Origin of the sequence: Geobacillus thermocatenulatus (assembly GCF_002217655.1) — a bacterium.
Classification (GTDB): domain Bacteria; phylum Bacillota; class Bacilli; order Bacillales; family Anoxybacillaceae; genus Geobacillus; species Geobacillus thermocatenulatus.
Window position 1 is genome coordinate 1,331,479 of record NZ_NEWK01000001.1, and the last position, 224,282, is coordinate 1,555,760.

The following is a 224,282-nucleotide window of genomic DNA, read 5'->3' on the forward strand; positions in this document are numbered from 1 at the left end:
TTTGGCTTCTTTTGTTCGTCGGTTCGGCGATGGCGATCATGAACTTTCACGAGGACGTCAGCATGCAACAAGTGCATCGCCATCTGTACGAAATGATGACCGGCCAAGCGGTCGATAAACCGCTGCTTTTGCAAATTCCGTATTCGCTTGGGCTCGGCATCGGGATGATTTTATTTTTCAACCATTGGTTCCGCAAACGAATCAACGAGGAGCCCAGCCCTCTTGAAGTCGAAATGTTCAACTACCAGCAATCGATCGATCAGTACGTCATTTTGCATGAAAACAAAGAAAGCTTGAGGCCTCTTGACGACGCTTGAGATTTTGCTGGTAGTGTTCGTCGGCTTCGCCGGAGGGTTGGCGGTCGGAACCGGATTTGTCGCTTTTTTGGTCGTGCTTGGAGTCATCCCGCGCCTGACGCAGCTGACGAAAACGCCAAAACGCATTCACGCCTATGAATGGGGGGCTGTAGCCGGGGCCATCGTTGGCGGTTGGATGAGTTTGCGCCATTCGGTTTGGCATTTATCCAAATATTGGCTAGTGCCGATCGGATTGTTTCATGGTGTGTTTATCGGAATGCTCGCTGCCGCTTTAACAGAGGTGTTGAACGTTTGGCCGATTTTAGCGAAGCGGATCGGCGTCGATGATAAAATCGTCATTTTACTTATGGCCATCGCCTTTGGCAAAGTGGCCGGTTCGTTGTTTCATTGGCTTTATTTTGTCGATCACTTTCGCTGACAAAGGGGGAAGGAAACGTGGGATTAAAGTCCGATTATGTCCGCGAGGTGAAGGCGTTTCAGCCTTCTCCCCCATACGCCGCCAATGCGGTAAAAGCGTTTTTTGTCGGTGGGATGTTTTGTGCGTTGGCGCAATGGCTCGCTGATTGGTATGGCGGCACGTTTGCCGCTTCGCCGCTCGAGGCCCATCTGTGGGCGTCTATGGTGATGGCTGGATTGGCGATTGTGCTGACGGCCGTCGGGAAATATGATGATTTCAGCCAATTTGCCGGTGCGGGGGCGACGATGCTCATTACAGGGCTGGCCAATGCGATCGCCAGCGCCGCTATCGAGCATCGCAGCGAAGGATGGACGGCCGGGGTGGCCGGGCAGATGTTGAAAGCCGGTGGGGCAGCGGTCATTTATGGTCTGATTGCCGCCTATGTGCTTGGCCTTGTTTGGCCGTGACGAAAAGAGGGATTGGCCATGAAACGTGTCGGAAAGCAGACATGGGTGTTTGACGATGGTGTTTACATCCAAGCGGCCGCTGCCGCGGTCGGGCCGCTTGAAGCCGACGGGCCGCTCGGAAGTTATTTTGATGTTTGCCATCGCGACTTATATTGCGGCGAAGCGACGTGGGAGCTGGCCGAGCGGAGGCTGATGCGGGAGGCGGTGGACTGCTGCTTGCAAAAGGCGGGCGTCTCTGCCGAAGAAGTCGATCTATTTTTGGCCGGTGATTTGTTAAACCAAAATGCGACATCGAATTATGTCGCCCGCGAGCTGCCGATTCCGTTTTTATGCTTGTTCGGCGCCTGTTCGACCTCGATGCAAACGTTGGCGGCAGCCGCTGCGTTTGTCGCTGGTGGATTGGCTGATCGGGCGCTTGCGGCGACAAGCAGTCATAACGCGACGGCCGAACGGCAGTTTCGCTACCCGACTGAACTGGGGGTGCAAAAGCCGAAAACGGCGACGTTCACCGTCACGGGCGCCGGCGCCGCGCTCGTTGGCCGCGCGCCGGGACGTTGGCGCGTCCGGGCGGCGACGATCGGCAAAGTCGTTGACGCCGGGCTGAAAAACCCACTCGACATGGGGGCGGCGATGGCCCCGGCGGCGGCCGATACGATCGAGCAGCATTTCCGTGACTTAGGCGTCTCGCCGGGCGATTACGATTTGATTGTCACCGGCGACTTGTCGCGCGTCGGCAGCGTCATCGTCCGCGAGTTGCTTGCTGAATCAGGCTACGATGTGACCGACGTTTACAACGATTGCGGGCTGATGATTTACCGGCCAGATCAAAAGGTGTTCGCCGGCGGCAGCGGCTGCGCCTGCTCGGCGGTCGTCACGTACGGGTATTTGCTTCAAGAGCTCGCCCGCGGAACGTTTCGACGCCTGTTTGTCGTCGCTACCGGGGCGCTCTTGAGTCAAACGATGGTGCAGCAAAAACAGTCGATCCCAGCGATCGCTCACGGCGTCGTCATCGAAGCGGCTGGACAGGAGCCGGATTTGCCGCCGTAGGACGTCTTTTATTTGGGAATGATCAGGAGGGAATGTGATATGGAATACGTCCGTGCCTTTCTCGCCGGCGGGCTGCTGTGCGCCATCGTTCAGCTCATCATCGACCGCGGCAAATGGACGCCGGCTGGCGTCGCCGGTTCGCTTGTCGTCTTTGGCGTACTCCTTGGCTTTGGCGGCGTCTATGATCCATTCGTCGCTTGGGCTGGCGCCGGGGCGACGATGCCGCTATGCGGATTTGGGTATTGGTTGGCGAAAGGGGCCATGGCAGAACCGCGGCCGGAGGGATTTGTCGAAACCGGAGCAGCGGTGTTCCGATTTGCCGGCGCCTTGTTCGCTTTTATCGTGGCTGGCTCTTTTGCCGCGGCGCTCACTTGCAAACCGAAAGGGTAGAGATGATGGAAAAACGACGAGTCATTTTAGTAACGGATGGGGACGAGTTCGCCTGCCGGGCGATTGAGCGGGTTGCCGCCGAGATCGGCGGCCGTTGCATTTCTCGCTCGCAAGGCAATCCGACGAAACTGAGCGGTGAACAGTTGGTCGAACTCATTTTGCAAACGCCGCACGATCCAGTGTTTGTCATGTTTGACGATTGCGGCGCCCTCGGGGAGGGGGCCGGAGAGCAGGCGCTTCGCTATGTGGCGGGGCATGAGCAAATTGAGGTGCTCGGGGCGCTGGCGGTTGCCTCCAATACGCACCAGCATGAATGGACAAAAGTGCATGTGAGCATCGACCGTGACGGCGTGATGACCGAATATGGGGTCGATAAAGAAGGCGTCCGGGACCTCGAGATCGGGCGGATCAATGGCGATACCGTCTACTGCCTTGACCGGCTGAACATCCCGCTCATCGTCGGCATCGGCGACATCGGCAAAATGGGATATCGAGACCATGCGAAATACGGAGCGCCGATTACGCGCAAGGCGGTCGAGTTGATTCTCGAAAGGAGTGGTGGCCATGCCGGAAAAAGAAAAGAAACCGAAAGCGCCGATCGCGAAGCGGCTCGTTGACAACGCGAAGTTTTTGCAACAGCGGATCGGCGTCGGGACAAGCTTTGATTTAGGCGTGCGGAAAATCTATGTCCTAAACCGGGAAGTACATATTTACTACTGCAACGGTTTATGCGACACGCAATACATTATCGAATTGTTAAAACAAATTGTGCGCGTCAACGATGATGAACGCCAGGCGTCCCAAGCGTGGCAGATCATCGAAAATCGACTCGTTCATCAGCAAGTCAGTCCGGTGACGAGCCTCGACGAAGCGGTTGACAAGCTGCTGTCGGGCTTGATCATCGTCTTGATTGAAGGCGAATCGACCGGATTTGCTGTCGACGTCCGCAGCTATCCGGGTCGGCAGCCGCAAGAGCCGGATACGGAAAAAGTTGTGCGCGGCGCCCGCGACGGCTACGTCGAGAACATCATTGTCAACACGGCGCTCACCCGCCGCCGCATCCGCGACGAGCGGCTGCGCTTTGAAATTTTGCAAGTCGGCGAGCGGTCAAAAACGGACGTATGCATCGCCTATATTAAAGACGTCGCTGACCCGGGGCTTGTTGAACTCGTCAAGAAAGAGTTGCAGCAAATCAACGTCGATGGACTGACGATGGGCGACAAAACAGTCGAAGAGTTTTTAGTCAAGCAAGGATACAACCCGTACCCGCTCGTCCGTTATACCGAGAGGCCGGATGTAGCAGCGACGCACCTGCTTGAAGGGCACGTGCTCATTATGGTTGATACATCGCCAAGCGTCATCATCACGCCGACAACATTTTTCCACCACGTCCAGCATGCCGAGGAATACCGGCAGTCGCCAGGGGTCGGGACGTTTGTGCGCTGGGTGCGGTTTTTAGGCATTTTGACGTCGTTGTTTTTGCTGCCGCTGTGGGTGCTGTTCGTCCTTGAACCGTCGTTGCTGCCCGAATCGTGGGCGTTTATTGGGCCGAACAAACAAACGAACATCCCGATCATTGTGCAAATTTTGCTCGCTGATTTTGGGATTGAGTTTTTGCGGATGGCAGCCATTCATACCCCGACGCCGCTATCAACCGCGATGGGTTTGATTGCCGCCGTCTTGATCGGACAAATCGCCATCGATGTCGGGCTGTTTGTGCCGGAAGTGATCTTGTACATTTCGGTGGCGGCGATCGGTTCATTTGCGACGCCAAGCTATGAGTTGAGCGTGGCGAATAAGATTTCTCGATTGGCATTGGTCATTCTTGTCGCCTTGTTTAAAGTGCCCGGGCTCGTCATTGGCACGACCGTTTATTTGCTTTGGCTCGCCAGCATCCGCTCGCTTAATACGCCGTACTTATGGCCGTTCATCCCGTTCGATCCAGCGGCATTTATGCAAATTGTCGTCCGCCGTTCGGTTGCCGGAGCGAGAGTGCGCCCGAGCATCGTTCACCCGCAAGACCGGCAAAAACAGCCGTCATGACGCGAACGATCCATTTGGAAGCGGCCGTCTCCACCTATTGGCGGCCGCTTTTTTCGTTTTAGCGCTATTGCAACTTTTTTATAATTATGATAAGTTATATTTAATTGCTTGCACTGATGGTGCTTGCCTCAGTGCTTCGCACGTTTGCACGGACGGAATGGGCATGGCCCAGCGCGGGGTGTGCGGCCTTCCGTTTCAAGGCAGAGCCGATGGCGCTCTGCGGTTTTCCATTTTGTAAAGGCAGTTGCCGATTTTGCAAACTGTCTTTTTTGCTTTTGCCATGCGATTTCGATAGAGGAATGAGGGGTTTGCGATGTTTCTTCACGGGACAAGCCGCGTGAATGAACAAGGGCATTTGGAAATCGGCGGCGTCGATGTGGTCGAGTTGGCCAAAACGTATGGCACGCCGCTTTATATTTATGACGTTGCGTTGATCCGCGCTCGGGCGCGCGCGTTTAAAGAAGCGTTCCAGCGTCACGGCGTGCGGGCGCAAGTCGCGTATGCGAGCAAGGCGTTTTCCGCCGTCGCCATCGTGCAGCTGGCCGCTGAGGAGGGATTGTCGCTTGACGTCGTCTCAGGCGGTGAGCTGTATACGGCGCTTGCGGCCGGTTTTCCGCCTGAGCGCATCCATTTTCATGGCAACAACAAAAGCCGGGACGAATTGGCGATGGCGCTTGAACACGGCATCGGCTGCATCGTTGCCGACAACTTTTACGAACTCGAGCTGATCGAAGAGCTAGCGGCGTCATCCGGTCGGACGGTGCCGGTTTTGCTCCGCGTGACGCCGGGGGTCGAGGCGCATACGCACGATTACATTTTAACCGGGCAAGAAGATTCAAAGTTCGGCTTTGACTTAAACAACGGTCAGGCGGACGAGGCGTTTCGCCGTGTTATGGCATCGGCCGCGTTTCAGCTGCTCGGCGTTCATTGCCATATCGGCTCGCAAATTTTTGAAACAGCTGGGTTTGTGCTCGCGGCGCAAAAAGTGTTTGCCAAGCTGGCGGAGTGGAACAAGGAGCACGGATTTGTCCCAGCGGTTGTCAATCTTGGCGGCGGCTTTGGCATCCGCTATACGGAGGAAGACGACCCGATTCCGGTGACAGCGTACGTCGACTGCATCGTGGAAGAGGTGAAAAGGCAGGCCGAAGCTTGCCGCTTGCCGTTGCCGGAAATTTGGATCGAGCCGGGGCGGTCGCTCGTGGGTGATGCGGGAACGACGATTTATACGATCGGTTCGCGCAAAGAGGTGCCCAACGTCCGCACCTATATTGCCGTTGACGGCGGCATGAGCGACAACATCCGCCCGGCGCTTTACGGAGCGAAATACGAAGCCGCGCTCGCCAACCGGGTGTTCGGCGAGCCGACGGAAGTCGTATCGATCGCCGGGAAGTGTTGCGAGTCAGGCGACATGCTCATTTGGGACATCGCCCTGCCGGAAGCGAAGCCGGGCGATTATTTGGCCGTTTTTTGCACCGGCGCTTACGGCTATTCCATGGCGAACAATTACAACCGTCTGCCGCGCCCAGCCGTTGTGTTCGTTGAAAACGGCGACGCCCAGCTCGTTGTGAAACGGGAGACATATGAAGATTTGATCCAATATGATTTGCCTTTGAAAACGAAAGTGAAAAAGTGAAGGCCGCCGGTTGGAAAGAGAACGGCCTTCACAAAGAAAAGGCGCCCGCTGCTTTTTTTTCTGTGAAAATAATGAATCCATGAGCGGTTATTTTCATGCTTGGGTGGCGAGTAAAAGCTTACTCATGGATGTTTTTTGTTTTTAATTCAAATAAATATTTGAATAATAAAAGAAATGGGGTATAATATATTCGAACGGAAATTTGAATATGAAAGGGGGATAATGAATGAGTAAGAAAGATACATGTGAAATTTATTGTTATGACGAAGAAAAAGTCAATCGAATACAAGGGGAATTGCAAAAAGAAGATATATCCAGTGTTGTCCTGTTGTTTAAAGCACTGGCAGATGAAAATAGGGCAAAAATTGTCTATTCACTTTGCCAAGATGAAGAGTTATGTGTATGTGATATTGCTAATATCATCGGGGCTTCTGTTGCAACAACTTCCCATCATTTACGCACCCTTTATAAACAAGGGATTGTAAAGTATCGAAAAGAAGGAAAGCTAGCATTTTATTCGCTGGATGATGACCATATTAAGCAGTTAATCATGATTGCGTTAGTACATGAGAAAGAGGTGAAAGTCCGTGTCTGAACAACAAGCAAAATTATCTAAATCAGAAGCGAAAACCTACCGTGTTCAAGGATTTACTTGTGCAAACTGTGCGGCAAAGTTTGAAAATAATGTAAAATCATTGCCAGGTGTTCAAGATGCTAAAGTAAACTTTGGAGCATCTAAAATTACCGTTTGGGGTACAACAACCATCGAAGAATTAGAAAAAGCAGGAGCTTTTGAAAACTTAAAGGTTCGGGAAGATAAAGAAAAATCAGTCAAGCGTGAACCTTTTTGGAAGCAAAAAGAGAACATTAAAGTGTATATTTCCGCCGTTTTGCTTGTGATCAGTTGGTTTTTAGGGAAGCAATACGGAGAAGAGCATATCTTTGCGACAATTGGATATGCTGCAGCAATTTTAATCGGTGGATATTCGTTATTTATAAAAGGTTTCAAAAACCTAGTTCGATTGAATTTTGATATGAATACGCTGATGACAGTGGCGATTTTAGGAGCTGCAGCGATTGGTGAATGGGGAGAAGGTGCAACGGTTGTTATTCTATTCGCCATTAGCGAAGCCTTAGAGCGTTATTCCATGGATAAAGCTCGTCAATCCATTGAATCGTTGATGGATATTGCTCCAAAAGAAGCATTAATTCGTCGCGGAAATGAAGAAATGATGGTCCCTGTTGACGATATTCAAGTCGGAGATATTATGATCGTAAAGCCTGGTCAGAAATTAGCGATGGATGGAATCGTCATCAAGGGTACATCTACGCTAAATCAGGCTGCCATTACGGGAGAAAGTGTTCCAGTAACCAAAACAGTCGGTGATGAAGTCTTTGCAGGAACATTGAATGAAGAAGGGTTATTGGAAGTAAAAGTGACAAAACGAGTGGAAGATACAACTCTTTCGAAAATCATCCATTTAGTGGAAGAAGCTCAAGCAGAACGAGCACCTTCTCAAGCGTTTGTAGATCGTTTTGCCAAATACTATACACCAGCCATTATCATTTTTGCTCTTTTACTAGCCGTTATTCCTCCATTATTTATGGGTGCTGATTGGAGCGAATGGATTTATCGAGGTCTAGCTGTATTAGTGGTTGGTTGTCCGTGTGCGTTGGTTATTTCCACGCCTGTTTCGATTGTAACTGCCATTGGAAATGCAGCGAAAAACGGTGTGTTAATTAAAGGTGGTATTTATTTAGAGGAAGCAGGATCTCTAAAAGTCATCGCTTTTGATAAAACAGGAACATTAACAAAAGGTGTTCCTTCCGTCACCGATGTGGTCACTTATAATGGCGATGAAAATGAACTAATGACCATTACAGCAGCCATTGAAAAAGGCTCACAACATCCACTTGCTTCCGCCATTATAAGAAAAGCAGAAGAAGATGGATTGAATTTTAATGATGTATCGGTTGAAGAATTCCAATCCATTACAGGTAAAGGGGTCAAAGCCAAAGTAAACAACGAAATGTATTATGTCGGAAGTCCAGGTCTTTTTGAGGAACTTCTTCCAAATGGCATCCAATCAGAAATAAAAGAACAAATTACAACCCTTCAAACACAAGGGAAAACGGTCATGGTATTAGGGACGGAAAAAGAAATTCTGGCGTTAATTGCCGTGGCAGACGAAATAAGAGAATCATCCAAAGAGGTTATTCGAAAACTTCATCAAGTCGGTATTGAAAAAACGGTAATGTTGACAGGGGATAACCAAAGAACAGCCGAAGCCATCGGAAAACAAGTCGGCGTTTCCGATATTAAAGCCGATTTACTTCCAGAAGATAAACTGAATTTCATCAAAGAGCTTCGTGACAAGCATCAAAGCGTGGCGATGGTTGGAGATGGTGTGAACGATGCACCAGCTCTTGCAGCTTCAACCGTTGGTGTGGCAATGGGTGGTGCTGGAACCGATACAGCCCTAGAAACAGCCGATATTGCCTTAATGTCTGATGATTTAAGCAAATTGCCATATACGATTAAATTGAGCCGCAAAGCTTTAGCGATTATTAAGCAAAACATTACTTTCTCTTTAGGGATTAAGGCATTGTCATTACTGTTAATTGTGCCTGGTTGGTTAACGCTATGGTTAGCGGTATTTGCCGATATGGGAGCAACATTAATCGTAACATTAAACAGCATGCGATTGCTAAAAGTCAAAGAATAGGCTCTTCACCACAAGTTGTACTTGATCATTTAAGGTAGGTGTGCATAGAGGGTACAAAAAATGCGAATTTTCCTGTATGGTAAAGGTGACCAAACCAAACCATGGAGGGAAATTCGCATGTACTCTCAGTTTATCAAAGAACTCATCGATTGACCAGATGTTTTGATTCAAAAGGTGCGAAAAGAAGGGGAACGTTGGATTTTCGAACTTTCTCTACCCGAACAATGCCCGTTATGTCCTGTCTGCTTGAAGCGCACGATCAAAATGACAGACAAAAAGAAGCAATGGATGCATGGCTATGCTCAGCGAATCGGAATTTTTTGGATCGAACTTCCTGTCGAGCGCAGACGTTGTAGCACGTGTGGCGTGACGTTCAGCACGTCGTATCCAGCCATCTCTCCTCGAAGTGTGGCGACGGATGCTTTTCAGCGATGGGTCGCGCAATCTTGCATCGGAACATCCATTCAGGCGGTGGCTCGTATGCTCAAGCTTCCTTACACGACCGTTGAACGATGGTTTTATACCCATGCCCCTTCCTTCCTATCGAATGACGTCCAACCAAAGGCGGTTTGTGTCGATGAGTTTGCTTTTCGAAAAGGGCACGACTATGGAGTGGCGATCATGGATGCCGAAACGGGAGAAGTGTATGCCATGGAAGCAGGAAAGAACGAGGAAGCCATTGGGCGTGCATTGGCTCATGTATCTCGTTCCGTTCAGTATGTCGTGAGTGACTTGGCTCCAGCGATGAAAAAAGCGATTCAACGGGTTTGCCCAGAGGCGACACATGTCGTCGACTATTTCCATGTCATTCAGCTGTTTACCGATGCTTTAGAACGTTGTCGCAAATATTTGGGCAAAGGAGGCAAGAAACACGGAAATGTTCGTTACGTTTGCCGTTTATTGAGCCAATGCCCAGAGAAATTGACGGAGGAAGAACGTCAAATCATACGAGAATGGTGTAATGAAAGCGATTACTTAAAGTCTGTTTACCAATCGCTCCAACATGTTCGCTATGTGTTCAAAAGCAAAGATGAGCAACAGGCGAAACGACGCTTGAAGGCTTGGATTCATCGGTATTTGTTTTGTCCTTGTTCCGTTGTTCGTGCCATCGCAAAATCACTCGTCAAACGAACAGACGAAATGATATCGTGCATTTTATCCCATTATTCGAATGGGAAGATGGAGGGAACGAATAACAAGATCAAGCTGATGAAACGTCGGGGATACGGATACCGAAATATCCAGCGTTTTGCACTGCGGGTTCGGCTGGAAACAGCTAACATACTTTCATGACAGGTGCAAGTACATCTTTTGGTGATGAACCTCTTTTCGGGAAAGCATGCAGTAAATGGTGACAAGCATTCGGTGCGCGATCGCAACGAGTGCTTTTTTCTTTCCCCGGCGAGCCGCCAATGACCAAAATTTCGCCGCCAACGGTTGATTCCTGCATCGGGATAACGCCCATGCCGCCTCGCATAACGCGGATTTAATATGAGGACTGTAGATGAGCATTTTTCATTACAATAATTTCCATGGTTAGAGAGACAAACAGGGTCCCCCTTACGCGATACGGAGCTGTTTTTTGATCACATCAATGGGAATATCTTGCTTCGCGGCGTTATAAATGAACTCGACGACACTGTGGTCTTTCCGCGACCGAAGAAGCTCCAGCCCGGCGGAAAGGGTTTGTCGGGATTCGGCGATGCTGTACACGCAGGCCAAGAGCACCACCGCCCAATACCGTTTCACCGCCCGAATGTGGCGGACCCGGTATCCATCCAGCTTCAATTGGTCTTTTGCCTGCCGGAAAAAGCACTCGATCGTCCAACGCTGAGCATAGTAACGCAAGATGTCTTCGTCCCCGAGCTCCCGATCGGTGCTCAAGACGACATGGAGATGTTCCGGCGTCAGCGGCTGATCCGCCTTCCAAGCCAGCAGCACCACCGCATCATCGAGGCCATGGATGGCCCCCTCATAGCGATACACGCAATAACGCTCCTGACCCACCGTGACGAGGTGGGTGTCTTGGGGCTCGATATAGCGAGCAAACTGCTTGGCTTGGACGGCGACGCCATTCGGATAAAGAATCCGGTTCGTCTTGAGCATGGCGATGACATGGAATCCCTTTTTCAGACAGGCTTCGATGAGCGTTTGGGACGGATACCACGAATCCATGAGCACATACACCGGCTGAGCCCGCTTCACCTTGAGCGAGGAAAGCATCTCGATCGCCAAGTCGATTTTGCTCCTTCCCGCCGCCTTGTCATACAGACGAAACGCGAACGGAAACGCTTGCGTGAAGGTGTGCACCATCAGCCAAACGAGCGAATGCCCCCAAACCGATTGATGATCTTTGTGCGAGTAGTGCCAATCACACCCTTGAATGGCGTGTGCAGCCCGTGACGAAGGCTTCGTTTTTTGGCAAATCGTATCATCAATCGAGACAAAAAGAGGCTGATTCTTTCGCTCGACCAGGGGCTCGATTCGGCGGAGGATCCACTCTTGAAGCTTCCCAAGCAGCCTTTCCTCATCCCAAGGGCTTTTCGTGAAAAAGTGACTGAGCGTCGTTCGATGATTCGGATGAAAGCTCCAGTGATGAATATCGGTCAATGTTCCCGAGAATCCCTTGGTGGTCAAGGCATCGACGATATGAATGAGATGCTTGATGACCGGTTTGGAAAGCTGCAGCGTTAACCCCAAAGTGAAGAAAAACTTGTGGATTCCTTGGTGATGTGCTAATCTATTCATGAGACATGAACCTCCTTGTGTGAATGGGTTTTGAGCACATCTATTTTACCCAAGGAGTCCGGTTCATGTCTCCTTTTTTGTTTGGTTGTCAATTTATGTTAGTGAATTTGCTCATCTACAGATGAGGATTACCCTTTACCGTTCGTGTACTTTTGCGTTTTCCAGCGCTTTCGTGATTTCCCGGGGCCACCCCAGCCCAAGAAGCGAGGCGCTGCGGTGTCGGGAACTGTCCCATATCCACTCCGATTTCGGCGATGATGACGGCGGCGGTTTCCTTTTTCACTCCAGGAATCGTCATCAGAAGATCCACTTCCTGTTGATACGGTTGTAAGAGATGGTCGATACGTTGGTCCATCTCCTGAATCAAGCTTTCCAAATACTCGATGTGCTTCCACGATTGGCGAATCATGAACAACTCATGTTCGGTTAATGTCCCAAAGAGCGATTCCTGAATTTGTTGCTTTTTCCCTTTCATTCTTCCGTGAAGGCAAGCGTCGATATCGGCTTCTTCGATGTACCCCTGTTCCATTAAACGGGTCAAGAGTTTTCGGCCCGATACTCCGAAGATGTCGGAAATCACCGTACCCAGCTTGATATTGGAACACTCCAATACTTTATGAATTCGGTTTTTTTCCGCAATCAATTGACCCACCCACTTTTTGCGTAAACGGGTCAAGTCCCGCAATTCTCGAATTGGCGCGGGTGGCACAAAACTCTTTTCAATCAGTCCATAACGCAATAATTTAGCGATCCATTCCGCATCGGATACATCCGTTTTTCTCCCTGGGACATTCTTGATTCGCTGAGCGTTGGCCAAGGTAATGTCAAAGTAGTCCTCTAAAATGTTAAAGACCGGTTTCCAGTAAACCCCCGTACTCTCCATCGCTAGATGAGTGATTTCTCGATCCTCGAGCCATTTCAGGAGGCGAAACAAGTCTTTGGTAAACGTCGAAAACGTTTCGATCTCCTTTTGAATGTGGTCTTCTTCTCCCCAAAGCGCACAAACGACAATCGTTTTGGCATGAACATCTAAACCTGCGCAACGATGATAAAGCACATCCATGATCCGGACTCCTTCCATTGATGAATTCGCAAACAGTGAGTCCACTTGTTCGTTAGGCATTTTTCTGTTCGTAGTCACCTTTTCCAAATGAAAAGGGCTTACAATGGGTGGAACACCAAATGGACTCAAACAGTTTTTTGTACAGGGTCGAACCACCATTAAAAAGCACGTCTTTCCAAACTGTTTGCGTTCATCCTCCATTATGGAAGGAGAGATGGATTTTCATGCCTGGGTGGGGAGTAAAATTTACTCATGGATGTTTTTTGTATCACTAAAAAATATGATATAATATATGATATAATATATTATATAATATATTTAGTGAAAGAGAGGTGAGACAAATGGACATGACGTTAACAGCCAAAATCAAAATTTACCCAACAGCGGAACAAGCAGAAGTATTGAAAGCCACCCTTTCCGCTTATCGACAAGCGTGCAACGCTGTATCTGTTGTGATTTTTGACACAAAAGTGCTTGTACAAGCCAAGTTACACGACATGACCTATCGTCTACTTCGATCAAACTACGCTTTGCGTTCGCAAATGGCGCAATCTGTGATTAAAACGGTGATCGCTAGATACCGTTCCCTAAAAAGCAATGGTCACGAATGGACATTGGTTCGCTTTAAAAAACTTGAATATGATCTCGTTTGGAATCGAGATTATTCGCTTGTTCAAGGCGTATTTTCTGTCAATACGCTAGAAGGACGAATCAAAGTACCATTCGAACCAAAAGGCATGGAACAATATTTTGATGGCTCATGGACGTTTGGCACAGCCAAACTCGTCTACAAGCATAACAAATTCTTTTTGCACATTCCCTTGACCAAAACGATTCCAACCGTGGATGAACACAACATCCGCCAGGTGGTCGGTGTCGATGTGGGTGTTAACTTTCTTGCAGCAGCTTATGATTCGCAAGGGAAAACCACCTTTTTTAACGGGCGAAAAATCAAGCATATGCGTGCCAAGTACAAACGAATGCGAAAAACCCTCCAGCAAAAAGGGACGGCTTCTGCGCGTCGGAAGTTGAAAACAATCGGACAACGAGAAAACCGTTGGATGACGGATGTGAACCATGCTGTCACGAAGGCACTCGTTCGTCAATATGGAGAACGTACCCTTTTTGTATTAGAAGATTTAACAGGCATTCGTGAAAAAACAGAACGTGTACGTATCCATGACCGATATGAAACCGTATCGTGGGCGTTCTATCAGTTCCGTCAAATGTTAGAGTATAAGGCACGTTTGCATGGGTCAAAAGTGATGGTGGTTGCTCCGCATTACACCTCTTTGACATGTCCAAAGTGTGGTCATACGGAAAAAGCCAATCGAAACAAGCGTACACACACCTTTTGTTGCCGAACATGCGGATACACCTCAAACGATGACCGCATTGGTGCTATGAACCTTCAACGAAAAGGAATAGAGTACATCGTTGAAGGAACGACACAGGCATGACCTGCGTCGTTGGGTAGTTGTCAACCTGCCCCTAATGCAACCCCAAGTCAAGGAAGGAGGACGAAGTCCGCTCGCACTTCTGGGGAGTTGCAAGCCCCCACTTCAAGCGTTAGCGAAGTGGGGGTAGTTGACTGTTGATTTGAGGAAAATGCTGATTTGATCGCGTTCCAAATTTCTTTGAAGATGTCGATAAGGTTTTGAATGAACGTTTTCCCTTCTTCTGACTGCAAAAACGCCGATAGCTGTTCTTTCGCCTTGCTCAGCTGATCGTTCACTTGATCCCAATTAATATGGGCGTTTTGCATTTTATGGAAAAGGGAAATCAGGTTGTTGATTTCATTCTCGCTCAGCGTAATGCCAAGGTCGTTGGCGATTTTTTCAATAAGGGCGCGCAAATCAGCGTCCGTCTGCGGTGGGTTGTTGGCGATTTCTTGTTTGATTTTCGCCAGCAGGGCGACCGCTTTGTCCGCGCCGATCGAATCGGCGAGCTTCGCCGTCTGCACCATTTCCTCGTTCGCCACTTTTTTGACATCATCAGGGATGGCTTGGTCCGAGGAAATTTCATACGCCTTCATCAGCCCCGTCAGCGCTGCGGTGCCGGAAACCGGAAACGGGGCGGTGATGTAAATATCGGCATCTTTCACCCCTGCGGTGATCAAGGCGTTTGTATACATCTCTTTCGTCACCCATGTGATGTTGTGCGTTTCGACATGAAGCCCCGAGCCGGGCTCTTTTATCGTGATCATCGACGACGAGATGGCGCGCGTGCCGATTTGCGCTTTCGGAATGAGTCCGTCCAAATATTTATGCTCCTCAACGTTTGAGACGGTGATCGTTTGCGCCCCGTCCGGCGCCTTCATTTCGTCGAGCACTTTTTGCTTTTGTTCATTCGTTAAGTTTTCCCCGAGCGTCACAATGACATCGCCCGGCGCGGCATCGGCCGCTGCGATGCCCGGAGATGCCAAGAGCACCGCCCAAAGCAGCGATGAAGCGATCGTTCGTTTCACATAGCTCGCCTCCTGTTTACGAAAATGCATTATCATTATACCGTACGCTCGCCTGCTTGGCTATCGGCAAAAAGCGACGCGGTCAGGCGGCGTGCGAATTTGAAAAGACATTTTTTCTTTTGTTTCACTTGGCAATCATGGTATGATAAAAGCAGTTTCGATGTCGAAAAGGAGCTGGATGCTTGTGGCGAAAAAAGGATATATTCTAATGGAAAACGGCGGGAAAATCAAGTTTGAACTGTTCCCAAACGAGGCGCCGGTGACGGTGGCCAATTTTGAGAAGCTCGCAAACGAAGGCTTTTATAACGGGTTGACGTTCCACCGCGTCATCCCTGGATTTGTCAGCCAAGGAGGATGTCCACGCGGCAACGGAACGGGCGATGCCGGCTATACGATCCCGTGCGAGACGGACAACAATCCACACCGACATGTCACCGGCGCGATGTCCATGGCGCACCGCGGCCGCGACACCGGCAGCTGCCAGTTCTTTATCGTCCACGAGCCGCAGCCGCACTTGGATGGGGTGCACACCGTCTTTGGCCAAGTGACATCGGGCATGGACGTCGTGAGGACGATGAAAAACGGCGACGTGATGAAGGAAGTGAAAGTATTTGACGAACCGTAAACAGCGCATGAGCGAGGATGATCGGACTGTTCGAAACAACTGGCGCTTGTTTTTCTTTTTGCTTGCGGCCAGCCTGTTGTGGGGAGCGGCGTATTGGATTTGGGTTGCGGAATGATGATGCAGGGCGTTTCGTGTGGTATAATGAACATAACGATATAGTGATGCATCCTTCGGGGCAGGGTGAAATTCCCGACCGGCGGTGATGGGGCTTTCCGCCCCTCAGCCCGCGAGCCGAAAGGCAGGATCCGGTGCGATTCCGGAGCCGACAGTATAGTCTGGATGGGAGAAGGATGCCAATATGCGCACGGCTGTTTTCGGCCGGTTCAGACCCATGGGCAGCGTCTGTCGGCCGACTAGGCATGGTAGTATCTTTTGTTTCCGACCGGCCGGTATAGCCTGCTTAGCGAACGTGTGTTTGTTTGCGCATCATTGGTCATTCTCTCATCAATGAGCCCCCGGGGACATCCCGGGGGTTTCGTTTTTATTGAAGGAGGGAGTGCGGTGCATAACGATGAACATTATATGCGGCTCGCTCTCGATGTGGCCAAAGCTGGGGTCGGGCAAACGTCTCCCAATCCTGCAGTTGGCGCGGTCGTTGTCAACGGTGGGACGGTCGTTGGGCTTGGCGCCCATTTGAAAGCGGGTGAGCCGCACGCTGAAGTCTATGCGATCCGCATGGCTGGCGAGAAGGCGCGCGGTGCGACGGTGTACGTGACGCTTGAGCCGTGCAGCCATTATGGAAAAACGCCGCCATGTGCCGATTTGCTCATCCAGGCGGGCGTCCGTCGCGTCGTCGTTGCCACGACCGACCCGAATCCGCTTGTCGCGGGAAAAGGGATTGCCAAGCTGCGCCAAGCGGGCATTGACGTTGATGTTGGCGTATTAAAAGACGAAGCGGACGAATTAAATCGGATGTTTTTCCACTATATCGCCGCAAAAACGCCGTTTGTCACGTTGAAGTTCGCATGCAGCCTCGATGGCAAAATCGCGACGGCGACGGGGGAAAGCAAATGGATTACATCAAGCGCGGCGCGTGAGGATGTCCATCGCCTTCGTGCGCAGCATGACGCCATTTTGGTCGGCGTCAACACCGTTTTGACCGACAACCCGAAGCTTACCGTCCGCTTTGGGGAAAAGCGGAAAAACCCGCTGCGCATCATTTTAGATACAAAATTGCGTACACCGCTTGACGCCCATGTCGTCGCTGACAAGGAAGCAGAAACGTGGATCATCACCGGCGGCGTCAGTCGGGAACAAGCAGCGGCGTATGAGCGCCTTGGGGTGCGTGTATTTTCAATGCCGACGGCCCAGATCGATGTCCGCGATGTGCTCCGTCTGCTTGGGGAGCAGGGAGTCATGTCGCTGTTTGTCGAAGGCGGCTCGCGCGTTCATGACAGCTTCCTCCGCGCGGGAGCAGTCAATGAGGTCATCGCCTATATCGCTCCGAAGCTGATCGGCGGCCGCGGGGCGCCGACGTCGGTCGGCGGCCTTGGCTTCGCCCGGCTTGCTGAAGCGGTGGAGCTTGACATCCGCCGCATCGAGACGATCGGCCCGGACATCAAAATCGTCGCCGCGCCGAAACGGAAGGAGGAATCGTTGTGTTCACTGGCATTATTGAAGAGATCGGCACGATCGAACAAATGAAGCAAACCGGCGATGCCATCGTGATGACGATTGGCGCCAAGCGGGTGCTCGAAGATGTGCGGCTTGGCGACAGCATCGCCGTCAACGGCGTCTGCTTGACCGTCACATCGTTCACCGAACGGCAGTTTACGGTCGATGTCATGCCGGAGACGGTGAAAGCGACGGCGCTAAAGACATTAAAGCCGGGGGCGAAGGTGAATTTGGAGCGGGCAATGGCGGCTGGAGGACGGTTTGGCGGCCATTTCGTCACCGGGCATGTGGACGGCGTCGGGCGCATCATCCGGCAGTGGCCGAAAGCGAACGCCGTCTACTATGAAATCGAAGTGCCGGCCTCGCTGCGCGCCTATATGATTGAGAAAGGATCGGTCGCAGTCGATGGGACGAGCTTGACGATTTTCGGTCTGAGCGAGCGCACGTTCATCGTTTCACTCATTCCGCATACGCGTGAGGCGACGATTTTAGGCGAAAAGCGGCCGGGCGATCTCGTCAATATCGAGTGCGACATGATCGGCAAGTACGTCGCCGCTTTCCTCACCGCGAAAGCGACGCCGACCTCCAAATTGACGGTCGAATTTTTGGAGCAGCACGGCTATAAATAGTGGAAAAGGGGGCAAGCTTGATGTTTGACACGATTGAAGCAGCGCTTTCGGCGCTGAAAAACGGAGAAGTGATCATCGTTTGCGATGACGAAGACCGCGAAAATGAAGGCGATTTTGTCGTGCTGGCCGAAAAAGCTACTCCGGATGTCATTAACTTTATGATCACTCATGGCCGCGGGCTCGTCTGCGTGCCGATTACGGAGGAATTGGCGGAGCGGCTCGAGCTTGAGCCGATGGTCACTCATAACACGGACGCGCATGGCACAGCGTTTACGGTGAGTGTCGACTACAAAACGACAACGACGGGAATCAGCGCCTACGAGCGGGCGGCGACGATTCAGGCGCTGCTTGATCCGAATGTGAAAGCGAGCGATTTTAAACGTCCTGGCCACGTTTTTCCGTTGATTGCGAAAAAGGGAGGCGTCTTGCGGCGCGCCGGCCATACAGAAGCGGCGGTTGATTTGGCCCGTTTGTGCGGCGCGAAGCCGGCCGGCGTCATTTGCGAAATCATTAAAGAGGACGGGACGATGGCTCGCGTTCCTGATTTGCGGCAAATCGCCGACCAGTTCGGATTGAAAATGATCACGATCAAAGATTTGATCGCCTATCGGAGCCAGCGGGAAAAGCTCGTGAAACGGGAGGTGGACGTTTGGCTGCCGACCGAATTCGGCGAATTTCGCGCCATCGGCTACACAAACGTGCTCGACGGAAAAGAGCATGTGGCGCTTGTCAAAGGAGAGATCATCCCGGATGAGCCGATCTTGGTGCGCGTCCATTCCGAATGCTTAACTGGCGATGTGTTTGGCTCGTACCGGTGCGACTGCGGTCCGCAGCTGCATGCGGCGCTCAGGCAAATCGAGGCGGAAGGGCGCGGGGTGTTGCTTTACATGCGCCAAGAAGGGCGCGGCATCGGCCTTATGAACAAGTTGCGCGCTTACAAGCTGCAGGAGCAAGGTTATGACACCGTCGAGGCGAACGAAAAGCTCGGCTTCCCCGCCGATTTGCGCGATTATGGCATCGGGGCGCAAATTTTGAAAGATCTTGGCGTGACGAAAATGCGCCTGCTCACGAACAACCCGCGCAAAATCGCCGGCTTAAAAGGGCATGGACTCGAAGTCGTTGAACGGGTGCCCATTCAGATGCCAGCGAAAAAGGAAAATGAAAAATATTTGCGCACGAAACATGAAAAATTAGGACATATGCTTCATTTTTAATGATGGGAGGAGCAACGAACATGCGCATCATTGAAGGAAACTTAGTCGGCACCGGATTGAAAATCGGCATCGTCGTCTCTCGTTTTAACGAATTCATCACGGGCAAGCTTTTATCTGGGGCGATCGACGGCTTGACGCGCCATGGCGTGAGCGACAGCGACATCACTGTCGCCTGGGTGCCGGGTGCGTTTGAAATCCCGCTTGTGGCGAAAAAAATGGCGGAATCGAAGCAGTTTGACGCTGTCATTACGCTTGGCGCCGTCATCCGTGGGGCAACGAGCCATTTTGACTACGTCTGCAGCGAGGCGGCCAAAGGCGTCTCCCACGCGGCGCTTGCAAGCGGTGTTCCGGTCATTTTCGGCGTGTTGACGACGGACACCATTGAACAGGCGATCGAGCGGGCCGGCACGAAAGCGGGCAATAAAGGATGGGAAGCGGCGGTGTCGGCGATCGAAATGGCGAACGTCTTGCGGACGCTTGCGTAATTTGCGTAAAAAGGCATGAAATGGTTCACAATATCGGTGAGAATGTTTATAATACGTATAGAGAAAATGACAAAAACTTTTCCATTTCGGAAAAGCGTTTGTCGATAATGAGGGATTTTTATGTTAATCCGTTACCGAAAAAACTATGAGAAAATCGCCATGGGACTGTTGTCGTTTATGCCGACGGAAAAAGACCTGAAACGGCTGCAGCAGACGATGAAACAGTATGAAACAAACAACGATTGGCAGCTGTTTTTATGGAAAGAAGGGGATGACATCGTCGGCATTATCGGCGTCCTGTTGCGCGCTCCTGATGTTGTGGAAATCCAGCACATCAGCGTCAATCCGTCACACCGCCACCAAGGGATCGGAAAACAGATGGTCAAGGCATTGAAAGAGGTGTACCCGGGCTGCCGATTGTGCGCCAACGAGTGGACCGCCTCGTTTTTCGATAAATGCCATGCGTGCAACGAATAACGAAACTAGCGCGGCTCCGCGCTCAGGCGGGCGGCGGAGGGGGAGGGAAGCCAACTCCTTCCGCTTTGGCCCGTTTTTTTTGTTCGCGTGCGGCGACGACGTCCGAGCGGTCGCGGCGCCGGTGTTTATCCACAAGATCAAGGTTGGCTAGGTCGCTGGCTTGCCCCCAAACGAGCTGCCGGTGGGCGCAGGCGGCCTGGCATTGCTCATAAAGGGAACGGTCGCGAATCGGCAGTTCGACGCTTTCGTACGGTTCGCCGCGAGTGATCCGCCCAGCCGTCTCGTCGAGCAAGCGGGCGAGCGCCTCGTCATCGAGGCCGAGCCGCCGGATCATCTCTTGCGCTTCGTCAAGCAGCGCCCGCGCCCGTCGAATGAGGCGCAGCGCTCCCGAGACGTTGCCGCGCCGGTAATGGTAAAAAGCGACCGCCGTTTGAATGAGCACAAGCCAACCTTTGTTTCGACCGTCTTGTTTCCAATGTTCCTCCAAAATTTCGTGGCATTCAAAATAATCGCGGTCGCTATGGAAATGGACCAAATACTCGATATACGCTTTTGGATACATCGGCCATCGTTCCTTTCAAAAGTGGGCCGCGCCATGTGAAGGCGGACGGCTCTTCTTCGATTATACGACTTCGGCGGCCTGCGGCGCAAAAAAGAGACTGTTTTCCGTTCGCTTCGCCGCTTCGTTATGATACAATAAATGTACTGCAGCTGGAGACGAGCCTACCGGGCGGTGGTTCTGGAAAAAATGGTGGGATGGATGTGCAATTGCCGTACAACGTCAAAATCGAAGCGTTTGAAGGGCCGCTTGATCTGCTTTTGCATTTGATCAACCGCTATGAAATCGATATTTACGATATTCCGGTCGCGCAAATTACGGAGCAGTATATGGCGTACATTCACACCATGCAGGAGCTTGAGTTGGATATCGCCAGCGAATATTTAGTGATGGCGGCCACCTTGCTTGCGATCAAAAGCAAAATGCTGTTGCCGCCCTCCAATGAGGAAGCTGTCGACGGCGACATCGAGTGGGGCGATGACGGGGACCCGCGCGAGGAGCTGGCGCAGCGGCTGCTTGAATATAAAAAGTTTAAAGAGGCGGCGCGCGAACTGAAGCGGCGCGAAGAGGAGCGGGCGCTTTTGTTTACAAAGCCGCCGAGCGACTTAAGCGCATACGCGGATGAGAAAAAGGCGGCGCCGCTGGATGTGAACGTATACGATATGCTTGGCGCCTTGTCGAAGCTGTTGCGCCGAAAAAAACTGCAAAAACCGATGCGGGCGAAAATCTCCCGCCAAGATATTTCCGTCGAACAGCGCATGGCGGAAATTTTGCATGAACTAAAGCAGGCGAACGGGCGGAAAAACTTTTACGAGCTGTTTCCGTCCTACGATCGTTCGTATATCGTCGTGACGTTTTTGGCCATTTTAGAGTTGATGAAGCAAGATGAAATCATCGTTGAGCAAGAACGGAATTTCAGCGATTTGTTTCTGGCGGTGAAACCAGCCGGTTGAGGCGGTGCGGTTTGGCCGCGGCGGTTCGCTGCGGCGGGCCGCTTTTCTTTTGTTGTTTGCCCATGCCATGATAAGGCGGAGAGCTGACTCACATTGGGGTGAGAAGACTTGGGAAACGACGAAAACAGGAGGAAAGGAGGAGGGGCGCCAACGAGTTTGGCGTGGCAGAAGGGCGATGGAACAAAACGAAAGAGAAAAAAAGGGCGCCGGTGCGCCAAATTCGGCAAAGGCGATCGTGGAAGCGCTGTTGTTTGCTGCCGGCGATGAAGGGCTGTCGCTTTCACAAATTGCTGCTGTGTTGGAAGTCAGCGAGCTAGAGGCGAAAGCGGTGATCGAGGAGCTTCAACAAGACTGTCGACGGGAAGAGCGCGGCATCCAGCTTGTCGAACTTGGCGGCGTGTTTTTGTTGGCGACAAAAAAAGAACACGCCCCCTATTTAAAGAAGTTGGTCGAAGCGCCGGGAGCATCGCCGCTGTCACAGGCGGCGCTTGAGACGCTCGCCATTATCGCATACCGCCAGCCGATTACGCGCGCGGAGATTGAGGAAATTCGCGGCGTAAAAAGCGACAAGCCATTGCAGACGCTGATGGCACGGGCGCTCATTAAAGAGGTTGGACGAGCCGAAGGAACCGGGCGGCCGATTTTGTACGGGACAACCCCGGAATTTCTCGATTATTTCGGGCTAAAAACGCTCGAGGAGCTGCCGCCGCTGCCGGAATGGGCGGACGATGGCGAATCCGAGCGGGAAGCGGATTTATTTTTCGAAAAATTAGCAGAAAATTTGAGCGATGGGCAGCCGGAATATGGTAAACTAAAGAAAAATGGCTGATCGGGAAGGAGAGCGCTCATGAACGTTTGCCGCCTGTACGGTGAAGAGCTGCAAAAGTCGCAATCGAACACGTTTGAAGACTATTTCAACCGCTCGGAAGTCACGTACCGCGACGGGGGCGAAGAGCGGACGCTGTCTGTGTTGTATTTGCGCCATTTTGAGGCGGCGCTGCTTGATTGGCTGCCGTATGAAAGCGATCCACTGTTTACGGCTAACGGGCGCGACATTCATTTGCGCGACATCATTGCTCTTGTCTGTTTATGGAAAAATCCGGCGTATCGGAAGCGAAAGCGCGTCTACATTCATGATGAAGAGGAATTGCGCCGTTATTTTGCTGAGGTAGACGCCAAAACGCTGCAGGCGCTTGTCAGCGAATGGGCGGAAACCGGCGAGTGCCGCTTGCCTGAACGGTCGGCGTAACGAGAAAATGCGGTTGGCGCCGCGTTTTCTGTGCGTCTGGACAAGGAAACCGTTTGGTGCAGCCGGCGGTTTGCCAAAGCAGCCTGCCTTTTTCAGAAAAAAGGGGGGGCTGACCCAAAACGCGAATATGTTTTGGGTCAGCCCGATTTTTTTGAGCGGTTTATCTATGGCTCATTTGCAGACCCGCTGCAGGGAAGCATCACCGCGATTCTGTTCTTCCTTGCTGTCTTTTCCTATGATGACTGCCCTCGCTCCTCTATGTATGAGCGGCCGGGAATTTGGGTGAATGCGGACAAGAACGATTTCCCCATGACAGCATACGATATGGCGAACAAAACAGGAGGAGGTTTTTACCAAATGGACGATCAGGTGTTGTTCGCCCAATATGCGGCTAGGGTGAACGAATGGGGAAATCAAGTCAAGGAGACGCTCGCTTTGCGTGGGGCAAGCACGGATGGCGCTTCGTCGCTGCTCGAGTTTATTGCCGAGCATGACGGCGAGTGGACGGAAGAGGCCGTCCGCGAGCTTCAGCGCCTTGCCGATGACGTGTATGTCGGTGCGCTTCGCCAGTATGTCATGGAAGCGGCTGCGTGGGGAAGACAAGTTGAACAGGCGCTGTCTGCACGCAGGATGGCTGAGGATGTTGGGCTTTCGTCTTTGTTGGCGTACATCGATGGACACGGCGATGAATGGACCGAAGAAGCGATTTACGAGCTCCAGCGTCTTGTCGATGACGTATACACTCGGGCCGTCCGCCTGGCTGATTCGTCAGCTGCCGATCGGGAAGAAGAGGCGACGCAAGAACAAGTCGAAGGGGAATCGGTGTCGCCTGAACTGGAGAGTGAAAACAAAGAGAACGAAGACGGATGGCTTGACACCAGCGGGACGGCAGAGCGGGTTGAGGACGCAAAAGAGCCGGCTTTTATGGCGGAGCTCTCCGACTCGCCGACTGATGCAGCTGACGGCGAGCCGGATCAAGTGGACAACGTGACCGATGGAAAGCGACGCTGGGTGGATGCGGACGACGGCGGTGAGCCGCGTCAACAAGTAGCGCCCGGCCGTCATGTCTTGCCGCCGCTGCCGTACCGTTATGATGCGCTCGAGCCGCATATTTCCGAAGAAATCATGCGCCTTCACCATACGAAGCATCATCAAAGCTATGTCGACGGTCTTAATCAGGCGGAGCGGATGATGGCCGAGGCGCGCCGGACGAACAATTTTGATCTGTTGAAACATTGGGAGCGGGAAGCGGCGTTCCACGGCTCCGGGCATTATTTGCATACAATCTTTTGGTACAACATGCATCCAGAGGGCGGCGGCGAGCCGCGCGGGGAGCTGCGGGCGCAAATCGAGCGCGATTTTGGCAGTTTTACCGCCTTTCGCCGTCATTTCACCGAAGCGGCGAAAAGCGCCGAAGGGGTCGGCTGGGCGCTGCTCGTTTGGGCGCCGCGAGCGCACCGTCTGGAAATTTTGCAGGCGGAAAAACACCAGCTCATGGCGCAATGGGATGTGATCCCGCTTCTCGTGCTTGATGTGTGGGAGCATGCCTACTATTTGCAATACAAAAATGATCGGGCGGCGTACATCGAACATTGGTGGAACGTCGTCAACTGGCGCAACGTTGAAGAACGCTTTCATGAGGCGCAGAAGCTTCGTTGGCAGCCGTTTTAAACGGGCGGGGGGGAACCCCCTGCCCGTTTTTTTGGGAGAGCAGGCGCTGCGATCCATCAGGACACCTGTCCGCCGTTTCAAGGAGCGGCTTTCTCTTTGCAGGGAAAATGTCATCAACGCGCCCAGCGCAAGCGCCGGAGCGGATCGTTCAGGCTGTCTCCCCTTGCAACAGCATTTTTTCATCATATTTGTCCCATCGAGGCATACACTTGTACAAAACGCGGCTTTGGGGTTCAGCCTGTTTCCGCCGCGACGTTTCTTCGGCTGCGGCCCGTTCAGCCTAATCGGAAAGGAGGAACAGGCGATTCCTCCCCGCTCCTTAAAGGAGGGGGATCCTCGCCGATATGAGATGAATAAGCAGAAGCGGCTCATTGCGCTCATTCTTGCACTCGCTGCGGGGATTATGGCATTTGTTCCAGAGCGGATGCGCGCTATGGATGGGGTGAGCGCAAAAAGCGCGATTTTGATAGAGCAGCATTCCGGGCGGGTTTTGTTTGCCAAGGATGCCTATACAAAACGGCGCATCGCCAGCATTACGAAAATTATGACCGCCATTTTGGCGATTGAATCGGGGAAGATGGACGACACGGTGACGGTCAGCGCCCGCGCTGTCCGGACCGAAGGGTCGTCAATTTACTTGCGCCAAGGGGAGAAAATCAAACTGCGCGATTTGGTATATGGGCTGATGCTTCGTTCCGGCAACGACGCGGCGGTGGCCATCGCTGAACATGTCGGCGGCAGCGTCGAAGGATTTGTTTTTTTAATGAACCAAAAAGCGGCTGAAATCGGGATGCGTGATACCGAGTTTGCCAATCCGCACGGGTTGGATGACGCGGAAAACCACTACTCAACCGCGTACGATATGGCGCTGCTCATGCAATATGCGATGAAAAACAAAGAGTTTCGGCGCATCTCGGGGACGAAGGTGTACCGCGCCCCCGCTCCGCCCGGCGAAGACGGCGCGCGTGTGTGGCGAAATAAAAACAAGTTGTTGACAAGTCTTTACGAATATTGCACCGGCGGCAAAACCGGCTATACGAAACGGGCCCATCGCACGCTCGTGACGACGGCATCCAAAGGCGGCATCGATTTGATCGCCGTGACGTTGGATGCACCGGACGATTGGAATGACCATATCGCTATGTACGAATATGGATTTTCTCATTATCACATCGCCAAAGTGAGCAGCGAGCGGGTGGTCGACAAAATTTCTGATCCGTTTTACCGCGGGCGGCTGCAGGCGGTCCGCGATTTGCGATATCCGGTGACCGATAAAGAGGAGAGCGGGCTGCGGGTGAAAGTGTATTTGCTGAAGCCGCGCAAGGAATGGGAAAAATACCCAGAACGGGCGCCGACAGAGGTCGGAAAGGCGGTGCTTTATTTGCATCAAAAGGCGGTTGATTCGGTGCCGCTGCTGTATGAACCGGGAAAGGAAGGAAGCGGCCGAGGGTTTTTATGGCAAGTATTTCGCTTTTTAGGTGTGAGAAGAGATGGTTAACCTCATTTGGGTGATGATGGCGGTCATTGGCATCGTCTTTGCGGCGGCCAACGGCACGATGGACGAAGTGAACAAAGCGGTGTTTGAAAGCGCCAAAGAAGCGGTGACGATCAGCATCGGCATGGTCAGCATTTTAGTGTTTTGGCTCGGGCTGATGGCGATCGCTGAACGCGCCGGCTTGCTTGACAAAGCGGCGCGCCTGTTTATGCCGCTCGTACGCCGCTTGTTTCCAGAGGTGCCGCCCGGCCATCCTGCTCTCGGCTATATCGTCTCGAATATGGTCGCCAACATGTTCGGCCTTGGCAATGCGGCGACGCCGATGGGCATAAAGGCGATGGAGCAGCTAAAAAAGCTCAACGGCGGCCGCGACGAGGCTAGCCGGTCGATGGTGACGTTTTTGGCCATGAACACATCAGGCATTACGCTCATTCCGGCGACCGTCATCTCGATCCGCATGACGTACGGTTCAGCGGCGCCGAGCGAGATCATTGGGACGACGATCGTCGCTTCGACGATTTCGACGATTGGGGCGGTATTGATTGACCGGTACTATTATTGGAAACGGATGCGGAAAGGCAGGAAGCCATAATGGCCATCGTCCAACTTCTTTCTGTTTGGCTGATCCCTGCGCTCATTGCTTTTATTTTGCTTTACGGTACAGCAAAGAAAGTGCCGACGTACGAAGCGTTTGTGGAAGGCGGCAAGGAAGGGATCGAGATCGCGTTTTCGCTCATCCCGTATTTGGTCGGCATGTTGGTGTCGGTCGCCATTTTCCGAGCCTCAGGGGCGCTTGATGCCATGATGGAAGTGATCAAACCGCTGGCTGATGCCATTGGACTGCCGGCCGAAGTCGTTCCGCTTGCGGCTCTCCGCACGCTTTCCGGCACGGCGGCGCTCGGCATGACGACCGATTTGATCGCTACTTACGGCCCGGATTCGTTCATCGGGCGCCTTGCTTCTACGATCCAAGGCAGTACGGAGACGACGCTTTACGTGCTCACCGTCTATTTTGGCGCCGTCGGCGTCAAAAAAATGGGCGATGCGTTAAAAGTCGGCATTTTGGCCGACATTCTCAGCTTTATTGTTTCTGTTTTCATCGTTTTGTTTGTATTCGGGCGCTAAACGGCGCCTTTTTTCGTTCCCGCCGTCCGGCGGGCTTTTTGTTTGCAAAGGGAACGGGAAAAATGAAAAATAAAAAGTGCTCTGCTTGTATCTGTTAGACGGAAAGGGTAAGATGATGAAAGAGGTGAGAGAGAATGGAACGGTTGCAAAAAGTGATCGCCCGCGCCGGCATCGCGTCAAGGCGCAAGGCGGAAGAACTCATTTTGCAAGGGCGGGTGAAAGTGAACGGCCGCGTCGTCAAGGAGCTTGGCGTCAAGGTCGGGCCGCGCGATGATGTCGAAGTCGACGGCATCCCGATCGAGCGCGAAGAGCCGGTGTATTATTTGCTGTACAAGCCGCGCGGGGTGATTTCCAGTGTCAAAGATGACAAAGGCCGCAAAGTGGTGACCGATTTTTTCAAAGATCTGGACAAACGCATTTATCCGATCGGGCGGCTTGACTACGATACGTCTGGACTGCTTTTGTTGACGAATGACGGCGACTTTGCCAACCTGCTTATGCACCCGCGGTATGAAATTGAAAAAGTGTACATTGCCAAAGTGAAAGGCATTCCAACGCACGAACAGCTGAAGCGGCTCGAACAAGGAGTGCAGTTGGAAGATGGCATGACGGCGCCAGCCAAAGTGAAGCTGCTCTCCGCCGACCGGAAGAAGGGGACAGCCATTGTGGAAATCCGTATCCACGAAGGACGAAACCGGCAAGTGCGCCGCATGTTTGAGGCGATCGGCTGCGAGGTGCTGAAGCTGAAGCGGGAGCGGTACGCGTTTCTCGATTTGAAAGGGCTGCGCCCCGGCGAATACCGCGAGCTGACGCCGCATGAGGTGAAGTTGCTGCGTGTCCTTGCCCAATCCGGGGGAAGAAAATGACGAAGATTGTCACATAACGTTCATATCCTTGCGCATAAACGAGCGAGGGACTTTGCTATAATGGAAAATGGGAGATTGTGGACCGCTTGCCTCCCCTCTAGCGTTGGCTGTGGGGGAGGAGAAACGTAAAGGGGTTTGAACGATGAAAAAACAACAGCGCTTAGTGATGAGGACAGCGATTTTGCTCGTGTTGCTCGCGGCGATCGGCTATACGATTTACACGAATTTTTTCACGGAGAAAACGGCTGTCGCTGTTGGTTCGACGGCGCCTGATTTTGTGCTGACCGATTTGAAAGGGCATGAACATCGTCTTTCAGACTATCGCGGCAAAGGTGTTTTTTTGAACTTTTGGGGAACGTGGTGCAAGCCGTGCGAGCGGGAGATGCCGTATATGAACGAGCTGTACCCGATTTACAAAAAACAAGGGGTTGAAATTTTGGCTGTCAATGTCGGTGAGCCGAAGTTGAGCGTTGAAAAATTCGCGGAACGGTTCGGCTTGACATTTCCGATTGTGATCGACCGTCAAGATCAAGTATTGAACGCTTATAACGTCGGGCCGCTGCCGACAACGTTCTTGATTGACAAAAACGGCGAAGTAAAACAAATCATTACCGGAACGATGACGAAAGAAGACATCGAACGGCATCTAGAAAGCATCAAACCGTAAGGAGTTTTGCGCCATGGAACACGTCAAATGCGAATGCGGCCATGTCAATCCTCATGGCACGGCGTTTTGTGAATCGTGCGGCAAGCCGCTTGCCGATTTGGGAGAAAAACTGATTTTGGACATGCGCTACGAAGGAAGCGCGCGCCGATCGCAAACATACAAAAAAACGATGATCGACCAAATTTGGGCGTTTTTCTCGTCGGTCAAAGTCGGGGTGGCGCTCATCGTCATCACGCTCATTGCTTCGGCGATCGGCACGATTTTCCCTCAGCAAATGTATATTCCGCCGAACGTCGATCCGGCGGAGTATTATAAGCAGCAGTACGGCTGGGCAGGGAAGCTGTATTATGAGCTCGGCTTTAACAACTTGTACGGCTCATGGTGGTACATTTTGCTCATCGCCTTAATCGGCGTCTCGCTCGTCATTTGCAGCTTGGACCGGGTCGTTCCGCTTTACCGCGCCTTGAAGCGGCAAGGGGTGAAGCGCCATCCGCGCTTTTTAGAGCGGCAGCGGTTGTTTGGCGTCTCGCATGTGAGCGATCTCGACAAGACGATGGCGGTGTTGAAAGAACGGCTGGCTGCGCGGCGCTACCATGTCCGCGAGGAAGACGGGCATTTGCTCGCTGAAAAAGGGCGGTTTTCCCGCTGGGGGCCGTACGTCAATCATATCGGCCTCATCATTTTCTTGATCGGGGCGATGCTTCGTTCCGTTCCCGGCATGTACATCGATCGGGTGATGTGGATTCCGGAAGGGGAGACGAAAGAAATTCCTGGGACGAACGGCCGCTACTTTTTAAAGAGTGAAAAATTTATTTTTGAAACATATGAGAAAGGCAAAGACAACGAAGTGTTCAACGCTGCCATCGACCGCGTCGGCAACGGGATGATCGCCAAAAACTATCAAACAAACGTCGTGTTGTATAAGCGCGTCGGTCCTGTGATCCCCGGCGCCAAGCCGAAGCTTGAAAAAGTGAAGGAGTATCCGATTCGCGTCAACGAGCCGCTGGAGTTCGACCATTATGCGCTCTACCAAGTCGATTTCCGCTTGAATGAGCCGAAAGCGATGTCATTTCAGTTGGCGGACAAGCAGTCGGGGAAAACGTTCGGCACGGTGACGGTCGATTTGTATGATCCGAAAGAGTCGTACAATCTCGGACATGGGTATCGCGTTGAGCTATTAAGCTATTTTCCTGATTTTGAGTTTGATGAAGACGGCAATCCGTCAACGAAGTCGCGCGTGCCGAACAATCCGGCGTTCGTGTTCAAAATGTACGCGCCGGACCGTCCGAAAGGGGAGACAAGCTTTGTCGCCATCCAGCAGACGATCGAACCGTTTGGCAACAACAAATACAAAATGGCGTTCGCGGGGCTTCAAACCCGCAATGTCTCCGGTTTGACCGTCCGCCGCGACTTTACGCTTTGGATTTTAGGGGTAGGCGGCGCGATTTTCATGATCGGGCTCATCCAAGGGATGTATTGGAACCACCGCCGCATTTGGGTGCAGCGGGTAAACGGCGAGCTATGGGTCGCCGCGCACACGAATAAAAACTGGTTCGGCTTGAAAAACGAACTGCGCCGTTTGCTTGACGGCACCGGCGTCATGATGCCGGCTGATCAGCTCGAAAACGACAAAAAAGCCGGACAAGGGGGACAAGTCCATGGACATGGCACAGCTTAGCAGCACGTTGCTCTATATCGCGTTCGTTCTATATTTAATCGGCACGTTCTTTTTTGGCGGCGCCATTCGCGACAAGCGAAAAGAACGGCAAGAGAAGGACCGTTGGTCGCAGCTCGGCATCTCCGTGACGATCATCGGCTTTCTCGCCCAAGTCGGCTATTTTGTGACGCGCTGGATCGCCGCCGGGCACGCGCCCGTGAGCAACTTGTTCGAGTTTACGACCTTTTTCGGCATGATGCTCGTCGCTGCCTTTATCATTATTTATTTTATTTACCGGGTGAGTGTGCTCGGCTTGTTTGCGCTGCCGGTCGCGTTGCTTGTGATTGCTTACGCAAGCATGTTTCCGCGGGAAATTTCGCCGCTCATTCCCGCCTTGCAAAGCGATTGGTTGCACATCCATGTGACGACGGCGGCGGCTGGTGAAGCGATTTTGGCCATCAGCTTTGTCGCTGGGCTCATCTATTTGATTCGCGTCGTCGATCAATCGAAGCCGTCGAAACGGACGTTTTGGCTCGAAGTGGTCATGTTTTGCTTAATTACCACGCTCGGCTTTGTCATCGTTTCGACAGCGTTCGGTCTTTCTGGGTATGAAGCGAAGTTCACGTGGGTCGACAAAAACAAGCAGACGGATGAGGTCAGCTACGATATGCCGGCGCTTGTCGGACCGCATAAAGGAGAGCTGATGAAAGAAAGCGCCGGCCGCATGGAGCCGCTTGTTGAGATGCCGGCGATCATCAATGCAAGAAAGCTCAATACGGTCATCTGGTCGCTCATAGCCGGAACGGCGCTGTACATCATGCTTCGGATTTTCTTGCGCAAGCGCGTTGCCGCCGCGCTCAAGCCGCTCGTGAAGAACGTGAACTTGGATTTGACCGATGAGATCAGCTATCGGGCGGTGGCGATCGGATTCCCCGTGTTTACGCTCGGGGCGCTCATTTTCGCGATGATTTGGGCGCAAATCGCTTGGACGCGTTTTTGGGGCTGGGACCCGAAAGAAGTATGGGCGCTGATCACTTGGCTGTTTTACGCTGCCTTTTTGCATCTTCGTTTGTCAAAAGGCTGGCATGGTGAAAAGTCGGCGTGGCTTGCTGTCATCGGCTTTGCCATTATTATGTTTAACTTAGTGGCGGTCAACCTCGTCATTGCGGGATTGCACTCGTACGCCGGAACATAATGGAAAACAACCGGATGCTCTGTTGGCGAGCATCCGGTTTTTCGGTAAACTAGAAAATAGGGAGTGTTTCCATTGATGATGGGAGGGTGCAAAGCATTGGAAAAACAAGAAAAAACCATCCGTGTTTTAGTGGTTGACGATGAAGAGCGCATCCGGCGGCTTTTGAAAATGTATTTGGAGCGGGAAAACTATGTGATCGATGAGGCCGGCGACGGCAATGAAGCGTTGGAGAAGGCGTTGACGAATGATTATGACGTCATTTTGCTCGATCTGATGCTGCCGGGCAAAGATGGAATGGAGGTGTGCAAAGAAATCCGCGAGCAAAAAACGACGCCGATTATGATGTTGACGGCAAAAGGCGAAGAATCCAATCGCGTGCAAGGGTTTGAAGTCGGCACGGATGATTACATCGTCAAGCCGTTCAGTCCGCGCGAAGTCGTGCTGCGCGTAAAAGCGCTGTTGCGCCGCGCGGCGAACGCCGCCTACGCGCCGGTGGAGACGACGGCGAAAGACGTGCTTGTGTTTCCGCATTTGACGATTGACAACGACGCCCACCGGGTGACGGTCGACGGCAAGGAAGTCAGCTTAACGCCGAAAGAATATGAGCTGCTTCTCTTTTTGGCCCGCTCGCCCGACAAAGTGTTCGACCGCGAACAGCTGTTGAAGGAAGTATGGCATTACGAGTTTTTCGGCGACTTGCGCACGGTCGACACCCACATTAAACGGTTGCGCGAAAAATTGAATAAAGCGTCGCCGCAGGCGGGAAAAATGATCGTCACCGTCTGGGGCGTCGGCTACAAGTTTGAGGCAGTGAACGACTGATGTGGCTGTTTCGCAGCGTCGTCGGCAAGCTATGGTTTACGATTTTGCTGCTCGTTTCGTGCGTGCTCTTTATTTTAAGCATTTTGCTTATTAAATTTTTGGAAGATTATTATGTGCAGGAAGCGGAAAACGACTTGACCCGCCTGGCGACAAAAGTGGCCGAGGTGATGCACGATTACCGCGACGAGCGGCTTGCCCGCTCGATCGCTTGGACGCTGGTGGACAATCGCACGAAGGCTGTCATCGTCGCTGATGAGTCGCACTATTGGTATTCGCCTGGCGATGCTGGTTTGGACAATATGCCGCTGTCGTCGATCCGCCAAGATCGGGACTTGCGGCGTGTGCTGACAGATGGGAAAACGGTGAAAAAGCGTTTGTATATGCCAGAGCGGCAGCCAAAAGAAAAGCTGCCCCGTGATATGATCATGGTCGGCGTGCCGATGTCGATGCCGGATGGCAGCCGAGGAGCTGTGTTTATCTATCAGTCGCTCGAGGCGATCGCCGACGCGACGGAGCGGACGAAAGAGCTTATTTTTCTCGCTGCGTTTATCGCCATTGTCATGACAACGTTTTTTGCCTTTTTCTTGTCGACGCGCATCACCGCCCCGCTTCGGAAAATGCGGCAAGCCGCGTTTGAAATGGCGCGCGGCCATTTTGACATGAAAGTGCCGATTTTAACCAATGACGAAATCGGGGGGCTGGCGATGGCGTTCAACCAAATGGGGCGGCGTCTGCAGTTTAACATCAACGCCTTAAACCAGGAAAAAGAACAGCTCGCCAGCATTTTAAGCAGCATGGCCGATGGCGTCATTACGTTTAACCGCGACGGGGAAATTTTGATTACGAACCCGCCGGCTGAGCGGTTTTTGCAGGCGTGGTATTTTGAGCAAGGGAACGACGCGGAAGCGATGGCGCCGTTGCCGCCGCAAGTGAAAGAGTTGTTCGCCCGCGTCGTTCACGAGGAGAAGGAGCAATCGACGGAAGTGACGCTGCAGGGGCGGACGTGGGTGATTTTAATGACGCCGCTGTACGGCAAAACGATGGTGCGCGGTGCGGTGGCTGTTTTGCGCGACATGACCGAAGAGCGACGGCTTGACAAGCTGCGCAAAGACTTTATCGCCAACGTTTCGCACGAATTGCGAACCCCAATTGCCATGCTCCAAGGCTACAGCGAGGCGATCATCGACGATATCGCGGCGAGCGAAGAAGAGAAGAAAGAGATGGCGAAAGTCATTTACGACGAGTCGCTGCGCATGGGCCGCCTTGTTAACGATTTGCTTGACTTAGCGCGCATGGAGGCCGGCCATATCGAACTCCATTATGAGCGCGTTCAGCTCGTGCCGTATATTGAGCGAATCATCCGCAAATTCCAAGGGCTGGCGAAAGAAAAGCAGATTGAGCTGACAGCCGAGTTTCGCGATCGGGACATCGAAATCGCTCTCGATCCGGATCGGATCGAACAGGTGTTGACGAACTTAATTGACAACGCCATCCGCCATACGGAATCGGGCGGCACAGTTCGCCTCATCATCGAACCAAGCGGCGACGGCGTGACGATCCATGTCCAAGACTCTGGTTCCGGCATTCCCGAAGAGGATTTGCCGTTTGTGTTTGAACGGTTTTACAAAGCCGATAAAGCGCGCACGCGCGGCCGTTCCGGCACCGGGTTAGGCCTTGCCATCGCCAAAAACATCGTCGAAGCGCATAAAGGGCTCATCACCGTCCACAGCAAACGGAACGAAGGAACGACGTTTTCGTTTTATTTGCCGGCCCGCGGACCGAAAGGAGCGTAGCGCCGTTTGGAAGAGCGGGGAAGCCGCGGCTTCCCTGCTTCTTTCATGCTGAAGCGGACAGGTTGACGGATTTGTTTTAGTGGTATAGACAACTAGAATATATAATGTTATAATGAGAGACAGAAAGTGGGGAATCGCGATGAAGCAGTGGATATTGAAAAATGCGGCAGTGTATGCAGAAACAGGAAACATTGAACAAGGGTATGTGCTGATCGAAGGGGAAAAAGTGGCCGCGATCGGGCCGATGTCGTCATGCCCAACAGATGCAGGGGCGGAAGTGATCGAACTTTCCTCACGGTTTTCCATCGTGCCGGGATTCATTGACGTCCATATTCATGGGGCGGCTGGGGCGGATGTCATGGATGCGATCCCGGAGGCGCTTGACAAGATGGCCAACGCCTTGCCGGCGGAAGGGACGACAAGTTTCCTGGCGACGACGATGACGGCGCCAAGCGAACAAATCGAAGCCGCGCTTCGCAACGTCGCTCGCTATATGGCGGAGGCGAACAGGCCGGGAGCCGCCGAAGTGCTCGGCGTTCATCTGGAAGGGCCGTTTTTGTCGCCGAAGCGCGCCGGAGCGCAGCACCCGCGCCATCTCGCCGATCCGGACATCTCACTGTTCCAGCACTGGCAAAAGGCGGCGGGCGGCCATATCCGCCTTGTGACGCTTGCCCCAGAGCGGGACGGGGGGCTGGAACTGGCCTCCTACTTGAAACGGACGGGTGTGATCGCTTCGATCGGCCATTCCGATGCCGTTTACGACGAAGTAAAAGCGGCGGTCCATGCAGGGGTGACGCATGCGACCCACCTGTTCAATGGGATGCGCGGCATCCATCACCGTGAACCGGGTGTCGCCGGTGCGGTGCTTATGTTTGAAGAAGTCATGTGCGAGCTGATCGCCGACGGGCTGCACGTCGCGCCGCCGATGGTTCGCTTCGCTTACCGGAATAAAGGAAGCGAGGGGCTTATCTTAATCACCGACGCCATGCGGGCGAAATGTCTCGGCGATGGGCAGTATGATCTTGGCGGCCAGGAGGTGTCCGTCCGCGGCGGGGAGGCGCGGCTTGCCGATGGCACGCTGGCGGGAAGCGTGCTCAAGCTTGGCGAGGCCATCCGCCGTGTGCTCGACTATACGGGCTGCACGTTGGAAGAGGTGATCCGCATGGCGAGCTGGAATCCGGCGAAACAGCTTGGCTTGCTTGATCGGAAAGGCAGCTTGCGGCCCGGCAAAGACGCGGATGTTGTCGTGTTGAATGAACGATATGAAGTCATGATGACGTTTTGCCGCGGCGTTCTTGCTTATCGCAAGCCGGATGAAAGGAGGAAGAGCGATGGCCATAATGCTTTTGGAAGTTGCTGACTACGCAGAGATGAGCCGTCAGGCGGCGGACATCATCATCAAACAAGTCAAGGAAAAGCCGACCGCCGTTCTCGGCTTGGCGACCGGCTCGACGATGCTCGGCGTGTACCGCGAATTGGCCGCCGATCATCGTCAGAATGGGACATCGTATCGGCTCGTGCGCACGGTCAATTTGGATGAGTATGTCGGGCTCGGTCCGGATCATCCGAACAGTTATCGCCATTATATGAATGAGCATTTGTTTTCAAAGCTTGACATCCCGCTTCACGAGACGCATGTGCCGAACGGCTTGGCCGCTGATCTTGACGAAGAATGCCGCCGCTACGAACGGCTCATCGATGAAGTGGGCGGCATCGATTTGCAGCTTTTGGGCATCGGATGCAACGGCCATATCGGGTTCAACGAGCCTGGGACGCCGTTTTCATCGGCCACCCATGTCGTCGAGCTTGCCGCTTCCACGCGCAAGGCGAACGCCCGTTTTTTCCCGTCGCTTGATGCAGTGCCGCGCCAGGCGATTACGATGGGGATTGCGACCATTTTGCGGAGCCGCCGCATTCTGCTGTTGGCGTCAGGTGAGGAAAAAGCGGAGGCCATGGCCCGACTTCTCGAAGGCGTTGTCACACCGGACTTGCCGGCTTCCGCGCTTCACCTTCATCCGGACGTGACGATCATCGCCGACCGAGAGGCGCTCTCGCTCATCCCAAAGGAAAAGCGGTGGGTGGATGCGCCGTGATCGATAAACAGTCACCGATTCCGATTTACTATCAGCTCGAGCAATATATGAAAGAAAAGATCGAAAAAGGGGAGTGGCAGCCGGGCGAAATGATCCCGTCTGAGCGCGAGTTGGCGGAAATGTATGACATCAGCCGGATGACCGTTCGGCAGGCGGTCAACAATTTAGTGAACGATGGCTATCTCATCCGCCGGCGCGGGAAAGGAACATTTGTCGCCGCGAACAAAATCGAGCAGCCGCTGAAAGGGCTGACGAGCTTTTCCGAAGATATGCGATCACGCGGCATGGAGCCGGGCACGATCGTCCTTAGCTTTGAGACGGTTCCGGCTTCCGGGAAGCTCGCTGAAGGACTTGGCGTCACAGAAGGCGATGACCTTTACGAAGTCCGCCGTCTTCGGTTGGCCGACGGCTTGCCGATGGCGTTGGAGACGCTGTACATTCCGGTCAATCTCGTCCCCGGACTGACGCGTGATGTTGTAAGCGGTTCCGTCTATGAATTTATTGAAAAAGAAAAAGGGATGATCATCGGCTCCGCAGTTCAAACATTGGAAGCATCTGTCGCCCGCAAGGTGGAGGCGGAGCATCTGAAGATGAAAGAAGGGGCTCCAGTGTTGCTGCTTGAGCGCCGCACGCACCTTGTCGACGGTCGGCCGCTTGAAGTCGTCAAATCGGTGTACCGCGGCGACCGGTACAAATTTATGATTGAGATGAAAAGGGGAGGATCATGATGTTAGGGTTTTTGCAACGGCTTGGAAAAGCGTTAATGTTGCCGATTGCCGTATTGCCGGCGGCAGGATTGTTGCTTCGGCTTGGCCAGCCTGATTTATTGAACTTGCCATTTATCGCCGCCGCAGGCGATGCGGTGTTTTCCAATTTAGCGCTCATTTTTGCCATCGGTGTGGCCATCGGTTTTTCAAAGGACGGCAACGGTGCGGCGGCGCTCGCTGGGGCGATCGGCTATTTTGTGTTGACGAAAGGCGCTGCCGCAATTGATAAAGACATTAATATGTCTGTATTAGGCGGCATCATCTCCGGGGTGATCGCCGGGCTTTTATACAACCGTTATCATGATATCAAGTTGCCGGATTGGCTCGGCTTTTTCGGCGGACGGCGGTTTGTGCCGATCGTGACATCGCTTGTCATGCTCGTGCTTGCCTTGATTTTTGGCTATGTATGGCCGCCGATTCAAGACGGCATCAACGAGGTCGGCCATTGGATCGTCGGCGCTGGGGCGGTTGGCGTCGGCATTTTCGGGTTCCTCAACCGGCTGCTCATTCCAGTCGGATTGCACCATGTGTTAAACAGTTTCGTCTGGTTTGTGTTTGGCGAGTATCATGGAAAAACGGGTGATTTAAGCCGCTTTTTCGCCGGCGACCCGGATGCGGGCATTTTTATGGCCGGCTTCTTCCCGATCATGATGTTTGGTCTGCCCGCGGCAGCGCTGGCGATGATCGCGGCGGCGAAAAAAGAGCGTCGCAAAGCGGTCGCCGGCGCGCTCCTTGGCGTGGCGTTGACGTCGTTTTTAACCGGGATTACGGAGCCCATTGAGTTTCTCTTCATGTTTTTATCGCCATTGCTCTACGTTGTCCATGCCGTGTTGACCGGCTTGTCGCTCGCAGTGGCGACAATGCTTGACATCCACCATGGGTTTACGTTCTCGGCCGGGGCGATTGATTTTTTCTTAAACTACGGCATTGCGAAAAAACCGTATTGGTTGATTGTTCAAGGTCTTGTATATGCTGTCGTCTATTTCGTCGTCTTCTATTTCCTCATTACGAAGCTCGATTTGAAAACGCCGGGGCGTGAAGAGGAGGTAGAGGGCGAGTTTGCCGACAGCGGTGCGGCGCAGTCGGGCGTCCAATACGAGGACCTTGCTGCAAAATATATCGAGGCGTTGGGAGGAAAAGATAATCTTGCCCAAATTGACAATTGTGTCACACGCTTGCGCCTAAAAGTGAAAGACATGTCAAAAGTCAACGAAGCAGAATTGAAACGTTTGGGAGCGAAAGGTGTGCTTCGCCTCAACCAAACGGATTTGCAAGTGGTCGTCGGCACGGATGTCGAATTTCTGGCCAACGCGATGAGAAAATAAGGAACAACGAAGCCGTTCTTTTAAGGGACGCCAGAAAGGGGGAGCTCCGGTGAAGCGGCTGCTGGATTGCAACGCCTCCGATTTTCGTCGGATGACAGGAAAACAGTTAAAACAATCGATTCAAGCGTCAGAAGGCAGGGTGATCGTCGCGGAAGTCATCGGGGAATTTGCGCCGCTGTATCCGGCGGTCACCAACGCCGAACTGGCCGCGGCGTTTGGGGCGGATTTGCTGTTGTTGAATTGGTTCGATGTGTTCCGGCCGGTTGTGAACGGGTTGGACACGAACGAACCGAATCAAATGGTGGAACGGTTAAAGCAGTTGACAGGGCGCCCGGTTGGCGTCAATTTGGAGCCGGTTGACCCAAATGCAAAGCAGCTTGAGGAGCTTGCGGCGCTGCCAAAAGGGAGAATGGCAACGGCCGAGTCGCTGCAACAAGCAAAACAGCTAGGATTTGATTTTGTTTGCCTAACCGGAAACCCGAAAACAGGCGTGACGAATGATGAGATTGTGAAAGCCATCGAAACGGCGCGGTCCATTTTAGGCGAGGACGCTCTCGTGATGGCTGGGAAAATGCACGCGGCAGGCGTTGCCGATGAAGCGGGAAGCGGGATCGTATCGGAAGAAGTGGTGGTGCGTTTCATTCACGCTGGTGCGGATGTCGTTTTGATGCCGGCTCCTGGAACGGTGCCGGGGGTGATATTAGACAAGACAGAGAAGCTTGTTCAGGTGGCGCATGAACATGGGGCGCTTGCGATGCTGACGATCGGCACAAGCCAAGAAGGAGCTGACGAGAGTACGATTCGTCAAATCGCGCTTGCAAGCAAAATGGCTGGGGCGGATCTACATCATATCGGCGACTCTGGCTATCATGGCATCGCTGTTCCAGAGAATATTATGGCGTATTCGATCGCCATTCGCGGCAGACGCCATACGTATATTCGCATGGCAAGATCGCCGTTGAGATAAAGTGGAATATGATCAGTCGGTCCCAAAAGCATTCGCTTTTGGGGCGTTTTTTTGCCGGGAGAGGATAGGATGGGAGCCAAGATGATGGAAAAATAAGTTTGCGGATGTGGGAAACATTTGCCTTGTACTGCCGCCTCTATTTATCATCCTGAACCGAGAAGACCCCCACTTTCACGCGTGAGCGGAAGTGGGGGATGAATGGGGATGGGTCATCGCTCTTCCTCTTGCTTTCACAGAATAGAAAGTGTAAAGAACCGTGGGACGCACGGGGATGGCTTGGTGGACAGCCTGCCGTGGGGCGGGTGTTCTCAAGAATCTCCCACTTCTAAGCGTACGCGTAGGTGGGAGAGCGTTCAATTTGTGATCAAATGAAAGAACAAATTTGTGATAAAATTAAAAAACAAATGGGAAAGCATTGCGAGTGGCGGGGAGAATATGATGATTGCCGAGCCATTATTTCATCTCATTCTCATTTTCAGCGTATTGTTGCCGCTTGTATCGTTGACAGTGTTGGCGCTGTTGGGAGTAGCGGAAAAAGAAGTGGATTATTGGCAGTTGGAACATGCGCGCCTTCGATTGGAAAAAGAACTTCAAGAAAGCAAGTATATGCAACTCCATCAACAAATCCGACCGCATTTCTTTTTCAATGCGTTGAACGCTTTCTTATCCTTGGCGCGCTTAGGAAAAAATGAAGAAATGATTCGGGGAATGGAGCATTTTGCGCTGTTTTTGCGTGATAGCTATGAGACGAAACAGCCGCTTATTCCGTTCAAACAAGAATGGGCGCATACAAGCAACTATCTAGCGGTGCAGCAGCTTCGCTTCGGTTCACGGCTGTCGGTGTCGGTGCAAATGGATCCGGATGGAGAGCGTGCGCTCATTCCTTCTTATACGTTGCAAACGCTGGTGGAAAACGCATTCAAACATGGCCTTGAGAAAAAAGCGGGTGAAAAATGTTTGGCGATCGATTTTCGACGCCAAGGCAACTGGGTATATTTGCGCGTCTGCGATAATGGCAATGAAGGGAAGGAGTTATCCATCGCGAATGGAGGTGTCGGCTTGGATAATTTGCGCAAGCGGTTTGCTCTTTTGTTTGATTTGCCAACTCAGCTTGTGTTGCAAAAAGATGATCGCGGGTGGACAGAGGCGCTTGTCGTTTGGCCGTATGTTCCAGGGGATGAGGGATAAACGATGAAGGTGCTGATTGTCGATGATGAATATTTGGAATTGGAACAACTCACGTATTTGGTGAAGCGGAAATATCCGCATTGGGAAGTATGGCCGGCGGAGGATGCCGCAGAGGCGAAACGGTTGGCCGCATCCCATCGCTTCCGGCTGGCGCTGATCGATATCCACCTTCCTGGACAGTCCGGGTTGGATTTGGCCTATGAGCTCAAACAAAAACAGCCCGATCTTGCCTTGATCATTATCACAGCCTACCAAGATTTTGCTTATGCCAAACGGGCGATTCAGCTTGAAGTGCTCGACTACTTGGTGAAGCCGCTCATCGAGAGCGAGTTTGATCAAGCGTTGTCGAAATTTGAACAAAAGCATCCGGAAGCGCTTGTCTCGTCCCCGCTCATCCGCGCGGCGCTCGAATATGTGCACTGTCATTATGCACAAAAAATCAGCTTAACCGAGGTAGCCGTTGCCGTGCATGTACATCCAGCCTATTTGAGCAGGCTGTTTGTTGAGGAGATCGGCATCCATTTTAAGGATTACGTCAATCGATATCGGATTGAAAAGGCGAAAGAGCTGTTGACCAAAAAGCCGGATTGGTCCATGGCACGCATTGCTGAGGAGACAGGATTTTCTAGTCAACATCATTTCAGTCATTTGTTTCGAAAATATGTCGGCATCCCGCCTACGAAGTATAAGGAGACCAATGGATAATGGACTGGTATATGCTTTTATTCATGGCATGCGTACTGCTGCTTGCTGCTGTGCCGCATATTGGTCGCTGCAGTTTTATCGGAGCGGAGGCGCTTGGATTAAGCAAGGGGGTCAATGCCCTGTTACTGCGTTTCGCATCCGGTGAGCTGCTGTTGTTTGGATGTTATGCTTTTATTCATGGTGGGGTGGCGGCGGGGGTGGTGACGGCTATGGCGGTGTGGGCCGCCGTTTTTGTGCTTTGGCGTTCAGCAGTGGCCGTACGCTATCGTTCCCTAACAGAGGAAGGGGATCGCTGGCCGGACTGCTGTTTTACGGCGCGGGCTTTGTTTTTCTTTCGGTTTTTTGTTCGCCTTCTTTCGATCGGCCGGCTGCTTACCGTTGTCGTGTTATGTGCCTATTTGTTGCAGCAACTCTTTCGTTTTTCTCCGACTTTTTTATTCATTTGGTTCGTCTATGTGTACGTGTTTACCGTGCTCGCCGGTTGGTTGGGGATGCGGAAAATCGGAACGGTTCTGCTATACATTGTTTATATAGTGATGGGAATGGTTCCGTTTGCCTATTATCTAACGGGTGGTGTGGCGCGGCAATATGAGATGATTGTACGCACTGTCCCAGCTTCCCTCGATGTGAACATGGTTTCGTTGTTCGTGTTGTTTTGGGCTGTGCTGGCGGCGGCTGCCGGGCAATGGTTGGCCGACGAGTATGTATGGGATATTGCATCAATATTGAAAAAAGAACGCGTTGCGCTGACGTTTTCTATGGCCGCGTTTTGCCTTGCTCCGCTTCCGTTGGCCGTCGCAGCCTTATGCGTCCCGTATGCGGCGGCCGCTTCGACTGCCGCCATACTGAAACGGTGGCTGCTTCATTCTTCTGTCTTGATTGCTTGGCCGCTTACTATTGCCTTGCTGGCGGCGTTGTCACTTAGCTTATCCCTTTCCTTGCATTCCGTTGTGCAAATTTTTTGGCACAGGTGGAGCAGGCATCTCTCATGGACATATGTCATCTCTTTTTTGCTTGTACTAGCCCTCTTTTTTATTGCTCCTCTTCTTCCGATGCGGATGGTCATGTTTTCGACCGCCTTGCTTGCCTCCTCGTGTTTTGGGTTGGCTGCTTTACGGACAGGAGAGAAACCGATGGGGGTTATAGGCATGATCGGATGGGTATGTTTGTTTGCTATCGCCTGGCGATGGGGAATGCGCTATAATGTGCTGGAGGCCATAGCATGGAATGGGATTGGCGGTTTCTTGTTTACTCAGATTTATCGATTAATTCAAAAAATAAAGAAGTAACAAAAATGAATCAAAAAAATGCAAAATAGTTTGTTTGCTCCCTGTTATAATGAGACAAAAACGAAAGGGAGGAAAGCGGACATGTCATTTGTTCCATGCACAACGGCCATTTATGCATTTAGCAAAAACCACCAACCGGTTCGAACAGTCCAGTCAGGGGAAACGTTTGTCATCGAAACGTACGACTGTTTCCAAAATCAAATTACTTCAAGCGAAACGCCGTTTGACTCGATCGATTGGAATCATATCAATCCGGCGACCGGACCGATCTATATTGAAGGGGCGGAACCCGGTGACATTTTAGCGGTAAAAATTGAACAGATTCGCCTCAAAGGACAGGGGGTCATGGCTGTCGGCCCAGGGCTCGGGGTGCTTGGAGACCGGATTCCGCAGTTTGAGGCAAAAATGATTCCAGTAGAAGAAAACCGGGCCGTATTTGACGAGCATCTTTCTATTCCATTAAATCCAATGATTGGCGTTATCGGGGTAGCGCCGAGCGGTGAGGATGTGTCGTGCGGGATGCCCGGGCCGCATGGCGGCAATATGGATACAAAGCTCATTACAACAGGGGCAACCGTTTACTTCCCGGTTTTTGTCAAAGGGGCGTTGTTCGCATTAGGCGATTTGCATGCGGCGATGGGGGACGGCGAAATCGGCGTGTCTGGTATCGAAATTTCGGGGGAAGTGACGGTCACCGTCCGGGTGATGAAAGGATATTCGCTCAACCATCCACTGTTGCAAAACGATGATGGCATTGCGACGATCGTCTCGGCCAAAACGTTGGATGAGGCGGTCAAACAGTCGGTTGAGGAAATGGTTAATTTGCTGTTGCCGCACACTCCGTTGACGCTGAACCATTTGACGATGGTGCTTAGCGCTGTCGGTCAGACACAAATCAGTCAAGTCGTTGACCCGCTCGTCACGGCGCGTTTCTTTGTACCGCGATTTGTGCTTGAAGCGTATGGCATCCGCCTGTTTGAGGATTGAGGAGGGAACGGCGATGGCGCAACTTGAAACGAACACATCGGTTGAGTCGCTCGGTTATAAACAGGAATTAAAACGGTCGCTCACATTTGTTGATTTGTTGATTTACGGAATGGTGTTCATGGTGCCGATCGCTCCTTTCGGCATTTACGGGTATGTAGCGCAAGGGTCAAAAGGGATGGTCGCCTTAGCATACTTAATCGGAATGGTGGGGATGATTTTCACCGCCTTGAGCTACGCCAGAATGGCCGAAGCGTTTCCAATCGCTGGTTCCGTGTATTCTTACGCCCAGCGGGGAATGAATGAATATGTCGGTTTTATGGCAGGCTGGGTCATTTTGCTTGATTACATTTTTGTTCCGGCTCTTCTCTATTTGGTCAGCGCTGCTGCCTTAGCCGATATTGTGCCCCAAGTGCCGATTTCCGTGTGGCTCATTCTGTTCATTGGCATGAATACGATCATTAATATTCTTGGAATCGAGATGACGGCCAAAGCGAACAAAGTGATTGTTGTTTTAGAGCTCATCGTCCTTGCAGTGTTTGTGATCACAGGAATTATTGCGATTATAAAAGGCGTCAATGGAGCGCAGTTTACGTTCAAACCGCTGTACGATCCTAATCATTTCAGCGCGGAGACGGTGATGGGGGCGGTGTCGGTGGCCGTCTTGAGCTTCCTTGGTTTTGATGCGGTGTCGACGCTGGCTGAGGAAACAAGGGACGGGAAATCATCGATCGGCAAAGCGATCATTTTCGCTTTGCTCGTTGTCGGTGCGCTTTTCATCGTGCAAACATGGGTCGCCGCTCTCATTTGGCCTGATTATACGACGTTTAAAAACGCAGATGTGGCGTTTTATCAGATTGCGGAGCTGGCAGGAGGACCATGGCTGAAATGGACAACGATCATCGCCACTGCGCTTTCATGGGGGATCGCGAACGCGCTCGTCGCCCAGGCAGCCATCTCCCGCATTTTGTACAGCATGGGTCGCGACCGTAAACTGCCCAGTGTGCTGGCTAAAGTGCATCCGAAATTTCAAACGCCATACGTCAGCACATTGCTTGTAGCTGTGATTTCGCTCATTGTCACGACGGTGTTCGCCTCACAAATTGATAAACTCGCTTCGCTTGTCAACTTTGGCGCCCTGACGGCTTTCCTCTTTTTGCATGTATCAGTGATGAACTATTTCTTGCGCAAACAAAAGAGTAACGATTATATCAATCATCTCTTGTTTCCGCTCATCGGTTTTGTTATCATCGGCTATGTATGGATGAACCTGGACCCGCTCAGCAAAAAGCTAGGATTGATTTGGATCGCGATTGGACTCGTTTATCTGGTCTTTTTGCGACTCACGAACAAAGACTCCCGTCTAAGCGGGGAACTGTAGTTGCTTGTAAGGCCTGACGCCGTCATAAAAGGCGTTGGGTCTTTCGTTTTTTGCCGACGATGAAACATTTTTTCGATCGCGGCGTATTACAGAATGAGGGTACGGCGCCTTGTTAAGGCAAAACGCCGTTCATCCGCCAATAGGTGGGCGCCGATAAAACGCGGAAGGAGCCGGAGGAACATGAGCATGTTTGGAAAAGTCGCCGCCGATGTGCTTGGGCTAAGCGACATCGGCTCGGTTATTCAGCCGAAAGACTACGACAAAGTGGATGCCGATGATTATGTGATGCACGAGGATGGGGAAAAAATCTATTTCCTTATTAAATCGAAATCCGATGAATATTGCTTCACAAACCGCGCGCTCATTCATCTGGACGGCACGAGCGCCGCGAGCAAAAAACGGACGCTGCGCCGCTACGATTACTACAAGCATCCGATTTCCGACGTATCGCTCGAAACGGCCGGGACGGTCGATTTGGATGCGGAAATTAAATTTAAAATTGGACCGCATTCCTACTCCATTGATGTGCATAAAAAGCATATTGAGGAATTGAAAGATTTGTATAAATCGCTGCTGGCGATCGCGGAGATTTGCCATGAAAACGAAACGAAGTTCAACTATGCGGAGCGGAGTTTGGAACTGGCGGCCAAGGTGTTTGCCAACATGCGAGGCGACGGCGCCAATGTGTCGGCGGATTTTCAGACCGTGAATGAATACGCTTTTCGCTGGCTGACGGAAGCGAAAAAGAACTATACGGTCAAAGATTTTGGTTTTGTGTTTGACAAATATATTCAACAGTGACGAATGGAGCCGGCAGTCAGAAAGGCGTCTTGCATAAAGGCGGGGCGCCTTTTCCTATGGCGGTTAGGCGGCCGCTTGGCTGGGAACGCTGGTTTGGAGAGCTGGCTGCCAGTTTTCTATAAACCTGAATCCGTGACAGAAGTGCATCAAAAATGCTGGGAAACCCAATCGTGTCGAGACTTCGACTCCATTTCGAATGTTCACCTATTAGGTGAAGAACCCCGAGTGCAATATTTTGTTGATTGATCCAGTTTTCTTGGCAGCTTTGAACGCGTCTTTATCACGGATTCAGGATAAAAATAGTTGTCAAACGGCAAACGCTGTTTTAATATAAAAATATCCATATCCCATAACTGAATCCATTCGCAGCAAGGTGCCGAAACGGCTTAATAGGGAATCCGGTGGGAATCCGGAGCTGTCCCCGCAACTGTCAATGCGGACGAAATGAAATCGCCACTGTACGGACAGATGGGTTGCGCTGTTTTCCGTACGGGAAGGCTTCAGAGTAGGATGAAGCATGAGCCAGTAGACCTGCCTTGCTTGCCGCAGTTTCCGAATCTTCGGGGGGTGAGACGCGGAAACAGTCGCATCGGGCATTGTTGTGCCCATTGGCGGTCTGTTTCGCGCTCATTCCCAGATTTAGGCGGAATGGGCGTTTTTTATTGTACATACATCACTGAAGGGGGAATGACGGATGAAACGTTGGACATGGCCGGCGGTGCTGGCGGTGTTCTTCCTTTTGGCCGCCGTGCTCGTCGGCTGCGGCGGGGCGAATGGCAGCACCGAGCCAGCGAAAAAAGAAGAACCGAAAACGGAACAAGCGGCGTTTCCAGTGACGGTGAAAGACGGGCTTGGCGAGGATGTCACAATCAAAGCGGAACCGAAAAAGATCGTCTCGCTCATCCCGAGCAATACGGAAATCGCCTATGCGTTGGGGTTGGGCGATCAGATCGTCGGCGTCAGCGATTTTGACAATTACCCGGAAGACGTCAAAACGAAAACGAAAATCGGCGGCATGGAATTCAATGTCGAGAAAATCATTTCGCTCAAACCGGATCTTGTCTTGGCCCACGCGTCAAGCGCCCATAACTCGCGCGATGGCCTCAAGCAATTGAAAGACGCCGGCATCACCGTGCTTGTCGTGAATGACGCGAAGTCGTTCGACGATGTGTATGCGTCCATCGAATTGATCGGCAAAGCGACCGGGACGACAGACAAAGCGAAGCAAGTGATTGATGAGATGAAAGAGAAGCTTGCGCAAATTCAAGAAAAAGCGAAACAAATCCCGGCGGACAAGCAAGCGAACGTCTGGATTGAAGTGTCGCCGCCGCCGCAGCTGTATACGGCCGGCAAAGGGACGTTTATGGATGAGATGCTTCAAGTGATTTCAGCGAAAAACGTCGCCGGCAGCTTGGAAGGCTGGCCGATGGTGACGGAAGAAAAAGCCGTAGCCTATAAGCCGGACGTGATCATCACGACATACGGCGGAGCGAAGCAAGTGTTGGCGCGCGTCGCTTGGAAAGACGTGCCGGCGGTGAAAAACAAGCGGGTGTATGACGTCAACACCGACTTAGTAAGCCGCCCGGGTCCGCGCCTTGTCGAAGGGGTCGAGGAACTTGCCAAAGCCATTTACCCGGATGTGTTCAAGTAAAACGTGGATGTATATATTGGCCGTCACGGCGGCCATGTTATCGTTGCTCGTAGGGATATCGACAGGATCGCTGTCGATTCCCTTTTCTTCTATTGTTCACATTCTTGCGTCCGAATGGTTTGGTATGCCGCTTTCGTCTGACATTCCGGCCGATTGGGTGCCGATCGTGATGGCGATCCGCTTGCCGCGCGTCGTGCTCGCTTTTTTGGTCGGGGCGTCATTGGCGCTGGCTGGCGCGGCGTTCCAAGGGTTGCTGAAAAATGCGCTCGCCGATCCGTACACGCTCGGCGTCTCGTCCGGTGCTGCGGTCGGAGCGGTGCTCGTCATCTTTCTCGGCTGGCAATGGCCGCTCTTTGGCACGTTCACGCTGCCGATCGTGAGCATTTTATGCGGCATGGCGACGCTTGCCGCCGTTTTGGCGTTCACTCGCATGGTTGAACGGCAAATGTCGGTCGAGACGATCATTTTAGCCGGCATTATCTTCGGCGCGTTTTTCAGCGCCTTCATTTCACTGATGATCGCGTTGACCGGGGAAGAATTGCGGCAAATCATCTCGTGGCTGATGGGGAGCGTCGCAATGCGCGGATGGAAATACAGCGGGCTGTTGCTGCCGTTTTTTCTCGCTGGTGCAGCGGTGCTTCTCGCCAACGGCCGCGAGTTGAACGCGTTTGCTTTTGGCGAGGCGGCGGCGCTTCATGTCGGCGTTGATGTTACGCGCCGAAAAGTCATCATTTTGACGGCGGCGGCGCTGCTCACCGGCGCGGCGGTGTCGGTGTCAGGGACGATCGGCTTTGTCGGGCTTGTCGTTCCGCATATGGTTCGGCTTGTGTGCGGGCCAAACTACCGGGTGCTCTTGCCGCTGTCGCTCTTGTACGGGGGGGCGTTTCTTGTACTTGCCGATGTGGCGGCGCGGATGATCATTGAACCGCGCGAACTGCCGATCGGCGTCATCACCGCACTGATCGGCGCCCCGCTATTTGCCGTCTTGTTTTTCCGAAAAATGAAGCGAAAGATGGGATGATGATGCTCGAGGTGCGGGCCGTATCGCATCGGTATGGACCAAAGCAAGTGCTTGATCGTGTGACGTTTTCCGTGGAAAAAGGGGAGCTATTTGGCATCGTCGGGCCGAACGGCAGCGGAAAAACGACGCTGCTGAAACTCATTTGCAAAGAGCTTCCGCTTGCCAGCGGTGAGATCAAGATTCATGGCCAGCCGCTTTTGACGCTGTCTGCGAAGCAATGGGCGCGGTTTGCCGCCGTCCTGCCGCAGACAGCGGAGGCGGCGGCCGGCTATACGGTGAGAGAAACGGTGGCGCTCGGCCGCTACGCCCATCAGCGCGGCTTGTTTCCGACGTGGACGAAAGAGGATGAAGCGGCGGTTCAAGAAGCGCTTCGTGCGGTCGGCTTGGCTGACAAAATCGATGAGCCGCTTGAGCGGCTAAGCGGCGGCGAGCGGCAGCGCGCCTATTTGGCGCGGGCGCTTGCCCAAAAGCCGCAGCTGCTCTTGCTGGATGAGCCGACGAACCATATGGATGTGAGCGGCCAAGTCCGGCTTTTGGACCGGCTCGCGGAAGCTGCCCGCTCCCGCGGCTTGACGGTCGTCGCCGTCTTTCACGATATGAACGTCGCTAGCTTATATTGCGACCGGGTGCTTGTGTTAAAAGAAGGAAAAACAGCGGCGCTTGGAACGCCGACAGATGTGATGACGCCGGCGCTGCTTGAGGAAGTGTTTGCCGCGCCGATTGTGCGTCTGGCCCATCCGGCGACGGCAAAGCCGATGTTTTCGTTCGTGCCGAAAGGGAAACAAGAAGAATCGTCGGCCGGCGAGCTGCGTTTGTTCTTTCTTGATGACGCCGCTGTTCTGGCTTCCCGCCAGCCGCTTCGCGTCCTGTCCTCGGCATTGATCGGCGCTGGGTTTCAATGGGCGACCCATTTTGTCAATCGCCAAGTCGGGTTGGATTACGATTGCGGCGATGCGGAAGGAGACATGCGCCGCTATTTGGAGCAGCACGGGTTTTCGCTGGAACGAACGATCGGCATGATGACGGCGGTTGATGTCCGTGATGCCGTTTGGCTTCAGAAAGAAGGGGAAGCGTTTTCGGTGGCGGTCATGGCGACCGCTGGCGTCGGCAATGCGGTTGATGCCGCTCGAGCGTGGCAGCATAAGCCGCTTGCGGCAAGGCCGGGAACGATCAATATGGTGATTGTCATTGACGGAGTGCTGACGGAAGCGGCGTTTGTCCAGGCGATGATGACGGCGACGGAAGCGAAGGTAAAAGCGCTCGCCGACTGTTCGGTTTGCGACCCGGAAACAGGGACGCTTGCCACCGGCACGTCGACCGATTCGCTCGCCGTGGCGGCGACGCAAACCGGGCCGACGTTTGCCTATGCCGGAACGGCGACGGAACTCGGGCGCACGATCGGTCGGCTCGTGTATGAAGCGACGATCGAGGCGCTTGACCGCTACAAGCGGCGGAGGGGGCGGCGATGACGCATTTGCTGGCAATGACGTTGGCTTTGCTGTTGGATGCGCTGCTTGGCGACCCGCGCTGGCTGCCGCACCCTGTGCGCGGGATGGGAACGCTGATTGCGTGGTTGGACCGCCGCTGGAATCAAGGAACAAAGCGGCGGGCGAAAGGGGCGGCGGCCGTGGCGGTCGTGTTGGCCGCCGTCTACGGGTTGTCGGCGTTGGTCGTTTATGTGGGCTACGCGCTGTCCGTGTACGTGGGGGTGGCGATCGAGGCGGCGCTCATTTTCACCACCATTGCGACCAAAAGCCTCGCTGAAGCGGCTGAGGATGTGCGCCGGCCGCTTGAAGCGGGCGATCTTCCCGAGGCGCGGCGGGCGCTGTCGATGATCGTGGGCCGCGACACCGAGCGGCTCGATGAGGCCGGCATCACCCGCTCCTGCGTCGAAACGGTGGCGGAAAATACGAGCGACGGCATCACGGCTCCGCTCTTTTACGCGGCTTTGGGCGGCGCGCCGCTTGCCATGCTGTACCGAGCAGTGAACACGTGCGATTCGATGCTCGGCTATAAAAATGAAACGTATCGCGAATTTGGCTGGGCGGCCGCCCGGCTGGACGATGCGCTCAACTACATTCCGGCGCGGCTGACGGCGCTCGTGATGGTGTTGGTCTGCGGCGGCCGCCGCCTTCGTTTGGCGCTGTCGATCTTGTTTCGCGATGCCCGCCGCCACCCAAGCCCGAACAGCGGCTGGCCCGAGGCGGCGATGGCCGGACTGCTCGGCGTGCAGCTCGGCGGAACAAATACATACGGCGGCATTGTCTCTGAGCGGCCGACGCTCGGCGATCCCGATGTTCCGCTGCGCTCGGTTCATATTCGCCAGGCGGTCGGCATCATGATCAGAACGGTGCTCGCCTTTACGTTATTGCTGCTATGGATCGGGGGGATGATTGTTGCGTTGGCCGGCGCATGGGGCGAATCCGCGCGCGTTGTATGAGCAATGCGGATTGGCCCCTCCGAACGAATACATTGATTTCAGCGTCAATACGAACCCATATCGCCTGCCGCCGTCGGCTTGGCCGAACAGCGAGGAATGGATTCGCTGGGCCGGTGAGTATCCGGATTCGGAAGCGAAGGAGCTTAAGGAGCTTCTTGCCAAGCAAGAGCGGCTTCGGCCGGAACGAGTGTTGGTGACGAACGGGGCGGCGGAAGCGATTTATTTGTTGGCCGCGCTATTTGCCGGCCGTCGTGTCGGTGTTTTCGAGCCGACGTTTTCCGAGTATCGGCGCGCTTGCCTTGCTTACGGATGCGAAGTCAAGTCTTTGCTGGCAGAGGAAAGCGTCGGTTTTTCGTACGACATCGACAAAGCGGCGGCATGGTTGTCGGAATGCGACGCCGTTTTTCTCTGTCACCCGAACAACCCAACCGGAACCGTAATGCCGGAGCGTGATCTCCGCTCGCTCGTCGAGGCGGCAGACCAAACGGGGACGTATATCGTGGTGGATGAGGCGTTCTATCCGTTTTGGCGCGGCGGATTTACAGCCATGCGCTGGCTTGATCGCTATCCGCGCCTCATTGTGCTTCGATCATTGACGAAAATCCATCATCTGGCCGGCGCGCGCCTTGGTTATGTCGCTGCCGACGAGGCGTTGATCTCCTCTTTGAAAACGCGCCAGCCGCCTTGGAGCACAAGCCGCATTGCTCAACAATTGGCGCTTCGCTTCGTCGCGATGGAATCGTTTGTCAAGTGGGTGAGAGAACGGATCGTCGCCGAACGGGAGCGCGTGTTTCGGTCGCTGCCGGCCGGCCGGTACGCCGTTTCGCCGTCGGTCGTCAATTTTTACTTGCTGCGTCCACTCTCCGGACGGACAGAGGATTTGTTTTTCTATTTATTGCAGCAAGGAATCGTCCCGCGGCATACAATGAATTTTCCTGGACTGGACGGACGTTACGTGCGGCTTGCGGTCAAAACGCAGGTAGAGAATGATCGGCTGCTTGAAGCGCTTGCGAGGTGGGGCGGATGATGGTGTTTGTCAGCGGCGCCGCGCGCAGCGGGAAAAGTGAAGTGGCGGAAGCATGCGCCATCCGGCTTTCTCGCGGCGGCCGACTTCACTATATCGCCGCCGCGCAGGCAACGGATGAAGAAATGGAAGCGCGCATCCGCCGCCACCAAGAGCGGCGCGCCGCGCAGGCTGCGCATTGGACAGTGTGGGAAGTTCCGTTCTCTTCGCAGAAGATTGCCGCTTCCCTGCGCCCGGATGATGTCGTCCTGCTGGATTGCTTGACGGCCTGGCTGGCTTACGAACTGTTTTCCGGGGAACATTGGAAAACAGAAGAGGACGCCCGGGCCGCCGCACGCCGCTTGCTTGACGGAGTGCGGGCATGGGCCGCCGCCTGCCGTGCGGTTGTCGTGGTGTCGAACGAGCTGTTTGCTGGGGGTGTTCCGGATGATCTTGGCACATTTCGCTACATGAAAACGCTTGGCTCGCTTCACCAGCAGCTGGTCGCGGAAGCGGCGGCTGCCGCGGTCGTTGAATGCGGCCTTCTCCGCGTGAAAAAAGGACGGTGGCCGAGATGAAGTCGGCATGGAACGGTTGGTTGCTCGCGCTGCAGCTGTTTACGATCATCCCAATCCGCCGCTCGATCGAATGGAACGCCGCCCATGTCCGTTGGCTCGTGCGCTGTATGCCGCTTGCGGGGGCGCTGATCGGGGCGCTTTCGGCTGGAGTGTATGCACTCTTTTCCTCGTTTTCATTCAGCTCGCCGCTTGTTTGGGCGCTTCTTTTTCTTTGGCTTGGCATTTGGATGGCCGGGGGGATGCACGCTGACGGCTTTATGGATGTGAGCGATGCGTTTTTTTCGTACCGCGACGTCAAGCGGCGGCAAGAGATCATGTCCGATTCGCGCGTCGGCGCGTTTGCGGTGTTGTCGCTTATTTGTTTGTTGTCATTTCGTTGGCTGTTTCTGTACGAATCGCTCCAGACAGGCGTTCCGCCGGCGCTGTTCGCCGCCGTTCCGCTGTTGTCGCGGGCCGGGGCTGCCTGGCTTCTTTCCGTCGGCAAGCTGGCAAAGCCGACAGGAATGGCGGCATCGCTTCGCGAATATAGTTCATGTCGTGATGCCATTTGGGCGCTTGGACTCGCTTTTGTATTGCTTTCGCTTCTTTGTGCATTCACCGCCATTTCGGTGCAAACAGGGGCGGCGCTGGCTGCCGCGGCTGTCGTGTTGGCGGCGGCGGCAAAGCCGTGGGCAGAAAAACAGTTTGGCGGCATCACCGGCGATGTGCTCGGTGCGTTTATCGAAGGGGGAGAGACCGTTCTATGGGGCGTCATTTGGCTCTTACACTCATCCGCCCTGGGATGACGGAACAAAACCGACGTCGGGCGTATATTGGCTGGACGGATGCACCGCTTGCAGCTGAGGAGCGTTGCAGGTTGCACCGCTTGCAGATGGAGCGGCCATGTGCGGTCGATTGCCTTGTGACAAGCGACCTTCACCGTTGTCGAGAAACGGCCGCCTTGCTGTTTGGCGGACGCGGGGCCGATTGGTGCACCAGCCGCTGGCGCGAGCTTCACTTTGGCGCTTGGGAAGGAAAAACGTTTGCTGAGCTGGAAGCGGAGCCCGCCTACCGGCAATGGCTTGCGTCGCCCTTTTCCGCGGCGCCGCCCGGCGGGGAGCGTTATGCCGATTTTCAAGCGCGCATCAAACAGGCGCTTGCGGAGACGATTGCGTTCGCTGAGCGGGCGGGCGCCCGTCATGTGGCTGTCATCACCCATGGCGGCCCGATTCGCCTCCTGCTCGAGCAGTATGCGCCCGATGCCCGTTCGTTTTGGGAATGGGAGGTGCCATTTGCCGGCGGATATATGTTGGAATCGACGATCGAGCGTTGGAAAGGGGGAGAGCGGTGCATTTCGTTATCGGCGGTGCGTTTCAAGGAAAACGAAAATGGGTGCGGGAACGGTATGGAATAAATGATGGAGTTCATATTGTATGGCATAACGGTTATGTGGAGCCGTATAGGCCGCCGGATGGCATCGAAACGGCAAAAACGGTCGTCTTTGACGGGTTGGAAGCCGCCATCCGCCCCCGTCCGGACCCAGACGAGTGGGAATCCTATTTCCGCGCTTGGCAGCGGTGGGAAGCGGCGGTGTCTGGCCGCACAGTCGTCTGGGTCGGCACCGATGTGACGCAAGGCGTTGTTCCGGTTGATCCACAAGAGCGGCGCTGGCGCGACGCCGTGGGAATGTGCTACCAGCGACTAGCTTCCTTGTGCTGCCGCGTCGACCGCATTTGGTGCGGCCTTTCGGAACGATTGAAATAAAGGGGGAGAGGAAAAGTGAATTTGTATACGCGAACAGGAGACCAAGGGAAAACGAGTTTAGTCGGCGGGCGCGTGGACAAAGATCATTTGCGCGTCGAGGCGTACGGAACGATTGACGAGGCGAATTCGTTCATCGGATGGGCGCTTGCGTTATTGGCCGGCGATGAACGGTTTCGCGACCTTTGCGCTGAGCTGCAAAAAATCCAGCACGAGCTGTTTGACTGCGGCGGCGACCTGGCCATCGTCAACGGCAAGCTTCCGTATAAGGTGACCGAGGCGATGGTCACATTTTTAGAAGAGCGCATTGATGCGCACGTGCAAGAAGCGCCGCCATTGCAAAAATTCATTTTGCCGGGCGGCTCCAAAGCGGCTGCGGCGCTCCATATGGCGCGTACGGTGGCAAGACGGGCGGAGCGGTGCATCGTTTCCTTGCAAAAAGCGGAGCCGATCAACGATGTTGTGCTCAAATATATGAACCGCCTGTCCGATTATTTGTTCGCTGCTGCCCGGGTCGTGAACGCGCGTTTAGGGGTGAAGGACATCGAGTATGAACGGAGCGCGATTGTGTTCCGCGACAAGGAGGAGAAACAATGAACCGCCGCTTGGCTTGGACGGCCGTTTGTTTGGCGCTTTCGGCGATCGGATCGTTCATCAAGCTGCCGACGTTTGTCGGCAGCATCGCTTTGGACAGCGCACCGGCGCTTGTCGCCGCCGGGGTTCTTGGCCCGTGCGCCGGAGCGGCGGTCGCTGGGCTTGGGCATTTGGTTTCGGCGTTGATCGCCGGTTTTCCGCTCGGCCCAGTTCATTGGTTTGTCGCTCTTGAAATGGCGGGGCTTGGCGCCCTGTTCGCCGTGCTGCATCGGCGGGGATGGAAAATCGGCAGCGCCGTCGTCTTTTTCATCGGCAATGCGTTTTTGGCGCCGCTGCCGCTTGCCGTTTCGTTCGGCTGGCCGTTTGTTTTTGCCGTCATTCCGCCGCTTTCGGCAGCCGCGGCGGTCAACGTGTTGATCGCAGCAGCCATCATGCCGGTTGTCGTCCGGTTGGCGGCAAAAATGGGGGGAGAGGCGCCGCATGCGTGATGTGCTTTTCCTTCCGTTTGCCGACGGCATGGAGCTCGCCGTTGCGGCCGACGGTTCGGCGGCGGTCGGGGACAAGCCGGGCGATGCGGTGTCCGTCTCGGTGGATATTGTTGCGTATTTTTCCGCCCGCGTTGCCTTGATGGAATTGTTAAGCGTCGGAGCGGAAGCGAAAGCCGTCGTGCTGCAAAACTTCATCGCCGATGACCGGTGGGAAGCCCTTTGCCGCGGCGTCAGGAGAACGTGCCGCGAGTTGGGGATCGATCTCCCGATCACCGGCAGCACGGAATCGAATTTTCCCACCGTGCAGTCGGCGCTTGGTGTGACGGCCATCGGGACGGTGGCCAACGAACGGAAACGAATCGGCATCACGCCCGAAGAGGCGAAGTTTGCTGTCATCGGCCGCCCGCTCGTCGGCCTGGCCGTGCTTTCGCATCCGGAATGGGTTGCGCCGCTTCCGCTGTTTGTTGAGCTTCTCGCCTCTCCGTCTGTTTATGAGCTCATTCCGATCGGTTCCAAAGGCATTTACTACGAATGGATGCAGCTGTTGGCCGCCAACGGCCGCCAAGGGCGGGCCTGCGCATGCCCGCTTCCGCTCTTTTCCTCCGGCGGCCCGGCGACATCGGTGCTTGTCAGTTATGATCCGGATGGCGAACGTGAAATCAAAAAGCAAGCCGGCTCTCTCTTTTTTCCACTGCACGTCGAGTGGTAAAAGCCGGTTGCTTTTGGCAAAAAATTATTTCCTTTTTCGCTCGGACCCGTTATCATGAAGATAATGGGATTTTTTGTCGTGGTCCATGGGGGAGATAGGGGGAGAGAAGCGATGGACCCCGTCTTTGAACAGTTGTATGAAAAGTACCATCATGATTTGTTTAATTTTTTATTCTACATGGTGCGGAATCGAGAGCAGGCCGAAGATTTGGTTCAGGAAGTGTACGTCAGAGTGCTGCGCTCATACAAACGGTTTAAAGGGCAGTGCAGCGAAAAAACGTGGCTGCTGTCCATTGCGCGCCATGTGGCCATTGATTTTTTTCGCAAGCAAAAACGCCGGCGCCAATGGGCTCGTTCGGCGGAATGGAGCGAGGAACAAATCGGCGCCGACGAGCCGGTTCCGGAGGAAATGGCGATTCAAAACGAGGAGATTCAGCTTATGTACCGCTGTTTGGCGCGCTGCACGGTTGATCAACGGCTTGTGCTCGTGCTTCGATTCATCCAGTCGTTGTCGATTGCGGAAACGGCGGAATCGCTCGGCTGGACGGAAAGCAAAGTGAAAACGACGCAGCACCGCGCACTGAAGGCGCTCAAGCAATATATGGAGGAAGAGGCAAAACAGGAGGGGTGGCGGTGTGAAAAAGCTCAATTGGAATGAGCGATGCATTGAACATGGCCTTGAACAGTTGCCTGTCATCAAAGACCGGCGCACGAAAGAAGAAGTGTATGTCCGGCTGGTGCGCGCTCAGCGGAGGGCGCGCTGGAAGCGGCGTTGGCTCAAAGTGGTGGCGTCGGCGGCCGTGCTTGCATCGGCGGTTTATGTCGGTCCGCATTTTATTGTTCCAACGCGTTCGGACAAAAACGAGGCTTCCTCATCCCCTGTTCAGACGCTAGAGGCGGATGGCGCTTCCTCTCACCCAAAAGCGATGATGGCCGCCAGCGAACCGGTGAATGCAGTGGTGATTGCCTTGCCCGATGAGCGGATCGGCCAAGTGGTGCCAGTCGTTGTTCCTCTTCCTGGCCGTTTTGCGCCGAACGAACGGCTGTCTGCGGCGCTCGGTGAGCTTGCTCGTTCCCCGTTGCGCGAGGCGTCTGCGTGGCTCGACGGTGTGAAGATGGCCCCGGCGGCAGGCGATGGGCGTGTATGGGTTGTTCGTGTTCTAGCGAGCCATCGCGTGTTTGCCGCCGGCCATGAGGAACAGCGCCTCTTTTTCGACGCGGTCATGGAAACAGTGCGGCAGATGGGCGGGCAAAGCATCCGCTTTTTCACTGGGGAGGAAGAAGGGCTCGATTTGCCGGTGTTGGGTCGTCTAAAAACGGCAAAAATCAACCAGCAGAAGCGAATGTATTATCAAAACCGCTCCTCCTCCTTCGGCTATCCGGTGCTCATCCCGGCGCCAGGAAGCGCCCGCTCGTTTTCTGAGGCGCTCAAGCAGATGAAAAAATCGACGATCCATGGGCTTGAGCCGGCCATTCCACCAGGGGTGGAAGTTGATTCGGTCGATGTCGATGCGCGCCATGCGACGGTCCGGCTTCATTTGTCCGCTCGGCCAAGCGCGGAAGAAGCGGCGAGCATGGCGGAGGCCGTGCTGCTGACGGCGAAAGAGTTTGGGCTGCTTGACGTCACATTCGAGTCGAGCGGGTTATCGACTCTTGGCCCGTATCCGCTTGGGAAGCCGATCCACGTGCCGGCCGGACCGAACGCCGCGTTGCTGGCAACCGGCCCGTAGCCGCCAGCGTGAGCTCTTAGCGGTTTTTTTTGTTAATGTCGACGCGAGGTCGTTCTATCGGCGTTCGTTTTGACATAAGACATATATGGTGCGACATAGGCAAGGAGGGATGGAAATGGGCGATGTGATGAGACGCCTCTTGGCGGTGGCTGGTGTGGCGGTATGCGTCGGACTGTTGTTTCTTGTCGGCGCCAACGGATGATTGGATGAATATTCGCAAAACGGTTGTCCTTTCTTGCGGTAATGCGTTATAATGAGAAAAACAGCAGGAGAGGAGAAACGCCGATGTTGACCGATTACCATAACCATTTGGAACGAGGGACGTTGACGCTGGATTATTTGCGCCAGTTCACCGATGAAGCGGCGAAAAAAGGCATCCAGCATTTCGGCATTTCCGAGCACGCGTACCATTTTTACCAAACGAAAAACATTTTATCCAATCCGTGGGTCGACGCGCGCCGCTGCTACGATATGGACGATTATGTCCGGCTGTTCCACGAAGCGTGGGATGTGGGCCTCGATGTGAAAATGTCGATCGAAATGGATTATACGCCGGGCAAACACGAGGAAATGGCCGCCTTTATCCGCTCATACGAGTTTGACTATGTCATCGGTTCGATCCATTGGGTCGACGATTTCGGCATCGACTTAGCCGAATATCGCCACGAGTGGGAACGGCGCGATTTGTACGATACATACCGCAAATATTTCGATCAAGTCGTGACGCTCGCCGAGTCGAATTTGTTTGACATTATCGGCCACCTCGATTTGGTGAAAATTTTTCAATACGTCCCGGAAGATGAGGAATTTTTGCTTGAACAATACGACCGGGCGACAACAGCGCTCGCCAATTCGAAAACGTGCGTCGAAATCAGCACCGCCGGGTTGCGCAAGCCGGTCGGCGAACTGTATCCGGCCCCGCGCCTGCTTCAAATGTGCTATGAAAAAGGCATTCCGATTGTGTTGTCGTCCGATGCGCACGTGCCTGAGCATGTCGGCGCCGACTTTGACAAGGCGGTGGAACTCGCCCGCAGTGTCGGCTACACCGAGCTGATGACGTTCTCGAAAGGCGAGCGGAAGGCGGTGCCGCTCGGCTGAACGGAACTGACAAAACACCAGGGTGTCCCAAAAGGATCGGGACACCCTTTCTTAGTATGTAGGCGTAAAACAATCATGAAGAAACGATGCATGGTGTTTGGTTTAAGGAAAAACAACCGTTTGGGTCATGATCATCGCCTTTTCGCAAGAGGGAACGATACGATGCGAATGGCTGCTGTGGGGCTTGCTCGAACGAAAAACGCAGGCTCCTTTCTGGGAAGGCCTGCGTTTTTTGTATGATCTGCCCGCAGAAGCGGGTGGTTACGCTTCGAGCCGCTTCACCGTTTCGATGTCATCAATTTGCGCCAACGCCTGCAATACCTCATCATCGACCGGTTTGTCAAGCGATAAGATCATCATCGCCTTGCCCCCCGCTTCTTGGCGGCCGACTTGCATGGTGGCGATGTTGACATCGTGCGCCCCAAGCACGTTCCCGACTTTGCCGATCATCCCCGGCCGGTCTTGGTGCTGGATATACAGGAGATGGCCTTCCGGGGCAAAGTCGATGGCGACGCCGTCAAAATGGACGATGCGGTCGCCGTAGTTCGGCACGTGCGTTCCTTTGATCGTGAACGTTTTGTTTTCGCCATGGACGGTGAGCGAAATGCAGTTCGCATAGCCGTGCGTTTCATCGGAAAATTTTTCACCGTATGTGATGCCGCGCTCTTTGGCGACCATAGCGGCGTTCACCTCGTTGACGGTTGAGGCGACGCGCGGCCGCAGGAAGCCGGCGAGCAGGCTGCGGGTGATGTACGTCGTCTCCAGATCAGCGACCGTGCCGGCGTAGGTGACCGACAGCTCTTGCACCGGGATGTTCATAAACTGCGATGCAATCAAGCCGAGCTTCCGGCCTAAATGATAGAATGCTTGAATTTTTTCATAGACGTCTTTCGACAACGCCGGCAAGTTGATCGATGAGGTGACGGGCCGCCCTTCAAAAAAGTGGAGCAGCTCTTCCGCGACTTGGGTGGCGACGTTCAGCTGCGCTTCGACGGTCGACGCCCCTAAATGCGGCGTGACGATCACATTGTCAAACGCGAAAAGCGGATGATCCCCTGGCGGTTCTTGTTCAAAGACGTCGAGGGCGACGCCGGCGACATGCCCGCTTTCCAAGAACGGGATGAGCGCCTGTTCGTCGATGATGCCGCCGCGGGCGCAGTTGATCAAATAGACGCCCTTTTTCGTTTTCGCCAAGTTTTCCGTGCCAAGCAACCCGCGCGTTTCTTTCGTGAGCGGCGTATGAACGGTGATGATGTCAGCCGCGGCTAGCACTTCGTCAAGCGAGTGAATCGAGACGCCGAGTTTTTCGGCGCGTTCTTTCGTTAAAAATGGGTCGTACACGTGCACGCTCATGCCAAAGGCGCGCGCCCGTTTGGCGACTTCCGAACCGATGCGGCCGAAGCCGATGATGCCCAATTTTTTGCCAAACAGCTCGTTGCCGACAAACGCCGAGCGGTTCCACTCCCTCGATTTGACGGAAATGTGCGCCTGCGGGATGCGTCGGACGAGGGCGGCCATCATGGCAAAGGTATGCTCAGCGGCCGAAATCGTATTGCCGTTTGGCGCGTTAATGACGACGATGCCGCGTTTCGTCGCTGCATCGACATCAATGTTGTCGACGCCCACCCCGGCGCGGCCGATAATTTTTAAGTTCGGCATTTTTTCCAATAGTTCTTCCGTCACTTTGGTGGCGCTGCGCACGAGCAAAGCGTCAAAGGTGTGCAATTCCTCTTCCGCTTCGGTTGTTTTCTTTTGCACGATGTCGATCTGCGCCGATGCGCAGAGCGGCGCCAAACCTTCTTCACTGATGGCGTCGGAAACGAGTACGCGAAACACAGTGGGTGCCCCTTTCTGTTTCAAGGATGTTAAATTTCTGATAATTTAACATGCGAAAGCGGTTTCTGTCAATGGGGGGAAAAGAAGTCATACCAATGAAAACGTTTTTTTGAGCAGGAATGTTCGGGGTTTGAAAAAGAAAAGCGCCCATATCGAACGACATGGGCAAAATTGTTCGGAAATAGAAAAACGGCGTCTGGTGAAATGAGATGTTGGACGGATTACTTGTTTTTCTGTTCGTTGTAGCGGGCGATGCATTCGTCGATCAATTTGGCGGCTGCTTCCGGCCCCTCCCATGTGCCGATTTCCGTCCGTTTCCCTTGCAAGTCTTTGTAGCGTTCAAAGAAGTGGGCGATTTCTTTCAGTTTGTGCTGCGGGAGGTCTTCAATCGATCTCACTTCGTCAAAACGCGGATCTTCGACCGGAACGCCGATCAATTTCGCATCTTCTTCACCGCTGTCGACCATGTTCAAATAGCCAATGACGCGTGTGTCGATGACGCAGCCCGGGAACGTCGGATTTGTCGTGATGACCAAGATGTCGAGCGGGTCACCATCGAGCGCCAACGTGTTTTGCAAGTAGCCGTATTCAGCCGGATAAAACATCGGTGAATATAAGACGCGGTCGAGCTTGAAAATGCCCCGTTCTTTGTCGAATTCGTATTTGTTTTGGCTTCCGGTTGGAATTTCGATAAACGCTTCGACAATTTTATTTTCGAATGCCATAACCCGTTCCTCCTTTGTTGGTTATGTATACATGAAAACTTGTCCACCCAGCAGGCGCAGCGGACAAGCCAATCTTATTGTAGCACGTTCGTTCAAGATGCGCCACTTGTGATTTCACGCTTGCATCAAAAAACCCTCTTGCCGACCAGGCAAGAGGGGGAATGTCAGTCGAATTTATTCGGATCGCCGTCAAACGGCTCGTCAGCAACTTTGATCGATTCAGTCGGACAGCCTTCGAAGGCGTCCATCATATCGTCAATCAAAATCTCCGGCACTTCGACGATGCCTTGGTTGTCATCAAGAGTGACGTAGGCAATGCCGTCCTCGTCGTAGTCGTAAATGTCGGGAGCGGCGGCGCCGCAAGCTCCGCAGGCGATGCAAGTCTCTTTATCAACAATCGTATACTTTGGCATAAAAATCGAACCTCCCCAAGTTTATTGGAAACGGACGGGCCATCTCCGTGTTGCCTGCTCGGAAATGAACTTTTCACTTTTAATAATAAGACCGTACGGCCGGCTTTTCAACAAAAAAATCGCTCTCTTGTATTTTTACACATATGCATCTTATTTAGTTTTGTTATCATATGGCGGAACTGTCAACCGATCGATTTTTTCTGCCGACCGGTTGGGCGATTTTTGCTACAATAGAGGCGAGGGAGGAACGCAGAATGCGGCATGGCTATGCCTCATTTTTGCTCGCCCATTGCTTGCGCCGCTTCAACGGCGAACGGATGCTGGCGGCGGTGTATCATGTATTTTCGGGAAAAAAATCGGCGCAGACGCTCCAAGACAGCAAATGGTTTCAGCTTGAGCCGCTGTTTGGCACATGGAAGAATGTGACGATGGCAGCGCTCGAGGAGGCGGCAATGGCGCTTGTCGAACAGCGGCTCGCTTTATCCGCGAAACAACGGACATACACGTTGACCGCGGCAGGGGAAGAATGGCTTGACAAACATGCGGCGCTGTTCCCCCGCCATCTGAACGGCTGGCGTTATCATGAGGCGGAGCCGCTGTTTTGGCAGCGTCTTTCCTTGATCGGGCAGACATTGTCAAACCTCGTCCATGGGCGGCGTTTTGCCCCGATTTGCCGCGACGAGCGGACGCTTCAATGGGTGAAGCAATATTTGCTTGCAAAAGGATCGCGCCAGATGTTGGCCAAGACGTTGCACCAAGAGCTCGTCCGGCTGCTTGAGGCGGTTTCCGAAGAGGCGGCGACGATCTTTACGCTGCGTTTGACGAGCGCGGTTCGCATCGGCTGGACGATGGAGCAAATCGCGGCTCATTTGCAAAAGGAGGCGCTCTATGTGCAGTTTCAATTCCGCAACGTGCTCCATTACATGATGGCGGAAGCTGAGGTCGGACGCGCTCCGATGATGGCTGAATTGATGAGTGGACTGGCGCCGGCGGTGCTGACACAATCGGCGCAAAAAACGTACGAATGGTTGCGGAAAGGAAAAACGATGGAAGCTATTGCTGAGATCCGCCGCTTGAAGCGAAGCACGATTGAGGATCATATTGTCGAAATCGCTGCCAATGTGCCCGGTTTTTCAATCGCTCCGTTTGTCGATGATGAAAAGGCGGCGGCCATTCGAGCGGCGGCGCAGGCGCTTAGGACGCGGAAATTGAAAGAGATTCGCGAGGCGCTTGATGGCAAGGTCAGCTATTTTGAAATTCGGCTTGTGTTGGCAAAGGAAGTGGGACGTTGGACGAGTTGACGAAAACGCTGTATAGGCGGTTCGGACATGCTTCATTCCGTCCGGGGCAGCGGGAAGTGGTGGAAGATGTGCTTGCTGGGCGCGACGTGCTGGCGATGCTGCCGACCGGAAGCGGCAAGTCGCTTTGCTATCAGCTGCCAGCGTATTTGCTTCAAGGCAGTGTGCTGATCGTTTCGCCGCTTGTGTCGCTCATGGAGGACCAAGTCGAGCAGTTGCGCCGGCGCGGGGAAAAGCGGGTGATTGCTTTTCACAGCCTGCTTGATGCTGAAGAAAAATGGCAGGCGCTCGCTTCGCTTGCGGAGTTTCGCTTTATTTACGCGTCGCCGGAGATGCTGCAGTCGGCAAAATTTTTAACGGCGCTTCGGCGCGTATGCATTTCGCTTTTTGTTGTCGATGAAGCGCACTGCATTTCTCAATGGGGATATGACTTTCGCCCGGACTTTTTAAAGCTTGGGGAGATCCGGCGCGCGCTCGGGGCCCCGCCGTGTTTGGCGTTGACGGCGACGGCGCCGCCCGAAGTGCAGGAGGATATTATTCGCACGCTCGGGATGGATGGCGCCCGCCGCCATATTCATTCCGTCGATCGTCCGAACATCGCCTTGTGCGTGGAGCATTGTTCATCAACGGAGGACAAAGCGGCGCGCTTGGTCGATTATGCCAAGCGTCTCGAAGGCCCGGGAATCATTTATTTTTCGAGCCGTCAATGGGCGGAAGAGACGGCGCGCCGGCTCGACCAGTGCGGCGCAGGAAGGGTCGCCTATTACCATGCCGGCATGGATGGGGAGCAGCGGCTGCTCGTGCAACAGCAGTTTTTATACGGTCAGCTGGACATCGTTTGTTGTACAAGCGCATTCGGCATGGGCGTGAACAAAGAAAACGTCCGGTTTGTGCTTCATTTTCATATGCCGACCCAGCTTGAGGCGTACGTGCAGGAAATCGGGCGCGCGGGACGTGACGGAGCGCCAAGCCTTGCTGTGTTATTTTATGCGGACGGCGACCGGGCCATGGTCCAGGCGGTGGCCGAGGCCGAGTTGTTAAGTCCGCGCGAGCTGCACAACTGGTGTCAGCGGCTGCCGCAAGGAGCCGGATGGGAAGCAGCGATGGCGGCGCTCGAGGCTCCTGGATTCACCGACATACAAAAGCGGCTGTTGGCGTATTTTTTAGAACGGGAACAACGGGAGATGCCCGGCTGGCTGACCGCGGAGGCGAAAGGGCGGCTGTACGGCAGGATGGCAGCCGCCATTGAGGCGCGGCGGCGCTGGAAGCGGAAAAAACTGCAGGAAATGGATGAATGGGTGAATTTGTCCTCGTGCCGGCGTCAGGCGCTTGTCCGCGCGTTTGGCGAGGAGCTGACGGGTCGGCGGGATGTCTGCTGCGATCGTTGCGGGCTATCGCTTGACGGCTATGGAAGAGCCGTCCACCGTCCGGAGGCGGCGCCGGTTCGCCATTGGCGCGAGGAGTTGTGGGACATGCTTTTTGGCGAGGGACGGACGAATGAAGCGGCAAAGTGAACAAATCCGGCAGATGACGGAGCGCGAGGTGCTTTTTCACCTTTATGTCACGCAAGGGCTGCTTCTTCTGGCCGCCGGCGGCTGTTCCCTCTTTTTGTTCGATGGGGACGAGTGGCGCCGGCTTTGGCGGTTTGATCTCGCCGATGTGCTGCTGTACGGAGCGGGAGGCGCGTCGCTCGTGCTGGCGGTTGATTTTTTCACCATGCGCTATTTGCCGGATGATTGGCATGACGACGGCGGGGTGAACGAAAAAATATTCCGCGGCCTCTCGATTCCTCATCTCTTTTTTTTATGTGCGCTCATCGCTGTGACGGAAGAATGGCTGTTTCGCGGCGTTGTGCAGACGCATTGGGGGCTTGGACCGGCAAGCATCATTTTTGCTGTGCTGCATGTACGCTATTTGGAAAAATGGTTTTTGTTTCTCATGGTGATGCTTGTCAGTTTGTTTCTCGGCATGTTGTATGAGCAAACCGGAAGCTTATGGGTGACCATCACCGCGCACTTTTTGATCGATTTCGTGCTCGCGTTGCATATTCGGTCCGGAAAGGAGTGAAGCCATGGGAAGGACAGAGGAGCGCCGGACGCGGCCGAGCCTGAGGTCGGACGAGAGCGCGCCGTTCTCACGCATCAAACGACGGAAGGAAAAAGAAGAACAAAAGCGAAAATACGTCCCGTCCCGCCTGCTCGTGTTCTTGTTTTTGGTGTTGCCGGCAGCCGTGCTGGCCATCCACCATGTCCAATCGAAGTCGGGCTCTGTGACGGTTGTCCGTCATGAAGAAAGAGGGGGTGAGACCGTCCACATTATTCGAGGCGACGAAGGGAAGGAGTCAAAACAAACGGCCAAGCAGAAGCAAAAGAGCACCGCCGGTCGAGAAAACGCCGGCGGTCAGGAAAAGGTCAGCGATGAACAAGGAAAAATCATCACCCATGTCGTTGCCGCGGATGAAACGCTCTACAGCATTGCCATGAAATATTACGGTACGCCGGACGCCATCAATCTCATAAAAAAGGAAAACGGCTTATCGACCGGCCGCCTTCAGCCGGGGCAAACGCTGCGCATTCCGCTCCCCGCTCAAGCGGAATAATCGGCTGCGCCTGCTGACCGAAAAAATGGCCTCGTGCGTTCCCTTTGTTCTAATCTGTCTGTCGCCCGCATATGATGGACAATAGAACACGGACAAGGGGGAGAGCACATGGCCCGGTTTCCGGATGAATTTTCCCTCGATGAAGTGACAAAAGAAATGTTGCTTGCCGTCATTGAAAAAAAGAAAAAATGGGCGCGGCTTGAAAAGCGGTCGGCGCTTTCGCAGGCCGCCGCGTTTGCCGGCTTGGCCGCATTTCTTCTTTATATCATCGCCAACGCTGCGGCGATGACGGCATGGAGCGAACGATTCGCCTGGTTTTTTGCCGCCCCGATCCATATTTTGATCCTGCTCTTGTTATGTACGGTGTATTGGCTGGCTGTTTATTATAAAGGAAAAAGCGAAAAGGCGGAAGACGACTTTCATGCCCTACGCTGCGAAATTATTCAAAAAAGCATCGACTTATGGAAAAATGAAGAACAATGGAATGGGCGTCACCGGCTGTTTGAATGGCTGAAGCGGGAGTACGACATCAACCTGTATTATGAAAACAGCTGAATGGGGGCCCATCCAGCTGTGCTTTGTTTAGAATATTTTTTTCTGGCCGCGCTCTTCTTTCAAAATTTCCACCGCTTCGCGGAATCGCTGTGCATGGATGATTTCCCGTTCGCGCAAAAAGCGGAGCCCGTCGTTTAAATCCGGATCGTCGCTCATGTTGATGATCCACTGATAGGTGGCGCGCGCTTTCTCTTCAGCGGCGATGTCTTCGTACAAGTCGGTGATGGGGTCGCCTTTTGCTTGAATATACGTCGCCGTAAACGGGTTGCCGGCGGCGTTATGGTAAAAGAGGGCGCGCTCATGATCGACGTAATGAGGCTCAAGGCCGGCTTCTTTCAGCTGCTCCGGCGTCGCGTCTTTCGTCAGTTTGTACACCATTGTCGCGATCATTTCCAAATGGGCGAGTTCTTCGGTGCCGATGTCGTTAAGGAGCCCGATCACTTTCGGCGGCAGCGTATAACGCTGGTTTAGGTAACGGAGCGCCGCCGCCAGCTCTCCGTCCGCTCCGCCGTACTGCTCGATTAAATACTTCGCCAATCGCGGGTTGCACGTGCTGACGCGAACCGGGTATTGCAGTTTTTTTTCATAAATCCACATGATCCGTTCCTCCTTGCGTTCGTGATGAATCCGCTACACTTGCCAAGGCCAAGGCGCGTCATCCCAATTCCACGGGTAGTTGGAATAGCTGTGGCCAAACTGCTCAAGCGGGCCATAGGCGGCTTCAAACTGTTTTTTCAGCTGCTTCCGCTTTTGCGCGAGTTGGTTAAACTGTTGAATGGCTTGATAATCGTTCGGGTGGGTGTCCAAATAAAGCGTCAGCTCAACGAGGGCAAAATCGACGGCTTGCAGCTCCTCAAGCTGCTCGTAATACTCCTTTGGCATTTGTTTCATGAACCATCACCTTTTCCCTTCGTTTCGTAAGGGCTGTAATACGGATCGTAAAATACTTGCCAAAGCGTTCCTTTCATTAACGCCTCGCGCAGTGGAAACTGCGGCAAGTTTGGCGGTTGGAAGCCGACGTATAAGTTGGGCGCGGTGACGTACGTTTTGACGCGGATCGGCGGGCACGGGTCAAACGGGCTGATGTACGGCTCATATTGTTTGCGCGTCGTAAACATAAAACCCCCTCCTCCTTTTTGGCGAAGTTCAGTCTATATGTATGATAGTGGGTTGTTGTTCATGCCTGCTGATGATGGCGAATTGTTAAAGGAAAACGGAGGAGGGGAACATGGGCCGCCTATGGGTGACCGCCATGGCTACTGTTTTATGCACGTATTTGTTTTTTCGCTGGCTGCCGCCCCTTGAGCCATTTTCCCCAACCGTGTTTTTGACGCAGCTGTTGTTTTCCCCGCTTCGAACATGGCTTGCTTTTGCCTGTTTTTTGCTCGGCGTCGCTGCCAACGGGGCGCTTCTTAGCATCGCTGTAACCGGGACGGTGCGTTTGTTGTCCGGCCGGCGGCTGCGCTTAGGCCAATGGTTGCTCAGTTTGGCGTCGCTCGGCCATTTTTATTAGGCGTTTCAGTTCCATTGGCGGCTGGCGGCGCTTTTTTTCGTTTTTTCCTTTTTTTATGGTATGATGACGTTGAGAGGACGCCAGACGATGCCGCATCGCTGGCCATGACAGGGGGAAGTATGCTGATCCGGGGGAGCAACCGAGAAAAAATGCTTGTCTAAAACGGGGAAAACGATGTAAACTCATTAATAACAACAAACGAACCAATTGCCACTTGCGTCATACAATAACGGTAAGAGATGGCTCTGTAGGTAAGGAGGGGTGCCGATGCGTCTTGAGCGCTTGACCCACAACAAAATCAAAATTTTCCTGACGTTTGACGATTTGCTGGACCGCGGGTTGACGAAAGACGATTTATGGAAAGATACGTTTAAAGTCCATCAGCTGTTCCGCGATATGATCGAGGAAGCAAGCGAAGAGCTCGGCTTTGAGGTGAACGGATCGATCGCGGTCGAAGTCTACTCTTTACCGGCGCAGGGCATGGTCGTTATCGTTACGAACGAAGGCGACTACGACGACATGGAAGAAGAATTCGCCGACGATTATATTGAAATGCAAGTAACGCTCGATGAGAGCGATGACATATTTTACGAATTCCAAACGTTTGAAGATGTCATCCAGCTCGCTCATCGCCTGCATGCGGTCGGCTGCCTCGACGGCACGCTTTATTCCTATCAAGGCCGCTTTTACTTGCACGTCGCCGAAGAACCGCCGATTCCGCTCGACAACTTTGTCGCCTTGCTGGCCGAGTTTGGCAACCCGGCTACGATAACGATACATCGTGTGCAAGAATATGGGAAGCGGCTGATTGAACGCCGCGCGATCGAACAGCTCGTTCGTTATTTCCGCGCCAACTAAGGCATAGAAAGACTCCTTGAAATGGACAAGGAGTCTATTTTTTTGCGTCAACTGTTCGACGCCGCTTCGCCATTTTTCCTTTGCATCCGGCCACAGAAGGTGTATACTATGACATGAAAGGCGACAAATTATTATAGCGAGCTTATAGGAGGTTTACGTATGGCAGCCGATAAGCATACGGAAGAGAAAGAACAACAATACGACGTGCTGGCGTCGACACAAATTGTTATACATAGAGCGTTGGAAAAGCTCGGCTACCCGGAAGAGGTGTATGAGCTCTTGAAAGAGCCGATCCGCGTGCTGACGGTTCGCATTCCGGTGCGCATGGACGACGGATCGGTGAAAATTTTTACCGGCTACCGGGCGCAGCATAACGATGCAGTCGGTCCGACGAAAGGCGGGGTGCGTTTCCATCCTGATGTGACGGAACGAGAAGTGAAAGCGCTATCGATTTGGATGAGCTTAAAGTGCGGCATCGTCGACTTGCCATACGGCGGCGGCAAAGGCGGCATCGTCTGCGACCCGCGCACGATGTCGTTCCGCGAGCTTGAGCGGCTAAGCCGCGGTTATGTGCGCGCCATCAGCCAAATCGTGGGGCCGACAAAAGACATTCCGGCGCCGGATGTGTTTACGAACTCGCAAATTATGGCGTGGATGATGGATGAGTACAGCCGAATCCGCGAGTTCGATTCGCCAGGGTTTATCACCGGGAAGCCGCTTGTCCTCGGCGGTTCGCACGGCCGGGAAACGGCGACGGCCAAAGGGGTGACGATTTGCATCCGGGAAGCGGCGAAAAAACGCGGCTTGTCGCTCAAGGGGGCGCGCGTCGTCGTTCAAGGGTTCGGCAACGCCGGCAGCTATTTGGCCAAATTTATGCACGACGCCGGGGCGAAAGTCGTCGGCATTTCCGATGTGTACGGCGCGCTGTACGACCCGAACGGGCTCGATATCGACTATTTGCTTGAACGGCGCGACAGTTTTGGCACGGTGACGAAGCTGTTTAAAAATACGATTTCGAACAAAGAGCTGCTTGAGCTTGATTGCGATATTTTGGTGCCGGCGGCCATCGAAAACCAAATTACGGCCGAAAACGCTCCGCGCATTAAGGCGAGCATCGTCGTTGAGGCGGCGAACGGGCCGACGACGCTTGAGGCGACGGAAATTTTGACGCAGCGCGGCATTTTGCTCGTTCCGGACGTGTTGGCGAGCGCCGGGGGTGTGACGGTGTCGTACTTCGAATGGGTGCAAAACAACCAAGGGTACTATTGGACGGAAGAAGAAGTGGAACAGCGGCTTGAAAAAGTGATGGTCAAAGCGTTCAACAACGTGTATGAAATGGCGCAGACGCGCCGCGTCGACATGCGCCTTGCCGCCTACATGGTCGGCGTCCGCAAAATGGCGGAAGCGTGCCGGTTCCGCGGCTGGGTGTGAGGCGAGCAAGCGCCGATGTTTGCAAGCTTTGGTGAAATCCCCTATCATAAGATAGGGGATTTTTTGCTTCATGCGAGGTGGCAAAAACGATGAAAGAGGAGAAAATCATTATTGTCGGCGGCGGTCCGTGCGGGCTGGCGGCGGCGATTGCTTTGCAAGACGCCGGGTTTTCGCCGCTGGTGATCGAGAAAGGAAACATCGTCCATTCGATTTACCGTTTTCCGACGCATCAGACGTTTTTCAGCACGAGCGATCGGTTGGAGATCGGCGGCGTGCCGTTTATTACGGAAAACCGGAAGCCGAAGCGAAATCAAGCGCTTGCGTATTACCGGGAAGTCGTGGTTCGCAAGCAAGTGCGCGTCAATGCGTTTGAAGAAGTGAAAACCGTCAAGCCGCAGGAAGATGGCGCATTTCTGATTGAAACGACAAAAGGGGTGTACCGCGCGCAGTACGTCGTCATCGCCACCGGCTATTACGACCATCCGAACTATATGAACGTGCCGGGGGAAGAGCTGCCGAAAGTGATGCATTACTTTAAAGAAGCGCATCCGTACTTCAACACCGACTGCGTTGTCATCGGCGGCAAAAACTCGAGCATCGACGCGGCGATGGAGCTTGTGAAAGCGGGGGCGCGCGTGACCGTGCTGTATCGCGGCAACGAGTACTCGAAAAGCATTAAGCCGTGGATTTTGCCGGAGTTTGACTCTCTTGTGAAGAAAGGCGTCATCCGCATGGAGTTTCGCGCACATGTGAAAGCCATTACCGAAGATGCGGTTGTGTATGAAGTCGACGGGGAAACGAAAACCATCAAAAACGACTTTGTGTTTGCCATGACCGGCTATCATCCGGATCATCGCTTCTTGATGAACATCGGGGTGCAGATCGACCCGGAAAGCGGCCGGCCGCATTATGATCCGGAGACGATGGAGACAAACGTGCCGGGGGTGTTTATCGCCGGGGTGATCGCCGCTGGCAACGATGCGAATGAAATTTTTATCGAAAACGGCCGCTTCCATGGAGACGCTATTGCCGCCTGCATCGTCAAGCGCGAACGGGAGCGGGCAGCCAAGCAGCTGCAGTAGCGCTTCGTGGCCAATATATCGACTGGCATATGACGGCATGACCTCCTCGAACAATGAACGCTTTGCGGGCAAATGACATTTGCCCGCCGGCGTTCTTGTTCGAGGGAAGAGGCAGAAAAGCTTGTGTTCAGCCATATCATTCTTTGTTTTTTAGTAAAATAATGGATCATCAACAATCGTGTCATGATGCGAAAGCGAGAAAGCGAGGGTGGCTTGCGTGACGAAACGGAAAGTGGTGCTCCTGACAACCGGCGGCACGATTGCGAGCAAGCGAAACGAACGATCCGGCCGCCTGCGGGCCGGGGCGCTAAGCGGTGAAGAACTCGCGGCGATGTGCCATTTGCCGAAAGAAATTGAAATCATCGTGGAAAGCGTATTTCAATTGCCAAGCATGCATTTGACGTTTTCGCATTGGCTTGAGCTAAAAAAACGGATTGAGGCGCATTTCACCGATCCATCCGTTGATGGCATCGTCGTCACTCACGGAACCGATGCGCTCGAAGAAACGGCCTATTTCCTGGATTTGACGATCGATGACCCGCGGACGATCGTCGTCACTGGTTCGCAGCGGGCGCCGTCTGATTTGGGCAGCGATGTATACATCAACATCCGCCATGCCATTTACGCCGCGTGCGCCGAGCCGTTGCGTGGGGCGGGGACGGTCGTTGTGTTCAATGAACGCATTTTTGCCGCGAAATACGTGAAAAAAGAACACGCCTCGAACATTCAAGGATTCAACGCTTTCGGCTTCGGCTATTTGGGCATCATTGACAACGATGAGGTGTACGTGTACCAAAAGCCGATCCGACGCGAATATTACAAGCTTGTGCGCCCGCTTCCGCCGGTGGACATTGTGAAATGCTACTTGGAGGCGGACGGCAAGTTCATTAAAGCCGCCCGGGAAAGCGGCGTCGCTGGCATTGTGCTCGAAGGGGTCGGCCGCGGGCAAGTGGCGCCCAAAATGGTCGATGAAATCGTCAAAGCCATCGAAGCGGGGATCAAAGTCGTGGTGACGACGAGCGCCGAGGAAGGGGCGGTGTATACAACGTACGATTACCCCGGCAGCGCCTATGATTTGCATAAGAAAGGGGTTATTCTTGGCAGCGACTACGATGCGAAAAAAGCGCGCATTAAGCTTGCTGTTGCCCTTGCTGCCGACGCCGCCGTTGATGGCTTGTTCGCTTATTAGGCAACAAGCGGCCCAGCAATTCCTCTTTTTTTCTCCCCTGGTTCGTGGTACGATGAAGGTAAAAATGCCAAAGAAACGGGGATCGAGGATGTTTTCGTTGATTTCCGCCGGCGTCGCCCCCGGGGTGGCGCTGCTTAGTTATTTGTATTTAAAGGACGAGTATGAGGCTGAGCCGTTTTCGTTTGTGTTGCGCATGTTTTTGTTCGGCGTCTTGCTTGTGTTTCCGATCATGTTCATCCAATATGTGTTGGCGGCAGAAGGGATCGTCGCGTCGCCGGCCGCCGAGGCGTTTCTTTCCGCTGCGCTCCTTGAGGAGTTTGTCAAATGGTTTGTCGTTTATTTTTTTGTGTATGACCACGACGAATTTGACGAGCCGTATGACGGCATTGTGTACAGCGCCAGCGTCTCTCTTGGATTCGCGACGCTGGAAAACATTTTGTACTTGTTGGCCAACGGAGTGGAGACGGCCATTGCCCGGGCGCTTTTGCCGGTGTCCAGTCATGCGCTCTTTTCCGTCATCATGGGGTTTTATTTCGGCAAGGCGAAGTTTGCCGTAAAAAAGCGCCGCTATTATTTATGGGCGTCGTTTTTGTTGCCGTTTTTCCTTCATGGCGTCTATGACTGGCTGCTGCTCGCCAAAGAGCGTTGGGGCTATTATATGGGACCATTTATGCTCGCCTTATGGTGGGCGGCGTTGCGCAAAGTAAAACAAGCGAAAGGATACGCCCGCCCTCAAGCGGTGCCGCCTGTGAAAAGCCAAGCGTAAAAGCTTTGGCTTTTTTCTTTTTTTCGCATAAAAAAGGGAAACGGAAGGAAAATAGGGGTAAAAACGGTGAGTGTTGACGGGAGGTTCACATATGGCAAGAAAATGGGTTCTATTCATCGCATTGGCTGTTTGGACATGCATTTACCCATCAGGCCATGCTTTCGCGTTTTCCCCGCAAGTGATTCAGCGTGGAGCAGTTGGCGATGATGTCATTGAACTGCAGGCGCGGCTGCAATACCTTGGGTTTTACAACGGCAAAATTGACGGCGTGTTTGGCTGGCGAACGTATTGGGCGCTGCGCAATTTCCAATACGAATACGGCTTGCCGGTCGATGGATTAGCCGGATCGGAGACGAAACGGAAGCTTGTGAACGCTTCAAAATATTACGAGCAGTTTGTGAAAGAGCAAATCCGCCAAGGAAACGATTTCACCCATTATGGCGGCATTCCGCTCAGCCAGCAGGTGAAAAAACGCGGCAGTTCAGCGGGTTCAGTGCGAGCGGCGAAAACGACAGCATCCAATGTGCCAAAAGGGTTTTCGCAAAACGATATTCGGCTGATGGCAAACGCCGTTTACGGGGAAGCGCGCGGGGAGCCGTACATCGGACAAGTGGCGGTTGCCGCCGTTATTTTAAATCGGCTGGAGCATCCGTCGTTTCCGGATACGGTCGCCGGGGTGATCTTTCAGCCCGGCGCGTTTACCGCGGTCGCCGATGGGCAAATTTGGCTGACGCCGAATGAAACGGCGAAAAAAGCGGTGTTGGATGCGATCAACGGCTGGGACCCGACCGGCGGAGCGATTTACTACTTTAACCCAGCCACGGCGACGAGCGCTTGGATTTGGAGCCGCCCGCAAATCAAGCGGATTGGAAACCATATTTTTTGCAAATAAAAGGAGGGAGACGAGATGGTGCGAAACTTACTGATTGCAGCGCTTGTCGTCGCTGTCGTCGGCACTGGCTACTGGGGCTACCGCGAGCATCAGGAAAAAAACGCGATCTTAATTCATGCGGAAAACAATTACCAGCGCGCGTTCCACGATCTGGCCTATCAGATCGATTTGTTGCATGACAAACTTGGAGCGACGCTGGCGATGAATTCGCACGCCTCATTGTCGCCGGCGCTCGCCGAAGTGTGGAAAATCGCGTCTGAAGCCCATTCCGATGTCGGTCAACTGCCGCTGTCGCTTTTGCCGTTTAACAAGACGCAAGAGTTTTTATCGAAAATTGGCGAGTTCAGCTACCGGACGGCCGTGCGCGATTTGGAAAAAGAACCATTGACGAAAGAAGAGTATAAGACGCTCGAGGCGCTGTACAAAAGCGCCGGCGCGATCCGCCAAGAATTGCGCAACGTGCAGCATTTAGTGCTGGAAAACAATTTGCGCTGGATGGACGTCGAACTGGCGCTGGCGACGAACGACGAAAAAGGCGACAACATCATTATTGACGGCTTGAAAGCGGTGGAGAAAAATGTTGATACATTCTCAAGTTCGTCCGAGTTCGGCCCGTCGTTCATCGGCCTCGCCAATGAGGAAAAAGGCTTTGTCCGCGCGAAAGGGCGCCCGATTTCCAAAGCGGAAGCCAAACGGATCGCCCGCGAGTTTCTTGGATTAAAGGGAACGGAGAACATCAAGGTGACGGACAGCGGCAATGGGGCGGATGAGCGTTTTTACAGTTTAACGATTCACGATCCGAAAACAAAGGGCGACATTTATATGGATGTGACGAAAAACGGCGGATATCCGATTTGGGCGTTAAACAGCCGGCCAATCGGCAAGCCGAAGATCAGCCTGCATGAGGCGGCCAACCGTGGGATGGCGTTTTTGCGACGGCATCAATTCACCGGCTTTGAATTGTACGACAGCACGCAATACGATAATGTCGCCGTGCTGACGTTTGTCAAAAGCGAAGACGGCATCCGCATTTATCCGGAAGCGATCCAAATGAAAGTGGCGCTTGACAACGGCCATGTCGTCGGCTTTACGGCGCGCGACTATTTGTCATCGTCCATTCCGCGTCCGTTGCCCAAACCGACGCTCACCGTCGAGGCGGCGAAGAAAAAGTTAAACCCACATTTGAAAGTGATGGAAGAGCGCCAGGCGGTCATTATGAACGATTTGCAAAAACCGGTGCTTTGCTATGAGTTTTTAGGAACGCTTGGCGATGAAACGTATCAACTGTTCATTAACGCCGCAACCGGCCTTGAAGAAAAAGTCGAGAAGCTTGAAAGCGTGGAGCCGAATTACAGATGAAAACAAAGGGAGGAAAAGCTGGGGCTGTCGGCTTTTCCTCTTTTTTTTGGTCAAAGGCAGCCGGACGGTATGGTATAATCGTCATGGGACATCATGCGGATCGGCGAAACGATCGCCGGTTCGGCAGCTGACTGAAAAGGGGAAAAGGGACCATGATGATCAAAATCGGAGATTCGATCCGGCTTGAGCCGTCGGACGGCTCAGCGCGGCAATACCGAAGCAAGGCGCTCGCCGTTGCTGACGGGGCGGTTCATATCAGCTATCCGATCGATGAACAGAGTGGAAAAACCGTTTATTTGTTGAACGGGATGCAGTTTAAAGCGACTTTTGTCGGGCAAGACGGCGGTTTATACATGTTTGATACCGAAGTGAAGGGAAAAATCCGCGATCCGTTGCCGATGGTCGTCTTGGCTTACCCGGGCGAGGAATACGTCGTGCGCATCCAGCGCCGCCGTTATGTGCGGGTGAAAGCGAATGTTGATGCGGCCGTCCATCCGTCTGACAGCGAGTTCGCTCCGTTTACGACGATGACGGTGGATATCAGCGCCGGCGGCGCCGCCCTCCTTGTGCCGCCGGCGCACGCTTCGCTTCTTCGCCCCGGCATGGCGGTCGAGCTTTGGCTCGTGTTGGCGATGCGCTCCGGCGAATTCCATTACGTACAAACGAAGGCGTCGATTGTGCGCATGGCTGATGACGAGCGTGGCATGGCGAACATGTCGGTGGAGTTCACAGACGTCGCCCCCCAAGACCGCGTCCGGCTCATTCGCTACAGCTTTGAACGGCAGCTTGAAGAGAGAAAATGGGAGAATGAACAGAATAAATGAGCTGGGCGCGTGGAATACTGCTAGAAAAAGTGGGAAGCAGGAGGCTTGCGCCATGAAACGGATCGAACAGCTGTTGTGGAAGCTTGTCGTCATCCAGGCGATTTGTTTGCTAGTCGCCCAATGGCTTGTGTTGTACACGAAAGCGCCCTTGTATATCGGCAAGGTGTACGAATACGAAGGTGTAGCCAAGCCGGAAAAAACGAAAACAGTTGAAACGGCCGTCGACCGTTGACGGCGGATATGGTACAATGAACATGGAGACATGCAGGGTTTTCCTGCATTTTTCTTTGTGCACTCATCAAGCGATTTTCGGTAAAGCAGGAGGAAATGATGAAACGACGAATCAGCATCGCGATCGACGGACCCGCCGCGGCGGGGAAAAGCACGGTCGCCAAACGGATCGCTAGGCGGCTTTCCTACGTATACATCGATACCGGAGCCATGTATCGAGCGCTGACGTACCGGGCGCTTGCATGCGGCGTCGACATCCATGATGAGCAGGCGCTCCTGTCGCTGCTTCGCGATACATCGATTGAGTTGAAACCGTCGCCGCATGGACAGATCGTCCTAGTCAATGGCGACGATGTGACCGACATCATCCGCGGTGAGGCGGTGACGAATGCGGTGTCGTTTGTCGCGAAGCATCCGCTTGTGCGCGAGGAGATGGTCGCCCGTCAACGCGCCTTGGCGGAAGGGGGCGGCGTCGTCATGGACGGGCGCGATATCGGAACGCATGTGCTGCCGAATGCCGAAGTGAAAATTTTCCTGAAAGCTTCGGTCGAGGAGCGGGCGCGGCGCCGGCATGAGGAAAATCTTGCGCGCGGCTTTCCATCCGATCTTGAAAAGCTGAAAGAAGAGATCGCCCGCCGCGATCGGCTCGATTCAGAACGAGAGACAGCGCCGCTTCGCAAGGCGCCGGATGCGGTGGAAATCGACACGACATCGCTGTCCGTTGAGGAAGTGGTGGAGCGGATTATGGAGATTGTCAACGAAAGGATTGGATGACGGTGGATTTTTATTCATTCGCCAAAGGAATCGTCAAAGGAGTGCTCACTCCTTTGTACCGCATTCAAACGATCGGGGTTGAACAATTTCCGAAGGAAGGCGGCGTGCTTCTTTGCGCCAACCATATCAGCAACCTAGATCCGCCGGTCGTCGGCATTACGGCGCCGCGGCCGATTCGGTTTATGGCGAAGGAAGAGCTGTTTCGCGCACCGGTCGTGAAAACGCTTGTCAAAAGCTTGCATGCCTTTCCGGTCAAGCGCGGCATGAACGATCGCCAGGCGCTGCGCACCGGGCTTGAGGTGCTGAAGCAAGGCGAAGTGCTCGGCATTTTTCCGGAAGGGACGCGCAGCAAAGACGGCCGGCTGAAAAAGGCGCTCCCCGGCGTTGGCTTTTTCGCTTTGCGCACCGATGCCGCCGTCGTTCCGTGCGCCATTGTCGGTCCGTATCGTCCGTTTGCGCCGCTTAAGGTTGTGTACGGAGCGCCGATCGATATGGCGCCGCTGCGCGCGCGGAAAGCGAGCCCAGAAGAAGCGGCCGATTACATTATGGATCATATCCGCCGGCTGCTGGAAGAGCATCAGCGGGCATGAAAGGAACAGGCTGTTCGAGGCATCTCTTCCGCCTCCTCCATGAGCATTATAGTACATGTTGATTGAGAAAATATGGTATACTAACTAGAAAAGCGTCCTTATTTTGCCGACAGCCGGCCGCGGCCTCGGCGCGAGGCGCGCTTTTGACAGTTGTCAGTCGATGAAGGAGGGTTTTTGCGATGACAGAAGAGATGAATGTGCAAGTGAATGTGTATGAAGTGGGCGATATCGTCCGCGGCAAAGTGGTGAAGCTTGAGGACAAACAAGTGCTTGTCGAGGTGGAAAACAGCAAGCAAAGCGGCATCATTCCGATCAGCGAGCTGTCGAACTTGCATATTGAAAAACCGAGTGATGCCGTCGCTGTCGGCGATGAAGTGACGGCCAAAGTCAAAAAAGTGGAAGAAGGAAAAGACGGGGAAGAAGGGTTGCTCATTTTATCGAAAAGAGCGGTGGACGCCGAGCGGGCGTGGGAAGATCTAGAGCGCAAATTTGCAAGCGGCGAAACGTTTGAAACCGTCATTAAAGATATCGTCAAAGGCGGTCTTGTCGCCGACGTCGGCGTGCGCGGCTTCATCCCGGCGTCGCTTGTCGAGCCGCATTACGTCGAAGATTTTTCCGATTACAAAGGAAAAACGCTCTCCGTGAAAGTCGTCGAGCTTGACCGCGAGAAAAACCGCGTCATTTTGTCGCATCGGGCGGTCGTTGAGGAAGAACAAGCGCGGCAGCAAAAAGAACTGCTCTCCGGCCTTGAGCCGGGGCAAGTGCTCGATGGCGTCGTCCGCCGCATTGCCGATTTCGGCGTCTTTGTCGATGTCGGCGGGTTTGATGGGCTCGTACATATTTCCCAGCTTTCCCATACGCGCGTCGCTCATCCGTCGGAAGTGGTCAAAGAAGGCGATGCGGTGAAAGTGAAAGTGTTGGCCGTCGACCCGGAGAACGGGCGCCTGTCGCTGTCGATCAAAGAAGCGCTGCCGGGCCCATGGGAAGGCCTCAGTGAAAAAGTGAAACCGGGTGATGTCGTCACCGGGACGGTGAAACGGCTCGCTTCGTTCGGCGCGTTTGTGGAAGTCTTCCCAGGCGTCGAAGGATTGGTGCATGTGTCGCAAATCGCCAACCGCCGCATCGGCTCGCCGCATGAAGTGCTGAAAGAAGGCGACGTGGTGAAGGCGAAAGTGCTCGATGTCAACGAAGCGGATCACCGCCTCTCCCTCAGCATCCGCGCGCTGCTTGAGGAAGAGGCGGCCGCGCCGGCTGAGGACTACAGCCAATACACAAGAACGTCGGAAACGCGCGGCTTCCAGCTCGGCGAAGTGATTGGCGAGCAGCTGAAAAAATTAAAGTAATGTAGAGCCGCAAGATCAACTAGCTGGCAAAACAAAGCGAAAGCTCCCTTCTGTCCGATGGCTTGAGCCATCTGGACGGAGGGAGCTTTTTTGCTTGATTCATTGCAGTAGGGTGCGGCTGTTGCTCGCATCGGGACAAGAGCGGCCGCAAGGGAAGATAAGGACCGCTTTTTCTTAATGGCGGTTCCGTTCCCGCGCTTCCTCCGGCGTGTCGAGCCGAGCCGCTCCTTTATAGGAGAGGGACTGATCCCGGTCTGACTCGACGCGCCGCGATTGCTTCAGCTTTTTTTCCTGTCGATCTTTTCCCATTTCGCCATGGCTCCTTTCTGCTTCGGTACAGCGATCATTTTTACTATGAACGAATGCTGTTTTTTCTATACAGGAATGAACGTTCATAAAAGATGACATAATGAACATAATAAGGAGTGGAAAAGATGGAAGGGGCCTATTTTTATTTCTTTTTTTGGGCGTTATGGATTGCAGCGACATTTTTGATGAAAAAGACTGTCGAGCGGACGAAGCTGGCTGCATTTTCGCTATTCATGATCAGTTCGGCTTCCATGACAGTGAAGATCAGCCCCCTTCATATGGCGTTGTCCTTTTTTGTGCTTTTTTTCTCCTCTTGTTACGTGGCGGTCACACAGCGGCCATGCGGATGGCTGCGGATGGCGCTGTCAGCGTCCGGCTTGGCGTTTGCCTATGCCGCTTTTCGTCTGCTTGCCTTGTTTGATCCGGTCTGGATTTGGCTTGATGGCCAATGGATGCTTGGCTGGTGGATGGCCTTGATCAGCAGTCTGTTCCACCGCCGCATATCCGCCCGCCTTCTTTGTCTGGCGCTCGGCGGCTGTCAAGGGGAAGTGATGTACGCCATGTCCATCTTTCGCATGGCGCCGGGTTATGTGCTTGGGTCGTTTTCCTTTTTGGATGTGCTCGCCATTAGCGCATCATCTTTGCTCGTTTGGGAATCGATCCGCTTCTTCTCGCTGCAGCTTGAGGAAAAACGGCCTGTAAGGAGGACGAGGCAGCCGTGAACGAATACACGTTTCCGATTTTATACGGTGTTGCCGCTGGGGTGTTGACGCGGCTTTATTTGTTGCGCACCGATTACCGGCAATACCCGACGTATTTGCACGGTCGGACCATCCATATCGCCTTAGGGGCCATTGCCGCCGGCTTGGGAACGATCGCCGTGCCGGCGATTATGGAAAAAGAGTTCGCAGCGATCACGTTTTTGGCCTTGGCCGCCTCACAATTTCGCGACGTGCGCAATATGGAGCGCAATACGTTGAACGAGTTGGATCAGTATGAGCTGGTGCCGAGAGGAAAAACATACATCGAAGGCATCGCGATTGTGTTTGAAGGGAGGAACTATTTAGTCATTTTCGTCTCCTTTCTATCGACGCTCTTTTATTTAGTATGGGACATTTGGGCCGCGCTTGCCGCCAGTATCATCGGCCTTATGACGGCGCGGCGGTTTATGAGCGGAAGCCGGCTGAAAGACATTGCCGACGTCCAATATGTCAAGCCGCATTTTGAAGGGGCGGGGCTGTATGTTGATAACATCTATATCATGAACATCGGCTTGCCGGCGCGGCGCGAAGAAATTTTGCGCTACGGGATGGGGTTTATTTTAACGCCGAAAAACTTTAACGCGCGCACGACGATCGCCAACCTTGGGCAGCGGCAGGCGATTTTGCATGATGTATCGACCGCCCTCGGCATTTACCGCGACTCCGGAACGCCGGCGCTCGTGCCGCTCGCCAAGCGCGATTTGAACGACGGGCGCGTCGGCATTTTCATTTTGCCGCAAGTGGAGGATGTCGAGAAAGCGAAGGCTGTCATCGAAAACGTGCCGGTGCTTGAGAGCGCCATCCGCATGCCGAAGAAACGGCGATGGAAGCGGAAAAGGGGGGAGCGGCGATGACGCATGAAAAAATCATTTTGGCCATCATTACGATGAACGGCGGGCGCGTCGCCGGCGGTGCGCCGATCTTTATTTGCCAAACGACAGAGGAAATGGAACAGATCGCCGCGAATTTAGAGGCGATTTTGGATGGCATCGCCCATGAAGTGGGCGAGGGGCTTCTTATTATTGTCAAACATTAGTTGTTGAGCGTTTCGCTTTTTGATAAAATAAAGCAGTTGTAGCCTACCTTGGTTCATCGCTAAAAGATGCACTTGATTGGCAAAAAGTCATTTCCTTCCCAGCCTCGCAGTCAAGTGCCCTTGGCGTTGATGGACCGATGCCCTTCCGAAAAGGGCGTTTTTTTTCAGCGACAAAGGGTAAGGAGAAAACGAAGATAAAGGGTGGTAGCATGGCAAATCCAGTCGTGGCCATTGTCGGCCGTCCAAATGTAGGAAAATCGACGATTTTCAACCGCATTGTCGGGGAACGCATTTCCATCGTCGAAGACGTGCCTGGAGTGACGCGCGACCGCATTTACAGCCGAGCCGAATGGCTGAACCATTCGTTTTATTTGATCGATACCGGCGGCATTGACATTGGCGATGAGCCGCTGCTTGTGCAAATTCGCCAGCAGGCCGAAATCGCCATCGATGAGGCGGATGTCATCATCTTTATGACGAACGGCCGGGACGGTGTGACTGCGGCTGATGAAGAGGTGGCCAAGCTGCTCCGCCGGTCGAATAAGCCAGTTGTGCTCGCGGTGAACAAAATCGACAATCCGGAAATGCGTGATTTGATTTACGACTTTTACGCTCTGGGCTTTGGGGAGCCGTATCCGATTTCCGGAGCTCATGGGACAGGGCTTGGCGATTTGCTTGATGCTGTTGTCCGTCATTTTCCAAAGGGCGGTGGACAAGAGTATGAAGAAGACGTCATTAAGTTTTGCCTCATTGGCCGGCCGAATGTCGGCAAATCGTCGCTTGTCAACGCCATTTTAGGTGAGGAGCGGGTCATCGTCAGCGACATCGCCGGTACGACGAGGGACGCCGTCGACACCTCGTTTGTGCGCGAAGGGCAGGAATATGTTATCATTGATACGGCGGGGATGCGCAAACGAGGAAAAATTTACGAAAGCACGGAAAAATATAGCGTCTTGCGCGCGTTAAGGGCCATTGAGCGCTCGGACGTCGTGCTTGTTGTGTTAAACGCTGAGGAAGGCATCATCGAGCAGGACAAAAAAATTGCCGGATACGCGCATGAAGCGGGTCGCGGTGTCATTTTGGTCGTCAATAAATGGGATGCGATTGAAAAGGACGACAAAACGATGGTCGAATTTGAGCGGAAGATTCGCGACCATTTTCCGTTTTTGGACTATGCGCCGATTTTGTTCGTATCGGCGAAAACGAAGCAGCGGCTGCATAAGCTCTTGCCGCTCGTCCGGCTTGTGAGTGACAATCATGCGATGCGCGTCCAGACCAATGTGCTCAATGAAGTCATCATGGATGCGGTGGCGATGAATCCGACGCCGACGCATAACGGGCGGCGTCTGAAAGTTTATTACATGACGCAAGTCGCCGTCAAACCGCCGACGTTTGTCGCGTTTGTCAACGACCCGGAACTGATGCATTTTTCATATGAACGGTTTTTGGAAAACCGCATCCGCGATGCATTCGGTTTTGAAGGCACACCGATTAAAATCATCGCCCGCCCGCGGAAATAAGAAAAGCGGAGGCCGCGCGCCAAGCTCCCGAGGCAAAATGTTCTCCGCGCCGAGAAGTGCTTGCACTTCGAGGGCGGAGGTTATTTTGCGGAAGGGAGCTAGCGGCCGGAGCTAGACAGGAAGAAAAGCGGAGGCGAGCGGTTCGCCGCGACGGGCAAATGTTCTTCGCCTGGAGGGATTTACAATCCCGAAGGAGAAGGTTATTTGACCCCGAGCGGCGGCGAGCCGCAGCTAGACAGGAAGAAAAGCGGAGGCGCCGAGATTAGCTCTCGAAGCCAAATGTTCTTCACCCGCAGGGGGGCCTGCCCCCCGAGGGGGAAGGTTATTTGGCAGAAGAGAGCTAGGCGCCGCAGCTAGACAGGAAGAAAAGCGGAGGCCGCTTGCCCATCGGCGACACGCGCTGCGGGGCCGGCGAGGAGGCTCGAACCAAGGAAAGTTTGGTTCTGTGTGGGTGGTGTCACAGGAGCGTAAGCCATGTGTCGCCGCCGCGAAAGTCGGACGAACAGGAGCGAAGAGGCGGCGCGATTGCTATTTTTCAAGGTTGCGACAATCGGATAAAGGAAGTGGAAAACGATGGAGAACATCGCCGTATTGGGGGCTGGAAGCTGGGGAACGGCGTTGGCGCTCGTGCTGGCTGACAATGGGCACCACGTCCGGCTCTGGGGTCATCGGACCGAGCAGATCAACGAAATCAACGAAAAGCGGACAAATGAAAAATATTTGCCAGGCGTTCGCCTGCCGGACGCCATTATCGGCTATGACGACCTTTGTGCTGCGCTTGACGACGTTGCGATCGTTGTGCTCGCCGTGCCGACGAAAGCGATCCGTACGGTGCTTGCGGACGTGCGCGCCTGCTTGGCCAAGCCGATCACCGTCGTTGCTGTCAGCAAAGGAATCGAACCAGGGACGCATAAGCGGGTGTCGGAAATGGTCGCCGAGGAAATGGGGGAATGGCTTGCAGATGTTGTCGTTCTCTCCGGGCCGAGCCATGCCGAGGAAGTCGTGCTCCGCCACCCGACGACCGTGGCGGTATCGTCGCCAAATATGGAAGCGGCGCGCCGCATTCAAGACATCTTTATGAACCATCACTATTTTCGCGTGTATACGAACCCGGATTTAATCGGCGTCGAAGTCGGCGGGGCGCTGAAAAATATCATCGCCTTGGCCGCCGGAATCAGCGACGGGCTTGGCTATGGGGATAATGCCAAAGCGGCCCTCATCACGCGCGGGCTCGCTGAGATTGCCCGCCTCGGCTGCGCCCTCGGCGCTAATCCGTTGACATTCGCTGGTTTGACGGGAGTCGGCGATTTGATTGTCACGTGCACGAGCGTCCATTCCCGCAACTGGAGAGCCGGCTACATGCTCGGCCAAGGAAAAAAGCTGGACAAGGTGCTTGAGAGCATGGGGATGGTCGTCGAAGGGGTGCGAACGACAAAAGCCGCCTATGAGTTGGCGAACGAACTCGGGGTGAAAATGCCGATCACCGAAGCCCTCTATGAAGTGCTGTTTGCGGGGAAAGATCCGAAAGAGGCGGTCGATTCGCTCATGGCGCGCGGAAAAAAAGAAGAAATGGATGACTTAAACAACATTTTTGCCAAACAAGAATGATGAAAATAGGCCAATGGCGGTACAAGTCGTCTTCGTTCTGCATACAATATGGCGAACCATCATCGGCTTGAGCTTCCGGAAGGGTATGAGGGGATGCTGAAGTAAAGAAAGCCCCGCTTTACTTCAGCTTTTTTTTTGCCAATGCTATAATGATAGTTGTCGAAAAAAAGGAGGAACGTCCATGTCACCGGCGTTAGCGAAAATGTGGATCGCCATCGCCTCGATGGTGTTTATGTTTATTTCCGTCGGATTCATTTACTTAAGCCGCTACAAAGTCAAGATGAAATGGCTCCGCTTTCTGTTGGCGCTCGTCGCCTACATTCTTTTGATTTTCGCCGGCATCATCATCATTTTCGTCGTATTCAGCGGACCGACACCGCAATAGGCAAAAAGGTGGGAAAGATGAAACGAATCGCTCGCTTGTTGTTGTCATGTATATGTTTGGCGCTGCTTTCCGGCTGCTTGTATCCACAAGAGCGGCTGAAACAAAACCAAATTCCTTACAAAGACCAAGTGGCAGCCGTTCAATCGGCGGTGGATGAGTACCGGAAGGCGACCGGCGGGCTTCTGCCGATCAAGACGCGCGATATGAACACGCCGATGTATTTGAAGTATCCAGTCGATTTTCAAAAGCTCGTTCCCCGCTATATGCAGGAGCCGCCGGGAAATGCCTATGAAAGCGGGGGCGTCTTTCAGTATATGATCATCGATGCGGAAACGAACCCGACGGTCAAGCTGCTTGATCTGCGCTTAGCCGAACGCATCCGCGATCTGAAGCTGCGGCTTAGCATGTACACGGACAAGCATAAATATCCGCCGTTTCAAGACGTCGTTGCGCCGGGCGTATTTACGCTCGATTACAAAAAGCTCGGCTATAAAGAGCCGCCTTATGTCGTCAGCCCGTTTTCCGGCAACAACTTGCCGTTTGTCATCGATGGGAATGGAGAAATTTACATTGACTACCGTTCTGATTTGTATGCGGCGTTGAAAAAATATCCGCACCACTACAAGCCGGGTGACGATATTCGCCCGATTTTGACCGACCATTCGCTGTTTGTGCCGGCGTATTCGTTGCCCTATACGATCGACGCCAAGACGAATGAACCGATTTTTTTCACAAAATGAGTCATCTTCCCTTCTCTAGGAAAATACATTCTAGAGAAGGGATTTTTTCTATTTTAGTCATAACCGAATCGGACAACATCATATGCATATAGTGTCCGACTATGCTAGCTCATTCCACTGTTTCTTATAACGACCGAAGGACTGGAGGGGAGTCATTTGGAAAAGGTCGATATTTTTAAAGATATCGCCGAGCGGACCGGCGGCGACATTTATTTAGGGGTCGTCGGCGCCGTCCGCACCGGAAAATCGACGTTTATTAAACGGTTTATGGAGTTGGTCGTGATTCCGAACATTAAAAACGAAGCCGATAAAGCGCGCGCCCAAGATGAACTGCCGCAAAGCGCCGCCGGCAAGACGATCATGACGACAGAACCGAAGTTCGTGCCCAACCAGGCGGTGACGGTGAAAGTCGACGAGGGTCTTGAAGTCAACATCCGGCTTGTCGACTGCGTCGGCTACGCCGTGCCCGGCGCAAAAGGATATGAAGACGAAAACGGGCCGCGGATGATCCACACGCCTTGGTATGAAGAGCCGATCCCGTTCCAAGAGGCGGCGGAAATCGGGACAAGAAAAGTCATCCAAGAACATTCGACGATTGGAGTCGTCATTACGACGGACGGCACGATCGGGGAAATTCCGCGCCAAGCCTATGTCGAAGCGGAAGAACGGGTGATCAGCGAGCTCAAAGAAGTCGGCAAGCCGTTCATTATGATCGTCAACACCGTTCGGCCGCACCATCCGGAAACCGAGGCGCTCCGCCGCGAGCTCGCCGAAAAGTACGACATCCCGGTGCTCGCCATGAGCGTGGAAAGCATGCGCGAAGCCGACGTGTATAACGTGCTTCGCGAAGCATTATATGAATTCCCGGTGCTTGAAGTGAACGTCAACTTGCCGAGCTGGGTGATGGTGCTGCGCGAAGATCATTGGCTGCGCGAAAGCTACCAAGAAGCGGTGCGCGACACCGTCAAAGACATCAAACGGCTGCGCGACGTCGACCGGGTTGTGCAGCAGTTTGCCGAGTACGACTTTATCGAAAAAGCGGCGCTTGCCGGCATCGAAATGGGGCAAGGGATCGCCGAAATTGACTTGTATGCACCGGATGAGCTGTACGATCAAATTTTAAAAGAAATCGTCGGCGTCGAAATCCGCGGCAAAGACCATCTGCTTCAGCTCATGCAAGACTTCGCCCATGCGAAAGCGGAATATGACCAAATCGCCGACGCGCTGAAAATGGTCAAACAAACCGGCTACGGCATCGCTGCGCCCGCCTTGTCGGACATGAGCTTGGATGAGCCGGAAATCATCCGCCAAGGGTCGCGCTTTGGCGTCCGTTTGAAAGCCGTCGCGCCGTCGATTCATATGATCAAAGTTGACGTCGAATCGGAGTTTGCCCCGATCATTGGCACAGAAAAGCAAAGCGAAGAGCTTGTCCGCTATTTAATGCAAGACTTCGAAGACGATCCGCTGTCGATTTGGAACTCTGACATTTTCGGCCGCTCGCTCAGCTCCATCGTCCGTGAAGGCATCCAAGCGAAACTGGCGCTCATGCCGGAAAACGCCCGCTACAAGCTGAAAGAAACGCTTGAGCGCATCATCAACGAAGGCTCTGGCGGCCTCATTGCGATTATTTTATAGAAAAGCGGAGGCGAGCAGTTCGCCGCGACGGGCAAATGTTCTTCGCCTGGAGGGATTTACAATCCCGAAGGCGAAGGTTATTTGACCCCGAGCGGCGGCGAGCCGGAGCTAGACAATAAGAAAAGCGGAGGCGAGCGGTTCGCCGCGACGGGCAAATGTTCTTCTCCTGGAGGGATTTACAATCCCGAAGGCGAAGGTTATTTGACCCCGAGCGGCGGCGAGCCGCAGCTAGACAGAAAGAAAAGCGGAGGCGCCGAGATTAGCTCTCGAAGCCAAATGTTCTTCACCCGCAGGGGGGGGCCTGCCCTCCGAGGGGGAAGGTTATTTGGCAGAAGAGAGCTAGGCGCCGCAGCTAGACAGAAAGAAAAGCGGAGGCCGCTTGCCCATCGGCGACACGCGCTGCGGGGCCCGCGAGGAGGCTGTTGCCGCCGCAGAGGGACACGCAGCGTCGCAAGCCGATAGCGGCCGGAGCTAGACAGAAAGAAAAGCGGAGGCCGCGCGCCAAGCTCCCGGCAAGGGGGCTTTTTTTGATGCCATTTTTTCCGTTTGCAAAGCGGCGAAGGGAAAAATGGACAAAACCCTTGAGAAATCAGGATTGGCACTTGATTACGGGCATGGCGTTATGGTAATCTTTTATCTGAAATCGTTGTTTTGGTGAAATATGCCTAAAATTGGCCGTTTTTGCGAAAAAAGATGTTGAATTTCCGTGGTCAATTGGTTAAGATTAGGCATGTCACCGCCTGTTGGCGGGAAGAAGGCGGTTTTCCTCGCCCTTGGCTTCGTTTGCGCCCGGCGAAAACAGGAGAAGCCCAAATTGTTGGGAAGGGGCTTCAGCCGGCGGCATAGGTGCATCTTAGGCGGACTGTCGCGGGGCAAACATAGAATGATTGGCTGCGCCGGCGCGCGGACCTTCTTGCCGCTGGAATTGGATGTCTATGTATAGAAAAGCAGAAAAGTGTGCACAAATGGTAGTAAACAAGACCAACCCCTTGGGAGGAGGTGAATGGCATGAACAAAACGGAATTGATCAACGCAGTCGCTGAAACAAGCGGTCTTTCCAAAAAAGATGCGACAAAAGCCGTTGATGCGGTGTTTGATTCGATTACAGAAGCGCTGCGAAAAGGCGATAAAGTGCAATTAATCGGTTTTGGAAACTTTGAAGTGCGCGAGCGCGCCGCCCGGAAAGGACGCAACCCGCAAACGGGCGAAGAAATGGAAATTCCGGCAAGCAAAGTTCCTGCATTCAAACCGGGCAAAGCATTGAAAGATGCCGTCAAGTAAGCCTACATAGCAGGAGCGCAGGAGGGAAGGGCAGGTGATCCACCGGCCCTTCTTTTTTGTTTTTTTTGGCTCCCTATGCTAGAATCGGATTACATGCAGCTTTTCTAATGCAGGAGGATGTTGTTTGTATGCCAGAAATCAATTTTGCGCAAATTGAATATGCGGTCCGCCTCATTCTTGAGGCGATCGGGGAAGATCCAAACCGCGAAGGGCTCATCGATACGCCGAAGAGGGTGGCGAAAATGTACGCCGAGGTGTTCGCTGGGCTGCAGGAAGACCCAAAGAAGCACTTTCAAACCGTATTCAGCGAGGAACATGAGGAGCTTGTGCTCGTCAAAGATATTCCGTTTTATTCGATGTGCGAACACCATTTAGTGCCGTTTTTTGGCGCTGCCCACGTCGCCTATATTCCGCGGGAAGGGAAAGTGACCGGGCTGAGCAAGCTCGCTCGAGCCGTTGAGGCGGTGGCGCGCCGCCCGCAGCTGCAAGAACGCATCACGGCAACGATCGCTGATTCGATCGTCGAGGCGCTTGAGCCGCATGGGGTGATGGTCGTCGTTGAGGCGGAGCATATGTGCATGACGATGCGCGGGGTGAAAAAACCGGGGGCCAAAACAGTGACAACAGCGGTGCGCGGCGTGTTTGAAACAGATGCCAACGCCCGCGCTGAAGTGCTTTCGTTAATCAAAGCGTAAGGAGGGAAGAGGATGTACACAAACAGCGATTTTGTCGTCATTAAAGCGCTCGAAGACGGGGTGAACGTCATCGGGCTGACGCGCGGCGCGGACACAAGATTTCACCATTCGGAAAAGCTTGACAAAGGCGAAGTGTTGATTGCTCAGTTCACGGAACATACGTCGGCGATCAAAGTGAGAGGAAAAGCGTATATTCAAACGCGCCACGGTGTGGTTGAATCGGAAGGGAAAAAGTAAACCGGCAAATTTCTAGCAAACTAGAGCGTTTTCGACAAAATTATGTTATAATGGAGTCCGTCATGGCGGTGCGGATATTTTTTGGGGGACAAGGGTGAGAAGAGTGAATGACATCATGGTGAAATTGGCGTCATTGAAGGAACAAATCGAACGGCTGCTTGACCATCCGTATTTGCGCGCGCATGTGCCGGCGCCGGCTGTTGATGAAGACCGGCTGCTGCTTTCGCTGTCGATGATGATGGATGCTCCGGCGGCGCCAAATGAGCCGGACCGGTGCATCATCGCCATGATGCTCATGCAAATCGCCCTTGACACCCATGATCAGGTGACAGACCGCGGCGGCGATTTGCGGACGCGGCAGCTTGTCGTTTTGGCCGGCGACTTGTACAGCGGGCTTTATTACGACTTGCTGGCGCGCTCGGGCGATGTTGCGCTCATCCGTTTGTTCGCCGAAGCGGTCCGCGAGATGAATGAGCAAAAAGTGCGGCTGTATGAAAAAAAGGTGGAGCGGATCGAGACGCTGTTCGCCGCGGTCGGCACGATCGAGTCGGCGTTGCTTGCGAAGCTTGCCGAGCGCATCGGGGCGCCGCAATGGGGGGGATTTTCCGGCCATTACTTGCTGTTGCGGCGCTTGCTGCTCGAGCAGGAAGCGTTCGTCCGCACTGGGTCATCGATGCTGTTTGAGCAAATGGCGCATATCGCCTTTCCATGGGCCAAAGGGCTGACGAAAGAACAAAAGCGGCATTTGCTTCGCCTTTGCGAGCGTTATATTGACCATTGCAAGGAAGCGCTGCTGGCGGCGAATTTGCCGATGAACGACCTGCTGCGGTTTCGCATGGCGGAACTTGCCGGCGGATTTCAAGCCATCGTCAAAAAGTCGGTGGAAGAAGGGTAGAACGATGCATCAATCGAAAGAAGAGCGAGTCCATCGCGTATTTGAAAACATTTCTGCACATTATGACCGGATGAATTCTGTCATCAGCTTCCGCCGCCATTTGAAATGGCGCGAAGACGTCATGCGGAGGATGAATGTGCAAAAAGGGAAAAGGGCGCTCGACGTTTGCTGCGGAACGGCCGACTGGGCGATCGCGCTGGCTGAGGCGGTCGGGCCGGAGGGGGAAGTGTACGGCCTTGACTTCAGCGAAAACATGCTGAAAGTCGGCGAACAAAAGGTGAAGGCGCGCGGCCTCGGCAATGTCAAGCTCATTCACGGCAACGCCATGCAGCTGCCGTTTCCCGACAATTCGTTCGATTATGTGACGATCGGCTTTGGCTTGCGCAACGTTCCTGATTATATGACGGTGCTTAAGGAAATGCACCGCGTCACCAAGCCGGGCGGCATGACCGTCTGTCTGGAAACGTCGCAGCCGACGTTGTTTGGTTTCCGCCAGCTTTACTATTTTTATTTTCGGTTTATTATGCCGCTGTTTGGCAAGCTGTTGGCGAAAAGCTATGAGGAATACTCGTGGCTGCAGGAATCGGCGCGCGAATTTCCAGGGCGGGACGAGCTGGCCGAGATGTTCCGCGAAGCCGGTTTCGTCGATGTCGAGGTCAAACCGTACACGTTCGGCGTAGCGGCCATGCATTTAGGCTATAAACGATGAGTCAAGGTGAACACCATGAAGTTAAAGGCGATGTATTCGTTTTTAAGCGATGATTTGGCGGCGGTCGAAGAGGAGCTGGAGCGGACGGTCCGATCCGAATGCGGGCCGCTCGGGGAAGCGGCGCTCCATTTATTGCAAGCGGGCGGAAAGCGCATCCGTCCCGTTTTTGTCTTGCTGTCCGCCCGCTTTGGCCGTTATGATTTTGAACGGATTAAACATGTAGCCGTAGCGCTCGAACTCATCCATATGGCATCGCTTGTCCACGACGATGTCATCGATGACGCCGACGTGCGGCGCGGCCGGCCGACGATCAAGGCGAGATGGAGCAACCGCTTTGCCATGTATACAGGCGATTACCTCTTCGCCCGTTCGCTTGAGCGGATGGCGGAGCTTGACAGCCCCCGTGCTCATCAAGTGCTGGCGAAAACGATCGTTGAAGTGTGCCACGGGGAAATCGAGCAAATCAAGGATAAATATCGATTTGATCAGCCGCTTCGCACGTACTTGCGGCGCATCCGCCGAAAAACGGCGCTATTGATCGCCGCCAGCTGCCAGCTTGGCGCCCTTGCCGCCGGCGCGCCGGAGGCGGTGGCCAACCAGCTGTATTGGTTTGGCCATTGCGTCGGCATGTCGTTTCAAATTACCGATGACATTCTCGATTTCACCGGCACGGAAGAGCAGCTCGGCAAGCCGGCTGGAAGCGACTTGCGGCAAGGAAACGTCACCCTCCCCGTGCTGTATGCCCTTTGTGATGAACAGGTGCGGGCAAAAATTACGGCGGTCAACGCGGACACGGATGCCGAGGAGATGGCGGCGGTGCTAGCGGCCATTAAACAGACGGACGCCATCGAACGATCGTATGCGCTAAGCGACCGCTATTTGGAAAAGGCGCTCCGCCTGCTTGGCGAGCTGCCGGCCAACGAAGCGCGCACGTTGCTTCATGATCTCGCTCTCTACATTGGGAAAAGGGATTATTAGCGCTTTCAAGGACGCTGTTGCCAACGGCGGAAAACAATGATACTATGATGGGTGGGAATCCGTTTCCCAGTACATACGACAGTAGAGGTGGAGAGCGAATGGCAGAACGGACATTCATCATGGTGAAACCGGACGGGGTTCAGCGCAATTTGATCGGCGAGATTGTCGCCCGTTTTGAAAAAAAAGGCTTCCAGCTTGTCGGCGCGAAGCTAATGCAAGTGTCGCGCGAACTCGCCGAGCAACATTACGCTGAACATAAGGAGCGCCCGTTTTTTGGCGAGCTTGTCGACTTTATCACCTCGGGGCCAGTGTTTGCCATGGTGTGGGAGGGCGAGAACGTGATCGCCGCCGCCCGGCAAATGATGGGGAAAACGAATCCGCAGGAGGCTGCTCCTGGCACGATCCGCGGCGATTTCGGCTTGACGGTCGGCAAAAACGTCATCCACGGCTCCGACTCGCCGCAAAGCGCCGAACGCGAAATCAGCTTGTTCTTTAAAGAAGAAGAGCTCGTCAGCTATTCGAAACAGATCAATGCATGGCTGTACTGATGCGAAGACCGGCCGCCATTCGGCCGGTTTTTGCCGTTTTTGTACATTGACAGGGGAGAGGGACAGGCGATGATGGACGATTATGCGCAGTTCATTGCCAAAGTGAAGCGAAAAACAGGCATTGACTTATCGCTATATAAGGAAGCCCAAATGAGGCGGCGTTTAGCGTCGTTGTACATGAAAAAAGGGCTAAAGAGCTTTGCCGAGCTGTTTGCAGCGATGGAGAAAGAGCCGGCGCTATGGCATGAATGCTTGGATCGGATGACGATCAACGTCTCGGAGTTTTACCGGAACGCCAAGCGTTGGGAGGTGCTTGAGCACACCATTTTGCCGCGGCTATTGGCGGAAAACCCGCGCCCGAACGTGTGGAGCGCTGCCTGCTCAACCGGCGAGGAGCCGTATACGCTCGCGATGGTGCTCGCAAAACGATTGCCGCTTCACCGCGTGTCGGTGTTGGCGACCGACATTGACGATAATGCGCTCGCCCGCGCGCGCCTCGGTTTGTACAGCGAACGGTCGCTTGTAGAGCTGCCCGAGGAAATGAGAAAAAAGTTTTTTACGAAAGAAGGCGAGTATTATAAAATAGACGAAAAGATTAAACAAACGGTCAAGTTTCAAAAGCACAACTTGCTCGCGGATCCGTTTCCGCGCAACATGGATTTGATCGTCTGCCGCAACGTGCTCATTTATTTTACGGAAGAGGCGAAGCGGATGCTGTATCGCAAATTTCACGACGCGCTCCGGACGGGAGGCGTGCTGTTTGTCGGCAGCACCGAGCAGATTTTCAATCCCGGCCTGTACGGTTTTGAAGTCGAAGAGACGTTTTTTTACCGAAAAAAATAGCTCGCGCCGGCTTCTTTTTTTCCTGAAACTATTTTCATTTTTCGAATTTATGATATATTTTTACTTAAACGCGTTAAAGAACTGAAGGGAGAGACAAACATGCGGTATTTGACGGCAGGGGAATCGCATGGGCCGCAATTGACGGCCATTTTGGAAGGAGTGCCGGCCGGGCTTGAGCTGCGAGCCGAGCACATCAATAAAGAGCTGGCGCGCCGGCAAAAAGGATACGGACGCGGCCGCCGCATGCAAATTGAAAAAGATGAAGTGAAAATCACAGGCGGCGTTCGGCACGGGAAAACGCTCGGCTCGCCGATTGCGCTCATTGTCGAGAATCGCGATTTTAAACATTGGCAAACGATTATGGCGGTTGAGCCGATTGATGACGAAACGGAAGTGAAGCGGAAAGTGACGCGTCCGCGCCCAGGGCATGCCGATTTAAACGGCGCTCTGAAATACGGACATCGCGATATGCGCAACGTGCTGGAGCGCTCGTCAGCAAGGGAAACGACGGTGCGCGTGGCGGCTGGAGCGGTGGCAAAACGCATTTTGGAGGAGGTCGGCATCCGCGTCGCCGGGCATGTCATCGAAATCGGCGGCGTGCGCGCAAAGAAGCTCGATTATCGTTCGCTTGAAGAATTGCAGGCAGTGACGGAAGAATCACCGGTGCGCTGCTTTGACCCGGAGGCGGGGCAAAAAATGATGGAAGCGATCGATTGGGCGAAGAAAAACGGTGATTCGATCGGCGGCATTGTCGAAGTGATTGTTGAAGGTGTTCCGGCCGGAGTGGGCAGCTACGTCCATTACGACCGAAAACTTGATGCGAAAATCGCGGCCGCGATCGTCAGCATCAACGCGTTTAAAGGCGTTGAATTCGGGATCGGCTTTGAGGCGGCACGCCGCCCGGGAAGCGAAGTGCACGATGAAATCATTTGGAGCCCAGAACAAGGCTTTTCGCGCCGGACGAACCGGGCGGGCGGCTTTGAAGGCGGGGTGACGACCGGGATGCCGATCGTCGTGCGCGGAGTGATGAAACCGATCCCGACGCTGTACAAGCCGCTTCAAAGCGTGGATATCGAGACGAAAGAGCCGTTTGCGGCAAGCATTGAGCGATCGGACAGCTGCGCCGTGCCGGCGGCGAGCGTTGTCGCTGAGGCCGTTGTTGCCTGGGAAGTGGCAGCGGCGATCGTTGAGCAGTTTGGGCAGGATCGGATGGACTTGATTAAGGAAAATGTCGAGCGCGCCCGCCGCTATGCAAAGGAGTTTTGACGATGATCGAATGGATGATTGAAACGGCGACGAAGCGCTATCCGCTTCTTTTGGGCGACGGAGCGGCCCGCGAGTTGCCAAGCTTGCTTCGGTCACTCGCCTGCCCCCCGGGGACGAAGCTTTTCATCATCACCGACGATACAGTAGCACCTCTTTATTTGGACGAGGTGCGCGCGACGCTCGCCGCCGCTGAGTATGATGTGTACGCCTACATCATTCCAAGCGGGGAAGCAGCTAAGTCGTTTGACAACTATTACGCCTGCCAGACGGCGGCCATCAAGTGCGGGCTCGACCGCCGCTCGGTGATTGTCGCGCTTGGCGGCGGCGTTGTCGGCGATTTGGCTGGGTTTGTCGCCGCCACCTATATGCGCGGCATCCGTTACATTCAAATGCCGACGACACTCTTGGCTCATGACAGCGCCGTCGGCGGCAAAGTCGCCATCAACCATCCGCTCGGCAAAAATATGATCGGCGCCTTCCACCAGCCGGAAGCAGTTGTGTATGACACCTCCTTTTTGCGCACGCTGCCCGAGCGCGAGCTTCGGTCTGGGTTTGCCGAGGTGATCAAACATGCGCTGATCCGCGACCGCCGCTTTTACGACTGGCTGCGCGCGGAAATCAAGACGCTCGCCGACTTGCGCGGCGAGAAACTCGCCTATTGCATTGAAAAGGGCATTGACATTAAGGCGTCCGTCGTGCGTGAGGATGAAAAAGAAACCGGGGTGCGCGCCCATTTGAATTTCGGCCATACGCTCGGCCATGCGCTGGAAAGCGAGTTAGGCTACGGCGCGCTCACTCACGGGGAGGCGGTTGCGGTTGGCATGCTGTTTGCCGTCTTTGTCAGCGAACGGTTTTACGGCCGGTCGTTTGCTGAGCATCGACTGGCCGACTGGTTCGCCGGATACGGCTTCCCGGTGTCGCTGCCGGCAGCGGTTCAGACGCGCCGCCTGCTTGAGAAGATGAAAGGCGACAAAAAAGCGTACGCCGGAACAGTGCGGATGGTGCTTCTCTGTGAGATCGGCGACGTGGAAGTGGTGGAACTCGAAGACGACAACCTGCTCACGTGGCTGGACGAGTTTTCCAGACAGGGGGGGAAAGGATGATTCGCGGCATTCGCGGAGCGATTACAGTGGATCGAAATGACGCCGAGGAAATCGTGGCGGCAACGGAAACGTTGCTTCGTGAAATGATCCGCGCAAACGATGTCGCCGCTTCTGATGTGTCGTTTGTGCTCATTTCCGTCACCGACGACATCACCGCCGCGTTCCCGGCGCAGGCGCTGCGCCGTTTGGACGGCTGGACATATGTGCCGGTCATGTGCACGAGGGAAATTCCGGTGCCCGGTTCATTGCCGCGCTGCATTCGCGTCATGATGACGGTGGCGACTGAGAAACAGCAAGAAGAGATCTGCCACGTGTATTTAAAAGGGGCGGTCGTGTTGCGCCCGGATTTGTCGTTGACAAAAAAAACAGAAATGTAATATAGTGAAAATAACCTCTTTGCCCCCTGAGACATCGGGGGCGTTAGAAGTGGAGCGAGAGTGGAGAGCGAGCGTAGGGTAGATGAGAATGAGCGAGTTTAGCTGAGGTGAGCGTTTTTTCATTCGCCGACATCTGCCCAAAGACGGTCGTCTTTGGGCGTTTTCTTTTCCCTCTCTTTTTTCGCCTCATAAACCCTCATTCTCCGCCCGCTGATCATGAAGGGAGGAGAAGTGATGTCTGCTGATGGGCTGGCCGCTTTTTTGACGGAAGCGAACGAATTTCGAACCATCCCGATTGTGCGTAAATTTGTAGCCGATGTCATTGAGCCGCTCGGCGTGTTTGCCAATTTGCGCGAGGAAGCCGTGTTTTTGCTTGAAAGCAAGGATGACGAATCGCCGTGGGCGCGCTATTCGTTCATCGGTGTGGCGCCGTTTTTGACCCTAGAGAGCGAAACCGGCGAAACGTTTTCGGTGAAGGACGAAAACGGGAACGAACAAATCACCGCACCGACGCTGAAAGAAGCGTTTCAATGGGTCGAGCGGACGCTTGCCGTCAAGCCGCTTGCCGAGATGGTGCCGTTTACAGGCGGTGCAGTTGGGTTTTTAGGCTACGATTTCATTTCCGCCATCGAAAAAGTGCCGCGCCACCAAAACCGCGATGTGCCGATGAAGACGGCCTATTTCGTGTTTTGTGAATCGCTGTTTGCGTTTGACCAAAAAAAGCGTGAGTTGCTCGTCATTCACTATATTCGGTTGAGCGGCAACGAAACGGAGGAAGAGAAAATCGAAGCGTACCGCGCGGCCGAACGGCGCATGGCCGATCTCGCGGCGAAAGCGGCCCGCCCTCAAGCCGAGCAGCCGCTCTTGCCGGCGGAAAGCGAATCGGGGCGGACCGCCTCGTTTGCCAAAGCGGTGTCCAACTATGACAAAAAACAGTTTTTGCGCGATGTGGAGGCCGTGAAACGGTACATCGCGGCCGGCGATGTGTTTCAAGCGGTTCTGTCGCAGCGCTTCTGCGTGCCGGTTCAAACCGGAGGCTTTGCCATTTATCGGCTGCTCCGATACATCAACCCGTCGCCGTACATGTTTTATTTCCAGCTTGACGGTGTGGAAATTGTCGGCAGTTCGCCGGAAAAACTGATTCAAGTGCACCGTCGGCGCGTTGAAATCGATCCGATTGCCGGCACACGGCGGCGCGGCCGATCGCCGGAGGAAGACGAGAGGTTGGCTGATGAGCTGTACCACGACCCAAAAGAACGGGCTGAGCATTATATGCTTGTCGATTTGGCGCGCAACGACGTCGGCCGGGTCGCCAAGTACGGAACGGTCGAGGTGCCGGTGTTGCTTCAGATCGGCAAGTTTTCACACGTGATGCACTTAATTTCCAAAGTCGTCGGTGAACTGGACGACAACGTCCACCCGATCGATGCACTCCTTGCCGCCTTTCCGGCTGGAACAGTGAGCGGGGCGCCGAAAGTGCGGGCGATGCAAATTTTGCAGGAACTCGAACCGACAGCAAGGGGGCTGTATGCCGGAGCGATTGCCTATATCGGGTTTGATGGCAACATCGATTCGTGCATCGCCATCCGGACAGCGGTCGTGAAAGACGGCTATGCCTATGTGCAAGCCGGCGCCGGCATTGTCGCCGACTCCGTTCCGGAACTGGAGTGGAAAGAGACGCGCAATAAGGCGAGCGCCTTGATGAATGCGATTGAACAAGCGGAACGACTATTTGCGAAAGGGGAGAGGGCCGTATGTTGAAGCAGCTGCTTGTAAAATGTGCGGAAGGAAAGGCGTTGACGGAAGACGAAGCGTATGCGGCGATGAAGATCATCATGTCCGGCGAGGCGACGGACAGTCAAATCGCAAGTCTGTTGTCCATGCTCCGCCTGCGCGGAGAGACAGTCGATGAGCTCGTCGGATTTGTGCGGGCGATGCGCGACCGGATGACGGCCATTGAGGCTAGTGATGATGTCATCGATACGTGCGGCACGGGCGGCGATGGGGCGGCGACATTCAACGTTTCCACCGCCGCGGCGATCGTCATTTCGTCGCTTGGCGTCAAAGTTGCCAAGCACGGCAACCGCGCTGTTTCGTCAAAAAGCGGCAGCGCTGATGTGCTCGAGCGGCTCGGCATCGACATTCAAACGTCGCCGTCGGCCGCCAAACAGGCGTTGGAAACGAAAGGGCTGGCGTTTTTGTTCGCCCCGCTCTATCACGCGGCGATGAAACACGCCGCCGGGCCGCGAAAGGAAATCGGTTTCCGCACCGTTTTCAACTTGATAGGCCCGCTCGCCAATCCGGCGCGCTGCAAGCGGCAAGTCGTCGGCGTCTATTCGACCTGCTACGCTGAGAAATTGGCGGAGGCGATGCGCCGCCTCGGCTCGGAACATGTGTTGTTTGTCACCGGGCGCGATGGGCTTGATGAATGCAGCATCACTGCAGAAACGGATGTCGTGGAGTTGAAAGACGGTGCGATCCGCCGCTTTGTCATCGCACCAGAAGACGCCGGCTTGCCGCGCGGCGAGCTTGCCGATGTGCAAGTGCGCGATCCGGAAGAGAGCGCCGCGCTTCTTGAGGCGGTGATGGAGGGAACAGCGCCAGAGAGCGCCATCAATATCGTGGCGCTGAACGCCGGCGCCGCCCTGTATGCCGCCGGCAAAGCCGAAACGATTGCCGAAGGAGTGGCGATGGCGAAAGAGGCCATTTTGTCCAAAACCGCATACGAACAACTGCAACGCCTGCGGGCGAAGGAAGTGGTTCATGATGCTTGAGCAAATTTTAGCAGCCAAACGGGAAGAAGTGGAAACGTTGACGCTGCCGGCGCCATTGCCAGAGCGAAAGCGCCGGCCATTTGCGGAGGCGCTCCGTCGGCCGCGGCGGATGCTTGGCTTGATCGCTGAGGTGAAAAAAGCATCGCCGTCAAAAGGCATCATTCGCCCGGATTTTGACCCGGTGGCCATCGCGAAAGCATATGAGCGCGCCGGTGCCGACGCGATCAGCGTGCTGACGGATGAACGGTATTTCCAAGGGCATCGCCGCTATTTGCGAGCGGTGAAAGAAGCGGTTAACGTTCCCGTGCTGCGCAAAGATTTCATCATCGATCGGCGGCAAGTCGAGGAAAGCGTCCGACTCGGGGCGGATGCGATTTTATTGATCGGCGAGGCGCTCCCGCCGGAAACACTCGAGCAGCTCTATCATGAAGCGTACAGCTTGGGGCTCGAATGTCTGGTCGAGGTGCATGCAAAAGAGACGCTCGAGCGGATTTTCGATCGGTTTACGCCGGAGATCGTCGGCATCAACAACCGCGACTTGCATACTTTTGTGACAACACTTGAGGCGACCAAAACGCTTGCTCCGCTCATCCCGCCATCATGCGTCATCGTCAGCGAAAGCGGGATCGGTTCCTTCCATGATGTGAAGACGGTCAAATCGTACGGAGCGCAGGCCATGCTCGTCGGCGAGTCGCTCATGCGCCAAGATGATGTGGAGCGAGCGGTCTACCGGCTGTTTGGGGAGGAAGATGGGGATGATTCGAATTAAATATTGCGGCAACCGTTCGGCTGAAGACGTGCAGGCCGCTATCGCGAGCGGGGCTGATTACCTCGGCTTTATTTTCGCCGAAAGCAGGCGGAATGTCTCTCCGAGTGAAGTGCAGCAATGGCTCGCGCCCCATAAGCTTGGCGCAAAGCAACTTGTCGGCGTCTTTGTCAACGCCCCTGTTAGGCGGATCGCGGCTGTCGCCGCCGAGCTGCCGCTTCATGTCATCCAATGCCACGGCCGTGAAACGCCGGCGGAGCTGGCGGCAGTGAAAGAGGCGGTGCCGCTTTCCATCTGGAAGGCGATCCACCATGGCGACGGTGCGCTTGCGGCGATGAGGCAGTACGCTGGCATTGCCGATGGCTATGTCGTTGACAGCCGCGCCGCCGGCGCCTGGGGGGGGACGGGCGTCGCTTTTGATTGGGAGGCGGTGCCGCACTATTTGGAAGAGGCGGCCCGCCAAGGCGTGCCGTGCTTCATCGCCGGCGGCATCACTCCGGACAATATCGAGCGGCTGCTTGTCTACCGCCCGGACGGCATCGATATCAGCAGCGGCATTGAAACGGACGGATGCAAAGATCCAACGAAGATGAAACAAATCGAAGAAAAAATAAAGAATTACGGGTGTCGATGATCCGTTTTATGCACGAAAAAACACAGAATGATATGCTGAACATAAGCTTTTCTGCCTTTTCCCTCGAACAAGAACGCCGGAGGGCGAATGGCATTTGCCCGCAAAGTGTTCATTGTTCGAGGGGGCATGCGGCAGCATGAGCGAGCCGCTTGCCGACTACGGCAGAAAAGCTCGGACTAGAGCCTTCTCGACAGACTTTTTATTGGTTCATCAACACACCTGATAAAAAATAACAAAACGAAGGGCCAAAAGACGGCGCTGACGCTCGGACGATGAACAAACGCAGGCTCTCTGAAGAAATGCGGCTCTTCGTCTTTCAACTTTTATGAAGGAGAAGGTGGGGTTAGATGATGGAACGCGTTCCGAATGAATACGGCCGGTTTGGCGATTTCGGCGGCAAGTTTGTCCCTGAGACGCTCATGCTTCCGCTTGAGGAAATCGAAGCGGAGCTTGACAAAGCGCTTGCCGATGAATCGTTCAAACAAGAATACATCCGCATTTTGCAGCATTACTCCGGTCGCCCGACCCCGCTCACGTTCGCGCCGAATTTGACACGGCAAGTCGGCGGCGCGAAAATGTATTTAAAGCGCGAAGATTTAAACCATACGGGCGCCCATAAAATCAACAACGCGATCGGCCAGGCGCTTTTGGCAAAACGGATGGGCAAGAAAAAGCTGATCGCGGAAACCGGAGCCGGCCAGCACGGCGTCGCCGCGGCGACGGTGGCCGCCCATTTCGGCATGGATTGCATCGTTTTTATGGGCGAAGAAGACATCAAGCGGCAGGAGCTGAACGTGTTTCGCATGAAGCTGTTGGGCGCCGAAGTCGTGCCGGTGTCAAGCGGCAACCGAACGTTGAAAGATGCGACGAACGAAGCGATTCGCTATTGGGTCGCCCACTGCGACGACCATTTTTACATGATCGGCTCGGTCGTCGGTCCGCATCCGTACCCGAAAATGGTGCGCGAGTTTCAGCGCGTGATTGGCGATGAAGCGAAAGAACAGTTTCTCGCCCGTGAAGGGAAGCTGCCGGATGTCATCGTTGCCTGCGTCGGCGGCGGCAGCAACGCCATCGGCATGTTTTACCCGTTTTTGCAAGATGACGTCCGCCTCGTCGGCGTCGAGGCGGCCGGCAAAGGGATCGACACTCCGCACCATGCGGCGACCATCACAAAAGGGACGAAAGGGGTCATCCACGGGGCGATGACCTACCTGTTGCAAGACGAGTACGGACAAATTCTCGAACCGTATTCGATCTCAGCCGGCCTTGATTACCCCGGCGTCGGCCCGGAACATGCGTATTTGGCGAGCATTGGCCGCGTCCGCTACGAAAGCGCGACCGATGACGAGGCCGTCGCTGCGTTTCAATTGTTGGCGCAAACGGAAGGCATCATTCCAGCCATCGAGTCGGCCCATGCGGTGGCGAAAGCCGTCGAGCTCGCCCGCGAGATGCCGCCGGATGAAACGGTGCTCATTTGCCTGTCCGGCCGCGGAGATAAAGATGTGCAAACGATGATGCGCCATCTTGGTGCGAGGGAAGGTGAAGACATTGCCACTGTCCGTTAATCCGCCGCTATTTATCCCGTTTATCGTTGCTGGTGATCCGGCTCCCGATGTGACGATCGATCTCGCCTTGGCGCTTGAGGAGGCCGGCGCTGACATATTGGAGCTTGGCGTGCCGTACTCCGACCCGCTCGCTGACGGACCGACGATTCAACGCGCCGCCGCAAGGGCGCTTGATGGGGGCATGACGCTGCCGAAAGCCATTCAGCTTATTGGCGCGATGCGAAAAAAAGGGGTAAACATTCCGATTATTCTCTTTACGTATTACAATCCTGTGTTACAATTAGGAGAAGAATCCTTTTTTGCTTTAGCGCAGGAAAATGGCGCCGACGGCGTGCTCATTCCCGATTTGCCGTTTGAGGAAAGCGGTCCGTTCCGCGAACTTGGCGAACGGTTTGGTCTCCCGCTCATTTCGCTTGTTGCGCCGACGTCGAAGCAGCGGATCGAGCGGATCGCTTCGGCGGCGCAAGGGTTTTTGTATTGCGTCTCCTCGCTAGGCGTTACAGGCGTGCGTGAGGCGCTGCCGGAGACGCTCGGCGATTTCCTCCGCGAAGTGAAGCGGCATAGCCGCGTCCCGGTCGCCGTCGGTTTTGGCATTTCGGCGCCGGGGCAAGTGGCGATGTTGAAAGAGGTGTGCGACGGCGTTGTCGTCGGCAGCGCGCTCGTGCAAAAAGTCGAGCAGCTGGCTCCGAGGTTGCAGGCGCCGGACGAAAGGGAAGCGGCCGTCGCCGAGTTTGCTGCCTACGCCCGTTCGCTTGCCGCGCCGCTTCGAGAAGCCTATTCTTCGCGCTAAAAGTTCCGAATTGAAGGAGTTGGCGACAATCATGCAAGTAAAGGAATCGCTCCGGGGTCTTTCTCCGTACCAGCCGGGAAAATCGATCGAAGAAGTCAAGCGGGAATATGGCTTGCCTGACATTATCAAACTTGCTTCTAACGAGAATCCGTACGGTTCGTCGCCAGCGGCCAAAGCGGCCATCGCCGCTGAGCTTGACCGCCTCGCCGTCTATCCGGACGGCTACGCCCGCACGTTGCGCGAAAAGGTGGCGAAGTATCTTGGCGTCAAGGAAACACAGCTTCTGTTTGGCAACGGTTCGGATGAGGTGGTGCAAATTCTTTGCCGCGCCTTTTTAGAGCCGGGGGCGAATACGGTGATGGCGGCGCCGACGTTCCCGCAATACCGGCACAATGCCATCATCGAGCGGGCCGAGGTGCGCGAAGTGCCGCTTGTTGATGGGCGTCATGATTTGGAGGCGATGCTTGCTGTGATCGATGAAAACACGCGCATCGTCTGGATTTGCAATCCGAACAACCCGACGGGCACGTATGTGAATGACAACGAGCTGCGCGCTTTTTTGGATCGCGTGCCGCGTCATGTGCTTGTCGTCGTGGACGAAGCGTACTACGAATATGCGACGGCGCCCGACTACCCGCAGACGGTGCCGCTTTTAAACGAGTACGAGCAGCTTGTCGTCATGCGCACGTTCTCGAAAGCATACGGGCTCGCTGCGCTCCGCGTCGGCTACGGCGTGGCGAGTGAGACGCTTATCCGTGCCGTCGAGCCGGCGCGCGAGCCGTTTAACACGTCGACCATCGCCCAAGCGGCCGCGGCGGCCGCACTTGACGATCAAGCGTTTATCCGCGCCTGCGTCGAACGAAATCGCGCCGAGCTTGAGCGGTATTATCGCTTTTGCGAGGAGAACGGCCTGAAGTACTACCCGTCGCAAACAAACTTTTTGTTCATTGATTTCGGGTTGGACGGCGACGAAGTGTTCCGCTATTTGCTGGAGCGCGGCGTCATTGTCCGCTCTGGCCAAGCGCTTGGGCTGCCGACCGGCGTGCGTGTGACGGTTGGCACGAAAGAGCAAAACGACCGGGTGTTGGAACTCGTTTCGCAACTGCTTCGGGAAAAACAGCTCGCCTGACCGTTCAGGGGCGGGATGGATAGAAAAGATCGGCCCGTTGCTTTTCGAAAGCGGCGGGCGTACGTTTACATAAAGTAGGTGGGACGATTGGAAGGAAAAGTGTTCATTGTCGGCCTCGGCTTGATCGGCGGATCGATTGCATTGGCGATTAAAAAAGCGCATCCGGAGGCGATGATCATCGGCTACGACGTCAATGAGCGGCAGCTCGGCTTGGCGCGTTCCCTCAAGGTGATCGACGAAGCCGCCCGTTCGCCCGAAGACGGATACGGACAGGCGGATTTGATCGTTCTGGCCGTTCCGGTCATGCAGACGGAGGCGCTGCTTTCGTCGATGCCGATCGAGCGGTTGAAGCGCGGCGTGATCGTGACCGATGTCGGCAGCACGAAGCAGCGCATCGTCCAAGGCGCCCGCCGCCTGTTGGATCATGGCGTAGCGTTCATCGGCGGCCATCCGATGGCTGGGTCGCATAAAAGCGGTGTGGCAGCGGCAAGGGCTCATCTGTTTGAAAACGCCTTTTACATTTTGACGCCGACGGACGATGTGCCGCCGCAGCAAGTCGAGGCGTTGAAACAGTGGCTTGCGGGAACGAAAGCGCAGTTTGTCATCTTAACGCCCAAAGAGCACGACCGCATCACTGGCGTCATCAGCCATTTTCCGCATTTGATTGCGGCGAGCCTCGTTCATCAGGCGCGCGAATACGAGTGCGAAAACGCCCTCGTCAGCCGGCTGGCGGCTGGCGGCTTCCGCGACATCACCCGCATCGCGTCGAGCAATCCGGAAATGTGGCGCGATATTTTTATCCATAACAAGCATGAACTGCTTGCGCTCTTTGACCGCTGGATCGCCGAAATGGAGCGGCTGCGTTCGTTTGTCGAAGAAGAAAACAGCATCGCGATTTACCATTACTTTTTGGAGGCGAAACAGTTTCGCGACGGGCTGCCGTCGAGAACGAAAGGAGCGATTCCGTCGTTTTACGATTTGTATGTCGACGTGCCGGATTATCCAGGCGTCATCTCCGAAGTGACCGGCTATTTGGCCGAGGAAAACATCAGCATCACGAACATCCGCATCATTGAGACGCGCGAAGAAATTTACGGCGTGCTCCGCCTCAGCTTCCAAAGCGAAGACGATCGGGCGCGGGCGAAAGCGTGCCTCGCCAAACATACGAACTATGCCACCTATGAAGGGTAGCAAGGAAAAACAATGGAGGGATTTTGCATGCAGTTGCCAACCAACGTGTCGTCGCTCCGAGGAATGATCGAAGTCCCCGGCGACAAATCGATTTCCCATCGCGCCGTCATGCTCGGGGCGCTTGCTTCTGGACGGACGGTGATTGACCATTTTTTGCCTGGGGCGGACTGTTTAAGCACGATCGACTGTTTCCGGAAACTCGGCGTTGACATTCGCCAGGACGGGACGACAGTCGTTGTCGAAGGAGCCGGTCCCGGCGGGCTGCGCGAGCCGGCCGCGGTGCTTGATGTCGGCAACTCCGGAACGACGGCGCGCCTGCTTTTGGGCATTTTGGCCGGCCAGCCGTTTCACGCCTGCCTTGTCGGCGATGAATCGATCGCCAAGCGGCCGATGGGGCGGGTGACGAAACCGCTTCGCGAAATGGGAGCGCGTATTGACGGGCGTGAGGGCGGCAATTATACGCCGCTTTCCATCCGCGGCGGCGCGCTTCGTCCGCTTCGCTACACTTCGCCGGTGGCGAGCGCGCAAGTGAAATCAGCCGTTTTGCTTGCGGGCTTGTTCACCGACGGTGTAACGTCGGTCACCGAGCCGCACCGCTCGCGCGACCATACCGAGCGGATGGTTCGGTTGTTTGGCGGTGAAGTGAATGTGGATGGCTTGACTGTCTCGGTGACCGGTCCGCAACGCTTGCGCGGGGCGCACATTTACGTTCCCGGCGATATTTCGTCAGCTGCCTTTTTCCTTGTCGCCGGCGCTATTGTGCCGAACAGCGAAATTACGCTGAAAAACGTCGGCTTAAATCCAACGCGGACCGGCATCATCGATGTGCTTACACAAATGGGGGCGGATATGGCGATTGACAACGTCCGCAACGAGGAAACCGAGCCGGTCGGTGATATGACCATCCGCACGTCGATGCTTCAGGCGGTCGAAATCGGCGGGGATCTGATTCCAAGATTGATCGACGAAATTCCGATCATTGCCTTGCTCGCGACGCAGGCAGAAGGAACGACCGTCATCAAAGACGCGAGCGAACTGAAGGTGAAAGAGACGAATCGGATCCATACGGTCGTCACTGAGTTGAAAAAACTCGGCGCTGACATCGAAGCAACCGACGACGGCATGATCATCCGCGGCAAAACGCCGCTTTATGCCGATGGGATTGTTGTCGACAGCCATGGCGACCACCGCATCGGCATGATGCTCGCCGTTGCTGCCTGCATCGCTAAAGGGACGGTCCGCCTCGAGCGTTCGGAAGCGGTCGCCGTTTCCTATCCGGCGTTTTTTGCCGATCTCCGCTCGCTGCTGTAAAAGGCCTCCCGCCCCAAGCGGGCGGGCGGTCATATTTTGCGTTGTTCGTTCATATATTGTCAGTGAGAGGAATTGGCTTCGCATTTTTTGAAAGCGGATACATTCCCGGTTTCCGGCCGAAAAACGGCGCACCTTCCAGACAGCGAGCGGTTTGGTTGCGGAAACGGCCATGATCGATTATCATCATTCATGTTCCCGTTGTAACGGTACATAACGATTTGAATGGCAAAGGCGGATGGGCTCCTGTGGGCGCCCGGCCGCCTGCCGCAAGAGAGGGCTGACGAAACCATGACACGCGTCGAACAAATCATTCGCTTAGTGGAAAACGGAAACGTCGACCAAGCGTTGGCGCTCGTGCCGAAAGTGAAAAAATATGGAAGTGATGAAGAAAAATACACGCTTGCCGACTGCTTGTACGGATGGGGAATGCCGGAAGAGGCGAAGGAGCTGCTTGAGGAGCTGACTGCCCGCTATCCGGATGACGGCGACATTCGCCTGTTTTTGGCGGAAGTGTATACGGAGCTTGAAGCCGAAGAGGAAGCGCTCGCCATTTTGTCGGAGATCGACGAAGACGATCCGCAGTTTGTCCGCGCGTGCCTTCTTGCCGCCGATTTGTACGAAATGCAAGGGCTGGCGGAAGTGAGTGAGCGGAAGCTGCGTCAAGCGTACGAGAAAGCTCCAGATGAGCCGATCGTGCAGTTTGCGTTGGCTGAGTTGTATTTTTCGCACGGTGAGTACTCAAAAAGCGTGCCGCTTTATGAACAGGTGCGGAAGACGAACAAGGAGATGGCCGGCGTCTTGATCACCGAGCGGATCGCTGAGGCGCTCAGCCGTTCCGGGGAATTCGAGGCGGCGCTTCCGTATTATGAGGAGGCGCTCAATGAAAAAATGGACAGCCGGACGCTGTTCGCCTACGGATTCACCGCGTTGCAGGCCGGCTATACGCAAACGGCCATGGATAAGCTCAGCGCTTTAAAAGAGCTCGATCCGGACTACACTCCGCTTTACCTTTATTTGGCGAAAGCGTATGAACAAGAAGGACGGCTCGTGCAAAGCTATGAGACGGCGCTTGAGGGCATCGGCGTCGACGAATGGAACAAAGAGCTCCGCCTTTACGCAGGCAAGCTGGCGCTCAAGCTGAACAAGCCGGAGGAGGCAGAGGAACATTTGAAAAAAGCGCTTGAGATCGATGGCGGGTACATCGAGGCGCTCACGGTTTTATCAGCGCTTTGGCTAAATGAACAGCGCTATGAGGATGTCGTAGCGCTTCTTGAGCAGGCGATGGCCGATGGCGAGTACGATCCGCAGTTTGAATGGGACCTTGGGCGCGCCAAACATCGGCTTGAGATGTACGACGATGCATTAAATCATTACGGCGAGGCATATAATTTCTTTAAGCACAATGTCGAGTTCCTCGAAGAGTACGGATATTTTCTCATCGAGGAAGGAAATCGGGCGGCGGCGAAAGAAATATTTCAACAGATCGTCCGTCTCGACCCAACCCATACGGAGGCGGCGGAGATGCTGCTTGAGCTCGAAGAGTAGGGGAGAAGCGGTGGCCAAACCTCTTTCTTGGAAACCGATCGAGGGGGAAGCGCAGAATGACGCACGTATCCGTCAATGAGAAAAAAGAGTTTATCCGTTGGTTTTTAAGCCACTATCAGTTGAAGCGGCGCGAGTGTGTCTGGATTTTAAACTATTTGATGAGCCATGACCAGCTCATGCAAAAGGTGCATTTTGTCGAGAATGCCCAATATTGCCCGCGCGGCATCATTATGTCGACTCACTGCGTCGACGATGTGCCGTTCCGTTTTTACAAAGGCAATGTGATGACAACCGATGCAGAGAAATCGTTCCATGACATCCGTTTAAACCGCGACGAAGATATTTACATTCAACTGAATTTCCGCGCTTCTTTTCACTCGCCGCAATATGTTGCTGTGCTTGAGGAAAATCCGTATGCGCCGAAGCAGGCGCAAGTGAGCGAAAACGACCAGCGCCTCGCCGAGCAGTTTTTGGAACGCTCCATTTACGAATTCCGGCGCGGGCGGCTCATGAAGCTGATCGATGAGGCGCTTGACCGCCATGATGAAGAGGCGTTCCGCCGCCTGACCGATGAATTAAACAAATTGTAAAAACCTTGCCGCCGGCAAGGTTTTTCTTTTGCCGAAAAATATGGTATGGTGATGAAGGGAAGAAACTTTAAGGAAAAGGAGAGTACGAATGAAGTGGACAGGCGAGGACGTCGCCCTCTATGAACGAGAGCGCGACTACATCGACACGGCGCTCCTTCCGCTTTTGCCGGTGGCTTTCGGCCAAGGAGCGAAGCGGCTCGCTTCCGGCGGGGAGCTTGTCGGGCTCATCGCGGCTGAGGTCGAGCGACAGCTGAAAGGCCGGTTGTTTTTGATGCCGTCGTTTGTGTATTTTGCCGATGAGCCGCGGGCGCTGCTTACCGAAAGGCTGGCCGATTGGACCAACCGGCTTAGGCGGGAAGGAATGAAGCATCTGTTTTATGTGACGTGCGACCGTGCGTGGCAAGAGGGCGAAGAAGCTGACCGCGTTTGGTTCGTTCCCGTTGTTCCGCTCGAGAGCATGGGTGAATCGTACAAGCACGAGCTTGTCAGAGAGCAGGCCGCCGAGCTGCTCCGCTTTCTCATCGGTCGATGGGCGCAAGAGTAGATGCGGCAAAGTCCGACGTTTTGCCGCCTGCGATATTGACCTTGTCCAGCAATTGAGCTATCATTAGAATGTCCTAGTTTTCCATATGTGTTATACATACAATCGTCCGGTGCGGACTTGATTTTGCATAGAGGGGGGAAGACGATGAGCGACAACAAACATCGTGTAACGAGACGTCAGTTTTTAAACTACACGCTGACCGGCGTCGGCGGTTTTATGGCGGCAGGGATGCTGATGCCGATGCTCCGTTTTGCTTTTGATCCGCTCTTGAAGGATGAAGCAGGGACAGATATGGTCGCGGTGGCAGACGTCAAAGAGATTACGACCGAACCAAAGCGCTTCGACTTTAAAGTGAAGGTGAAAGACGCTTGGTACGAGTCGGAAGAGCCAAAATCAGCATGGGTGTATAAAACGGACAAAGGGGAGATCATCGCCCTGTCGCCGATCTGCAAACACCTTGGCTGTACGGTCGACTGGAACACGGACAAAGAGCATCCGAACCAGTTTTTCTGTCCATGCCACTATGGGCGCTATGAAAAGGACGGCACGAACGTTCCGGGGACGCCGCCGCAAGCTCCGCTTGACCGTTACGAGTACAAAGTGAAAGACGGCAAGCTGTATTTAGGCAAGGCGAAACCAAGAAAGGAGGCGTAATGCGTGTTAAACAAGCTGTATGACTGGGTCGATGAACGCTTAGATATTACGCCTTTATGGCGGGATATCGCCGATCACGAAGTTCCGGAGCACGTCAACCCCGCCCATCACTTTTCCGCCTTTGTCTATTGTTTCGGTGGGCTGACGTTTTTTGTCACGGTCATTCAAATTTTGTCAGGCATGTTTTTGACGATGTACTACGTCCCGGATATTAAAAACGCATGGGAATCGGTGTATTACTTGCAAAACGAAGTGGCGTTCGGCCAAATTGTGCGCGGCATGCACCACTGGGGGGCGAGCCTTGTCATCGTCATGATGTTCTTGCATACGCTGCGCGTCTTTTTCCAAGGGGCTTATAAAAAGCCGCGCGAAATGAACTGGATCGTCGGCGTATTGATCTTTATGGTGATGATGGGTCTTGGCTTCACCGGCTACTTGTTGCCGTGGGATATGAAAGCGCTGTTTGCGACGAAAGTTGGTTTGCAAATCGCGGAAGCGACGCCGCTCATTGGCCCGGCCATTAAGACGCTGTTGGCTGGGGACCCAGAAATTGTCGGCGCGCAAACGTTGACGCGCTTCTTTGCCATTCACGTCTTCTTCTTGCCGGCCGCTTTGCTCGGCTTGATGGCAGCGCACTTTTTAATGATTCGCAGACAAGGCATTTCCGGTCCGCTATGATCGGTCGATCCCGCGTTTAGAGGCGATAGAAAAAAGGAGGGAACCACGCAATGCATCGCGGAAAAGGAATGAAATTCGTCGGCGATTCTCGTGTTCCCGCGGTGAGAAAGCCGAATATTCCAAAGGACTATTCGGAATATCCCGGGAAAACGGAAGTGTTTTGGCCGAACTTCCTGCTCAAGGAATGGTTGGTCGGATCGGTCTTTCTCGTCGGTTTCTTATGCTTGACGGTCGCCCATCCGTCGCCGCTTGAGCGGATCGCCGACCCGACGGACACGACGTACGTGCCGCTGCCTGACTGGTATTTCTTGTTCTTATACCAATTGCTCAAATATTCATATGCGTCTGGTCCGTATACGGTCGTCGGGGCGATCGTCATCCCGGGGCTGGCGTTCGGCGCGCTTTTGTTGGCGCCATTTTTGGATCGCGGTCCGGAGCGCCGCCCGTGGAAGCGTCCGGTGGCGACTGGTATGATGCTGTTGGCGCTTGCGGCGATGATTTATTTGACATGGGAATCGGTCGTTACACACGACTGGAAAAAAGCGGCTGAACAAGGAAAAATTCGTGCGGAAGTGAAAATTGACACGAATGCGGAAGGCTATAAAATCGCTCAAGCGAACACATGTACATCGTGCCACGGACAAAACTTGTCCGGCGGCGCTGGTCCGTCGCTCATCGGCACCGGCTTGAAGCCGGAAGAAATCGCGAAGATTGCCAAGGAAGGGAAAGGCAACATGCCGGCTGGCGTCTTTAAAGGAACGGATGAAGAGCTGAAAAAGCTGTCCGAATTTATTGCCGGACTGAAAGCGGAATAATCGTTTCGACACGAAAAAGCTGACTCGCGTTAGTCAGCTTTTTTCGTGCCAACATGAAACCGAGGCGAGGTGCAGATGATGGCATGGCTTTATGCGCTGTTGGCTTCCCGGCCGGTTGTTTGGCTGCTCTTGTTCGTCAACGCAGCCGGCACCATCTATGGATATTATTGGTATCGTTATCAACTTGCCGATACGCCGCCCGTCTTTTTGCCGTTTGTTCCCGACAGTCCGACGGCAAGCCTTTTTTTTCTTGTCGTCCTTGTGGCATGGCTTTTCGGCAGGTCGGCGCCGCTTTTTGAAGCGTTGGCTTTGGTGACGCTTGTGAAGTATGGAATTTGGGCGGTCGTGATGAATGTGCTCGTTTGGCGCGTTACCGGCACGCTGGATTGGGCCGGCTGGATGCTCATCGTTTCGCACGGGGCGATGGCGATCGAAGGAATGCTGTACGCCCGGTTTTATCGATTCCGCTTCCTTCACCTTATGCTGGCGGCCGTGTGGACGCTGCATAACGATATCATCGACTACGTTTTTGGCATGATGCCGCGCTATAGTGTGCTGGCTGACTACGCCAACGAAATCGGCTATTTTACGTTTTGGTTGAGCATCGCATCGATTGCCGCTGCGTATCAGCTTGGCGTCCGCTTCCGGCGCCAGCCGCTTCTGCCGGGCGGCATGTCTTTCCGGCAGGCATCAGAGTAGAACGTTGAACACAAGGAGGAACGTTGGGCGGCAGCTTTCTATATAGATGCAACGAAGAAGTTTACCATATCCTTGACGAAAAAAGCGGTTTGTCCATTTTCGACTGTCGAAGGCAAGCCACAAGCTTGCCTCCGTCACGCCTTGGCGTGACGGAAGACCGAACAACCGCCTGCCCCCCTAGACCCATATATGGGTCTGGAAGCGGCGTTGTTCGGTCCCCCGACAGTCGATCGAATACTCGGTAAAAGGTGCAAATGGTAAAGCTTCGAATTACATCTATATAGCAGTTGCCTGGTCTACTCTTGTCCACTCCTTCATACATTGTACTAGTGGATGAGGGAGGGACGATGATGAAGCGAATCGGGCTAGCCATGTTGTTGTCGCTCGCCTTTTTATGGCCAGCGCCCATTGGCGCGGCTGGACAAACAAACGGTTGGGAGCAGTTGGACGATCTTTCCGACGAGGCGCTGCAATTGGCGAAAAACGGTCGTTTTGCCGAAGCCAAAGAAGTGCTCCGCTATTTTTCCGATCGGTTTTTCTCCCTTGGGGCAAAAGAACGGTTGAAATCGGCCGATGAATTGCGGGCGGTGACCGTGACGCACGAGCAGGCAGTCAAGGCGATGACGGCGCCGATCTCCGCGGAAGACAAAGTGGCGGCGATCACCCAGTTTCGCCTTGTTGTTGACGCCATCCATTCGACATACCAGCCGCTTTGGACGGAGATGGAGCCAGCTGTCATGGAGGCGTTTGCCGCGGTCGAAAAGGCGGTGCAACAAGGCGAGCAGAAAGCGTATGCCGCTGCCCTCCGCCAGTTGCTTGACCGTTATACATTGATCGAGCCGAGTGTGAAAATCGACGTGCCGCCGGATATCGCGACAAAGGTCGATGACGATCTTGAGGCGTTGCAGGCCGCCGCGTTTTGGCAGCGCAGCGAAGACGAGCAGCGTGAGCAGCTCGCCGATGCGCGTCAAGATCTTGAAGCGCTGTTTGCTGGAGTGAAAAAGGACGAAGCTGATCCGTCGCTGATTTGGGTGATGATTTCCACTGGCGGAGTGATCGTGTTGACGCTGACGTACGTTGGCTGGCGGAAGTACAAAGGAGAAAAGGAAGAGAAGCGGGCGCGGCAGCCGGAAGACTAAGCACCAGCGCTTTTTGCGAGGGGGGAAATGTTTCCCCCTCTTTTTTGTTTTCCCGTCGCTTTGTGCAAGCACCGCCCCGGCACTTTCAAGCGGCGCTTGCCGGGCTTGTCCCGGTTGGGCTTTCGCGCCAGCGGCTTTTCATGGCTCCAGCGGCTTTTCATGGCTCCAGCGGCTGCTTTTGTTCGTCGAGCGTAAACCCTTCGCCGAGTACGTCATGCACATCGGTCACGGCGACGAACGCATGCGGATCAACGGATATAATGACACTTTTTAAGCGCGGCAGTTCGTTTTTGGCGACGACGCAATACAAGACGTCGCGGTCGCGCTTCGTATACGAGCCGCGCCCTTTCAGCACGGTGACGCCGCGCTCCATCTCTGTCAAGATCCGGTTGGCGATCTCTTCGCTTTTTTCTGAGATGATGGTCGCCCCTTTTGCCGCATAGCCGCCTTCCTGCAGAAAATCAATGACCCGGGCGGCGATAAAGACGGCGACCAACGTATACATCGCCTCGCGGTATGACAGGTAAAGAAGAAGCGACAACGTGATGACGGCGGCGTCAAAGGCAAACATCGTTTTGCCCATGCTGATGCCTTTATATTTATGGACGAGACGGGCGATAATATCGACGCCTCCGGTTGTGCCGCCGTAGCGGAAAATAATGCCGAGGCCGACGCCGATAAAGACGCCGGCAAACAAGGCGGCGAGCGTCATGTCATGTCGAAGCGGCATATGAATCATGTAGCGTTGAAAGATGGACAAAAAGACGGAAACGGCGACCGTGCCGATGACGGTATAGAGAAACGTCTGGCGGCCGAGCAGCTTCCAGCCGATGAAAAAGAGCGGAATGTTGAGCGCCAAGTTGGTGATCGCTGGATCCAGTCCGAACAAAAAATAAAGAAGAAGCGTAATGCCGGTAAACCCGCCTTCCGCCAAATTGTTTTGCATGTTGAAATGAACGAGCCCGAAAGCGAAAATGGCGGCGCCAAGCAAAATAAACAAGCAGTTTTTGATCTTGAGTCCAAAAATCATACCGTCCCTCCGTCCGCAAAAATAGTCGGCGCCCTTAATTATAGAGGAACTTGTCCATATAGGCAATGACGAGCGAAAACGGACGGAATTGACAGCGGGCGAAAACATTTGTCAAATGCGCCGCTTTTCGCTAACATGAAAACAGACGAGGTGACAAGCCATGCAGGAGAAAACGATGAAACAAATGCAACAGGAAGTGGATGACTATATCAGTCAATTCAAAGAAGGCTATTTCAGCCCGCTCGCCATGCTGGCGCGGCTGACGGAAGAGCTCGGCGAGCTGGCGCGCGAGGTGAACCATTACTACGGGGAAAAACCGAAAAAGGCGACCGAACAAGAAAAAACGGTGGAAGAAGAGCTGGGCGATTTGCTGTTTGTGCTCATTTGCTTCGCCAATTCGCTCGGCATTGATTTGCAGGCGGCGCACGACCGGGTGATGGACAAATTTCGCACCCGCGACCGCGACCGCTGGACGCGGAAGGAGGAAGGATCATGACGATTCGCATTGTCATCGCGGGGCCGCGCGGCCGCATGGGCCGAGAAGCGGTTGCGCTCGTACAGCAAACCGATCACTTTGAACTGGCTGCGGTCATCGACCGCCGTTACGATGGACAAAATTTAGCGGAGATCGACGGATTTTCCGGCGTCAACGCCCCGATTTACACCGATGCGGCCCGCTGTTTTGCCGAGGTGAAGCCGGATGTATTGATCGATTTGACAACGCCGGAAGCCGGAAAGCGGCACACCGAGCTGGCGCTGCGTTACGGCGTTCGTCCGGTCGTCGGCACAACTGGATTTACGCCGGAAGAGATCGAGCGGCTCACCAAGCTGGCGGAAGAGAAAGAAATCGGCGCCATCATCGCGCCGAATTTTGCCGTCGGAGCAGTGTTGATGATGAAATTCGCCCGCATGGCGGCCAAATATTTCACTGATGTGGAAATCATTGAATTGCACCATGATCAAAAGCTTGACGCACCGTCCGGAACGGCGTTGAAGACGGCGCAGCTCATTGCCGAAGTGCGACCGTCGAAAAAGCAAGGCCACCCGAACGAAAAGGAAACGCTTGCTGGCGCGCGCGGCGCGGAATATGACGGCATCCCGATCCACAGCGTCCGTCTGCCGGGCTTTGTCGCTCATCAAGAAGTGATTTTCGGCGGCAACGGCCAGACGTTGACGATCCGCCACGATTCGTTCGACCGCCGCTCGTTTATGTCCGGGGTGAAGCTGGCAGTGGAAACGGTGATGCATCTACATACGCTTGTCTATGGGCTGGAGCATATTTTGGAATAGTGTGCAAACTGTGCAAACGGGGGAGAATGGAATGAAAATCGCGTTAATTGCCCATGACCAAAAAAAGGCAGAGATGGTCGCATTTGCGACCGCCTATGCGCCTGTGCTTGCAAACCATGAATTGTACGCCACCGGCACGACCGGCTTGCGCATCCAGGAGGCGACCGGTCTTCCCGTTCATCGCTTCCAATCGGGGCCGTACGGAGGCGACCAAGAAATCGGGGCGATGATCGCCCGCAATGAAATGGATCTGGTCATTTTTTTCCGCGATCCGCTCACCGCCCAGCCGCATGAGCCGGACATCAGCGCATTGATGCGGCTTTGCGACGTCTATGCCGTGCCGTTGGCGACGAACATCGGCACGGCCGAGCTGCTCATCCGTGCGTTGGAGCGCGGCGATTTGGCATGGCGCAGCATTGTGCGCGGCCGAACAAAAGGCGGGGAGGAATCGAAAACAGAAAGGTGACAGCGATGATGGAAACGTGTGACTTGTTGGCGTTCGGCGCCCATCCGGATGATGTTGAAATCGGCATGGGAGGGACGATCGCCAAATACGTACGCCGTGGGTGCCGTATTGTCATTTGCGACTTGACGCAAGCCGAGCTTTCGTCCAACGGCACGGTCGACGAGCGGCAGAGAGAGGCGGCCGAGGCGGCCCGCCGGCTCGGTGTATCCGAGCGGTTGAACCTTGGGCTGCCTGACCGCGGCCTTTACGTCGAGGAAGAGACGATCCGCCAGATCACAGCGGTCATCCGCCGCTATCGGCCGCGTCTTGTATTCGCCCCCTATTGGGAAGATCGACATCCGGATCACGGGCGATGCGCCCGCCTTGTCGAGGAAGCGGTCTTTTCCGCCGGCATCCGCCGCTATGGCGCCGGAGAGCTTGGCGATGCGCACCGCGTTCGGGCGGTGTATTATTATATGATCAATGCCTTTTGCCGCCCGCATTTTCTCATCGATATTAGCGAAACGATCGATGACAAGCTGGACAGCCTGCGCGCGTACGAAAGCCAGTTTCAAAAACGGCCTGGCTCGGTTGACACCCCGCTGACCAACGGCTACATCGAGATGATTGAAAGCCGCGAGCGCTGGTTCGGTCAACAAATCGGCGCGGCGTATGCGGAAGGGTTTTTGACGAAAACGCCGATTCATCTTTCCAATTTGTTTGAGGAGGAGCGATGAAGCTGAAAATCGGGATTGTTTGCTATCCGACGGTCGGGGGCTCCGGAGTGGTCGCCACTGAGCTTGGCAAGCTGTTGGCGGAGCGGGGGCATGAGATTCACTTTATCTCATCGAGCATGCCGTTTCGTTTGAATAAAGTGTATGGCAACATTTATTATCATGAAGTCAGTGTCAACCAATATTCCGTCTTTCAATACCCGCCGTACGATTTGGCATTGGCAAGCAAAATTGCTGAGGTGGCAAAGCGGGAACGGCTCGATGTGCTTCATGCCCATTACGCCGTTCCTCATGCCGTCTGTGCGGTGTTGGCGCGGCAAATGGTCGGCGAGCTGCCGATCATCACGACGCTGCACGGTACGGATATCACCGTGTTAGGCTATGATCCGTCGCTTTCCGATATGATCAAATTTGGCATCGAGCAGTCGGATATCGTTACGGCGGTGTCTGACGCCCTTGCCCGGCAGACGTATGAACTGCTCGATGTGCAAGCGACGATCCATACCGTCTACAATTTTGTCGATGAACGCGTCTACCGTCGTCGGGAAGCGGGCCATTTACGGCGCGAGTACGGCATTCGCGACGATGAACGAGTTGTGATCCATGTCTCGAATTTCCGGAAAGTGAAGCGTGTGCCTGATGTAGTGCGAGCGTTTGCCATCGTGCGCCGGCACGTGCCAGCTAAGCTCTTGCTTGTGGGCGACGGTCCGGAAATGACCGTCGTCTGCCGGCTTGTGAAAGAGCTTGGGCTGCAAGATGATGTCCGCTTTTTAGGAAAACAGGATAAACTCGAAGAGCTGTATTCGATCAGTGATGTGATGATGCTTTTGTCGGAAAAAGAAAGCTTCGGGCTCGTATTGCTTGAAGCGATGGCGTGCGGCGTTCCGTGCATCGGCACGGCCATCGGCGGGATTCCGGAAGTGATTGAGGATGGGAAAACCGGGTTTTTATGCCCGCTTGGCGATGTCAAAGAGGCGGCAAGACAGGCGATGGCGCTGTTGACAGACTGCCGGTTGCACGCTGAGATGGCAAGACAGGCGGTGCAAACGGTTGAGCGCAAGTTCCGCTCGGCCGACATCGTCGGCCAGTATGAACAGCTGTACACTTCGCTTGCGGCAAGGAAGGTGAAACGATGAAACCGCCGTTTGAACAGGCGCTCGGCATTATCCGACAATTGAAGCGGCATGGCTATGAGGCGTATTTTGTCGGCGGCGCGGTGCGCGACTTGTTGATCGGACGTGCGATCGGCGACGTCGATATCGCGACAAGCGCTCTGCCGGAAGAAGTGATGCGCTTGTTTCCGAAAACGATCGACGTCGGTTCGAAACACGGCACGGTCGTCGTTGTGCATGAAGGAACGGCGTACGAAGTGACGACATTCCGCACGGACGGCGATTATGAAGACCATCGCCGTCCGGAGTCGGTGACGTTCGTTCGTTCGCTTGAGGAAGACTTAAAGCGGCGCGATTTCACGATGAACGCCATCGCCATGGATGAACGCGGAACGATCATTGATCCGTTTGGCGGACAAGAGGCGATCGAGCGGCGGCTCATTTGCACGGTCGGGGCGGCGGACGAACGGTTTCGCGAAGATGCGCTCCGCATGATGCGGGCTGTTCGCTTCGTCAGCCAACTTGGATTTGCCCTTGCTGAGGACACGAAGCGGGCGATCGTCCAAAACGCACCGCTTATGGCCCACATTTCGGTCGAACGGATGACCATGGAAATGGAAAAACTGCTCGCCGGTCCGTTCGTTGCCGAGGCGCTGCCGCTGTTGGCCGATACCGGGCTGTTCGCTTATTTGCCTGGGCTGGCCGCAAAAGAGCAGCTGCTGCGCTCGGCCGCCGCCTTTCGCTGGCCATGGCTTACAAAGCGCGAAGAGCGCTGGGCGCTTCTTTGCCGCGCGCTTGATGTCAAAGACATCCGTCCGTTTTTGCGCGCCTGGAAGCTTCCCAACAAAGTCATCGATGAAGCTGGCGCCATTTTGGCGGCGCTCGATGATGTCCCTAGGCCGGAGGCGTGGACGAACGAACAGTTGTTTTCAGCCGGCCTCGAGCGGGCGCTATCGGTTGAAGCGGTGCGCGCCGCGTTTTGCGGCGCGCTGTCTGAACTGCATCATGAGGAGCTCCGCCGCCGCTTTGCGGCGCTGCCGATCAAAACGAAAAGGGAGCTTGCCGTCAACGGGAAAGACGTCATTCGCTGGGCTGGAAAACCTGCCGGTCCGTGGGTGAAAGAGACGCTGGATGCCATCTGGCGGGCGGTCGTCAGCAGCGAAGTCGAAAATGAGAAGGAGCGGATTTACGCATGGCTCATGGAGCGCAATCGGACACACGAAAAAAACTGTTAGAGTTGTTTGCCGAAGCGAACGGCGAGTTTTTGTCCGGGCAAAAAATCAGCGAACAGCTCGGCTGTTCGCGGGCGGCGGTATGGAAGCATATCGAGGAGCTGCGCAAAGAAGGATTTGAACTCGAAGCAGTGCGCCGCCTTGGCTACCGGATTATCAGCACGCCGGATAAAGTGACGGCCAACGAAATCCAGCTCGGCTTAAAAACGGAAAAACTTGGCCACGCGATCCACTTTTTTGACGAAGTCGATTCGACGCAGCGCATTGCGGCAAGGCTCGCGTATGAAGGGGCGCCGGAAGGAACGCTCGTCGTCGCGGAAGAGCAAAAGGCCGGGCGCGGGCGTTTGGATCGGAAATGGTTTTCCCCAAAAGGGACGGGCATTTGGATGAGCCTCATTTTGCGGCCGGCCATCTCGCCGCAGCGGGCGCCGCAGCTGACGCTGCTTGCCGCGGTGGCCGTCAGCCAGGCGATTCAGGAAGTGACCGGGCTTGTCCCAGACATTAAATGGCCGAATGACATTTTGCTTGACGGCAGAAAGTGCGTCGGCATTTTAACAGAGCTGCAAGCCGACCCTGACCGCGTCCATTCCGTCATCATCGGCATCGGCATCAACGTCAACCAAACGATCGAGCAGTTTCCGGAGGATATCCGGGCCATCGCGACATCGCTGGCCATTGAAAAGGGCCGGCCCGTAAAGCGCGCCCCGCTCATTCAGGAAATTTTGTTCCGGCTTGAGCGGCTGTATGAGCAATATTTGGCGCATGGCTTCCGTCCGATTAAGCTTCTTTGGGAAGGGTACGCCGTTTCGATCGGCAAGCCGGTGACAGCGAGAACGCTGAACGGCGTGATTCACGGCATCGCCCGCGGCATCACCGACGACGGGCTGCTCATCCTTGAAGATGAGCAAAAAAACATCCATTACATCCATTCTGCCGATATTCAGTTCTAATTTGCCACTAGAAAAATTGTAACAATTTTGTTAAAATACAAAGCGAGGAAAAGGGCAGTATCTTTCGCAAGAAGAACTGCACCGAGGACGACAGCACGAATAGGTGAAGGAAATGATCTGCCTTGATCCTTTTTTGAAGGACTAGGACAGAGGGATGAACGAAACCGACGGCGGTTTTATGGCGTCCTTCTTTCTCAAGGCGGGAAAGAAGGACGTTTTGTTTCGGGCGGTTCATCTCCTCTGCAGTCAAAGAGGAGGGAACGAAAATGAAAGCGAAAACCGATTTTTTCCACATGAAGCAGGCGGGTGAGCCGATCGTGATGGTGACCGCCTACGATTTTCCGTCCGCGAAGCTTGCCGAGCAAGCCGGCGTCGACATGATTTTGGTCGGCGATTCGCTCGGCATGGTTGTGCTTGGGTATGATTCAACGATCCCGGTGACGGTCGATGATATGATCCACCATACGAAGGCGGTTCGCCGCGGTGCGCCGAACACGTTTATTGTCACCGATATGCCGTTTATGTCGTACCATGCGTCCAAAGAAGAGGCGCTGCAAAACGCCCGCCGCATCATGCAAGAGTCAGGGGCGAACGCCGTGAAAGTCGAAGGGGCGGATGAAGTCGTCGATAGGATTGCCGCGCTGACGAAAGCCGGCGTGCCGGTCGTCGCCCATCTCGGGTTGACGCCGCAATCGGTCGGCGTTCTTGGCGGCTATAAAGTGCAAGGCAAAGATGCTGAAAGTGCGAAAAAGCTGCTCGATGATGCGAAACAATGCGAGCAGGCGGGAGCGATCGCCCTTGTCTTAGAGTGTGTTCCGAAGCAGCTCGGGGCGGCCATGGCCCGGGAACTCACCATTCCCGTCATCGGCATCGGCGCCGGGGCGGAAGTCGACGGCCAAGTGCTCGTGTATCACGATTTGCTTGGCTACGGTGTCACCCGCGTGCCGAAGTTTGTGAAACAATACGCGTCCATCCAAGAGACGATCGTCGAGGCGTTAGCCAACTACGTCGCTGATGTCAAACTGCGCCAGTTCCCGGAGCCGGCGCACACGTTTACGATGAAGGAAGAAGAATGGGTGGCGCTTTACGGAGGAAAGCAAGGATGATCGTGATGGATCAGATTGCAGCGATGCAGGCGCTCATGCGCCAATATCGCCGTGAAGGAAAGACGATCGGGTTCGTTCCGACGATGGGCTATTTGCATGAAGGGCATACCTCCCTCATCGATCGGGCGCGCGCGGAAAACGACATCGTCGTCCTAAGCGTTTTCGTCAACCCGCTTCAGTTCGGACCGAACGAAGACTTTGCCCGTTATCCGCGCGATTTCGAGCGCGACCGGCGCATCGCCGAACAGCATGGAGTCGACGTCTTGTTCCATCCGGAAGCGGACGAGATGTATCCGGAGCCGCTTACCGTACGAGCGATCGTTCAAGCGCGCGCCGACGTGCTGTGCGGACGGTCGCGCCCCGGCCATTTTGACGGCGTGGCGACGGTGCTCATGAAGCTGTTCAACATTGTGATGCCCGACCGCGCGTACTTTGGGATGAAAGATGCCCAACAGGTGGCGGTCGTCGACGGTTTGATCCGCGATCTCAATTTTCCGATCGAGCTCGTGCTGGTGCCGACGGTCCGCGAGGCGGACGGGCTGGCGAAAAGCTCGCGCAACGTCTATTTGTCGCCGCAAGAACGGAGTGAGGCGCCGGCGCTGTATGCAGCGCTTCAAGCAGCCGCTTCCGCCGTCGAACGAGGGGAGCGGAGCGCAGCGGCCATCCGCCGGATGGTTAGAGAGCATATTGAAGCGCATACGCACGCTGAGATCGATTATGTCGAAGTATGTTCATATCCGGACTTGACGCCGCTTGAGACGCTCGCCGGGACAGTGTTGATCGCTGTCGCCGTCCGATTTGCGAGCGCCCGGTTGATCGACAATATCATGATTGAGTTGCCCAAAACCGGCGAACAAGGGGATGGAAAGGGGGAGCAAGCATGTTTCGCACGCTCATGAACGCCAAAATTCACCGCGCTCGTGTAACAGAGGCCAATCTCGATTACGTCGGCAGCATTACGATCGATGAAGATATTTTGGATGCCGTCGGCATTGTGGCGAATGAAAAAGTACAGGTCGTGAACAATCATAATGGAGCCCGTTTTGAAACATACGTCATCCCCGGTGAGCGCGGCAGCGGCGTCTTTTGCCTAAACGGCGCCGCCGCCCGCCTTGTGCAAAAAGGGGACGTCATTATCGTCATCTCATATGTGCTCGTTCCAGAGGAAAAAATCGCCGCCCATCGACCGAAAATCGCGATTATGGACGAAAACAACCGGATTGTGCAGCTCATTGCCGAAGAGCCGGCGCATACGGTTTTATGAGGGCAAAAAGGGGCTTTCCGCCCCTTTTCGTTTTGAGGTGATCGTTTATGGCAACGCGCTTTGTCATCATTGACTTGGAGACAACCGGAAATGGGCCGAAAAAAGGCGATCGGATCATCCAGCTCGGCATGGCGGTCGTCGAAGATGGCCTGATTGTCGAACGGTTTGCCAGCTTTTTTAACCCGGAACAGCCCATTCCGCTGTTCATTCAGCAGCTGACGAACATCAACGAACAGATGATCGAAGGAGCACCGCTGTTTGCTGACAAGGCGAGCGAGATCGCCGCCATGATGGAGGGGGCGTATTTCGTCGCCCATAACGTCGATTTTGATTTGCCGTTTTTGCAGGCGGAGCTCGAGCGGGCCGGGCGTCCGCCGTTTGCCGGCCCGACGATCGATACGGTGGAACTCGCACGCATCGTGCTGCCGACGGCGGAAAGCTACAAGCTTGGCGATTTGGCGAAACAGCTCGGCCTTCGCCATGACCGCCCGCACCAGGCGGACAGCGATGCGGAAGTGACCGCCAAACTGTTCATTGCCTTGATCAAGCGGCTCTCCCGTCTGCCGCTTATGACGCTTGAGCAACTGCGCGGTCTTGCCCGCCGCTTGAAAAGCGATATTTACTTGCTCCTTGATGCGGTCATCGCCAAAGAGCGGAACAAGGCGTCGGCCGACCGTGCTGTCGCCGTATACCGCGGCATTGCGTTGAAACAACCAGCGCCGGAGCCAGATGAGAGCGATCGGCGCCCCGCTTTGGCTTCGTTCGCTGCCTTTTGCGAACAGGAGCCGCCCCTTCCGCTTCTCGGCTACAAGCGGCGCGCGGGACAGTGGGAGATGATGCGGCTCGTTTATGAGGCGCTGTCGACGTCCCAGCACGCGCTCATTGAAGCAGGGACCGGACTTGGCAAATCGCTCGCCTATTTGATTCCCGCTGCTTTTTTTGCCTGTGAGCAGCAAGAGCGGGTCGTCATCAGCACGCATACCCTCCAGCTGCAGGAGCAGCTCATTCGCCGTGATTGGCCGGTATTGCGGCAAATCGCGCCGTTTCCGCTCCGCGTCGCCGTTTTGAAAGGAAAGCAACATTACTTATCCCTTGACAAGTTCGCTTCGTTTTTGTCGGAGCCGTCTGACACGTACGATGCGGCGCTCTTGAAATGCCAGGTGCTCGTTTGGCTGCTTGAGACCGACAGCGGCGACTTGGACGAATTGAATGTGTCATCCGGCGCCCGTCTCCTATTGTCCGCGCTTGCCATCGGCGAAGAGGAAGACGGCGGGCGGCATTATTTTTTCGCCCGGGCGAAAGAGCGCTCCGAACGGGCGGATGTGGTCATTACCAACCATGCGCTTTTGCTTCATGATTTGACCGGCCCGGCGCCGCTTTTGCCGCCGTTTCGCCATTTGATCATCGATGAGGCGCATCGGCTTGAAGATGCCGCCGCCCGGTGTTTTGGCGAGCAGATTGGCTATGTGTCGTTTCGCCTGCTGACCGCCAAAATCGCACAGACGATCGCGAAATGGCAAGAAGCAGAACAGGACGCACCGAATGGGGCTCTTGTCCGTTGCCAGCAGCGCCTTGAGGAGCTGCAGTTTGAAGGGGACGAGTTGTTCCGCCTGTTGCGCCGCTATGCGCTCGAGAAAAAGCCGGCTCGCGCTGGACGTTGCCGCTATCGCTTTTCGCCGACGGACGAACAGAGCCGGGCGTGGCAGGCGGCGGTGGAGTTATGCTGGCGCCTGCGCGATTTGGCGGCGGCGCTATCCGCTGAAGCGAAGCCGCTTCTATCCGCTGATACGAGTGGCGATTTCCCACCATCCGCCTTGCTGTCGGCTGATTTGGCGGCTCTCAACCGGCAAATGGCTGCGCTTGTGCGTTTGCTGACCGAAAAGGAGCCGGGTGTCGTCCGGTGGATCGAAGCGGACGAAAAAGGGGCGGCGAACGCTGTCCGCCTTTACTCACAGCCGGTTGACCTTGCTGACTTTTTCGCCGATCAACTGTTTATGAAAAAACGGAGCGTCGTGTTGACGTCGGCGACGCTCACGGTCCGCGGCCGGTTCACGTATATGGCGGCGCGTCTTGGTCTTGAGGATTTTTATCCACTTTGCCGCTCGTTTCCGCCGCCGTTTCGTTACGAGGAGCAGGCCGCGCTCTTCGTGCCGGCGGACATGCCGCTCGTTTCTGCCGTGCCGCTTGAAGATTACGCCGAAGCGGTCGCCGCTTCGGTGCTTGCGATCGCCCGACGCCTCGGACGGCGGGTGCTTGTGTTGTTCCCTTCGTATGAACTGTTGAAACTGACGGTTGATGCGTTGAAGACGGAGGAAGAAGGCGAGCCGTTTGTTTTGATCGCTCAAGGGGTGCAAAGCGGCAGTCCGGCAAAGCTCTTGCGGACGTTTTTGCAGTTTGAGCATGCGGTGTTGTTTGGGACGAGCAGCTTTTGGGAAGGGGTCGATCTGCCAGGTTCAGCGCTCGATGTGCTTGTCATCGCCCGCTTGCCGTTTGCGCCCCCGGACGATCCCGTGATGGAGGCAAAAAGCGAGCGCATTCGCCTAGAAGGCGGCGATCCGTTTTCCGAGCTGGTGCTTCCTGAGGCGGTGCTTCGTTTTAAGCAAGGGTTTGGCCGCCTCATTCGCACGGAAGACGACAAAGGAGCCGTATTTGTGCTGGATCGGCGGCTTTTGGCTTCCCCGTACGGCGCGGATTTTCTCGCTTCCTTGCCGCCGCTTTCGGTGCATGAAGGCGTGCTTTCTGAGCTGCTCGACAAGGCGGAAACTTGGCTTTCGTAAAGCGGGCTTTATTTCTCATAAAGATGGACGAAACGGCGCAATCTAAAGGTGTCAGGCGGCAAAAAACCCCGCATGAAGCGGGGGGAAGAAGCAAATTGGCGTTGACGGTGTAGGCGGGCAAATTTGTTATGAAATGATCGGACAAACCTGCTATAATAGGGAAGAAGCACAACTGCGATGACAGTTTGCGCCTTGCCGTTTGGCTTTGTCGGCTTGGCCGCAGAGGTGCGAAGAAGCACGCCTTTTGTCATCTTCGCTGTATTTGTATTGTTGCCGGAGCCGCCGGCGTGTATAAGTAACAAAATTTGCGCCGCACAGGAGGAAACGACGAAAATGGAAAGCAAAATCGAAGTGCTCGCTACCGTCAAAGTTCAGCACTCCGACGACTTGTACAAAATTGTCGACTGCTTGAACCGAACGCTAAAGCGCGACAATTTGATGTTTGGCCTTGCCTTGGATGAAACCGACAAGCGCCAGGCCATCTTTACGATTTATCGGACGTGATCACGATGAAAAAGTGGGGTTGGTTCACTCTGCTTTTTTTTGGATTCCTCATTTGGCAGGCATGGTCGATTTATGACGAGGCGATGGCGCCCAAACGGCTGATGGTGGAACATGCGTTGGCGCGGGCGAAGGAAGCCGCCGGGCTTGCTGATGTGAAGAAAGTCTATACATATTATGGCGACGAAGCGTGCACCGTATTCATCGGAAGAACAAAACAAGGGAAAGCGGTCGTCGTTTGGGTGCCTGAAAAAGAGGGAAATGTCGTCGTCAAGGGCGTGGACAGCGGCATCAGCGAGGCGGAAGCGCGCGCCATTTTGCAGCGCGACCGCCGACCGCGGCGCATCATCGACGCGACGCTTGGCATGGAAAAAGGCGTGCCTCTTTGGGAGTTGACATATATTGATGCGGAAGGAAGGTATTCGTTTTATTACCTTCACTTTGCGGATGGGGCCTTCCTGAAGAGGTACAGTTTTCAACAGTGAGGACGTGAGGGGGAAGAAGCGATGAAACTGGCAAAACGGGTGGCGTCGCTGACGCCATCGGCGACATTGGCCATTACGGCGAAAGCAAAGGAACTGAAAGCGGCCGGATACGACGTGATCGGCCTTGGGGCCGGCGAGCCGGATTTCAACACGCCTGAGCACATTATCGCGGCGGCCATCAAGGCGATGAATGAAGGGCATACGAAATATACGCCATCAGGCGGGCTGCCGGCGCTGAAAGAGGAAATCATCAAAAAATTTGCCCGCGATCAAGGGCTTTCATACGAGCCGGCGGAAATCATTGTCTGTGTCGGGGCGAAGCATGCGCTTTATACGCTCTTTCAAGTGCTGCTTGATGAAGGCGATGAGGTCATCATTCCGACGCCGTATTGGGTGAGCTACCCGGAACAAGTGAAGCTGGCTGGCGGCGTTCCGGTTTACGTTGAAGGGCTGGAAGAAAACGACTTTAAAATGACGCCAGATCAGCTGAAACAGGCGATTACCCCGAGGACGAAGGCGGTGATTATCAACTCCCCGAGCAATCCGACCGGCATGATTTATACGGCCGAGGAGCTGAAAGCGCTCGGGGAAGTATGCTTGGCGCATGGCGTGTTGATCATTTCGGACGAAATTTATGAAAAATTGATTTACGGCGGGGCGAAACATGTGTCGATCGCCGAACTGTCGCCGGAGCTGAAGGAGCAGACGATCATCATCAACGGCGTATCGAAATCACACTCGATGACAGGGTGGCGCATCGGCTACGCGGCTGGACCGAAAGACATCATTCAAGCGATGACCGATTTAGCAAGCCATAGCACATCGAATCCGACATCGATCGCTCAATATGCGGCCATTGCCGCCTACAGCGGGCCGCAGGAGCCGGTCGAACAAATGCGCCAAGCGTTTGAAAAGCGGCTTGACATCATTTATGACAAGCTTGTGCAAATTCCAGGCTTCACCTGCATCAAACCGCAAGGAGCGTTTTATTTGTTCCCGAACGCCCGAAAGGCGGCGGATATGGCCGGATGCCGCACGGTCGACGAGTTCGTCGCCGCCTTGTTGGAGGAAGCGAAAGTCGCGCTCGTGCCTGGTTCTGGGTTTGGGGCGCCGGATTACGTCCGCTTGTCGTACGCGACCTCGCTTGAGGCGCTCGAGACAGCGATCGAACGCATCCGCCGGTTTATGGAGGCGCGGGCCTAAGGCGCTTTGCGCCAAGGTGTCAGAGTGGAAAGAAAAGGGCGGCTTTGTTTGGCGCAAAGCCGCTTTTTCCGCGTCGGTCTGTCGGCTGGCTCCGGGCGGCTGCGCCGAAGGGCGATTGGTGGGGGCAGCATCGTTTTGCGCTGCTTTGGCTGGTCATTGCCGTGACGCCGACGGAACGGTATAATAGCGAATGATGGACGTGTCGATTATTGGAGGGAATCAGTGCGTGAAAACGACGACGATTGCGGAAGTGAATCAATACGTAGGACAACAAGTGACGATCGGCGCTTGGCTCGCGAACAAGCGCTCAAGCGGGAAAATCGTCTTTTTGCAGCTGCGCGACGGCACTGGGTTTATTCAAGGCGTCGTCGAAAAGGCGAACGTCTCGGAAGAGGTGTTTCAACGCGCCAAAACATTGACGCAAGAAACGTCGCTCTATGTGACGGGCACGGTGCGCATCGACGAGCGCTCCCCATTTGGCTACGAGCTGTCGGTTGCCGATTTGCAAGTCATTCAAGAAGCAGTGGACTATCCGATTACGCCGAAAGAGCATGGCGTCGAATTTTTGATGGACCATCGCCACCTTTGGCTTCGGTCGCGGCGCCAGCACGCGATCATGAAAATTCGCAACGAAATCATCCGGGCGACGTATGAATTTTTCAACGATCGCGGGTTTGTGAAAGTCGACGCTCCGATTTTGACTGGCAGCGCACCGGAAGGAACGACCGAACTGTTTCATACGAAATATTTTGATGAGGATGCCTATTTGTCGCAAAGCGGCCAGCTCTACATGGAAGCGGCGGCGATGGCGCTCGGCAAAGTGTTCTCATTCGGCCCGACGTTCCGCGCCGAAAAATCGAAAACACGCCGCCATTTGATCGAGTTTTGGATGGTGGAGCCGGAAATGGCGTTTTATGAGTTTGAAGACAATTTGCGTCTGCAAGAAGAGTACGTCTCCTACCTTGTGCAGTCGGTGCTCGAGCGCTGCCGGCTTGAACTCGGGCGGCTCGGGCGCGACGTGTCGAAGCTTGAGCTGGTCAAACCACCGTTTCCGCGCCTAACGTATGATGAGGCGATCAAGCTGCTTCATGAAAAAGGATTGACCGACATCGAATGGGGCGATGACTTCGGTGCGCCGCATGAGACGGCCATCGCCGAAAGTTTTGACAAACCGGTGTTCATCACCCACTATCCGACCTCTTTGAAGCCGTTTTATATGCAGCCGGACCCGAACCGCCCCGACGTTGTGCTATGCGCCGATTTGATTGCGCCGGAAGGATACGGGGAAATCATTGGCGGCTCGGAACGGATTCACGATTATGAGCTGCTCAAGCGCCGCCTTGAAGAGCACCATTTGCCGCTTGAAGCGTATGAATGGTATTTGGATTTGCGCAAATATGGTTCTGTGCCGCATTCAGGGTTCGGGCTCGGCTTGGAGCGCACCGTCGCTTGGATTTGCGGCGTCGAACATGTGCGCGAGACGATTCCGTTCCCGCGGCTGCTCAACCGGCTTTATCCGTAAAAAACCCCCTGCAAAAAGGGGGTTTTTTCGCCGCCGTCATGTTATACTATAGTTGAGGTGCATCGGCATGGAAAAGAAAAAGGTGGCCGAATGGCTGGCGCAAGGAAGCATCGCCGTCCCGAAGCTGCTGCTTGGCCACTACAAGCAGCTTGGGTTGGGCGAGGGGGAGCTCGTCTTGCTTTTGCATATGCAGTCGTTTTTCGAAGAAGGTGTCTTGTTTCCGACGCCGGCTGAGCTGGCTGAAAGAATGACGGTCTCGGCAGCGGAATGCATGGAGATGGTGCGTCGGCTCTTGCAAAAAGGGATGATCGCGATTGAAGAGCATACGGATGAACAAGGCATTCGCAACGAAAAATATACGCTTGAACCGCTTTGGGAGAAGCTCGTGCATCATTTGTACACCCACGCAGCTCAACAGGGGGAACTCGGCCGGCAGGAGGAAGAGGAGAGCTTATACACCGTTTTTGAGCAGGAGTTTGGCCGCCCGCTCTCCCCGTTCGAGTGTGAAACGCTTGCGATGTGGATCGATCAAGACGGTCATGAGCCGGCCATCATTAAAGCGGCGCTGCGCGAAGCGGTGCTGTCGGGGAAGTTGAATTTCCGCTACATCGATCGGATCTTGTTTGAATGGAAAAAGAACGGCATTCGCACGATTGAACAGGCGCACGACTACGGCAAAAAGTTTCGCAAGCCGTCCTCCCGTTCGGCGAAACAGACGGCGGGAGAATTTAAACAGACGATCCCGTTTTTCAATTGGCTCGACTCGTAACGAGAGAGGCGCTGTCTCTCGTTTTTGTTTGTCCAAAAATGGCCAATCGAACCGGTAAAAGGTGTCTTTTTGTTCGGGCCAATATGGCAATAAGGAGGAGACGAGGTGCTGACAAAGCAACAAATCCGCTACTGTTTGGATGAGATGGCCAAAATGTTTCCGGATGCGCATTGCGAGCTGGTGCACCGCAATCCGTTTGAGCTGCTGATTGCGGTTGTTTTGTCGGCGCAATGCACCGATGCGCTCGTCAACAAGGTGACGAAACGGCTGTTTGAAAAATATCGGACGCCGCACGATTATATGGCGGTGCCGCTTGAGGAGCTCGAGCAAGATATCCGCTCAATCGGCTTATATCGGAACAAAGCGCGAAACATTCAAAAGCTGTGCGCGATGTTGATGGACAAGTACAACGGCGAAGTGCCGCGCGACCGCGATGAGTTGATGAAGCTGCCGGGAGTCGGGCGGAAGACGGCGAACGTCGTTGTGTCCGTTGCGTTCGGCGTGCCGGCCATCGCGGTTGATACTCACGTCGAGCGCGTCAGCAAACGACTCGGCTTTTGCCGCTGGGACGACTCGGTTTTGGAAGTTGAAAAGACGCTGATGAACATCATCCCAAAAGAAGAATGGTCGATCACCCACCACCGAATGATTTTTTTCGGCCGCTACCATTGCAAGGCGCAGTCTCCGCAATGTCCGTCATGTCCTCTTCTTCCTTTATGCCGTGAAGGAAAAAAACGGATGCGAAAACGGGAGGAAAAAGCGGCAAATCAGAAGTGAACGGAGCCGTGAAAGGGCTTGGTGAAGAAGGGCCAGCAGCATGCCGGTCGGTCATGAAAAAACGGATGGCTTTTGCGCCATCCGTTTTTTTTGGGAATGCAACGGTTATGGACGGGTGCCAAGACCCGCTCCGGATCCGTTTTTTAACGGCGGGGAGACAGGCGACGTTCCGCTGTTTGCACCCGTTCCACCGTTCGTTCCGTTCGTTTGGCCGCTGTTGTTCGTTCCTTGGTTGTTTGTTCCATCCGTTTGGCCATTGTTTTGGTTGGCCCCGCCGCTGTTGCCATTTTCTTGTCCGCCGCTTGCGCCGCCGTTTTGTTCATTGTTGTTTCCCTGACCGTTTTCGTTTCCGTTATTCCCGCTGTTGCCTTGATCGGTGCCGCCGTTTTGCCCGCCGCTGCCTTGGCTGTCATCCCCCGGTTGTTGTGGCGCGGGAGTTTGATCTTCGCCACCGGGGACATGAACGCTGGCTATGGCCGGTTTGCTCATTCGTTCGCCGTCTTTTGCGTACACGGCGATTGTGTACGTCCATCCTGGCGTCGGATTGGAAATCGTGATCGAACGGTCTTTTGTGGTGATCGTATTCGTTTGACCTTGGCCATCTTTGACGCGCACCTCGAAGATCGTCTCATCGGTTTGCTCATCGTATGACCACGAAACCGAGATGGCGTTCGCCGCTTGGTCGTACACAGCGGTCAACCCTTTCACCGTCGGCAGTTCTTCCGGCACGTCGTTCGCCGTCTCCGTCGGCTCAGTGCCGCGCACGAACAATTCATACGTAATTTCGCTTTCCGGCGTGTATTTGCCGGCAAGTTTCGGCGGGTTCGTGCCTTTTTTGATCGGCAATCTGACGACGCTCTCCGGCTGCTTGAAGCTTCCGCTGCCGTCATCGATGTGGGACATTAAGTTTTTCAACAAGTATTTCGGGATTTTTTGTTCCTCACTACTAAGCTTTGCCGTGCTGCTTCGCTTGCTGAAGCCGACCCAAATGGCTGCCGTATAGTTTGGCGTATAGCCGACAATCCAGCTGTCCGGCACATCATCGCGGTCAAGCCCAAATTTCGCGCCGTCTTCGCCATAGTTTGTCGTTCCTGTTTTGCCCGCGAGCTCAAGCCCTGGGACATTAGCCAACACGCCGGTTCCGGAGCGGATGACCGACTTCAGCACATCGGTGATCATGTAGGCGGTATAATCATGCATCACCCGTTTCGGTTTCGGCTGCAAATCCATTTCCGTGCCGTCCGGGAAGACGATTTTTGTCACCGCATACGGCTTCGTATAGACGCCGTTGTTGCCAAACGCGGCGTAGGCGCCGGCCATTTGCAGCGGCGACACGTAGTGAGACACCCCGCCGATGGCGTAAGGATCGTACACTTCATCAAAGCCCATGCCGAGCCGGTTAGCGAATTCTCGCGCCCGTTCTTTGCCGACGGCTTGGAACGTTTTTAATGCCGGGATGTTGCGTGATTTTGCCAGTGCCGTCCGCAAGGTGATCGGCCCCATATATCCCCCGCCGGCGTTGCGGATTGGCGTGCCGTCTGAATACGTATACGGTTCGTCAACTAGGATGTGCGCGGTTGACCATTTTAAATATTCAATCGCAGGCCCGTAGTCCAAAATCGGCTTGATCGTCGAACCGGGCTGGCCGACGGGCTGGATCGCGTAGTTGAAGCCAAATTCGATGTTGCCGCGGTTGCGCCCGCCGCCCAACGCACGGATGGCGCCCGTCTTCGTATCCAAAACGGCGATGCCGGATTGCAAATCTTTTTTATTGGTGAAGTATCGGCCGGAATTTAATAGTTTTTCCACATACTCTTGGGCGTTTTGGTCAAGTGTTGTATAAATTTTCAGTCCGTCTTCAAAGACGTTGACGTTCGCCTTATCTGTCACTTCTTTGATCACTTCATCAATGAAGGCGTCATATGGTACGTCATTTTGCGTTTTTTTCCGTTTCGCCAACATCGATTGAATGGGCACTTGTTTCGCTTTTTCCGCTTCTTCTTCGCTGATGAAGCCGTGTTTCGCCATAAGCGACAATACGGTGTCACGCCGTTTTTTCGCTGCTTCCGGATGGTCGTACGGATTATACCGGTTTGGGGCCTGGGGCATGCCAGCGAGCAAAGCTGCTTCCGGAAGAGTGAGTTTTTTCAAGTCTGTCTTGCCAAAATAATATTCGGCGGCGCGTGCGACGCCATAAATGCCGTCTGAATAATAAATTTTGTTCAAATACATTTCCAAAATTTCATGTTTCGAATATTTTTGTTCAAGCTGCAGCGCGAGCCACGCTTCTTGCGCTTTCCGTTCCAACGTTTTCTTTGATGAAAGGAATGTCATTTTCACGACTTGCTGGGTGATCGTGCTGCCGCCTTCCGCCCCAAATCCTTCCTTGATGTTGGCGAGGACGGCGCCGGCCAAGCGGACGATGTCGATCCCGTGATGTTCATAAAAGCGGGCGTCCTCTGTTGCCAAGACGGCATCTTCAAGCACTTTCGGCACGTCTTTATACGAAATGTACGTTCGCTTGTAGCCGCCAAGCTCCGCTACTTGTTTTCCATTCATATCGTACAAGACGGAAGAAAGCGGATCTTTAATTTTGGCCTCATCCAGCGGAGGAGCGTCCTTAACGAAATAGGCGAAAGTGGCAATACCCCCGATGGCGCCAAGAACCATCATCAGCAATATCGCAATGGCGACGGTTTTCAACCATGACCTTCCTCGTTTCTTTTTGGCTTTCTTCTGTTTGGTCTGTTTCGCTGCCTGCTTTCGTTCTACGCGAGAACGATATTCACCAGACATAAGCAAATCCTGCCTTTCTTACAAGTTTTTACTTCAACGGGTGAAGTACACGTTGTCTACTACACTAATATAATCAATTCTCGGCTGGTAGCCAAGCGGAATGGAATGTCCATGCCGTTCGATCTTTTGTTTCGGAATCGACTTTCGTCCGCCGGCTTCCTGTTTGTTCCACCAAGCGATCAAATGAGAGGCGTCAAGCAAATACGTTTCATTGAGCAAAGAAAAACGCAAAATCGCAAAACAAATGCCGCCGTGGGCGATGACTTGCTCCATATGGCGGATTTGATGAGCGTGGAAATTTTTGAGCGGAAACGCCGTTTTGTTTCTCGTCTCCTTTGCCTCAAAGTCAATGTATTTGCCGCGATAGACGCCGTTGTAGTCGGTCGTCGACGCTTGTCGGAAGTAGGCTTCGGTAATGACGGCGGCGCTCCGTTTCGGATAGTCGACGCGCACGATTTGCACCGGGGTCGGCTTTTTATGGATGACCGCGATGCCGCGTTCCCGGTAATATTCATTGGTCGCGTTTAAGTCGTCTTCGAGCGTCATGCCGCGGTTCGCATAATCCGCCGCCGGCCGGATCGCAGCGTTCGGCTTGTTTCCGCGATACTCTTTTCCGTTCGGGTATTTGAGTGCCATCGCGTTCATCTCCTTTGAATGGTTTTTATTATACCATACGCTTTGGTCATATGTGCTCTTTTCTTTTCCTCCTTTCGACTGAAGGCAAGCGAAGGAGGTCAATGTCGAATGGCGGCTGCTTGCCGCTTTCTTTGCCGAATTCGTTCTACTTTTGTCGCTGCGGCAGGAGTCGTCCTTCCCGCCGCGAATGGAATATCATCATGCGAGAAATGGGGGAGAGGGAATGGAAAAACGGCTCGTGAAAAAAGAGGAGATCGAAAAGCAGCTGCAGGAAATTGTGGCACTCATTGAGCAAGTTGATGCGAAAATGGAAAAAGTGATCGCCGATGTCATCGAAGAGCGTTATGCGCAAAATCAAGCGCAGCTCGGGCGCCTTGAAGGGCAGATCGCCGGCGTGGAACAGCGGCTTGAGAAGGAGAAGCAGAGCGCTGCACTTCGGCTTTCGTCGAAATTGTATTTCGTGTAAGCCGGCCGGTATGGTATGATCAAATAGAAGCGCATCGCGGCAAAACGCATCCGTTCCCCGGGCCATAGGACACATGGGCAAACCGGATTTGCCGGCATGGATAAGGAGGAGTCGCCATGGAAAAAGAGCTTAAGGCGTTGACAAAGCGGCTGCAACAATACAACGAACAGCTGCTTTTGATCGCCCGGCGCGCCCGCGAGCGGAACGAGGAGCCGGATTTTTTTGGCGACGTGAAACCGATGGCCGAAGAGGTGCAGGCCGTTGTTGAACAGTGGAAGGACGCCGCTTCCTGCTGGGTCCGCCATGCGCGGCCGAAATATGTCCATGAGCGGCAAATTGAGGCCGCCGCCGACCATATGGCGAAGCTGTGCGTTGAGGCCTTTTATCCATCCGTCCCTGAGCGCCGCATCAAGCAATACAGCCAAGCCGTCGCTTATACGCTGGCGCTTGTCAGAAAACGGCTTGACGACACGAGCGAAGCAGACAAGGAGCGGCTTTGACGGAGCAGGAGAAAGCGGTCGCACGGAAAAAGGGGCTGACCCAAAACGTAAGTGCGTTTTGGATCAAGCTCCTTTTTTGTTTTATCCTCCTGAACCAATTCATCCCCCGCTTCCAGGCGTGAGGGTAAGAGGGATAAGTAGGGGATGAATCGGTATGGGTCATCGCTCTTCCTCTTGCTTCCGCAGAATAGAGGGGGTAAAAAAACGTGGGACGCACGGGGATGGCTTGATGAACAGCCTGCCGTGGGGCAGGTGTTCCCAAGAATCTCCCACCTCAAGGCTCAAGCGTAGGTGGGAGAGCGTTCAAGTGTCTTTGCCTGTTGTGATCGAGACAGGGCCGCCTTCTGCAGCAGCGACGGTGTTGATCTCGTATTCGACCCGCTCCGTATGCTTGGGCGGCACTGGTTTTCCATGTTTCGGCTTTTCATGGTCATGGCCTTTCAATTTATGGTTAAAGTGGACGCCTCGACCCATCGCCAATCCCTCCTTGTACGACAATTCCTCTTGCCTCTTTAGGGTGGGAAGAAACATCGTTTTTTATGCGTCTTGAGGAACAGGGGCAAAAAAAAGAAGGGAAAAGCTCCCTCATCGTCCTACAGCCCAGCGTATTCCCCTGCTTCATCCGGCTGAAAGGCGCCGGCTTTTTCGAGCTCACGCACGAGATCGCGGTACTCGGCGAGCGAAATTTCCCCACGCAAATACAGACGGCGGGCAAAATCAAGCAGTTCGTTCGCCTCAGCCGGTTCGCAATGTTTGACCGCCATAAACTTATGCTTTAACTCTGTCACGTTCATTGATGCTTTTCCCCCTTCCCCCTTTTTTACATCGTACCATGAAAATAGGAAGAAAGAATGATTTCGGAAAATTAAAACTTCCGACAAGAGGTGACATGTCCGTACACGTCGTCAGGCGTTTGCACATATACTAGTGGCAGCTCGCCTCCTTAGCCTAGGGGGAATCGATTATCAAACATGGGGGAGAGGAGACATGCACCGTTATCCGCGCCCAGTTTCGCCGTCGGTTTATGGACCATACGGCTCAGGCGGCCATTATAGTCCTTATTTTCACTATGGGGTTTCATCCTTCCCATCGACGCCGGTTCACTGGCCTCATCTTCCGTCCGGCCATGCCGCGCCTCTTTCATATCCAATGCCGTATCCAAAGCCAGGGCCGCTTTTGCCGCCGCCGCGCCCATCGTTTCTTGCCCAGTTTAAAAACAGCGACGGAACGTACGATATCAACAAAATGATGAGTACGGTGGGGCAAATGATCAATACGGTCAATCAAGTGAATGGCGTGTTGAAAGGATTGCTCGGTACGTTTAAAAAATGAAACCGCGTCATGGCGCGACGGTCGAGCGCGCTTGAAAAAGGGAAACCGCTCCGCCGTTTGCACGGGGAGCGGTTTTCACGCTGTCAAATGAGCAGCTCATACACTTCATTAAGCTGATATACGCGCTCATAATCGCGCTCATCCATCGCATAGCGGATTTCATGGGGCAAAATGCGGTCCAAAAAGGCGCTTTCTTCTTGCGTCAAGTCGCGGACAAATTCCCCTTCGCCTCGGTATGGTTTGCTGATCAGTTTTTTGTAAATGCGTTTTGGGGTGTCGCCGTGGTGATCCAAATAGTTGGACAGCACTTCGCGCAAGTAAGCGAGTGTTTGTTCCATCATCGTCCGCCCCCTTCAAAAAAAGAGACAAACTCTTTGCTTGTGTTTGTGCGGTCTTGGACGTACGGATTTTCTTCCGTCACGCGGTCCGGGTCGAGGTTTGTTTTGATGACAAGCATCGGCTCATCCGACGGCTCGTTGATCAGTCGGTCGTTCAATTGTTTGAAATCGGGCAGTTTCGCCATTCGTTTTGCACCTCCTATCAGTAGCGTAGCTTGTCAGCCGAGAAAGTATGTATGCATCGTTTTGGCCGCGGCAAGGCAAGCGAATGGCAAACCATAAGGGGGCGGCGGTGACAGACCGCAACGACAACGGGAAGCGGAAAAACAAATACACGAACAACCGTGAGGAAATCGCCAACGAATGGATGATCAAAAAAGGAACGCCGGAAGAGGGCGAACGTTCCGGAATTTCACTCCATAAACAATAGAAGATGGACAAGAAACAAGCCGCTCCCCATGCAGGGAACGGCTTGTTTCACGCCCAAGCGCGGCGCTGGCCGTTGCCAAAATGGTTTTTGAACGCATACACAGGCTGGATCGTCTTCAATCGATATCGATATATTTCCGTTTTTGCGGCAGCCGGATGGTGAGCGTCCCATTTTGAAACGAGGCTTTCACCTCATGCTCAGCGACCGGATACGGAAACGGAATCAGCCGCGCCACGCGCCGCCGTGCGTGGCGTCGTTCGTATACATGGCCGTGATGATCTGCCGATTCAATGGTTTCATGGTGATCGACGATCAACTGCAGCCCATCTTCCTGCCATTGCAAGCTGATTTGTTCCCTTTTGATGTCAGGCAGCCGGACAATGATTTGGTAATCGTGCTTCGTCTCTTTCACCTCGATCGGAATGTACGCAGCAGCAAACGTTTGTGCGAAATAGTCATCGAGCGTTTCAAACAGTTTTTGCAGCGGCCGTTCATCAAACCATTGATTCATCATTTTCCGCAAATGATGGAACGGGTGATGGCCTTCCCCATTGGCTGGTGGTTGAAACGATTCATTCATTGCGCTTCCCTCCCTTTTTTCAAAACAGCGAAATGATTCTGTCGGGACGCTTGCCGATTGGCAAGGCGATTCACTGTCAATGTATGTACGGAGCGAAAAAAAGCTACTCCGTACTTTTTTAGGGAGCTTTCATCTTGTTTTAACCCAGACGGAATATAATGACACCACCATCCATGAGGTGCACATCAATAACGCTGTCGGTTGTCCGGCGGCGGGAGGAGGGATGGCGCGATGCATTGGATTCATTGGCTGGTGACATTGTTTTTTTCTGGAACAGCCGTGTCGCTTCTTTCCTATCAAGCGTTGGAAATCGTTCAAGCCATTGTCGATTGGATCGTTGACCGCCACTCGTAAACAGCTGCCTGCACCGCTTTTGGCCGATTCATTTTTGAGGGCGTCTCGAACAGGCGCCCCATTCTTTTTTGACTGCTGGCTGCCTGTTGGCGGTGGACGATTTGTTGTGTATAGTGAAAGATGTATAAAGTGAAAGCAAACAGCCGCAATGAAGGAGGAGCAGCTGATGAACGGACGTATTTTATTGATTGAAGATGAGGCCGGGCTCGCCCGGTTTTTGGAGCTTGACTTAAAGCATGAAGGCTTTGACGTGCATGTGTGCGCCGATGGACGCGAAGGGCTCGAGCTCGCTCTTTCGGAGCAGTGGGATCTCATTTTGCTTGATGTGATGCTGCCGAGTCTCAATGGCATGGAAGTATGCCGCCGCATCCGGGCGGCGAAATCGACGCCGATCATGATGATCACGGCGCGCGACAGCGTGTTTGACCGCGTCATGGGGCTCGATAACGGGGCCGATGACTACATCGTCAAACCGTTTGCCATTGAAGAGCTGCTCGCCCGCATCCGCGCCTTGTTCCGCCGCGTTCATCCGGAAGCGAACGCCCAAGTGTTGACGTTTAAAGATTTAGTCGTTGACGTGCAGGCGCGCACGGTGAAAAAAGGAGACGAGTTTATTGAGTTGACGAAGCGGGAATACGACTTGCTCGTCGCCTTTATGCAAAACATCAATGTCGTCTTGACGCGTGATGCGCTCCTTGACAAAGTGTGGGGGTTCGACGCCGAGGTTGAGACGAACGTCGTTGACGTCTATGTCCGCTATTTGCGGCAAAAGCTTGACGAACACGATAAAGAGCGATACATCCAAACAGTGCGAGGCACGGGATATGTGATGCGGCCATGAAGAGGGAGGCGATTCGCCGGCTTTCGCTGAAAGGGAAGCTGACTATTTTGTCCGCTGGGGCGATTTTCATTATGTATTTTGTGTTTACGTTTTTGCAATATCATGTGGTGAAACAATGGCTGCTGAAAGAAGAAGAAAAAACGATGGAACAAACGGTGGCGGAAATTGAAACCTATTACGCGGAAAAACGTAATCTATCATGGGAGGAAATTCACCGCAGCCGCACGTTTTTGGAAAAGCTGAATGAACGCTACCAGCTCATTCGCATCACGGATGAGAAAGGAAACGTCATCGTCTCCGTTTCCAATGGGGCGGCGGTGTCGCTATCACCGAGCGAGATGCCCGACAAGCGGAAGATGGATGAGCATTTCATCAACAATGAGCGATTTTTGCTGCTCCGTCAGCCGCTTCATATCGGCAACTTGCATGGAACGATCGAAATCGCCCGCCGGCTGGCAAGGTTTCAGCAAGTGACCAATACGCTCTTTCTCATCATGACGGCGATCGGCTTTTTGGCCATGGCGGCAAGCGCTGTCGCCGGCCGGTTCGTGGCGCAAAGTTTCGTCCGGCCGCTGCAAACGCTGGCCAAAACGATGGCGGACATTCAAAACAACGGGTTGAAACAGCGCATTGATGTGCCTCCGGCGCGCGATGAAATCGCGGAACTGATGGTGATGTTCAACGGCATGATGGATGAAATTGAGCGGTCGTTCGCCATGCAGCGGCAGTTTGTCGAGGATGCGTCCCATGAACTGCGCACGCCGCTCGCCATTTTGCAAGGCCATCTTTCGTTGCTGCAGCGATGGGGAAAGCACAATCCAGAGATTTTAGAAGAATCGCTCGAGGCGGCGGTGAAAGAAGCGGAGCGGCTGAAGCGGCTCGTTCTCGAGCTTCTGGACTTGTCGCGCGCCGAGGCGATCACGGTGCCGGATGAGGTCGCGCCGATGGATGCCGCGGCGGCTGTCGGACAAGTCGTCAAAAATTTCCGCGTCTTGCACCCGGATTTCCAATTTCTGATTGACCAGCCGGATAAGCCGATGGCGCGCGCGGCGATGGCGAAGCATCATTTTGAACAATTGCTGTTCATTTTGCTTGACAATGCGGTAAAATATTCTCAGCGAGTGAAACAAATCGCGATTTCCTTGCGCGAGGAAGGGCCGTTTGTCATCGTGTCCATCCGTGATTATGGCATCGGCATTCCGAAAGAAGAGCTGAAAAACGTTTTTTTGCGCTTTTACCGCGTCGACAAGGCGCGCAGCCGCGAACAAGGCGGCGCCGGGCTCGGCCTTTCGATTGCCAAGGAAATCATCGATAAGTACGGCGGGCAAATTGTATTGGAAAGCGAAGTTGGGAAAGGAACGACGGTGGAGCTCGCCATTCCGAAAGCGGAATAGGAGAGGAGCGTGAGGGCAGTGGGACATCCCCATGAGGAAGAGGCGGCAAGCAAAAAAGGGATTCATCACCTCGTTGAGAAATTCCGCAAGCGCGGGGTGAAAATCGCGACATGCAAACCGCGGACGATGATGTCACTGTCATGTTTAGATGAGATTGAGAAAATGAGAGGATGAATCGAAGGAAAGAAAATGGAAGCGAAACAACGCATCATTCCGGCCATTAAAACGATGAAGCAATTTGACGCCTTTTTGTCAAGCGGTTACACGATCGGCGTGTTGCTTGAGGTGCATATTGCCCAGTTAAAAAGCATCTTTGCCTATGCGCGCCGGCATGGCAAGGAGTTGATCATTCACGTCGACTTGGTGCAAGGGCTGAGCCATGATGAACATGCGGCGGAATACCTTTGCCAAGAGTTCCGCCCGCATGGCCTCATTTCCACGAAAGCGGGCGTCATCATGAAAGCGCGGCAAAAGCACGTGCTCGCCGTGCAACGCATCTTTTTGCTCGATTCTCATGCGTTGGAGAAAAGCTATCAGCTGATCGCCAAAACGAATCCGGATTGCATTGAAGTCATCCCGGGCGCCATGCCGCACATCATCCGCGAAGTGAAAGAACGGACCGGAAAACCGATTTACGCCGGCGGCCTCATTCGCACCCCGGCCGATGTCGAGCAGGCCTTGGAAGCCGGCGCGGCGGCAGTGACGACGTCAAACGAAACGCTTTGGCGCCATTATGACCGACCCCGCGGTGAGGAAGCCGGTGGAAGTTGTTGAAGCGTCGAGCTAGCCAAACGGGCGACGATCTGTTATAATGGAATCAACAAGTTAATTACCAGTCAGGAGACATGGAGAGACCATGCATGCATGGTAGGCGTCATGCTTATCGTGTTTGCGATGGTCTCTTTTTGTCTTTTTTACAAAGGAGGAGTTTGACATGGCGTTCTCAAGCAAACAGCGGAGCGATGTTCTTCAAGCGATGAGTGAAAAACAATATGATCTTCTCGTCATCGGCGGGGGGATCACCGGCTCGGGCATCGCCCTTGATGCCATCTCGCGCGGCATGACGGTCGCGCTTGTCGAGATGCAAGATTTCGCCGCCGGCACGTCAAGCCGGTCGACGAAGCTCGTTCACGGCGGCTTGCGCTACTTGAAGCAGTTCGAGGTGAAGCTTGTCGCGGAAGTCGGGCGCGAACGGGCGATTGTGTATGAAAACGGCCCGCACGTCACCACACCGGAGTGGATGCTGCTGCCCATTTATCGCGGCGGGACGTTCGGCAAATGGAGCACGTCGATCGGCCTTTGGCTGTATGACCGGCTGGCCGGCGTCAAGCAAAGCGAGCGGCGCACGATGCTGGATGCCCGGCAGACGTTGGAAAAAGAACCGCTCTTAAAGCGCGACGGCTTGATCGGCGGCGGCTATTACGTCGAGTATCGGACCGACGACGCCCGTTTGACGATCGAAGTGATCAAAAAAGCGGTCGAGCTTGGCGCCGACGCCGTCAACTACGTCAAAGCCGAACAGTTTTTATACGACGAGCGCGGCCGCGCAATCGGCGCCCGCTGCCGCGACATGCTCGGCGGCCTCTTGTATGACATCCGCGCCAAAAAAGTCGTCAATGCCGCCGGACCTTGGGTCGATGCGCTGCGCGACAAAGACGGATCGAAAACCGGCAAGCGGCTTCGGCTGACAAAAGGCGTCCATATCGTCATCAATCAAAAGCGTTTTCCGCTCAAGCAGGCGGTCTATTTTGACACTCCGGACGGCCGGATGGTGTTTGCCATTCCGCGGGATGGGAAAACGTATGTCGGCACGACCGATACATTTTATGACGATGACCCGGCTCATCCGGCCATGACCGAAGAAGACCGTGATTACTTATTGCAGGCGATTCACTACATGTTCCCGTCTGTCGGCGTCACCGCCGATGATGTCGAGTCGAGCTGGGCTGGCGTCCGTCCGCTCATTTATGAAGAAGGGAAAGACCCGTCGGAAATTTCCCGCAAAGACGAGATTTGGACATCGCCATCCGGCCTCATCACGATCGCTGGCGGCAAACTGACCGGCTACCGGAAAATGGCGGAAACGGTCGTTGACCTCGTCGCCAAACAATTGGAAAAAGAAGAGGGAAACACGTTCCGCCCGTGCCAAACGAAACAGCTGCCAATTTCCGGGGGCGATGTCGGCGGCTCGCACCGGCTGCCGGTCTTCATCGCCGAAAAGGCGAAGGAAGCGGCGCGCTATGGGCTGACAGAAGAACAAGGGGCGCGGCTGGCAAAACAGTACGGCACAAATGTCGACCGCCTCTTTGCCTTAAGCAACGAGTACGACCGATCGTCCGGCTTAACGCGCGAAACGTTCGTCCGCCTCGTCTACGCCATCGAGGAAGAAATGGCGGTCAAACCAGTCGACTACTTCATCCGCCGCACCGGAGCGCTGTTGTTTGATATTGATTCGGTCCGGCGTGAGAAAGAGGCGGTTGTTGCGTTTATGGCGCGGTATTTTGGGTGGACCGAGGAAGAGCGGGACATGTATGGGAAGGAACTCGATCAGGAACTGCGGCGTGCGGTGTTGGCGGAGGAAGGATAGGAGTGAATGATCCTTTGAAGGAAATGATGAGCGCCTGAATCCAGGGCGCTTTTTCGATGGATTTTTTCGTAAAAATTAAGTAAAATTTAAACAAAAACAAAGCGGGGGAAGAGAATGTCAGTTGCATACAATCCGCAAACGAAGCAGTTTCATTTGCGGGCGGGAAAGGCGAGCTACGTGATGCAGCTTTTCCGCTCCGGCTATTTGGCGCATGTCTATTGGGGAAAAGCGGTGCGCGATGTTCGAGGCGCGCGGGCGTTTCCGCGGCTCGATCGCGCGTTTTCCCCTAACCCCGACCCATCCGACCGCACGTTTTCGCTCGATACGCTGCCGCAAGAATATCCAGCCTATGGGAATACCGATTTCCGGGCTCCGGCGTATCAAGTGCAGCTTGAGAATGGCTCGACGGTGACCGATTTGCGCTACAAAACGCACCGCATTTACAAAGGGAAGCCTAGACTGAACGGGCTGCCGGCGACATACGTGGAGCATGAACAGGAAGCGGAGACGCTCGAAATTGTCCTTTTAGATGCGCTGATCGGTCTAGAGGTCACGTTGCAGTATACGGCGTATGAAAAATGGAACGTCATCACGCGCGCGGCCCATTTTGAAAACAAAGGCGGCGAGCGGTTGAAGCTGCTGCGCGCGCTCAGTATGAGCGTCGATTTCCCAACTGCTGACTATGATTGGATCCATCTCCCCGGAGCGTGGGGGCGCGAGCGCTGGATCGAGCGCCGCCCGCTTCTGACCGGCGTGCAAGCGGCGGAAAGCCGCCGCGGCGCGAGCAGCCACCAACAAAACCCATTTATCGCGCTCGTCGCCAAAAACGCCGATGAACACCAAGGCGAAGTATACGGGTTCAGCTTGGTGTACAGCGGCAATTTTCTCGCCCAAATCGAGGTGGACCAGTTCGGCACTGCCCGCGTCTCGATGGGGATCAACCCGTTTGATTTCACATGGCTGCTTCAGCCGGGTGAGTCGTTCCAAACGCCGGAAGTGGTCATGGTTTACTCCGACCAAGGGTTGAACGGGATGTCGCAAACCTACCACGAACTGTACCGCACCCGCCTGGCGCGCGGCGCGTTCCGCGACCGCGAACGTCCGATTTTAATCAACAATTGGGAAGCGACGTACTTTGATTTTAACGAAGAAAAAATCGTCAACATCGCGAGAACAGCAGCGGAGCTTGGCATCGAACTGGTTGTGCTTGACGACGGCTGGTTTGGGGAGCGCGACGACGACCGCCGTTCGCTCGGCGATTGGATCGTCAACCGGCGCAAGCTTCCAAACGGCTTGGACGGGTTGGCGAAACAAGTGAACGAACTCGGGCTGCAGTTCGGCTTATGGATCGAACCGGAAATGGTGTCGCCAAACAGCGAGCTGTACCGGAAACATCCCGACTGGTGCCTCCATGTGCCGAACCGCCCGCGCTCTGAAGGAAGAAATCAGCTTGTGCTCGATTATTCCCGCCAAGACGTGTGCGACTATATGATTGAAACGATCTCGAACGTGCTTGCGAGTGCTCCCATCACTTATGTGAAATGGGACATGAACCGCCATATGACGGAAATCGGTTCGGCCGCCCTGCCGCCCGAGCGCCAGCGCGAAACGGCGCACCGCTATATGCTTGGGCTCTATCGGGTGATGGACGAGATCACCGCGCGTTTTCCGCACATTTTGTTTGAAAGCTGCTCAGGAGGCGGAGGGCGGTTTGACCCGGGGATTCTCTATTATATGCCGCAAACATGGACGAGCGACAACACCGACGCCGTCTCGCGCCTGAAAATCCAGTACGGCACAAGTCTCGTTTACCCAGTGAGCGCCATGGGCGCCCACGTCTCGGCCGTGCCGAACCACCAAGTCGGGCGGGTGACATCGCTCACGATGCGCGGCCATGTGGCGATGTCAGGCAACTTCGGCTATGAGCTCGATATCACGAAATTGACGGAAACAGAAAAACAAATCATCAAGGAACAAGTCGCGTTTTACAAGGACGTGCGCCGCCTCGTCCAGTTCGGTACGTTCTATCGGTTGTTAAGCCCATTTGAGGGCAATGAAGCAGCATGGATGTTCGTCTCTGCCGACCGCTCGGAAGCGCTCGTCGCCTACTTCCGCGTTCTGGCCGAAGCGAACGCCCCGCTGTCATACGTGCGCTTAAAAGGTCTTGACCCGAATCAAGACTATGAAATCGAAGGCCTTGGCGTCTACGGCGGCGACGAGCTGATGTATGCCGGAGTGGCGGTGCCGCACCGCTTGGGCGATTTTATCAGCATGATGTGGCGATTGAAAGCCGTTCAACGTTAGGAAGGGATGCTGCCGCTCGAGCCTATGCAACAGCCCAAAACGATTCGAACCCGGTGTCGCTTAGACATCGGGTTCGAGTTGTTTAAGCTTCTCGATAATGCGCCGCTTCCGATAAAGCATCTTCCCGGTTTCGGCGATGTCTTCCATAAACGATTTGTTAAACAGCGAACCGAAAATGACGCCGATGATCGGAACGGCTTGAAACAGCTTTTTCCACCCGTACTGGTCGCGGAACGTCATCATCACTTCCCGCCAGCCTTGCAGTTCGGAAAAGACGCGCCCGCGTTCATGGGAGAACGACGAAAGTTCGTCCAAAATCGCTTTTTTCCCGACAATGTCCGCCGCGGCAAACTGCAGGCATTTGACGACAAACACGCGCTCCTCTTTTTCCTTCGGGTCATATCCGTACACGATGGCGATCTCTTGCAGCGTTTTCAGCGCTAAGCCGAGAAGCGCCGGAATGTCCACCGCCAGCGTCAGCGCCCCGCCCATTCCAGTCGCCGCCCCTTGCAGCTGGGCGAATGTGACGCGCGCATCGATCAACTCGTCGCAAACGCGATCCATCGTCGCAAGCGGCAAGTGCGGCACCTCGGCCAACGACGATACGCCAAGCTTGTCCAATACCTTTCCTTCATTCACCAAGTATTGCCCGCCGCTTTGAATATAGCTGCCCAGCTCATCAAGCAGCTGCCCAAGTTTTCGATGGACGATTTTGGGGGTCAGCTTATCGAGCACTTGAAACGGCAAGCGGCCGAGCTTTTCCCAAAACCATAGGTCTTTTTGGGAGTGTTCCCACTGTTCGATTTGCTTTAGTTCTTTTTGCAGCTCCAGTATGGCATCCATGCTTGGGCCTCCTGTTCCTTCTTTATGTTTAGGATAAGTTGATTGTAACGAATTATACGGATGAAGGAAGGGCTTTGTTTCTAACAAGAAGCTTGTCGGTATAATCAAAATCGGAATTTTTCGTTGACGGATAGTAAAATTTTAACTAAAATATTTATTAGACTAGATGACCTTAAGGAGGCCTTTTCATGATCGCAGCTTTAAAACAACAATTTACCCAACTTTTTGGCGGCTCGGACGAAGCCATCCGCACCTTCTTCGCCCCCGGCCGCGTCAATTTGATCGGTGAGCATACGGATTACAACGGCGGGCATGTGCTGCCGTGCGCGCTTGCGATCGGCACGTATGCGCTTGTTCGGCAGACGAAAGAGCCATTTGTCCGCTTTTATTCGCAAAACTTCCCGGAAACGGGAGTGATCACGGTCTCTTACGACGACTTGTCTTATCGTCGCGAACACGGCTGGGCGAACTACCCCAAAGGAATCTTGGCTGCGTTTCAAGCGCTTGGCCCGCTTGAGACCGGATTGGATATTTTGTATTACGGCACGATCCCGAACGGCGCCGGGCTGTCGTCATCGGCGTCGATTGAGCTTGTGACCGCGGTGATGCTCAACGAACTGTTCAGGCGCGGGCTTGATCAGCTGGAGCTTGTGAAAATGAGCCAAAACGTAGAAAATAAATACGTTGGGGTCAATTGCGGCATTATGGATCAGTTTGCCGTCGGCATGGGGAAACAAGATTGCGCCATTCTATTAAACTGCCAGACGCTCGAGTACCGTTATTTGCCGCTCGTGCTCAACGATTGTTCGATTGTCATCGCGAACACAAACAAAAAGCGCGGCTTGGCGGACTCGGCGTACAACGAGCGGCGGGCGACGTGTGAGGCGGCGCTCGCGAAGCTGCAAAGCGTGCGGAACATCGCCTCGCTCGGCGAGCTGACAAGCGCGGAACTGGCCCGTTATGCACATCTTCTTTCTCCGCTTGAACAAAAACGGGCCCGCCATGCGGTGACGGAAAACGAGCGGACGCTTGAAGCCGCCCGGGCGCTTGAGCGGGGAGACCTGATCCGCTTTGGCGAGTTGATGAAACAGTCGCATTTGTCGCTGCGCAATGATTACGAAGTGACAGGCGTTGAACTCGACACGCTCGTTGAAGCGGCATGGTCGCACGAAGGAACGGTCGGGGCGCGCATGACTGGAGCGGGATTCGGCGGCTGCACGGTGAACATTGTGAAAAAGGCATGCGTTCAAGATTTCATTGAACGGGTCGGAAACGCGTATGCCGAAAAAATCGGTTATGAAGCAAGCTTTTATGTCGTTGAAGTTGGCGGCGGGGCGAGGGAACTGATCGAACAGGAGGAGATGAGCCAATGATTTTAATTTGTGGTGGGGCAGGGTATATCGGCAGCCATGCGGTGTACCGCCTGATCGAAAAAGGCGAGAACGTGGTCGTGGTGGATAACTTGCAGACGGGGCACAAAGAAGCGGTTCACCCTGATGCGGTGTTTTGCCAAGGCGATATTCGCGACCGCGAGTTTTTGCGCGAGGTGTTTCGCCGGCACGACATTGAGGCGGTCATTCATTTTGCGGCGAACTCATTGGTCGGCGAAAGCATGGAAGAGCCGCTGAACTATTACGACAACAATGTGTACGGGACACAAGTGTTGCTTGAAGTGATGAGAGAATTTGGCGTCAAGCAAATCGTCTTTTCTTCAACCGCCGCGGTGTATGGGGAGCCGAAACAAATCCCGATCATCGAAACCGATCCGACCGAACCGACAAACGCGTACGGAGAAACAAAGCTTGCGATGGAAAAAATGATGAAATGGGCGGACCGCGCCTATGGCATCCGCTCGATTTCGCTCCGCTACTTTAATGTCGCCGGGGCGTACGGCACGACAATCGGTGAGGACCACAACCCGGAGACGCATCTCATTCCATTGATTTTAAAAGTGCCGCTTGGCCAGCGCGAGGAAATTTCCATTTTCGGCGATGACTACGACACGCCCGACGGCACGTGCATCCGCGACTACATTCATGTGCTTGATCTCGTCGATGCCCATTGGCTGGCGCTCGAGAAATTGCGGAGCGGGGCAGACAGCGATGTATACAATTTAGGCAACGGAAATGGATTTAGCGTCAAAGAAGTGATCGAAGCGGCGCGGCAAGTGACCGGACACCCGATCCCTGCCCGCGTCGTGGCGCGGCGACCGGGCGACCCGGCGAGGCTTGTCGCTTCATCGGAAAAAGCGAAGCGCGAGCTTGGTTGGGAACCGAACTACCCGTCCATTGCGGACATTGTCGCGTCGGCGTGGGAATGGCACAAAGCGCGGCCAAACGGCTATCGGGGTGTGTGAGCGATGGAACGAATTTGGACGGCGATTGAACAACTGATCCGTTATGCCGAGCAACGCGGCCTTTTAGCGCCGGAAGATGTGGTGTACGCGCGCAACCGCCTGTTGGCCACGCTCCGGCTCACGGAATGGCAGCCGGCCGAGGTCAAGGACGTTCCCTTGGCTTCGCCGGCCCCGGTATTGGACGCTATAATTGATTGGGCGTATGAACAAGGATTGTTGGAAACGAATACCACAACCGAGCGCGATATATGGGATGCGAGACTGATGGACTGCGTCATGCCGCGGCCGTCGGAAGTGATCCGCGCCTTTTACGAGCGATACCGCCGCAGCCCGCAGGAGGCGACGGACTGGTTTTATTCGTTGAGCCAAGCGTCCAATTACATTCAAACGGCGCGCATCGCGCAAAATCAGCAATGGAAAGTGTCGACCGCCTACGGTGAATTGGACATCACCATTAACTTGGCAAAGCCGGAAAAAGACCCGAAGGAGATCGCCAAATTAAAAGAGATGCCGTCATCTTCGTATCCAAAATGTGTATTATGCAAAGAAAACGAAGGATATGAAGGAACATGGCGCCATCCCGCCCGTTCCAATCATCGCATCATCCCGATCACGTTATTGGATGAACAGTGGTATTTCCAATATTCTCCCTACGTGTACTATCATGAACATTGCATCGTCTTTTCCGCCGAACATGTGCCGATGAAAATGGAGCGGAAGACGCTTGAGCGTTTGCTCGATTTCGTCGAAAAGTTCCCGCACTATTTCATTGGCTCAAACGCCGATTTGCCGATTGTCGGCGGCTCGATTTTAGTGCATGATCATTTCCAAGGAGGGTGCTATCCGTTTGCGATGGAAAAGGCGGAGATCGAAGAGTGTATCCCGCTGCCATCGTTTCCGTCCGTCACCGCCGGCATTGTGCGCTGGCCGATGTCCGTCATCCGTTTGACTGGACCAAAAGAGGACGTGTTGGATGCGGCTGCCTTTTTGTATGAAACATGGCGGACGTACAGCGACCCAAGCGTCGAGATTATGGCCTACAGCGGCGATGTTCCGCACAACACGATCACCCCGATCGCCCGGCGGCGCGGCGATTTGTTTGAGTTGGACATCGTGTTGCGCAACAATCGGACATCAGCAGAACATCCGTACGGCATTTTCCATCCGCATGAAGAATTGCATCATATTAAAAAAGAAAATATCGGCTTGATCGAAGTGATGGGGCTGGCGGTGCTGCCGGCACGACTTGCCGTGGAACTGGAGACGCTGGCCGATTATCTCGTGCATCGGACAAAGAAAGAAGACTGGGACGAGGCGATGCTGAAACATTGGGATTGGTGCGAAGCCATTCGCTCGGCCTATCCAGACATCACGAAGGACAACGTCCATGACATTTTGCGGCACGAAGTCGGACAACGGTTTGTGACCGTGTTGGAACATGCCGGGGTGTTTAAACGGGACCAAAACGGGAAAGAGGCGTTTCACCGCTTTATGCGCCGTGCAGTGGAGCGCATGTCGTCTCTTGTTTAAATGCGGCGAAAAAACGCGTTTCATATGAAACAGAAAGGGGGCGCGAACAGACGATGGCTACGCTAAAAGAAATCGCGGAAAAAGTCGGCGTTTCGGTCGCGACGGTGTCGCGCGTGCTTAATTACGATGCGACGCTGTCCGTTTCCGATGAAACGAGAAGGCGCATTTTTGAAGTCGCCCAAGAGCTGAACTACAAAACATTGCGGGAACGAAGCCAGCAAGCGCGCGAATCGTTTCGCTTCGGGCTCATTCACTGGTATTCGGAGCGCCAGGAAATCGATGACCCCTATTATATGGCGATTCGCCTTGGAGTGGAAAAAGAGTGTTTTGACCGCGGCATCGAACTCGTCAAATTGTTTAAACAGCACGGCGCCTATCCGATCGAACGGATGGAGGCGCTCGATGGCATCATCGCCGTCGGAAAATTCGGGCCGAAGGAAGTCGAGGTTTTTGCCACCGGGGCCAAACAAATTGTGTTTGTCGACTGTTCGCCTGATGAGCATCGGTTTGATTCAGTCGTCATCGACTTGCGTCAAGCGACGGTGACGGTGCTTGATTATTTGCTTCGGTTAGGGCATACGAAAATTGGTTATATCGGCGGCCGGGAATATGTCGACGAAGGGACGCCAATCTGCGATGAGCGCGAAGCAGCGTTTTACGAATATTTGTATGTCAAAGGACTGTATGATTCCCGCTATGTATGGATCGGCGCCTTCACGGCTGAAGATGGCTATCGGCTGATGAAAGAGGCCGTTTCAGGCGGCGACCTGCCGACGGCGTTTTTCATCGCCAGCGACTCGATGGCGATCGGCGCCCTGCGTGCGCTGCATGAAGCCGGGATCGCTGTTCCGGAAGAGGCGGCGATTGTCGGATTCAATGATATTCCGACGGCCGCATTTCTTCACCCGCCGCTTTCGACGGTGAAAGTATATACAGAATTTATGGGGGAAACAGCGGTTGAGCTGCTCATCGAACGGTTGACGACGAAACGAGCGATTTGCAAAAAGGTCGTCGTGCCGACAGAGCTCGTCATCCGCTCAAGCAGCGAGGGCAACGAAAAGGGGAGCGGTCGATAAGCCGCTCCCTTCCGCCTTAATGGAACTCGATATCAACGCGTTTTTTCGTTCCTGTCGTTGTTTTCGGGATATGAATGTCCAGCACGCCGTTTTTGTACGTCGCGCGAATGTTTTCCGTCGCCGCATCCGCCGGCAGGGTGATCGACCGTTGGAAGCGACCGAAGAAGCGTTCACGCCGGTGCATTTGTTCTTCTCTTACATCGTGGTGCCGCTGAATCGTGCCGCTGATGGTCAACATGTTGTTCTGCACGTCAATGTGCACATCCTCTTTCCGCTCCAGCCCCGGCAAGTCGCACGAAACGACGTACTCGTTTTCCGTTTCATGCATGTCGATGCGCGGCATCCAGTGCTGCTCATCCATATGAGTGAACAGCGATGGAAAATCACTAGCAAAAAAGCGGTTCATATCCCGGCGAATCGATTCCAAGTGCCGGAACGGGTCATACGGAATTAACGCCATAGCTGCTTTCCTCCTTGCCAGCAAGAAATGTTTTTCCGCTCAGTAGTGTGAACCGGATTCGTCTGTTTTATGTATGATTGGCTTGCAATTGTTCCATCACCGTCAAATACGCTTGAATGAGTGCTACTTTCATGCCATCCGGCAAGTCAGAAGCGGCCACCCGCTTAACGGCGTAATAAAACTTCACTTCAGGCGATTGTCGCACGCGCGGATGCGTCCATTCATCGCGCAGCTCCTGCCTGATCGTTTCATACAAAAGAGTTTGGCTTTCTTGTTCATCAAGCGGTCCGTCCGCGAGCGATCGGTTCGGCCAAAGGCGGCGGTAGGCGTCAAGCAAAACGGAAAATGAATGATTCATCGCATCCATTCCTCCTTCGTTGATGCTCGTTTTTTATCTTATTACATTACATTTACATTATAGTTGATGTGAGCAGCCATTACAGGGGGGCAGTCTGCAACATTGCGAATGGAAATTCCAGTTGACATAGAAAGTCAGGCGTAATATAATCAAAATCGCCGCTTCACGACAGCGCGATGCCAAGAGGCAAACGGCAACGAAACAATCAAAAAATGTGGTTGACAAACAGCGGATGATAAGTATAATAAAACATTGCCGCGACGTAATAAACGGATAAACGCGGCAGAAACAAAGCAGAGAAAACAACGCTTGACATTTTGAAAGATTTGTTTATAATAATAGTTGTCGTTAAGTTACAAAAGCAGTTGCTTGTTCCTTGAAAACTGAACGAAACGAAGCGCGACGAAAAGCTGAGGCCGCTTGCCTATCGGCGAAACGCGCTGGGAGGCCCGCGAGCGGGCTTAGCCCGCCAAAGCGGGACACGAAGCGTCGCGAGCCGATAGCGGCCGAAGCTAGACAATCCGAAAAGCCAATCAACTTTCTTTTGGAGAGTTTGATCCTGGCTCAGGACGAACGCTGGCGGCGTGCCTAATACATGCAAGTCGAGCGGACCGAACGGGAGCTTGCTCTCGTTTGGTCAGCGGCGGACGGGTGAGTAACACGTGGGCAAGAGATTTCCCACCGCGTTAGGCGGGTAAGATCCCTCGAAGATGACGAGGTCGATAGGTCCGAGGTGGAAGCGTGGCGACACGTGGAGCTGACGGATACTAATCGATCGAGGGCTTAACCTAGAAAAGCGCAGGCGAGCGGTTCGCCGCGACGGGCAAATGTTCTTCACCTCGAGGGGTGCTGGCACCCCGAGGGGGAAGGTTATTTGGCAGAAGAGAGCTAGGCGCTGGAACTGGACAAAGAAAAGCGCAGGCGAGCGGTTCGCCCCGGCTTCTTCCCGAAACGGTTATCTAGTTTTGAAGGAATGAACTTCCTTCACCATTACAACGCGGAAGTAGTTCAGTGGTAGAACACCACCTTGCCAAGGTGGGGGTCGCGGGTTCGAGTCCCGTCTTCCGCTTCCCAATATGCGCTCGTAGCTCAATTGGATAGAGCATCTGACTACGGATCAGAAGGTTAGGGGTTCGAATCCTCTCGAGCGCGTTTCATTATCTTTAAAAAAGATATTGACAAAAAAGCAATTTGCCATTATATTTTTATTGCGATCGTTTTTAAGACAAGTTCACTGATATGGATTATGCGGGTGTAGTTTAATGGTAAAACCTCAGCTTCCCAAGCTGAAGTCGTGGGTTCGATTCCCATCACCCGCTTTCCTTTATTTTATCGTGAATATTGTAGAGTATGCTCTGTTGATGATGCTCCAACAACTTGGCAGGATCGAGCAACGAGCAATAGCTTCTTTGGAACAACTATGAGTTGCCCCGACGCATCAGGCTTCTTCGAGTAAGCTTGTAGAGGAAGGGGCAGCGGAAATAATGAGAGTGTCGTGATTGCTATGTCCCAGTAGCTCAGTAGGATAGAGCAGCGGCCTTCTAAGCCGTCGGTCGGGAGTTCGAGTCTCTCCTGGGACGCCACTTACATACGATTGGTCAGGGTTAACATTGCTGAAATCCTTGATATGACCGCATTCGCGGTCGTTTTTCATTTTTTGGGAATCTCGAAAAAACGATAGGATCCGAAAAAATTTTGCACGAATTTTGCACTGTGATCACAAAGGCATTATTTTGTTCCTTCTCGTCTATGATGTGAGAGTAGAAATCTTCATTTGAAAGAGCGTGCAAACGTTCCAAAAGAATGTACAAAATCTGGAACAATCCGCAAACATTTTGCGCATGATTTCCGAATCCTCCTGAAATGATTTGAAAAAGGATTCTGAAATAATGTGATAATTTCCATTAGAATATTATGAAGAGAATGCTAATTATATTTGAATTATAATAAATATTGAGAAAAAAATGATTAGTGTTAGTATTTGTATTGAATGTAATATTCAGTATTTTTTAGGAGGTGGTTCTATGTTAACTAAGACAGGAATTGTTCTAGATCAGGTCGAAATAAATAGGAGAATAAAAGAAAAAATTTTGAAAGATTGGGAATTAGAATGTTATCAAAGTTTTAGAGATAATATTCTAGATAAGGAACATCCTTATCCTTGTTATTTTGCAGTAGAAGCTGAGAAAAAAAGGTTTGTCACGATATATTTTTGTACAGTCGACAACTAAAGATGAATTATTAAGACTACGAGACGGTTTATATGAATACATTAAGACATATAGAAACATTGGGAAACGAACTGCTTTAGTAACATTTTTTAAACCTCCGAAAGAAGTTGTGTATGCAGAATATTACAAAGGACAGTTTTGGAAAGTGTTACAATTTTTAACATCTTTCCGAAAGAAGTCTCCCACTTCGAAACGAAGTGAAAGTGGGAGATGAATTTCGGGTAGGTACAGCCTAAAGTTGTCTCTTTTTTTGTGTGTTATGATATAATCAGTTTTAGAAAAAATATATCGAAAATCAAAGTATGAAGTGATGTGGCGTCGATATGGCAAACAAAGCCTATCAGTTCCGTCTATACCCAACAAAAGAACAAGAACAACGGCTCACCAAAACCTTCGGTTGTGTCCGTTTCGTGTATAACAAAATGCTTGAAGAGCGCATACAAATGTTTGAACAGTTCAAGGACGATCAAGAATCCTTGAAACAGCAAACATGTCCGACCCCTGCCAAGTACAAAAAGGAGTTTCCTTGGCTAAAAGAAGTGGACAGCCTTGCGCTGGCAAACGCCCAATTGAATTTGCAGAAAGCGTTTCAACACTTCTTTTCTGGCCGCGCTGGATTTCCAAAGTTCAAAAACCGCAAGGCGAAACAGTCGTACACCACAAATGTGGTGAATGGCAACATGAAGCTTTCAGATGGCTATATCAAGCTGCCCAAACTGAAATGGATCAAGCTCAAGCAACATCGGGAGATTCCTGCCCACCATATCATCAAGGCTTGTACGATCACGAAAACCAAAACAGGAAAATACTATTATTTCTATTCTCACAGAGTACGAACATCAACCTGCACCAAAAGCAGTACAAACTGTTGTTGGGCTTGACTTTTCCATGAATATGCTGTATGTCGATAGCGAGGGTAAGAGAGCCAATTATCCTCGATTCTATCGCAAAGCATTGGAAACATTAGCGAAAGAACAGCGTAAATTGTCTCGTAAAAAGGAAGGCTCGAATCGTTGGCATAAATTCGTTTGGTGTAGTAAGTAGCCCACGAGAGCAAGCCCAGCACTTGGAGTAATCGCTTCATCTGTCAACACAAACCGAATCGGGAAATCTTTCATGACATTCACCTACTTGATGAAAAGTCGTTAACGTCGTTTTCCCTTATCGTATCCATGGTTTGCGACTATTGTAAAGATGTTTTGTCACGGATTCAGGTTTTATGTGACAGATGAAGAAATTGCTGAAATTACTTACAAATGTAAAAGCACTTAACCAATCAAAACGGTTATGTGCTTTTTTATTTTCTCGTCTTTTTAGCATTTGTAGACGTTAAAGAACAAAGCAGTTCGCGGCCGCAACCACCATTGAAAGTTCCTTTGGTTGGCCTTATCGCATATTGGATCGAATTTTGTTTTGCAAATGAAAACAAATTGAAACGTTCCTTTCGGCGAAAGTTTGTTAAAATGTATAGGATAGAAATAAAATTCGAAAACGTGCCATACAATGAACATGCATGGCAAATATACGAGTCAGGTGATCGACATGGGGTTTGAACAGCAGCTTGTTCATAAAACATTTTATGAGACGCTTGTCGAGGCGGGGGAACGCGACGTTGTCAGCGCGCTTGGCGAGATGTTTTTCGCGGCGCATCGGGATGGCGCTGATTTGTCGTCGATTCGCTTTGCCCAGGGGGAAGTGTATTTCCACCGCCGCGATTATGAAGCGGCCATTTTTAAATGGGAACAAGTCCATCGCGATGATTTGCGCCCGTGGGCGCAAAAAAACATCGCCGACAGCTGCTATGAGCTTGGCCGTCTCGAGCTGGCCGAGGAGCTGTACCGTTCGATTGAGACGGAAAGCGAAACGTTGCAGGCGGAAATCATGTTGCGTCTGTTTTCGCTCTACCGTGAGCTGGGGGAAAATGCGAAAGCGGATGATATGATTAAGCGCGGGGTGTCGCGGTATCCGGATTATCCGAATATGACCGAATGGGCGCGCGCCTTTTTCGAGGAGCAAGGTGATTGGGAAAGCGCCCTCGAGCTTGCGTTAGGAGAGACGTTGCGGACATCGGCGCGCCGCTGGGTAGACATCTTGATCGGTTATGTGGAACAAGGACATGCGAGAACGATGGCGCCTGAGCGATTTTCACGCTGCCTGGCGCTGCTGTATGAAACCGATCGGGTGAAATTTGAGCGGCTCGTGCAGGCGCTATGGAACGGGTATCGAGATGGCGACCTTTATTTTTCGTGGCTGGCGGAGTGGAACCGCCTTTATGAGGAGTTGGCGATCGGCCGCGACTATGACTGGAAGAGAATTCCTAGCCTTTTAGGGGAAGCCTATGCAGGATTGATGAAAGGCCCGTACCGATTAAAAGAGTTGGTGGAAGTGGTGCCGCCGCTTGTGAAAAGCTGGATGAGTTTAGCCGACGGTCCGGAGGCAGCAGAAGCGGCAGCTGCCTTGTTGGCGTGGAGCGAGAAATTTCCTGAGGCGTTTCAAGAAGAGACGATCAACGACGCCGCTAAGCGGCTCGTTCATGCGAAACGGCCGGCTCGGGAAACGGGTGTGTCGCTGTTTGACGAAATAGCCGATTGGGCGGAAGAGCAGCGGGCGGGTTCGCACTTCCGCTTTCGCTGGGTCGTGCGGCAGTTGTCTGATTCGCGGACGCATTATGTTTTGGTCGCTGGAGCGTCGCGCCATGAACGGTTGGCGTTTTTGCGGACGCTGGTCGGCGAGGCGGCGTTGGCGGCTCCGTCTGCGCCGGTGCTGGCATGGAGAAACGGTGGGGAGATGGAAGTGGCGAAAATCAGCGACGATCAGTTTACCGTTTTCTCGAGCATTGATGAATTTCAACAGGCGGCGGGAGGACGCGCCAGCCGATTTCCTGATGATGCTGTCATTGAATGCGCGGCGCCGTTTTCACTCGTGCCGCAAGGGATTGTCTTGCTGGATATCGGGCCGCTCGGCGGGCGCGCTTCATTCGACCATGAAGCGTTCGTATCGCTTTCGCTCGCTGACAGCGTTCTTTTTCTTCTGAACGGCGAAGACCCGCTTTCCAGCGCTGATGAGCAGCTGTTGCTGCGGCTTCATGAGCGGGCGCCGCATGCGCCGATGTACGTTTTGCTTCCTCCGGGTGACGGGATGGTGGATGAAGAGGAGACGGCGCGAATGGTGGAGGAAGTGGAAGCTCACGTTCGTGCGATCGTGCCGGAAGCCCGTGTTATCGTCTATTCCCCGCATGCGCCAAGCCGCAAACAGCAGCAAGCCCTCATCGGCTTGCTGGAGGAGATGCGCCGATGCGTGTCTCCTATCCGCCGCGAGGAAGCGATTTTAACGACGATCGGCCGGTTCATCGCTCATTTGTTCCGGCAGCGGGCCGAGGCGGAAAGCCGGTTGGCGGAGCTGGTCGTATGGAAAAGAGAAATGGCGGCCAAACTGAGCGGCGCCATTCATCAGCTTGGCGACCTGCAAGAGGAGAAAACGGTCAAAGCGGCCAAGTCGTTCCACACCGTCTTGGCGGACATGCGGGGCGAGCTGTTGACGGCGATTCCCGATCTGTTGCGCAACATGGCGGAGCTGGTGAGCGAAGACAGCGATTTTTCCCGTTTGCCTCTTGAACTGAACGACAAAGCGAACGAACGGCTTCGCGCTTATCTCAACGAAGAAGTGTTGCCAAAGTTGCGCCGCGCCATGGAACAGTGGATTGCAGCGACGGAGGACGAATTCAATGAATGCCAGGCGTTTTTGCGTGAAATGGGCGAAGGGTTTAACGCCATGTTCGGCGAGGAAAGGCTCAAGCTGGAATGCGAGTTTCGCATTCTCGCCGATTGGCGGCGCGACACAGATCGATTGATAAGCGGAGCGCAAATGGAAAAGGTGAACATTTTCCTGCGGAGAACGCCAAGCCAGCTGCTGTTGAAAGGAGCGGGCAAACTGCTCGGCGCCTTCGCGCAAAACAAGGCGATGCTGGCGCAAAAGTATAAACAGTTCATCCAGACGCAAGATTACGCTGAGGCGGCGGAGGCGGTCATCGAGCAGTTGCTGCTGCCGTTTGAATGGTTTGCCAAATCGCTTGAGCGCGACGTTGCCCAATTTTTCCACGCGCCATTGACGGAGCTTAAGGAAACGCTGAAACAGCTGGAACTGGAGATCGCCGCCCAGGAAGGAGAGCTCAAACATATGCGCAAAAATCCAGAAGCATACCGCGACCCGCTTGTCCTCTTTGGCATCCGTTTGCGGCAATGCGAACAGCTGGCGCAGGCGGCTGCGGCGACGATTCACGTGTAACCATCGGCTGATTGCTGGTGTTGGGCGGGCTCAAACGGACTTTTCACCGCAGGGCTTGCGTATGTGATCCGTTTGACGAAAAAAGAGCGAAAACTGCGCCAAAACGGCCATCCCCCGGTCGATGCGGGGGAAAGATGGAAAAAGGCTGTTGACAAAAGGGGCTCGCCCCGCTTTTGGCAACAGCCTTGTTTTCTTGCCAGAGCAACTGTGAAATGGAGGGTTATTGCAGCTCAAACGCCCAGTTGCCGCTGCGGAAAATCGGCTCGCGCTTCCCGTCTTTCGTCACGCCGTCGATGTTCAGTTCGGCCGAGCCGATCATAAAGTCGACGTGGACGAGGCTGTCGTTGACGCCGCGGCGGTCAAGCTCCTCTTTGGAAAGAGAGGCGCCGTTTTCGATGTTCGTCGGATACGCCTTGCCGAGCGCCAAATGGCAGGCGGCGTTTTCGTCAAACAGCGTGTTGTAAAAAATGAGATTGGACAGCGACACCGGCGATTGGTGCGGCACAAGGGCGACTTCGCCGAGGCGGCGCGCCCCGTCATCGGTGTCAAGCAAGTGCTTAAGCGTCTCATATCCTTGTTCGGCGCTGAAGTCGACGACTTGCCCGTCTTTGAACGTGAGCGTAAACCCATCGATCACGTTGCCGTTGTAATTGAGCGGCTTCGTGTTGCGCACCGTGCCGTTGACGCCATCTTTATGCGGCATCGTAAATACTTCCTCGGTTGGAATGTTCGGATTGAAGCGCACGCCGCTTTGGCTCGTCGCTGCGCCGCCGTGCCAGACGTGCCCATCGACGAGCTCGACTGTGAGATTGGTGCCGGGTGCTTCGTAAACGAGCTGTTTGTATTGCTTGTTGTTTAAGTAATCGACGATGCGGGCGAGCCGGTCGTTATGTTCGCGCCAGGCAGCGATCGGATCGTCATGATCGATGCGGGTGATGCGGAAAATCGCTTCCCATAGTTTGTCGATGGCTTCTTCATCGCGCAGATCGCCAAATACTTTTTGCGCCCACGCTGGCGTGGGGACGGAAATGAGCGACCAGCAGTTCCGATCGGCCATAATGGCGCTCCGGTAGTTGGCGAGCGCTTGCGCCGCTGTTTTATTGGCGGTCGCGATCCGCTTTGGATCGACGTCTTTTAACAAGTCCGGGTTCGGGGCGTAGATGGATAAAAAGGCAGCGCCTTGTTCGGCGAGTTCTTCCATCGCTCTCGCCCGCCACATCGGATATTCGGAAAACGCTTCCTCGGGGGCGTGGTGAAATTTGATGTATGTAAGCGCCTCGTCGTTCCACTCGACATACACGTGCTTCGCCCCAGTTTCATACGCGGTTTTGGCGATTTTGCGGACGAGCGGCGCCGCTTCGAGCGGGGCGTTGACGAACAGCGTCTGCCCGGGCTGAATGTTCACTCCGACTTTCACCGCCAGTTCGGCGTATTTGTCCAATTCCTTCTCCCAACGGTTCATCTTGTTCACTCCTTTTTTGGATTCATCTCCACTTTATTATAATTCCCGCCGCCTCGCAACTTAGGGAGCTTTACATGTGGATGCTGTCCGGACGAGAGCGAAACGTTCCGATGTAGGACGCGCCTCATATTGGAATAACAGGATAGGTTGACACATATGTAAAGAGTAAAAGAAGGTTCCATGGTGAAGAGCAACAAACTTCGTTGTCACCGGCACTATCGTCGCAGCCTGATGATAGTGCCATTTTTATGAAAAGGGGGTGGGATGGCGGAGCAAAAAAGATAGGGACGTACTGGCATCAAGTGTGCGCCTGCGCAAAACCACACAAACAGGGAGGAAACAGCGATGAATGGCATCATCTTGGCGGAACTCGTGCTGTATTGTTTTGTGATGGCGGTGCTTGGCTATTGGTATGGAAAAAAGGAGATGAGCCACTCCGACTTTTTGCTTGGCGGAAAAAAACTCCCCGGTTGGGCGCTCGCGTTTTCCGAGCGGGCGACAGGCGAATCGGCATGGCTGTTGCTTGGCTACACGGGTTTTGTGTTTGCAAGCGGCCTTTCTGCCATTTGGGTGGCCGTCGGCATTGTCATCGGCATTGTGTGCGCCTGGCTCTTTTTGGCGGACCGTTTCCGCCAAGAAGCGGAGCGACATGGAGCGCTGACCTTGCCCGGCTATTTAGCCAAGCGGTTCGGCGCCCACGGGCAAACGATTTTATGGCTTTCGACCGTCCTTATTTTTAGCTTTATGATGTTTTACTTCAGCGCGCAAATTGCGGGAGCGGGCAAGACGTTGTTTGCCGTGTTTCATATCGATCCGAAGCTTGGCATGGTCATCAGCGCGGTGATTGTCATCCTTTTGTCGTACACCGGCGGATTTGTCAGCGTCGTCTGGACGGATATGATTCAAAGTGTGCTCATGTTGGCCACGCTCGTCATTTTGCCCATTGTGGCGCTCGTGGAAATTTATAGCGGCGGGTTGTCGATCAGTGAAGCGCTCCATCACGCGAAACCAGGGCTCGACTCATGGACGGGGGGAGTGACCGGTGTGGCGCTTGGGCTATTGTTGTTTAACAATTTTGCCTGGTTTTTCGGCTATCTAGGCGGCCAGCCGCAGCTAAGCGTCCGCTTTATGGCTCTAAAAGACGCCCGTGAGGCGAAAACGGCGAAGACGGTCGCCATCGTTTGGACGCTGTTGGCCTATGGCGGAGCGTTTTTGATTGGTCTGGCGGCGATCGCCCTTTACCAAGGGCGCTCATTTGCCGATGTTGAAACGGTGTTGCCGCACATGGCGCTCGACTTGCTGCCGCCGTGGCTCGCGGGAGTGCTTTTGTCCGGCATTTTGGCCGCAATCGTGACAACGGCCGATTCGCAGCTGCTCGTGATCACGAGCGCCATTAGCGAAGACATTGTCCGCCGCTCGCTACGCCTCCGCCTGTCGGAAAAACGGCTTGTCGCGCTTTCTCGGGCGGTGGTGGTCGTTGCCGGGCTGCTCGGTTTAGTGCTGGCGATGACATCCGAGTCGCTTGTGTATTTTATTGTCAGCTGGGCGTGGGCGGGAATCGGCTGCACGTTGTCACCGGCGATTTTACTCTCCTTTTTCTGGAAACGGTATTCCGGCATTGGCGTCATCGCGACGATTGTGGCCGGTTTTGTCAGCACGGTCATTTGGATTTCCTCTCCGCTTGAGGCCATCGTTAGCTCGCGGTTTACGACATTTGCCATTGCGCTGGCGGCCGGGGTGCTGTTTAGCCTGTTGTTCCCTCACCGGCAGCGGGCGATGTGACCGATCACGTCAGTACATGAACATGAGGGTGTCCCGAAAGAGGCGGGGCACCTGTTTCGATTGTTGTCTATCTACACGGAATGCTTGATTTGAGAAAAGGCGGGCGTTTCGGCCGGCCTGGTGCTGTGTTGATCGCCGTTTTGTCAACGCTGTTCGCTGTCCAAACATTGACGTGCGATCTGGGTGCACGCCTCAAAGACGCTCTTATGTCAACGTTTAAGGAAAAGTCATATTCGTCATGATTTAGCCATAACTTTTTGACTGTATTGTGAAATAATGAACAAATTCATTTCATTGAGCCAAAAACGGATTAAGGTAAAAGTGTAAAGAACCATTTGAAAAACGAAAGGGGAGAAACACGATGGTTGTCAAATGGCTGCGCGAACATGTCACGGCATCGGCGTTGATGGTAGTGCTAAGGTTGTATTTAGGGTATGAATGGATGATGGCGGGATGGGGAAAAATCACGCAAGGGTTTGACGCCACCGGATTTTTAAAAGGAGCGTTGGCGAAAGCCGCGGGCGAACACCCGGCCGTGCAAAGCTGGTGGGCAGGTTTTATCGAACACGTGGCGCTGCCGAATGTCGGATTGTTCAACGTTCTCGTGCCATGGGGTGAATTTCTTGTCGGGATCGCGCTTATTCTCGGATTGTTTACGACGTTTGCCGCCCTCATGGGAGCTGTGATGAACTTCGCCTTCATGTTCTCAGGCACGACGAGCACGAACCCGCAAATGGTGCTTCTTACCGTCTTTCTCCTCGTCGCCGGGGCCAATGCGGGACGCTACGGTTTGGACCGGTGGGTGTTGCCATATCTCCGTCACTGGTGGACGGATAAAACGCATCGTCCGCACCGTCCGGCGGCAGCGCATCAATGACCGCCATCAAGCCGCGTGCGCTGCTTCAGGCTTCCTCCTTTTCCGAACGGCCGCTCCTTCTCCAACGTGGAAGGGGGCGGCCGTTTGCCGCGTCGGAGAAAATAGTTGGGCTGTTCGAGAAAGGAAATTGACGAATGACGGCGAAATGATATGCATATGGATGAAGCAGGAGACGTGAACAAGTGTTTGAAAGCGTTTTCTAAAAGGGGACATACTAATCGTTCAGTATTTTTAACATCTTTCTGAAAGAAGTCTCCCACTTCTAAACGAAGTGAAAGTGGGAGATGAATTTCGGTTAGGTATAGCCTAAAATGGTCTCTTTTTTGTGTGTTATGATGAAAAATGAAAGGCTGTTGTATCAATGAAATTAGACAATAATAACCATTCAGTGTTCCTATTGTATTATCATCTTGTGCTGGTTGTAAAATATCGCAGACAAGTGATTGATGATCTATGCAAAAGATATGTTTGTGAGATTGGGTAAAAATTACAATATTTCCTTGGTCGAATGGAATCACGATATGGACCATGTGCATATTTTGTTCAAAGCACATCCAAATAGTGAATTATCCAAGTTCATCAATGCCTATAAAAGTGCAAGTTCTCGACTGATCAAAAAGCATTTTCCGCAAGTGAAAAGAAAACTGTGGAAAGAATATTTTTGGTCAAGAAGCTTTTGCCTGCTTACAACGGGTGGTGCGCCCATTGAAGTAATCAAAAAATATATCAAAAATCAAGGTATGAAGTGATGTGGTGTCGATATGGCAAACAAAGCCTATCAGTTCCGTCTATACCCATCAAAAGAACAAGAAGAATTGCTCGCCAAAACCTTCGGTTGTGTCCGTTTTGTGTATAACAAAATGCTTGAAGAGCGCATACAAATGTTTGAAAAGTTCAAGGACGATCAGAATCCTTGAAACAACAAACATTTCCGACCCCTGCCAAGTACAAAAAGGAGTTTCCTTGGCTAAAAGAAGTGGACAGCCTTGCGCTGGCAAATGCTCAACTAAATTTGCAGAAAGCATTTCAACACTTCTTTTCTGGCCGCGCTGGATTTCCAAAGTTCAAAAACCGCAAGGCGAAACAGTCGTACACCACAAATATGGTAAATGGCAACATCAAGCTTTCAGATGGCTATATCAAGCTGCCCAAACTGAAATGGATCAAGCTCAAGCAACACCGGGAGATTCCTGCCCACCATATCATCAAGGCTTGTACGATCACGAAAACCAAAACAGGAAAATACTATATTTCTATTCTCACAGAGTACGAACATCAACCTGCCCCAAAAAAAGTACAAACGGTTGTGGGGCTGGATTTTTCCATGAGTACGCTGTATGTCGATAGCGAGGGTAAGAGAGCCAATTATCCTCGATTCTATCGCAAAGCATTGGAAACATTAGCGAAAGAACAGCGTAAATTGTCTCGTAAAAAGGAAGGCTCGAATCGTTGGCATAAACGTGTTGCGGTCGAGTCAAGGAGTCTCTATCGCTTTCTGAGCGTACATTCCGCTGTGAATGTGGATTCGAGAGAGACAGGGACGTCAATGCGGCCATCAATATCAAACATGAGGGCATGAAACGATTGGCGATCGTCTAATTTGTCCTCGAACCGTGGGGCACACGGGGATCGCTCGGTCAACTTCCCATCATGAGATGGGATTACCCGAGAAGCCCCCACCTCTAAGCGAAGCGTAGGTGGTGGGAGTATGTCACTAAGGGATGGTGAAACGGATGAACAAAACACGCCCGTATTGGCCGAGCGGGCTGGCGCAGGAGCTTCGCTATGGGCTCGGCGAACAGCCGCTCTATGGCTATTTGCACCATCGCGGCGAGCAGGAGGCGGACAGGACTGCGTACATCTTCTATAACAAGGTGATGACATGGGGAACTTTGCTTGACCACGTCCGCCGTTTTGCCCGCTATTTGCGGGAAAAAGGGGTGGAAAAAGGAAAGGTGGCGCCGTCTGACTTGATCGAATGGGCGAAAGCGCTTATGGAGGCGTTCAAATATCCGCGCTATATCGAGTTCATCGATGAACTGCCGGCGACGCCGTCAGGCAAAGTATTGCGAAAGCTGCTTCCGAGGGAATAATATCGCGGCGGGGTTTTGGAGCGGGCCGCCCCGCCTTTTCTGGAAAAGGGGGATCACGGTGGAGAATTTGCGGCAATTAACAGACGAATTGATGGTGAAAAAAGCGAGCGCTTGCTCGCCGCTTGGCCGACGGGGTTTTAATGGAAGCTAATGGGAAATCCCCCCTCCGCCAGTGGTGGAGGGGGCTGCGCTTGGCTGTTTCTCTTTCATCGAGGGGCAGCGGTCGGCCACCGCATGTGAAATGTGAAAAGTCGGAACATACATTGACAATCCAATGGAAATGGAATATTCTTTAATTAGAAAGATGTCTAAATATCGAATGTTTTTGTCTGTATTTAGATAATTTCCTAAATATCTAACTATAGACCGGCATGAAAAATCGGTTGCATGCGCCGCATACGAAGCCGTGATAAACGAAAGATGCCCCTTCCTTTAGCGGTTTATCCAACGAAAACTCGTTTGCAAGGTGGGATCGCTATTGTCATTCAACGAAGTGTTTAAAGCGATCGCCGATCCGACGCGGCGGAAAATTTTATCCTTGTTGCGGAATGGGGAGTTGACGGCAGGGGAAATCGCCTCGCATTTCGATATGCAAAAGCCGAGTGTATCGCATCATTTGAAAATTCTCAAGCAGGCTGATTTGGTGCAAGACCGGCGTGAAGGGCAGCATATCTACTACTCTCTGAACACGACGGTGTTTCAAGATTTGCTTCGCTGGTTTTGCGATTTTGTCGAAAAGGGGGAGAAACACGGTGAAGAGTAATCGGCTTGCGATCGTGCTTACGGTTTTCGCCTATGTCATCAGTCTGGCTGCCATTCCTTATTTGCCGGATCAAGTGGCCATTCACTGGAACGCATCGGGTGAAGCCGACGGCTTCAGCAACAAATGGTTGGGCGCGTTTCTTCCGCCCTTATTGATGACATTTCTCATCATGTTGATGGGAGTGTTGCCGAAGTTTGACCCGAAAAAAGAAAGTTACGGCCGTTTTCAAAAAAGCTATCGCATTGTCAACGCGGCGCTCGCCTGCTTTTTCTTGCTCCTGCATATCGCAACATTGGCGTACAATCTCGGGGTTTCGGTCGATATTGGACGGCTCGTGCCGCTTGGCGTCGGAGCGCTGTTGATTGTGCTTGGAAACTACATGCCGAAAATCAAACCGAATTATTTTATCGGCATCCGCACGCCGTGGACGTTGGAAAGCGAAACCGTTTGGAACAAAACGCACCGCCTCGGCGGCAAGGTGTTCATCGTCATGGGAATGTTGTTGATGTTGACCGCGTTCTCGCGCGGAGACATACAATTTGTTCTCTTGATGCTCGTCATCGTTTTCGGCAATTTGTATTTGATCGTCCAATCGTTTCTTTATTTTCGAAAAGAACAGCGCAAACGATCCTAAATAGGCGGAAGGGGGACTTTACATGGGCGCGGCGGGCTAGGTGGCGCAGTTGTGCATGTCGTTGTTCGTTCCGATTGGACTCGTATGGTACGGAAGGAAAAAAGGATGGCTTTCGTGGAAGGCGTTCGGCGTCGGGGCGCTGATCTTTCTCGTGTTCTCGCAAGTGTTGGAAAAGGCGCTCCACATTGCCGTGCTTGAACCGGGACGCCCGGCGCTGAAGGGAACGGACAGCGTCTGGCTCTTTGTGTTGTACGCCGCGCTCGCTGCTGGCGTGTTTGAAGAAATCGGCCGCTATGTCGGGTTCCGCTGGCTGCTAAAGCGACACCGGGAATACGGCGATGGCTTGTCGTTCGGGCTTGGGCACGGCGGGGCGGAAGCGGTGTTGCTCGGGGTGTTGGGCGCCGTCAACGTCATGGTGCTTTCCATTCTCATTCAATCCGGAGCGTTCGACAAAACGATCGCCCCGTCGCTTCCGGTCGGCCAGGCGGAGCTGATCAAGAAGCAAGTGCTGCACACGCCGTTTGCGATGTACGTGTTAGGGGGCTTGGAGCGGCTGTTTGCCTTGGCGGTGCACACGGCGCTGTCGCTCGTCGTTTTGCTTGGCGTGCGCAAGCGTCAGTTCCGCTATGTCGTCTACGCCATCCTCATCCATGCGGCGATGGATGTCCTGCCAGCGCTTTACCAGGCGAAAGTGGTCACGAACGTTTGGGCGGTTGAAGCGGTGCTATTGATTTGGGCGGTCGCCGCTGTTTCGTTTATCTGTCGCATAAAACCAGCATTCGAACAGGGAGGAGAGAAACGATGATTCGTGTCAAACGGCTTGACCATGTGCAAATTTGCATTCCGTTCGGCGCGGAAGACGAAGCGCGCGCCTTTTACACCGGTGTGCTTGGTTTTCAAGAAATCGAAAAGCCGGAATCGCTGAAAGGAAACGGTGGACTTTGGTACAAAGTCGGCGATATTCAGCTTCATATAGGAGCAGAAAACCGCGACGGCTACAACAGCAAAAGCCACCCAGCCTTCGAAGTGGAAGATGTGGAAGAAGCGCGCCGTTATTTGGAAGAACGCGGCGTCGCGACGCAAGACGAAAAACCGATCCCAGGCGTGAAGCGCTTTTCATTTCGCGATCCGTTCCGCAACCGGATCGAGCTGTTGGAAAGAGGATAAATCAGCCGTCGGACCGGGCAATGCGCGGTTGTTCGTTCCGCGATACGTAACCTCCTATGATTTGGGGCATGCTAGAGGCGAAGGAGGGAATGGAATGGAAAGGAAAGCGAACAACAAGCGCGGCGAGAAACTTGCCCGCGCCGCTGACACTCGGACGGCAGGCCGGCCAGTGATGAAGGAGCAAACGGTGCAAGAGGCCTACAAAGAGCGGGAAGAGCTGACGGCCGACTAAAATCAAAAAGCGGGAGAAAGGGCGATTCCTTTCTCTCGCTTTTTTGCGGTTAAGCATGCTCTTGTAAGCTGGCGACCGGCACGCTTTGCTTTTGATTCGGGTTGTCAAGCGGATGGATCGTGGCTACGCCTTTTTGTTGGTCGACATGCTCAATGTAAATGCGCTGGCCGTTGTACGTGACGTTTGCCATCACCGGCGACGACGCGATTTCTTGCGCCCGACGGACATCCATCTGAAACACCTCCTTATTTGCCGATAACACGCATAGTATGACATGTTTGCGATTGAACTATGCATGTGGCTGAGATCGGAAAGAATAATTTCCAAAACAATGTGCTAAATAATCAATTAACAAAACCGATCATCTTTTCCTAGCCGATTCGCATGTTTTAATGTAAACTATTTTTTATAAATAGTTTACATATAAGGAGGATGGAGATGAAAACGGAACTGACCGCCCAGTTGCATGAATGGGAACAAAAAGCGCAAAAGCGCCAGCTGCGCCGGGCAGAGGCGTCAGGCGCTTCGGTCATGTTGGACGGAAAGCCGATGTTGAATTTAGCGTCCAATAATTATTTAGGGTTAGCGGATGATAGGCGGCTGATTGAGGCGGGCTGTGAGGCGATGCGAACCTACGGGGCTGGAGCGGGCGCATCGCGGCTCATCGTCGGCAACCATCCGCTTTACGAACGGGCGGAAGCCGCGTTGAAACAGTGGAAAAAAGCAGAGGCTACGCTTATTTTCAACAGCGGCTATACGGCCAACATCGGCGTGTTGACAGCGTTAATTGGCCGAGATGATCTTGTCTTTAGCGATAAGTTGAACCATGCGAGTTTAATTGATGGCATCCGCTTGAGCAAAGCCGCCTGTTTCCGCTATCGTCATAACGACATGAATCAGCTGGAGTCATTGTTGAAGCAATCTCCGCCCGATAAGCGGAAATGGATCGTCACCGATGCCGTCTTCAGCATGGACGGCGATTTGGCGCCGCTCGAGGAGCTGGTCGAGTTGAAGCGGCGCTACCGCGCTGTGTTGATCGTCGACGAAGCGCACAGCGGCGGTGTGTTCGGACCGAACGGCGAAGGGCTGCTTCACCATTTCGGGCTTGAGAAGGAAGAGGATGTGATCGCCATCGGCACCTTCAGCAAAGCGCTCGGCAGCTTCGGCGCGTATGTAACAGGAGAGCCGTGGCTGATTGAGTATTTGATCAACAGCGCCCGTAGCTTCATTTTTACGACCGCCTTGCCGCCGGCGGTTCTCGCCGCCAATGAAGCAGCTATTCATATCGTTCAATCCGAGCCGGAGCGGCGCGAGCGGCTGCACGCCCTAAGCGAACGGTTCCGCACGAAACTGAAACAGCTTGGGTTTGACACAGGCGGCAGCGAGACGCCGATCGTTCCGGTGATCGTCGGCCCGAACGACCAGGCTGTGGCGATGAGCGAGTTGCTGCAGGAAGCGGGCCTTGCCGCAATCGCCATCCGGCCGCCGACCGTCCCTGAGGGAACGGCGCGCATTCGCTTTTCCGTCACCGCCGCCATGACGGCAGAAGACGTTGATATGGCTGTTGACCGTATCGCTTGGGCAGGAGGGCAGATCGGATTGATTTCATAGGGAAAAACGGCGTCACGAGGAGGAAACGCGTGAGAGAACAAAAAAACCAGCCGAACGTTTTTTCGGCTGGTTTCCTTCGATCGGGATGACAGGATTTGAACCTGCGACCCCACGCACCCCATGCGTGTGCTCTACCAAGCTGAGCTACATCCCGAAATGGTTTGTCAGACATACTTCATTATACAAGAAAAACGGGATAAGATCAATGGCTAATTTTTCATGAAACCATTCGCTCCAATTGTTCGCGAATATCGCCGCGGCATGCTTCACCGTGGTAACAGATGACCGTCTCGATATCAAATTCAAGCAATTTTCGGACAGAGTGCATGGCTTCGCCCATATCAGGTGTGCCGCCGAATTCCGCCCATAAAGTCGCCCGGCTTCGGCGGAGAGGGCGTCGCCGGCGATCAACAGGCGGTTAAACACCTTGAAACACGAGCGCAGTGTCCATCGTTCCGATCACAGAATCGAACGTTTCTCCGCAGGCGATGATCGTCTCGGCGTATCGATCATGTTCGAGTGTGCACTGACGGATCGTTTTGTTGTATGGGTCAACGATCCAGTATTCTTCCACTCCGTAGGCGCAGTACAAATCTTTTTTCAGCGTCACATCGATTTTGTAGGTTGACGGGCTGACCACTTCGATGACGATGAGCGGCCGCCCCTTATAGCCGCCGATGATTTTTTTCCGGCCGTTCGCAATAGACAGCGACATCCGGCTGGATCAACTCGTTCATCACGTTTCCGTTCTTCTCGAGTTTCACGGACAAATTGGAAATCGGTTGACATGGGCTTTTTCCTTTGATCAAGGAAACAAGATTGGCGCAAACGATTTGATGTTCCCATGACGGGGATGGGGACATGTTGATGGCTTCTTGCACGCTCCTCACCTCTTTTTTTATTATACTTGAAACGGTTCTCCTTTGTCTGCAACGGGTTGTTGAGAAAAAGAAAACGCTAGGTTGCCAGGTGGTATTCAAGTATAGTAAAAAGAAAAGAGGAAAGGAGGCCGTTTTCATGCCAGCGCCGGAAAAAGGGCAGCCGTTCACTTATGCGCAATATATGATGCTTGACGAAGATGTACGCTATGAGGTCATTGACGGCCAAGTCTTCAACATGTTTCCCGTTCCAACGCCGAAGCATCAGGCCGTGCAGCGTGAATTGCTGGTGGAATTTGCGGCCTATTTGCGTGGGAAAACATGCACCGTATTTGGCGCTCCGATCGACGTTTGTTTGGCGGATCGGGATGATCCGGAACAAATTCGCGAATGGGTTGAGCCGGATCTCGTCGTTGTCTGCGACAAAAGCAAAATTCGTGAAAAACGAATTGTCGGCGTGCCGGATCTCGTTGTGGAGATTATTTCAAAATCGACGGTGCACAAGGACAAAATCGTCAAATTTCACCGTTACGAGCGGGCAGGGGTGAAAGAATATTGGATTGTCGATCCGATGAATGAGACGATTGATGTCTATGTGCTCGAAGAAGGAAGATTCCGCCATCAAGGGATGTATGTCCGCGATGATACGATTCCTGTCCGTCTGTTTCCCGGATTTGCGATCGAATTAAAAAACGTATTTGCCGAAGAAGAATAAGAAAAACGGCTGCTGTTCAAACCGCATGCTCCCCTTGTTCGTTTGCTGGGACGGATCCATTTCGCGGGGGGTAAGAGGTGGTTGTTTGCCACATTTGGGCATAGAAACGGAAAAAACAGGCGATACTAACGATCGGTGATGCCTGTGTACAGTCAAGAACAATTGGTTCGCTTTGTCGAAGAAGCGAAACAGTACGCCCGCTATGGAAAAGTAGCCGATTAATTCCCGCCTTGGGCAAGGCCGATCCAAATGAACTGTCAGTTGCCGTTTACACCCCGGACGGCAAGGTGGCAAGCGCCGGGGATGTGACGGTGAAAGTGACGCTGCAAAGCATTTCCAAAATTCTTGCCCTGGCCCTTGTGTTGATGGATCACGGAGAAGATGAAGTGTTCCATAAAGTCGGCATGGAGCCGACGGATTATCCGTTTCATTCCATTGCCAAATTAGAGGAAAAGCCTGCCAAGCCGCTGAATCCGATGATTAACGCCGGCGCTCTTGTCGTCACGTCGATGATTCAAGGCGGCTCGGTGTCCGAACGGCTGGAACGGCTGTTAGCGTTCGTCCACCGTCTCGCTGGCAACGAACGCATTTCGTACTCCGACGAAGTGGCCCGCTCCGAATTTGAAACAGCGTTTTTAAATCGTTCGCTTTGCTATTTTCTCAAGCAGCATCGTATCATTGACGAAGATGTCGAAGAGCTGATGGAATTGTACACGAAACAGTGCGCCATCGAAATGACGTGCATCGACCTGGCGCGCATCGGCTTGGTGTTCGCGCTCGACGGGCGCGACCCGCATTCGGGTGAGCCGCTCATGCCGCTTGATGTCGCCCGCATTTGCAAAACATTTATGGTCACGTGCGGCATGTACAACGCATCCGGGGAATTTGCGATTAAAATCGGCATCCCGGCGAAAAGCGGCGTCTCAGGCGGCATTCTCGCCGCCGTCCCGGGCCGGTGCGGCATTGGCATTTTTGGTCCGGCGCTTGACGACAAAGGAAACAGCCTGACTGGGATCAAGTTGCTCGAGCGGCTGTCAAAAACGTATTCATTAAGTATTTTCTAAGGAGGACATCACGATGAAAACATTTACGGTTCAGTTTCACCGCGAAGACGACGTCGAAGCGATGAACGTCGGCAAATTGAGCCAAGAGGATTTTGATAAGGCGACCGAAGGCGGGACGCGGCATCTGTTTGACCTCGACACCAATATCGGCTATTTCGTCTTTTTCGACGCTGAGGACAACGAAGGCAAGGTATCGTATTTAATGCTTCAATATGAAGAAGACAACGAAGACCCGAGCGCGTGCTACAGCTTTGAGCTGAAAGACTTTTACGAATTTATGGCGCTGTATTTGAACGACCTTGAATTCGCGGAAGAAGAGGAAATGACGGAAGACGATGAGGAAGAATACGGACCGATCCACCACCTGGCGCATTTGCTTTATCATATCGTCGAGGAAGGGAAGACGGTGGAAGTGTGAAGGAACATCCCAAGCGAGTTTGCTTGGGGTTCTTTGTTTATAAAGCAAAAAAAGCATTTAGGGACTTGACGAACGATTTTTCGGCAATGTAAGATGGTTTTGTAATCGATTACATAACCAGGGTGCAAAAAGAAGCTGGCAAAGCGGGCAGGGTGACCGACGGCCTAGACAGGTTGCTTTGGTTGAACAGGGAAGCGTGGGAACACTGCACGTTTTCAGCTTCGAGAGGAAAGCAAGAAAGAAGCGGACATGAGGGTGTTGGTCGTTTTTGTATGTAATCGATTACAAAAATGTGTATAGACAAGCAGTGGGGGATGCCAAATCAAACGTCAATGGATGTCATGTTCAGGAGGTGATTCGGGCAGTCGAAGCAACCACTATACGCGATGCCATGCGGTGTTTGACAAATCCAAAATTTAAAGGGGGAGAATGACGGTGAAAAAGACGTTCAAAACATCGGCTGTTTTGTTAGCGCTTACGATGGGGCTCGCGGCATGCTCCGGCGGCCAAAGCGAGAGCCAGACGGGTCAAGACAGCAAAAAAGAAGAAGGGAAAACGAGCCAATCTGAAAAAGTGAAAATTGTCTATGCCCGTGGCCAAGATTCCACGAAAGCGACCGAAAAAATCATCGAAGCGTTCGAGAAAACGCACCCGAACATCGATGTCGAATTTCGTGAAATGCCGGCTGACACTGGGAAGCAGCATGATGCGTATGTCACGATGTTAAATGCGCAGTCATCGGAAATCGATGTCATGGATCTTGACGTCATTTGGCCGGCGGAGTTTGCACAAGCGGGTTATACGCTGCCGCTCGACCGTTTTATTGAGAAAGACGGCATTGACCTCAGCAAATACAACCAAGGGGCGCTTGCGGCCGGCAACTTCAATGGCAAGCAATGGGCGATGCCGAAATTCATTGATGCCGGCATGCTGTTCTATCGCACCGACCTGGTGCCAAAGGACAAAGTGCCGAAAACATGGGATGAACTCTTAAAAGAGGCCAAAGAACTGAAAGGAAAAGGCGGCACGAAATTCGGCTATTTGATGCAGGCCAAACAATATGAAGGATTGGTGTGCAACGCGGTTGAATTTATCGCCTCTTATGGCGGGCAAATCGTCGATCAAAACGGGAATGTCGTGATCAACAGCCCAGAAACGATCAAAGGGCTGAAGAAAATGGTGGAAATCGTCAAGTCCGATGTGGTGCCGAGCAACATCACCACCTTCACGGAACCAGAATCGCATACCGCGTTCATTGAAGGGCAATCGCCGTTTATCCGCAACTGGCCTTATCAATACGCGTTAGCGAACGACAAAGAACAATCGAAAATCGTCGGCAAAGTCGGCGTGGCTCCGCTTCCGGCCGGAGACAAAGGTTCGGCTGCCGCGCTGGGCGGCTGGATGACCGCGATCAACAAATATTCGAAACATCCGAAAGAAGCATGGGAATTTGTCAAATTTATGACAGGGCCGGAGGGGCAAAAAATTTCTGCGATTTATGGCGGCTTAGCGCCGACGCTTCCGGAATTGTTTAAAGATCCAGATGTCTTAAAAGCCAATCCGTTCTTTGCGGAAGAAGGATTTGTCAATGCGTTGAACGCCGCTGTGCCTCGCCCGGTCGTCCCGAACTATCCAGAAATTTCCGAAATCATCCAAATCAACGTATCCAAAGCGCTGGCCGGGGAGCTGACGGTCGAACAAGCCGTGGCCAATATGGAAAAAGAAATGAAAGCAGCCTTGAATAAGTAAGGCGAATGACTGGGCCGGCGCTTGTGGCCGATCTGAATCCGGCCAACGCCGGCCAATCCCCCATCAGCCAAACACGTTGCTTGACCACTTTCGGTTCATTAGCCTTCAGGCCGTCATCTGCCCGGTGCTGAAGGCTAATATCCTTTTCCAAGCAGAAGGGAGAGAACAGCGATGAGGAATGAAAAGCGAATGGAGCGCCTACTAGGCTATTCGCTTGTCGCGCCGGCCATGCTGCTCATTTTAGCGATTGCCATTTGGCCTGTCATTCAGTCCTTTTATTACAGCTTGTTCGACTATCGGCTCAACGACCCGACCAAATCGTCGATTCACTGGAGTTACAGCCTCGATCTGGAAGGATATCTGCAAAACTATCCGTTCCTCAAAAGCGCTCTTAAGCAGGAAATGGCGGCGGCGGATGGACAAACGAAACAAACGTTGGCGCAAATCGAACAAAAGCTTGCGAAACTGGACGCGGCGATCCGTTCGAATGATCAAGTGGCAAGGCAATATGACAAAGTGAACGAAGTGCTCGACAATTTCGAGACGCCAAGCGATGAGCTGAAGATCGCCGAGCTGGACAAACAGACGGCCGAGCGGCTGACCGACACGGTTCATGATGTCGTCCGGGCGCTGAAGGAGATGAAAAAAGCGGGCGAACTGCAGCAGGCGGATAAAGTCGTCGGCTTGGCCGAAGGGCTCGAAGGGGTTGTGATCGAGCCGAACTTTGTCGGCCTCAAGCATTATAAGGACAGCTTCAGCGACATGCGCTTATGGAAAGCGTTATGGAATACGACGTTCTTTACGGTCGTGTCGGTCGCCATTGAGCTGGTGTTAGGGCTCGGAATTGCGTTGCTCATCAATAAGGCCTTTTTTGGCCGAGGGTTGGTGCGGGCGACGATTTTGATTCCGTGGGCGATTCCGACCGCCGTATCCGCTCTGATGTGGAAATTTTTATACGATGGACAAAACGGCATTGTCGCCCACTATTTTGAAACGATCGGTTTGGTCGATCGGATGGGGGATTTGTTGACGACGGAAGCGGGGGCGATGTTTGCGGTCATTTTTGCCGATGTATGGAAGACAACCCCCTATATGGCGCTCTTGTTGCTGGCTGGCTTGCAAACAATTCCTCATTCACTATATGAAGCCGCCTCGATCGACGGGGCCACCAAATGGCAGCAATTCACCCAAATCACGCTGCCTCTGTTAAAATCAAGCATTTTAGTCGCGTTGTTGTTCCGCACGCTCGATGCGTTCCGCGTGTTCGACCTGATTTACGTCTTAACCGGCGGAGGGCCGGCGAACTCGACGGAGACGATTTCGATTTTAGCGTATAAAGTCATGTTCTCGCAGACGAATTTCGGCGCGGGATCGGCGCTGGCGGTCGTTGTATTTCTCTGCGTAGCCATCATTTCGATGATTTATATTAAGTGGCTTGGAAAGGATTTGCTGTCTGACAGCGCGAGTGTGAAACGATAAGCGAGGTGGGATCATGACGAAAAAAGCGGGTCCGCTCTTTTACGTGTTTTTAGCTCTGTTTGTTTTCTTTGTGATGTTTCCGTTTTTATGGGTTTTGCTCAGTTCCGTTAAGCCGCTCAGCGAATTGTTTGGCGACAAAGCGTTCAATTGGTTGACGAGCCATCCGACGTTGAAGTCCTATATATCCGTATTTGTGAATTATCCGTTTTTGCGCTATTTGTGGAACAGCACGGTCGTCGCGACTGTAACGACGGTGTATACGGTATTCGTCGCCGCGTTTGCGGCCTATGCGATTGCGCGACTGGAATTTAAAGGAAAGACGGTCATTCTCGGCTTGGTGTTGGCTGTATCGATGTTTCCGCAAATTGCCACCCTCTCTCCGATTTACATGTTTGTGAAAAAGTTTGGGTTGACGAACAGCTACCTAGGATTGATCATTCCGTATACGACGTTTGCGCTGCCGCTCTCGATCTGGCTGCTCGTCACCTTTTTCCGCAAGATTCCGTTTGATTTGGAAGAAGCGGCGAAAATGGACGGGGCGACGCCGATGCAGACGTATTTTAAAATCATTTTGCCGCTCGCTGTGCCGGGGGTGTTTACGACATCCATTCTTGTGTTTATCGCCGCATGGAACGAATTTTTATTTGCCTTGACGATCAACACAGCGGAAACATACAAAACCGTTCCGGTCGGCATTGCCATGTTCCAAGGCCAGTATACGATCCCGTGGGGCGAAATTTCCGCGGCGACAGTCGTGGTGACGATCCCGCTTGTGATCATGGTGCTGTTGTTCCAGCGCCGCATCGTCTCCGGGCTCACGTCCGGTTCTGTAAAAGAATAAGGAATGACAAAGGGTGCCGGTCGGGCATCCTTTTGTTTTCGGAAACATGAAGCGTGGAGGAGCAGTTCTATCCGCTTCACTCCGTTCATATGTTAATGACAGACGGCTAGCGGGGAGGGATGCGCAAAGGAAAATCTACACAGTAAATATTCTGAATATTAGAAAAAATATAGCTGTCAGACCGGAAGGGGGTGGAATTTCATTTTACTCTTTTTTGGACCAATCAAGAGGAGGGGAAGGCGTGCGATTTGACCGTCCGTTTGAACAGTATGCGCTTGGCGAGCGCCACCGTTCGCGCGGACGGACGATTACAGAAGCGGATATTGTGCGGTTTGCCGGCGTTTCGGGCGATTTTTACCCGCTGCACATGGATCGGGAATACGCCAAGCGGACGCCGTTTGGCGAACGGATCGCCCATGGGATGTTGACGCTGTCGGCAGCGACGGGGCTGTGGATGATGGAGCCGGGAGTGGTTCTGGCGTTTTATGGCATCGATTCACTCCGCTTTGTCCGTCCTGTCAAAATCGGCGATACGATTTACGTGGAATCGGAAGTGAAGCGGTTGACGGAACGGGGCGAGGAAGCCGGGCTTGTGACGGTGCATCAACGGATCGTCAACCAGCGGGAAGAGACGGTCGTCGATGCCGTTGTGCATGTGCTTGTGGCGCGGGAAGGAAATGCCTCTGCAAGAGCTTAGCGGCAAATGGGAGGTTTCGAGAATCGGTTGCAAGCGGTTTCAAAGAAGGGTAAAGATGATTCTTGAAAAAAATGGGCCTTATTGATCGATTTTTCCTGCTGTCAGATCAAATGAACGGGAAGGAGTGTTGCCGATGGCGATGTCAACGATGGATGCGGCCGAATTGAAACGCCAAAAAAAGCGGGCCGCCATATCGAGTGTGGTCGGCACGACGATTGAATGGTACGATTTCTTCCTTTACGGAACGATGGCCGCTCTCGTGTTTCCACAATTGTTCTTTCCACAAGGAGATTCGTACGTCGCCCTGATGCAATCCTTTACCACCTTTGCGTTAGGATTTATCGCCAGACCAGTCGGCGCCGCGATTTTCGGCCATTTCGGCGACCGCATCGGGCGGAAGGCGACGTTGGTGGCCACTTTGTTGCTGATGGGGCTGGCGACAGCGCTGATCGGCCTGATGCCGACCTATGAACAAATCGGCCTGTGGGCGCCGGTGCTGGTGACCGCGCTGCGTCTCATTCAAGGCATCGGGGTTGGCGGCGAATGGGGCGGTGCTATTTTGATTGCGATGGAGTGGGAAGAAGGGAAACGGCGCGGGTTTATGGCCTCGCTGCCGCAAATGGGCGTGCCGTTCGGGCTGCTGTCCTCTTCCCTTGTGACGACGCTGATGCTTGCGGCGGGCGGCGACAGCTTTTATGCGTGGGGATGGCGCGTTCCGTTTCTCATAAGCTTCCTTCTCATCGCCATCGGGCTGTACATCCGGCTGAAAGTGTTGGAGTCGCCGCTGTTCCAAGAAGCAATGAAAAAGCAAGAAACGAGCAAGATGCCGGTCGGCGAGGTGCTGGCCAAACATCCGCGCGAAATTCTTTGGTCAGCGCTTGCGCGGGTGATTGAAAACGGGTCGTTCTACATTTTTGTCACATTTATCGTCAGCTATGGGACGACATTTTTAGGGATGGAAAAAAGCATTTTTGTCAATGTGACAATTATCGCTGCGGTGATCAACGCGCTTTCCATCGTGTATTCCGGGCATTTGTCCGACCGGTGGGGCCGCCGCCGCGTCTACATGACGGGCACGATTTTGTTGATGCTTTGGGCGTTTCCGTATTACTGGCTGGTCAATACGAAAAGCGTCGGACTCATCTTCTTGGCGACGGTCGTGGCCATGGTGTTCCATGGCATGCTGTATGGCCCGCAGGCAGCCATGATCGCGGAAAACTTCCCGACGCGGCTCCGCTACAGCGGCGCGTCGCTCGGCTACCAGCTGGCCTCGATCATCGCCGGCGGCCCAGCCCCGCTCATCAGCACGTGGCTGTTGCACAAATACGGCAGCGCCACCGCCATCTCCTTCTATATCGTCGTCATGGGCTTGATTTCACTCGCTGGGGTGAAAATGCTGCAAGACCGCGCGCGCCAAGCGATTGATTAGATGAATCGGACTGAACACCACTATGGGCGCCTTTGCGTTCGGGCAAAGGCGCTTCTTCTTGCCGCCTGCTAAGGATGCCGGTGGGCGGGATATGTTTGCCTTACACGTTCATGCTCATGATAATGGTGTGGTGCTTGAATCCGAATGTTTCATACAGTTTCATCGCTTGATTTCCTGCATATACACGCAAACGAACCTCTGAATATCCATCTTGTTTCAAATGTTCGATGCCGGCTTCTATTAATTTCCTTGCCATTCCCTTTCCTCTAAATTCTTCTAACACAAACAATTCATAGATGAATCCATATCTTTTCTCACTAAGCGGGTCTTGGCTTGCTCCGATTAGAATCCAACCTATCAGATGATTGCCTTCCGTTGCGATCAAATAATAGCTCCCTTTCTGCAATAATGGCTCAATCAGTTGTTTGACTTTTTCCTCTGACGGTTTTGCTTCGCCTAATGTGCCTTCGAATAATGCTTGTGGTGTGAGTGATAAAATCGTTTTGTATTCCAAATCGTTTGGTTTTCTAATTTCCATGGAGTTCTCTTCTCCCAATGATTCATAGATGGTTGGTTAGGCTTTTTTAAGCACTGGATCTTCGAAGGTCACGGTCTTCACAAACACGGCGGTCTTCGGGCATCTTTAGGCCATGCCGTTCGTACGACGATCGGTTGGCCGCTTGTCGCCGCCAACCGTCTTCCTTGGGTATTTTCCAGGGTCATCCACTTGCTTTTGATTTCCCTACTTTTCAAGCAATCCCCGAACATCTTTCTCTGGAAGATCCACCAACCGGGCAATGTCTTCCACCGTCATTCCTTTGCGCGCCATGTTGCGGATTAGTTGCTTCATTCCTTGCTTGATCCCTTGTTCAATCCCGCGTTTCATTCCTTCTTCCAATCCCTCTTTCCTTCCCTTTTGCTCATAGGAAATGATCAGCTCCAACACTTTTTCTCTTTCTTTCGTTTCCATTGCCTTCACCTCTCTTTGCAGTTGTTGCTCTTCCTCCTCCGACAGCCTCACATACGTTTCAAAAAAGCCCAACAAGAGCCGCTGCCTCGCTTCATCCAGCTCCAATCGCACCAACATGCGCAAAAACTCTTTTTTCAACTCGATTTTCTCACTTTCAGTATACCCCATTTTGCCAAGGAGGGCAGCTGCGATCGGATTGTCATGACGAATATAATCCCGCCAATGTTTCTTGCGCAGCTCTACGGGGAAAAAGCGAAACTGCAGCACGTCGCCAAAGGGAAACGCGATTGAGAACACGGATGGTTCCTCGCGAAGGGCATCATGGCTGAAGACAGCGATCGGAACGTCGCTTGGATTTGGAAGGAGGATTGGGGGAGTGAATATATTTTCGGACGGTTTTCCGATCGATCCCCAATTCCCTCGCAATATCGGAAATACTCATTCCCCTTTCATACATCTCTTTGATCATAAAAAATTCCCCTCTCGTCATCATGAACCATAGCTCCTCTCGTTGACACTATGGTTCTATTGTAAGTGGGGAATTTTATTCCGGCTATATTGGGGATTTTATCATCGACTTTAACAGGAATTTTATGTTAATATATTTGTAGAGGTTATTCAACTACGGGGAAGATTAGTTCAATATAATTGTTAATACAATAATCTTTTTTATTATTAAGGGAGAATATTATGAATAAAATTCTTTTACACCTAGAAGGGGTAGCTATCCTATTGTTAAGTCTTTATTTTTACTCTTATAATCAATTTAGTTGGCTTTTGTTTTTCGTTTTGTTATTAGCTCCAGATATATCAATGATAGGTTATTTATTCAATAATAAGGTTGGTGCAGTGCTTTATAATTTATTTCATACATATAGTTTACCAATTGGAGCTGTTATCTTAGGAGTATTGTTATCAAACGAAGTTGTTTTAGAGATAGGTTTAATATGGTCTGCCCATATCGGAATGGATAGGATGATTGGTTATGGATTAAAATATCCAACACATTTTAAAGACACGCATTTAAATCGTGTTTAAATAAACTATTCAACTAAAGGATGTGTTGGTTCAATAAGAAACAGTAAATGAGTATTAAAAACGCTCGGATTTTCATTCCGAGCGTTTTTCTTTGCGATTTATATTGTTATTTTAGTGTTAAATATATTGCTAATTACCTTGTTATTTGGTGTATTTTTTAACATTTTCCCTCCCTGAAGTGAACCCGCTAGATTAAACATGTACCTCTTGTTGAAACTTCTGAAAGCTGTTATAAAGTTAGCTATTCTTAGATGTTTAGTGCAAAATAAAAATACAGAGTTCTGCAACGAAACGTGCAGAGCCTAAGGCAAAGAAAAAAGGCTTGCCAGCCCCTAACATTTCCTCTACTGTGGAAGTTGTGAACACATAAACCAAACAGTGGAGGAGCGAAAGGATGCTGGCAATGCCCGAAATGAATCGTATCAGAAAACTGCGTGAAAAGAAAGGGTTATCGAGCGCACCCTAGGTCTGTAAGATATCCACAAAACTGAAAAAGGATGTAAGGGATTTTGTCGAAAAATATTTTTTGGACACCCCTGAGAGGCCGAAAAGCCTTGATAGATCAACATTTCTAGAGGGAGGGGAAGGAAGAAGAACGATCGGTTTTGATCATGAGCTTTCCATATAGCAACGCTGCGTTTGCTTATCCGCTGCCGGCGGAAAACAGTGAATGCTTCCTCCATGGGTTGACGCAGCTGTTTCGTCAGGCTGGGGGAGTGCCAAAGGCATTGCGCATTGACAATTTGTCCGCGGCCATCGTGTCGATTCGAAAAGGGGGAGAACGCCAATTCACCGAGGCTTTTGAGAAATTTCAACTCTACTATCGGTTTGATGTACAAGTGTGCAATCCATACAGCGGACATGAGAAAGGACATGCGGAGCGAAAAGTCTATTACACTCGCAACCTTTGTTTCGTCCCGGCTCCGTTGATCGAGTCGGATCCGGAGCTGGTGGAGTGGCTGCATCGCAAGATGGTCGAGGACCGAAACCGCCCTCATTATGAAAAGGGGCGGTTGATAGAGGAGCTATGGCAGGAAGAGCGGCCGGAGCTGTTGGCGTTGCCGGAACAAGATCTTCCGATCTTCTCCCTCGATCACGCTTACGTGAATAAGGACGGAGAAGTGATGGTGGATGGGAAGGCGTTCGTCGTCCATGGCCTGTCCGTCCCCAACCGGGTATTGGTGAAAAAAGAGTGGGATCGTTTCTTTGTGCTCTCTCCTGATGGAGGCATACATCTTGAGATGCCAAGGCCGTATACGAACGTGAAACGCGAGATCCCTTGGAAAGAGATTTTCGCTGAGTGGGAGACCAACCCCCGGGTTGTCGGGCATTCCCGATACCGGGCGTACTTGCCGGAAGCGATCCGAACGTATCTGGCTGGCACCCCGCCCCAGGTGGCGGTCCGTTTGAAAGGGCTGCGAGCGCTGTTGGATCGTTGCACGCTTTATGAAATCGCCCAGTGGCTCGATGAGAACCAGCGATGGGACTTGGCTCCTCATGAAATCGGGGTATTGATGGAAGCCGAGCAATCCCATTACCCGGCCAAGTGGAAAGAATCGTACACCCCTTCCGTCCTGATCGACTATGAAACGGACTTAACGGTGTATGATCAACGTCTTCATCCTGTTCGGGAAGGGGGTGTCCAGGGATGAGAGCAGAGGTGAAAGAGATTTGTAAAGCACTGCATTTGGCCTATATCGCGGATCGATTCGAGGAGGTGATGTTCGAAACGAAAGAACAGTTTTTGCGGGATGTATTGGCGCTGGAGCTGTCGTGCCGCCAGCAGGCGAAACAGGCCCGGCTGATCAAGAAAGCCAAGTTTCGGGAGTTGAAATGGCTGAAGGATTACGAATGGTCGGATCACATCCACTGGCCGACCACGACATCGAAGAAGGAATTGTGTGACCTTCGCTTTTTGGAGCGAAAGCAAAACGTTCTGCTTTTAGGCTCGCCCGGGACAGGAAAAACCCACCTCGCCACAGCGCTCGGCATCCAGGCGTGCCAACAAGGCCATGAGGTTCGGTTTTTCCGCGTCGCGGATCTCGTCGCCGTGCTGGAAGAGGCATTGAAAAATGGCACGCTCGGGCGGCTGAAACGAAGCATCGATGCGTGCGAACTGTTGATATTGGATGAACTCGGCTATGTGCCGTTTCAAAAGCAAGGATCGGAGCTGTTGTTTCATATTATCGCCGACTGTTATGAGCGAAAAAGCGTCATCGTGACGTCGAATCTGGAATTTGGACAGTGGAATCGGGTGTTTGGGGACAACCGCTTGACAGCTGCGCTGGTGGATCGCTTGGTTCACCATGCCCTGATTCGGTCTTGTTGTACCTTGATGAAACACATATCCGCTCTTACCATGTCTTGCGGTCCACATGGTCGGAAGTCGGCCGCCAAAAACAAGTGCCGACGTTCGGCCATCATGCCCACGTATCGCTGTTTGGCGCGGTCAACATCCACGATGGCGAAACGGTGCTTCATCAAACGACCGCTGCCAATGCCGCAACGTTCTTGGATTTCTTGAGAATGCTCAAAGAGCGCTATCCGGACCGTCTCATGGTCTTGGTGTTGGATCACGCCCGCATTCACCATGCCAAAATGGTCAAGGAGTTTTTGCGGGAAGAAGGGCAGTGTTTTCACTTTATTTACCTTCCTCCCTATTCGCCACAGCTGAACCCGATCGAACGCTTATGGAAATGGCTGAAAGATACGGTGATTGCCAATGTATTTCACAAGGATCGCAACGATATCATTCAAGCCATTACTCGGTTTGTCAACTACATCCACGAACGTCCGGAGGAAGTGCTGCAGCGCTTAGGGTGTGCAGGATGACTGAGAAGTTAACTCTTCATGTTGCATGTATATAGAACCATAGTAGTACGACTGAATGGTTAAGGTTTCTTTCGTTTCCTTGATTGTGAATACTAAGTCATCTCCTCGACGGCTCACTTCGATTTTTTCTGGTGTCACGCCTAATTTGATCGTATCCACGTTTCCACTTGTGTAATCATTATCGTAAATGGTGTCGTGACCATAGCCTCGACCAAAAATGTACGTATCGTTGCCATAACCACCATCTAAGTAGTCTACTCCTGCTCCTCCATATAACGTATCATGGTCATTTCCTCCATATAGCTTATCGTCGCCGGCTCCACCATGCAAAACATCATTACCCTCATTACCATAGATAGTGTCATTGCCCTCTAAACCAGCTATGGCATTGTCTACATTAATACCATATAGGGTATCACCGTTTACCGTTCCCTTTGTAGTATACATCCCAGCACTATCAATAATCCAAGCAAGTTCATCACTCTGTGATGCAAATGCTTCACGGTATTGATCAAATCCTACCTCATTTTCAATCTGGTAGCTTCGGATCACTCTCGTAAATTCTCTCAACATCGCTTTTCCGCTTTCTTTATCTAGAGACAGCTGTTCTTGTATCGCATTTGTAATGGCCGCCAAATCAACATAAATTTTCTGATTCGATTCATCCAATTGGTAAGTAGCTAATTTCATTAAATCTTTCAAATGCGTTTGTGTTATCATTTTCGCATATAGGCTTTCCTTTAGTCCATGGTAGGACCGCTCCAAGAGCGCCGCAGCGTTCACATTGGGGTTCCCAGTGCCCTCTACTCCCATAAAGGATTGCCCATAAAATTTTTCAAGGACAGCGAGCTTCCGTGCATCAAAATTTCCACCCCGACTGGTAGTTTTAATATCTGCAAAGGATTTAAGAGATGCAGAACCCCAGGCGCGTTAAAGGTAACCGCAGACAGATCATTATTCGCCGCCAACACCTGAGTTATTGCTCCTCCTAAAGAATGTCCCGTTACGGTGATACGATTATTTCCAGCTTTAGTTAATACTCGATTATAAAATGATTGGGCAGAAGCGAACTGGCTTAGTAAAGCTTCATCGGTAGAAGGGTTTATTAGTGCAAGGTCTTGAACACCATCTGCCCAATCTTGTGTCCCACGATTGGCAATGACTACTTCACCCGTTGTCTTGTTTTCAAAGGCAACTCCGTAATAACCATTCCAGCTACTTTCAAAATCAATGACTTTCCAATTCTCCAACTCTGATTGATAGTCCTCCCAATTATCTTTTAGCCAATCTCCTTTATTCCATTCCTCTAAGCGATCTGTTTGAGATAATTGGTAAACACTCTCTAGTCTCTTGTCAGCATCATCGAAGTTAAAATACGCAAGTTGACTTAAGATCAGATACTCTTTATCTGTTGGCATTTGAATTCTCCTTTCTAATGTAATTCTATAAAATCAAGAATTTTTTAATCATTAATTTTTTTAAGATATTTTGTTACATCTTCTGGTGTTTGAATGGATGGGATATCTTCTGCTTCGATGTCAAGAGAATACTGTAGCTCATCCCAAAATTTATGAGTATGATACTCCTTCAACACTTTCTCCCCTTTCTTTTCTAATTTCGGATTATAGTAACTTATTGTAATACCAATTCTTGGTATACCTGTTTCCTTTAATTGTTGTATTAAATCAAAAACTTTTTTCATTTCTACCTGCCTATTTTCTTGGGTCAATTTCTTAAACAAAACAAGTTCAAAAGATAAAGTCATCTCATTGATATAGTGTTTTCGAGCCTCTTTCAAGCTTGGAACTTTAGTAGATTTCTGTAATTTGTCTATCGCATCTCTATTAATAATAATGTCTGCTCTAAATGGCGGTGACTCAGGGTAAAATTTTTCTACTAAAGGCTTTAATTCCTCTTTCGATTCCTTATCCCAGAGTTTACCAATATAATCATCCGAAAATTCATCACCTGTAGATGGTGCATACATAGTAATAGTCACATCAGGGTTATTTAATGAATACGCTTTGATTTCAAAGGTATTGTAAGGATAACAGTTGAACTTTACCCTTGTAATCTCAAACTCTTGTTCATACTTTTCTGTTAAATATTCAAGGGCATCTTCCTTGACTACCTTTTTATCCGGATGAGGTTCGCAATAAATTCCTGTACCAATATTCCAAGAAGTAAATATCAATACAACAGCGACAATAACACCAATAACAAGTTCAACGTATAAAGATTTGTCTTTTTGATTTTTATCTCTTTTTGGAGCATAAATAATGGCATCAACAATTCCCCAAATCCATAGAACAACGGCAGGCATTCCTAAAAATCCCATAGTAAATATACCGACTAAAATAAAAACAAATTGAAGAAGCATCGCAATAAGTCCTTTATTCGTTTGACGGTTGTAGATTTGCCCTAGTCCAGGAAATAGCAAAGATAAGAGTCCTGCCATTACCCAAGGTTTCAATATCCTTCACCCTTTTCGATTATTTGGTACTGTCAAAAGTTTTAAAGACGTACCCCGATTTTTTGTTGATTTTACGCAATGAATGATAAAAAAAGCTTGCCACCCCTGTTGTTTACGGTATGATTGAGGCAACGACACCTACCAACCAAAAACAGCAGTGCAGAAACAAAGGATTTTTTATTCATTTTTTTAAAATATTTTTTGAGCCAACACAACAAGCGATGGAAATCCTTTTTTTACCATCACTCATCGTTCCTTATGAGATTAGACGTAAATGCTTTCGTCCATTCCCAACTCTTGCAGAATCCTTCGCTGCTCGTAGGTGAGCGGTTTACCTAACGCGCGTTGGATTTGCCCATCCGGCAGCTCCAACAGGACGACTTTCATATACCAGAACAACTGAAAAATCGCCTGCCCGGTCGGACGGGTCAGCTTGCGGCCTCCTACGCCCTTTAACGGGCGCTCCGGCGTAATAAACTGACGCACCCGGCGCTGGAAGACGCGGTAAATGGCCAATGCGAGGAGAAACAAACAGCCCAACACCGCCACTCGTTCCGGTTTTTTCACGTTTTGCATGACATTTGCTTTTTTCTACCGCGCTTCGCTTGGTGGCCCCGACGAGTGTCGCGAACAAAAGTTCGCAACCCTCGTCGGGGATCATTTCGGAATGTCACCCACAAATATTTTACTCACACAAAGTCGATATCCGTCAAGTGTTTGATCTTCCTCCTGTGACGATCGAGGTGACACAACATGAGCGTGAAGTGAAATCCTGCCCACATTGCCGATGTGTTCAACAAACCGAATTCCCATCCCATGTCACGAATCATGTGCAATACGGTTCACGTCTCACGGCACTCGTTGTTTATTTGCATCATATCCAATTGATCCCATAGAAAATACAATTTGTATCACAATAGCAATTGTTAAAAATACTAAAATGATCATACTTAAATGTTTCAAGTCTGAGCCAAGATCTCCCCCACCATAAATCAAGCTAAAATAACTGTTTACACCATAAGTTGCAGGAAGTAAGTTACCAATCTCATAATAAAAAGTTGGCAATAATTCACGTGGTACCATCGCTCCTGAACTTGCAATTTGAATCGCTGTTAAAGCAATGTTAAAAATCATACCTGGAATTCCAAATAACATAACGAAAACTTGGGATAAAACTAAAAAGCTAAAGAAAAGAATCGACTGAAATCCCCATAAAACAAAAAAGTTATGATTCAATTCAATATGAAACAGATTCATTAAAAAAATGCTTAATAAAGAGAGCCCGAGCGCTAATAGAACATTAATCATCTGTCTACCAACGAACAGCGAAAATCGACCATACTCATTAATTAATCTGCCATTTGCAATCTGCAAATATTGGCTAATAAGCATAGCGCTAATATAGGAGGCTAATACAATTAATAGCGGAACCATCGTAATAGCAAATCCTTCTTTGTTATTTGTTTTTACTATATTGGCCTCTACGGGATCCATTTTCATACTTTTCTGCACTAAATCAATAATTTGCACGGCTATATCTTTGATCATGACTTTCATTTTTTCATCAGGAACTTTTTCTGTGACTAATTGCGGAATCCTTTTTGCGATCTGAGTATTGATTGTTTCTCTGAATTGATCATTGAGAGCATCATTCATTTTATTCGCTGCTTTTTCCATCATTTGTTTTGTTAAAGTTGGCGTGGCTTGATTAATATAATAATAAACTGTTATATTACTATTTTTTGTTAACTTTTCTATTATTTTATCAGGTAAATGAATAACCATATTAACGTTTCGTTTGTCTAAAGCTTCTAGTGCTCGATTTAGTTCTTCAAACATTTTTAATTGAAATACATTTTTCTCCTCCAACTTCTTTATGATTTCTTTCCCCAATTCATCATCATTACTAACAATTCCTACTGAAAATTGATTTGTTCGGTCATAGACACCGTCATAGGCGGTTAACCAAACAGTAACAAATATAAGTTGAAAAGCAATCGCTGCGGCAATTCCCACTAATGTTTCTTTCTGTTTGAAAAAACTTTTCATGATTTTCATTCATGTTCCCTCCCTTTAATATCGAGTTTTATCACAAGTTTTATGACTGACCGTCAGTCTTTATTAGGCACTATAAATGGATTACATATGGTATGCCAATACACTCTTTATAAAACTCTCTACAGATTCCCAAAATGCTTTAGGTTTTTCTATCATAGGACTATGACCACTATTTTCGACTACTTTCTGTTGTATCTGTGAGTTGAGAGTAATGGAATCCTTCCAAAGTTCGAATGGTGAAACATTGTCTTGATCTCCCCATAATAGTAATATTGGGCACTTTATCTTAGGTAAAATTACCCTAGCGTCATAGCGATCTGCTTCTTTTGCTAATCGAATCATATTTAGAAAGTTTCGTTTATCACTAAAAAACTCGGCTACACGAGATAGTTGTTCATCAGTGATACATTCTTGATTTACAAATAACTTCTCTTTTAAATAAACAAACCACTTTTTCAATCTTTCCTCGCTTCCTATTTTAGGTGGTCCAATCCCAAGATTCGCGCTTCCCATACCTGGTGCGCCGCTCACCACGATTGCAGCTACTTTTTCTGGGGTTGATGAAGCTAAATCCATAGCAAGCAAACCACCTAAAGAATTACCTATAACAATTGCTTTATATTCAATGAACTCGTTTAAAAACTTGATGAACATTTCACGTAACTCACTAATTTTATGACCATAAGCAGAAAGTGGCTCTCGTAGACGAATAATATTGTATTCGGTTTTAGAAAAATATGAAGCAGCATCTCCCCATATCCAATCTCCAGCAAACAAGCCAGAGATAAATAATATAGGAATTCCATTTCCCTCTGATTTAAAACTTTCCATACCGTCCTCCCTCCTCTATAAAAGACTGACAGTCAGTCATATAAGTATTATATTCCATTTTTTGATAATATTCAAGTACGACATCAGTAACAATACATATATGTGCGAACAAAGCTTTTAAGGTCATATCATCGCCCTTTTAGTGCCTTTCTCAGCAATGAATCAATAGTATGAAGATAATCATCTATACAGTAATCTGAATGGTAAATAAAACAGTCATGAGCTACATGTTCCACCATACCAACAATTAGTACGGCAGTCATTTCAGCATTCAACTTACGGTTAAACTCACCCGATTTTTGACCATTTTCGATTAGGGTCTTTAGAACATTATAGTACGGTATGCGAATTTCTTTTTCTACTTTCCACTGATCTGTCTTAAATGCACTAACAGCATTAAATATAGGAAAAACATCACGGTAACTTTCTATTACAATAAATGCTATTTTAATAACTTGGACAAGCTTTTCAAAGTGATCCACATTCAAATTGGTTACTTTTTCTGCTTCGGAAAGTATTTTCCCCTGCATCTCACGAACTAAGGCAAGAACTAAATCTAATTTAGAAGGAAAGTATATATAAAAAGTACCTTTTGCAACACCCGCCATTTGAGCTATTTCAGACACTTTTGTATCATCGAACCCTTTCTCCGCAAAAACATTCCGTGCAGCAGCTAAAATTTCCTGATAACGTTCATTTTTTCCTGTCATTTGATGCTTAACCTCCCTATATCAAGACTTCTTGGTATATTAAGGTGCCAAAAATATATTTCCACAAAAGTCATTATGTACTTTTGTGTTTTTGCTGACCTTCCAATGTTGGTGTTTATCGAAAAAATTTGGCATAAAATGTTGGTTTCCATGATATCAAAATACCATAGTTCTATAAAAAATCAAGTACACCTTTTGCTGAAAGGACATTGAAAAATATTTTTTAAATCAATAACACATAAAAATTAGCTTCTATGTGGGACTGGTTAAAACATATTCAACAACTTCTTCCACTGTTCATAATACACATCTTTTGGGAGTCGATACCATGTGTGAATTTTATTATGCCCGCTACAAAACTCATCTCCTTCTAAAACATACACATAGCCACGCTTTTCAAAAATAATAATATGCCAACTTTGTTCAATGTCAAAAAAAGGTCGATCAATTGTGCCGATCGGAATATCATGTTCATCCCACATTCCCAAAAATTCCTCTGCAAAATCCCACCATGGAAATGTAGTAAGAATTTCATTTCGTTTTGCGCTATAAAAGTAAATATGTTTTCCCCATGTTTTGTTACTTTTAGCCGTTATTAAAATTTCAAAATCATCAATGATAGGAAAAGACTTTAAATCTAATGCCCTTAAGGTAGACTCGCCTACGTTCGTTAGCACTTTTTTATTGTTCAACGCCCGGCTTTTTCTGCGACAATGAAACAATCCACTTTTTGTTCCTTCCACTAACATACATATTCTCCTCTACTTCGTCCTACCGAATCGCTTCTAATACTTCCGCAAACCGCTTGCGCTCGCCATCCCACTTTGCTTCTTCCAATCGCAACGAAATTGGGATATCGCAATGAATGGCTGCCAGTTTGCGCGATAAATGAAGCAAGTCGAGATGTGTTGTTATTTTTTGCTGCTGCGCGTTTGTTAGTTGTGCTAAGTTTTCCAAGATTCCTTCAATTGATCCGTACTGTTGAATAAGTTTAAATGCTTGTTTTTCGCCGATGCCGCGCACGCCTGGATAATTGTCGCTTACATCCCCCATAAGCGCCTTCACATCAATAAGCTGATGAGGCTGAATCCCTTTTTCTTTAATAAAGCGTTCGAGCGTATACGCCTCATAGTTGCCAATGCCTTTTGCCAACAAATAAACGGGGACATGTTCCGAAAGAAGCTGAAATAAATCGCGGTTTCCTGTAATAATAGAAATTTGCATATGTTCGCGATATTGCTTGACGAGCGAGCCGATGCAATCGTCCGCCTCGGCACCGAGCACGCCGATATTCGGAATGCCAAGCATCGCAACCACTTCTTTCGCTAAATCAAACTTGCGGAATTAATTCATGCGGCGGCTCACCACGATTTGCCTTATAGCCCGGAAACCATTCGGTGCGAAACGTCGTACTCCCCATATCCCAGCAACAAACGACATGCGTTGGTTGAAGTACATTTGTCGCCGCTTCGATTTGTTTCACTACCCCATATACCGCATTCGTCGGCACCCCACGGCTATTCATCATCCAACGTGGTGCTGTCGCATAAAACGATCGAAACAATAACGCCATCCCGTCGATTAATAACAAATGTTCTCGTTCCATCACTCGTTGTCCTTTCTATGTATCGATGCAACAAGTATAACAAAAAACCACCCCATATGGGATGGTGGAATCGTTCGAAAAATATTTTGTGCAACGTATCATTCATTGCAAACGTCTTCCTGAATCCGTGATGGGTTGACGTCGACTTTGATTTTGTTGCTGGCTTTATGGATGTTTGATCCATCATTCCCTTTTTATGTTTAAAACAGATGTCATCTTCACTCTCGGAAATGAAACAAATATCTGTTAACGACTTTTCATCAAGTAGGTGAATGTCATGAAAGATTTCCCGATTCGGTTTGTGTTGACAGATGAAGCGATTACTCCAAGTGCTGGGCTTGCTCTCGTGGGCTACTTACTACACCAAACGAAACTGGATAAACGACTAAACGCGCTTCGGCTTCCAACCGTTCGTCGAGACGTGCACATTTCCCATAGCGACGTCATTCGCTCGATGATCGGCTTGCTTGCTACAGGAAAAACGGATTTTGATCATATCGAAGCGTATCGTCAGGACGATCTCTTTTCGACATCGATGGGGATTCAGCACCATACCCATCAAGTTAAGAATTTTGGTCTTTGTGCATCATCAAAAACATGGTATCCTTTCTAACGAACACTCCACGTTAGAAAGGATTTTTTTCATGGAAAAACAAATGCAAGCATGGATTCAAACCATTCGTCAACTCTTTTCTCCCGAAGAATTAACCCGTCTCGCACGGAAAACAGGATTTATCCGGCGGCAGCGTTCGTTAACGGCGGAAGCTTTTCTGACTCTCTGTGCATGGGGAGATGGATCACTGGCAAAACAGTCGCTTCAGCGGTTGTGTGCGGCCTTGACGCTCTGGCATGGCTGTTCTCTTTCAAGCGAAGGCTTGAATCAGCGTTTTACCGATCCGGCCGTGGCGTTTTTGCGAGAAGTGTTTTTCCTTCTCCTCCTGCATCAACGTCCGTTGCTTTTGTCAGCCATTGAGACCTATCGAACTTGTTTTACCCGCCTGCGGATTTTGGACTCAACCAGCTTTTTGGTTCCCGCTGACTATGGGGAAGACTATCGAGGTTCCGTTTCGTCGGGGGCGAAAATTCAATTTGAATATGACTTGTTATCCGGCGCCTGCCTTCCGCTATGCGTTCAATCGGCCAATGACTCGGACGCCCGTTTTGCCTATCATGCCCAGCACACGATTTTCCCGAATGACCTATGCATCCGGGATTTGGGCTTTTTCTCCGTTGCCGCACTGGCCGAGATCGACGCCCGCGGAGCGTATTATATGACTCGGCTCCGTTCCGATATGAAAGTGTATATCAAGGAGAATGGCCAGTGGAAGGAATGGGATTGGGAATCAATTAGAGGAAGGGGAATCAGTGGAAATGGAACATGTGTACATCGGTCATGAACGCTTGTATGTTCCACGGTTGGTTTTCCGTCGTCTGACGGCGGAAGAATGGCAAAAACGGATGGCGTATGTGCGGAAAAAGGAAAAAAGAAAAGGGAAGGCGCTGGCACGCCAAACCCTCGAACAAAAGAAATACCACATCTTACTGACGAATTTACCACAAGAGTCGTTTGATGGTCAACAGGTTTATGAGCTCTATTCCCTGCGCTGGCAAATTGAATTGTTGTTTAAAGCCTGGAAATCCGTATTTGATTTGGAGAAAGTCAAGGAGATGAAGAAAGAACGTTTCGAATGCCATTTATACGGGACGTTGATTGCCATTTTGGTCACCCAGACGTTTTTGTTTCAAGCTCGGATGTATTGGCATCAAAAGGAAGACATTCAAATCAGTGAACGGAAAGCGCTCGATCTTCTCCAATCGTATTGGCACCAGTTGCTTTTGCGTTCGCATATTGCGGAAATCAACCTTTCCTCTCTCCTTTCCCTGTTACGAAAACATGCCAAGAAAGATCGAAGGAAAGGGGAAGAAACGGCATCGGATATCTTAACGAAATTAGGGATATGGTAGAATCATACATGGATATAAATACCCCTCTTCTGGAGGGGGATTTGGTATGCCCAATAATGGATGTTATCCCCATCATTCACTGGGGAGATGAACACGAGTATCGTCTTAAAAATTTTATACCGCTAAACTTGACGGGTATGGGATTCAGCACGTGCCTTCCTCCCCAACCTTGCGACAGCGACTCGATCAGCTCGCTTGTCTTCCGATGACCGAAACGATTCTTTGGGAGGAGTCCATGCGTCTGTTGATTCAACGACATGCCACCTTTTCGTTATCTTCATCGGCTGATTTTAAATCCTGGATATCTTTCATTGGGTTCTGTTCAATCTTATGGTGTTCCACCGCCCACGCATAGAAGCTTCGCAACGAATTCAGACGGCGATTGATCGTGGAGATGGCCAAAGGTTTCCCTTCCTCCGGATTTAACATTTGATGGATCCATTTGCGAATGTCGGCCGACGTGACGTAATCGCCTGGACGAAGATGCAAGTCTTTCAAAAACTGATTCACGTCATTGAGATAGGAGATCACGGTGTTAGGAGAAAACCCCTTCTCTTGCAAATATGTTTCATATTCGTGCAGCATCTTTTTCATCCTTTCACTTATACGACGAGTTTAAAAGGATTCGATGAGCAAAAAATCGATTGAAAAAATAACATTATATGACGAGTATATCATAAAACAGAATAGATTGTTAGTCATATAATGTGAATTATATGGCTAGTTTAATCATATAAAAATGGGCATATACAAAAGACGAGGAAACACCTCGTCTCCTAATAACTATTAAAGCTGTAGAGTATCATCGAGCGTTAGTTCAACGAGTTAAAAGATACTGGGCTGGAACAACCGCGATGGTATGGCTTTTTGCTTTATGTGTAATTATACATAATTTTTGTTTTGCAACACCATTTTATATAGAAAGATGTTAGCTAAGAATTAGACTAAGAAAAAACAGGTCTTCCTGTATTGGAGAACCAAAAAGTTACTTAACCCCCTTCTCAATTTATTAAGAATTAGCAATATGGCTTTTTATCAATATTTACGAATTGCTAATTCAATCTCTCTAGCAGCAGCAACAACTAGTTGAGATAAACGTTTTCCTGGTTCTAAACCTAAACGGGAGATGGGACCACTTACACTCACTGCAGCTATTAAATTACCTTTGGGATCCAGAACTGGTGCGCTAACGCTTGCTACACCTTGTTCTCGTTCAGCAATGCTCTCTGCCCAACCTTGTTGACGAATTAGTTTATCTTGTTCTGGATTATTCCCTAGCCCTAACCAAGCTGAAATTACTTTTCCGGCTGATCCAACTTCAAGTGGGAACACAGCACCTACAGGTACAGTGTTTTTAAGACCCATTGCTGGCTCAATAGAAACTAAACAAACTCTTTTATCACCTTCTTTTACATAGAGTTGTGTACTTTCTCCAGTTAAATCCCGCAACGAAACCAAAGCAGGTTTAGATGCTTCAACAAGCAATCTAAATTTCGAACTTTCCCCCCATCCTACTATTCTTGAACCTAAAGTATAACCTTCTTGTGTACGCACAACAAGATGATGTGTCTCAAGTGCCATTAATAGGCGGTGAGCTGTAGATCGAGATATTCCTGTCTTACTAACGATCTCTGAAAATTCAGAGGGACCCTCTTCCGCCAAATAGGAAAGGATTAATACAATTTTATCCAAAACTCCAACTCCACTATTGCAATTACCTTTTTTATATTGTAAAATATTGTCCATCATACGGATATTTTATCCCAAAATATGAGATAAGTAAAGGGGGAGAGGATGAAATGCCAAAAACACTATTTGAAAAAATATGGGAAAAGCATGTGGTACGGAGTACTGAAGGTGGACCAGATTTGCTTTATATAGACTTCCATTTAATGCACGAGGTAACGTCGCCACATGCTTTTAATAAATTAAGACAATTGGGACTTAAAGTTCGAAGACCAGACCTTACAATTGCAACCATGGATCATCAAGTTCCAACTAATAACTTAGATCTTCCTGTAGAAGATGAAATTGCTGCTCAACAAATGGAAGCTTTACGTAAAAACTGTGCAGAGTTTGGTATACAATTGCATCCATGGGGGACTTTAGGACAGGGAATTGTTCATGTTATTGGTCCGGAAATGGGTTTAACACAACCTGGTATGACTATTGTTTGTGGAGATTCTCATACATCTACTCATGGCGCGTTTGGTGCTTTAGCATTTGGAATTGGTATTAGTGAAGTTGCCCATGTTTTAGCAACACAGACATTACTACAAAGAAAACCAAAGACAATGGCTGTCACAGTAGAAGGGAAACTTCCTAAAGATGTCACGGCTAAAGATCTTATACTTGGTATCTTAAAGAAAATCGGTACTGACGGTGGAGTAGGACATGTAATTGAGTATAGAGGCGAAGCAATACGTTCATTATCTATGGAAGGTAGAATGACTGTATGTAACATGACAATTGAGGCTGGAGCAAGGGCTGGTTTGATTGCACCAGATGAAACTACATTTGAATATCTAAAAGATAAGCCATATGCCCCAAAAGGGGAACAGTGGGAAAAAGCATTAGCAGAGTGGAAAGAATTATATACAGATGAAGGAGCTGTATTTGATAAGGAAGTTAAAATAAATGCTGAAGAACTTGTACCGTATGTAACTTGGGGAACAACTCCTGATCAAGTTGTCCCTCTTGATGGTGAAGTTCCACAACCAAGAAACTCAAATGAGGAGCGGGCTTTAAAGTATATGGGACTCGTGCCTGGAACTAAGATTAAAGATATTGAAGTAAATGCTGTATTCATTGGTTCATGTACTAACTCTCGGATCGAAGATTTAAGAGCAGCAGCACAGGTAGTGAAAGGACATAAGGTTAAAGAAGGTGTTCGCGCCTTAGTTGTACCTGGTTCTATGAAGGTAAAAAAGCAAGCTGAGGATGAAGGATTGGCTGAAATTTTCCAGCAAGCTGGCTTCGAATGGAGAGCTTCAGGCTGTTCAATGTGTGTAGGAATGAATGCAGACTATTTGCAACCTGGTGAACGATGTGCATCAACTAGCAATCGTAACTTTGAAGGAAGACAAGGAAAAGGTGCTAGAACTCATCTTGTCAGTCCGGTAATTGCAGCTGCTACAGCAATACTTGGCCGATTTGCTTCTCCTTCAGATATTAATGTATTAATGAATCGGTAAAGAAGGTGATCATATGAAAGCAATTAGGAAAGTATCTGGAAAAGCATTACCTTTAGGTTACTCTGATGTTGATACAGATCAAATCGCACCGAGCGATACGATGAAATTTTCTGAGAGAGTAAACTTAAGTGATTATTTATTTAGAGATTGGAGGGAAGACCCTAACTTTGTACTTAATAAACCAGAACATAGAGGATCGATAATCATACTTGCAGGAGAAAACTTTGGATGCGGTTCTAGTCGTGAGCATGCACCTTGGGCTTTGCTGGATTATGGATTTAGAGCAGTTATTGCTCCTTCTTTTGGTGATATTTTCAAAAATAATTGCTCAAAGGTTGGACTTCTTGCAATTGAATTACCAGATGAAATCGTTAAAATACTTATTCAAGAAGTTGAAAAAAATCCAGAAGCTGAAATTACAATTGATTTGGAAAAGTGTGTTGTAATAGGTCCAAATGTAATCAAAAACTTTATGATAGATGAGTTTACTCGTCAAAAACTCCTAAAAGGTTTAGATGATATAGAATTGACTTTGCTATATGAGAAAGATATAAAAGAATATGAGCAATTAAGGCCTTCATACTACCCTAGTATTAACTCATAAAAGTCTCTTGAATGTACTAAAAATTATGTTATTTATTATTTATTTAACTAAAAATTATGTTTCGATAATTAAAATATCATATTTAATAATTTTGAGTCTTCATCATTTTCCGTGAAAATGCAGCGCCTTGAGCAGTCATTTTCATGCCGGGTGGAGGGCAAAGCACGCTGCCCATGAGACTTTTCTGTGATTTCCACTCAATCCTAGAAACATGGTAGCTGGATGAAACAGGTTCATCAGCCGGGATCCTTCTTCCGCATACGGACCACCAAGTTGGTAGAATGGAAACAAAGTGCTTTCCTTGACGGGTTCCATTCTACCAACTATCATGCCGATAGCGGAAGAAGTGCGCGCTTAGGCAGCCTGGCTGCCTGTAGTGTTCCCTGTACACTCCAGAAACACACGCAAACGAAACCGTTCCAGATTTCGATAGCCATAGGTCCGGCATTTGATGTTTTTGATCTTGTGATTCGTCCCCTCAATTCGGGCATTCGTATATGGGTACAACAAAATTTGATTATTAAACATAATTTTTACATAAATTAATATTAAACTGTAGTTGAGTAAATTTACTAACATAAATTTACAACCAAACAAAAAAGGAGACATGAACCTGATTCCTTGGTTAGAATAGATGTGCCAACAAACCATTCAACACAAGGAGGTTCATGTCTCATGAATAGATTAGCACATCATCAAGGAATCCACCAGTTTTTCACGATGTTGGGGTTGGCGCTTTATTTTTCAAAACCTGTCATGAAGCATCTCGTTCATATCGTGGATGCGATGATCACGAAGGGCTTTTCGGGAACATTGACCGACCTTCATCATGGGAGCTTTCATCCGAACCACCGCACGACACTCAGCCATTTTTTCACGAAAAGCCCTTGGGAGGAAGAAACGCTGCTTCGCAAACTCCAGCAATGGATCCTTCATCGCATCAAGCGAATCGCCAAACGGGAGAATCAACCCCTTTTTGTTTCGATTGATGATACCATTTGCCAAAAAACGAAGCCTTCGTCACGGGCTGCACACGCCATTCAAGGGTGTGATTGGCATTTCTCCCACAAAGATCATCAATCGGTCTGGGGGCATTCGCTCGTTTGGCTGATGGTACACACCATGACTCAGGCATTCCCGTTCGCGTTTCGTCTTTATGATAAGGCGGCGGGAACAAGCAAAGTCGACCTAGCGATGGAGATGCTTTCTTCGCTCAAGGTGAAGCCGGATCATCCGGTGTATGTGCTCATGGATTCATGGTATCCCTCCAAAGAGCTCATCGAAGCCTGCCTGAAAAAGGGATTCCATGTCATCGCGATGCTCAAGACGAACCGGATTCTCTACCCGCAAGGCATCGCCGTCCAAGCCAAGCAGTTCGCCCGCTATCTCGAACCGCGAGACACCCGCCTCGTCACGGTGGGGAACGAGCGCTATCGTGTCTACCGCTACGAAGGTGCGCTCAACGGTCTTGATGATGCGGTGGTGCTGCTTACTTGGAAGGCTGCTCAGCCGATGACACCCGAACATCTTCATTGCATCTTGAGCACCGATCGGGAGCTGAGTGACGAAGACATCTTGCGTTACGATGCCCAACGCTGGTCGATCGAATGCTTTTTCCGGCAGGCAAAAGACCAGCTGAAGCTTGATGGGTACCGTGTTCGCCACGTTCGGGCGGTCAAACGGTATTGGATCACCTTGTTGTTGGCTTGCGTGTACAGCATAGCCGAATCTCAACAAGACCTCTCCGCCGGACTGGAGCTTCTTCGATCGCGGAAAGGACACAGCCTAGTTGAGTTCATTTACAACGCGGCGAAGCAAGATATTCCCATTGATGTTGTCAAAAAACAACTCCATGTCGCCTAAGGGTTACCCTGTTTGTCTCTTTGTTAATGGAAAATATTGTAATGAAAATTACTCATCTACAGTTTATGATATCGATCTGTGCCTAAACTAAAAACAGGCAATGCCAAAAAACTCCTTTTTCTCCGTTCCCCTAGAAGGCCGGTGATGTAGTGAAACATCACAGAAAACGGACTCTCTTCTCAAATGGAGAAGACTTGTCAAATCAATGCTTCTCTGTCAGCTGAAAACAAGGGTTTCAGCGGAATCGGCCGTTTTTCACCAGCCTTCTAGAAAATTTAGGATTGTTCTTCTGCCGCTTTGTGTTACATTGTTAAAACAATGCGGCCATTGATTTGGCCTTTTTCCATCCGTTCAAATACTTCGTTAATTTTTTCTAATGGTACCGCTTCCACAATGGGGCGAACTTTTCCGCGTGCGGCGAAATCTAAAGCTTCTTGCATATCTTTTCGTGTACCGACGATCGAACCTTTTATTGTAACGCCATTTAATACAGTGTCAAAAATAGGGATCGGTAGTTCATCGTGAGGCAGTCCAACGATGACAAGGCAACCACCGCGTCGAACGGATTGATAGGCTTGTTCGAAAGCTTTTTTCGTTACAGCAACGCTAATAGCTGCATGCACTCCGCCTACTTTTTCACGAATTGTTGCTACGGGGTCTTCACGCAGGCCATTGATTGTAATATCAGCTCCTAACTTTGCTGCAAGCTCTGCCTTTTCATCACTGATATCAACAGCAACGACATTTAATCCCATTGCTTTGGCATATTGAAGAGCAATATGGCCCAATCCCCCGATTCCATAAATAGCGACCCATTCACCAGGCTTGGCATTTGAAACTTTTAATGCTTTATACGTTGTGACTCCAGCACAAAGAATAGGAGCAACTTGTACAGGATCGAGATTTTTAGGAATTCGTGCGACATAATCGGCCGGGGCTTTGCAATATTCTGCATAACTGCCATCGACAGAGTATCCACCATTTAATTGATGTGGACAAAGTGTTTCTTGACCGCTTAAACAATATTCACATTCACCGCATGCCGAGTATAACCATGGAATGCCAACACGATCGCCAATTTTGATTGATTTCACTCCCTCGCCGACCTCAACAACGATTCCTACTCCTTCATGACCAGGAATAAGCGGAAGTTTCGGTTTTACTGGCCAATCTCCATGGGCCGCATGCAAATCGGTATGGCAGACGCCACAAGCTTCAATTTTCACAAGCACTTCGCCATACCCTAGTTTTGGTTTCTCCACTTCTTCAATTTGAAGTTTTTGTTTGAATTTGTGAACAACGGCGGCTTTCATTCTCACCATCTCCTTTATAAAGTTTTTTTGTTTCACCTGCTATGAAACGCAAAAATCGTGCCAAGCAATAGTGACGGGGAAAAGGGACCGGTGGTAAAGTGAAAGAACTTTTCAAGCAAGCAAGTTTCTGAGTTTGAAAAGCAATACGGCCGCCGTCTTCTTTAGGATTTGCGAATAAGCGGTTGAGAAGAAATAAATGTGTTTCGCCAGCGCCTAACTCACATTTCGCATCCAGACCATCCCAAGATAAAGGATTTTTTATTTACTTTTCAAAAATAATTTCCGGCCCAACACGATAAGCGATGGCAATCCTTTTTTTACCATCGCTCGTCGTTCCTTATCGCCTCACATTTCGCACCCCAGCAGTGCAGAAACAAAGGATTTTTTATTCATTTTTTTAAAATATTTTTTGAGCCAACACAACAAGCGATGGCAATCCTTTTTTTACCATCGCTCATCATTCCTTATGAGATTAGACATAAATGCTTTCGTCCATTCCCAACTCTTGCAGAATCCTTCGCTGCTCGTAGGTGAGCGGTTGACCTAACGCGCGTTGGATTTGCCCATCCGGCAGCTCCAACAGGACGACTTTCACATACCAGAACAACTGAAAAATCGCCTGCCCGGTCGGACGGGTCAGCTTGCGGCCCCCTACGCCCTTTAACGGGCGCTCCGGCGTAATAAACTGACGCACCCGGCGCTGGAAGACGCGGTAAATGGCCAATGCGAGGAGAAACAAACAGCCCAACACCGCCACTCGTTCCGGTTTTTTCACGTAAATCTCGTCCGTAAAGAACGGATCTTTCAGGAAGGAGAAGTTCATTTCCACCGAGATCTGCCCTTTATACAGCTTCAAGATCTCTTTCGCGTCCATTCGTCGGTCCTTCCATTCCTCCGGCACCGTCGTGACGAGAACAAACCGGGACGCTTTCCGTCTCGCCTGTTCCCACGCGTCTTGGTCGAATTCCACGCTCAGGCGAAGGGTGTACAGCGTCTCCATTTCCGGTTCCGCCCCTTTTTTCGGCCGTCCGCGCCGTTTTTTCGGACGCACGATCTCTTCGACGACGGCCTCCACTCGATGGAACCGGGGACGAAGGGATGCCTTGAGGGAGGCCAAGGCTTGTTCGGCGTCTTCCCGGCACGAAAACGGGTGGCGCTCCCAACGGGCTTGTTCCTCGTGAAGAAACTCCGCTTCTTGTGCTCGTTCTGTTTCGAGCGTCTTTCCTTTCCGTTGGTCGAGGGCGCTCGATTCGACGACGACCAGCCGAACCGGATGGCCTTCATACGTCGATGCCGTTTCCCATACCCGATACGTGGCGCCGTTTTTCTCTGCCAGCGAAAATGGATCGCTCCACGTCGTGTCCCTGGCATCGGCTTCGGCCAGCGCGGTTTTCACGATCCGGAGCGACGACGGGCCTCTGGTGATCAAAAAGGCGTTCGCCGCTTTCGTTTGCGCCAGCGTGTTCCTCGTCATCGCGGCGGAATCCGCCACGTAAATCCATTCGTCCTCGATCTTCGCTTGCTTCAGCTGCTCATGGACACGGGACAGCACCTCGGGATTCCACGTTTTGTCCGGCAGGTTGCCGTCGTGCACATCTCCATAAAAAGGAACGCCATCCTCGTTGCCGATCAGTCCGAAGCCGATCTGCTTTTGCCAATGGTGTTGCCGGTTGTAGCCATGGGCAATATGCAGGGTATCCGGCGAGGCCGATTCATACGTGCCGTAAACAGATACATCGGTCGTATCGGCATGGAACACCCGAAGGGGGATGCCTTCCTTCTTGTAGATCTGCACAAGGCAAGCCGAAATGACTTGATGGATGTTGGCATCATAGAGGCGATCCAGATGGCGGGCGATGGCATCGTCATTGAACCAAGAAGGGTGGAGCTCCGGCCGGATCAGCTTGGGCAAATCGATTTCATGCGCCCATCGTTCCAAATGAACCAGCGCTTGACGGCCGCTTAAGATATCCAGGATGAGCAGCCAGACCACATCGCTGGCTCGGGTTTGGCATTGGGGATCCACCGGAACCAGCCGGTCAATCAGCTGGGGGAGGCCAAGATCCTTGAAGATGGCGCTTATGATATTCAAATAGGAACTTTCATAAATAGCCCGAATTCGAACGTCCATGGTGTGGAAACTCCTTTGCTTTCCTTGTGTACCAAGGACCTATTCGACATCGGGATGAAAAAATCCTCCCGATTTTCGTCGGGAGGGTGCGAAATGTGAGGATTAACCTGTCCGCAATGCCAAGCACCCTCTGCCTATTTGTATGCCAACAATGGCGGAAAGGGACAGTATCCGTGCAAAGTGTGCAATGGTCGATTCAATCACCGAAGCCGTTTTGCCAAGCAAGTCATCATGCGTTGTCCGCACTGCTTAAAGACACTGGAGAAAATCAAAGAACGCAAGGATTACTACATCTACAAGTGCAAAAACGATGATCGTTCGTTTTACCAAACGAACCTTCGGCGCATGAACAAAAGTGAACGGAAACGATTTAAACAGAAACCCCATGCCTTTAAAGTTCGGTACCTTTACCGCGAATTTCTGTTTGACTTTCGGCCGTTGGCACCGTCCTCTCCGAAAAAGCCAAAGGTGGATTTGTCCCGTCTGTCGGTGTCTTCTCACATCCTTGGGCTGATTTTGACGTATCACGTCAACTACGGGATGTCTTCCCGAAAAACAGCGGGCGTCATGAAGGACGTGCATGGGGTGTCGATTTCCCATCAGACCATCATTAACTATGCCAACAGTGTCGCGCTGATCGTCAAGCCTTTCATCGATCACTTTCCTTACGAGCTGTCTGGCTCCTTTTGTGGGGACGAGACGTATATTCGCGTCAAAGGACGTTGGCATTACTTGTTCTTTATGTTGGATGCCGTGAAAAAGATCGTATTGTCTTATCGCGTTTCGCCCAATCGAGATACGCTGTCTGCGATTCGTGCCATGGATGACGTCCTAAAGAAGTTGCCTTCGATTCCAGAGGCACTCTCTCTTGTCGTCGATGGGAACCCGATTTATTTATTAGCGCAACACTTTTTCGCCCAACATGGCATTCATTTCGATGTTCGACAAGTCATCGGGTTGACCAATGAAGATCCCGTGTCGGAAGAGTTTCGACCATTGAAACAGATCATCGAACGATTCCACCGAACATTTAAAGGGAACTATCGACCGACTCACGGCTTCGGTGCAGAAGAAGGTTCGGTTTCCTTTGTCACGCTCTTTGTGGCGTATTTCCACTTCTTGCGCCCACATGGGGCATTAGAAAACCGAGTGCCGGTCGTCCTCCCAGAGTTGGACAGCCTTCCACATATGCCTGCGCGTTGGGGCAAGCTGATTGCCATGGCGCAAGACTTTCTGAAACAACAGGCTGTCTAGTAGGGATTCGGCGGAGCGCACCCTTGACCATCCGAACCTCGCCAAAGGTAAAATAAGGGTAACTATTCAGCCACATGATCGCTGAATAGTTTTTGTATTTCTTGGCTATGATGTGAATATTGATAGACAAGGAGGTGAATCACGTGTTGACGGTACAACAAGCTGTATTTACGGTTGAGAGCTTAATCAGCAAAGTCCAACAACAAAAACAGCTCATGCATCAACTCGTTCAAGAAAATGAACATTTGCGTCACGAAATCAAACAACTACGCAAAGAAAATGAACAACTGAAGTATCGCGTTCAAGAGTTGGAAGCACGTACGAACAAAAACAGCTCCAATAGCCATTTGCCCCCCCCCATCTTCTGACCGTTTTCATCCCCTTTCTTCTCGCAAGCCATCGGGCAACAAGCCAGGCGGACAAGAAGGACATCAAGGAACGACGCTCCGCCAAGTGGAACATCCACATCATCGCATCGTTCATCGTGTGCATACGTGTCAAGGATGTGGGGCTTCTTTGCGTGAAGTCAAACCGTTCAAAGTCGATGAGTCAGTCAAGACTTTGTGGAGAACATTTTTTCGGTTCACTACGGGTGTTGTCAATCACTAGTTAGCGAACCATTTTCAGGAATTGATATCGTAAGCGCTTTCGGACTCTCATCCCTCATCTTGAGGTGATGATATTGTATTCCATTTTTTTACATCCAACCAAAATCCCGAAGCGCCGACAACGCTCGATGGATCGGCGTCCCGGATGACCGCTGCAGACACGGTAGATTCTGACGCACCACATCTGCCCACAACCGTCCTGCCTTCCGTTTGGCCTGTTCAACCCGCTTGGACTTCGTCGAGGCCGAGGCTGCCGTTCGGGTCTCTTCTTCCTCCACCAACTGCCCATTTCTCCGCCAAATCCCGTCGATTCGGGCTGCCATCGCCCTCAGAAACGCCCGAAGCCCTTGGTCTTTCCAGCTGCGGCGGGATTTCACCCGATGCGCAAACCGGCTCATCACGCTCTCGGCGTGGCCCATCGGACGCATGCCGGTCGTCTCCACCCCCCCATTGAGCACATTCACCGCCCCAAATACAGAAACGTGGGCATGATGGCCGTACGTGGGCACTTGTTTTTGCCGGCCTGCCTCCGACCAAGTGGCCCGCAGGATTTGATAAGACCGGACATGAGTTTCATCGGCATATAAAAGAATCGTATCGGGAGTGATCAGTTTTTTTAATGAGATCCATTTGTTTCTCAAACGCCTGCTATTGTTCGGCATCGCCTTTGGCCAGGGTATAGGTGGGACGAGTCCAAGACCATCTCATTCGATGTAAAAGTTTGCGAATTCCTTCCCGGGACATGTCCACCTCGTAGTGTTCGCGGATATAAGACTGAAGAATCCGCGCATTTCAAGAAGAAGCCAGTTCGGCCGGGGTGTGGGTCAAGATCGTCTGTTTCAGTTCCTGTTGCTGTTCCAGTGTCAAAAACGGCTCCCGGCCCGGCGGATATTTCCGATCGAGCAGGAGACCGAGCCCTCCTTCGTTGAATAAGGAGACATAAAATGCGACGCTTTGGCGGCACAGGTTGAGCATGGAAGCGACGTCTTTGCCCAGATACCTTTCCATGACGAGGCGAACGGCCATGACGTGTTGACGCAGGGAAATGTTTTTGATTTTTTCTCTTCCTTTCGAAGGGTTCGTGGCGTCCATCCATGGTCATTGGTGATTTTCAATCGTTTCATTCCGTTTCCGCTCCTTTGCTTCGTGAAGTACCTAGGACAGTATAACCGGGGTGGAAGCCACTTATACGGACGTTAATGTTTCAATGTGCATCTATATATATTATACATATTTACCAGTGAAATGAAATTATAGTTTAAAAAATTCTTTAAATTATGTACAATAAGATAACATACTAATTAAGTATACTTTTTCAGAAAGAGGGGAAAATCAAATGAAATTGAAGTTAATACCTTTTGTAGTTCTTTTAATAATTACAATCTTATTAACAGGATGTAACGAGGAAAAAAACAAGAAAAAGTATGATTCAGCAATTAATCAAGTGATTACTTTAGAAAATAAATACTTACAAAAAGAGAAAATATTTTCTGATACCCAAATTTTAAAAAGAGAAGACACAGGTATTATTGTTTTTAAAGACGGAAAATTTATTGAGCTCATATATGATGTTTCAGGAAAACAAATTGAATCCTTATATAAGAGAGATATAGATAATAACTATAAACGTTACCCGAACACAAAAGAAGAACTAGAAAAAGTGGATAAAGATCTTAAAATAATTGATTACACAGAAAATATAGGATTAAAATAAAGATTCTTCACTATACCCGTGGTGCTAGATAAACTCAAACAAGCATAAAAATAGCCCTTGCATGAGGTGAACATATCCCTGTCAAGTAGACAGTGTGAAAAATACCCACCTTCTTCAGCTGCTTGTAGCTCACATTTCGCAACCTCCCGAGCAGAATCGGGAGGATTTTTTGAGGGGGATGCCGAATAAATCCTTGATACACCGAGAAAGCAAAGGAGTTTCGGCATCATGACCATTCGGATTCAGGCGATTTATAATGTCATACGACTGGATACGGTAGCGCAAATCGGCCTTGATGGTTTGCGGCATTCGACGGTACTCCTCGAGTTCGGTCGTCTGATCGGCCCGGGTGAACGCCTTGGTGTTCGTTTGCAAGGAGTGGCAGGCGGTTAGGACGATCAGAAACGGGAAGACGAGCAGCGCTTTCAGGACGGCGTTTCGCTCCTTTCTCGTCTGCGTAAAGCGGATCGACGACAACAACGCCAATCCGACAAGGGAAAGAAACCATGCGGTCCATTTCCATTCCCCGCCGCGGTCGACCTCAAACCCGATGTAGGAATCATACGCTCGTTGAATCGCGTGTTTTCCGATAAACAGCAGCGACGTCCAGTCGCGGGCATGAACGGTTTGGGACAAATCGATGAACAGCTCGGTCGTCATCGGGCCGGTCAGGATCCATACAAGCAACATAGCGAAAAAACTGACCTTTTTCGTTTCCAACAGCAGCGCGATGATGACGCCGTACAGGACGGTGAGCACGAGCGGTCCGAACTGGTAGACGACGAGAAACCGAAGCAGCGACCAATACAGATCCGAAGGCTCCACCCCAACGAAGAGATACACGAGTGAAAAAACGCCGCAGCTCATCATCAGCATGATCCCTTGGCACAGCGCATGAACCGCCAGCAAGGCGCTCATTTTCTCCAGCAGAATCCGGTAGCCGTCGGCGAACCATGACGAAACGCCGTAACGAAGCTCGTTGGAGTAGAGAAGGTAGAACCACACGATGTAAAAGAGCGAAACGATTTGAACAAGCATGAACACTTCAGAAGGCAGCTCCACAGAGTATTCCATGCCTGCATTCATATCGTCTGAAAAGAATAAAACGAACCTGACAAGCAGCAAAACAAAAAATAGGATGCTGGCGCCAACGTATAACTTGCTTTTCAACAATCGTTTCCAATAAAAAACAAACAGCCATTTCCACCTCATCGTCGATCAACCGCTTTCTGTCCAAGAAGTTGACAAAAGAAAAATGCGGTCAGGGATCGCCGCATTCCTTTTTAGGCGTATCCCCTGACTCCCTCATCATCCGGATTCGGTATATTTATTTGACGGTAATAGTCACATATCCTCTTGAGCCAACCGTTTGACCAACAATTTGGCCATAATACTTATCGTCTTTGGTTTGTGGAAAACTGCGCGTTTCTTCTTGCCTAGGATTGAGCCAGTTGGTGGAGGCGACGACGCTGTCGGGCCACCAATTGATCAATTTGTAAGCATAGCCTCTCGTTTGGATGGGAAGCCGTTATTTGCCGCCAAACGTCAATGATCCCCTGTCTGCTTTTATTGAGGTTTCCGATCTCCTTTGCTGATCCAGACAATGGTGATGAATGCTGCTAGAAAGATGGACAGCGTTAACATGATGAATTTGTTGATGAGCATCGGTTCCCAAACCGGCGGCTCGAACAAAAAGATATGCGGCCAGGGCATGAACGTTCCTAATGTGGCCACTTCAAGCACCGTATAAATAAAAATGACTGTCAGTGCGATATTGGTGTTTTTTGTAAGAACAAGGGAGGCAGTGCTGAAAAATAGGTAAAAGAACGTCAATAGAATGAAATGAATGAGATTCAAAAAAGACAAAGAAGAAACTCCATATTTCCACATGAATGCCCCGCTTAGCACGACAACCCCCAACAAATGGATGAAAGAATAACGTACAATATCGATCCAAACCCATTGCCTATAGTAAGGGACAAGCGTCTCTTGCGCTCCGTCTTCATACAGTTCGCCGAACCGATAGATGAGGCACCAGCCGGAAAACGGGATGAACAGCCCTTGGATGATAATCACATTGTCGTAAATACTTGGCGATTTGCGGGGAACAAACAAAATAAGCAACAGCGATAGGATGAACATCGCCGGTGGAACAAAAAATGCTCCGCCCATTGTCTTGCGGTCAAACACGAATGCGGTTCGCATCCATTCGATGTAAGCTTTCATCTTGGTTCCCCTCTCCTGACAACAGCCAAATAGCCGTCGATCAATCGCGGCGCCACCCGTCTCCCCCCTGTTCCCCCGTTTTTGGAGAATACTCGCGCGTGAATGCCATCCTCTTCTTCGAGAAGCTGCACCACTTCTCTCGTTGCGATCAAGTCATCCAATTCTTCGGGGTGTATGCAATATTCCCATACGCAGCCTTTTGCGCGGGACTTCAGCTCAGACGGCGTGCCTTCAAACAACACTTGCCCTTGTTTTAAAACCCCAATTTTGGTGCACAAAAACTCAATGTCTTCCACAATGTGCGAAGAAATGACAATCGTATGCTCGGAACCAAGCTGTTTGAGCAGATGGCGAAAGCGGATTCGCTCTTCAATATCCAAGCCGGCAGTCGGCTCGTCAAACAGCAAGATGGACGGCTTTCGCGTCAATAAATGAGCAATTCCCACCCGTCGCCGCATTCCGCCGGACAGCTCGGACATCTTTTTCGTCTCATGGCCGTTCAAGTTCACTTTTTGAATTGCTTCGGCAACGGCCGCGTGCCGTTCGCCTTTGTCCATCATTCCTTGCAATAAAGCGAGATGGTCAAGCGCTTCTTCGACCGTAATGTTTGGATAGACCATGAAATCTTGCGGCAAATAACCGATCCGTTCATGAGCTTTCACATATTTTCCTTTGGTGCAGCTTCGTTCGTCGATCGCCACCTGCCCTTCATCCATGGGTGTCAAGCCGGCCAATATTTTCATCAATGTCGTCTTGCCGGCTCCGTTCGGTCCGACTAACCCGTAAATCCCTTCCATGCAAAGCGATACGTTCGATAAAATGAGTTGTTTTTTGATTCGTTTCGTGACGCTGGATGCATGGATCATGTTTGTCCCTCCTGAACCATGCGGATGAGTTGTATCACTTTCTCCCAGCTGCCATCTGCTCCTTCCCTCATTTGTTTGTACCATAAAGCCAAAAATGTTTGTTTTTTTTCATCGGATAAGCGTTCATACTCCCCAGACAGCTGCCTCAGCACTTCCTCTGTTTTCCCGTCAGGAGAGTCGACTGACAAAGTCAAATCAAACGTCAAATCTCCTCCGGAATAGGGAAGGGCTAATTGTTGTTGGAACCATCTTGCCAGCAACGCTTGAAACACTTCTTTTTGCATCGATGAATGTGCTCCCCTCCAAAGAAGTCCTTCTGTTATGATTTCCGGCAAATACATCAATGTTCCTTCTTGGGAGCGAAGGGAATATGGCGTATCAATTTGAAGAAGCAAATGATCGCTGCTATATACGCTCCGTTGTTCACCATGGGGAGCGAGCAACACGATGTTCGTCGGCAACTTTGCCTCTTTTAAATCGAACATCTGCACGATGTCATGGTGGATGCGCCGTACATGACGTTCGAAAACCGGCCAATCCCGCTCAAGATTCGGCCAATCGGCGGGGTGCACGATCTGCCACGGCCCGATTTTTTCCTTCACAAACATTCCCGCTACGGCTGTAATGCCGCCGGACACAACTCCTTCGTACGTTCCGTCGCTTCGGCGCAGCAAATTCGTATAAAACGGCGCCGTTCCGTGAAACGACAACGTATAGCGGATCGGATGGCTCGGTTGCATCGATACAGGCACCGGACTGGAATGAACGTTCACAAAGGCAAACGGCGCATGTTCGGCTTTTGTCGGCACCCAGCTGAAATCGCTCGGCAAAAACAAATAGTGCGGTGAAATCGGAATTTGCGCGGAATCGTTCATTTGATACTCAAATGTCCATTCGTCGGTCAAGCGATTGGGTGAACGTTTGACCGTGATGACATCCCCTTGTTGAATAAACGGCAGCTGTTTTCCGGTTTGATCAGTGATTTGCTTCAGAGAAAAATGATGATAAAGCACGAACGACAGCGTGTCGCCCCGAATTTGTCGCAAGGTCACTTTCACTTTCGCACGGACACCGTTTTTGGCCTCCAGCTGAATGTCGTACCGTTCAATCGAATAGTGCAATGTGCTTGGTTGGATGGTTGGATCATGAGTTTGATAGTAAACATTTTCTTGAGCCAAATCAGCGTAGCTAAACACCAGTTTGCTTCCTGTGAAAATATGCGGAAACAACCAAGCATCACCCGACAAAAGCAAAGCAACGCCCATGATAATGGCCGCCTTCTCCTTTGTCGTGCGGGCCGTTTTCCAAAGAATGGCCCATACCGCCATCATCGACGTTAGAATCCAAAACAATAGTTTCATGTACGTCGGAAGGCTGACATTGTATCCAACGACGTCACGAAATACATCGTCCATATTCAACGGACCGATGTAGAACAAACTACGGATGTCGGAAAAGGGGATGCGATGGAGATAACGGGAAAACAATTGTGTATTCATCGGGCCGATGGCCAGCCAAATGACCATCATCCAGGCAAAGCTTAATCGATTTTTCCCAAACAATAGAGCAGTGAAAATACCAAGAAAAAAGGCAAATATGAACGGCAACAACCAATACGCCGCAATGTACGACGCCGTTTCGGTATACAACGAAGAAAAGGGAAGACCCCATGTGCGGTAAAATTGCCATACAAGTGCAACTTGAAGACTGGTGAAAAATGAAAGAAACAGCAAGTGATTCACAAACAAGGCGGCGATTTTCAACGCTGTGATGCGCAGTGAACCGGCAAACAAAAGATTGGCGCCAAATCGGTATTCATCAGAGAACAACTTGTAAAAAAACACCATAAACAGCAGCATTGTCGCTTGGACGATTAACGTCATTTCCCCGACAAAATTTCCATAATCCGTCTTGCCAAAGGAATCGTACTGGCGAATGAGAAAGCGCATCATCAGCATGATGAACCAAAATGTGTATGTTCCCATATAGAGAATGCTTTTTCCCATCTGTTTGGCGTAAAACCACGATAGGCGAGTAAACAACATCATAAGGGGTCACTCCATTTTTCAGCATGGTCGCATCCATCAACGATAAAAGGAAGCAAGCGAATGCCGGTGTGATGGAGCGGTGTTGACATTCGCTTGCTTGTTGAATGAAGCGTGCAAACTTAATTCACGGTCACTTTTGCTTCGCCATAAATAGATGTCGCGTTGGCTTGTGTGTATGCTTCAGCATAGTAGAAAGACCCGTTTTCAGCTGTAAAAGATTTTTTTACTGTTTGTGATGGATAGGCTATTGCCGAAGCAACTGTTGAATCAGGCCACCAGTTGATTTGATCACGGAGAGACAAGGGAGATGGTCCCCATGCCAATGGTACTTTTCCTTTCCGACAATCACGTTGACTCGTGTGCATGTTTTCGTTTCTACATTGGAGTGAAGCGTTCCGGATGAGTTGATATCGTAAAGCGTTGAATCCATGGACTGCGGATACCAGTTGGCAAGCGACTCGGTGCTCTTCGTACAGCTTCTTTTGCAGCTTTTGGCTGATATACCCTTTGTCACCGAGGTTATACGATCGTTGAGCCGATACAAAAAGCAAAATCGATGCATATTGTTTTGGAAGTTTAACACGATCTGTTGTAAAATGAAAGTGCTCTTGCATGGGAACTTCTTCTTTTGATGTTTGGTTGCACTTTCATTTTAAGGAGATCCTCATGCAAGGGCTATTTTTTATGCTTGTCTGATTTTATCTAGCACCACGGGTATCTATATACATCCAAATTGACATCTTAATCTCTGATTTGTGCAGCACATCCGGTAAGGGGAGCACCTCATTTGGATGCTGTAAGATCTATTGTTCACAGCATGTAGGGGCAGTATAATCATGAAAAAGGGTTCATACAGAAGTCATTACTTTAATTTGATGCAAAAAAGCTTTCACCATATACATGCCCATTAAAAGATTAACCTTCGTATAACCAGTGCCCACTCCGGTTATCCTGTTTCGAAGGAAACCAATGGAAAAGGAGCGGGATCATTTATGAAACGTCCGCGCATCACCAACGATCACGGATGGACACCTCGGACACTTCGCAAACAGGAACGGAAAATCAAAAATGCCCTTCTTCGCCAACGGGTGATGGCGGTTCGCCTGGTCATGGAAGGCTATTTGGGCAAAGAGGTGGCCTCCATGGTCAACGTGTGCCGACAAACCGTTTCCCATTCTGTGTCGCTGTTCAACGAAGGCGGTCTGGAGCTCTTGCTTCATCGGGATTTCGCCCCCGGGCGGGAGCCGTTTCTCACCGAAGAACAGCAGGAAGAGATCAAACAGCTTGTGTTGACCACCACTCCCGTGGGAACTGGGCTGGGACGTCGCTTCGACGTGGAACACCAAACTCCTGCAATCCTATGTCGCCAAGCAATTCGGTGTTTCCATTTCCCGCGAAGCGCTGCGAAAACTCCTGCACCGTCAAGGTCTGTCATGGACTCGCCCGACGTACACACTGGCGAAAGGAAATCCGGATCGACAAAAGCAATTGGAAAAGCAAATGGATCTGATCAAAAAACTTGGCAATCAAGCGAGGCTCATTCAGCAACAGGGCGGCTATCGATCCATTCAAGCCCTTCGCACGCGTTGTGAGCATGTGTTCGCTGAAGGGAAGGAATGTCACGGGCTGGACCGGATCCGAAGCCGGGGTCTTTATGCCATGGAAGAACAGGCGCTGTTGACCGCCGTCGTGCAAAATCTGAAGCGATTGTGCCGGTTTCGAAAAAAAACGAGGGGAGACCGGCTCTTTGGCGTGCGCAAAACCGAAATTGGGAGCAGGAAGTCCTGCTCGTCTTCCCATCCTTTGGCGCCAAATGGCGGGGAGAATGGCCTCCAAAATTCGACATGTGGGAAGTCTATGCCCCATTAATTCACCGGCCTTCTATATATATGCTCATTGAAAAGTTAACCTTCGTATAAGTGGTGCCCACTCCGGTTATACTGCTCCTAAGGAAAAGTATGGAAAAGGAGCGGAATTCTGCATGAAACGTCTCAAAATCACCAACGATCACGGATGGACACCTCGGACACTTCACAAACAGGAACGGAAAATCAAAAACACCCTTCTTCGCCAACGGGTGATGGCGGTTCGCCTGGTCATGGAAGGCTATTTGGGCAAAGAGGTGGCCTCCATGGTCAACGTGTGCCGACAAACCGTTTCCCATTCTGTGTCGCTGTTCAACGAAGGCGGTCTGAAGCTCTTGCTTCATCGGGATTTCGCCCCCGGGCGGGAGCCGTTTCTCACCGAAGAACAGCAGGAAGAGATCAAACAGCTTGTGTTGACCACCACTCCCGCCGAACTGGGCTGGGACGTCGCTTCGGCGTGGAACACCAAACTCCTGCAATCCTATGTCGAAAAGCACTTCGGTGTTTCCATTTCCCGCGAAGCGTTGCGAAAACTCCTGCACCGCAAAGGGCTGTCGTGGACACGGCCGACCTACACATTGGCGAAAGGTGATCCGGATCGACAAAAGAATTTTGAGAAACAGATCGACTTCATAAAAAAAACTTAATGGATCCTGATTCGGTCTTGTTGTACCTTGATGAAACACATATCCGCTCTTACCATGTCTTGCGGTCCACATGGTCGGAAGTCGGCCGCCAAAAACAAGTGCCGACGTTCGGCCATCATGCCCACGTATCGCAATGTCATACGACTGGATACGGTAGCGCAAATCGGCCTTGATGGTTTGCGGCATTCGACGGTACTCCTCGAGTTCGGTCGTCTGATCGGCCCGGGTGAACGCCTTGGTGTTCGTTTGCAAGGAGTGGTAGGCGGTTAGGACGATCAGAAACGGGAAGACGAGAAATGCTTTCAAGACGGCGTTTCGCTCCTTTCTCGTCTGCGTAAAGCGGATCGACGACAACAACGCCAACCCGACAAGGGAAAGAAACCACGCGGCCCATTTCCATTCCCCGCCGCGGTCGACCTCAAACCCGATGTAGGAATCATACGCTCGTTGAATCGCGTGTTTTCCGATAAACAGCAGCGACGTCCAGTCGCGGGCATGAACAGTTTCGGACAGATCGATGAACAGCTCCGTCGTCATCGGTCCGGTCAGGATCCACACAAGCAACATAGCGAAAAAACTGACCTTTTTCGTTTCCAACAGCAGTGCGATGATGACGCCGTACAGGACGGTGAGCACGAGCGGTCCAAACTGATAGACGGCGAGAAACCGAAGCAGCGACCAATACAGATCCGAAGGCTCCACCCCAACGAAGAGATACACGAGTGAAAAAACGCAGCAGCTCATCATCAGCATGATCCCTTGGCACAGCGCATGAACCGCCAGCAAGGCGCTCATTTTCTCCAGCAGAATCCGGTAGCCGTCGGCGAACCATGACGAAACGCCATAACGAAGTTCGTTGGAGTAGAGAAGGTAGAACCACACGATGTAAAAGAGCGAAACGATTTGAACAAGCATGAACACTTCATGAGGGATATCCCCATAACTCTCCATATTGTACGGATCGGTAAAAAATAGTGTAAACCGTACGGCCAGCAAAAGAAAAAACGAGAAACTAGCACCAATGTATAACTTGCTTTTCAACAATCGTTTCCAATAAAAAACAAACAGCCATTTCCACCTCATCGCCGATCAACCGCTTTCTTTCTGAGAAGTTGACAAATGAAAAATGCGGTCAGGGATCGCTTTATTTTTTTAGGCGTATCCCTGACTCCTTTATCATCCGGATTCGGCATCGTTATTTGACCGTAATGGTCACGTATCCTCTTGAACCAACCGTTTGACCAACAATTTGGCCATAATATTTATCGCCTTCTTGTTGTGTAAAATTGCGCGTTTCTTCTTGCCTAGGATTGAGCCAGTTGGTGGAGGCGACGACGCTGTCGGGCCACCAATCAATCGATTTGTAAGCATAGCCTCTCGTTTGGGTATTGGCACCATTATTTACAGCATGAATATTCCCTGTACCATTTGTATTTGCTCTAATAGTTTTTGTATTGCTGTAAGTACTTGACCCATCTAAAAAGGCTGTTGCGGATTCTGCTCCCGCTGCACCGGCAGTGGCTATTACTGCTGCTGCAAGCGATAAAGATGCCCATTTTGATTTCCATTTCTTTTTTCGGTTCACGATCATGTTATCCCTTCTCCTCTCCAAATATTATATCGCTTGTTCTCGTCTTTACTGCGGTTCCAGCTTCATTTCGTAAGAGGCTATGGAACCAATAACGATGAGCTTTTCCATTTTTCATTGTTGTTTCCTAACATTCTTTTTCACCTCCTTTCAAAGGCAACTAATTTTGCATTATGAATTTGATAAATTGAAAGATCAGTAAATCCATTCTCGATTCGGTTGCTCAAGATCATATAGTTTGCATCCGCAAAATCATGACGTAAAAAATGGTAAAAGCGTTCTAAGTCTTCGAAGTCAAAGTGTTTCGTCGGCTGATCGAAAATGAAAACGGTGCGATTTAGCGACTGTCCAAGGGAAACAAAATAAATCAGCCGTTGAAACATCGTCAATGAATCGATGGATGCATGGGAAGGGAGGCGATATTTTTTCCATAGCGCCGATTGCTGAAAAGGACGATTCAGCCATATCGAAATATCTTGCAAACGATAGTTTCTCCACAGTTGGTGGTAGTTCTCAGGAATCACGAAAAATACGCTTTTATTCGTTTTTTCTCTTGCTTCCTGTTCATCGAAATGGATTTCCCCTTCATCGATAGGATGAAAGCCGGCAAGCGCTTTGGCGACAATATCTGTGCGAATGTGATTTTTGGCTAGAATGATGGATTGGGAAGGAAGATTGACGGAACAATGATGCAAAATCAGTTGGCGACGGTGCTTGAGAGTCACATTTTTCAATTCCATCATTTGTCTCCTTTCCTCCTTTCTTGCGCTAGTTGAATCAATATGTTTTCTTTTTCTTTTATGGATAGTGCCATGTAGTGCTCCCACGTTGTTGAGTCGATGGAGGATTTTTCCGCTATCCTGTTTCCATATCCGATAGATGGAATATGTAGTTTTTCCATTAAATATAAGCCGGCAAAGAGACTGATCTGTTCGTTTTCGAACAATCGGTATGGGATGAAAAACGCAGCCAACTCCTGAATATGTTTGGTTGCCGGGATGCCATTGACGTCCAAGAACGGATCAACATAAAACGTGTAGGTTCCGTCAGCCACCGTGCTGTCGTAGAGCGAAAGGTTTGTGGTGTTGATGCTTTTTGGGATGATTGAGACGCTCTTGACTTCTTTTGTGCAATAATCTGTATTTGCAAGATTCGGAAACAAGTGGCATAGCTCATTGCGGATGGAAACGAGTTGATGCTTCAATTCCATATAATTTCTTGTTGTAGTGAGAAATGGTTTATAAACAAGGAAACGAGTATGTTGCACTTGAATTTGTTTGTAAGGACCGTTGATCACGGAGAGACAAGGGAGATGGTCCCCATGCCAACGGTACTTTTCCTTTCCGACAATCACGTTGACTCGTGTGCATGTTTTCGTTTCTACATTGGAGTGAAGCGTTCCGGATGAGTTGATATCGTAAAGCGTTGAATCCATGGACTGCGGATACCAGTTGGCATGTCGATAATAGATCGTCATGGATGGGGCACCGTTGGTCTGCACCTGAACAACGTTTCCTTGTTGTTGAAAGGGCAAACGCTTCCCTCCGCCTTGGATGTGATCGATTTGAAATTGCTCGTTGATCGAAAAACGAACGGTGTGTTCGTTCGGATGCAGAGAGAGTGTGGCTTTGATCGGATACGTGGATTTCGGATTCACCTCGATCTCCTTGATTTTCCAATATCCATACAACGGGATGTTCTTGGTTTGATCCTGATGTTTGATTTGTTGATAGAGTTTGGCGTCGTTTGCCAACAGAATGTCATCCAACTGGAATTTTGATTGTGCATGTTGAAGGAAAAATGTGACGAAAATAACGAGAGTCACACCAGCCGCAAGCCCCGCGAAGGATCGCCGCATACTTCGAAAAACGCCATAAACGGCAATGGAAGAAAGGATATACGCCAACTTGATCAGCACGCGTTCTTTTTGGAAGGTTAGGCTGAATAACGGGTCAATGTAAGGCCAACGATGGTTTCCCCACAAGGAGAAGGATGGATTGCGATATTCTAAAGAAAACAGCACGATGATCCACAAAACGAACACACCAACGAGCAACATCGCTTTTTTGGAAGAATGATAGGCGTAAACAGCGCCTGCGGACAATCCGATCATCCACGCCCATAGAAATGGGAGAAGAAAATGAATCAAATACAACGGAAACAGAAAAGTGAAAAGATCCCAACCCGCTGAATAGTTGATCACCACCGCCCCGGCGATGATCCCAGCCAAGGCCAGTTGCCAAGCGAAAAAACAAACAAACGCGATCAAAGCTTGGCAGAAGACGATCGTTTGCGGGTTTGGCATGATGTCATTCATCGCGATCCAGTGAATCGGCGTCGAAGTGAACAACGATACATGCAAGCGGAAGCTGAAGAACAGCCAGACCGCCATTCCAATCGGAACCAAGTATTTTGTATATAAGATCCATTCCGCTGGATTGATCGTATGGGGATTGAGGCAAACAAACATCAAAACCCCAGAAAATGCGAGTATGAAAATAGTTTCGGCTTTTAAGCGGAACGTCATTCTTGACATGAACACCCATTTCATATGGAATGCCCTCTCTAATCATGAATTTGAAATGTTTGTAAAATTCAATGGCATTATAAAAAAAAAAAAAATTCTCCACATGAACGATGATCAGCCCATTTTCCCCTTTCAGCTTCGTCTCGACCAATAGATCGACGCGGTATTTTTCACCTGCCGTGACATCAGTGAACAGTTCTTCGGACAGGAAGGACAAATGGCTGAAATCAATGTGTTCGTGCATGTCGGGGAAAAAGAGGAGAAGAAACTCTTCGAAGAACGTTTGAATCAGCTCTTTGAACAATCGGTCATGGTCAATGGCCATTCGATCACCTCGCTTTGAAATGTTACATTATCAACTGATTCGTGAGCAGAAGAAAAAATCCTGCATAGAAAATAAAAGATTGGATCACTAGGAAAAATTTCTGTTTTGTATTTACTTCGCGTCATACAAGCATTGGCCTGCCAACACCACAAATTCCCTGAACTGTTTGCTCTTGTCGAAAGAGCGGGGTTGCGCTAGTCTTGGACAATGCCTACCTGTGGTTGGAGGTGGAAGCATCGATTCATCTCATGATTACGCTTGCGTAGAAGCTTTCGTGATGCGAGATGATCTTTTTCGCCGATGAGAAAGGAGCAACCCATGTCTGAGACGGATAGGAAAAACAACGCTTGACAACCGTCCTGTCTTTCCGATACGATGGTGATGTAATCGATTACATAAGCGAGAGGACTACGACCAATGGCAAGCATAAAAGACGTGGCGAAGCGGGCGAACGTATCGACGGCGACCGTGTCGCGCGTGTTGCGCAACACGGGCAATGTCACCGAAGAGACAAGGCAGCGCGTGCTTGAAGCCATTGAAGCGCTGAACTACCAGCCGAACGTGCTCGGCCGGTATTTGCGGCGGATGGAGACCGAGACGGTGCTCGTCGTCGTGCCCGATATTACGAACCCATTTTTCTCGAAAGTGCTGCGCGGCATTGAAGCGGTCGCCCTCAAGCACGGCTATCAAGTGCTGCTTGGCGATACGCAAAACGATGCCCGGCTTGAGGAGCAATATTTGAACGTATTGCCGCAGCGGCAAGTTGACGGGATGATTTTTTTGACCGCCCGCATCCGCAAAGAGCTGATGGAAGAGATGGCGGAGCAGTTCCCCATCGTGTTGGCGTGCGAGTATTTGGAAGGAGCGGATATCCCGACCGTTTCGATCGACAACATCAGCAGCGCCCGCAAAGCGACAGAACACTTGATCCGCCTCGGCCATCGCCGCATCGCCCACTTATCCGGGCCGATGAACATCATTTTAAGCCGCGACCGGCTGCGCGGCTATTATCAAGCGCTGGCGCAGCACGAGATCGAAGTCGATGCGGCGCTCGTGCAGGAAGGCGATTTTACCTATGAGTCCGGATATAATTTGACGCTCAAGCTACTCGCCTTTGAGAAGCCGCCAACCGCGATTTTCGCCGCCAACGATGAGATGGCGATCGGGGCGGTTAAAGCCATTCGCCATCGCGGCGGGCGCGTTCCCGACGATGTCGCCGTTGTCGGATTTGACGACATTCAAATGGCCTCGATTTTTGAACCAAGCCTTACAACCATCGCCCAGCCGATGTTTGAGATCGGCCAAAAAGCGATGGAGCTGCTGCTTCGGCTCATTGAAGGAATCGATGTCGAGCGGCGCCAGCTCGTTCTTCCCGACCGGCTTGTCATCCGCGATTCATGTGGAGGCGGGCGCTCTGTCTGAAGAACTGGACAGAGCGTCCCATTCCGGTCCTGGGGGACGGGCGGATTTTCCGGTGATGATGTAATCGATTACATCACGAGGAATGATGGGAGAACCGATGGAATATGGAAGCCGCAAACATAAAATGCAAAGGGGGAAAAGGACATGGGAAACACGATTCCAATCCGCCTCGGCTTGATTGGAGCCGGAGGGATTTCCAAAGAACATATCAAGGCGGCGCTCGCCCTGCCCGAGCGCGTCGTCTTGCAGGCGATTTGCGACGTCAATGAACAAGCGGCCGCGGAAAAAGCGAAAACGTACGGCATCCGTGAAGTGTATCGCGACTACAAGGAATTGCTCGCCTCACCAGATGTCGATGCCGTCATCATTACCGTGCCGAATTTTTTGCACGCCCAAGTGTCAGTCGACAGCTTGCGGGCCGGGAAACACGTGCTTTGCGAAAAGCCGATGGTGACGAAAGCGGAAGAGGCGGACGCCATCATCCGCGCCCGCGACGAATCGGGAAAACAGTTTATGGTTGCGCTGAACAACCGCTTCCGCCAAGCGGCGCAATGGCTGCATGAGCGAATCCAATCCGGTGCGTTCGGCGAGATTTATTACGCGAAAACGGGCTGGGTGCGCCGCCGCGGCATTCCCGCATGGGGGGCATGGTTTTTTGACCGCGAGCGCTCCGGCGGCGGTCCGCTCATTGACCTGGGCGTCCATATGCTCGATGTGACCTTTTGGCTGCTCGGCAATCCGAACCCGGTTGCCGTGACGGGGAAAACGTACGCGAAGTTCGGCCCGCGCCGCCAAGGGGCATGGCCGGGAACGGCGTTTTTGCCTAATGCCGTCTATACGGTCGAAGATTTCGCCTCGGCGTTCATCCAGCTCGAAAACGACGCGACGGTGCTGCTGGAGACGAGCTGGGCGTCGCACATTGAAGAAGAGCGGGCGTATGTCGAATTTCTCGGCACGGAAGGCGGCGTGCGCTGGGAGTGGAATGTGGCTGACAACCGCCAAGAAGTGAAATGGTTCCGCAACGAACACGGCGTTCCGGCCGATGTCACGCTCCATTTTGACGACCAAAGCGAACGGGTGGCGCTCCTTGACCACTTTGTCACGAGCATCACGGAGAAGACGACACCGCTTTGCACGGCGGAACAAGGGCTTATGATCGCCAAAGTGTTGGAAGCGATTTACGAGTCGTCCGACCAAGGGCGGCAAGTCCGCATTGAATGGTGAGAAGCGGTTCTGGCTTCCCGCGAGCTGTGAACCAAAAACAAGCCGTCCTTGCCTTTATGCACGCAATCCGAAAAAACCAAGGGGGATCCATGAATGACTACACCCATCCGCGTCGTTGTGTGGAACGAATTTCGCCATGAAAAGAAAGATGAACAAGTAAGAGCCATTTATCCAGAAGGAATGCATACCGTCATCGCGCGCTACCTGGCTGAAGCGGGGTTTGACGCTGCGACCGCTGTCTTGGACGAACCGGAGCACGGCTTGACCGACGAGGTGCTCGACCGGTGCGACGTCCTCGTCTGGTGGGGGCATATCGCCCATGATGAAGTGAAAGATGAGGTGGTCGAACGCATCCACCGCCGCGTGCTCGAAGGAATGGGGCTCATTGTCCTTCATTCCGGCCATTTCTCGAAAATTTTCAAAACGCTGATGGGGACGACATGCAATTTGAAATGGCGCGAGGCGGATGAAAAAGAGCGCCTCTGGGTCGTCGCCCCGGGCCATCCGATTGTGGAAGGAATCGGACCGTACATCGAGCTTGAGCAGGAAGAAATGTACGGCGAGTTTTTCGACATCCCCGAGCCGGATGAAACCATTTTCATCAGCTGGTTTGAAGGCGGAGAAGTGTTCCGCAGCGGCTGCACGTTCACGCGCGGGAAAGGGAAAATTTTCTACTTCCGCCCTGGCCATGAAACGTATCCGACGTACCATCACCCGGATGTGCTGAAAGTGATCGCCAACGCTGTCCGCTGGGCAGCGCCGGTCAACCGCGGGGAAATCGTCTTTGGCAACGTCAAGCCGCTTGAGCCGATCAAAGCGAAACAAGGAGGGATGACGCCATGAACTGGATCAATGTCGGCATCATCGGCACCGGCTTTTCCGCTTCCTCCCATATTGAGGCGCTCCGCCGCCTGCCGTTTGTGAACATTGTCGCCATCGCTTCAAGCAGCCAAGAAAAAGCGGAGGAAGCCGCGCGCCGATTCGGGATTCCGAAAGCGTACGGCGATTACCGCGCCTTGGTGGACGACCCGGACGTCGAAGCCGTGCACAACTGCACGCGCAACGTCCTCCATTTCCCGATCAACAAGGCTGCGCTTGAGGCGGGAAAACATTTGTTGTCGGAAAAGCCGCTCGCCATGGACAGCGAACAGTCAGCGGAATTGAAGCGGCTCGCTGAACAAAGCGAAAGCCTTAGCGCGGTCTGCTTCAACTACCGCCACTACCCGCTCGTTGTCGAGGCGAAAGAGCGGCTCGCCCGTGAGGCGAAGCGCGTCCATTTCGTGTATGGCGGCTATGTGCAAGACTGGCTTTTGTATGACACGGACTACAACTGGCGGCTCGACCCAGCGCAAAACGGCCCGTCGCGCGCCATCGCCGACATCGGTTCGCACTGGTGCGACACAGTGCAGTATGTGCTCGGCAAGAAAATCGTCGAAGTGTTTGCCGACTTGCGCACCGTCCATCCGGTCCGCTACAAGCCGAAGCAGGAAGGGAGCACGTTCACATCCGGCCGCAGCCAAGACGCCGAGCCCGTCCAGATTGACACGGAAGACGGCGGCAGCGTAATCGTTCATTTTGACGACGGCACCCACGGGACGTTTACGATTTCACAAGTGAGCGCCGGCCGGAAAAACCGACTCTATTTTGAAATTGCGGCCGATGAGATGACGCTCGCTTGGGACCAAGAGCACCCGAACCGCCTCTGGGTCGGGCGCCGCAGCGGCCCGAACGAAGAAATCGTCCGCGACCCGGCGCTTTTGTCGCCGCAAGCCGCCGCTTACGCCCATTATCCGGGCGGCCATGAAGAAGGCTGGCCGGACGGGCTGAAAAATTTGTTCCGTGATTTTTATGGCGCCATCATCCGGAAGCAACGCGGCGAGGCGCTCGGGGAACTGCCGTTTGCGACGATCGCCGACGGCCACCATACGATGAGGATCGTCGACGCCATTTTGGAAAGCCATCGCACGAAACAATGGGTGCGGGTGGCGGAATAAGCGTGGGAGTTCGTTCGATCCGCTCATCCGACGAGAAGCAACAACAGCGCGGCGCGGCGGCCGTCCGGCCGTTGCGCGCCGTCAAAAGGGGGAGAATGACAAAATGAAAGTAGGCGTATTCACCGTCTTGTATCAGCAGCTGCCGTTTGAGGAAATGCTGGACAAAGTCGCCGCCATGGGCATCGAAGCCGTTGAGCTTGGCACCGGCAATTACCCGGGCAGCGCCCATTGCGATCCCGACGCGCTGTTGGATCAGCCGGAAAACATCAAAGCGCTGAAAAAAGCTGTCGCCGACCGCGGCCTCGTCATCAGCGCGTTAAGCTGCCATGGCAACCCGCTTCATCCGGACAAAACGTTCGCGAAACAGTCACATGACACGTGGCGGAAAACGGTCAGGCTCGCCGAGCAGCTCGAAGTCCCGGTCATCAACGCCTTCTCCGGCTGCCCGGGCGACCATCCCGGCGCCAAATACCCGAACTGGGTCACATGCTCCTGGCCGCCGGATTACTTGGAAATTTTAAAATGGCAATGGGAAGAAGTCGTCATTCCGTACTGGCGCGAAGAAGCCGCGTTCGCCAAAACGCACGGCATCACGCAAATCGCTTTTGAAATGCATCCGGGCTTTGTCGTCTACAACCCGGAAACGCTCCTCAAACTGCGCGAACACGTCGGCGACGCGATCGGCGCCAACTTCGACCCGAGCCACCTGCTTTGGCAAGGCATCGACCCGGTCGAAGCGATCAAACTGCTCGGCCGTGAAAAAGCGATTTTCCATGTGCATGCGAAAGACACGTACCTAGACGAAACGAACATCCGCAAAAACGGCGTGCTCGACACGAAACATTACAGCCAAATCCTCGACCGCTCGTGGGTGTTCCGCACCGTCGGCTACGGGCAAAGCGAAAAAATGTGGCGCGACATCGTCAGCGCCCTGCGCGCCGTCGGCTACGACTACGTGCTGTCGATCGAACATGAAGACATGCTCGCTTCGATCGATGAAGGGCTGTCCAAAGCCGTCGCGCTTTTGAAAAAGGTGCTGTTCAAAGAAGAACTGCCGGAGATGTGGTGGGCGTAAAAAGAAGGCGGCAAGGAGACCGAGGCGCTCTTTGCCGCCTGTATGTTTGCTTTGACATGTGCGCCAAGAAGACCTCGCGTATTCGCATGCGGACATTCGTCCAGCCGCAAACGGTTTCTTTGGGAAAGCCAGCGTGTTCTCTTGTCCGTTCGGGCGCTTTCGTGAGGTCATGAACGCCAGCGGACGGACTCTTCCCAGCGGTTGATCCACTTCATCAGCATCCGAACGGAAAAGGACAGAAGAAAGATCGTGACAAACGAATGCATCCATGTCCATGCATGATATCGAATCAAATTGGTATGCCTTTCATAAAGAACTTCCACGAACGTCAAAGCGGCTGTATACAAAGCGCATTGTCCGACAATGCCGAAAAAGCTCGAATGGTACGATGTTCGATAAAAATACACACACATGATCGGATACAGAAAGTATTCAAACAAGATGCTCGTGTCGAAGTATTGCCCCAAAAACCTCACGGGATAGTCGAGCAAATGCTTTTCCACCACAATGACGCCAAAAAAAGTGGAAAAATAAGCTTTCAATAAAAACACAAGAATCACGTCTTTTATGGGCGGTTTGCGCAAGCTGAGAACCAATAGGATGAGGCCCAGCGCCAGCAACACCCATAAGTGGATTCGATCCATGTCTTCATCCTCTCCTGTCAGAGGTTCTGTTGTCCAGCCTGTGCGGCCGATGAGAAATGTCATAGATCCACCGGGCGTTTGATTTAGGCACGGGCGCAAGCGCGGCTGTAGACCGATTCATGCAGGGCATCGAAGGCGCAGCCGCCGTTTACATCGCGTGCGCCGTCTCGCGGCCGACGCGCCCTTTCATGAACAGCAGCCGGTGCCCGTCCACCGTCAAATCGATCATCGCCCCGTTCAATATGTCTTCGCCTGATTTCCGCCCGTTCGCCTGCAAATACTTCACCCGATACCATTTTCGTCCATATTCAAAATAGAGATACTGTCCGCGCCGGAAATCGATCCAAAACTTCACCCGCTCGCCATTTACGTTCTTCCATACATACCCCCACGCCCGGTCTTGGCGGATCGGCGCCATTTTTGGACGCGCGGAATTGATGGCTTCATAATACAGGCGGTGTTTGATGTCAAACAGCACCATCCCGTTTGCCTCCTTTGGGACATGATACTATATGTATAGCGCCAAACGGGCAAAAATAGACATGCTGGCTCACTCATTTCGTCTCAGCATTCGCCCAGCGAGCAACCGAACGGCCAACGTCAACAGAAACATTGTAACGAGCGAGTATTCCCACTTCCAGGCATGATATTCGATCAAATCGGTATATCGCTCAAAGACAACCTCAAGGGCCGTCAGCACCGCCGCATACCCCGCGCATTGCGCCGTCGCGCCGGCCAGCGCGCCCGGCGCGAGGTGGCATAGACGTACACACTGACAACCGGATAAAGAAGATATTCAAAAATGACGCTGTTATTTGTATAAGAAGCAAAAAAACGGACCGGATACTCGAGCAGCCCGGTCCCCGCCACGATCGAACCGAAAAAACTCGCCGCATATGCATTGAGCAAA

General features: G+C 52.2%; 228 protein-coding genes, 5 tRNA genes, 26 pseudogenes, 2 riboswitches and 1 other annotated feature (2 of these 262 only partly in view). Of the genes and pseudogenes, 195 read left to right on the plus strand and 64 right to left on the minus strand.

Going from position 1 to position 224,282, the window contains the following annotated elements:
• The 11 genes from B9L19_RS06755 to B9L19_RS06805 form a co-directional block, all read left to right on the plus strand.
• Positions 1–317 carry the 3' portion of a stage V sporulation protein AA gene (locus B9L19_RS06755; protein ID WP_025948564.1) on the plus strand. 307 nt of this gene lie to the left of the window's left edge, so 317 of the gene's 624 nt are visible here — the last part of the coding sequence; its start codon lies off the left edge, out of view; its stop codon occupies positions 315–317.
• The gene (locus B9L19_RS06760; protein ID WP_025948563.1) at positions 304–735 is read left to right on the plus strand and encodes a stage V sporulation protein AB; all 432 of its coding nucleotides are present in this window, start codon (positions 304–306) and stop codon (positions 733–735) included. The genes B9L19_RS06755 and B9L19_RS06760 overlap by 14 nt, the downstream gene beginning before the upstream one ends.
• A gap of 17 nt (positions 736–752) precedes the next feature.
• Positions 753–1,181: a SpoVA/SpoVAEb family sporulation membrane protein gene (locus B9L19_RS06765; RefSeq protein ID WP_013144836.1), complete on the plus strand. Its 429-nt coding sequence runs from the start codon at positions 753–755 to the stop codon at positions 1,179–1,181.
• Between the two features lie 18 nt (positions 1,182–1,199).
• Positions 1,200–2,228: a stage V sporulation protein AD gene (gene spoVAD, locus B9L19_RS06770; protein ID WP_011231786.1), complete on the plus strand. Its 1,029-nt coding sequence runs from the start codon at positions 1,200–1,202 to the stop codon at positions 2,226–2,228.
• A 39-nt stretch (positions 2,229–2,267) separates the two neighbouring features.
• On the plus strand, positions 2,268–2,618 hold the full coding sequence (locus tag B9L19_RS06775; RefSeq protein WP_012820684.1) for a SpoVA/SpoVAEb family sporulation membrane protein: 351 nt from the start codon (positions 2,268–2,270) through the stop codon (positions 2,616–2,618).
• Between the two features lie 5 nt (positions 2,619–2,623).
• On the plus strand, positions 2,624–3,235 hold the full coding sequence (gene spoVAEA / locus B9L19_RS06780; RefSeq protein ID WP_021322462.1) for a stage V sporulation protein SpoVABEA: 612 nt from the start codon (positions 2,624–2,626) through the stop codon (positions 3,233–3,235).
• Positions 3,183–4,661, plus strand: a complete 1,479-nt coding sequence (locus tag B9L19_RS06785; RefSeq protein WP_011231783.1) for a spore germination protein — start codon at positions 3,183–3,185, stop codon at positions 4,659–4,661. Before spoVAEA ends, B9L19_RS06785 begins: the two co-directional genes overlap by 53 nt.
• A gap of 313 nt (positions 4,662–4,974) precedes the next feature.
• On the plus strand, positions 4,975–6,294 hold the full coding sequence (lysA, locus tag B9L19_RS06790) for a diaminopimelate decarboxylase (protein WP_014196257.1): 1,320 nt from the start codon (positions 4,975–4,977) through the stop codon (positions 6,292–6,294).
• A 226-nt stretch (positions 6,295–6,520) separates the two neighbouring features.
• The gene (locus B9L19_RS06795; protein ID WP_014196256.1) at positions 6,521–6,889 is read left to right on the plus strand and encodes an ArsR/SmtB family transcription factor; all 369 of its coding nucleotides are present in this window, start codon (positions 6,521–6,523) and stop codon (positions 6,887–6,889) included.
• Positions 6,882–9,020 carry a heavy metal translocating P-type ATPase gene (locus B9L19_RS06800; protein WP_014196255.1) on the plus strand — a complete coding sequence of 713 codons (2,139 nt, stop codon included), beginning with the start codon at positions 6,882–6,884 and terminating at the stop codon, positions 9,018–9,020. The genes B9L19_RS06795 and B9L19_RS06800 overlap by 8 nt, the downstream gene beginning before the upstream one ends.
• 162 nt (positions 9,021–9,182) lie before the next feature.
• Positions 9,183–10,313, plus strand: coding sequence for an ISL3 family transposase (locus B9L19_RS06805; RefSeq protein ID WP_014196254.1), 1,131 nt, complete (start codon positions 9,183–9,185; stop codon positions 10,311–10,313).
• On the opposite strand, the pseudogene B9L19_RS19300 reads toward B9L19_RS06805, so the two are convergent.
• The 3 genes and pseudogenes from B9L19_RS19300 to B9L19_RS06815 form a co-directional block, all read right to left on the minus strand.
• Positions 10,308–10,520, minus strand: a pseudogene (locus tag B9L19_RS19300) (IS110 family transposase); the annotation flags it as partial. The gene B9L19_RS06805 and the pseudogene B9L19_RS19300 overlap by 6 nt on opposite strands.
• A gap of 60 nt (positions 10,521–10,580) precedes the next feature.
• A complete protein-coding gene (locus B9L19_RS06810; protein WP_033845081.1) occupies positions 10,581–11,768 on the minus strand; it encodes an IS701 family transposase in 1,188 nt (395 codons plus the stop codon).
• Positions 11,769–11,886: 118 nt separating this feature from the next.
• Positions 11,887–12,831 (minus strand): annotated as a pseudogene (locus B9L19_RS06815) (IS110 family RNA-guided transposase); the annotation flags it as partial.
• A 341-nt stretch (positions 12,832–13,172) separates the two neighbouring features.
• Between B9L19_RS06815 and B9L19_RS06820 the strand changes: the two are divergent.
• On the plus strand, positions 13,173–14,291 hold the full coding sequence (locus B9L19_RS06820; protein ID WP_089113879.1) for an RNA-guided endonuclease InsQ/TnpB family protein: 1,119 nt from the start codon (positions 13,173–13,175) through the stop codon (positions 14,289–14,291).
• A gap of 47 nt (positions 14,292–14,338) precedes the next feature.
• Here B9L19_RS06820 and B9L19_RS06825 read toward each other — a convergent pair whose 3' ends face one another.
• Complete coding sequence (locus B9L19_RS06825) at positions 14,339–15,298, minus strand: DUF1002 domain-containing protein (RefSeq protein WP_021321993.1); 960 nt, start codon at positions 15,296–15,298, stop codon at positions 14,339–14,341.
• Positions 15,299–15,482: 184 nt separating this feature from the next.
• Here B9L19_RS06825 and B9L19_RS06830 point away from each other — a divergent pair, with 184 nt between their 5' ends.
• From B9L19_RS06830 to B9L19_RS06855, 7 genes are all read left to right on the plus strand, one after another.
• On the plus strand, positions 15,483–15,923 hold the full coding sequence (locus tag B9L19_RS06830) for a peptidylprolyl isomerase (RefSeq protein WP_031206211.1): 441 nt from the start codon (positions 15,483–15,485) through the stop codon (positions 15,921–15,923).
• The gene (locus B9L19_RS19525; RefSeq protein WP_014196248.1) at positions 15,910–16,038 is read left to right on the plus strand and encodes a hypothetical protein; all 129 of its coding nucleotides are present in this window, start codon (positions 15,910–15,912) and stop codon (positions 16,036–16,038) included. Before B9L19_RS06830 ends, B9L19_RS19525 begins: the two co-directional genes overlap by 14 nt.
• A gap of 47 nt (positions 16,039–16,085) precedes the next feature.
• A riboswitch (FMN riboswitch) is annotated at positions 16,086–16,218 on the plus strand.
• Between the two features lie 206 nt (positions 16,219–16,424).
• Positions 16,425–17,567, plus strand: coding sequence for a bifunctional diaminohydroxyphosphoribosylaminopyrimidine deaminase/5-amino-6-(5-phosphoribosylamino)uracil reductase RibD (gene ribD / locus B9L19_RS06835; protein ID WP_021321991.1), 1,143 nt, complete (start codon positions 16,425–16,427; stop codon positions 17,565–17,567).
• Entirely contained in the window at positions 17,522–18,166 is a 645-nt protein-coding gene (gene ribE, locus B9L19_RS06840) for a riboflavin synthase (RefSeq protein WP_011231778.1), read from the plus strand. The genes ribD and ribE overlap by 46 nt, the downstream gene beginning before the upstream one ends.
• A gap of 20 nt (positions 18,167–18,186) precedes the next feature.
• Positions 18,187–19,380, plus strand: a complete 1,194-nt coding sequence (locus B9L19_RS06845; RefSeq protein WP_014196246.1) for a bifunctional 3,4-dihydroxy-2-butanone-4-phosphate synthase/GTP cyclohydrolase II — start codon at positions 18,187–18,189, stop codon at positions 19,378–19,380.
• A gap of 20 nt (positions 19,381–19,400) precedes the next feature.
• The gene (gene ribH / locus B9L19_RS06850; RefSeq protein WP_011231776.1) at positions 19,401–19,865 is read left to right on the plus strand and encodes a 6,7-dimethyl-8-ribityllumazine synthase; all 465 of its coding nucleotides are present in this window, start codon (positions 19,401–19,403) and stop codon (positions 19,863–19,865) included.
• 120 nt (positions 19,866–19,985) lie between these two features.
• Positions 19,986–20,342 carry a GNAT family N-acetyltransferase gene (locus B9L19_RS06855; protein WP_011231775.1) on the plus strand — a complete coding sequence of 119 codons (357 nt, stop codon included), beginning with the start codon at positions 19,986–19,988 and terminating at the stop codon, positions 20,340–20,342.
• Positions 20,343–20,364: 22 nt separating this feature from the next.
• On the opposite strand, the gene B9L19_RS06860 is transcribed toward B9L19_RS06855, so the two are convergent.
• Positions 20,365–20,904 (minus strand): DUF309 domain-containing protein, encoded by a 540-nt coding sequence (locus tag B9L19_RS06860; protein WP_011231774.1) that lies wholly within the window; start codon positions 20,902–20,904, stop codon positions 20,365–20,367.
• A 194-nt stretch (positions 20,905–21,098) separates the two neighbouring features.
• Here B9L19_RS06860 and B9L19_RS06865 point away from each other — a divergent pair, with 194 nt between their 5' ends.
• The 39 genes from B9L19_RS06865 (at position 21,099) to B9L19_RS07055 (ending at position 58,945) form a co-directional block, all read left to right on the plus strand.
• A complete protein-coding gene (locus tag B9L19_RS06865) occupies positions 21,099–21,854 on the plus strand; it encodes a segregation/condensation protein A (protein ID WP_047752861.1) in 756 nt (251 codons plus the stop codon).
• A gap of 175 nt (positions 21,855–22,029) precedes the next feature.
• Positions 22,030–22,683, plus strand: coding sequence for an SMC-Scp complex subunit ScpB (scpB, locus tag B9L19_RS06870; protein WP_011231772.1), 654 nt, complete (start codon positions 22,030–22,032; stop codon positions 22,681–22,683).
• Positions 22,684–22,701: 18 nt separating this feature from the next.
• A complete protein-coding gene (locus B9L19_RS06875; RefSeq protein WP_011231771.1) occupies positions 22,702–23,103 on the plus strand; it encodes a hypothetical protein in 402 nt (133 codons plus the stop codon).
• Positions 23,104–23,460: 357 nt separating this feature from the next.
• The gene (locus tag B9L19_RS06880; protein ID WP_033012345.1) at positions 23,461–24,774 is read left to right on the plus strand and encodes a superoxide dismutase; all 1,314 of its coding nucleotides are present in this window, start codon (positions 23,461–23,463) and stop codon (positions 24,772–24,774) included.
• A gap of 349 nt (positions 24,775–25,123) precedes the next feature.
• The gene (locus B9L19_RS06885) at positions 25,124–26,272 is read left to right on the plus strand and encodes a D-alanyl-D-alanine carboxypeptidase family protein (RefSeq protein WP_020278277.1); all 1,149 of its coding nucleotides are present in this window, start codon (positions 25,124–25,126) and stop codon (positions 26,270–26,272) included.
• Positions 26,265–26,861: a nucleoside recognition domain-containing protein gene (locus B9L19_RS06890; protein ID WP_011231767.1), complete on the plus strand. Its 597-nt coding sequence runs from the start codon at positions 26,265–26,267 to the stop codon at positions 26,859–26,861. The genes B9L19_RS06885 and B9L19_RS06890 overlap by 8 nt, the downstream gene beginning before the upstream one ends.
• On the plus strand, positions 26,861–27,394 hold the full coding sequence (locus B9L19_RS06895) for a spore maturation protein (protein ID WP_011231766.1): 534 nt from the start codon (positions 26,861–26,863) through the stop codon (positions 27,392–27,394). The genes B9L19_RS06890 and B9L19_RS06895 overlap by 1 nt, the downstream gene beginning before the upstream one ends.
• Before the next feature lie 134 nt (positions 27,395–27,528).
• Positions 27,529–28,260: a pseudouridine synthase gene (locus B9L19_RS06900; RefSeq protein ID WP_025948542.1), complete on the plus strand. Its 732-nt coding sequence runs from the start codon at positions 27,529–27,531 to the stop codon at positions 28,258–28,260.
• Positions 28,261–28,402: 142 nt separating this feature from the next.
• A complete protein-coding gene (resA, locus tag B9L19_RS06905) occupies positions 28,403–28,927 on the plus strand; it encodes a thiol-disulfide oxidoreductase ResA (protein ID WP_011231764.1) in 525 nt (174 codons plus the stop codon).
• Positions 28,928–28,940: 13 nt separating this feature from the next.
• Entirely contained in the window at positions 28,941–30,605 is a 1,665-nt protein-coding gene (locus B9L19_RS06910) for a cytochrome c biogenesis ResB family protein (protein WP_025948541.1), read from the plus strand.
• Positions 30,592–31,779 (plus strand): c-type cytochrome biogenesis protein CcsB, encoded by a 1,188-nt coding sequence (gene ccsB, locus B9L19_RS06915; protein ID WP_047752867.1) that lies wholly within the window; start codon positions 30,592–30,594, stop codon positions 31,777–31,779. The genes B9L19_RS06910 and ccsB overlap by 14 nt, the downstream gene beginning before the upstream one ends.
• Positions 31,780–31,857: 78 nt before the next feature.
• Positions 31,858–32,601 carry a response regulator transcription factor gene (locus tag B9L19_RS06920; RefSeq protein ID WP_482788919.1) on the plus strand — a complete coding sequence of 248 codons (744 nt, stop codon included), beginning with the start codon at positions 31,858–31,860 and terminating at the stop codon, positions 32,599–32,601.
• Complete coding sequence (locus B9L19_RS06925; RefSeq protein ID WP_025948538.1) at positions 32,601–34,394, plus strand: ATP-binding protein; 1,794 nt, start codon at positions 32,601–32,603, stop codon at positions 34,392–34,394. The genes B9L19_RS06920 and B9L19_RS06925 overlap by 1 nt, the downstream gene beginning before the upstream one ends.
• A 139-nt stretch (positions 34,395–34,533) precedes the next feature.
• Positions 34,534–35,754 carry an N-acetylglucosamine-6-phosphate deacetylase gene (gene nagA / locus B9L19_RS06930; protein ID WP_025948537.1) on the plus strand — a complete coding sequence of 407 codons (1,221 nt, stop codon included), beginning with the start codon at positions 34,534–34,536 and terminating at the stop codon, positions 35,752–35,754.
• Entirely contained in the window at positions 35,726–36,487 is a 762-nt protein-coding gene (nagB, locus tag B9L19_RS06935; RefSeq protein ID WP_047752864.1) for a glucosamine-6-phosphate deaminase, read from the plus strand. Before nagA ends, nagB begins: the two co-directional genes overlap by 29 nt.
• Positions 36,484–37,215, plus strand: a complete 732-nt coding sequence (phnF, locus tag B9L19_RS06940) for a phosphonate metabolism transcriptional regulator PhnF (RefSeq protein ID WP_047752868.1) — start codon at positions 36,484–36,486, stop codon at positions 37,213–37,215. Before nagB ends, phnF begins: the two co-directional genes overlap by 4 nt.
• Complete coding sequence (gene nagE / locus B9L19_RS06945; RefSeq protein WP_047752865.1) at positions 37,215–38,579, plus strand: N-acetylglucosamine-specific PTS transporter subunit IIBC; 1,365 nt, start codon at positions 37,215–37,217, stop codon at positions 38,577–38,579. The genes phnF and nagE overlap by 1 nt, the downstream gene beginning before the upstream one ends.
• Before the next feature lie 49 nt (positions 38,580–38,628).
• Entirely contained in the window at positions 38,629–39,546 is a 918-nt protein-coding gene (locus tag B9L19_RS06950) for a DUF7916 family protein (RefSeq protein WP_047752866.1), read from the plus strand.
• Between the two features lie 438 nt (positions 39,547–39,984).
• Positions 39,985–40,734 (plus strand): sensor histidine kinase, encoded by a 750-nt coding sequence (locus B9L19_RS06955; RefSeq protein WP_025948532.1) that lies wholly within the window; start codon positions 39,985–39,987, stop codon positions 40,732–40,734.
• A gap of 3 nt (positions 40,735–40,737) precedes the next feature.
• Positions 40,738–41,439, plus strand: a complete 702-nt coding sequence (locus B9L19_RS06960; protein ID WP_025948531.1) for a response regulator transcription factor — start codon at positions 40,738–40,740, stop codon at positions 41,437–41,439.
• The gene (locus B9L19_RS06965; RefSeq protein ID WP_025948530.1) at positions 41,439–42,728 is read left to right on the plus strand and encodes a hypothetical protein; all 1,290 of its coding nucleotides are present in this window, start codon (positions 41,439–41,441) and stop codon (positions 42,726–42,728) included. The genes B9L19_RS06960 and B9L19_RS06965 overlap by 1 nt, the downstream gene beginning before the upstream one ends.
• A gap of 81 nt (positions 42,729–42,809) precedes the next feature.
• The gene (locus B9L19_RS06970; RefSeq protein WP_025948529.1) at positions 42,810–43,715 is read left to right on the plus strand and encodes an acetamidase/formamidase family protein; all 906 of its coding nucleotides are present in this window, start codon (positions 42,810–42,812) and stop codon (positions 43,713–43,715) included.
• A gap of 13 nt (positions 43,716–43,728) precedes the next feature.
• Positions 43,729–45,093 carry an APC family permease gene (locus B9L19_RS06975; RefSeq protein WP_025948528.1) on the plus strand — a complete coding sequence of 455 codons (1,365 nt, stop codon included), beginning with the start codon at positions 43,729–43,731 and terminating at the stop codon, positions 45,091–45,093.
• A gap of 186 nt (positions 45,094–45,279) precedes the next feature.
• On the plus strand, positions 45,280–45,894 hold the full coding sequence (locus tag B9L19_RS06980) for a PH domain-containing protein (protein WP_047752870.1): 615 nt from the start codon (positions 45,280–45,282) through the stop codon (positions 45,892–45,894).
• A 354-nt stretch (positions 45,895–46,248) separates the two neighbouring features.
• Positions 46,249–46,447, plus strand: a riboswitch (cobalamin riboswitch).
• Positions 46,448–46,588: 141 nt separating this feature from the next.
• Positions 46,589–47,545, plus strand: a complete 957-nt coding sequence (locus B9L19_RS06985; RefSeq protein ID WP_025948526.1) for an ABC transporter substrate-binding protein — start codon at positions 46,589–46,591, stop codon at positions 47,543–47,545.
• Complete coding sequence (locus tag B9L19_RS06990) at positions 47,532–48,566, plus strand: FecCD family ABC transporter permease (RefSeq protein WP_089113880.1); 1,035 nt, start codon at positions 47,532–47,534, stop codon at positions 48,564–48,566. Before B9L19_RS06985 ends, B9L19_RS06990 begins: the two co-directional genes overlap by 14 nt.
• Complete coding sequence (locus B9L19_RS06995) at positions 48,563–50,035, plus strand: adenosylcobinamide amidohydrolase (protein ID WP_047752873.1); 1,473 nt, start codon at positions 48,563–48,565, stop codon at positions 50,033–50,035. The genes B9L19_RS06990 and B9L19_RS06995 overlap by 4 nt, the downstream gene beginning before the upstream one ends.
• A complete protein-coding gene (gene cbiB, locus B9L19_RS07000) occupies positions 50,032–51,006 on the plus strand; it encodes an adenosylcobinamide-phosphate synthase CbiB (protein WP_025948523.1) in 975 nt (324 codons plus the stop codon). Before B9L19_RS06995 ends, cbiB begins: the two co-directional genes overlap by 4 nt.
• On the plus strand, positions 50,963–52,033 hold the full coding sequence (gene cobD / locus B9L19_RS07005) for a threonine-phosphate decarboxylase CobD (protein WP_047752874.1): 1,071 nt from the start codon (positions 50,963–50,965) through the stop codon (positions 52,031–52,033). The genes cbiB and cobD overlap by 44 nt, the downstream gene beginning before the upstream one ends.
• Entirely contained in the window at positions 52,030–52,587 is a 558-nt protein-coding gene (locus tag B9L19_RS07010; RefSeq protein ID WP_025948521.1) for a bifunctional adenosylcobinamide kinase/adenosylcobinamide-phosphate guanylyltransferase, read from the plus strand. The genes cobD and B9L19_RS07010 overlap by 4 nt, the downstream gene beginning before the upstream one ends.
• Positions 52,584–53,372, plus strand: a complete 789-nt coding sequence (locus B9L19_RS07015; protein ID WP_047752875.1) for an adenosylcobinamide-GDP ribazoletransferase — start codon at positions 52,584–52,586, stop codon at positions 53,370–53,372. Before B9L19_RS07010 ends, B9L19_RS07015 begins: the two co-directional genes overlap by 4 nt.
• Positions 53,330–53,980 carry a histidine phosphatase family protein gene (locus B9L19_RS07020; RefSeq protein ID WP_047752876.1) on the plus strand — a complete coding sequence of 217 codons (651 nt, stop codon included), beginning with the start codon at positions 53,330–53,332 and terminating at the stop codon, positions 53,978–53,980. Before B9L19_RS07015 ends, B9L19_RS07020 begins: the two co-directional genes overlap by 43 nt.
• The gene (locus B9L19_RS07025) at positions 53,914–54,330 is read left to right on the plus strand and encodes a bifunctional adenosylcobinamide kinase/adenosylcobinamide-phosphate guanylyltransferase (RefSeq protein ID WP_025948518.1); all 417 of its coding nucleotides are present in this window, start codon (positions 53,914–53,916) and stop codon (positions 54,328–54,330) included. The genes B9L19_RS07020 and B9L19_RS07025 overlap by 67 nt, the downstream gene beginning before the upstream one ends.
• A 15-nt stretch (positions 54,331–54,345) precedes the next feature.
• Positions 54,346–54,924, plus strand: coding sequence for a cob(I)yrinic acid a,c-diamide adenosyltransferase (locus B9L19_RS07030; RefSeq protein WP_025948517.1), 579 nt, complete (start codon positions 54,346–54,348; stop codon positions 54,922–54,924).
• Complete coding sequence (locus B9L19_RS07035) at positions 54,921–55,409, plus strand: ECF transporter S component (RefSeq protein WP_025948516.1); 489 nt, start codon at positions 54,921–54,923, stop codon at positions 55,407–55,409. The genes B9L19_RS07030 and B9L19_RS07035 overlap by 4 nt, the downstream gene beginning before the upstream one ends.
• Complete coding sequence (locus tag B9L19_RS07040) at positions 55,402–56,118, plus strand: AIR synthase related protein (RefSeq protein ID WP_025948515.1); 717 nt, start codon at positions 55,402–55,404, stop codon at positions 56,116–56,118. The genes B9L19_RS07035 and B9L19_RS07040 overlap by 8 nt, the downstream gene beginning before the upstream one ends.
• 111 nt (positions 56,119–56,229) lie before the next feature.
• On the plus strand, positions 56,230–56,775 hold the full coding sequence (sigX, locus tag B9L19_RS07045; RefSeq protein WP_025948514.1) for an RNA polymerase sigma factor SigX: 546 nt from the start codon (positions 56,230–56,232) through the stop codon (positions 56,773–56,775).
• Positions 56,753–57,847, plus strand: coding sequence for a GerMN domain-containing protein (locus B9L19_RS07050; RefSeq protein WP_089113881.1), 1,095 nt, complete (start codon positions 56,753–56,755; stop codon positions 57,845–57,847). The genes sigX and B9L19_RS07050 overlap by 23 nt, the downstream gene beginning before the upstream one ends.
• A gap of 285 nt (positions 57,848–58,132) precedes the next feature.
• On the plus strand, positions 58,133–58,945 hold the full coding sequence (locus B9L19_RS07055) for a histidinol-phosphatase (RefSeq protein ID WP_047752877.1): 813 nt from the start codon (positions 58,133–58,135) through the stop codon (positions 58,943–58,945).
• Between the two features lie 261 nt (positions 58,946–59,206).
• On the opposite strand, the gene serA is transcribed toward B9L19_RS07055, so the two are convergent.
• The 3 genes from serA to B9L19_RS07070 all read right to left on the minus strand — a co-directional run bounded on the left by serA (position 59,207) and on the right by B9L19_RS07070 (position 61,919).
• Positions 59,207–60,781, minus strand: coding sequence for a phosphoglycerate dehydrogenase (gene serA / locus B9L19_RS07060; protein ID WP_025948511.1), 1,575 nt, complete (start codon positions 60,779–60,781; stop codon positions 59,207–59,209).
• Between the two features lie 221 nt (positions 60,782–61,002).
• Complete coding sequence (locus B9L19_RS07065) at positions 61,003–61,506, minus strand: inorganic diphosphatase (RefSeq protein WP_011231730.1); 504 nt, start codon at positions 61,504–61,506, stop codon at positions 61,003–61,005.
• A gap of 164 nt (positions 61,507–61,670) precedes the next feature.
• Positions 61,671–61,919: a ferredoxin gene (locus B9L19_RS07070; RefSeq protein WP_011231729.1), complete on the minus strand. Its 249-nt coding sequence runs from the start codon at positions 61,917–61,919 to the stop codon at positions 61,671–61,673.
• 254 nt (positions 61,920–62,173) lie between these two features.
• Here B9L19_RS07070 and B9L19_RS07075 point away from each other — a divergent pair, with 254 nt between their 5' ends.
• From B9L19_RS07075 to B9L19_RS07095, 5 genes are all read left to right on the plus strand, one after another.
• Positions 62,174–63,220, plus strand: coding sequence for a YpbB family protein (locus tag B9L19_RS07075; RefSeq protein WP_089113882.1), 1,047 nt, complete (start codon positions 62,174–62,176; stop codon positions 63,218–63,220).
• Entirely contained in the window at positions 63,208–64,731 is a 1,524-nt protein-coding gene (locus B9L19_RS07080; protein WP_025948509.1) for a RecQ family ATP-dependent DNA helicase, read from the plus strand. Before B9L19_RS07075 ends, B9L19_RS07080 begins: the two co-directional genes overlap by 13 nt.
• Positions 64,715–65,284, plus strand: coding sequence for a CPBP family intramembrane glutamic endopeptidase (locus B9L19_RS07085; RefSeq protein WP_089113883.1), 570 nt, complete (start codon positions 64,715–64,717; stop codon positions 65,282–65,284). Before B9L19_RS07080 ends, B9L19_RS07085 begins: the two co-directional genes overlap by 17 nt.
• A gap of 4 nt (positions 65,285–65,288) precedes the next feature.
• The gene (locus tag B9L19_RS07090; RefSeq protein WP_025948507.1) at positions 65,289–65,816 is read left to right on the plus strand and encodes a LysM peptidoglycan-binding domain-containing protein; all 528 of its coding nucleotides are present in this window, start codon (positions 65,289–65,291) and stop codon (positions 65,814–65,816) included.
• A 108-nt stretch (positions 65,817–65,924) separates the two neighbouring features.
• Positions 65,925–66,371, plus strand: a complete 447-nt coding sequence (locus tag B9L19_RS07095) for a YpbF family protein (protein WP_025948506.1) — start codon at positions 65,925–65,927, stop codon at positions 66,369–66,371.
• 27 nt (positions 66,372–66,398) lie between these two features.
• Here the strand turns inward: B9L19_RS07095 and B9L19_RS07100 are convergent, their stop codons facing one another.
• From B9L19_RS07100 to B9L19_RS07110, 3 genes are read right to left on the minus strand one after another with little or no spacing between them, the layout of a single operon-like run.
• Entirely contained in the window at positions 66,399–66,968 is a 570-nt protein-coding gene (locus B9L19_RS07100) for a manganese catalase family protein (RefSeq protein WP_025948505.1), read from the minus strand.
• A gap of 33 nt (positions 66,969–67,001) precedes the next feature.
• A complete protein-coding gene (locus tag B9L19_RS07105; RefSeq protein ID WP_031408620.1) occupies positions 67,002–67,262 on the minus strand; it encodes a spore coat protein CotJB in 261 nt (86 codons plus the stop codon).
• On the minus strand, positions 67,259–67,489 hold the full coding sequence (locus tag B9L19_RS07110; protein ID WP_025948503.1) for a spore coat associated protein CotJA: 231 nt from the start codon (positions 67,487–67,489) through the stop codon (positions 67,259–67,261). The genes B9L19_RS07105 and B9L19_RS07110 overlap by 4 nt, the downstream gene beginning before the upstream one ends.
• A gap of 110 nt (positions 67,490–67,599) precedes the next feature.
• Between B9L19_RS07110 and B9L19_RS07115 the strand changes: the two genes are divergently transcribed.
• From B9L19_RS07115 to rpsA, 13 genes are all read left to right on the plus strand, one after another.
• Positions 67,600–67,884: a hypothetical protein gene (locus B9L19_RS07115; protein WP_241771968.1), complete on the plus strand. Its 285-nt coding sequence runs from the start codon at positions 67,600–67,602 to the stop codon at positions 67,882–67,884.
• Positions 67,885–68,151: 267 nt separating this feature from the next.
• Positions 68,152–68,742 (plus strand): genetic competence negative regulator, encoded by a 591-nt coding sequence (locus B9L19_RS07120; protein WP_025948502.1) that lies wholly within the window; start codon positions 68,152–68,154, stop codon positions 68,740–68,742.
• Between the two features lie 159 nt (positions 68,743–68,901).
• Positions 68,902–70,173 (plus strand): Glu/Leu/Phe/Val family dehydrogenase, encoded by a 1,272-nt coding sequence (locus tag B9L19_RS07125; RefSeq protein WP_025948501.1) that lies wholly within the window; start codon positions 68,902–68,904, stop codon positions 70,171–70,173.
• Positions 70,174–70,262: 89 nt separating this feature from the next.
• Positions 70,263–71,255 carry a YpdA family putative bacillithiol disulfide reductase gene (locus tag B9L19_RS07130; protein WP_047752880.1) on the plus strand — a complete coding sequence of 331 codons (993 nt, stop codon included), beginning with the start codon at positions 70,263–70,265 and terminating at the stop codon, positions 71,253–71,255.
• A gap of 217 nt (positions 71,256–71,472) precedes the next feature.
• Positions 71,473–72,444, plus strand: coding sequence for an asparaginase (locus tag B9L19_RS07135; RefSeq protein WP_012820743.1), 972 nt, complete (start codon positions 71,473–71,475; stop codon positions 72,442–72,444).
• An 88-nt stretch (positions 72,445–72,532) separates the two neighbouring features.
• A complete protein-coding gene (prsW, locus tag B9L19_RS07140; RefSeq protein WP_047752881.1) occupies positions 72,533–73,210 on the plus strand; it encodes a glutamic-type intramembrane protease PrsW in 678 nt (225 codons plus the stop codon).
• Between the two features lie 91 nt (positions 73,211–73,301).
• The gene (gene sleB / locus B9L19_RS07145; protein ID WP_089113884.1) at positions 73,302–74,102 is read left to right on the plus strand and encodes a spore cortex-lytic enzyme; all 801 of its coding nucleotides are present in this window, start codon (positions 73,302–73,304) and stop codon (positions 74,100–74,102) included.
• A 15-nt stretch (positions 74,103–74,117) separates the two neighbouring features.
• On the plus strand, positions 74,118–75,461 hold the full coding sequence (gene ypeB / locus B9L19_RS07150; RefSeq protein ID WP_047752883.1) for a germination protein YpeB: 1,344 nt from the start codon (positions 74,118–74,120) through the stop codon (positions 75,459–75,461).
• 155 nt (positions 75,462–75,616) lie between these two features.
• Positions 75,617–76,285: a flagellar brake protein gene (locus tag B9L19_RS07155; RefSeq protein ID WP_025948496.1), complete on the plus strand. Its 669-nt coding sequence runs from the start codon at positions 75,617–75,619 to the stop codon at positions 76,283–76,285.
• Between the two features lie 52 nt (positions 76,286–76,337).
• Positions 76,338–76,517 carry a YpfB family protein gene (locus tag B9L19_RS07160; protein WP_020754079.1) on the plus strand — a complete coding sequence of 60 codons (180 nt, stop codon included), beginning with the start codon at positions 76,338–76,340 and terminating at the stop codon, positions 76,515–76,517.
• Between the two features lie 98 nt (positions 76,518–76,615).
• Positions 76,616–77,290, plus strand: a complete 675-nt coding sequence (cmk, locus tag B9L19_RS07165) for a (d)CMP kinase (RefSeq protein WP_025948495.1) — start codon at positions 76,616–76,618, stop codon at positions 77,288–77,290.
• Complete coding sequence (locus tag B9L19_RS07170; RefSeq protein WP_015731607.1) at positions 77,287–77,880, plus strand: lysophospholipid acyltransferase family protein; 594 nt, start codon at positions 77,287–77,289, stop codon at positions 77,878–77,880. The genes cmk and B9L19_RS07170 overlap by 4 nt, the downstream gene beginning before the upstream one ends.
• Positions 77,881–78,059: 179 nt before the next feature.
• Entirely contained in the window at positions 78,060–79,223 is a 1,164-nt protein-coding gene (gene rpsA, locus B9L19_RS07175) for a 30S ribosomal protein S1 (RefSeq protein ID WP_025948494.1), read from the plus strand.
• A gap of 174 nt (positions 79,224–79,397) precedes the next feature.
• On the opposite strand, the gene B9L19_RS07180 is transcribed toward rpsA, so the two are convergent.
• Complete coding sequence (locus tag B9L19_RS07180) at positions 79,398–79,532, minus strand: YpzI family protein (RefSeq protein WP_013144883.1); 135 nt, start codon at positions 79,530–79,532, stop codon at positions 79,398–79,400.
• A 125-nt stretch (positions 79,533–79,657) separates the two neighbouring features.
• Here B9L19_RS07180 and B9L19_RS07185 point away from each other — a divergent pair, with 125 nt between their 5' ends.
• From B9L19_RS07185 to ypjB, 36 genes are all read left to right on the plus strand, one after another.
• Complete coding sequence (locus B9L19_RS07185; protein ID WP_013144884.1) at positions 79,658–80,254, plus strand: YphA family membrane protein; 597 nt, start codon at positions 79,658–79,660, stop codon at positions 80,252–80,254.
• A complete protein-coding gene (locus tag B9L19_RS07190; protein WP_033023921.1) occupies positions 80,251–81,147 on the plus strand; it encodes a YIEGIA family protein in 897 nt (298 codons plus the stop codon). Before B9L19_RS07185 ends, B9L19_RS07190 begins: the two co-directional genes overlap by 4 nt.
• The gene (locus B9L19_RS07195) at positions 81,144–81,329 is read left to right on the plus strand and encodes a capping complex subunit for YIEGIA (protein ID WP_025948493.1); all 186 of its coding nucleotides are present in this window, start codon (positions 81,144–81,146) and stop codon (positions 81,327–81,329) included. The genes B9L19_RS07190 and B9L19_RS07195 overlap by 4 nt, the downstream gene beginning before the upstream one ends.
• A 209-nt stretch (positions 81,330–81,538) precedes the next feature.
• Complete coding sequence (der, locus tag B9L19_RS07200; RefSeq protein ID WP_013144887.1) at positions 81,539–82,849, plus strand: ribosome biogenesis GTPase Der; 1,311 nt, start codon at positions 81,539–81,541, stop codon at positions 82,847–82,849.
• A gap of 573 nt (positions 82,850–83,422) precedes the next feature.
• Positions 83,423–84,457, plus strand: a complete 1,035-nt coding sequence (locus B9L19_RS07205; protein ID WP_089113885.1) for an NAD(P)H-dependent glycerol-3-phosphate dehydrogenase — start codon at positions 83,423–83,425, stop codon at positions 84,455–84,457.
• Between the two features lie 181 nt (positions 84,458–84,638).
• Positions 84,639–84,842, plus strand: a complete 204-nt coding sequence (locus B9L19_RS07210; protein ID WP_011231703.1) for a DUF2768 domain-containing protein — start codon at positions 84,639–84,641, stop codon at positions 84,840–84,842.
• Between the two features lie 17 nt (positions 84,843–84,859).
• Entirely contained in the window at positions 84,860–85,582 is a 723-nt protein-coding gene (locus tag B9L19_RS07215) for a hypothetical protein (protein WP_011231702.1), read from the plus strand.
• Positions 85,583–85,738: 156 nt separating this feature from the next.
• Positions 85,739–87,217 carry a stage IV sporulation protein A gene (spoIVA, locus tag B9L19_RS07220; RefSeq protein ID WP_025948490.1) on the plus strand — a complete coding sequence of 493 codons (1,479 nt, stop codon included), beginning with the start codon at positions 85,739–85,741 and terminating at the stop codon, positions 87,215–87,217.
• A 1,008-nt stretch (positions 87,218–88,225) separates the two neighbouring features.
• Positions 88,226–88,498 (plus strand): HU family DNA-binding protein, encoded by a 273-nt coding sequence (locus B9L19_RS07230; RefSeq protein WP_008879623.1) that lies wholly within the window; start codon positions 88,226–88,228, stop codon positions 88,496–88,498.
• Between the two features lie 128 nt (positions 88,499–88,626).
• Positions 88,627–89,193, plus strand: coding sequence for a GTP cyclohydrolase I FolE (gene folE, locus B9L19_RS07235; protein ID WP_025948489.1), 567 nt, complete (start codon positions 88,627–88,629; stop codon positions 89,191–89,193).
• Between the two features lie 12 nt (positions 89,194–89,205).
• Positions 89,206–89,430: a trp RNA-binding attenuation protein MtrB gene (gene mtrB, locus B9L19_RS07240; RefSeq protein ID WP_011231698.1), complete on the plus strand. Its 225-nt coding sequence runs from the start codon at positions 89,206–89,208 to the stop codon at positions 89,428–89,430.
• 115 nt (positions 89,431–89,545) lie between these two features.
• On the plus strand, positions 89,546–90,325 hold the full coding sequence (locus B9L19_RS07245; RefSeq protein ID WP_047752890.1) for a heptaprenyl diphosphate synthase component 1: 780 nt from the start codon (positions 89,546–89,548) through the stop codon (positions 90,323–90,325).
• A gap of 4 nt (positions 90,326–90,329) precedes the next feature.
• The gene (menG, locus tag B9L19_RS07250; protein ID WP_015375273.1) at positions 90,330–91,034 is read left to right on the plus strand and encodes a demethylmenaquinone methyltransferase; all 705 of its coding nucleotides are present in this window, start codon (positions 90,330–90,332) and stop codon (positions 91,032–91,034) included.
• A 15-nt stretch (positions 91,035–91,049) separates the two neighbouring features.
• The gene (gene hepT, locus B9L19_RS07255) at positions 91,050–92,012 is read left to right on the plus strand and encodes a heptaprenyl diphosphate synthase component II (protein ID WP_047752885.1); all 963 of its coding nucleotides are present in this window, start codon (positions 91,050–91,052) and stop codon (positions 92,010–92,012) included.
• Positions 92,013–92,110: 98 nt separating this feature from the next.
• Positions 92,111–92,560 carry a nucleoside-diphosphate kinase gene (ndk, locus tag B9L19_RS07260; protein WP_013524132.1) on the plus strand — a complete coding sequence of 150 codons (450 nt, stop codon included), beginning with the start codon at positions 92,111–92,113 and terminating at the stop codon, positions 92,558–92,560.
• A 72-nt stretch (positions 92,561–92,632) separates the two neighbouring features.
• Positions 92,633–93,403: a CheR family methyltransferase gene (locus tag B9L19_RS07265; RefSeq protein WP_011231693.1), complete on the plus strand. Its 771-nt coding sequence runs from the start codon at positions 92,633–92,635 to the stop codon at positions 93,401–93,403.
• Positions 93,404–93,502: 99 nt separating this feature from the next.
• Complete coding sequence (aroC, locus tag B9L19_RS07270; protein ID WP_047752886.1) at positions 93,503–94,669, plus strand: chorismate synthase; 1,167 nt, start codon at positions 93,503–93,505, stop codon at positions 94,667–94,669.
• 2 nt (positions 94,670–94,671) lie between these two features.
• Positions 94,672–95,772 carry a 3-dehydroquinate synthase gene (aroB, locus tag B9L19_RS07275; protein WP_025948486.1) on the plus strand — a complete coding sequence of 367 codons (1,101 nt, stop codon included), beginning with the start codon at positions 94,672–94,674 and terminating at the stop codon, positions 95,770–95,772.
• A complete protein-coding gene (gene aroH / locus B9L19_RS07280) occupies positions 95,769–96,149 on the plus strand; it encodes a chorismate mutase (RefSeq protein ID WP_013144896.1) in 381 nt (126 codons plus the stop codon). Before aroB ends, aroH begins: the two co-directional genes overlap by 4 nt.
• Before the next feature lie 234 nt (positions 96,150–96,383).
• Positions 96,384–97,910, plus strand: a complete 1,527-nt coding sequence (gene trpE / locus B9L19_RS07285) for an anthranilate synthase component I (RefSeq protein ID WP_025948485.1) — start codon at positions 96,384–96,386, stop codon at positions 97,908–97,910.
• Entirely contained in the window at positions 97,904–98,923 is a 1,020-nt protein-coding gene (gene trpD / locus B9L19_RS07290; protein ID WP_025948484.1) for an anthranilate phosphoribosyltransferase, read from the plus strand. Before trpE ends, trpD begins: the two co-directional genes overlap by 7 nt.
• Positions 98,916–99,692, plus strand: coding sequence for an indole-3-glycerol phosphate synthase TrpC (gene trpC / locus B9L19_RS07295; RefSeq protein ID WP_047752891.1), 777 nt, complete (start codon positions 98,916–98,918; stop codon positions 99,690–99,692). The genes trpD and trpC overlap by 8 nt, the downstream gene beginning before the upstream one ends.
• A complete protein-coding gene (locus B9L19_RS07300) occupies positions 99,679–100,323 on the plus strand; it encodes a phosphoribosylanthranilate isomerase (protein ID WP_047752887.1) in 645 nt (214 codons plus the stop codon). Before trpC ends, B9L19_RS07300 begins: the two co-directional genes overlap by 14 nt.
• Before the next feature lie 350 nt (positions 100,324–100,673).
• The gene (gene trpB / locus B9L19_RS07305) at positions 100,674–101,888 is read left to right on the plus strand and encodes a tryptophan synthase subunit beta (protein ID WP_047752892.1); all 1,215 of its coding nucleotides are present in this window, start codon (positions 100,674–100,676) and stop codon (positions 101,886–101,888) included.
• Positions 101,872–102,678, plus strand: coding sequence for a tryptophan synthase subunit alpha (gene trpA / locus B9L19_RS07310; RefSeq protein WP_025948480.1), 807 nt, complete (start codon positions 101,872–101,874; stop codon positions 102,676–102,678). The genes trpB and trpA overlap by 17 nt, the downstream gene beginning before the upstream one ends.
• Positions 102,679–102,709: 31 nt before the next feature.
• Positions 102,710–103,807 carry a histidinol-phosphate transaminase gene (hisC, locus tag B9L19_RS07315; RefSeq protein ID WP_047752888.1) on the plus strand — a complete coding sequence of 366 codons (1,098 nt, stop codon included), beginning with the start codon at positions 102,710–102,712 and terminating at the stop codon, positions 103,805–103,807.
• A gap of 87 nt (positions 103,808–103,894) precedes the next feature.
• Entirely contained in the window at positions 103,895–104,998 is a 1,104-nt protein-coding gene (locus B9L19_RS07320) for a prephenate dehydrogenase (protein ID WP_025948478.1), read from the plus strand.
• A gap of 27 nt (positions 104,999–105,025) precedes the next feature.
• The gene (gene aroA / locus B9L19_RS07325) at positions 105,026–106,309 is read left to right on the plus strand and encodes a 3-phosphoshikimate 1-carboxyvinyltransferase (RefSeq protein WP_047752889.1); all 1,284 of its coding nucleotides are present in this window, start codon (positions 105,026–105,028) and stop codon (positions 106,307–106,309) included.
• A 288-nt stretch (positions 106,310–106,597) separates the two neighbouring features.
• Complete coding sequence (locus B9L19_RS07330; protein WP_047752893.1) at positions 106,598–107,854, plus strand: tetratricopeptide repeat protein; 1,257 nt, start codon at positions 106,598–106,600, stop codon at positions 107,852–107,854.
• Positions 107,855–107,910: 56 nt separating this feature from the next.
• Positions 107,911–108,444, plus strand: coding sequence for a ReoY family proteolytic degradation factor (locus tag B9L19_RS07335; RefSeq protein WP_013144907.1), 534 nt, complete (start codon positions 107,911–107,913; stop codon positions 108,442–108,444).
• A gap of 88 nt (positions 108,445–108,532) precedes the next feature.
• Positions 108,533–108,988, plus strand: a complete 456-nt coding sequence (locus B9L19_RS07340; protein ID WP_013144908.1) for a YpiF family protein — start codon at positions 108,533–108,535, stop codon at positions 108,986–108,988.
• 144 nt (positions 108,989–109,132) lie between these two features.
• Complete coding sequence (locus tag B9L19_RS07345) at positions 109,133–109,642, plus strand: Rieske (2Fe-2S) protein (protein WP_025948475.1); 510 nt, start codon at positions 109,133–109,135, stop codon at positions 109,640–109,642.
• Positions 109,643–109,645: 3 nt separating this feature from the next.
• Positions 109,646–110,320: a menaquinol-cytochrome c reductase cytochrome b subunit gene (gene qcrB / locus B9L19_RS07350; RefSeq protein ID WP_011231676.1), complete on the plus strand. Its 675-nt coding sequence runs from the start codon at positions 109,646–109,648 to the stop codon at positions 110,318–110,320.
• A gap of 50 nt (positions 110,321–110,370) precedes the next feature.
• Positions 110,371–111,135 carry a menaquinol-cytochrome c reductase cytochrome b/c subunit gene (locus B9L19_RS07355; protein ID WP_025948474.1) on the plus strand — a complete coding sequence of 255 codons (765 nt, stop codon included), beginning with the start codon at positions 110,371–110,373 and terminating at the stop codon, positions 111,133–111,135.
• Between the two features lie 78 nt (positions 111,136–111,213).
• Positions 111,214–111,834 carry a lipoprotein heptaprenylglyceryl N-acetyltransferase LhaT gene (gene lhaT, locus B9L19_RS07360; RefSeq protein WP_025948473.1) on the plus strand — a complete coding sequence of 207 codons (621 nt, stop codon included), beginning with the start codon at positions 111,214–111,216 and terminating at the stop codon, positions 111,832–111,834.
• A gap of 350 nt (positions 111,835–112,184) precedes the next feature.
• A complete protein-coding gene (ypjB, locus tag B9L19_RS07370; protein WP_025948472.1) occupies positions 112,185–112,973 on the plus strand; it encodes a sporulation protein YpjB in 789 nt (262 codons plus the stop codon).
• Between the two features lie 157 nt (positions 112,974–113,130).
• Here ypjB and B9L19_RS07375 read toward each other — a convergent pair whose 3' ends face one another.
• Positions 113,131–114,003, minus strand: a complete 873-nt coding sequence (locus tag B9L19_RS07375) for a YitT family protein (RefSeq protein WP_025948471.1) — start codon at positions 114,001–114,003, stop codon at positions 113,131–113,133.
• A gap of 160 nt (positions 114,004–114,163) precedes the next feature.
• On the opposite strand from B9L19_RS07375, the gene B9L19_RS07380 reads away from it, so the two are divergent.
• The 18 genes from B9L19_RS07380 (at position 114,164) to nth (ending at position 130,170) form a co-directional block, all read left to right on the plus strand.
• Entirely contained in the window at positions 114,164–114,499 is a 336-nt protein-coding gene (locus B9L19_RS07380) for a nucleotide pyrophosphohydrolase (protein ID WP_011231671.1), read from the plus strand.
• On the plus strand, positions 114,496–115,293 hold the full coding sequence (gene dapB, locus B9L19_RS07385) for a 4-hydroxy-tetrahydrodipicolinate reductase (RefSeq protein ID WP_025948470.1): 798 nt from the start codon (positions 114,496–114,498) through the stop codon (positions 115,291–115,293). The genes B9L19_RS07380 and dapB overlap by 4 nt, the downstream gene beginning before the upstream one ends.
• Before the next feature lie 31 nt (positions 115,294–115,324).
• Positions 115,325–115,759 carry a methylglyoxal synthase gene (locus tag B9L19_RS07390; RefSeq protein WP_013144914.1) on the plus strand — a complete coding sequence of 145 codons (435 nt, stop codon included), beginning with the start codon at positions 115,325–115,327 and terminating at the stop codon, positions 115,757–115,759.
• A gap of 5 nt (positions 115,760–115,764) precedes the next feature.
• The gene (gene bshB1, locus B9L19_RS07395; protein WP_025948469.1) at positions 115,765–116,475 is read left to right on the plus strand and encodes a bacillithiol biosynthesis deacetylase BshB1; all 711 of its coding nucleotides are present in this window, start codon (positions 115,765–115,767) and stop codon (positions 116,473–116,475) included.
• Positions 116,472–117,608: an N-acetyl-alpha-D-glucosaminyl L-malate synthase BshA gene (gene bshA, locus B9L19_RS07400; protein WP_025948468.1), complete on the plus strand. Its 1,137-nt coding sequence runs from the start codon at positions 116,472–116,474 to the stop codon at positions 117,606–117,608. The genes bshB1 and bshA overlap by 4 nt, the downstream gene beginning before the upstream one ends.
• Positions 117,605–118,819: a CCA tRNA nucleotidyltransferase gene (locus B9L19_RS07405; RefSeq protein WP_047752894.1), complete on the plus strand. Its 1,215-nt coding sequence runs from the start codon at positions 117,605–117,607 to the stop codon at positions 118,817–118,819. The genes bshA and B9L19_RS07405 overlap by 4 nt, the downstream gene beginning before the upstream one ends.
• Complete coding sequence (locus B9L19_RS07410) at positions 118,777–119,766, plus strand: bifunctional biotin--[acetyl-CoA-carboxylase] synthetase/biotin operon repressor (RefSeq protein ID WP_025948466.1); 990 nt, start codon at positions 118,777–118,779, stop codon at positions 119,764–119,766. The genes B9L19_RS07405 and B9L19_RS07410 overlap by 43 nt, the downstream gene beginning before the upstream one ends.
• A 266-nt stretch (positions 119,767–120,032) precedes the next feature.
• The gene (gene panB / locus B9L19_RS07420) at positions 120,033–120,872 is read left to right on the plus strand and encodes a 3-methyl-2-oxobutanoate hydroxymethyltransferase (RefSeq protein WP_025948464.1); all 840 of its coding nucleotides are present in this window, start codon (positions 120,033–120,035) and stop codon (positions 120,870–120,872) included.
• The gene (gene panC, locus B9L19_RS07425) at positions 120,869–121,771 is read left to right on the plus strand and encodes a pantoate--beta-alanine ligase (protein ID WP_047752895.1); all 903 of its coding nucleotides are present in this window, start codon (positions 120,869–120,871) and stop codon (positions 121,769–121,771) included. Before panB ends, panC begins: the two co-directional genes overlap by 4 nt.
• Positions 121,753–122,136 carry an aspartate 1-decarboxylase gene (gene panD, locus B9L19_RS07430; RefSeq protein ID WP_011231662.1) on the plus strand — a complete coding sequence of 128 codons (384 nt, stop codon included), beginning with the start codon at positions 121,753–121,755 and terminating at the stop codon, positions 122,134–122,136. The genes panC and panD overlap by 19 nt, the downstream gene beginning before the upstream one ends.
• A gap of 47 nt (positions 122,137–122,183) precedes the next feature.
• On the plus strand, positions 122,184–124,913 hold the full coding sequence (dinG, locus tag B9L19_RS07435; protein ID WP_047752896.1) for an ATP-dependent DNA helicase DinG: 2,730 nt from the start codon (positions 122,184–122,186) through the stop codon (positions 124,911–124,913).
• A 333-nt stretch (positions 124,914–125,246) separates the two neighbouring features.
• Positions 125,247–125,417: a YpmA family protein gene (locus B9L19_RS07440; protein WP_075261343.1), complete on the plus strand. Its 171-nt coding sequence runs from the start codon at positions 125,247–125,249 to the stop codon at positions 125,415–125,417.
• 5 nt (positions 125,418–125,422) lie between these two features.
• The gene (locus B9L19_RS07445) at positions 125,423–125,899 is read left to right on the plus strand and encodes a cell wall elongation regulator TseB-like domain-containing protein (protein WP_014196187.1); all 477 of its coding nucleotides are present in this window, start codon (positions 125,423–125,425) and stop codon (positions 125,897–125,899) included.
• A 21-nt stretch (positions 125,900–125,920) separates the two neighbouring features.
• The gene (locus tag B9L19_RS07450; RefSeq protein ID WP_025948462.1) at positions 125,921–127,102 is read left to right on the plus strand and encodes a pyridoxal phosphate-dependent aminotransferase; all 1,182 of its coding nucleotides are present in this window, start codon (positions 125,921–125,923) and stop codon (positions 127,100–127,102) included.
• 24 nt (positions 127,103–127,126) lie between these two features.
• Positions 127,127–127,267, plus strand: a complete 141-nt coding sequence (locus tag B9L19_RS18980) for a hypothetical protein (RefSeq protein WP_020278327.1) — start codon at positions 127,127–127,129, stop codon at positions 127,265–127,267.
• A gap of 28 nt (positions 127,268–127,295) precedes the next feature.
• Positions 127,296–128,624, plus strand: coding sequence for an asparagine--tRNA ligase (gene asnS / locus B9L19_RS07455; protein WP_020278328.1), 1,329 nt, complete (start codon positions 127,296–127,298; stop codon positions 128,622–128,624).
• Between the two features lie 67 nt (positions 128,625–128,691).
• A complete protein-coding gene (locus tag B9L19_RS07460) occupies positions 128,692–129,393 on the plus strand; it encodes a DnaD domain-containing protein (RefSeq protein WP_013144925.1) in 702 nt (233 codons plus the stop codon).
• A 105-nt stretch (positions 129,394–129,498) separates the two neighbouring features.
• Positions 129,499–130,170: an endonuclease III gene (nth, locus tag B9L19_RS07465; RefSeq protein WP_025948461.1), complete on the plus strand. Its 672-nt coding sequence runs from the start codon at positions 129,499–129,501 to the stop codon at positions 130,168–130,170.
• 105 nt (positions 130,171–130,275) lie between these two features.
• Here nth and B9L19_RS07470 read toward each other — a convergent pair whose 3' ends face one another.
• Entirely contained in the window at positions 130,276–132,966 is a 2,691-nt protein-coding gene (locus B9L19_RS07470; RefSeq protein WP_025948460.1) for a penicillin-binding protein 1A, read from the minus strand.
• A gap of 33 nt (positions 132,967–132,999) precedes the next feature.
• A complete protein-coding gene (gene recU, locus B9L19_RS07475; RefSeq protein ID WP_025948459.1) occupies positions 133,000–133,602 on the minus strand; it encodes a Holliday junction resolvase RecU in 603 nt (200 codons plus the stop codon).
• 223 nt (positions 133,603–133,825) lie between these two features.
• Between recU and B9L19_RS07480 the strand changes: the two genes are divergently transcribed.
• Together B9L19_RS07480 and B9L19_RS07485 are read left to right on the plus strand one after the other, a co-directional pair.
• Positions 133,826–134,068 carry a hypothetical protein gene (locus tag B9L19_RS07480; RefSeq protein ID WP_025948458.1) on the plus strand — a complete coding sequence of 81 codons (243 nt, stop codon included), beginning with the start codon at positions 133,826–133,828 and terminating at the stop codon, positions 134,066–134,068.
• A 116-nt stretch (positions 134,069–134,184) separates the two neighbouring features.
• Positions 134,185–134,568 carry a YppE family protein gene (locus tag B9L19_RS07485; RefSeq protein ID WP_025948457.1) on the plus strand — a complete coding sequence of 128 codons (384 nt, stop codon included), beginning with the start codon at positions 134,185–134,187 and terminating at the stop codon, positions 134,566–134,568.
• 303 nt (positions 134,569–134,871) lie between these two features.
• On the opposite strand, the gene B9L19_RS18985 is transcribed toward B9L19_RS07485, so the two are convergent.
• Positions 134,872–135,042 (minus strand): hypothetical protein, encoded by a 171-nt coding sequence (locus B9L19_RS18985; protein ID WP_167372770.1) that lies wholly within the window; start codon positions 135,040–135,042, stop codon positions 134,872–134,874.
• Between the two features lie 119 nt (positions 135,043–135,161).
• Positions 135,162–135,362, minus strand: coding sequence for a YppF family protein (locus tag B9L19_RS07490; RefSeq protein ID WP_025948456.1), 201 nt, complete (start codon positions 135,360–135,362; stop codon positions 135,162–135,164).
• 193 nt (positions 135,363–135,555) lie between these two features.
• Here B9L19_RS07490 and B9L19_RS07495 point away from each other — a divergent pair, with 193 nt between their 5' ends.
• A complete protein-coding gene (locus B9L19_RS07495; RefSeq protein ID WP_025948455.1) occupies positions 135,556–135,900 on the plus strand; it encodes a YppG family protein in 345 nt (114 codons plus the stop codon).
• 83 nt (positions 135,901–135,983) lie between these two features.
• Here B9L19_RS07495 and B9L19_RS07500 read toward each other — a convergent pair whose 3' ends face one another.
• Positions 135,984–136,238, minus strand: coding sequence for a sigma-G-dependent sporulation-specific acid-soluble spore protein CsgA (locus B9L19_RS07500; RefSeq protein WP_011231646.1), 255 nt, complete (start codon positions 136,236–136,238; stop codon positions 135,984–135,986).
• On the minus strand, positions 136,238–136,423 hold the full coding sequence (locus tag B9L19_RS07505) for a hypothetical protein (protein ID WP_025948454.1): 186 nt from the start codon (positions 136,421–136,423) through the stop codon (positions 136,238–136,240). The genes B9L19_RS07500 and B9L19_RS07505 overlap by 1 nt, the downstream gene beginning before the upstream one ends.
• 83 nt (positions 136,424–136,506) lie before the next feature.
• On the opposite strand from B9L19_RS07505, the gene B9L19_RS18990 reads away from it, so the two are divergent.
• Positions 136,507–136,668, plus strand: coding sequence for a hypothetical protein (locus B9L19_RS18990; protein ID WP_167372771.1), 162 nt, complete (start codon positions 136,507–136,509; stop codon positions 136,666–136,668).
• 115 nt (positions 136,669–136,783) lie between these two features.
• On the opposite strand, the gene B9L19_RS07510 is transcribed toward B9L19_RS18990, so the two are convergent.
• Positions 136,784–137,248, minus strand: a complete 465-nt coding sequence (locus B9L19_RS07510; RefSeq protein ID WP_047752897.1) for an Hsp20/alpha crystallin family protein — start codon at positions 137,246–137,248, stop codon at positions 136,784–136,786.
• 231 nt (positions 137,249–137,479) lie between these two features.
• Between B9L19_RS07510 and B9L19_RS19530 the strand changes: the two genes are divergently transcribed.
• From B9L19_RS19530 to B9L19_RS07535, 7 genes are all read left to right on the plus strand, one after another.
• A complete protein-coding gene (locus B9L19_RS19530; protein ID WP_256363770.1) occupies positions 137,480–137,602 on the plus strand; it encodes a hypothetical protein in 123 nt (40 codons plus the stop codon).
• Positions 137,603–137,768: 166 nt separating this feature from the next.
• On the plus strand, positions 137,769–138,443 hold the full coding sequence (locus B9L19_RS07515) for a response regulator transcription factor (protein ID WP_013144934.1): 675 nt from the start codon (positions 137,769–137,771) through the stop codon (positions 138,441–138,443).
• Positions 138,440–139,837, plus strand: a complete 1,398-nt coding sequence (locus B9L19_RS07520; RefSeq protein WP_047752898.1) for a HAMP domain-containing sensor histidine kinase — start codon at positions 138,440–138,442, stop codon at positions 139,835–139,837. Before B9L19_RS07515 ends, B9L19_RS07520 begins: the two co-directional genes overlap by 4 nt.
• A gap of 9 nt (positions 139,838–139,846) precedes the next feature.
• Complete coding sequence (locus B9L19_RS18995; RefSeq protein WP_155836594.1) at positions 139,847–140,011, plus strand: hypothetical protein; 165 nt, start codon at positions 139,847–139,849, stop codon at positions 140,009–140,011.
• Positions 140,012–140,026: 15 nt separating this feature from the next.
• Entirely contained in the window at positions 140,027–140,611 is a 585-nt protein-coding gene (locus B9L19_RS07525) for a glycerol-3-phosphate responsive antiterminator (RefSeq protein WP_047752899.1), read from the plus strand.
• Positions 140,612–140,771: 160 nt separating this feature from the next.
• The gene (locus B9L19_RS07530) at positions 140,772–142,424 is read left to right on the plus strand and encodes a glycerol-3-phosphate dehydrogenase/oxidase (protein ID WP_047752900.1); all 1,653 of its coding nucleotides are present in this window, start codon (positions 140,772–140,774) and stop codon (positions 142,422–142,424) included.
• A gap of 114 nt (positions 142,425–142,538) precedes the next feature.
• Positions 142,539–144,728 (plus strand): alpha-galactosidase, encoded by a 2,190-nt coding sequence (locus tag B9L19_RS07535; protein WP_047752901.1) that lies wholly within the window; start codon positions 142,539–142,541, stop codon positions 144,726–144,728.
• Positions 144,729–144,788: 60 nt separating this feature from the next.
• Here B9L19_RS07535 and B9L19_RS07540 read toward each other — a convergent pair whose 3' ends face one another.
• Positions 144,789–145,571 (minus strand): EcsC family protein, encoded by a 783-nt coding sequence (locus B9L19_RS07540; RefSeq protein WP_047752902.1) that lies wholly within the window; start codon positions 145,569–145,571, stop codon positions 144,789–144,791.
• A 188-nt stretch (positions 145,572–145,759) separates the two neighbouring features.
• On the opposite strand from B9L19_RS07540, the gene B9L19_RS07545 reads away from it, so the two are divergent.
• The 4 genes from B9L19_RS07545 to B9L19_RS07560 are packed head-to-tail and all read left to right on the plus strand — an operon-like array spanning position 145,760 to position 150,533.
• Positions 145,760–146,944: a galactokinase gene (locus tag B9L19_RS07545; RefSeq protein WP_089113886.1), complete on the plus strand. Its 1,185-nt coding sequence runs from the start codon at positions 145,760–145,762 to the stop codon at positions 146,942–146,944.
• The gene (gene galE, locus B9L19_RS07550) at positions 146,941–147,927 is read left to right on the plus strand and encodes a UDP-glucose 4-epimerase GalE (RefSeq protein ID WP_047752904.1); all 987 of its coding nucleotides are present in this window, start codon (positions 146,941–146,943) and stop codon (positions 147,925–147,927) included. Before B9L19_RS07545 ends, galE begins: the two co-directional genes overlap by 4 nt.
• Positions 147,928–147,930: 3 nt before the next feature.
• The gene (galT, locus tag B9L19_RS07555; protein ID WP_047752905.1) at positions 147,931–149,457 is read left to right on the plus strand and encodes a UDP-glucose--hexose-1-phosphate uridylyltransferase; all 1,527 of its coding nucleotides are present in this window, start codon (positions 147,931–147,933) and stop codon (positions 149,455–149,457) included.
• Positions 149,458–149,510: 53 nt separating this feature from the next.
• Complete coding sequence (locus tag B9L19_RS07560; RefSeq protein ID WP_047752906.1) at positions 149,511–150,533, plus strand: LacI family DNA-binding transcriptional regulator; 1,023 nt, start codon at positions 149,511–149,513, stop codon at positions 150,531–150,533.
• A gap of 16 nt (positions 150,534–150,549) precedes the next feature.
• Here the strand turns inward: B9L19_RS07560 and B9L19_RS07565 are convergent, their stop codons facing one another.
• Both B9L19_RS07565 and B9L19_RS07570 read right to left on the minus strand, forming a co-directional pair.
• A complete protein-coding gene (locus B9L19_RS07565; RefSeq protein ID WP_025949014.1) occupies positions 150,550–150,993 on the minus strand; it encodes an Hsp20/alpha crystallin family protein in 444 nt (147 codons plus the stop codon).
• Positions 150,994–151,060: 67 nt separating this feature from the next.
• Positions 151,061–151,351, minus strand: coding sequence for a hypothetical protein (locus B9L19_RS07570; protein WP_025949013.1), 291 nt, complete (start codon positions 151,349–151,351; stop codon positions 151,061–151,063).
• Positions 151,352–152,030: 679 nt separating this feature from the next.
• Positions 152,031–152,130: a sequence feature (23S ribosomal RNA rRNA prediction is too short), on the plus strand.
• 218 nt (positions 152,131–152,348) lie between these two features.
• On the opposite strand from B9L19_RS07570, the gene B9L19_RS07575 reads away from it, so the two are divergent.
• The 8 genes and pseudogenes from B9L19_RS07575 (at position 152,349) to B9L19_RS07610 (ending at position 157,866) form a co-directional block, all read left to right on the plus strand.
• Positions 152,349–152,420, plus strand: a tRNA-Gly gene (locus B9L19_RS07575).
• A 9-nt stretch (positions 152,421–152,429) separates the two neighbouring features.
• Positions 152,430–152,503: transfer RNA gene (locus tag B9L19_RS07580), tRNA-Arg, on the plus strand.
• Positions 152,504–152,599: 96 nt separating this feature from the next.
• Positions 152,600–152,670 (plus strand) — tRNA-Gly (locus tag B9L19_RS07585).
• Between the two features lie 187 nt (positions 152,671–152,857).
• Positions 152,858–152,934, plus strand: a tRNA-Arg gene (locus tag B9L19_RS07590).
• 441 nt (positions 152,935–153,375) lie between these two features.
• Positions 153,376–153,582, plus strand: coding sequence for a hypothetical protein (locus tag B9L19_RS19305; RefSeq protein WP_025950579.1), 207 nt, complete (start codon positions 153,376–153,378; stop codon positions 153,580–153,582).
• Positions 153,548–153,796, plus strand: coding sequence for a YqcI/YcgG family protein (locus tag B9L19_RS19310; protein WP_241771969.1), 249 nt, complete (start codon positions 153,548–153,550; stop codon positions 153,794–153,796). Before B9L19_RS19305 ends, B9L19_RS19310 begins: the two co-directional genes overlap by 35 nt.
• Before the next feature lie 109 nt (positions 153,797–153,905).
• Positions 153,906–154,605, plus strand: a pseudogene (locus B9L19_RS07605) (RNA-guided endonuclease TnpB family protein); the annotation flags it as partial.
• Between the two features lie 480 nt (positions 154,606–155,085).
• A complete protein-coding gene (locus tag B9L19_RS07610) occupies positions 155,086–157,866 on the plus strand; it encodes a tetratricopeptide repeat protein (protein ID WP_047752912.1) in 2,781 nt (926 codons plus the stop codon).
• Positions 157,867–158,086: 220 nt separating this feature from the next.
• Here B9L19_RS07610 and B9L19_RS07615 read toward each other — a convergent pair whose 3' ends face one another.
• On the minus strand, positions 158,087–159,328 hold the full coding sequence (locus B9L19_RS07615) for an aminopeptidase (RefSeq protein WP_047752913.1): 1,242 nt from the start codon (positions 159,326–159,328) through the stop codon (positions 158,087–158,089).
• Positions 159,329–159,673: 345 nt separating this feature from the next.
• Between B9L19_RS07615 and B9L19_RS07620 the strand changes: the two genes are divergently transcribed.
• From B9L19_RS07620 to B9L19_RS19005, 10 genes and pseudogenes are all read left to right on the plus strand, one after another.
• Positions 159,674–161,110, plus strand: coding sequence for a sodium/proline symporter (locus tag B9L19_RS07620; RefSeq protein WP_047752914.1), 1,437 nt, complete (start codon positions 159,674–159,676; stop codon positions 161,108–161,110).
• A gap of 361 nt (positions 161,111–161,471) precedes the next feature.
• The gene (locus B9L19_RS07625; RefSeq protein WP_025948855.1) at positions 161,472–161,987 is read left to right on the plus strand and encodes a DoxX family protein; all 516 of its coding nucleotides are present in this window, start codon (positions 161,472–161,474) and stop codon (positions 161,985–161,987) included.
• Positions 161,988–162,348: 361 nt separating this feature from the next.
• Positions 162,349–162,736 (plus strand): annotated as a pseudogene (tnpA, locus tag B9L19_RS07630) (IS200/IS605 family transposase).
• Positions 162,737–162,748: 12 nt separating this feature from the next.
• Positions 162,749–163,586, plus strand: a pseudogene (locus tag B9L19_RS07635) (RNA-guided endonuclease TnpB family protein).
• 134 nt (positions 163,587–163,720) lie between these two features.
• Positions 163,721–164,080 carry an AMP-binding enzyme gene (locus B9L19_RS19760; RefSeq protein ID WP_047753588.1) on the plus strand — a complete coding sequence of 120 codons (360 nt, stop codon included), beginning with the start codon at positions 163,721–163,723 and terminating at the stop codon, positions 164,078–164,080.
• Between the two features lie 478 nt (positions 164,081–164,558).
• Positions 164,559–164,843 (plus strand): autorepressor SdpR family transcription factor, encoded by a 285-nt coding sequence (locus B9L19_RS07645; RefSeq protein WP_047753587.1) that lies wholly within the window; start codon positions 164,559–164,561, stop codon positions 164,841–164,843.
• Positions 164,833–165,477: an SdpI family protein gene (locus B9L19_RS07650; protein WP_025948852.1), complete on the plus strand. Its 645-nt coding sequence runs from the start codon at positions 164,833–164,835 to the stop codon at positions 165,475–165,477. Before B9L19_RS07645 ends, B9L19_RS07650 begins: the two co-directional genes overlap by 11 nt.
• A gap of 55 nt (positions 165,478–165,532) precedes the next feature.
• Positions 165,533–166,282, plus strand: coding sequence for a YhfC family intramembrane metalloprotease (locus tag B9L19_RS07655; protein WP_047753589.1), 750 nt, complete (start codon positions 165,533–165,535; stop codon positions 166,280–166,282).
• Entirely contained in the window at positions 166,279–166,644 is a 366-nt protein-coding gene (locus B9L19_RS07660) for a VOC family protein (protein ID WP_047753586.1), read from the plus strand. Before B9L19_RS07655 ends, B9L19_RS07660 begins: the two co-directional genes overlap by 4 nt.
• 94 nt (positions 166,645–166,738) lie before the next feature.
• Entirely contained in the window at positions 166,739–166,876 is a 138-nt protein-coding gene (locus tag B9L19_RS19005; RefSeq protein ID WP_167372773.1) for a hypothetical protein, read from the plus strand.
• Between the two features lie 49 nt (positions 166,877–166,925).
• On the opposite strand, the gene B9L19_RS07665 is transcribed toward B9L19_RS19005, so the two are convergent.
• Positions 166,926–167,108 (minus strand): small acid-soluble spore protein H, encoded by a 183-nt coding sequence (locus tag B9L19_RS07665; protein WP_025948849.1) that lies wholly within the window; start codon positions 167,106–167,108, stop codon positions 166,926–166,928.
• Between the two features lie 206 nt (positions 167,109–167,314).
• Between B9L19_RS07665 and bioF the strand changes: the two genes are divergently transcribed.
• A complete protein-coding gene (gene bioF, locus B9L19_RS07670) occupies positions 167,315–168,487 on the plus strand; it encodes an 8-amino-7-oxononanoate synthase (protein ID WP_089113887.1) in 1,173 nt (390 codons plus the stop codon).
• Between the two features lie 80 nt (positions 168,488–168,567).
• On the opposite strand, the gene B9L19_RS07675 is transcribed toward bioF, so the two are convergent.
• The 4 genes from B9L19_RS07675 to B9L19_RS19320 all read right to left on the minus strand — a co-directional run bounded on the left by B9L19_RS07675 (position 168,568) and on the right by B9L19_RS19320 (position 169,368).
• A tRNA-Pro gene (locus tag B9L19_RS07675) sits at positions 168,568–168,641 on the minus strand.
• Between the two features lie 63 nt (positions 168,642–168,704).
• Complete coding sequence (locus B9L19_RS19535; RefSeq protein ID WP_256363772.1) at positions 168,705–168,827, minus strand: hypothetical protein; 123 nt, start codon at positions 168,825–168,827, stop codon at positions 168,705–168,707.
• A gap of 78 nt (positions 168,828–168,905) precedes the next feature.
• Positions 168,906–169,202, minus strand: coding sequence for a Uma2 family endonuclease (locus tag B9L19_RS19315; RefSeq protein ID WP_241771971.1), 297 nt, complete (start codon positions 169,200–169,202; stop codon positions 168,906–168,908).
• Positions 169,153–169,368, minus strand: coding sequence for a PDDEXK family nuclease (locus tag B9L19_RS19320; RefSeq protein ID WP_241771972.1), 216 nt, complete (start codon positions 169,366–169,368; stop codon positions 169,153–169,155). The genes B9L19_RS19315 and B9L19_RS19320 overlap by 50 nt, the downstream gene beginning before the upstream one ends.
• Positions 169,369–169,504: 136 nt before the next feature.
• Between B9L19_RS19320 and B9L19_RS07690 the strand changes: the two genes are divergently transcribed.
• The 8 genes and pseudogenes from B9L19_RS07690 to B9L19_RS07725 all read left to right on the plus strand — a co-directional run bounded on the left by B9L19_RS07690 (position 169,505) and on the right by B9L19_RS07725 (position 177,757).
• The gene (locus tag B9L19_RS07690) at positions 169,505–170,080 is read left to right on the plus strand and encodes a Uma2 family endonuclease (protein ID WP_047752916.1); all 576 of its coding nucleotides are present in this window, start codon (positions 169,505–169,507) and stop codon (positions 170,078–170,080) included.
• 138 nt (positions 170,081–170,218) lie between these two features.
• Positions 170,219–171,144: pseudogene (glsA, locus tag B9L19_RS07695) on the plus strand (glutaminase A).
• A gap of 13 nt (positions 171,145–171,157) precedes the next feature.
• Positions 171,158–171,562 (plus strand): hypothetical protein, encoded by a 405-nt coding sequence (locus B9L19_RS07700; RefSeq protein WP_025948844.1) that lies wholly within the window; start codon positions 171,158–171,160, stop codon positions 171,560–171,562.
• A gap of 429 nt (positions 171,563–171,991) precedes the next feature.
• A complete protein-coding gene (locus B9L19_RS07705; protein WP_033024004.1) occupies positions 171,992–173,311 on the plus strand; it encodes an ABC transporter substrate-binding protein in 1,320 nt (439 codons plus the stop codon).
• A gap of 171 nt (positions 173,312–173,482) precedes the next feature.
• Entirely contained in the window at positions 173,483–174,790 is a 1,308-nt protein-coding gene (locus tag B9L19_RS07710; protein WP_025948842.1) for a carbohydrate ABC transporter permease, read from the plus strand.
• Positions 174,791–174,803: 13 nt separating this feature from the next.
• Complete coding sequence (locus B9L19_RS07715; RefSeq protein WP_025948841.1) at positions 174,804–175,631, plus strand: carbohydrate ABC transporter permease; 828 nt, start codon at positions 174,804–174,806, stop codon at positions 175,629–175,631.
• A gap of 241 nt (positions 175,632–175,872) precedes the next feature.
• A complete protein-coding gene (locus B9L19_RS07720; protein WP_025948840.1) occupies positions 175,873–176,328 on the plus strand; it encodes a MaoC/PaaZ C-terminal domain-containing protein in 456 nt (151 codons plus the stop codon).
• Between the two features lie 133 nt (positions 176,329–176,461).
• Complete coding sequence (locus tag B9L19_RS07725) at positions 176,462–177,757, plus strand: MFS transporter (protein ID WP_025948839.1); 1,296 nt, start codon at positions 176,462–176,464, stop codon at positions 177,755–177,757.
• 100 nt (positions 177,758–177,857) lie between these two features.
• On the opposite strand, the gene B9L19_RS07730 is transcribed toward B9L19_RS07725, so the two are convergent.
• The 3 genes and pseudogenes from B9L19_RS07730 to B9L19_RS07740 all read right to left on the minus strand — a co-directional run.
• Entirely contained in the window at positions 177,858–178,295 is a 438-nt protein-coding gene (locus tag B9L19_RS07730) for a GNAT family N-acetyltransferase (protein ID WP_025948838.1), read from the minus strand.
• Between the two features lie 204 nt (positions 178,296–178,499).
• Positions 178,500–179,072: pseudogene (locus B9L19_RS07735) on the minus strand (RpnC/YadD family protein); the annotation flags it as partial.
• Positions 179,071–179,220 (minus strand): annotated as a pseudogene (locus tag B9L19_RS07740) (helix-turn-helix domain-containing protein); the annotation flags it as partial. The pseudogenes B9L19_RS07735 and B9L19_RS07740, both read right to left, overlap by 2 nt.
• Before the next feature lie 197 nt (positions 179,221–179,417).
• Here B9L19_RS07740 and B9L19_RS07745 point away from each other — a divergent pair.
• The 4 genes and pseudogenes from B9L19_RS07745 (at position 179,418) to B9L19_RS07760 (ending at position 182,597) form a co-directional block, all read left to right on the plus strand.
• Complete coding sequence (locus tag B9L19_RS07745; protein ID WP_015374613.1) at positions 179,418–179,765, plus strand: DUF4260 domain-containing protein; 348 nt, start codon at positions 179,418–179,420, stop codon at positions 179,763–179,765.
• 605 nt (positions 179,766–180,370) lie between these two features.
• Positions 180,371–181,417: a hypothetical protein gene (locus B9L19_RS07750; protein WP_428839046.1), complete on the plus strand. Its 1,047-nt coding sequence runs from the start codon at positions 180,371–180,373 to the stop codon at positions 181,415–181,417.
• A pseudogene (gene istB, locus B9L19_RS07755) lies at positions 181,414–182,082 on the plus strand (IS21-like element helper ATPase IstB); the annotation flags it as partial. The gene B9L19_RS07750 and the pseudogene istB, both read left to right, overlap by 4 nt.
• A complete protein-coding gene (locus B9L19_RS07760) occupies positions 182,010–182,597 on the plus strand; it encodes an IS630 family transposase (protein WP_249044213.1) in 588 nt (195 codons plus the stop codon). The pseudogene istB and the gene B9L19_RS07760, both read left to right, overlap by 73 nt.
• On the opposite strand, the gene B9L19_RS07765 is transcribed toward B9L19_RS07760, so the two are convergent.
• The 4 genes and pseudogenes from B9L19_RS07765 to B9L19_RS07780 all read right to left on the minus strand — a co-directional run.
• Positions 182,580–183,380 (minus strand): calcium-binding protein, encoded by an 801-nt coding sequence (locus B9L19_RS07765; protein WP_157856408.1) that lies wholly within the window; start codon positions 183,378–183,380, stop codon positions 182,580–182,582. The genes B9L19_RS07760 and B9L19_RS07765 overlap by 18 nt on opposite strands.
• 20 nt (positions 183,381–183,400) lie before the next feature.
• The gene (locus B9L19_RS07770) at positions 183,401–184,015 is read right to left on the minus strand and encodes a Tle-like phospholipase domain-containing protein (protein WP_047752337.1); all 615 of its coding nucleotides are present in this window, start codon (positions 184,013–184,015) and stop codon (positions 183,401–183,403) included.
• A gap of 44 nt (positions 184,016–184,059) precedes the next feature.
• On the minus strand, positions 184,060–185,070 hold the full coding sequence (locus B9L19_RS07775; RefSeq protein WP_053004367.1) for a TM2 domain-containing protein: 1,011 nt from the start codon (positions 185,068–185,070) through the stop codon (positions 184,060–184,062).
• A 264-nt stretch (positions 185,071–185,334) separates the two neighbouring features.
• Positions 185,335–185,637: pseudogene (locus B9L19_RS07780) on the minus strand (IS1634 family transposase); the annotation flags it as partial.
• A 128-nt stretch (positions 185,638–185,765) separates the two neighbouring features.
• Between B9L19_RS07780 and B9L19_RS07785 the strand changes: the two are divergent.
• Positions 185,766–185,963: pseudogene (locus tag B9L19_RS07785) on the plus strand (IS66 family transposase zinc-finger binding domain-containing protein); the annotation flags it as partial.
• On the opposite strand, the gene B9L19_RS07790 reads toward B9L19_RS07785, so the two are convergent.
• The 5 genes and pseudogenes from B9L19_RS07790 to B9L19_RS07810 all read right to left on the minus strand — a co-directional run bounded on the left by B9L19_RS07790 (position 185,920) and on the right by B9L19_RS07810 (position 190,275).
• On the minus strand, positions 185,920–187,128 hold the full coding sequence (locus B9L19_RS07790) for a YhgE/Pip domain-containing protein (protein ID WP_047752339.1): 1,209 nt from the start codon (positions 187,126–187,128) through the stop codon (positions 185,920–185,922). The pseudogene B9L19_RS07785 and the gene B9L19_RS07790 overlap by 44 nt on opposite strands.
• An 81-nt stretch (positions 187,129–187,209) precedes the next feature.
• On the minus strand, positions 187,210–187,959 hold the full coding sequence (locus B9L19_RS07795) for an alpha/beta fold hydrolase (protein ID WP_025950795.1): 750 nt from the start codon (positions 187,957–187,959) through the stop codon (positions 187,210–187,212).
• 128 nt (positions 187,960–188,087) lie between these two features.
• Entirely contained in the window at positions 188,088–188,669 is a 582-nt protein-coding gene (locus B9L19_RS07800) for a TetR/AcrR family transcriptional regulator (RefSeq protein ID WP_025950796.1), read from the minus strand.
• 266 nt (positions 188,670–188,935) lie between these two features.
• Positions 188,936–189,418: a hypothetical protein gene (locus tag B9L19_RS07805; RefSeq protein ID WP_047752340.1), complete on the minus strand. Its 483-nt coding sequence runs from the start codon at positions 189,416–189,418 to the stop codon at positions 188,936–188,938.
• Between the two features lie 22 nt (positions 189,419–189,440).
• A pseudogene (locus tag B9L19_RS07810) lies at positions 189,441–190,275 on the minus strand (5'-3' exonuclease).
• A 277-nt stretch (positions 190,276–190,552) separates the two neighbouring features.
• On the opposite strand from B9L19_RS07810, the pseudogene B9L19_RS07815 reads away from it, so the two are divergent.
• The 4 genes and pseudogenes from B9L19_RS07815 to B9L19_RS19765 all read left to right on the plus strand — a co-directional run.
• A pseudogene (locus tag B9L19_RS07815) lies at positions 190,553–190,825 on the plus strand (IS1380 family transposase); the annotation flags it as partial.
• Between the two features lie 94 nt (positions 190,826–190,919).
• Positions 190,920–191,672, plus strand: a complete 753-nt coding sequence (locus B9L19_RS19540) for an IS4 family transposase (protein WP_256363783.1) — start codon at positions 190,920–190,922, stop codon at positions 191,670–191,672.
• Positions 191,647–192,240 carry a transposase gene (locus tag B9L19_RS19545; RefSeq protein ID WP_256363784.1) on the plus strand — a complete coding sequence of 198 codons (594 nt, stop codon included), beginning with the start codon at positions 191,647–191,649 and terminating at the stop codon, positions 192,238–192,240. The genes B9L19_RS19540 and B9L19_RS19545 overlap by 26 nt, the downstream gene beginning before the upstream one ends.
• Positions 192,241–192,379: 139 nt before the next feature.
• A pseudogene (locus B9L19_RS19765) lies at positions 192,380–192,544 on the plus strand (IS1380 family transposase); the annotation flags it as partial.
• On the opposite strand, the pseudogene B9L19_RS07830 reads toward B9L19_RS19765, so the two are convergent.
• Both B9L19_RS07830 and B9L19_RS07835 read right to left on the minus strand, forming a co-directional pair.
• Positions 192,502–192,825 (minus strand): annotated as a pseudogene (locus tag B9L19_RS07830) (site-specific integrase); the annotation flags it as partial. The pseudogenes B9L19_RS19765 and B9L19_RS07830 overlap by 43 nt on opposite strands.
• Positions 192,826–193,275: 450 nt before the next feature.
• Positions 193,276–193,989 carry an IclR family transcriptional regulator gene (locus B9L19_RS07835; RefSeq protein WP_198527177.1) on the minus strand — a complete coding sequence of 238 codons (714 nt, stop codon included), beginning with the start codon at positions 193,987–193,989 and terminating at the stop codon, positions 193,276–193,278.
• Between the two features lie 50 nt (positions 193,990–194,039).
• Between B9L19_RS07835 and leuC the strand changes: the two genes are divergently transcribed.
• Together leuC and leuD are read left to right on the plus strand one after the other, a co-directional pair.
• A complete protein-coding gene (gene leuC / locus B9L19_RS07840) occupies positions 194,040–195,434 on the plus strand; it encodes a 3-isopropylmalate dehydratase large subunit (protein WP_047753559.1) in 1,395 nt (464 codons plus the stop codon).
• Positions 195,435–195,447: 13 nt separating this feature from the next.
• Entirely contained in the window at positions 195,448–196,038 is a 591-nt protein-coding gene (leuD, locus tag B9L19_RS07845) for a 3-isopropylmalate dehydratase small subunit (protein WP_025949653.1), read from the plus strand.
• Positions 196,039–196,392: 354 nt separating this feature from the next.
• Here the strand turns inward: leuD and B9L19_RS07850 are convergent.
• Positions 196,393–196,545: pseudogene (locus B9L19_RS07850) on the minus strand (transposase); the annotation flags it as partial.
• 168 nt (positions 196,546–196,713) lie between these two features.
• Between B9L19_RS07850 and B9L19_RS07855 the strand changes: the two are divergent.
• Entirely contained in the window at positions 196,714–197,901 is a 1,188-nt protein-coding gene (locus B9L19_RS07855) for an IS701 family transposase (RefSeq protein ID WP_047753558.1), read from the plus strand.
• A 302-nt stretch (positions 197,902–198,203) separates the two neighbouring features.
• Here the strand turns inward: B9L19_RS07855 and adhP are convergent, their stop codons facing one another.
• Complete coding sequence (gene adhP, locus B9L19_RS07860; RefSeq protein ID WP_013146145.1) at positions 198,204–199,214, minus strand: alcohol dehydrogenase AdhP; 1,011 nt, start codon at positions 199,212–199,214, stop codon at positions 198,204–198,206.
• 472 nt (positions 199,215–199,686) lie between these two features.
• Positions 199,687–201,345 carry an IS1634 family transposase gene (locus B9L19_RS07865; RefSeq protein WP_089113889.1) on the minus strand — a complete coding sequence of 553 codons (1,659 nt, stop codon included), beginning with the start codon at positions 201,343–201,345 and terminating at the stop codon, positions 199,687–199,689.
• Positions 201,346–201,447: 102 nt separating this feature from the next.
• Between B9L19_RS07865 and B9L19_RS07870 the strand changes: the two are divergent.
• Together B9L19_RS07870 and B9L19_RS07875 are read left to right on the plus strand one after the other, a co-directional pair.
• Positions 201,448–202,599 (plus strand): annotated as a pseudogene (locus tag B9L19_RS07870) (DDE-type integrase/transposase/recombinase); the annotation flags it as partial.
• 143 nt (positions 202,600–202,742) lie between these two features.
• A pseudogene (locus tag B9L19_RS07875) lies at positions 202,743–203,145 on the plus strand (DUF6444 domain-containing protein); the annotation flags it as partial.
• A 151-nt stretch (positions 203,146–203,296) separates the two neighbouring features.
• Here the strand turns inward: B9L19_RS07875 and B9L19_RS07880 are convergent.
• The 3 genes and pseudogenes from B9L19_RS07880 to B9L19_RS19775 form a co-directional block, all read right to left on the minus strand.
• Positions 203,297–203,653, minus strand: a pseudogene (locus B9L19_RS07880) (UPF0236 family transposase-like protein); the annotation flags it as partial.
• Between the two features lie 202 nt (positions 203,654–203,855).
• The gene (locus B9L19_RS19770; protein WP_167372781.1) at positions 203,856–203,951 is read right to left on the minus strand and encodes a winged helix-turn-helix domain-containing protein; all 96 of its coding nucleotides are present in this window, start codon (positions 203,949–203,951) and stop codon (positions 203,856–203,858) included.
• A 48-nt stretch (positions 203,952–203,999) separates the two neighbouring features.
• Entirely contained in the window at positions 204,000–204,182 is a 183-nt protein-coding gene (locus B9L19_RS19775) for a hypothetical protein (RefSeq protein ID WP_428839047.1), read from the minus strand.
• A 361-nt stretch (positions 204,183–204,543) separates the two neighbouring features.
• Here B9L19_RS19775 and B9L19_RS07890 point away from each other — a divergent pair, with 361 nt between their 5' ends.
• Complete coding sequence (locus B9L19_RS07890; protein ID WP_025950780.1) at positions 204,544–204,921, plus strand: hypothetical protein; 378 nt, start codon at positions 204,544–204,546, stop codon at positions 204,919–204,921.
• Between the two features lie 255 nt (positions 204,922–205,176).
• Here B9L19_RS07890 and B9L19_RS07895 read toward each other — a convergent pair.
• The 6 genes and pseudogenes from B9L19_RS07895 to B9L19_RS18630 all read right to left on the minus strand — a co-directional run.
• Positions 205,177–206,133 (minus strand): annotated as a pseudogene (locus B9L19_RS07895) (ABC transporter permease); the annotation flags it as partial.
• 354 nt (positions 206,134–206,487) lie between these two features.
• Entirely contained in the window at positions 206,488–207,147 is a 660-nt protein-coding gene (locus B9L19_RS07900; RefSeq protein WP_025948779.1) for a hypothetical protein, read from the minus strand.
• Positions 207,144–208,013 (minus strand): ABC transporter ATP-binding protein, encoded by an 870-nt coding sequence (locus tag B9L19_RS07905; RefSeq protein WP_047752840.1) that lies wholly within the window; start codon positions 208,011–208,013, stop codon positions 207,144–207,146. Before B9L19_RS07905 ends, B9L19_RS07900 begins: the two co-directional genes overlap by 4 nt.
• Positions 208,010–210,061: an LTA synthase family protein gene (locus B9L19_RS07910; RefSeq protein WP_047752841.1), complete on the minus strand. Its 2,052-nt coding sequence runs from the start codon at positions 210,059–210,061 to the stop codon at positions 208,010–208,012. Before B9L19_RS07910 ends, B9L19_RS07905 begins: the two co-directional genes overlap by 4 nt.
• A 262-nt stretch (positions 210,062–210,323) precedes the next feature.
• Positions 210,324–210,512, minus strand: a pseudogene (locus tag B9L19_RS19780) (hypothetical protein); the annotation flags it as partial.
• Between the two features lie 73 nt (positions 210,513–210,585).
• Positions 210,586–210,675, minus strand: a pseudogene (locus B9L19_RS18630) (IS982 family transposase); the annotation flags it as partial.
• 495 nt (positions 210,676–211,170) lie between these two features.
• Between B9L19_RS18630 and B9L19_RS19785 the strand changes: the two are divergent.
• The 3 genes and pseudogenes from B9L19_RS19785 to B9L19_RS07925 all read left to right on the plus strand — a co-directional run.
• A pseudogene (locus B9L19_RS19785) lies at positions 211,171–211,269 on the plus strand (helix-turn-helix domain-containing protein); the annotation flags it as partial.
• 313 nt (positions 211,270–211,582) lie between these two features.
• A pseudogene (locus B9L19_RS19015) lies at positions 211,583–211,961 on the plus strand (transposase); the annotation flags it as partial.
• A gap of 198 nt (positions 211,962–212,159) precedes the next feature.
• Positions 212,160–212,573: a winged helix-turn-helix domain-containing protein gene (locus B9L19_RS07925; RefSeq protein WP_428839048.1), complete on the plus strand. Its 414-nt coding sequence runs from the start codon at positions 212,160–212,162 to the stop codon at positions 212,571–212,573.
• A 120-nt stretch (positions 212,574–212,693) separates the two neighbouring features.
• On the opposite strand, the pseudogene B9L19_RS07930 reads toward B9L19_RS07925, so the two are convergent.
• The 5 genes and pseudogenes from B9L19_RS07930 to B9L19_RS07950 form a co-directional block, all read right to left on the minus strand.
• Positions 212,694–213,656 (minus strand): annotated as a pseudogene (locus B9L19_RS07930) (ABC transporter permease); the annotation flags it as partial.
• A 112-nt stretch (positions 213,657–213,768) separates the two neighbouring features.
• Complete coding sequence (locus B9L19_RS07935) at positions 213,769–214,164, minus strand: hypothetical protein (RefSeq protein ID WP_011230640.1); 396 nt, start codon at positions 214,162–214,164, stop codon at positions 213,769–213,771.
• Between the two features lie 137 nt (positions 214,165–214,301).
• Positions 214,302–214,901, minus strand: coding sequence for a hypothetical protein (locus B9L19_RS07940; protein WP_241772007.1), 600 nt, complete (start codon positions 214,899–214,901; stop codon positions 214,302–214,304).
• Positions 214,901–216,712 (minus strand): DUF2339 domain-containing protein, encoded by a 1,812-nt coding sequence (locus B9L19_RS07945; RefSeq protein WP_089113892.1) that lies wholly within the window; start codon positions 216,710–216,712, stop codon positions 214,901–214,903. The genes B9L19_RS07940 and B9L19_RS07945 overlap by 1 nt, the downstream gene beginning before the upstream one ends.
• Positions 216,713–216,782: 70 nt before the next feature.
• Positions 216,783–217,013, minus strand: a pseudogene (locus tag B9L19_RS07950) (DUF4351 domain-containing protein); the annotation flags it as partial.
• A gap of 417 nt (positions 217,014–217,430) precedes the next feature.
• On the opposite strand from B9L19_RS07950, the gene B9L19_RS07955 reads away from it, so the two are divergent.
• The 5 genes from B9L19_RS07955 to B9L19_RS07975 all read left to right on the plus strand — a co-directional run bounded on the left by B9L19_RS07955 (position 217,431) and on the right by B9L19_RS07975 (position 222,728).
• Positions 217,431–218,435 (plus strand): LacI family DNA-binding transcriptional regulator, encoded by a 1,005-nt coding sequence (locus B9L19_RS07955; protein WP_047752918.1) that lies wholly within the window; start codon positions 217,431–217,433, stop codon positions 218,433–218,435.
• 144 nt (positions 218,436–218,579) lie between these two features.
• On the plus strand, positions 218,580–219,659 hold the full coding sequence (locus tag B9L19_RS07960; RefSeq protein WP_089113893.1) for a Gfo/Idh/MocA family protein: 1,080 nt from the start codon (positions 218,580–218,582) through the stop codon (positions 219,657–219,659).
• A 93-nt stretch (positions 219,660–219,752) separates the two neighbouring features.
• A complete protein-coding gene (locus B9L19_RS07965; RefSeq protein WP_047752920.1) occupies positions 219,753–220,502 on the plus strand; it encodes a ThuA domain-containing protein in 750 nt (249 codons plus the stop codon).
• Positions 220,499–221,653: a Gfo/Idh/MocA family protein gene (locus B9L19_RS07970; protein WP_047752921.1), complete on the plus strand. Its 1,155-nt coding sequence runs from the start codon at positions 220,499–220,501 to the stop codon at positions 221,651–221,653. Before B9L19_RS07965 ends, B9L19_RS07970 begins: the two co-directional genes overlap by 4 nt.
• 103 nt (positions 221,654–221,756) lie before the next feature.
• Positions 221,757–222,728, plus strand: coding sequence for a sugar phosphate isomerase/epimerase family protein (locus B9L19_RS07975; protein ID WP_047752922.1), 972 nt, complete (start codon positions 221,757–221,759; stop codon positions 222,726–222,728).
• A gap of 167 nt (positions 222,729–222,895) precedes the next feature.
• Here the strand turns inward: B9L19_RS07975 and B9L19_RS07980 are convergent, their stop codons facing one another.
• The 4 genes from B9L19_RS07980 to B9L19_RS07990 form a co-directional block, all read right to left on the minus strand.
• Positions 222,896–223,372, minus strand: a complete 477-nt coding sequence (locus B9L19_RS07980; protein WP_047752923.1) for a CBO0543 family protein — start codon at positions 223,370–223,372, stop codon at positions 222,896–222,898.
• Positions 223,373–223,520: 148 nt separating this feature from the next.
• Positions 223,521–223,853 (minus strand): hypothetical protein, encoded by a 333-nt coding sequence (locus B9L19_RS07985; RefSeq protein WP_047752924.1) that lies wholly within the window; start codon positions 223,851–223,853, stop codon positions 223,521–223,523.
• 69 nt (positions 223,854–223,922) lie between these two features.
• On the minus strand, positions 223,923–224,072 hold the full coding sequence (locus tag B9L19_RS19790) for a hypothetical protein (protein WP_241771973.1): 150 nt from the start codon (positions 224,070–224,072) through the stop codon (positions 223,923–223,925).
• Positions 224,066–224,282, minus strand: partial view of a CBO0543 family protein gene (locus tag B9L19_RS07990; RefSeq protein WP_241771974.1) — the 3' portion only. The gene runs 98 nt beyond the window's last position; only the last 217 of its 315 coding nucleotides appear in the window; the start codon falls outside the window, past its right edge; its stop codon occupies positions 224,066–224,068. Before B9L19_RS07990 ends, B9L19_RS19790 begins: the two co-directional genes overlap by 7 nt.

Excerpts from the sequence above, each read along its gene's own strand:
- B9L19_RS07020 (WP_047752876.1), top strand. The coding sequence starts at position 53,330 with ATGGGGCGTCATTTGGCTCTTACACTCATCCGCCCTGGGATGACGGAA.
- B9L19_RS07130 (WP_047752880.1), top strand. The coding sequence starts at position 70,263 with ATGAAAGAGGAGAAAATCATTATTGTCGGCGGCGGTCCGTGCGGGCTG.
- ypeB (WP_047752883.1), top strand. The coding sequence starts at position 74,118 with ATGGTGCGAAACTTACTGATTGCAGCGCTTGTCGTCGCTGTCGTCGGC.
- B9L19_RS07485 (WP_025948457.1), top strand. The coding sequence starts at position 134,185 with ATGGAAAAAGAGCTTAAGGCGTTGACAAAGCGGCTGCAACAATACAAC.
- B9L19_RS07410 (WP_025948466.1), top strand. The coding sequence starts at position 118,777 with ATGGCTCATGGAGCGCAATCGGACACACGAAAAAAACTGTTAGAGTTG.
- B9L19_RS07570 (WP_025949013.1), bottom strand. The coding sequence starts at position 151,351 with ATGAATCATTCATTTTCCGTTTTGCTTGACGCCTACCGCCGCCTTTGG.
- hisC (WP_047752888.1), top strand. The coding sequence starts at position 102,710 with ATGCAAGTAAAGGAATCGCTCCGGGGTCTTTCTCCGTACCAGCCGGGA.
- B9L19_RS07945 (WP_089113892.1), bottom strand. The coding sequence starts at position 216,712 with ATGAAATGGGTGTTCATGTCAAGAATGACGTTCCGCTTAAAAGCCGAA.
- recU (WP_025948459.1), bottom strand. The coding sequence starts at position 133,602 with ATGGCACTCAAATACCCGAACGGAAAAGAGTATCGCGGAAACAAGCCG.
- B9L19_RS07330 (WP_047752893.1), top strand. The coding sequence starts at position 106,598 with ATGACACGCGTCGAACAAATCATTCGCTTAGTGGAAAACGGAAACGTC.
- adhP (WP_013146145.1), bottom strand. The coding sequence starts at position 199,214 with ATGAAAGCCGCCGTTGTTCACAAATTCAAACAAAAACTTCAAATTGAA.
- B9L19_RS07665 (WP_025948849.1), bottom strand. The coding sequence starts at position 167,108 with ATGGATGTCCGTCGGGCGCAAGAAATCGCGTCGTCGCCGGTGATGGCA.
- B9L19_RS07120 (WP_025948502.1), top strand. The coding sequence starts at position 68,152 with ATGCGTCTTGAGCGCTTGACCCACAACAAAATCAAAATTTTCCTGACG.
- B9L19_RS07900 (WP_025948779.1), bottom strand. The coding sequence starts at position 207,147 with ATGAAAGCTTACATCGAATGGATGCGAACCGCATTCGTGTTTGACCGC.
- trpB (WP_047752892.1), top strand. The coding sequence starts at position 100,674 with ATGGAACGCGTTCCGAATGAATACGGCCGGTTTGGCGATTTCGGCGGC.
- B9L19_RS07985 (WP_047752924.1), bottom strand. The coding sequence starts at position 223,853 with ATGGTGCTGTTTGACATCAAACACCGCCTGTATTATGAAGCCATCAAT.
- B9L19_RS07730 (WP_025948838.1), bottom strand. The coding sequence starts at position 178,295 with ATGGAAATTAGAAAACCAAACGATTTGGAATACAAAACGATTTTATCA.
- cbiB (WP_025948523.1), top strand. The coding sequence starts at position 50,032 with ATGACGCATTTGCTGGCAATGACGTTGGCTTTGCTGTTGGATGCGCTG.
- folE (WP_025948489.1), top strand. The coding sequence starts at position 88,627 with ATGCCAGAAATCAATTTTGCGCAAATTGAATATGCGGTCCGCCTCATT.
- B9L19_RS06880 (WP_033012345.1), top strand. The coding sequence starts at position 23,461 with ATGGACGATCAGGTGTTGTTCGCCCAATATGCGGCTAGGGTGAACGAA.
- B9L19_RS19535 (WP_256363772.1), bottom strand. The coding sequence starts at position 168,827 with ATGGGCGAAGCCATGCACTCTGTCCGAAAATTGCTTGAATTTGATATC.
- B9L19_RS07725 (WP_025948839.1), top strand. The coding sequence starts at position 176,462 with ATGGCGATGTCAACGATGGATGCGGCCGAATTGAAACGCCAAAAAAAG.
- B9L19_RS06855 (WP_011231775.1), top strand. The coding sequence starts at position 19,986 with ATGTTAATCCGTTACCGAAAAAACTATGAGAAAATCGCCATGGGACTG.
- der (WP_013144887.1), top strand. The coding sequence starts at position 81,539 with ATGGCAAATCCAGTCGTGGCCATTGTCGGCCGTCCAAATGTAGGAAAA.
- B9L19_RS06925 (WP_025948538.1), top strand. The coding sequence starts at position 32,601 with ATGTGGCTGTTTCGCAGCGTCGTCGGCAAGCTATGGTTTACGATTTTG.
- B9L19_RS07835 (WP_198527177.1), bottom strand. The coding sequence starts at position 193,989 with ATGATGGACAATATTTTACAATATAAAAAAGGTAATTGCAATAGTGGA.
- B9L19_RS06875 (WP_011231771.1), top strand. The coding sequence starts at position 22,702 with ATGAACGTTTGCCGCCTGTACGGTGAAGAGCTGCAAAAGTCGCAATCG.
- B9L19_RS06860 (WP_011231774.1), bottom strand. The coding sequence starts at position 20,904 with ATGTATCCAAAAGCGTATATCGAGTATTTGGTCCATTTCCATAGCGAC.
- B9L19_RS07520 (WP_047752898.1), top strand. The coding sequence starts at position 138,440 with ATGAAGAGGGAGGCGATTCGCCGGCTTTCGCTGAAAGGGAAGCTGACT.
- B9L19_RS07405 (WP_047752894.1), top strand. The coding sequence starts at position 117,605 with ATGAAACCGCCGTTTGAACAGGCGCTCGGCATTATCCGACAATTGAAG.
- B9L19_RS07015 (WP_047752875.1), top strand. The coding sequence starts at position 52,584 with ATGAAGTCGGCATGGAACGGTTGGTTGCTCGCGCTGCAGCTGTTTACG.
- B9L19_RS07375 (WP_025948471.1), bottom strand. The coding sequence starts at position 114,003 with ATGATTTTTGGACTCAAGATCAAAAACTGCTTGTTTATTTTGCTTGGC.
- B9L19_RS06845 (WP_014196246.1), top strand. The coding sequence starts at position 18,187 with ATGTTTGACACGATTGAAGCAGCGCTTTCGGCGCTGAAAAACGGAGAA.
- galT (WP_047752905.1), top strand. The coding sequence starts at position 147,931 with ATGGAACGAATTTGGACGGCGATTGAACAACTGATCCGTTATGCCGAG.
- panD (WP_011231662.1), top strand. The coding sequence starts at position 121,753 with ATGTTTCGCACGCTCATGAACGCCAAAATTCACCGCGCTCGTGTAACA.
- panB (WP_025948464.1), top strand. The coding sequence starts at position 120,033 with ATGAAAGCGAAAACCGATTTTTTCCACATGAAGCAGGCGGGTGAGCCG.
- B9L19_RS06775 (WP_012820684.1), top strand. The coding sequence starts at position 2,268 with ATGGAATACGTCCGTGCCTTTCTCGCCGGCGGGCTGCTGTGCGCCATC.
- B9L19_RS07525 (WP_047752899.1), top strand. The coding sequence starts at position 140,027 with ATGGAAGCGAAACAACGCATCATTCCGGCCATTAAAACGATGAAGCAA.
- mtrB (WP_011231698.1), top strand. The coding sequence starts at position 89,206 with ATGTACACAAACAGCGATTTTGTCGTCATTAAAGCGCTCGAAGACGGG.
- B9L19_RS07340 (WP_013144908.1), top strand. The coding sequence starts at position 108,533 with ATGAAGTGGACAGGCGAGGACGTCGCCCTCTATGAACGAGAGCGCGAC.
- B9L19_RS07195 (WP_025948493.1), top strand. The coding sequence starts at position 81,144 with ATGACGCATGAAAAAATCATTTTGGCCATCATTACGATGAACGGCGGG.
- B9L19_RS07510 (WP_047752897.1), bottom strand. The coding sequence starts at position 137,248 with ATGAATGAATCGTTTCAACCACCAGCCAATGGGGAAGGCCATCACCCG.
- B9L19_RS07055 (WP_047752877.1), top strand. The coding sequence starts at position 58,133 with ATGTTGACCGATTACCATAACCATTTGGAACGAGGGACGTTGACGCTG.
- B9L19_RS07170 (WP_015731607.1), top strand. The coding sequence starts at position 77,287 with ATGACGGTGGATTTTTATTCATTCGCCAAAGGAATCGTCAAAGGAGTG.
- B9L19_RS07955 (WP_047752918.1), top strand. The coding sequence starts at position 217,431 with ATGGCAAGCATAAAAGACGTGGCGAAGCGGGCGAACGTATCGACGGCG.
- B9L19_RS07380 (WP_011231671.1), top strand. The coding sequence starts at position 114,164 with ATGCAGGAGAAAACGATGAAACAAATGCAACAGGAAGTGGATGACTAT.
- ccsB (WP_047752867.1), top strand. The coding sequence starts at position 30,592 with ATGGCACAGCTTAGCAGCACGTTGCTCTATATCGCGTTCGTTCTATAT.
- B9L19_RS07705 (WP_033024004.1), top strand. The coding sequence starts at position 171,992 with ATGACGGTGAAAAAGACGTTCAAAACATCGGCTGTTTTGTTAGCGCTT.
- lysA (WP_014196257.1), top strand. The coding sequence starts at position 4,975 with ATGTTTCTTCACGGGACAAGCCGCGTGAATGAACAAGGGCATTTGGAA.
- B9L19_RS06975 (WP_025948528.1), top strand. The coding sequence starts at position 43,729 with ATGGCGCAACTTGAAACGAACACATCGGTTGAGTCGCTCGGTTATAAA.
- B9L19_RS07040 (WP_025948515.1), top strand. The coding sequence starts at position 55,402 with ATGCGTGATGTGCTTTTCCTTCCGTTTGCCGACGGCATGGAGCTCGCC.
- B9L19_RS07540 (WP_047752902.1), bottom strand. The coding sequence starts at position 145,571 with ATGGATGCCATACTGGAGCTGCAAAAAGAACTAAAGCAAATCGAACAG.
- B9L19_RS19775 (WP_428839047.1), bottom strand. The coding sequence starts at position 204,182 with ATGCTCAACCTGTGCCGCCAAAGCGTCGCATTTTATGTCTCCTTATTC.
- B9L19_RS07515 (WP_013144934.1), top strand. The coding sequence starts at position 137,769 with ATGAACGGACGTATTTTATTGATTGAAGATGAGGCCGGGCTCGCCCGG.
- B9L19_RS07205 (WP_089113885.1), top strand. The coding sequence starts at position 83,423 with ATGGAGAACATCGCCGTATTGGGGGCTGGAAGCTGGGGAACGGCGTTG.
- galE (WP_047752904.1), top strand. The coding sequence starts at position 146,941 with ATGATTTTAATTTGTGGTGGGGCAGGGTATATCGGCAGCCATGCGGTG.
- B9L19_RS07245 (WP_047752890.1), top strand. The coding sequence starts at position 89,546 with ATGGTGAAATTGGCGTCATTGAAGGAACAAATCGAACGGCTGCTTGAC.
- B9L19_RS06920 (WP_482788919.1), top strand. The coding sequence starts at position 31,858 with ATGGGAGGGTGCAAAGCATTGGAAAAACAAGAAAAAACCATCCGTGTT.
- B9L19_RS07625 (WP_025948855.1), top strand. The coding sequence starts at position 161,472 with ATGGTTGTCAAATGGCTGCGCGAACATGTCACGGCATCGGCGTTGATG.
- ypjB (WP_025948472.1), top strand. The coding sequence starts at position 112,185 with ATGAAGCGAATCGGGCTAGCCATGTTGTTGTCGCTCGCCTTTTTATGG.
- B9L19_RS07070 (WP_011231729.1), bottom strand. The coding sequence starts at position 61,919 with ATGCCAAAGTATACGATTGTTGATAAAGAGACTTGCATCGCCTGCGGA.
- trpD (WP_025948484.1), top strand. The coding sequence starts at position 97,904 with ATGTTGAAGCAGCTGCTTGTAAAATGTGCGGAAGGAAAGGCGTTGACG.
- B9L19_RS07960 (WP_089113893.1), top strand. The coding sequence starts at position 218,580 with ATGGGAAACACGATTCCAATCCGCCTCGGCTTGATTGGAGCCGGAGGG.
- B9L19_RS06970 (WP_025948529.1), top strand. The coding sequence starts at position 42,810 with ATGTCATTTGTTCCATGCACAACGGCCATTTATGCATTTAGCAAAAAC.
- B9L19_RS06795 (WP_014196256.1), top strand. The coding sequence starts at position 6,521 with ATGAGTAAGAAAGATACATGTGAAATTTATTGTTATGACGAAGAAAAA.
- B9L19_RS06885 (WP_020278277.1), top strand. The coding sequence starts at position 25,124 with ATGAATAAGCAGAAGCGGCTCATTGCGCTCATTCTTGCACTCGCTGCG.
- B9L19_RS06980 (WP_047752870.1), top strand. The coding sequence starts at position 45,280 with ATGTTTGGAAAAGTCGCCGCCGATGTGCTTGGGCTAAGCGACATCGGC.
- B9L19_RS06890 (WP_011231767.1), top strand. The coding sequence starts at position 26,265 with ATGGTTAACCTCATTTGGGTGATGATGGCGGTCATTGGCATCGTCTTT.
- B9L19_RS07035 (WP_025948516.1), top strand. The coding sequence starts at position 54,921 with ATGAACCGCCGCTTGGCTTGGACGGCCGTTTGTTTGGCGCTTTCGGCG.
- B9L19_RS07105 (WP_031408620.1), bottom strand. The coding sequence starts at position 67,262 with ATGAAACAAATGCCAAAGGAGTATTACGAGCAGCTTGAGGAGCTGCAA.
- B9L19_RS07610 (WP_047752912.1), top strand. The coding sequence starts at position 155,086 with ATGAACATGCATGGCAAATATACGAGTCAGGTGATCGACATGGGGTTT.
- B9L19_RS07890 (WP_025950780.1), top strand. The coding sequence starts at position 204,544 with ATGAAATTGAAGTTAATACCTTTTGTAGTTCTTTTAATAATTACAATC.
- dapB (WP_025948470.1), top strand. The coding sequence starts at position 114,496 with ATGACGATTCGCATTGTCATCGCGGGGCCGCGCGGCCGCATGGGCCGA.
- B9L19_RS07905 (WP_047752840.1), bottom strand. The coding sequence starts at position 208,013 with ATGATCCATGCATCCAGCGTCACGAAACGAATCAAAAAACAACTCATT.
- B9L19_RS07660 (WP_047753586.1), top strand. The coding sequence starts at position 166,279 with ATGATTCGTGTCAAACGGCTTGACCATGTGCAAATTTGCATTCCGTTC.
- nagE (WP_047752865.1), top strand. The coding sequence starts at position 37,215 with ATGTTAGGGTTTTTGCAACGGCTTGGAAAAGCGTTAATGTTGCCGATT.
- B9L19_RS07335 (WP_013144907.1), top strand. The coding sequence starts at position 107,911 with ATGACGCACGTATCCGTCAATGAGAAAAAAGAGTTTATCCGTTGGTTT.
- B9L19_RS07180 (WP_013144883.1), bottom strand. The coding sequence starts at position 79,532 with ATGGGAAAAGATCGACAGGAAAAAAAGCTGAAGCAATCGCGGCGCGTC.
- B9L19_RS07390 (WP_013144914.1), top strand. The coding sequence starts at position 115,325 with ATGAAAATCGCGTTAATTGCCCATGACCAAAAAAAGGCAGAGATGGTC.
- B9L19_RS07965 (WP_047752920.1), top strand. The coding sequence starts at position 219,753 with ATGACTACACCCATCCGCGTCGTTGTGTGGAACGAATTTCGCCATGAA.
- B9L19_RS06900 (WP_025948542.1), top strand. The coding sequence starts at position 27,529 with ATGGAACGGTTGCAAAAAGTGATCGCCCGCGCCGGCATCGCGTCAAGG.
- B9L19_RS06955 (WP_025948532.1), top strand. The coding sequence starts at position 39,985 with ATGATTGCCGAGCCATTATTTCATCTCATTCTCATTTTCAGCGTATTG.
- leuD (WP_025949653.1), top strand. The coding sequence starts at position 195,448 with ATGAAAGCAATTAGGAAAGTATCTGGAAAAGCATTACCTTTAGGTTAC.
- B9L19_RS07265 (WP_011231693.1), top strand. The coding sequence starts at position 92,633 with ATGGACGATTATGCGCAGTTCATTGCCAAAGTGAAGCGAAAAACAGGC.
- B9L19_RS07565 (WP_025949014.1), bottom strand. The coding sequence starts at position 150,993 with ATGGCGTTAATTCCGTATGACCCGTTCCGGCACTTGGAATCGATTCGC.
- B9L19_RS07160 (WP_020754079.1), top strand. The coding sequence starts at position 76,338 with ATGAAACGGATCGAACAGCTGTTGTGGAAGCTTGTCGTCATCCAGGCG.
- B9L19_RS07865 (WP_089113889.1), bottom strand. The coding sequence starts at position 201,345 with ATGGACGTTCGAATTCGGGCTATTTATGAAAGTTCCTATTTGAATATC.
- B9L19_RS07495 (WP_025948455.1), top strand. The coding sequence starts at position 135,556 with ATGCACCGTTATCCGCGCCCAGTTTCGCCGTCGGTTTATGGACCATAC.
- B9L19_RS07700 (WP_025948844.1), top strand. The coding sequence starts at position 171,158 with ATGAAAACATTTACGGTTCAGTTTCACCGCGAAGACGACGTCGAAGCG.
- B9L19_RS07655 (WP_047753589.1), top strand. The coding sequence starts at position 165,533 with ATGTCGTTGTTCGTTCCGATTGGACTCGTATGGTACGGAAGGAAAAAA.
- aroA (WP_047752889.1), top strand. The coding sequence starts at position 105,026 with ATGCAGTTGCCAACCAACGTGTCGTCGCTCCGAGGAATGATCGAAGTC.
- B9L19_RS07560 (WP_047752906.1), top strand. The coding sequence starts at position 149,511 with ATGGCTACGCTAAAAGAAATCGCGGAAAAAGTCGGCGTTTCGGTCGCG.
- B9L19_RS19305 (WP_025950579.1), top strand. The coding sequence starts at position 153,376 with ATGTTAACTAAGACAGGAATTGTTCTAGATCAGGTCGAAATAAATAGG.
- B9L19_RS07710 (WP_025948842.1), top strand. The coding sequence starts at position 173,483 with ATGAGGAATGAAAAGCGAATGGAGCGCCTACTAGGCTATTCGCTTGTC.
- B9L19_RS07185 (WP_013144884.1), top strand. The coding sequence starts at position 79,658 with ATGGAAGGGGCCTATTTTTATTTCTTTTTTTGGGCGTTATGGATTGCA.
- B9L19_RS07795 (WP_025950795.1), bottom strand. The coding sequence starts at position 187,959 with ATGGAAAGTTTTAAATCAGAGGGAAATGGAATTCCTATATTATTTATC.
- lhaT (WP_025948473.1), top strand. The coding sequence starts at position 111,214 with ATGGCATGGCTTTATGCGCTGTTGGCTTCCCGGCCGGTTGTTTGGCTG.
- B9L19_RS07980 (WP_047752923.1), bottom strand. The coding sequence starts at position 223,372 with ATGGATCGAATCCACTTATGGGTGTTGCTGGCGCTGGGCCTCATCCTA.
- B9L19_RS07085 (WP_089113883.1), top strand. The coding sequence starts at position 64,715 with ATGAAGCGGCAAAGTGAACAAATCCGGCAGATGACGGAGCGCGAGGTG.
- B9L19_RS18990 (WP_167372771.1), top strand. The coding sequence starts at position 136,507 with ATGGCAAACCATAAGGGGGCGGCGGTGACAGACCGCAACGACAACGGG.
- aroH (WP_013144896.1), top strand. The coding sequence starts at position 95,769 with ATGATTCGCGGCATTCGCGGAGCGATTACAGTGGATCGAAATGACGCC.
- leuC (WP_047753559.1), top strand. The coding sequence starts at position 194,040 with ATGCCAAAAACACTATTTGAAAAAATATGGGAAAAGCATGTGGTACGG.
- B9L19_RS19005 (WP_167372773.1), top strand. The coding sequence starts at position 166,739 with ATGGAAAGGAAAGCGAACAACAAGCGCGGCGAGAAACTTGCCCGCGCC.
- B9L19_RS07300 (WP_047752887.1), top strand. The coding sequence starts at position 99,679 with ATGATTCGAATTAAATATTGCGGCAACCGTTCGGCTGAAGACGTGCAG.
- B9L19_RS06895 (WP_011231766.1), top strand. The coding sequence starts at position 26,861 with ATGGCCATCGTCCAACTTCTTTCTGTTTGGCTGATCCCTGCGCTCATT.
- trpC (WP_047752891.1), top strand. The coding sequence starts at position 98,916 with ATGCTTGAGCAAATTTTAGCAGCCAAACGGGAAGAAGTGGAAACGTTG.
- B9L19_RS07745 (WP_015374613.1), top strand. The coding sequence starts at position 179,418 with ATGAATAAAATTCTTTTACACCTAGAAGGGGTAGCTATCCTATTGTTA.
- B9L19_RS19545 (WP_256363784.1), top strand. The coding sequence starts at position 191,647 with ATGGAACATGTGTACATCGGTCATGAACGCTTGTATGTTCCACGGTTG.
- B9L19_RS06810 (WP_033845081.1), bottom strand. The coding sequence starts at position 11,768 with ATGAATAGATTAGCACATCACCAAGGAATCCACAAGTTTTTCTTCACT.
- ndk (WP_013524132.1), top strand. The coding sequence starts at position 92,111 with ATGGCAGAACGGACATTCATCATGGTGAAACCGGACGGGGTTCAGCGC.
- nagA (WP_025948537.1), top strand. The coding sequence starts at position 34,534 with ATGAAGCAGTGGATATTGAAAAATGCGGCAGTGTATGCAGAAACAGGA.
- nagB (WP_047752864.1), top strand. The coding sequence starts at position 35,726 with ATGGCCATAATGCTTTTGGAAGTTGCTGACTACGCAGAGATGAGCCGT.
- B9L19_RS07110 (WP_025948503.1), bottom strand. The coding sequence starts at position 67,489 with ATGTTTACGACGCGCAAACAATATGAGCCGTACATCAGCCCGTTTGAC.
- spoVAD (WP_011231786.1), top strand. The coding sequence starts at position 1,200 with ATGAAACGTGTCGGAAAGCAGACATGGGTGTTTGACGATGGTGTTTAC.
- B9L19_RS07500 (WP_011231646.1), bottom strand. The coding sequence starts at position 136,238 with ATGGAACAAACACTCGCTTACTTGCGCGAAGTGCTGTCCAACTATTTG.
- B9L19_RS06990 (WP_089113880.1), top strand. The coding sequence starts at position 47,532 with ATGTGTTCAAGTAAAACGTGGATGTATATATTGGCCGTCACGGCGGCC.
- B9L19_RS07935 (WP_011230640.1), bottom strand. The coding sequence starts at position 214,164 with ATGATCGTGAACCGAAAAAAGAAATGGAAATCAAAATGGGCATCTTTA.
- B9L19_RS06820 (WP_089113879.1), top strand. The coding sequence starts at position 13,173 with ATGGACATGACGTTAACAGCCAAAATCAAAATTTACCCAACAGCGGAA.
- B9L19_RS07545 (WP_089113886.1), top strand. The coding sequence starts at position 145,760 with ATGATCGCAGCTTTAAAACAACAATTTACCCAACTTTTTGGCGGCTCG.
- B9L19_RS06910 (WP_025948541.1), top strand. The coding sequence starts at position 28,941 with ATGGAACACGTCAAATGCGAATGCGGCCATGTCAATCCTCATGGCACG.
- B9L19_RS07460 (WP_013144925.1), top strand. The coding sequence starts at position 128,692 with ATGGAAAAGAAAAAGGTGGCCGAATGGCTGGCGCAAGGAAGCATCGCC.
- B9L19_RS07210 (WP_011231703.1), top strand. The coding sequence starts at position 84,639 with ATGTCACCGGCGTTAGCGAAAATGTGGATCGCCATCGCCTCGATGGTG.
- menG (WP_015375273.1), top strand. The coding sequence starts at position 90,330 with ATGCATCAATCGAAAGAAGAGCGAGTCCATCGCGTATTTGAAAACATT.
- B9L19_RS07490 (WP_025948456.1), bottom strand. The coding sequence starts at position 135,362 with ATGAACGTGACAGAGTTAAAGCATAAGTTTATGGCGGTCAAACATTGC.
- trpE (WP_025948485.1), top strand. The coding sequence starts at position 96,384 with ATGTCTGCTGATGGGCTGGCCGCTTTTTTGACGGAAGCGAACGAATTT.
- B9L19_RS07615 (WP_047752913.1), bottom strand. The coding sequence starts at position 159,328 with ATGAACCGTTGGGAGAAGGAATTGGACAAATACGCCGAACTGGCGGTG.
- B9L19_RS07530 (WP_047752900.1), top strand. The coding sequence starts at position 140,772 with ATGGCGTTCTCAAGCAAACAGCGGAGCGATGTTCTTCAAGCGATGAGT.
- B9L19_RS07010 (WP_025948521.1), top strand. The coding sequence starts at position 52,030 with ATGATGGTGTTTGTCAGCGGCGCCGCGCGCAGCGGGAAAAGTGAAGTG.
- B9L19_RS06865 (WP_047752861.1), top strand. The coding sequence starts at position 21,099 with ATGGATGTGCAATTGCCGTACAACGTCAAAATCGAAGCGTTTGAAGGG.
- bioF (WP_089113887.1), top strand. The coding sequence starts at position 167,315 with ATGAAAACGGAACTGACCGCCCAGTTGCATGAATGGGAACAAAAAGCG.
- B9L19_RS07075 (WP_089113882.1), top strand. The coding sequence starts at position 62,174 with ATGCGGCATGGCTATGCCTCATTTTTGCTCGCCCATTGCTTGCGCCGC.
- B9L19_RS07970 (WP_047752921.1), top strand. The coding sequence starts at position 220,499 with ATGAACTGGATCAATGTCGGCATCATCGGCACCGGCTTTTCCGCTTCC.
- B9L19_RS07975 (WP_047752922.1), top strand. The coding sequence starts at position 221,757 with ATGAAAGTAGGCGTATTCACCGTCTTGTATCAGCAGCTGCCGTTTGAG.
- B9L19_RS07910 (WP_047752841.1), bottom strand. The coding sequence starts at position 210,061 with ATGATGTTGTTTACTCGCCTATCGTGGTTTTACGCCAAACAGATGGGA.
- dinG (WP_047752896.1), top strand. The coding sequence starts at position 122,184 with ATGGCAACGCGCTTTGTCATCATTGACTTGGAGACAACCGGAAATGGG.
- spoVAEA (WP_021322462.1), top strand. The coding sequence starts at position 2,624 with ATGGAAAAACGACGAGTCATTTTAGTAACGGATGGGGACGAGTTCGCC.
- B9L19_RS07690 (WP_047752916.1), top strand. The coding sequence starts at position 169,505 with ATGCCAGCGCCGGAAAAAGGGCAGCCGTTCACTTATGCGCAATATATG.
- sigX (WP_025948514.1), top strand. The coding sequence starts at position 56,230 with ATGGACCCCGTCTTTGAACAGTTGTATGAAAAGTACCATCATGATTTG.
- bshA (WP_025948468.1), top strand. The coding sequence starts at position 116,472 with ATGAAGCTGAAAATCGGGATTGTTTGCTATCCGACGGTCGGGGGCTCC.
- B9L19_RS07925 (WP_428839048.1), top strand. The coding sequence starts at position 212,160 with ATGGAAGGCTATTTGGGCAAAGAGGTGGCCTCCATGGTCAACGTGTGC.
- B9L19_RS07470 (WP_025948460.1), bottom strand. The coding sequence starts at position 132,966 with ATGTCTGGTGAATATCGTTCTCGCGTAGAACGAAAGCAGGCAGCGAAA.
- cmk (WP_025948495.1), top strand. The coding sequence starts at position 76,616 with ATGAAACGACGAATCAGCATCGCGATCGACGGACCCGCCGCGGCGGGG.
- B9L19_RS07345 (WP_025948475.1), top strand. The coding sequence starts at position 109,133 with ATGAGCGACAACAAACATCGTGTAACGAGACGTCAGTTTTTAAACTAC.
- B9L19_RS07505 (WP_025948454.1), bottom strand. The coding sequence starts at position 136,423 with ATGGCGAAACTGCCCGATTTCAAACAATTGAACGACCGACTGATCAAC.
- B9L19_RS07090 (WP_025948507.1), top strand. The coding sequence starts at position 65,289 with ATGGGAAGGACAGAGGAGCGCCGGACGCGGCCGAGCCTGAGGTCGGAC.
- asnS (WP_020278328.1), top strand. The coding sequence starts at position 127,296 with ATGGACGTGTCGATTATTGGAGGGAATCAGTGCGTGAAAACGACGACG.
- B9L19_RS07445 (WP_014196187.1), top strand. The coding sequence starts at position 125,423 with ATGAAAAAGTGGGGTTGGTTCACTCTGCTTTTTTTTGGATTCCTCATT.
- B9L19_RS07155 (WP_025948496.1), top strand. The coding sequence starts at position 75,617 with ATGATCAAAATCGGAGATTCGATCCGGCTTGAGCCGTCGGACGGCTCA.
- B9L19_RS19770 (WP_167372781.1), bottom strand. The coding sequence starts at position 203,951 with ATGTCCCGGGAAGGAATTCGCAAACTTTTACATCGAATGAGATGGTCT.
- B9L19_RS07800 (WP_025950796.1), bottom strand. The coding sequence starts at position 188,669 with ATGACAGGAAAAAATGAACGTTATCAGGAAATTTTAGCTGCTGCACGG.
- B9L19_RS07440 (WP_075261343.1), top strand. The coding sequence starts at position 125,247 with ATGGAAAGCAAAATCGAAGTGCTCGCTACCGTCAAAGTTCAGCACTCC.
- B9L19_RS07355 (WP_025948474.1), top strand. The coding sequence starts at position 110,371 with ATGCATCGCGGAAAAGGAATGAAATTCGTCGGCGATTCTCGTGTTCCC.
- resA (WP_011231764.1), top strand. The coding sequence starts at position 28,403 with ATGAAAAAACAACAGCGCTTAGTGATGAGGACAGCGATTTTGCTCGTG.
- B9L19_RS06960 (WP_025948531.1), top strand. The coding sequence starts at position 40,738 with ATGAAGGTGCTGATTGTCGATGATGAATATTTGGAATTGGAACAACTC.
- B9L19_RS07790 (WP_047752339.1), bottom strand. The coding sequence starts at position 187,128 with ATGAAAATCATGAAAAGTTTTTTCAAACAGAAAGAAACATTAGTGGGA.
- B9L19_RS07620 (WP_047752914.1), top strand. The coding sequence starts at position 159,674 with ATGAATGGCATCATCTTGGCGGAACTCGTGCTGTATTGTTTTGTGATG.
- B9L19_RS19760 (WP_047753588.1), top strand. The coding sequence starts at position 163,721 with ATGAACAAAACACGCCCGTATTGGCCGAGCGGGCTGGCGCAGGAGCTT.
- panC (WP_047752895.1), top strand. The coding sequence starts at position 120,869 with ATGATCGTGATGGATCAGATTGCAGCGATGCAGGCGCTCATGCGCCAA.
- B9L19_RS07535 (WP_047752901.1), top strand. The coding sequence starts at position 142,539 with ATGTCAGTTGCATACAATCCGCAAACGAAGCAGTTTCATTTGCGGGCG.
- B9L19_RS19530 (WP_256363770.1), top strand. The coding sequence starts at position 137,480 with ATGCATTGGATTCATTGGCTGGTGACATTGTTTTTTTCTGGAACAGCC.
- B9L19_RS07450 (WP_025948462.1), top strand. The coding sequence starts at position 125,921 with ATGAAACTGGCAAAACGGGTGGCGTCGCTGACGCCATCGGCGACATTG.
- sleB (WP_089113884.1), top strand. The coding sequence starts at position 73,302 with ATGGCAAGAAAATGGGTTCTATTCATCGCATTGGCTGTTTGGACATGC.
- B9L19_RS07715 (WP_025948841.1), top strand. The coding sequence starts at position 174,804 with ATGACGAAAAAAGCGGGTCCGCTCTTTTACGTGTTTTTAGCTCTGTTT.
- B9L19_RS18985 (WP_167372770.1), bottom strand. The coding sequence starts at position 135,042 with ATGGGTCGAGGCGTCCACTTTAACCATAAATTGAAAGGCCATGACCAT.
- B9L19_RS06785 (WP_011231783.1), top strand. The coding sequence starts at position 3,183 with ATGCCGGAAAAAGAAAAGAAACCGAAAGCGCCGATCGCGAAGCGGCTC.
- B9L19_RS07480 (WP_025948458.1), top strand. The coding sequence starts at position 133,826 with ATGGAAAAACGGCTCGTGAAAAAAGAGGAGATCGAAAAGCAGCTGCAG.
- B9L19_RS07100 (WP_025948505.1), bottom strand. The coding sequence starts at position 66,968 with ATGTGGATTTATGAAAAAAAACTGCAATACCCGGTTCGCGTCAGCACG.
- B9L19_RS19540 (WP_256363783.1), top strand. The coding sequence starts at position 190,920 with ATGGAAAAACAAATGCAAGCATGGATTCAAACCATTCGTCAACTCTTT.
- B9L19_RS07095 (WP_025948506.1), top strand. The coding sequence starts at position 65,925 with ATGGCCCGGTTTCCGGATGAATTTTCCCTCGATGAAGTGACAAAAGAA.
- B9L19_RS07065 (WP_011231730.1), bottom strand. The coding sequence starts at position 61,506 with ATGGCATTCGAAAATAAAATTGTCGAAGCGTTTATCGAAATTCCAACC.
- B9L19_RS07855 (WP_047753558.1), top strand. The coding sequence starts at position 196,714 with ATGAATAGATTAGCACATCATCAAGGAATCCACCAGTTTTTCACGATG.
- scpB (WP_011231772.1), top strand. The coding sequence starts at position 22,030 with ATGGAACAAAACGAAAGAGAAAAAAAGGGCGCCGGTGCGCCAAATTCG.
- rpsA (WP_025948494.1), top strand. The coding sequence starts at position 78,060 with ATGACAGAAGAGATGAATGTGCAAGTGAATGTGTATGAAGTGGGCGAT.
- B9L19_RS06985 (WP_025948526.1), top strand. The coding sequence starts at position 46,589 with ATGAAACGTTGGACATGGCCGGCGGTGCTGGCGGTGTTCTTCCTTTTG.
- bshB1 (WP_025948469.1), top strand. The coding sequence starts at position 115,765 with ATGATGGAAACGTGTGACTTGTTGGCGTTCGGCGCCCATCCGGATGAT.
- B9L19_RS07230 (WP_008879623.1), top strand. The coding sequence starts at position 88,226 with ATGAACAAAACGGAATTGATCAACGCAGTCGCTGAAACAAGCGGTCTT.
- aroB (WP_025948486.1), top strand. The coding sequence starts at position 94,672 with ATGATCGAATGGATGATTGAAACGGCGACGAAGCGCTATCCGCTTCTT.
- B9L19_RS07805 (WP_047752340.1), bottom strand. The coding sequence starts at position 189,418 with ATGTTAGTGGAAGGAACAAAAAGTGGATTGTTTCATTGTCGCAGAAAA.
- B9L19_RS07215 (WP_011231702.1), top strand. The coding sequence starts at position 84,860 with ATGAAACGAATCGCTCGCTTGTTGTTGTCATGTATATGTTTGGCGCTG.
- B9L19_RS06965 (WP_025948530.1), top strand. The coding sequence starts at position 41,439 with ATGGACTGGTATATGCTTTTATTCATGGCATGCGTACTGCTGCTTGCT.
- hepT (WP_047752885.1), top strand. The coding sequence starts at position 91,050 with ATGAAGTTAAAGGCGATGTATTCGTTTTTAAGCGATGATTTGGCGGCG.
- B9L19_RS07125 (WP_025948501.1), top strand. The coding sequence starts at position 68,902 with ATGGCAGCCGATAAGCATACGGAAGAGAAAGAACAACAATACGACGTG.
- B9L19_RS07940 (WP_241772007.1), bottom strand. The coding sequence starts at position 214,901 with ATGGAATTGAAAAATGTGACTCTCAAGCACCGTCGCCAACTGATTTTG.
- B9L19_RS19315 (WP_241771971.1), bottom strand. The coding sequence starts at position 169,202 with ATGTCGCTGTCTATTGCGAACGGCCGGAAAAAAATCATCGGCGGCTAT.
- B9L19_RS07115 (WP_241771968.1), top strand. The coding sequence starts at position 67,600 with ATGGGCCGCCTATGGGTGACCGCCATGGCTACTGTTTTATGCACGTAT.
- aroC (WP_047752886.1), top strand. The coding sequence starts at position 93,503 with ATGCGGTATTTGACGGCAGGGGAATCGCATGGGCCGCAATTGACGGCC.
- prsW (WP_047752881.1), top strand. The coding sequence starts at position 72,533 with ATGTTTTCGTTGATTTCCGCCGGCGTCGCCCCCGGGGTGGCGCTGCTT.
- B9L19_RS07770 (WP_047752337.1), bottom strand. The coding sequence starts at position 184,015 with ATGCCAACAGATAAAGAGTATCTGATCTTAAGTCAACTTGCGTATTTT.
- B9L19_RS06995 (WP_047752873.1), top strand. The coding sequence starts at position 48,563 with ATGATGATGCTCGAGGTGCGGGCCGTATCGCATCGGTATGGACCAAAG.
- ribH (WP_011231776.1), top strand. The coding sequence starts at position 19,401 with ATGCGCATCATTGAAGGAAACTTAGTCGGCACCGGATTGAAAATCGGC.